The 227,076-nt window shown below is 62.0% G+C and carries 220 protein-coding genes, 4 tRNA genes and 1 riboswitch (2 of these 225 running past the window's edge); of the genes, 153 read left to right on the top strand and 71 right to left on the bottom strand.

What is annotated here, in order from left to right; genetic code table 11:
* The 16 genes from AB4Z53_RS03335 to AB4Z53_RS03260 all read left to right on the top strand — a co-directional run.
* On the top strand, positions 1-418 hold the 3' portion of the coding sequence (locus tag AB4Z53_RS03335) for an HNH endonuclease signature motif containing protein (protein ID WP_441594674.1). 152 nt of this gene lie to the left of the window's left edge; the window shows 418 of its 570 coding nt (coding positions 153-570); the start codon falls outside the window, past its left edge; its stop codon occupies positions 416-418.
* Positions 418-2,475 (top strand): portal protein, encoded by a 2,058-nt coding sequence (locus AB4Z53_RS03330; RefSeq protein WP_441594672.1) that lies wholly within the window; start codon positions 418-420, stop codon positions 2,473-2,475. The genes AB4Z53_RS03335 and AB4Z53_RS03330 overlap by 1 nt, the downstream gene beginning before the upstream one ends.
* Positions 2,472-2,714 (top strand): hypothetical protein, encoded by a 243-nt coding sequence (locus tag AB4Z53_RS03325; protein ID WP_441594670.1) that lies wholly within the window; start codon positions 2,472-2,474, stop codon positions 2,712-2,714. Before AB4Z53_RS03330 ends, AB4Z53_RS03325 begins: the two co-directional genes overlap by 4 nt.
* Before the next feature lie 32 nt (positions 2,715-2,746).
* The gene (locus tag AB4Z53_RS03320) at positions 2,747-3,724 is read left to right on the top strand and encodes a hypothetical protein (RefSeq protein ID WP_441594668.1); all 978 of its coding nucleotides are present in this window, start codon (positions 2,747-2,749) and stop codon (positions 3,722-3,724) included.
* Positions 3,725-3,748: 24 nt separating this feature from the next.
* The gene (locus tag AB4Z53_RS03315; protein ID WP_441594666.1) at positions 3,749-4,741 is read left to right on the top strand and encodes a DUF5309 domain-containing protein; all 993 of its coding nucleotides are present in this window, start codon (positions 3,749-3,751) and stop codon (positions 4,739-4,741) included.
* A 74-nt stretch (positions 4,742-4,815) separates the two neighbouring features.
* Positions 4,816-5,007 carry a hypothetical protein gene (locus AB4Z53_RS03310; protein WP_441594664.1) on the top strand — a complete coding sequence of 64 codons (192 nt, stop codon included), beginning with the start codon at positions 4,816-4,818 and terminating at the stop codon, positions 5,005-5,007.
* Positions 5,008-5,011: 4 nt separating this feature from the next.
* Positions 5,012-5,332, top strand: coding sequence for a hypothetical protein (locus AB4Z53_RS03305; protein WP_441594662.1), 321 nt, complete (start codon positions 5,012-5,014; stop codon positions 5,330-5,332).
* Positions 5,329-5,502 carry a hypothetical protein gene (locus AB4Z53_RS03300; RefSeq protein ID WP_441594660.1) on the top strand — a complete coding sequence of 58 codons (174 nt, stop codon included), beginning with the start codon at positions 5,329-5,331 and terminating at the stop codon, positions 5,500-5,502. The genes AB4Z53_RS03305 and AB4Z53_RS03300 overlap by 4 nt, the downstream gene beginning before the upstream one ends.
* Entirely contained in the window at positions 5,499-6,101 is a 603-nt protein-coding gene (locus AB4Z53_RS03295; protein WP_441594658.1) for a phage adaptor protein, read from the top strand. The genes AB4Z53_RS03300 and AB4Z53_RS03295 overlap by 4 nt, the downstream gene beginning before the upstream one ends.
* Positions 6,098-6,700, top strand: coding sequence for a phage adaptor protein (locus AB4Z53_RS03290; protein WP_441594656.1), 603 nt, complete (start codon positions 6,098-6,100; stop codon positions 6,698-6,700). Before AB4Z53_RS03295 ends, AB4Z53_RS03290 begins: the two co-directional genes overlap by 4 nt.
* A 2-nt stretch (positions 6,701-6,702) precedes the next feature.
* Entirely contained in the window at positions 6,703-8,313 is a 1,611-nt protein-coding gene (locus tag AB4Z53_RS03285) for a hypothetical protein (RefSeq protein ID WP_441594654.1), read from the top strand.
* Complete coding sequence (locus AB4Z53_RS03280; protein ID WP_441594652.1) at positions 8,310-8,756, top strand: N-acetyltransferase; 447 nt, start codon at positions 8,310-8,312, stop codon at positions 8,754-8,756. The genes AB4Z53_RS03285 and AB4Z53_RS03280 overlap by 4 nt, the downstream gene beginning before the upstream one ends.
* 5 nt (positions 8,757-8,761) lie before the next feature.
* Positions 8,762-10,273, top strand: a complete 1,512-nt coding sequence (locus AB4Z53_RS03275; RefSeq protein ID WP_441594650.1) for a tail fiber domain-containing protein — start codon at positions 8,762-8,764, stop codon at positions 10,271-10,273.
* Entirely contained in the window at positions 10,270-10,542 is a 273-nt protein-coding gene (locus AB4Z53_RS03270) for a hypothetical protein (RefSeq protein WP_441594648.1), read from the top strand. Before AB4Z53_RS03275 ends, AB4Z53_RS03270 begins: the two co-directional genes overlap by 4 nt.
* Entirely contained in the window at positions 10,542-13,091 is a 2,550-nt protein-coding gene (locus AB4Z53_RS03265) for a hypothetical protein (protein WP_441594646.1), read from the top strand. Before AB4Z53_RS03270 ends, AB4Z53_RS03265 begins: the two co-directional genes overlap by 1 nt.
* A gap of 3 nt (positions 13,092-13,094) precedes the next feature.
* Complete coding sequence (locus AB4Z53_RS03260; protein WP_441594644.1) at positions 13,095-15,122, top strand: hypothetical protein; 2,028 nt, start codon at positions 13,095-13,097, stop codon at positions 15,120-15,122.
* A gap of 204 nt (positions 15,123-15,326) precedes the next feature.
* On the opposite strand, the gene AB4Z53_RS03255 is transcribed toward AB4Z53_RS03260, so the two are convergent.
* Both AB4Z53_RS03255 and AB4Z53_RS03250 read right to left on the bottom strand, forming a co-directional pair.
* Entirely contained in the window at positions 15,327-15,467 is a 141-nt protein-coding gene (locus AB4Z53_RS03255; protein WP_441594643.1) for a hypothetical protein, read from the bottom strand.
* Positions 15,451-15,915 (bottom strand): hypothetical protein, encoded by a 465-nt coding sequence (locus AB4Z53_RS03250; RefSeq protein ID WP_441594641.1) that lies wholly within the window; start codon positions 15,913-15,915, stop codon positions 15,451-15,453. The genes AB4Z53_RS03255 and AB4Z53_RS03250 overlap by 17 nt, the downstream gene beginning before the upstream one ends.
* A gap of 128 nt (positions 15,916-16,043) precedes the next feature.
* Here AB4Z53_RS03250 and AB4Z53_RS03245 point away from each other — a divergent pair, with 128 nt between their 5' ends.
* Together AB4Z53_RS03245 and AB4Z53_RS03240 are read left to right on the top strand one after the other, a co-directional pair.
* On the top strand, positions 16,044-17,489 hold the full coding sequence (locus AB4Z53_RS03245) for a hypothetical protein (RefSeq protein ID WP_441594639.1): 1,446 nt from the start codon (positions 16,044-16,046) through the stop codon (positions 17,487-17,489).
* A 10-nt stretch (positions 17,490-17,499) separates the two neighbouring features.
* The gene (locus AB4Z53_RS03240; RefSeq protein ID WP_441594638.1) at positions 17,500-18,051 is read left to right on the top strand and encodes a hypothetical protein; all 552 of its coding nucleotides are present in this window, start codon (positions 17,500-17,502) and stop codon (positions 18,049-18,051) included.
* 198 nt (positions 18,052-18,249) lie between these two features.
* On the opposite strand, the gene AB4Z53_RS03235 is transcribed toward AB4Z53_RS03240, so the two are convergent.
* Positions 18,250-18,732, bottom strand: coding sequence for a hypothetical protein (locus tag AB4Z53_RS03235; protein WP_441594636.1), 483 nt, complete (start codon positions 18,730-18,732; stop codon positions 18,250-18,252).
* Positions 18,733-18,979: 247 nt separating this feature from the next.
* On the opposite strand from AB4Z53_RS03235, the gene AB4Z53_RS03230 reads away from it, so the two are divergent.
* The 7 genes from AB4Z53_RS03230 (at position 18,980) to AB4Z53_RS03200 (ending at position 22,521) form a co-directional block, all read left to right on the top strand.
* Positions 18,980-19,504 (top strand): peptidoglycan recognition protein family protein, encoded by a 525-nt coding sequence (locus AB4Z53_RS03230; protein ID WP_441594634.1) that lies wholly within the window; start codon positions 18,980-18,982, stop codon positions 19,502-19,504.
* Positions 19,505-19,535: 31 nt separating this feature from the next.
* Positions 19,536-19,835: a cell wall anchor protein gene (locus AB4Z53_RS03225; protein WP_441594632.1), complete on the top strand. Its 300-nt coding sequence runs from the start codon at positions 19,536-19,538 to the stop codon at positions 19,833-19,835.
* A gap of 12 nt (positions 19,836-19,847) precedes the next feature.
* Entirely contained in the window at positions 19,848-20,021 is a 174-nt protein-coding gene (locus AB4Z53_RS03220; RefSeq protein WP_441594630.1) for a hypothetical protein, read from the top strand.
* Positions 20,022-20,123: 102 nt separating this feature from the next.
* A complete protein-coding gene (locus AB4Z53_RS03215) occupies positions 20,124-20,495 on the top strand; it encodes a hypothetical protein (protein WP_441594628.1) in 372 nt (123 codons plus the stop codon).
* 584 nt (positions 20,496-21,079) lie between these two features.
* Positions 21,080-21,727 (top strand): hypothetical protein, encoded by a 648-nt coding sequence (locus tag AB4Z53_RS03210; RefSeq protein ID WP_441594626.1) that lies wholly within the window; start codon positions 21,080-21,082, stop codon positions 21,725-21,727.
* Positions 21,714-22,043 carry an STAS-like domain-containing protein gene (locus tag AB4Z53_RS03205; RefSeq protein WP_441594624.1) on the top strand — a complete coding sequence of 110 codons (330 nt, stop codon included), beginning with the start codon at positions 21,714-21,716 and terminating at the stop codon, positions 22,041-22,043. The genes AB4Z53_RS03210 and AB4Z53_RS03205 overlap by 14 nt, the downstream gene beginning before the upstream one ends.
* Position 22,044: 1 nt before the next feature.
* Positions 22,045-22,521: a hypothetical protein gene (locus AB4Z53_RS03200; RefSeq protein ID WP_441594623.1), complete on the top strand. Its 477-nt coding sequence runs from the start codon at positions 22,045-22,047 to the stop codon at positions 22,519-22,521.
* Positions 22,522-22,558: 37 nt separating this feature from the next.
* Here AB4Z53_RS03200 and AB4Z53_RS03195 read toward each other — a convergent pair whose 3' ends face one another.
* The 4 genes from AB4Z53_RS03195 to AB4Z53_RS03180 form a co-directional block, all read right to left on the bottom strand.
* Positions 22,559-22,825 (bottom strand): hypothetical protein, encoded by a 267-nt coding sequence (locus AB4Z53_RS03195; protein WP_441594621.1) that lies wholly within the window; start codon positions 22,823-22,825, stop codon positions 22,559-22,561.
* A gap of 622 nt (positions 22,826-23,447) precedes the next feature.
* Positions 23,448-23,705: a hypothetical protein gene (locus AB4Z53_RS03190; protein WP_441594619.1), complete on the bottom strand. Its 258-nt coding sequence runs from the start codon at positions 23,703-23,705 to the stop codon at positions 23,448-23,450.
* Between the two features lie 780 nt (positions 23,706-24,485).
* Positions 24,486-24,827, bottom strand: coding sequence for a hypothetical protein (locus AB4Z53_RS03185; RefSeq protein ID WP_441594618.1), 342 nt, complete (start codon positions 24,825-24,827; stop codon positions 24,486-24,488).
* Positions 24,828-25,216: 389 nt separating this feature from the next.
* Positions 25,217-25,657, bottom strand: a complete 441-nt coding sequence (locus AB4Z53_RS03180) for a hypothetical protein (RefSeq protein WP_441594616.1) — start codon at positions 25,655-25,657, stop codon at positions 25,217-25,219.
* Between the two features lie 169 nt (positions 25,658-25,826).
* Between AB4Z53_RS03180 and ligD the strand changes: the two genes are divergently transcribed.
* On the top strand, positions 25,827-26,801 hold the full coding sequence (gene ligD, locus AB4Z53_RS03175; RefSeq protein ID WP_441594614.1) for a non-homologous end-joining DNA ligase: 975 nt from the start codon (positions 25,827-25,829) through the stop codon (positions 26,799-26,801).
* Positions 26,802-27,237: 436 nt separating this feature from the next.
* On the top strand, positions 27,238-27,582 hold the full coding sequence (locus AB4Z53_RS03170) for a hypothetical protein (RefSeq protein WP_441594612.1): 345 nt from the start codon (positions 27,238-27,240) through the stop codon (positions 27,580-27,582).
* A gap of 10 nt (positions 27,583-27,592) precedes the next feature.
* Here the strand turns inward: AB4Z53_RS03170 and AB4Z53_RS03165 are convergent, their stop codons facing one another.
* The 3 genes from AB4Z53_RS03165 to AB4Z53_RS03155 all read right to left on the bottom strand — a co-directional run bounded on the left by AB4Z53_RS03165 (position 27,593) and on the right by AB4Z53_RS03155 (position 28,710).
* Positions 27,593-27,901, bottom strand: coding sequence for a hypothetical protein (locus AB4Z53_RS03165; RefSeq protein ID WP_441594610.1), 309 nt, complete (start codon positions 27,899-27,901; stop codon positions 27,593-27,595).
* Positions 27,898-28,116 carry a hypothetical protein gene (locus AB4Z53_RS03160; protein ID WP_441594609.1) on the bottom strand — a complete coding sequence of 73 codons (219 nt, stop codon included), beginning with the start codon at positions 28,114-28,116 and terminating at the stop codon, positions 27,898-27,900. The genes AB4Z53_RS03165 and AB4Z53_RS03160 overlap by 4 nt, the downstream gene beginning before the upstream one ends.
* A 321-nt stretch (positions 28,117-28,437) precedes the next feature.
* The gene (locus AB4Z53_RS03155; RefSeq protein ID WP_441595221.1) at positions 28,438-28,710 is read right to left on the bottom strand and encodes a helix-turn-helix domain-containing protein; all 273 of its coding nucleotides are present in this window, start codon (positions 28,708-28,710) and stop codon (positions 28,438-28,440) included.
* Positions 28,711-28,798: 88 nt separating this feature from the next.
* Between AB4Z53_RS03155 and AB4Z53_RS03150 the strand changes: the two genes are divergently transcribed.
* Entirely contained in the window at positions 28,799-29,245 is a 447-nt protein-coding gene (locus tag AB4Z53_RS03150) for a hypothetical protein (protein WP_441594607.1), read from the top strand.
* Complete coding sequence (locus AB4Z53_RS03145; protein ID WP_441594605.1) at positions 29,242-29,877, top strand: hypothetical protein; 636 nt, start codon at positions 29,242-29,244, stop codon at positions 29,875-29,877. The genes AB4Z53_RS03150 and AB4Z53_RS03145 overlap by 4 nt, the downstream gene beginning before the upstream one ends.
* Positions 29,878-30,019: 142 nt before the next feature.
* Here the strand turns inward: AB4Z53_RS03145 and AB4Z53_RS03140 are convergent.
* A tRNA-Thr gene (locus AB4Z53_RS03140) sits at positions 30,020-30,095 on the bottom strand.
* A gap of 76 nt (positions 30,096-30,171) precedes the next feature.
* Positions 30,172-31,182 (bottom strand): NAD(P)H-dependent flavin oxidoreductase, encoded by a 1,011-nt coding sequence (locus tag AB4Z53_RS03135; RefSeq protein ID WP_113536542.1) that lies wholly within the window; start codon positions 31,180-31,182, stop codon positions 30,172-30,174.
* Positions 31,183-31,518: 336 nt separating this feature from the next.
* Here AB4Z53_RS03135 and AB4Z53_RS03130 point away from each other — a divergent pair, with 336 nt between their 5' ends.
* Positions 31,519-32,730 (top strand): biotin transporter BioY, encoded by a 1,212-nt coding sequence (locus AB4Z53_RS03130; RefSeq protein WP_441594603.1) that lies wholly within the window; start codon positions 31,519-31,521, stop codon positions 32,728-32,730.
* 105 nt (positions 32,731-32,835) lie between these two features.
* Here the strand turns inward: AB4Z53_RS03130 and ppk2 are convergent, their stop codons facing one another.
* Positions 32,836-33,732 carry a polyphosphate kinase 2 gene (gene ppk2, locus AB4Z53_RS03125; RefSeq protein WP_113536764.1) on the bottom strand — a complete coding sequence of 299 codons (897 nt, stop codon included), beginning with the start codon at positions 33,730-33,732 and terminating at the stop codon, positions 32,836-32,838.
* Positions 33,733-33,964: 232 nt separating this feature from the next.
* Here ppk2 and phoR point away from each other — a divergent pair, with 232 nt between their 5' ends.
* The 7 genes from phoR to phoB all read left to right on the top strand — a co-directional run bounded on the left by phoR (position 33,965) and on the right by phoB (position 41,887).
* Entirely contained in the window at positions 33,965-35,233 is a 1,269-nt protein-coding gene (phoR, locus tag AB4Z53_RS03120; protein ID WP_441594601.1) for a phosphate regulon sensor histidine kinase PhoR, read from the top strand.
* Between the two features lie 195 nt (positions 35,234-35,428).
* Positions 35,429-36,463: a substrate-binding domain-containing protein gene (locus AB4Z53_RS03115; RefSeq protein ID WP_441594599.1), complete on the top strand. Its 1,035-nt coding sequence runs from the start codon at positions 35,429-35,431 to the stop codon at positions 36,461-36,463.
* 93 nt (positions 36,464-36,556) lie between these two features.
* Complete coding sequence (pstC, locus tag AB4Z53_RS03110) at positions 36,557-38,041, top strand: phosphate ABC transporter permease subunit PstC (protein ID WP_113536539.1); 1,485 nt, start codon at positions 36,557-36,559, stop codon at positions 38,039-38,041.
* A complete protein-coding gene (pstA, locus tag AB4Z53_RS03105) occupies positions 38,038-39,360 on the top strand; it encodes a phosphate ABC transporter permease PstA (RefSeq protein WP_113536538.1) in 1,323 nt (440 codons plus the stop codon). The genes pstC and pstA overlap by 4 nt, the downstream gene beginning before the upstream one ends.
* Before the next feature lie 13 nt (positions 39,361-39,373).
* On the top strand, positions 39,374-40,189 hold the full coding sequence (gene pstB / locus AB4Z53_RS03100; protein WP_113536537.1) for a phosphate ABC transporter ATP-binding protein PstB: 816 nt from the start codon (positions 39,374-39,376) through the stop codon (positions 40,187-40,189).
* A gap of 50 nt (positions 40,190-40,239) precedes the next feature.
* The gene (gene phoU, locus AB4Z53_RS03095; RefSeq protein ID WP_441595220.1) at positions 40,240-40,953 is read left to right on the top strand and encodes a phosphate signaling complex protein PhoU; all 714 of its coding nucleotides are present in this window, start codon (positions 40,240-40,242) and stop codon (positions 40,951-40,953) included.
* A 250-nt stretch (positions 40,954-41,203) separates the two neighbouring features.
* Positions 41,204-41,887: a phosphate regulon transcriptional regulator PhoB gene (phoB, locus tag AB4Z53_RS03090; RefSeq protein WP_057248102.1), complete on the top strand. Its 684-nt coding sequence runs from the start codon at positions 41,204-41,206 to the stop codon at positions 41,885-41,887.
* Between the two features lie 69 nt (positions 41,888-41,956).
* Here phoB and AB4Z53_RS03085 read toward each other — a convergent pair whose 3' ends face one another.
* On the bottom strand, positions 41,957-42,478 hold the full coding sequence (locus tag AB4Z53_RS03085; protein ID WP_113536536.1) for a GcrA family cell cycle regulator: 522 nt from the start codon (positions 42,476-42,478) through the stop codon (positions 41,957-41,959).
* A 420-nt stretch (positions 42,479-42,898) separates the two neighbouring features.
* Between AB4Z53_RS03085 and AB4Z53_RS03080 the strand changes: the two genes are divergently transcribed.
* The 3 genes from AB4Z53_RS03080 to AB4Z53_RS03070 all read left to right on the top strand — a co-directional run bounded on the left by AB4Z53_RS03080 (position 42,899) and on the right by AB4Z53_RS03070 (position 46,400).
* Positions 42,899-44,098, top strand: a complete 1,200-nt coding sequence (locus tag AB4Z53_RS03080; protein WP_441594596.1) for an aspartate aminotransferase family protein — start codon at positions 42,899-42,901, stop codon at positions 44,096-44,098.
* A 104-nt stretch (positions 44,099-44,202) separates the two neighbouring features.
* Entirely contained in the window at positions 44,203-45,120 is a 918-nt protein-coding gene (argF, locus tag AB4Z53_RS03075; RefSeq protein WP_113536534.1) for an ornithine carbamoyltransferase, read from the top strand.
* 290 nt (positions 45,121-45,410) lie between these two features.
* Entirely contained in the window at positions 45,411-46,400 is a 990-nt protein-coding gene (locus tag AB4Z53_RS03070) for an Hsp33 family molecular chaperone (protein WP_113536533.1), read from the top strand.
* 84 nt (positions 46,401-46,484) lie between these two features.
* On the opposite strand, the gene apaG is transcribed toward AB4Z53_RS03070, so the two are convergent.
* Together apaG and AB4Z53_RS03060 are read right to left on the bottom strand one after the other, a co-directional pair.
* Entirely contained in the window at positions 46,485-46,877 is a 393-nt protein-coding gene (gene apaG / locus AB4Z53_RS03065; protein WP_057248107.1) for a Co2+/Mg2+ efflux protein ApaG, read from the bottom strand.
* Between the two features lie 239 nt (positions 46,878-47,116).
* Positions 47,117-48,301, bottom strand: a complete 1,185-nt coding sequence (locus AB4Z53_RS03060) for an O-succinylhomoserine sulfhydrylase (RefSeq protein WP_441594593.1) — start codon at positions 48,299-48,301, stop codon at positions 47,117-47,119.
* 46 nt (positions 48,302-48,347) lie between these two features.
* Positions 48,348-48,426, bottom strand: a riboswitch (SAM riboswitch).
* Positions 48,427-48,500: 74 nt separating this feature from the next.
* Here AB4Z53_RS03060 and AB4Z53_RS03055 point away from each other — a divergent pair.
* The 3 genes from AB4Z53_RS03055 (at position 48,501) to AB4Z53_RS03045 (ending at position 50,730) form a co-directional block, all read left to right on the top strand.
* Positions 48,501-49,598 carry a 2'-deoxycytidine 5'-triphosphate deaminase gene (locus AB4Z53_RS03055; protein WP_291149093.1) on the top strand — a complete coding sequence of 366 codons (1,098 nt, stop codon included), beginning with the start codon at positions 48,501-48,503 and terminating at the stop codon, positions 49,596-49,598.
* An 82-nt stretch (positions 49,599-49,680) separates the two neighbouring features.
* Positions 49,681-49,755: transfer RNA gene (locus tag AB4Z53_RS03050), tRNA-Gly, on the top strand.
* A 141-nt stretch (positions 49,756-49,896) separates the two neighbouring features.
* Positions 49,897-50,730: a transporter substrate-binding domain-containing protein gene (locus AB4Z53_RS03045; protein WP_113536530.1), complete on the top strand. Its 834-nt coding sequence runs from the start codon at positions 49,897-49,899 to the stop codon at positions 50,728-50,730.
* A gap of 36 nt (positions 50,731-50,766) precedes the next feature.
* On the opposite strand, the gene AB4Z53_RS03040 is transcribed toward AB4Z53_RS03045, so the two are convergent.
* From AB4Z53_RS03040 to AB4Z53_RS03030, 3 genes are all read right to left on the bottom strand, one after another.
* Positions 50,767-51,177, bottom strand: a complete 411-nt coding sequence (locus AB4Z53_RS03040; protein WP_113536762.1) for a tellurite resistance TerB family protein — start codon at positions 51,175-51,177, stop codon at positions 50,767-50,769.
* A gap of 149 nt (positions 51,178-51,326) precedes the next feature.
* The gene (locus tag AB4Z53_RS03035) at positions 51,327-52,181 is read right to left on the bottom strand and encodes a thermonuclease family protein (RefSeq protein WP_441594591.1); all 855 of its coding nucleotides are present in this window, start codon (positions 52,179-52,181) and stop codon (positions 51,327-51,329) included.
* A 13-nt stretch (positions 52,182-52,194) separates the two neighbouring features.
* On the bottom strand, positions 52,195-52,845 hold the full coding sequence (locus AB4Z53_RS03030) for a S24 family peptidase (RefSeq protein WP_113536528.1): 651 nt from the start codon (positions 52,843-52,845) through the stop codon (positions 52,195-52,197).
* 195 nt (positions 52,846-53,040) lie between these two features.
* On the opposite strand from AB4Z53_RS03030, the gene AB4Z53_RS03025 reads away from it, so the two are divergent.
* A complete protein-coding gene (locus AB4Z53_RS03025) occupies positions 53,041-54,117 on the top strand; it encodes a calcium:proton antiporter (protein ID WP_162768690.1) in 1,077 nt (358 codons plus the stop codon).
* Positions 54,118-54,142: 25 nt separating this feature from the next.
* On the opposite strand, the gene AB4Z53_RS03020 is transcribed toward AB4Z53_RS03025, so the two are convergent.
* Complete coding sequence (locus tag AB4Z53_RS03020; protein ID WP_291149102.1) at positions 54,143-54,652, bottom strand: winged helix-turn-helix transcriptional regulator; 510 nt, start codon at positions 54,650-54,652, stop codon at positions 54,143-54,145.
* A gap of 135 nt (positions 54,653-54,787) precedes the next feature.
* Here AB4Z53_RS03020 and AB4Z53_RS03015 point away from each other — a divergent pair, with 135 nt between their 5' ends.
* Entirely contained in the window at positions 54,788-55,255 is a 468-nt protein-coding gene (locus tag AB4Z53_RS03015) for an SRPBCC family protein (protein ID WP_291149105.1), read from the top strand.
* Positions 55,256-55,319: 64 nt separating this feature from the next.
* On the opposite strand, the gene AB4Z53_RS03010 is transcribed toward AB4Z53_RS03015, so the two are convergent.
* Entirely contained in the window at positions 55,320-55,901 is a 582-nt protein-coding gene (locus AB4Z53_RS03010; RefSeq protein ID WP_113536524.1) for a threonine transporter RhtB, read from the bottom strand.
* A 220-nt stretch (positions 55,902-56,121) separates the two neighbouring features.
* Between AB4Z53_RS03010 and AB4Z53_RS03005 the strand changes: the two genes are divergently transcribed.
* Complete coding sequence (locus tag AB4Z53_RS03005) at positions 56,122-57,006, top strand: DMT family transporter (RefSeq protein ID WP_441594588.1); 885 nt, start codon at positions 56,122-56,124, stop codon at positions 57,004-57,006.
* A 27-nt stretch (positions 57,007-57,033) separates the two neighbouring features.
* Here the strand turns inward: AB4Z53_RS03005 and AB4Z53_RS03000 are convergent, their stop codons facing one another.
* Positions 57,034-57,867 (bottom strand): methyltransferase domain-containing protein, encoded by an 834-nt coding sequence (locus AB4Z53_RS03000; RefSeq protein ID WP_113536523.1) that lies wholly within the window; start codon positions 57,865-57,867, stop codon positions 57,034-57,036.
* Positions 57,868-58,016: 149 nt separating this feature from the next.
* Positions 58,017-58,649, bottom strand: a complete 633-nt coding sequence (locus AB4Z53_RS02995) for a TetR/AcrR family transcriptional regulator (protein WP_441594586.1) — start codon at positions 58,647-58,649, stop codon at positions 58,017-58,019.
* 100 nt (positions 58,650-58,749) lie between these two features.
* Between AB4Z53_RS02995 and AB4Z53_RS02990 the strand changes: the two genes are divergently transcribed.
* Complete coding sequence (locus AB4Z53_RS02990) at positions 58,750-59,448, top strand: DAPG hydrolase family protein (protein WP_441594584.1); 699 nt, start codon at positions 58,750-58,752, stop codon at positions 59,446-59,448.
* 74 nt (positions 59,449-59,522) lie between these two features.
* Here AB4Z53_RS02990 and AB4Z53_RS02985 read toward each other — a convergent pair whose 3' ends face one another.
* From AB4Z53_RS02985 to AB4Z53_RS02970, 4 genes are all read right to left on the bottom strand, one after another.
* A complete protein-coding gene (locus tag AB4Z53_RS02985; protein WP_441594583.1) occupies positions 59,523-61,739 on the bottom strand; it encodes an FAD-dependent oxidoreductase in 2,217 nt (738 codons plus the stop codon).
* An 11-nt stretch (positions 61,740-61,750) separates the two neighbouring features.
* Entirely contained in the window at positions 61,751-62,164 is a 414-nt protein-coding gene (locus AB4Z53_RS02980; RefSeq protein ID WP_441594581.1) for a YbaY family lipoprotein, read from the bottom strand.
* A 2-nt stretch (positions 62,165-62,166) separates the two neighbouring features.
* Positions 62,167-63,375, bottom strand: a complete 1,209-nt coding sequence (locus AB4Z53_RS02975; protein ID WP_441594579.1) for an acetyl-CoA C-acetyltransferase — start codon at positions 63,373-63,375, stop codon at positions 62,167-62,169.
* Positions 63,376-63,447: 72 nt separating this feature from the next.
* Complete coding sequence (locus tag AB4Z53_RS02970; RefSeq protein WP_441594577.1) at positions 63,448-65,244, bottom strand: acyl-CoA dehydrogenase C-terminal domain-containing protein; 1,797 nt, start codon at positions 65,242-65,244, stop codon at positions 63,448-63,450.
* Positions 65,245-65,780: 536 nt separating this feature from the next.
* On the opposite strand from AB4Z53_RS02970, the gene AB4Z53_RS02965 reads away from it, so the two are divergent.
* The 4 genes from AB4Z53_RS02965 (at position 65,781) to AB4Z53_RS02950 (ending at position 72,128) form a co-directional block, all read left to right on the top strand.
* The gene (locus tag AB4Z53_RS02965) at positions 65,781-69,614 is read left to right on the top strand and encodes a peptidoglycan-binding protein (RefSeq protein ID WP_291149127.1); all 3,834 of its coding nucleotides are present in this window, start codon (positions 65,781-65,783) and stop codon (positions 69,612-69,614) included.
* Positions 69,615-69,953: 339 nt separating this feature from the next.
* On the top strand, positions 69,954-70,880 hold the full coding sequence (locus AB4Z53_RS02960; protein ID WP_113536515.1) for a sulfite exporter TauE/SafE family protein: 927 nt from the start codon (positions 69,954-69,956) through the stop codon (positions 70,878-70,880).
* Positions 70,880-71,680 (top strand): TIGR02186 family protein, encoded by an 801-nt coding sequence (locus AB4Z53_RS02955; RefSeq protein WP_113536514.1) that lies wholly within the window; start codon positions 70,880-70,882, stop codon positions 71,678-71,680. The genes AB4Z53_RS02960 and AB4Z53_RS02955 overlap by 1 nt, the downstream gene beginning before the upstream one ends.
* A gap of 211 nt (positions 71,681-71,891) precedes the next feature.
* Positions 71,892-72,128 (top strand): Lrp/AsnC ligand binding domain-containing protein, encoded by a 237-nt coding sequence (locus AB4Z53_RS02950; RefSeq protein WP_034797129.1) that lies wholly within the window; start codon positions 71,892-71,894, stop codon positions 72,126-72,128.
* A gap of 51 nt (positions 72,129-72,179) precedes the next feature.
* Here AB4Z53_RS02950 and pdeM read toward each other — a convergent pair whose 3' ends face one another.
* Positions 72,180-72,905, bottom strand: a complete 726-nt coding sequence (gene pdeM, locus AB4Z53_RS02945; protein WP_162768682.1) for a ligase-associated DNA damage response endonuclease PdeM — start codon at positions 72,903-72,905, stop codon at positions 72,180-72,182.
* A gap of 117 nt (positions 72,906-73,022) precedes the next feature.
* Positions 73,023-75,569, bottom strand: coding sequence for a ligase-associated DNA damage response DEXH box helicase (locus tag AB4Z53_RS02940; RefSeq protein ID WP_441594574.1), 2,547 nt, complete (start codon positions 75,567-75,569; stop codon positions 73,023-73,025).
* Between the two features lie 110 nt (positions 75,570-75,679).
* Between AB4Z53_RS02940 and AB4Z53_RS02935 the strand changes: the two genes are divergently transcribed.
* A complete protein-coding gene (locus tag AB4Z53_RS02935; RefSeq protein ID WP_441594572.1) occupies positions 75,680-76,183 on the top strand; it encodes an Rrf2 family transcriptional regulator in 504 nt (167 codons plus the stop codon).
* A gap of 45 nt (positions 76,184-76,228) precedes the next feature.
* Positions 76,229-76,693: a carboxymuconolactone decarboxylase family protein gene (locus tag AB4Z53_RS02930; protein WP_113536510.1), complete on the top strand. Its 465-nt coding sequence runs from the start codon at positions 76,229-76,231 to the stop codon at positions 76,691-76,693.
* Between the two features lie 80 nt (positions 76,694-76,773).
* Here AB4Z53_RS02930 and AB4Z53_RS02925 read toward each other — a convergent pair whose 3' ends face one another.
* Positions 76,774-77,409 carry a YitT family protein gene (locus AB4Z53_RS02925; RefSeq protein WP_034797123.1) on the bottom strand — a complete coding sequence of 212 codons (636 nt, stop codon included), beginning with the start codon at positions 77,407-77,409 and terminating at the stop codon, positions 76,774-76,776.
* Positions 77,410-77,515: 106 nt separating this feature from the next.
* Positions 77,516-78,454, bottom strand: a complete 939-nt coding sequence (locus AB4Z53_RS02920; protein WP_441594570.1) for a methyltransferase — start codon at positions 78,452-78,454, stop codon at positions 77,516-77,518.
* A 162-nt stretch (positions 78,455-78,616) separates the two neighbouring features.
* Here AB4Z53_RS02920 and AB4Z53_RS02915 point away from each other — a divergent pair, with 162 nt between their 5' ends.
* From AB4Z53_RS02915 to AB4Z53_RS02905, 3 genes are all read left to right on the top strand, one after another.
* Positions 78,617-78,883: a DUF6460 domain-containing protein gene (locus tag AB4Z53_RS02915; RefSeq protein ID WP_113536508.1), complete on the top strand. Its 267-nt coding sequence runs from the start codon at positions 78,617-78,619 to the stop codon at positions 78,881-78,883.
* A gap of 2 nt (positions 78,884-78,885) precedes the next feature.
* Positions 78,886-79,389: a CAP domain-containing protein gene (locus tag AB4Z53_RS02910; RefSeq protein WP_113536760.1), complete on the top strand. Its 504-nt coding sequence runs from the start codon at positions 78,886-78,888 to the stop codon at positions 79,387-79,389.
* A 320-nt stretch (positions 79,390-79,709) separates the two neighbouring features.
* The gene (locus AB4Z53_RS02905; RefSeq protein WP_441594567.1) at positions 79,710-81,065 is read left to right on the top strand and encodes an MATE family efflux transporter; all 1,356 of its coding nucleotides are present in this window, start codon (positions 79,710-79,712) and stop codon (positions 81,063-81,065) included.
* On the opposite strand, the gene AB4Z53_RS02900 is transcribed toward AB4Z53_RS02905, so the two are convergent.
* Complete coding sequence (locus tag AB4Z53_RS02900) at positions 81,041-82,126, bottom strand: quinone-dependent dihydroorotate dehydrogenase (protein ID WP_441594565.1); 1,086 nt, start codon at positions 82,124-82,126, stop codon at positions 81,041-81,043. The genes AB4Z53_RS02905 and AB4Z53_RS02900 overlap by 25 nt on opposite strands.
* Entirely contained in the window at positions 82,123-82,470 is a 348-nt protein-coding gene (locus AB4Z53_RS02895; RefSeq protein WP_113536505.1) for a DUF952 domain-containing protein, read from the bottom strand. The genes AB4Z53_RS02900 and AB4Z53_RS02895 overlap by 4 nt, the downstream gene beginning before the upstream one ends.
* A 169-nt stretch (positions 82,471-82,639) precedes the next feature.
* Between AB4Z53_RS02895 and AB4Z53_RS02890 the strand changes: the two genes are divergently transcribed.
* A complete protein-coding gene (locus tag AB4Z53_RS02890) occupies positions 82,640-83,059 on the top strand; it encodes a hypothetical protein (protein WP_113536504.1) in 420 nt (139 codons plus the stop codon).
* An 81-nt stretch (positions 83,060-83,140) separates the two neighbouring features.
* The gene (locus AB4Z53_RS02885; RefSeq protein ID WP_113536503.1) at positions 83,141-83,791 is read left to right on the top strand and encodes a response regulator transcription factor; all 651 of its coding nucleotides are present in this window, start codon (positions 83,141-83,143) and stop codon (positions 83,789-83,791) included.
* Positions 83,792-83,850: 59 nt separating this feature from the next.
* On the opposite strand, the gene AB4Z53_RS02880 is transcribed toward AB4Z53_RS02885, so the two are convergent.
* Positions 83,851-87,354 (bottom strand): PAS domain-containing hybrid sensor histidine kinase/response regulator, encoded by a 3,504-nt coding sequence (locus AB4Z53_RS02880; protein WP_441594562.1) that lies wholly within the window; start codon positions 87,352-87,354, stop codon positions 83,851-83,853.
* A 261-nt stretch (positions 87,355-87,615) separates the two neighbouring features.
* Between AB4Z53_RS02880 and mscL the strand changes: the two genes are divergently transcribed.
* Positions 87,616-88,044: a large conductance mechanosensitive channel protein MscL gene (mscL, locus tag AB4Z53_RS02875; protein ID WP_113536501.1), complete on the top strand. Its 429-nt coding sequence runs from the start codon at positions 87,616-87,618 to the stop codon at positions 88,042-88,044.
* Between the two features lie 209 nt (positions 88,045-88,253).
* A complete protein-coding gene (locus AB4Z53_RS02870) occupies positions 88,254-89,420 on the top strand; it encodes a pyridoxal phosphate-dependent aminotransferase (protein ID WP_441594560.1) in 1,167 nt (388 codons plus the stop codon).
* 27 nt (positions 89,421-89,447) lie between these two features.
* On the opposite strand, the gene AB4Z53_RS02865 is transcribed toward AB4Z53_RS02870, so the two are convergent.
* The 8 genes from AB4Z53_RS02865 to AB4Z53_RS02830 all read right to left on the bottom strand — a co-directional run bounded on the left by AB4Z53_RS02865 (position 89,448) and on the right by AB4Z53_RS02830 (position 97,361).
* Complete coding sequence (locus AB4Z53_RS02865) at positions 89,448-89,756, bottom strand: chorismate mutase family protein (RefSeq protein WP_113536499.1); 309 nt, start codon at positions 89,754-89,756, stop codon at positions 89,448-89,450.
* A 500-nt stretch (positions 89,757-90,256) separates the two neighbouring features.
* Positions 90,257-91,261, bottom strand: coding sequence for a cytochrome d ubiquinol oxidase subunit II (cydB, locus tag AB4Z53_RS02860; RefSeq protein WP_441594558.1), 1,005 nt, complete (start codon positions 91,259-91,261; stop codon positions 90,257-90,259).
* A complete protein-coding gene (locus AB4Z53_RS02855; RefSeq protein WP_441594556.1) occupies positions 91,251-92,678 on the bottom strand; it encodes a cytochrome ubiquinol oxidase subunit I in 1,428 nt (475 codons plus the stop codon). The genes cydB and AB4Z53_RS02855 overlap by 11 nt, the downstream gene beginning before the upstream one ends.
* A 274-nt stretch (positions 92,679-92,952) precedes the next feature.
* Positions 92,953-94,122, bottom strand: a complete 1,170-nt coding sequence (locus tag AB4Z53_RS02850) for a M20 aminoacylase family protein (RefSeq protein ID WP_441594554.1) — start codon at positions 94,120-94,122, stop codon at positions 92,953-92,955.
* A 1-nt stretch (position 94,123) separates the two neighbouring features.
* Positions 94,124-94,948: an ABC transporter permease gene (locus AB4Z53_RS02845; protein ID WP_291149173.1), complete on the bottom strand. Its 825-nt coding sequence runs from the start codon at positions 94,946-94,948 to the stop codon at positions 94,124-94,126.
* A complete protein-coding gene (locus AB4Z53_RS02840; RefSeq protein WP_113536494.1) occupies positions 94,945-95,670 on the bottom strand; it encodes an ABC transporter permease in 726 nt (241 codons plus the stop codon). Before AB4Z53_RS02840 ends, AB4Z53_RS02845 begins: the two co-directional genes overlap by 4 nt.
* Before the next feature lie 98 nt (positions 95,671-95,768).
* The gene (locus tag AB4Z53_RS02835; protein ID WP_113536493.1) at positions 95,769-96,551 is read right to left on the bottom strand and encodes a transporter substrate-binding domain-containing protein; all 783 of its coding nucleotides are present in this window, start codon (positions 96,549-96,551) and stop codon (positions 95,769-95,771) included.
* Positions 96,552-96,587: 36 nt separating this feature from the next.
* The gene (locus tag AB4Z53_RS02830) at positions 96,588-97,361 is read right to left on the bottom strand and encodes an ABC transporter ATP-binding protein (protein WP_441594551.1); all 774 of its coding nucleotides are present in this window, start codon (positions 97,359-97,361) and stop codon (positions 96,588-96,590) included.
* A 274-nt stretch (positions 97,362-97,635) separates the two neighbouring features.
* Here AB4Z53_RS02830 and AB4Z53_RS02825 point away from each other — a divergent pair, with 274 nt between their 5' ends.
* The 8 genes from AB4Z53_RS02825 (at position 97,636) to AB4Z53_RS02790 (ending at position 106,932) form a co-directional block, all read left to right on the top strand.
* The gene (locus AB4Z53_RS02825) at positions 97,636-98,259 is read left to right on the top strand and encodes a TetR/AcrR family transcriptional regulator (RefSeq protein WP_441594549.1); all 624 of its coding nucleotides are present in this window, start codon (positions 97,636-97,638) and stop codon (positions 98,257-98,259) included.
* 17 nt (positions 98,260-98,276) lie between these two features.
* The gene (locus AB4Z53_RS02820) at positions 98,277-99,467 is read left to right on the top strand and encodes a pyridoxal phosphate-dependent aminotransferase (RefSeq protein ID WP_441594547.1); all 1,191 of its coding nucleotides are present in this window, start codon (positions 98,277-98,279) and stop codon (positions 99,465-99,467) included.
* Complete coding sequence (locus AB4Z53_RS02815) at positions 99,464-101,071, top strand: 5-guanidino-2-oxopentanoate decarboxylase (RefSeq protein WP_441594545.1); 1,608 nt, start codon at positions 99,464-99,466, stop codon at positions 101,069-101,071. Before AB4Z53_RS02820 ends, AB4Z53_RS02815 begins: the two co-directional genes overlap by 4 nt.
* Positions 101,072-101,299: 228 nt before the next feature.
* On the top strand, positions 101,300-101,707 hold the full coding sequence (locus AB4Z53_RS02810; RefSeq protein ID WP_291149190.1) for a hypothetical protein: 408 nt from the start codon (positions 101,300-101,302) through the stop codon (positions 101,705-101,707).
* 112 nt (positions 101,708-101,819) lie between these two features.
* A complete protein-coding gene (secD, locus tag AB4Z53_RS02805; protein ID WP_441594542.1) occupies positions 101,820-104,354 on the top strand; it encodes a protein translocase subunit SecD in 2,535 nt (844 codons plus the stop codon).
* A gap of 541 nt (positions 104,355-104,895) precedes the next feature.
* Entirely contained in the window at positions 104,896-105,108 is a 213-nt protein-coding gene (locus AB4Z53_RS02800; protein ID WP_113536487.1) for a hypothetical protein, read from the top strand.
* Between the two features lie 212 nt (positions 105,109-105,320).
* A complete protein-coding gene (locus tag AB4Z53_RS02795) occupies positions 105,321-105,776 on the top strand; it encodes an RrF2 family transcriptional regulator (RefSeq protein ID WP_113536486.1) in 456 nt (151 codons plus the stop codon).
* 145 nt (positions 105,777-105,921) lie between these two features.
* On the top strand, positions 105,922-106,932 hold the full coding sequence (locus tag AB4Z53_RS02790) for a KpsF/GutQ family sugar-phosphate isomerase (protein ID WP_113536485.1): 1,011 nt from the start codon (positions 105,922-105,924) through the stop codon (positions 106,930-106,932).
* Between the two features lie 45 nt (positions 106,933-106,977).
* Here AB4Z53_RS02790 and AB4Z53_RS02785 read toward each other — a convergent pair whose 3' ends face one another.
* Complete coding sequence (locus AB4Z53_RS02785; RefSeq protein WP_113536484.1) at positions 106,978-107,502, bottom strand: Lrp/AsnC family transcriptional regulator; 525 nt, start codon at positions 107,500-107,502, stop codon at positions 106,978-106,980.
* A 48-nt stretch (positions 107,503-107,550) separates the two neighbouring features.
* On the opposite strand from AB4Z53_RS02785, the gene AB4Z53_RS02780 reads away from it, so the two are divergent.
* On the top strand, positions 107,551-108,723 hold the full coding sequence (locus AB4Z53_RS02780) for an MFS transporter (protein ID WP_291149205.1): 1,173 nt from the start codon (positions 107,551-107,553) through the stop codon (positions 108,721-108,723).
* Between the two features lie 31 nt (positions 108,724-108,754).
* Here the strand turns inward: AB4Z53_RS02780 and AB4Z53_RS02775 are convergent, their stop codons facing one another.
* The 5 genes from AB4Z53_RS02775 to AB4Z53_RS02755 all read right to left on the bottom strand — a co-directional run bounded on the left by AB4Z53_RS02775 (position 108,755) and on the right by AB4Z53_RS02755 (position 121,638).
* Positions 108,755-110,065 (bottom strand): capsular polysaccharide export protein, LipB/KpsS family, encoded by a 1,311-nt coding sequence (locus AB4Z53_RS02775; RefSeq protein WP_113536759.1) that lies wholly within the window; start codon positions 110,063-110,065, stop codon positions 108,755-108,757.
* Between the two features lie 28 nt (positions 110,066-110,093).
* Positions 110,094-111,686, bottom strand: a complete 1,593-nt coding sequence (locus AB4Z53_RS02770) for an LTA synthase family protein (RefSeq protein ID WP_113536482.1) — start codon at positions 111,684-111,686, stop codon at positions 110,094-110,096.
* 97 nt (positions 111,687-111,783) lie between these two features.
* Positions 111,784-112,623: an SDR family oxidoreductase gene (locus AB4Z53_RS02765; RefSeq protein ID WP_291149212.1), complete on the bottom strand. Its 840-nt coding sequence runs from the start codon at positions 112,621-112,623 to the stop codon at positions 111,784-111,786.
* Between the two features lie 97 nt (positions 112,624-112,720).
* Entirely contained in the window at positions 112,721-114,136 is a 1,416-nt protein-coding gene (locus AB4Z53_RS02760; protein WP_441594538.1) for an aminotransferase class I/II-fold pyridoxal phosphate-dependent enzyme, read from the bottom strand.
* The gene (locus tag AB4Z53_RS02755) at positions 114,133-121,638 is read right to left on the bottom strand and encodes a type I polyketide synthase (protein WP_441594536.1); all 7,506 of its coding nucleotides are present in this window, start codon (positions 121,636-121,638) and stop codon (positions 114,133-114,135) included. Before AB4Z53_RS02755 ends, AB4Z53_RS02760 begins: the two co-directional genes overlap by 4 nt.
* A 408-nt stretch (positions 121,639-122,046) precedes the next feature.
* On the opposite strand from AB4Z53_RS02755, the gene AB4Z53_RS02750 reads away from it, so the two are divergent.
* The 3 genes from AB4Z53_RS02750 to pncB all read left to right on the top strand — a co-directional run bounded on the left by AB4Z53_RS02750 (position 122,047) and on the right by pncB (position 125,348).
* Positions 122,047-123,228, top strand: a complete 1,182-nt coding sequence (locus tag AB4Z53_RS02750) for a polysaccharide biosynthesis/export family protein (RefSeq protein WP_113536478.1) — start codon at positions 122,047-122,049, stop codon at positions 123,226-123,228.
* Positions 123,229-123,404: 176 nt separating this feature from the next.
* Positions 123,405-124,004 (top strand): bifunctional nicotinamidase/pyrazinamidase, encoded by a 600-nt coding sequence (gene pncA / locus AB4Z53_RS02745; protein ID WP_441594534.1) that lies wholly within the window; start codon positions 123,405-123,407, stop codon positions 124,002-124,004.
* A gap of 39 nt (positions 124,005-124,043) precedes the next feature.
* Complete coding sequence (gene pncB, locus AB4Z53_RS02740) at positions 124,044-125,348, top strand: nicotinate phosphoribosyltransferase (RefSeq protein WP_113536476.1); 1,305 nt, start codon at positions 124,044-124,046, stop codon at positions 125,346-125,348.
* 339 nt (positions 125,349-125,687) lie between these two features.
* Here the strand turns inward: pncB and AB4Z53_RS02735 are convergent, their stop codons facing one another.
* Both AB4Z53_RS02735 and AB4Z53_RS02730 read right to left on the bottom strand, forming a co-directional pair.
* Complete coding sequence (locus tag AB4Z53_RS02735) at positions 125,688-126,401, bottom strand: DNA helicase (RefSeq protein ID WP_441594532.1); 714 nt, start codon at positions 126,399-126,401, stop codon at positions 125,688-125,690.
* Between the two features lie 322 nt (positions 126,402-126,723).
* Positions 126,724-126,798: transfer RNA gene (locus AB4Z53_RS02730), tRNA-Thr, on the bottom strand.
* A gap of 157 nt (positions 126,799-126,955) precedes the next feature.
* On the opposite strand from AB4Z53_RS02730, the gene AB4Z53_RS02725 reads away from it, so the two are divergent.
* The 12 genes from AB4Z53_RS02725 (at position 126,956) to AB4Z53_RS02670 (ending at position 136,142) form a co-directional block, all read left to right on the top strand.
* Positions 126,956-127,201, top strand: coding sequence for a hypothetical protein (locus AB4Z53_RS02725; protein WP_441594530.1), 246 nt, complete (start codon positions 126,956-126,958; stop codon positions 127,199-127,201).
* Positions 127,202-127,457: 256 nt separating this feature from the next.
* Positions 127,458-128,750: a UDP-N-acetylglucosamine 1-carboxyvinyltransferase gene (gene murA, locus AB4Z53_RS02720; protein WP_113536472.1), complete on the top strand. Its 1,293-nt coding sequence runs from the start codon at positions 127,458-127,460 to the stop codon at positions 128,748-128,750.
* A 105-nt stretch (positions 128,751-128,855) separates the two neighbouring features.
* On the top strand, positions 128,856-129,296 hold the full coding sequence (locus tag AB4Z53_RS02715) for a DUF2948 family protein (RefSeq protein ID WP_291152943.1): 441 nt from the start codon (positions 128,856-128,858) through the stop codon (positions 129,294-129,296).
* 42 nt (positions 129,297-129,338) lie between these two features.
* Complete coding sequence (hisD, locus tag AB4Z53_RS02710; RefSeq protein WP_441594527.1) at positions 129,339-130,643, top strand: histidinol dehydrogenase; 1,305 nt, start codon at positions 129,339-129,341, stop codon at positions 130,641-130,643.
* Entirely contained in the window at positions 130,640-131,116 is a 477-nt protein-coding gene (locus AB4Z53_RS02705) for a UPF0262 family protein (RefSeq protein ID WP_113536470.1), read from the top strand. The genes hisD and AB4Z53_RS02705 overlap by 4 nt, the downstream gene beginning before the upstream one ends.
* A 14-nt stretch (positions 131,117-131,130) precedes the next feature.
* Positions 131,131-131,598: an arsenate-mycothiol transferase ArsC gene (locus AB4Z53_RS02700; protein WP_113536469.1), complete on the top strand. Its 468-nt coding sequence runs from the start codon at positions 131,131-131,133 to the stop codon at positions 131,596-131,598.
* 272 nt (positions 131,599-131,870) lie between these two features.
* Positions 131,871-132,089 carry a translation initiation factor IF-1 gene (gene infA, locus AB4Z53_RS02695; RefSeq protein ID WP_004435948.1) on the top strand — a complete coding sequence of 73 codons (219 nt, stop codon included), beginning with the start codon at positions 131,871-131,873 and terminating at the stop codon, positions 132,087-132,089.
* 149 nt (positions 132,090-132,238) lie between these two features.
* Positions 132,239-132,859, top strand: a complete 621-nt coding sequence (locus tag AB4Z53_RS02690; protein ID WP_113536468.1) for a Maf-like protein — start codon at positions 132,239-132,241, stop codon at positions 132,857-132,859.
* Positions 132,860-132,864: 5 nt separating this feature from the next.
* Positions 132,865-133,077, top strand: coding sequence for a DNA gyrase inhibitor YacG (gene yacG / locus AB4Z53_RS02685; RefSeq protein ID WP_113536467.1), 213 nt, complete (start codon positions 132,865-132,867; stop codon positions 133,075-133,077).
* Positions 133,078-133,395: 318 nt separating this feature from the next.
* Positions 133,396-133,471: transfer RNA gene (locus tag AB4Z53_RS02680), tRNA-Phe, on the top strand.
* 370 nt (positions 133,472-133,841) lie between these two features.
* A complete protein-coding gene (locus AB4Z53_RS02675) occupies positions 133,842-135,608 on the top strand; it encodes a flagellin N-terminal helical domain-containing protein (protein WP_441594524.1) in 1,767 nt (588 codons plus the stop codon).
* 312 nt (positions 135,609-135,920) lie between these two features.
* Positions 135,921-136,142, top strand: a complete 222-nt coding sequence (locus AB4Z53_RS02670; RefSeq protein ID WP_113536465.1) for a hypothetical protein — start codon at positions 135,921-135,923, stop codon at positions 136,140-136,142.
* Positions 136,143-136,252: 110 nt separating this feature from the next.
* On the opposite strand, the gene AB4Z53_RS02665 is transcribed toward AB4Z53_RS02670, so the two are convergent.
* The 7 genes from AB4Z53_RS02665 to AB4Z53_RS02635 form a co-directional block, all read right to left on the bottom strand.
* Positions 136,253-137,500 (bottom strand): glycosyltransferase family 2 protein, encoded by a 1,248-nt coding sequence (locus AB4Z53_RS02665; protein WP_441594522.1) that lies wholly within the window; start codon positions 137,498-137,500, stop codon positions 136,253-136,255.
* Positions 137,501-137,997: 497 nt separating this feature from the next.
* Positions 137,998-138,384 (bottom strand): DUF930 domain-containing protein, encoded by a 387-nt coding sequence (locus tag AB4Z53_RS02660; protein ID WP_223726395.1) that lies wholly within the window; start codon positions 138,382-138,384, stop codon positions 137,998-138,000.
* 120 nt (positions 138,385-138,504) lie between these two features.
* Positions 138,505-138,966: a YbaK/EbsC family protein gene (locus AB4Z53_RS02655; RefSeq protein WP_113536462.1), complete on the bottom strand. Its 462-nt coding sequence runs from the start codon at positions 138,964-138,966 to the stop codon at positions 138,505-138,507.
* Between the two features lie 88 nt (positions 138,967-139,054).
* Entirely contained in the window at positions 139,055-139,243 is a 189-nt protein-coding gene (locus AB4Z53_RS02650) for a hypothetical protein (RefSeq protein WP_291152923.1), read from the bottom strand.
* Positions 139,244-139,388: 145 nt separating this feature from the next.
* Positions 139,389-139,643 carry a GlsB/YeaQ/YmgE family stress response membrane protein gene (locus tag AB4Z53_RS02645; RefSeq protein WP_034796969.1) on the bottom strand — a complete coding sequence of 85 codons (255 nt, stop codon included), beginning with the start codon at positions 139,641-139,643 and terminating at the stop codon, positions 139,389-139,391.
* A 156-nt stretch (positions 139,644-139,799) separates the two neighbouring features.
* A complete protein-coding gene (gene rhaI, locus AB4Z53_RS02640; protein ID WP_441594519.1) occupies positions 139,800-141,095 on the bottom strand; it encodes an L-rhamnose catabolism isomerase in 1,296 nt (431 codons plus the stop codon).
* A 14-nt stretch (positions 141,096-141,109) separates the two neighbouring features.
* Positions 141,110-143,209, bottom strand: a complete 2,100-nt coding sequence (locus tag AB4Z53_RS02635; RefSeq protein ID WP_441594517.1) for a bifunctional rhamnulose-1-phosphate aldolase/short-chain dehydrogenase — start codon at positions 143,207-143,209, stop codon at positions 141,110-141,112.
* A gap of 202 nt (positions 143,210-143,411) precedes the next feature.
* On the opposite strand from AB4Z53_RS02635, the gene AB4Z53_RS02630 reads away from it, so the two are divergent.
* The 20 genes from AB4Z53_RS02630 to visR all read left to right on the top strand — a co-directional run bounded on the left by AB4Z53_RS02630 (position 143,412) and on the right by visR (position 164,339).
* Positions 143,412-144,224: a DeoR/GlpR family DNA-binding transcription regulator gene (locus AB4Z53_RS02630; protein WP_113536458.1), complete on the top strand. Its 813-nt coding sequence runs from the start codon at positions 143,412-143,414 to the stop codon at positions 144,222-144,224.
* A gap of 115 nt (positions 144,225-144,339) precedes the next feature.
* Entirely contained in the window at positions 144,340-145,329 is a 990-nt protein-coding gene (rhaS, locus tag AB4Z53_RS02625; RefSeq protein ID WP_113536457.1) for a rhamnose ABC transporter substrate-binding protein, read from the top strand.
* A gap of 301 nt (positions 145,330-145,630) precedes the next feature.
* Positions 145,631-147,127 carry a sugar ABC transporter ATP-binding protein gene (locus AB4Z53_RS02620; protein WP_113536456.1) on the top strand — a complete coding sequence of 499 codons (1,497 nt, stop codon included), beginning with the start codon at positions 145,631-145,633 and terminating at the stop codon, positions 147,125-147,127.
* Positions 147,124-148,104, top strand: a complete 981-nt coding sequence (locus AB4Z53_RS02615; protein WP_223726400.1) for an ABC transporter permease — start codon at positions 147,124-147,126, stop codon at positions 148,102-148,104. The genes AB4Z53_RS02620 and AB4Z53_RS02615 overlap by 4 nt, the downstream gene beginning before the upstream one ends.
* The gene (locus AB4Z53_RS02610; protein ID WP_441594514.1) at positions 148,104-149,108 is read left to right on the top strand and encodes an ABC transporter permease; all 1,005 of its coding nucleotides are present in this window, start codon (positions 148,104-148,106) and stop codon (positions 149,106-149,108) included. The genes AB4Z53_RS02615 and AB4Z53_RS02610 overlap by 1 nt, the downstream gene beginning before the upstream one ends.
* A 7-nt stretch (positions 149,109-149,115) precedes the next feature.
* Positions 149,116-149,430, top strand: a complete 315-nt coding sequence (rhaM, locus tag AB4Z53_RS02605; protein ID WP_441594513.1) for an L-rhamnose mutarotase — start codon at positions 149,116-149,118, stop codon at positions 149,428-149,430.
* Between the two features lie 4 nt (positions 149,431-149,434).
* A complete protein-coding gene (locus AB4Z53_RS02600) occupies positions 149,435-150,823 on the top strand; it encodes an FGGY-family carbohydrate kinase (protein WP_113536452.1) in 1,389 nt (462 codons plus the stop codon).
* A gap of 690 nt (positions 150,824-151,513) precedes the next feature.
* On the top strand, positions 151,514-153,127 hold the full coding sequence (locus AB4Z53_RS02595; RefSeq protein ID WP_441594511.1) for a globin-coupled sensor protein: 1,614 nt from the start codon (positions 151,514-151,516) through the stop codon (positions 153,125-153,127).
* Between the two features lie 41 nt (positions 153,128-153,168).
* Positions 153,169-153,462 (top strand): STAS domain-containing protein, encoded by a 294-nt coding sequence (locus AB4Z53_RS02590; RefSeq protein WP_065372388.1) that lies wholly within the window; start codon positions 153,169-153,171, stop codon positions 153,460-153,462.
* Between the two features lie 3 nt (positions 153,463-153,465).
* Entirely contained in the window at positions 153,466-153,831 is a 366-nt protein-coding gene (locus AB4Z53_RS02585; protein WP_025425897.1) for a response regulator, read from the top strand.
* A gap of 19 nt (positions 153,832-153,850) precedes the next feature.
* Positions 153,851-156,145 carry a chemotaxis protein CheA gene (locus tag AB4Z53_RS02580; protein ID WP_441594508.1) on the top strand — a complete coding sequence of 765 codons (2,295 nt, stop codon included), beginning with the start codon at positions 153,851-153,853 and terminating at the stop codon, positions 156,143-156,145.
* Positions 156,146-156,150: 5 nt separating this feature from the next.
* Positions 156,151-156,618 (top strand): chemotaxis protein CheW, encoded by a 468-nt coding sequence (locus AB4Z53_RS02575; protein WP_113536449.1) that lies wholly within the window; start codon positions 156,151-156,153, stop codon positions 156,616-156,618.
* Entirely contained in the window at positions 156,615-157,523 is a 909-nt protein-coding gene (gene cheR / locus AB4Z53_RS02570; RefSeq protein ID WP_441594507.1) for a protein-glutamate O-methyltransferase CheR, read from the top strand. The genes AB4Z53_RS02575 and cheR overlap by 4 nt, the downstream gene beginning before the upstream one ends.
* Positions 157,520-158,581 (top strand): protein-glutamate methylesterase/protein-glutamine glutaminase, encoded by a 1,062-nt coding sequence (locus AB4Z53_RS02565; RefSeq protein WP_113536447.1) that lies wholly within the window; start codon positions 157,520-157,522, stop codon positions 158,579-158,581. Before cheR ends, AB4Z53_RS02565 begins: the two co-directional genes overlap by 4 nt.
* Positions 158,581-158,970, top strand: a complete 390-nt coding sequence (locus AB4Z53_RS02560) for a response regulator (RefSeq protein ID WP_034851752.1) — start codon at positions 158,581-158,583, stop codon at positions 158,968-158,970. The genes AB4Z53_RS02565 and AB4Z53_RS02560 overlap by 1 nt, the downstream gene beginning before the upstream one ends.
* Positions 158,967-159,521 (top strand): chemoreceptor glutamine deamidase CheD, encoded by a 555-nt coding sequence (gene cheD, locus AB4Z53_RS02555; RefSeq protein ID WP_113536446.1) that lies wholly within the window; start codon positions 158,967-158,969, stop codon positions 159,519-159,521. The genes AB4Z53_RS02560 and cheD overlap by 4 nt, the downstream gene beginning before the upstream one ends.
* A 73-nt stretch (positions 159,522-159,594) precedes the next feature.
* Positions 159,595-159,987, top strand: coding sequence for a chemotaxis protein CheT (gene cheT / locus AB4Z53_RS02550; protein ID WP_291152877.1), 393 nt, complete (start codon positions 159,595-159,597; stop codon positions 159,985-159,987).
* A gap of 359 nt (positions 159,988-160,346) precedes the next feature.
* Positions 160,347-162,017, top strand: a complete 1,671-nt coding sequence (fliF, locus tag AB4Z53_RS02545; RefSeq protein WP_113536444.1) for a flagellar basal-body MS-ring/collar protein FliF — start codon at positions 160,347-160,349, stop codon at positions 162,015-162,017.
* Positions 162,018-162,845: 828 nt separating this feature from the next.
* The gene (gene visN / locus AB4Z53_RS02540) at positions 162,846-163,586 is read left to right on the top strand and encodes a transcriptional regulator VisN (protein ID WP_291152873.1); all 741 of its coding nucleotides are present in this window, start codon (positions 162,846-162,848) and stop codon (positions 163,584-163,586) included.
* Between the two features lie 12 nt (positions 163,587-163,598).
* Positions 163,599-164,339 carry a transcriptional regulator VisR gene (gene visR, locus AB4Z53_RS02535; protein WP_441594503.1) on the top strand — a complete coding sequence of 247 codons (741 nt, stop codon included), beginning with the start codon at positions 163,599-163,601 and terminating at the stop codon, positions 164,337-164,339.
* Between the two features lie 80 nt (positions 164,340-164,419).
* Here the strand turns inward: visR and AB4Z53_RS02530 are convergent, their stop codons facing one another.
* The 6 genes from AB4Z53_RS02530 to motA all read right to left on the bottom strand — a co-directional run bounded on the left by AB4Z53_RS02530 (position 164,420) and on the right by motA (position 169,773).
* Complete coding sequence (locus tag AB4Z53_RS02530; protein WP_065372397.1) at positions 164,420-164,860, bottom strand: hypothetical protein; 441 nt, start codon at positions 164,858-164,860, stop codon at positions 164,420-164,422.
* A gap of 5 nt (positions 164,861-164,865) precedes the next feature.
* The gene (gene flhB, locus AB4Z53_RS02525) at positions 164,866-165,942 is read right to left on the bottom strand and encodes a flagellar biosynthesis protein FlhB (RefSeq protein ID WP_113536441.1); all 1,077 of its coding nucleotides are present in this window, start codon (positions 165,940-165,942) and stop codon (positions 164,866-164,868) included.
* A 273-nt stretch (positions 165,943-166,215) separates the two neighbouring features.
* Positions 166,216-167,247, bottom strand: a complete 1,032-nt coding sequence (gene fliG, locus AB4Z53_RS02520; protein ID WP_113536440.1) for a flagellar motor switch protein FliG — start codon at positions 167,245-167,247, stop codon at positions 166,216-166,218.
* Between the two features lie 29 nt (positions 167,248-167,276).
* Positions 167,277-167,921 (bottom strand): flagellar motor switch protein FliN, encoded by a 645-nt coding sequence (gene fliN, locus AB4Z53_RS02515; protein WP_291162659.1) that lies wholly within the window; start codon positions 167,919-167,921, stop codon positions 167,277-167,279.
* Between the two features lie 24 nt (positions 167,922-167,945).
* Positions 167,946-168,890 carry a FliM/FliN family flagellar motor switch protein gene (locus tag AB4Z53_RS02510; protein WP_113536438.1) on the bottom strand — a complete coding sequence of 315 codons (945 nt, stop codon included), beginning with the start codon at positions 168,888-168,890 and terminating at the stop codon, positions 167,946-167,948.
* Between the two features lie 4 nt (positions 168,891-168,894).
* Entirely contained in the window at positions 168,895-169,773 is an 879-nt protein-coding gene (gene motA, locus AB4Z53_RS02505) for a flagellar motor stator protein MotA (protein ID WP_113132131.1), read from the bottom strand.
* Positions 169,774-169,956: 183 nt separating this feature from the next.
* Between motA and AB4Z53_RS02500 the strand changes: the two genes are divergently transcribed.
* From AB4Z53_RS02500 to fliP, 14 genes are all read left to right on the top strand, one after another.
* Positions 169,957-170,736 (top strand): DUF1217 domain-containing protein, encoded by a 780-nt coding sequence (locus AB4Z53_RS02500; protein WP_113536757.1) that lies wholly within the window; start codon positions 169,957-169,959, stop codon positions 170,734-170,736.
* Positions 170,737-170,738: 2 nt separating this feature from the next.
* Positions 170,739-171,464: a flagellar basal-body rod protein FlgF gene (flgF, locus tag AB4Z53_RS02495; RefSeq protein WP_113536437.1), complete on the top strand. Its 726-nt coding sequence runs from the start codon at positions 170,739-170,741 to the stop codon at positions 171,462-171,464.
* Between the two features lie 18 nt (positions 171,465-171,482).
* Complete coding sequence (gene fliI, locus AB4Z53_RS02490; protein WP_291162648.1) at positions 171,483-172,874, top strand: flagellar protein export ATPase FliI; 1,392 nt, start codon at positions 171,483-171,485, stop codon at positions 172,872-172,874.
* Entirely contained in the window at positions 172,874-173,431 is a 558-nt protein-coding gene (locus AB4Z53_RS02485; protein WP_441594499.1) for a flagellar protein, read from the top strand. The genes fliI and AB4Z53_RS02485 overlap by 1 nt, the downstream gene beginning before the upstream one ends.
* A 175-nt stretch (positions 173,432-173,606) precedes the next feature.
* On the top strand, positions 173,607-173,987 hold the full coding sequence (flgB, locus tag AB4Z53_RS02480) for a flagellar basal body rod protein FlgB (protein WP_113536756.1): 381 nt from the start codon (positions 173,607-173,609) through the stop codon (positions 173,985-173,987).
* Positions 173,988-173,992: 5 nt separating this feature from the next.
* The gene (flgC, locus tag AB4Z53_RS02475) at positions 173,993-174,412 is read left to right on the top strand and encodes a flagellar basal body rod protein FlgC (protein ID WP_113536434.1); all 420 of its coding nucleotides are present in this window, start codon (positions 173,993-173,995) and stop codon (positions 174,410-174,412) included.
* Positions 174,412-174,753, top strand: coding sequence for a flagellar hook-basal body complex protein FliE (locus AB4Z53_RS02470; protein WP_065372406.1), 342 nt, complete (start codon positions 174,412-174,414; stop codon positions 174,751-174,753). The genes flgC and AB4Z53_RS02470 overlap by 1 nt, the downstream gene beginning before the upstream one ends.
* 11 nt (positions 174,754-174,764) lie before the next feature.
* On the top strand, positions 174,765-175,553 hold the full coding sequence (flgG, locus tag AB4Z53_RS02465; RefSeq protein WP_113536433.1) for a flagellar basal-body rod protein FlgG: 789 nt from the start codon (positions 174,765-174,767) through the stop codon (positions 175,551-175,553).
* A 17-nt stretch (positions 175,554-175,570) separates the two neighbouring features.
* A complete protein-coding gene (gene flgA / locus AB4Z53_RS02460) occupies positions 175,571-176,083 on the top strand; it encodes a flagellar basal body P-ring formation chaperone FlgA (RefSeq protein WP_113536432.1) in 513 nt (170 codons plus the stop codon).
* Entirely contained in the window at positions 176,080-177,195 is a 1,116-nt protein-coding gene (locus AB4Z53_RS02455; RefSeq protein WP_113536431.1) for a flagellar basal body P-ring protein FlgI, read from the top strand. The genes flgA and AB4Z53_RS02455 overlap by 4 nt, the downstream gene beginning before the upstream one ends.
* Positions 177,192-177,731: a MotE family protein gene (locus tag AB4Z53_RS02450; RefSeq protein ID WP_441594495.1), complete on the top strand. Its 540-nt coding sequence runs from the start codon at positions 177,192-177,194 to the stop codon at positions 177,729-177,731. Before AB4Z53_RS02455 ends, AB4Z53_RS02450 begins: the two co-directional genes overlap by 4 nt.
* On the top strand, positions 177,728-178,441 hold the full coding sequence (gene flgH / locus AB4Z53_RS02445; RefSeq protein WP_113536429.1) for a flagellar basal body L-ring protein FlgH: 714 nt from the start codon (positions 177,728-177,730) through the stop codon (positions 178,439-178,441). The genes AB4Z53_RS02450 and flgH overlap by 4 nt, the downstream gene beginning before the upstream one ends.
* Before the next feature lie 17 nt (positions 178,442-178,458).
* Positions 178,459-178,956, top strand: a complete 498-nt coding sequence (locus tag AB4Z53_RS02440) for a flagellar basal body-associated FliL family protein (RefSeq protein WP_113536428.1) — start codon at positions 178,459-178,461, stop codon at positions 178,954-178,956.
* An 8-nt stretch (positions 178,957-178,964) separates the two neighbouring features.
* Positions 178,965-179,702 carry a flagellar type III secretion system pore protein FliP gene (fliP, locus tag AB4Z53_RS02435; protein WP_441594492.1) on the top strand — a complete coding sequence of 246 codons (738 nt, stop codon included), beginning with the start codon at positions 178,965-178,967 and terminating at the stop codon, positions 179,700-179,702.
* Between the two features lie 99 nt (positions 179,703-179,801).
* On the opposite strand, the gene AB4Z53_RS02430 is transcribed toward fliP, so the two are convergent.
* Positions 179,802-181,745 (bottom strand): O-linked N-acetylglucosamine transferase, SPINDLY family protein, encoded by a 1,944-nt coding sequence (locus AB4Z53_RS02430; RefSeq protein WP_441594490.1) that lies wholly within the window; start codon positions 181,743-181,745, stop codon positions 179,802-179,804.
* 374 nt (positions 181,746-182,119) lie between these two features.
* Here AB4Z53_RS02430 and AB4Z53_RS02425 point away from each other — a divergent pair, with 374 nt between their 5' ends.
* From AB4Z53_RS02425 to AB4Z53_RS02315, 23 genes are all read left to right on the top strand, one after another.
* Complete coding sequence (locus tag AB4Z53_RS02425; protein ID WP_113536425.1) at positions 182,120-183,061, top strand: flagellin N-terminal helical domain-containing protein; 942 nt, start codon at positions 182,120-182,122, stop codon at positions 183,059-183,061.
* Between the two features lie 289 nt (positions 183,062-183,350).
* Positions 183,351-184,295, top strand: coding sequence for a flagellin N-terminal helical domain-containing protein (locus AB4Z53_RS02420; protein ID WP_113536424.1), 945 nt, complete (start codon positions 183,351-183,353; stop codon positions 184,293-184,295).
* Positions 184,296-184,567: 272 nt separating this feature from the next.
* A complete protein-coding gene (locus AB4Z53_RS02415; RefSeq protein WP_441594487.1) occupies positions 184,568-185,512 on the top strand; it encodes a flagellin N-terminal helical domain-containing protein in 945 nt (314 codons plus the stop codon).
* A gap of 362 nt (positions 185,513-185,874) precedes the next feature.
* On the top strand, positions 185,875-186,846 hold the full coding sequence (locus tag AB4Z53_RS02410; protein WP_441594485.1) for a flagellin N-terminal helical domain-containing protein: 972 nt from the start codon (positions 185,875-185,877) through the stop codon (positions 186,844-186,846).
* 445 nt (positions 186,847-187,291) lie between these two features.
* Positions 187,292-187,945, top strand: a complete 654-nt coding sequence (locus AB4Z53_RS02405; protein ID WP_113536421.1) for a hypothetical protein — start codon at positions 187,292-187,294, stop codon at positions 187,943-187,945.
* Entirely contained in the window at positions 187,942-189,177 is a 1,236-nt protein-coding gene (locus AB4Z53_RS02400) for a MotB family protein (RefSeq protein WP_223726421.1), read from the top strand. Before AB4Z53_RS02405 ends, AB4Z53_RS02400 begins: the two co-directional genes overlap by 4 nt.
* A 5-nt stretch (positions 189,178-189,182) precedes the next feature.
* Positions 189,183-190,484: a chemotaxis protein MotC gene (gene motC / locus AB4Z53_RS02395; protein WP_441594482.1), complete on the top strand. Its 1,302-nt coding sequence runs from the start codon at positions 189,183-189,185 to the stop codon at positions 190,482-190,484.
* Positions 190,481-191,920 carry a flagellar hook-length control protein FliK gene (gene fliK / locus AB4Z53_RS02390; protein WP_441594480.1) on the top strand — a complete coding sequence of 480 codons (1,440 nt, stop codon included), beginning with the start codon at positions 190,481-190,483 and terminating at the stop codon, positions 191,918-191,920. Before motC ends, fliK begins: the two co-directional genes overlap by 4 nt.
* Entirely contained in the window at positions 191,871-192,416 is a 546-nt protein-coding gene (locus tag AB4Z53_RS02385; protein ID WP_291154342.1) for a lytic transglycosylase domain-containing protein, read from the top strand. Before fliK ends, AB4Z53_RS02385 begins: the two co-directional genes overlap by 50 nt.
* Positions 192,417-192,686: 270 nt before the next feature.
* Positions 192,687-193,358, top strand: a complete 672-nt coding sequence (gene rem / locus AB4Z53_RS02380) for a transcriptional activator Rem (RefSeq protein WP_113536416.1) — start codon at positions 192,687-192,689, stop codon at positions 193,356-193,358.
* A 91-nt stretch (positions 193,359-193,449) separates the two neighbouring features.
* Positions 193,450-194,682 carry a flagellar hook protein FlgE gene (locus AB4Z53_RS02375; RefSeq protein WP_113536415.1) on the top strand — a complete coding sequence of 411 codons (1,233 nt, stop codon included), beginning with the start codon at positions 193,450-193,452 and terminating at the stop codon, positions 194,680-194,682.
* A 23-nt stretch (positions 194,683-194,705) separates the two neighbouring features.
* Positions 194,706-196,154: a flagellar hook-associated protein FlgK gene (flgK, locus tag AB4Z53_RS02370; protein ID WP_113536414.1), complete on the top strand. Its 1,449-nt coding sequence runs from the start codon at positions 194,706-194,708 to the stop codon at positions 196,152-196,154.
* Positions 196,155-196,156: 2 nt separating this feature from the next.
* Entirely contained in the window at positions 196,157-197,215 is a 1,059-nt protein-coding gene (locus AB4Z53_RS02365) for a flagellar hook-associated family protein (RefSeq protein ID WP_441594477.1), read from the top strand.
* 34 nt (positions 197,216-197,249) lie between these two features.
* Entirely contained in the window at positions 197,250-197,597 is a 348-nt protein-coding gene (flaF, locus tag AB4Z53_RS02360) for a flagellar biosynthesis regulator FlaF (RefSeq protein ID WP_034800744.1), read from the top strand.
* Positions 197,594-198,043 (top strand): flagellar biosynthesis repressor FlbT, encoded by a 450-nt coding sequence (gene flbT / locus AB4Z53_RS02355; protein WP_034800746.1) that lies wholly within the window; start codon positions 197,594-197,596, stop codon positions 198,041-198,043. The genes flaF and flbT overlap by 4 nt, the downstream gene beginning before the upstream one ends.
* Entirely contained in the window at positions 198,034-198,444 is a 411-nt protein-coding gene (gene flgD / locus AB4Z53_RS02350; protein WP_113536411.1) for a flagellar hook assembly protein FlgD, read from the top strand. The genes flbT and flgD overlap by 10 nt, the downstream gene beginning before the upstream one ends.
* Before the next feature lie 7 nt (positions 198,445-198,451).
* Positions 198,452-198,718 (top strand): flagellar biosynthesis protein FliQ, encoded by a 267-nt coding sequence (gene fliQ, locus AB4Z53_RS02345; protein ID WP_043624946.1) that lies wholly within the window; start codon positions 198,452-198,454, stop codon positions 198,716-198,718.
* A gap of 132 nt (positions 198,719-198,850) precedes the next feature.
* On the top strand, positions 198,851-200,938 hold the full coding sequence (flhA, locus tag AB4Z53_RS02340; protein WP_113536410.1) for a flagellar biosynthesis protein FlhA: 2,088 nt from the start codon (positions 198,851-198,853) through the stop codon (positions 200,936-200,938).
* Complete coding sequence (gene fliR, locus AB4Z53_RS02335; protein ID WP_113536409.1) at positions 200,935-201,687, top strand: flagellar biosynthetic protein FliR; 753 nt, start codon at positions 200,935-200,937, stop codon at positions 201,685-201,687. Before flhA ends, fliR begins: the two co-directional genes overlap by 4 nt.
* A 4-nt stretch (positions 201,688-201,691) precedes the next feature.
* On the top strand, positions 201,692-202,105 hold the full coding sequence (locus tag AB4Z53_RS02330; RefSeq protein WP_113536408.1) for a hypothetical protein: 414 nt from the start codon (positions 201,692-201,694) through the stop codon (positions 202,103-202,105).
* Between the two features lie 102 nt (positions 202,106-202,207).
* Positions 202,208-202,759: a rod-binding protein gene (locus AB4Z53_RS02325; RefSeq protein ID WP_441594474.1), complete on the top strand. Its 552-nt coding sequence runs from the start codon at positions 202,208-202,210 to the stop codon at positions 202,757-202,759.
* 127 nt (positions 202,760-202,886) lie between these two features.
* Positions 202,887-203,255, top strand: coding sequence for a hypothetical protein (locus AB4Z53_RS02320; protein ID WP_441594473.1), 369 nt, complete (start codon positions 202,887-202,889; stop codon positions 203,253-203,255).
* Positions 203,255-203,821: a hypothetical protein gene (locus tag AB4Z53_RS02315; protein WP_441594471.1), complete on the top strand. Its 567-nt coding sequence runs from the start codon at positions 203,255-203,257 to the stop codon at positions 203,819-203,821. Before AB4Z53_RS02320 ends, AB4Z53_RS02315 begins: the two co-directional genes overlap by 1 nt.
* Before the next feature lie 108 nt (positions 203,822-203,929).
* Here AB4Z53_RS02315 and AB4Z53_RS02310 read toward each other — a convergent pair whose 3' ends face one another.
* On the bottom strand, positions 203,930-204,919 hold the full coding sequence (locus AB4Z53_RS02310; RefSeq protein ID WP_441594469.1) for a glycosyltransferase family 2 protein: 990 nt from the start codon (positions 204,917-204,919) through the stop codon (positions 203,930-203,932).
* Between the two features lie 155 nt (positions 204,920-205,074).
* On the opposite strand from AB4Z53_RS02310, the gene AB4Z53_RS02305 reads away from it, so the two are divergent.
* From AB4Z53_RS02305 to AB4Z53_RS02295, 3 genes are read left to right on the top strand one after another with little or no spacing between them, the layout of a single operon-like run.
* Positions 205,075-206,313, top strand: coding sequence for a glycosyltransferase (locus AB4Z53_RS02305; protein ID WP_441594467.1), 1,239 nt, complete (start codon positions 205,075-205,077; stop codon positions 206,311-206,313).
* Positions 206,310-207,125 carry a WecB/TagA/CpsF family glycosyltransferase gene (locus AB4Z53_RS02300; protein WP_441594465.1) on the top strand — a complete coding sequence of 272 codons (816 nt, stop codon included), beginning with the start codon at positions 206,310-206,312 and terminating at the stop codon, positions 207,123-207,125. The genes AB4Z53_RS02305 and AB4Z53_RS02300 overlap by 4 nt, the downstream gene beginning before the upstream one ends.
* A gap of 11 nt (positions 207,126-207,136) precedes the next feature.
* Positions 207,137-208,015, top strand: a complete 879-nt coding sequence (locus tag AB4Z53_RS02295; protein ID WP_113536753.1) for a DUF6492 family protein — start codon at positions 207,137-207,139, stop codon at positions 208,013-208,015.
* 13 nt (positions 208,016-208,028) lie between these two features.
* On the opposite strand, the gene AB4Z53_RS02290 is transcribed toward AB4Z53_RS02295, so the two are convergent.
* Entirely contained in the window at positions 208,029-209,303 is a 1,275-nt protein-coding gene (locus AB4Z53_RS02290) for a lipopolysaccharide biosynthesis protein (RefSeq protein WP_441594463.1), read from the bottom strand.
* Positions 209,304-209,558: 255 nt separating this feature from the next.
* Between AB4Z53_RS02290 and AB4Z53_RS02285 the strand changes: the two genes are divergently transcribed.
* Positions 209,559-211,559: a GumC family protein gene (locus AB4Z53_RS02285; protein ID WP_441594461.1), complete on the top strand. Its 2,001-nt coding sequence runs from the start codon at positions 209,559-209,561 to the stop codon at positions 211,557-211,559.
* A 214-nt stretch (positions 211,560-211,773) separates the two neighbouring features.
* Positions 211,774-212,673, top strand: a complete 900-nt coding sequence (gene folD / locus AB4Z53_RS02280) for a bifunctional methylenetetrahydrofolate dehydrogenase/methenyltetrahydrofolate cyclohydrolase FolD (RefSeq protein ID WP_441594459.1) — start codon at positions 211,774-211,776, stop codon at positions 212,671-212,673.
* Between the two features lie 48 nt (positions 212,674-212,721).
* Here folD and AB4Z53_RS02275 read toward each other — a convergent pair whose 3' ends face one another.
* On the bottom strand, positions 212,722-213,753 hold the full coding sequence (locus tag AB4Z53_RS02275) for a substrate-binding domain-containing protein (protein ID WP_223726435.1): 1,032 nt from the start codon (positions 213,751-213,753) through the stop codon (positions 212,722-212,724).
* Between the two features lie 290 nt (positions 213,754-214,043).
* On the opposite strand from AB4Z53_RS02275, the gene AB4Z53_RS02270 reads away from it, so the two are divergent.
* The 7 genes from AB4Z53_RS02270 to AB4Z53_RS02240 all read left to right on the top strand — a co-directional run bounded on the left by AB4Z53_RS02270 (position 214,044) and on the right by AB4Z53_RS02240 (position 221,568).
* On the top strand, positions 214,044-215,402 hold the full coding sequence (locus AB4Z53_RS02270) for an ABC transporter substrate-binding protein (RefSeq protein WP_113536399.1): 1,359 nt from the start codon (positions 214,044-214,046) through the stop codon (positions 215,400-215,402).
* 188 nt (positions 215,403-215,590) lie between these two features.
* Complete coding sequence (locus AB4Z53_RS02265) at positions 215,591-216,604, top strand: carbohydrate ABC transporter permease (RefSeq protein WP_441594457.1); 1,014 nt, start codon at positions 215,591-215,593, stop codon at positions 216,602-216,604.
* 1 nt (position 216,605) lies between these two features.
* Positions 216,606-217,751 carry a carbohydrate ABC transporter permease gene (locus AB4Z53_RS02260; protein WP_113536398.1) on the top strand — a complete coding sequence of 382 codons (1,146 nt, stop codon included), beginning with the start codon at positions 216,606-216,608 and terminating at the stop codon, positions 217,749-217,751.
* Positions 217,752-217,779: 28 nt separating this feature from the next.
* The gene (bglA, locus tag AB4Z53_RS02255) at positions 217,780-219,432 is read left to right on the top strand and encodes a beta-galactosidase BglA (protein WP_441594455.1); all 1,653 of its coding nucleotides are present in this window, start codon (positions 217,780-217,782) and stop codon (positions 219,430-219,432) included.
* Positions 219,433-219,489: 57 nt separating this feature from the next.
* Positions 219,490-220,578 (top strand): ABC transporter ATP-binding protein, encoded by a 1,089-nt coding sequence (locus AB4Z53_RS02250; RefSeq protein ID WP_441594453.1) that lies wholly within the window; start codon positions 219,490-219,492, stop codon positions 220,576-220,578.
* Positions 220,579-220,713: 135 nt separating this feature from the next.
* Positions 220,714-221,124 carry a hypothetical protein gene (locus AB4Z53_RS02245; protein ID WP_113536395.1) on the top strand — a complete coding sequence of 137 codons (411 nt, stop codon included), beginning with the start codon at positions 220,714-220,716 and terminating at the stop codon, positions 221,122-221,124.
* A 78-nt stretch (positions 221,125-221,202) separates the two neighbouring features.
* Positions 221,203-221,568: a GFA family protein gene (locus AB4Z53_RS02240; RefSeq protein WP_441594450.1), complete on the top strand. Its 366-nt coding sequence runs from the start codon at positions 221,203-221,205 to the stop codon at positions 221,566-221,568.
* A 93-nt stretch (positions 221,569-221,661) separates the two neighbouring features.
* Here AB4Z53_RS02240 and edd read toward each other — a convergent pair whose 3' ends face one another.
* From edd to AB4Z53_RS02220, 4 genes are all read right to left on the bottom strand, one after another.
* On the bottom strand, positions 221,662-223,482 hold the full coding sequence (gene edd / locus AB4Z53_RS02235) for a phosphogluconate dehydratase (RefSeq protein ID WP_441594448.1): 1,821 nt from the start codon (positions 223,480-223,482) through the stop codon (positions 221,662-221,664).
* 195 nt (positions 223,483-223,677) lie between these two features.
* Positions 223,678-224,376, bottom strand: a complete 699-nt coding sequence (gene pgl, locus AB4Z53_RS02230; protein ID WP_441594446.1) for a 6-phosphogluconolactonase — start codon at positions 224,374-224,376, stop codon at positions 223,678-223,680.
* 8 nt (positions 224,377-224,384) lie between these two features.
* On the bottom strand, positions 224,385-225,860 hold the full coding sequence (gene zwf, locus AB4Z53_RS02225; RefSeq protein ID WP_113536391.1) for a glucose-6-phosphate dehydrogenase: 1,476 nt from the start codon (positions 225,858-225,860) through the stop codon (positions 224,385-224,387).
* Positions 225,861-226,069: 209 nt separating this feature from the next.
* Positions 226,070-227,076, bottom strand: partial view of an NAD(P)/FAD-dependent oxidoreductase gene (locus tag AB4Z53_RS02220; RefSeq protein WP_113536390.1) — the 3' portion only. 280 nt of this gene lie beyond the right edge of the window; only the last 1,007 of its 1,287 coding nucleotides appear in the window; its start codon lies beyond the right edge, outside the window; its stop codon occupies positions 226,070-226,072.

The following is a 227,076-nucleotide window of genomic DNA, read 5'->3' as shown; positions in this document are numbered from 1 at the left end:
GCCCGCCGGTCACCTTTCAGACACTGGATATCTCGTGGTCACGCTCGATGGCGATGTCTACAAGGCTCACCTGATCGCTTGGGTTCTGTACCACGGCTCTATGCCTGGTGGTGACGTCGACCACATCAGCGGTGAGCGGAGCGACAACCGCGCCGACAATATGCGTGCCGTGAACCGGTCTCAGAACATGAGGAACGCCGCCCGTCCGAAGCGCAATACCTCCGGGTTCGTTGGCGTCTCCTGGCATAAGCGCACGAAGAAGTGGAACGCGGCCATCAGAGACAGAAACGGGCGCCGTCGGTCACTTGGCTACTTCGATGACGTCAACGAAGCCGCAGCAGTCAGAAAGTCGGCTGAGGTCAGTTGTGGCTACCATCCGAACCATGGCCGTTGTCCTAACCATGGGATGTTCGCCTGATGCGTGCACTGACGGAAGAACAGATCACCTCCCAGGTGACGCAACTGGTCAAAGACTGCGAAGACTTTCGCGACCAGCTATCAGCGGACCGCGTTAAGGCGATGGAGTACTATGATGGCGTGATGACGGACGTTCCTGCCGATGCCAATCGGTCGAAAGTCGTTTCGCGCGACGTGCGGTCTGCCATCAAGAAGGTCCTGCCGTCGCTCATCCGGACCATCCTCGGCAATGACAAGGTCGTTGAGTACGAGCCCGTCAACCAGGGCGATGAGGCCGGTGCCGAGCAGGCGACCGACTACATCAACTACATCGTCTTTCCGGAGAGCAACGGCTATGACGCCGTGCAGGATGCCGCTCACGATGCGCTGAAGCTGCGCAACGGTGTCATCCGCTGGTGGTACGACAAGAAGCGTCAGGTGCAGGTGTCTAGCCATACGGGGCTCGATCAGGCAGCGCTGGTGCAACTCGTCGCCGATGATGACGTCGATGTTTTGGAGCAGGAGCAGTACGAGGAGCAGGTCGACACGCCGCAGGGCCCTGTTCCTGTCACGTTCTACAACGTCAAGATCCGAAAAACGTCCGTCTACGGCTGCACGAAGCTCGCCGCGGTGCCGCTCGAAGAATTCCTCATCCATCCCGACGCGATGTCGATTGAGGATAGCCTTTGCACTGGCATCAAGATGAAGATGCGTCGGTCCGACCTCGTCGCGATGGGATACGACCGTGCGGTGATCGACGAATTGCCGGCCTCAACCCGCGACAACGACAAAGACACCGAGGAATCGGCTCGGCGCCGCGACGTTGCCAACTCTGACGATCAGGCAGACAAGGCCGCCCAGGAGGTCGATTACTACGAGCTTTATGTTCGGATCGACGCCGACGACGACGGAATCGCCGAGTTGCGTCGCATGGTCTTTGCGGGCGGTACCGCTGAGAAAAACCTCCTCGAAAATGAGGAGTGGGATGAAACGCCGTTCGCTGATCTGATCACGGAACGCCGGCCGCATCAGCGAGAAGGCAACTCGGTCACCGACGACATGGCCGAAATCCAGCGCATCAAGACCGTGTTGCTCCGCCAGACGCTCGATAACCTGTACTGGCAGAACAACCTTCAGCCGATTGTGCAGGAAGGCACTATCGAGAACCCCGAGGCAGTGCTGAACCCGAAGTTCGGCCAGCCGATCCGCGTGAGCCAAGGGACCGCCGTGGGCGCTGCCGTCGGTTACAACACTGTTCCGATGGTCGCCGATAAATCCTTTGCGATGCTCGGCTATCTGGACGAGGAAGCCACCGATCGTACCGGCATTTCCGACGCATCAAGCGGCATGGCTCCAGATGCCCTGCAGAACATGACAGCGAAAGCCTCGTCGATGATCGAGGCCGCCGGCATCGGTCAGACCGAATTGATGGTCCGGACCTTCGCGCAGGGCCTGAAGCGCGTATTCCAAGGCCTTCTGAAGCTGACCATCAAGCACCAGGATCAGCCGCGCACGGTTCGCCTGCGCGGTAAGTGGGTGACGTTCGACCCGAGGCACTGGAATGCAGGCATGGATGCGACGGTCAACACCGGTCTCGGTGCCGGCACGCGGGAACGCGACATGGTGATGGTACAGATGGTCCAGCAGTTGCAGGAGAAGCTGCTCGCGTCGCTGGGGCCGGTCAACAACCCCTATGTGTCGCCCGACAACCTCTATAACTCGATCGCGAAGACGGTCGAGGCGGCCGGCCTGAAGTCTCCGGACCTGTATTTCACGAAGCCTGATCAGGACCAGATCGACAAGCGCCTCGAAGCCGAGGCGAACAAGCCCGATCCGGAGTTGCAGAAGGTGCAGATCCAGGCACAGGCTGACATGGAGAAGGCGAAGCTGGACGCTGAGACCGATCGCCAGAAGCTCGCCGCACAGACGCAAGTCGACATGGCGAAGATCCAGGCCGACAGCGAAATCAAGCGCTACCAGATCGACCAGGAAATCGAGCTGAAGCGCCAACAGGCGCTGGCACAGGCGTTTGTCGGTCAGCGCGTCCCGCAAGCCCAGATCGGAGGGCAACCAGGATGAAGCAGGAAGAGAAGCAAGCTGCAGCGCGCGACATGCTCGCCAATCCGCTTTTCCATCTCCTCTTGGGCGATCTGGAAACAGCCGCGATCAACGGGTGCATCAATGCCCCGGTTACCGACGACGAGACCCGCGCCGCCTTTGCGGCCGAAGCGCGGGCCATTCGAAATTTCCGTAGCAAGCTCAAGTTCCTCGCCGCCGAGGATCAAGCCAAGGCTGACGGGAAGGGCGCCCCGGCATAGGGCCCGGGCCAAACCTCAAAAGGCACAACATCATGAGCGAGAGCGTCAACCCGGCCGCGGCTGGGAACGAAACCGTGCATCCCTCGACTACACTCGACAACCCGGACAATCTGAACTTCTGGGAGCCAGGCTACGACGACGAGCCGGCCAACTCGGAACAAGGCGAGGAAGGGATCGAAGGCGAGACGGATGAGACCATCGAGGATGGTCAAGAGGCCGGCGAGACCGCAGACAATGCCGAAGGCGACGAGCCAGCCGATGCCGAGAATGGCGAGGCAGCCAACGAAGCCGACAGCCAGCTCGTCACTTTGAAGGGTGGCGAACAGGTGCCGTTGTCCGAGCTGAAACTCGGGTACATGCGGGAGCGCGACTACCGTTACAAAACTCAGGAGACCGCCAACAAAGGCCGCGCTCTTGAGAACATGACAACCCGCGTGACCAACACGGTCAAGGGTATCGCTTCCTACCTGGCCGAACGTTTGCCACCTGAGCCGCCGCGTCAGTTGGCGTACCAGAACCCCGCCGAGTACACGCGCCAGAGGGCCGCGTATGAGGACGGTTTGGCAAACATAGACCAGATCATTAACCTGGCGAACGACTCCACGGCAGTTGCCGGCGAGCTTCAATCGTCGGCGACCGAAGAGACTCTTCAAGCCGAGAGCGAAAAGCTGGCCCAGGTGTTCCCGCAGACGACGAAAGAGGACGGCCGAAAGGCTTTCTTCGATCATGCGTTTTCGGCGGCGCGCGAGCTTGGTTTCTCCGATCAGGAACTGAAGGGCGTCTCGGATCATCGGCTGTTCGGGCTGGCCTACTATGCCCGGATCGGGATGCAGGCAGAGCAGGCGAAGGGGAAGGCGTTGACGAAGGTCAACAACGCTCCCCCGGTAACACCGAAGGCACGACCGAGCGGTGCACCCGGCCAGCAGCAGGTTCGGAAGAACAAGGAAGCGATGCAGCGGTTGTCGAGATCCGGGTCGATCAAGGACGCAATGTCGATCGACTTCGAGTAACCCCTCAATCGAAGGAACACGACCATGGCCGCATTGGCTAACACCTTCATGTCGACTGCCGCAAAGGGCAATCGCGAGCAGCTTTCCGACGTGGTGTCGCGCATCACGCCGGAAGACACCCCGATCTATTCCATGATCGACCATCCGAGCGTCAAAGGCACGCACCACGAATGGGAAACCATCGCCCTTTCTCCTCCTGGCCCCAACGCCCAGACGGAAGGCGATGAATACACCTTCGGCGCGTCCACCCCGGCCGCTCGTGTCGGCAACTATACGCAGATCATGCGTAAGACCGGCATCATCTCGGGCTCTCAGGAAGAGGCCGACAACGCCGGTCAGGCGGAAAAGCGCAAGTATCAGAAGCTGATGCGTGGTGTCGAACTGCGCAAAGACGTCGAATACTCGCTCGTCTCCAACGTGGCTTCTGTGGGCGGTGCCGCCCGCGTCTCCGGTGGTCTGCCGTCCTGGCTGACGACCAACGTCTCCCGCGGTGCCACCGGCGCCAATGGCGGTTTCAGCACCGGTTCCGGTCTGACTGTTGCCGCGACCAACGGGACGCAGCGCGCGTTCACGAAGGCTCTGCTCGATGGCACGATGCAGGCGGCCTACAATGCCGGCGGCAACGTCCGGTACGGTGTCGTCTCGCCCTACGTCAAGAGCGTGTTCGTCACCTTCATGTCGGACACCAACGTCGCATCGTTCCGCTATGCGGCCGACGGCAAGAGCAAGAACACCATCGTCGCGACGGCGGACATCTACGAAGGCCCGTTCGGCAAGGTCTCGATCGTGCCGAACCGCGTGCAGGCGACGGATGCCGGCGTTGCGCGTAACGCCTTCCTGCTCGACCCGGACCACCTGGCATGGAACTGGTTCCGTTCCATCAAGGAAGACAAGGAAGTCGCGAAAACGGGTGACGCTGAGAAGTTCGTCCTGATCGGCGAGGGCTGCCTCAAGGTCACCAACGAGGCAGCTCACGGCGTCGTCGCGGACGTCTTCGGCCTCACCGCGTCGAGCTGATCAGCGCACCTACAGACGATCAAGAGAGGCGGCTTTCGGGCCGCCTTTTTCATTTTCACCAGGAGAAGACGACCATGGCCGACAACAAGCCGCAGGACAATCAGACCGACAAGCCGAAGGAAAACCTGATCGAAGTCGAGATCAAACGCGACTTCTGGGACGAAGAAGGCGAGCGCCACCGCGCCGGCACTATCATCAAGGTTCCGGTCGAAGTGGCCCTCGAAGGCATCGAGAGCGGCGCTCTGGCTCGCGTCAAGAAGGACTGAGCCAGTGGCGATCAAGGACGGTGATTTCGAGCTGGTCACATACGACCCGAAAACGGGCCGGTCTGTCTGGCGGATGTACGATGGCGCACGCTACGTCTACCGCACCGACTATCCGGTGACGAACCTCGTGAGCGAAAATGCCGCCGTCCGCAACAGTGCAGAGCGGGTCTGGCGAGGCGATTGGCATCGCGTTGCGTCGGTCCCGCTCAACATCTTTCACGAGCAGCTTACCCCCGCCATCCAGCAGAGCGACGACGGCTATATCTCGCGCTGGCTGAATGACGGCGACAATCGCGCATTCAGGACGAAGGACGGGCGGGTATGAGCGTCGAATACGACCGCATCAGATCCAAGGTGAAGGCCATCGAGGCGAGCCGGCCGAGCGCCGAGGAAAACCCCGAGGGCCACCGGGAAGCGAACGAGCAGATTTCTCGCCTCATTGACCGCTCCCGCATGTTTGCCGACGCCGAGCGCGCCCGGAAGGTTCCCCTATGAGCACCATTGCCGATTACGCCTCGCTGCTCGTTGATGCTGGCGAGTACAGCGGCCGAAACGATATCGCGCACCTGTTCCCGCGGTTCGTCGGTCTTGCCGAGTTGAAGCTTAGTCGCTTCCTTCGCGTCGCCGAGATGGAGGTCGTGGGTACCGTCACCGTCACGAACGGCGCCGGCACGCTGCCGACGGATTTCCTCGAAGCGCGCGAGGTCAAGAACGCCAACGGCCTACCTATCCGCGCTCTCTCCCTGCAGCAGCTCACTGAAAGCTATGCTGGCCGATCGGGAGTTCCGGCCGGGTATGCCGTCGTCGGCAGCACGATCAACGTCCGTCCCCTCGGCGACGGCAACTTGACGATCACCTATTACGGCAAGCTTCCGGGGCTCACCCGCGCGAACCCGTCGAACTGGCTGCTCCAAAAGGCGCCCGACGCCTACCTCTATGCCCTCGTCGAGGAAATCGCGATCTGGGAACGAGACGCGGATAAGGCAGGGGCAGCCCTGCAACTGAAGGCGCAAGCGCTCTCCGGTCTCAAGATTGGCGACGAGCGCTCTCGCTGGGGCAACGCCCAAGTCGTTGTAGGAGGCCCGACGCCATGACGCTGCTTTCGTCCATCAACGAGGTTTGCGACGTCGTTTCGCTCGATCGGTTTTCGAGTGTCTACGGCTCGAACGATTCGAACGCGCAGACGATGGTTGCGCTCGCCCAGGAGGCCGGTGACGAAATTGCCCGCCGCGGCGACTGGCAGCAGATGATGAAGCAGTTCGTCACCATCCTGTCGCCCAGCGCTCTGCCAGAAGACTACCAGCGCCTTTCACCTGGCGGCGCGGTCAGCGGCGCCGATGGCGAGTTCTTCCGGCCGATCACGAACGCCTCTCAATGGGCGGTGATCGTCGGCATACCGTCGGCGCAGCGCTATTTCTTCATCCGGAACAATCAAATCATGTTCTCGCCGGTCGCCGCCGGCCCCGGTTCGACGCTCGAATATCTGTCGCGCAACTGGGTGCTGCACGACCCGGAAGGCCCCGGCGACACACTCAGCGCAGACGACGACAAGACGCTCTTTGCCGAGCGGCTACTCGTGAAGGGCATCACCTGGCGCTGGAAGCGTCAGAAGGGCCTGCCATACGAGGATGATCTCGCCGAGTTCGAGGCTGACCTCCTGCAGGAAATCAACGCCGATCGAGGTGCTTCGTGAAGATGGCCGTCACCCCCGCCCGCATCGGGAAAACCAACCGAGGCAGCGTCAGCATCGGGAAGCAGCAGTCATCGCAACCGATCACCTTTCCGGCTCCGAAACTCGGACTGGTGACGACTGCCGACGTCGCGAACCAGGCGCCAGGTTCTGCTGTTGTCATGCGCAATTTCTTCCCGACGCTGAACGGCTGCAAAATTCGCGGCGGTTCCGTCAAACGCGGTCTCGCTGCCGGTGGCGGGGACGTCAAGAGCGCCTTCAAGTACAAGTATGGCGGCCTCGAAAAGCTGTTTGTTGCCACGGATACCGGCATCTTCGACATGACGTCGCCGGCCGCTCCACCGACCACCACCGCAGCCGTGGTCAGTGGGCTTTCTGGCGGGGACTGGTGCGCTTTCCAGCATACCAACGCAGGCGTGTCTAACCTGGTGTGCCTGAACGGCGCCAACCCGCGACAGCTCTACAATGGCAGCACCTGGACGACGTCGCCAGCAATCACCTTCCCGGATGCGACGACGATGTCGCAGCTCAATTACGGATGGCTCTTCAAGAATCGTCAGTTCTTCCTCAAGAACGCTACGCTCGACGCCTACTATCTGCCGGTGAACGCCTTCGGCGGCGCTGCTGTCGTGTTCCCGCTCGGCGGCGTCATGAAAAAGGGCGGCTCGCTGCTGATGGGCTTTTCGTGGTCGCTCGAAAGCGGCGACGGTCTGTCGGACATGTGCGCCTTCATCTCGACAGAGGGAGAGGTCGCGGTTTATGCCGGCGAAGATCCTGCCAGCGCGTCTACATTCGGCCTCAGAGGCGTTTACCAGATCGGCAAGCCGCTCGGAAAGAACGCGTGGATCCGCGCAGGCGGCGACGTCCTCGTTGCCACGACTGATGGCCTCACTCCCATTTCACAGGTATTCCAGCGCGATCGGCAGGCGCTGAGCCTCGTCTCGGTCTCGCGTCCGATTGAGGACGAGTGGAAGAAGGCTGCGAATGCTACGGGCGGCGGTTGGACGCTGACCCAGTGGCCGGAGCAAAACATCGTCTTCGTGACCTTCCCGGAAAACACCGTCGTCACCGACACCACCTTCGTTCTCAATGTCTTGACCGGCCGGTGGTCGACCATCAGCAACTGGAAAGCTCTCTGCTACGCGACGCTTCAGGGCGGGCTCTTCTTCGGCTCTCTCGACGGCTATCTGTGGCAAGGCGATATCGGCGGCACGGATGACGGACTGACCTTCAGCGCAACCTATCTTTCGCAGTTCTCGCCGGCTGGACAATTCGGGCAGCGCACGGCGGCTTCGCTTGCTCACATGTATTTCCGGGGCAAGTCTGAGCCGAAGGTGAGGCTATTTGCCCGCGCCGATATGGATCGGTCGACGCCATCATTTTCCGATGTCACGTCAGGCAATACCAATTCTTCGGAATGGGACGTCGGTCTCTGGGACGTGGCGGTCTGGGACGGTGTTTCCGAACTCATCCGGTACGATTTCCGTCAGAACGTCCGCGCAACCGGTGACATGCTCGCTGTTGGGTGCGTCATCACCTCGGGCGGAACGGTGAAACTAGACCTTGAGGTTGACCTTGCGACGCTGCAGGTGGCCGCGGGCGAGGCCAGCGCGTGATGTTGGTGTGGGGAGGAGAGAACGCTCCTGAGATCAACCGCGCCATCGCCTCGTTTGTGTCCGCCAACATTCCCGGATGCGAACGCGGCTGGGAGCATTTCACGACGCTGGGGCTCATCGAGGCCGATCGGCTGACAGCCGGCGTTGTCTTCCACAACTACGCCCCAGAGGCAGGCGTCATTGAGTTGTCGGCGGCCTCGATCAGCCGACGCTGGCTTACCCGCCCGATGCTCAAAGGCATGTTCGGCTATCCGTTCGGTCAGCTCGGCTGCCAGATGGTGGTTCTGCGCGTCTCCGAGCGCAACACGGTCATGGTCGAAATCGCCGAGCGCTTCGGCTTCACGCCCCACAGGATTCCCCGCCTTCGCGGGCGGGATGAAGCGGAAATCATCTTCACACTCACAGATAACGACTGGCGGGCTCATTCCGTCAATCAGAGGTAGGAACCATGGGTAAACCCAAAGCCCCGAAGCCGCCGGATCCCCGCGAAACGGCGTCGGCACAAACTGCGACCAACATCGGAACTGCAATTGCCAACGGCACCCTCGGCAACATCAACCAGGTGACCCCGGACGGCAGCTTGACCTATTCCCAGACTGGTTCAACCAAATGGGCGGACCCGCTCAACGGCAAGGTCTATGATTTGCCGAACTGGACGGCGACGCAGACACTTTCGCCGGCACAACAGGCGATCAAAGACCAGACGGATGCTGCGGAGAAGAACCTGGCGACGCTGGCCAACAACCAGTCGGCGCGGCTGAACGATCTTCTCGGGCGGCCGATCGACCTATCCGGCGCGCCGGCAGCCGGCGACCCGTCGAAAGTCGGTCTGCCGCAATATACCGGCTACGGTACTGGCCCAACCTTGCAGACGTCGCTACCGAACGCGGGCAACATACAGACCTCGATCGCGGACGCTGGCAAGATCCAGACTTCGCTGGGTGACAGTGGGCCGATCACCAAGTCGTATGACGCCGACATTGACACGACCCGCTATGAAAATGCGCTCATGGAGCGGATGAATCCGCAGCTGGCGCAGAGTCGTTCCGCCCTCGAAACGCAGTTGGCGAACCAGGGCCTTCAGCCCGGATCAGAGGCCTATAACCGTGCGATCGACGCAGCGACCCGTCAGGAGAACGACGCCCGTATCGGCGCCATTCTCAACGCCGGTCAGGAACAATCGCGGCTCGCTAGTCTCGCGCGCGACAAGGCTGGCTTCGAGAATTCGGCGCAGCAGCAGAATTTCAATCAGGCGCTGGCGGCTGCCGGCTTTGGCAACCAGGCGCAGGCGCAGCAGTTCGGGCAGAACGCCGCGCAGTTGGAGGCAAACAACGCCGGTCAGGCTCAGAACTTCCAGCAGGGCCTGGCGGCTGCCGGCTTCGGCAACGACGCCATGCAGCAGATGTTCCAGAATCAGAACACGACGACCGGGGCGAACAACGCGCTGGCGGATCAGCGATTCAACGCGGAGCAAGCAAAATTCACGGCTCAGAACAATGCCCGCTCGCAGTATCTCAACGAGCTTTACGCGCAGCGGAATCAGCCGATCAACGAGATTTCTAGCCTGCTTTCCGGCGCCCAGGTGAGCCAGCCGAATTTCGTGCCAACGCAGGGTGTGAGCATCCCGAACGTCGATTATGCCGGTCTGGTTCAGCAGGACTACGCCAACAAGGTCGGCGCCTACAACGCCAAGCAAGCGGGTATCGGCTCGATCCTCGGCGGCGTCGCGGGTCTTGCATCGCTGTCGGACGAGCGCGCGAAAAAAGACATCAAGCAAGTCGGCGGGCTCTATGAGTACCGCTACAAGGGCGAGGGCAAGAACGCTCCGAAGCGCATCGGCGTGATGGCGCAGGAGGTCGAGAAGGTCCGCCCAGACGTCGTCATCAAGGGTGACGATGGCCTTCGCCGGGTCGACTACGGCCTCCTGTTCTCTGCTGCTGGAAAGAGGAAGGTCGCATGAACAACCCGTTCTCCTTCTATGCGGGCATGAAAAAGCCGGACACCACCCAGAACCGGCAGCAACTCGCCGAGCAGCTGCAAGCCAAGATCATGGGACAGCCGATGCCCCAGAACACAGCTGAAGGCGTCGGCGCCTTGATGACCGGAATCGCGGCCGGTGCAGCCAAGCGGAACGCCGCGTTCCCTGTTGCCCCAGGCGGGGCAAAACCGTCGGCGCTGACCGGCCTCGCCAACTTCTTCACGATGGGCCGAAATGGAGGGCTCTATTGATGGCAGGATTTCTGTTCGGTGGTAACACCGGCGAGACCGCGCAGTCGCTCGCTCGCAAGCGCGAAATTCAGGACGCCCTGGCGCGTCAGATTATGGGCTCGCAGCCGAAGACGGCCGCCGAGGGCATCGGCGCGCTGTTGAGCGGCATCGGCGTGGGCATCAGCCGCTATCGCACTGACAAGGCGCAGAAAGCAGGCACTGACGCCGCCTCGACGCTCTACAACTCGATCCTCGGCACGCCCGCGCGATCGACGGCGAACGCACCCGGCGTCACACCCGGCGCTATCGGCGGCAACATGCCGAAGGTCGACAGCAAGGGGAACATGCCAGTTGCCACGGTCGGCAACGACGAGATCCGCAACGGTATCATCTCGTCGGCCAACGCGCTCGGCATCGACCCGGTCGACCTGGCGACGGTTATCTCCTACGAGACGGCCGGTACCTTCGACCCGACGAAGCGCGGCCCGACCACGCAATGGGGTCAGCATCAGGGCTTCCTTCAGTTCGGCGAGCCGCAGGCGAAAGAGCACGGCATCGACTGGAACAACCCGGTCGGCTCGCAACTCGGCGAGAATGGCGCCGTGGTCAGCTACCTGCGCAACGCTGGCGTGAAGCCGGGCATGGGCATGATGGATATCTATTCGGCCATCAACGCCGGCAGCGTCGGTCGCTATGGCGCTTCGGACGCCAACAACGGCGGGGCACCCGGTACCGTCGCCGATAAGGTCAACAACCAGATGGCCGGCCACCGCCAGAAGGCGCTTGCGCTGATCGGGCAGGGCGGCGCCACCGTTGGCGAGCCGATCGCCTACTATGACGACAAGGGCATGTCTGTCGAAAGCCGTCAGCCGGCATTCTCTCCGGACGCTCAGACGCGGCCGGCCGGAAATGCTCGATCGACGGTTGACGCCAATGCACCGCGGAACGCTGCCGAGGCGGTGACGGCGATGGCTGGTGGCAACATGCTCGCGACGAGCCCGTTCGTGTCACCCTTCGTCGATCCCCGCATGCAGTCGGCCGCAGCCGCCAACCAGGCTGGGGCGTCTCTCTCCGACGAGGTGGCAGCTTTCGAGCAAACGCCGGAGTATGCAGCTCGCTTCCCCGGACGCAACGTCAGCCCATCTTTCTCAGGGAAGGAAGCCGACGACATGACCGTTGCAGCGTTGCCGAGGCGCGTAAACGTGGGTGCGAACCCGGTGCCGCCGAACTCGCAGCCTCTCGCCAATACGCAGATCCCGGCACAGTTCGCGGCCTCACGGCAGCTTGCCAGTGCTGAAGGCGGCATCATGAACGCCCTCAACAGCGGCACGCCAGCAACGCCGCAGCAGATCGCGCAGGCACAGGCGGCTGGTCAGCAGCAACCGGCGCAGGTTGCGCAGTCGGCCGGCGGTGTCGATCCTCAGCTTTACGAGCTGCTGACGAACGACTTCGCTACCCCTGAGATGAAGGCTGTCGCCCGGATGATGCTTCAACAGCAGCTGGGTGAGCAGGAAGCAGCACGGGAAGAGGAGACGTGGCGCCGTCGGCAGGCGTACGAGCAGCAGGCGGCCCAGAATGACCCGCTCTACCGCATTAAGCTTCAGCAGGCCCAGAACGAGCTTGATGGTGGCAAGAAACAGCCGCTCATCAATGCCGGGGCCGGCAGCATCTATGATCCGAACACCAAGGAATGGATCACGCCGCCTGGTGCCTCAGGCGCTGGTGGCGAGTTCCGTTTCAGCGGAAATTCAGTCGAAGCCCAAGCCCTCAATGGTCTGATGGACAGCAAGCAGTTGACGCCCGAACAGGCGCAGCAACTCGGTGCCGGTAAGACGATCACCGGCCCGAATGGTGAACTCATCTTCCTGACGCCGCAGGGTGTCTTCGGGACTTCGCCGCAGGCAGGCGGTACCGTTCAGCCGATCACGCCGAACGGTGGTCAGCAAGCGCCCCAGGGAGGCAATCAAGCCACGCCCCAGGCGGTGCCGCAGGCAACCCCTGAAGCGGTGCCCCAGTCCGTTCCTCAGGCGCAGCCTGATCGTTCGCAGAATGATCCTTCCGCGTTGCCACCGGGGCAGTCGGTCCGCAACGGAAATATCCAGCTCACCGAGCCGAAGGTTCCGGAGGCCCAAAAGAACCGGGCTGCATCGGTTGATCAGGCTTACAAGGCGCTGAACTCCGAACTGGACCGTTACTCCGAGCTTGTCGAGAAAACGGGCATCGAGGCCATGCCGGGCAAGAGCAAGGATCAGCTCAACTCGGTCCGGCAGGGCGTGATACTCCAACTGAAAGAGCTGTTCAATCTCGGCGTTCTTAACGGCCCGGACCTCAGTCTGATGGAGCGCATGATCTATGACCCCGTCATCGACCCTTTCAAGGAAGGCGGGATCATGAACATGCCGGATCAGCTTTTCACGTCGATCGCTGGCAACCCCGGCGCTCGCGCGAAGAGTTCGGTCGACGAGCTGAAGCGCATGATCGGGAACATCCGGGATTCGGTCGCCGCCCCGAAGAAAAACGAGGGTGGGGAACAGAGCATCGACGACCTCGTCAAGAAATATGGGGGCTAAAACGTGGCCACACTCGAACAACTCGGTATCGCGCTGCGCAACGCCGACCAGGCCGGTGACGTTCAGGCAGCGACGCGCCTTGCTGCCGAAATCAAGCGGATGCAGGCAGCAGCACCCCCGACAGACGCCGCTGCAACGTCCGGGCGTCACCTGTCTTTTGAGGAGGGCGCTGCTCTCCTCGATCGGGAGGAGCGCGCGGCCGGTGGAAGTGGTGCCTTCGGTGCCGCGACGACGAGCTACATCAACGGCATGCCGATTGCAGGCCCGATGCTTCTCGGCGCCACACAGCGCGGCGCGGCGGCTCTCTCCTCGGCGATCAACGGCAAGAGCTACGACGAGAACCTGAAGGAAGCGCAGGCGCTCACCGAGGCTGCCCAGGAGGCGCACCCGAGGGTTTCGACCGCTGCCGGCGTGACTGGCGCCGTCGCCGGCACTCTGCCGATGGTAGCAGCCGCTCCGACGCTGTTCGGTGGTGGCAGTGCGGGGCTACTCACGCGTTCGGCTATGTCGTCACTCGGCGGGACGGTCGTTGGCGGGACAGACGCGGCCGTTCGCTCCGGCGGCGACCTCGAAGAAACCGGTTGGGGAGCGGCCACTGGTTTTGGCTTGGGTGCGATAGGGCCGACCGTCGGCAAGGTCGTTGGCGCTGGTGCGCGAAAGCTCATGGACCTCTATCGGACCACTCAGGCAGCACAGGCGGCCGGCACCAGGCTCGGTACGGTCAACCAGATCGCGAAGGCGATTGCCGGCGACGGGCTCGACGAGGCAGGTGTTCGCTTGCGGCTCGACCAGCTTGGACCGGAAGGCATGATCGCCGATCTGGGCCCGAATACGCAGGGCAAAGCAGCTGCACTGGCTGCGATGCCTGGCCGGGGGCAGGACGTCATGCGGTCGGCGCTCGAAGCTCGCCAGGCCGGCGCGAACGCACGCATCGCCGACGTTGTCGACGAGACCATGGGCCGCAATGTCATTCCGTCGTTCGTCGACGAGGGCATTCAGGCAAACCAGCGTGTTCTGGGGCCGGAATACCAGCGCGTTTTCCAGAACGTTCGCCCGCATGACTTCCTGCCGATCGCCGACGACCTCGACAGACAGATCCACACGCTACGCGGCGACGCGCAGCGCGCCTTGCGGCAGGTCCGGGGCATGCTCAACACCACTGGCACCGACCGGGTATCGAACGATCCGCGCGTAGCGTTCCAGACGCGCCAGGCAATCGACGGCATGCTCGGTACGGAAGCCGACACGAAGGTGATCGCGGCGCTGACCGAAGCTCGTCAAGTGATCGACGATTCCCTGACGCGCGCGGTGCCGCGGCTAAAGGAAGTCGACGCGGCCTATGCCGAGCTTGCCCGCCAACGAGAAGCGCTGACGCGCGGCCAATCGGTGCTTGATCATGGCAGGACCGCGCCCCGGCCGGCAGAGCTTGAGCGTGAAATCGCCGAGGGCGCCCTTCCTCAAGGTGAGCAGATCGGCCCATCGGCGGTGCCGTTCCGGCTGTCTCAAGGCGCCCGCGCCGAAGTCGACCGTATCCTCGGCAGCAACGCCAACGATATCGCCCGCCTCAACAAACTGGTGAAGTCCGAGGGCGACTGGAACCGCGCGCGCCTGGCGCAATTGTTCGGGCAGGAGAAGGCGGACCGGCTGTTCGGCGTGCTCGACAACGAACTGACCTTTGCCCGCACCCGCCAAGCGGTCACCAGCAATTCGGAGACGTCACGTCGTCTGCAGCACATCGCCGATCTCGGCGGAACGGGAGATCCGAACCTTGCCCGGAACGCCTATGCGGCGGGCGGTGCGGCTGGTGCCGTGCGCGCTGCCGGCATCCGTACCGCGGACAAGATTGCCAATGCGATCCTCGGCGGCCGGCGCGAGGCGGCGAACGCTTCGCTGGCAGAGGCGATGGTCAGTAATCGGGATGCACTGGTTGATGCCCTGGCTCAGGCGCAGCGTCGCGGACAGAACCCGAAGCTGATCGAGGACTTGACGAAATCAATCCTGCTTGGAAGCGGAACCTCTGGGGCGCGATGACGGGTCCACCCAGATGATGACCAGATATAGGGCCATCATGAAAAAGGCGCCGCAAAGGAACCCGATCGGGAAATCCGGACCGAACCAAGCTTTCAGCGAGAGGAAACTCTCGCGGAAGGCGAAGAGCACCAACGCGGTCACTGCGATGCAGGCTATCTGAACGATCCGGATCATGGCCTTAAAATACACGAGAACGGGGTTTGCTCAATCCTCGGATGGTAGGGGGATGTATCCACCACCAGTCAGCCAGTCGCGAAGGATGAGAACGATAGCCTCATCCCTCGTGATGCCGTGTTCCTTCGCCACGGCGGCAACCGCGGCTTCCAGATCAGGTGGAAGGGGCATTTTTCTTCTTCTTCGGTTTGGAGGCGGCTAGCACCTCGGCAGCGTCGAGCGCGCCGCCCGGGATGTTCGGAGCCTTGAACATCGCGACGATGATGGAGTTCTGGTACGTCGGAATGTTGATTGGGTGGCCGCCAGTGTAGGTGGTGTTGGCGTATGCGGTGTTGCCGTAGACGTTGACGGTCGTGTTTCCATACACCGGTGTGTTGCCGGCATAGATCGACCCGCTCTGAGAGCCCGCCTGCTGGATGATGTAGTGGGTGTAGCCCTTAGCAAGGGTCGATTCAGCAACCCGTTGCTGCATTTGCCCTCTGGCAATGGCGATCGGGATCAGTCCGCGCGCGTCGACGTCGATCTTATAGACGTTCTTGGAGAGCGCCATTTCATCCTGGCTGACACAGCCAGAAAAGCCCACGACGGCAGCGAGAACCGCAGCAAGTTTAAGTTTCATGATTTCCCCCAGCGATGACGGGGGAAATGAAGCAAATCGCCGAGAAGTTGTCGAGGCGAATCTAAAATACGAACCCGCAGAACTTGCAAGGCTCCCTCTTAGGGGGCCTTTTTCTATGGAGAATGCTCATGCCTAGAACAGGTGGCGTTTACAGTCCTCCCGCCGGCACCAAAGGCACGCCGAACACGACCATTCAGAGCGTACCTTACAACACGTTCATCGACGACCTCACGGCCGACGCCAACGCGGCTCGCCCGGTCACGGCTGGCGGTACCGGAGCGACATCGGCGAGCGGTGCGCGCACGGCGCTCGGTGTCGAGATCGGAACGAACGTGCAGGCCTATGACGCGGGCTTGCAGTCGATCGCCGGCCTGACGACGGTCGCGAACCAGATGCTCTACACGACGGGCACAGACCTTTACGCGACTACGGCGCTCACGCCGTTTGCGCGGACCATCCTCGATGATGCCGACGCAGCGACGATGAAGGCGACTCTGGGGCTTGCTGCCGTGGCCTCGTCAGGATCCGCGAGTGATCTCACGACCGGAACCATTGCCGACGCGCGCTTGCCCACGACCATGACCGGCAAGACCTTCTCCGGCGCGATTGCCGGCACCAGCCTGTCGATGTCGAGCGACATCCTCACGACTGGTTCGAACGTCATTATCAGGGGCAATAGCAATAGGCATCTCTGGTTCCAGACCGCTGCCGGGGTCAGTCGCGGGCTTGTCTATAACGAGGTCACCGACAACTCCATCCGGTTCAACCTCTACAACAGCTCCGGAGTCTTCGTCCGCAATCTGGCCTTCCGCGAGAGCGACGGCCTTCTGACGATCCAGGGTGGGGTCGATACCGGCACCGGCGCCATCAAGAGCGGCGACATCACCGCCAGCCGTGGCGACATCTCGGGCGTCCTCTTCCTGGGGAACCAGAGCGGTGGCGGTCGCTACCTCTACTACAACACCAGCGGTTTCTACGAGCTTCCCGGCGCCAACCTCAGGGTCGGATCCGCGACCATTCAGACCGACGGCAATATCGTCTTTTCCGGCGGGATGACCGGCCACGGCGTCGACCTTTACAACGCCTTGATCAACAAGGTCACCGTCAATACTGGTGATGCCGGCACGGCCCGCTACCTCAAGCAGAACGGCACCACTGGTGGCGTCAATATGGTCTTCAACTGGAACGGCCAGGGTGGTCAGCCGAACTGGCTTTGGGGCGGCAACGACGGGACCAATCACTACGTCTACAACCCGTCCAACTTCAACGTTAACTACGCCAACAGCGCCGGCAACGCCGACACGGTGGATGGCTACCACGAGTCGGCATTCCCGAAGATCTACACCGGCACCGGAGCCAGCGACACCAACCTGTCTGTCGGCAGCTATGTGCTTGCGTACCACAACGGCAGCCCGGCCAACAACACTTCCTATGCCGTCTACCTGATCGCAGCGGCCAACGGTTACACCCTCGGCGTGTCGGCTTCTACCCAGCTTTCTGGTACGTGGCGCTGCCGTGGCGCCCTTCAGTACTCGACAAACAACTACGTCTGCTTAATGCAGCGCGTCGGTTAAGGAGAGAAACATGCTTAGCCCAGCAGAAATGCTCACCCCGCCCGAGGTTGATCAGATCGAGTTTTCCGCCTCGATCGTGGTCACCGAGGTTCGCTCGATCCGCGAGACGGTCGACACCGCCACCACGGGCAGCCTGATATTTGATCTGACGGTGACAGTCAGAGGAGAGCCAGACTCCGACGACAAGCACCTCTACCGCCCGGATGATCCGTATGGCTTCAATCCGGCAATCAGGGGATGGCTCGTCGATAATCCGGATTTTCCGATCACCTCCTACGCACCGCCACCGGAGCCGAACGACGAGGAAAAGCGGGCGCAGATGCCACCGCTCACCGCTCGGCAATTTCGGCTGGGCCTTGTCGAGGCGGGTATCTCGCCGTCGACAGTCTCCGTGACCATCGCTGCAATGCTTGCCGGCGCCGATCGGGATAAGGCGCAGATCGAATGGGAATATGCGACCACCTTTAACCGAACGCACCCGCTGATCGCGACGGTTGGCGGCGCCCTCGGGCTCACTGAAGATCAAATCGACGTCATGTGGCTCGCTGCGGCAAATCTTTGACGCGGAAAGTCTTGAATTCAGGCGGTTCTCAGCCGTAGATGGCGCCGTCTGTGAATTCGAACGCTCAGACGGAAGGCTCCGGATTTTCCTCGTGGGTCTGGGGCCTTTTTCAATTTCAGATCGCCTTGCTCACGACCTGAGCCGCGACAGGCACCCGCAAGGCGGCCAGTGCGACGGCCGTTCCATATTGCGCGATCCTCAAACGTTAAACCAGGCGAAGAACGCGAGAAATATAAGTCCGGCACCAACGACTCGGAGCCAATGACTATGAATGATCTGGTTCAGTAGGCCAGGGGAACCAGGCTTACTGTTGACATAGTGAGTCGTGACCTCGTTACCGGCATAGGCAATGTCCACATCGTCCCAGCCGTAGCCGGCGGAGGTCATGGCTGTCCAGTTTTGTTGTCGCCTAAACGCCTCGATCTGCTCCAAGCTGCGTTCTTGCACAGCCTTGAGGGCTTCGTCCTTCACATTTGGCGTTTCGATGATCTTGACTGCCTTTAGATCCGTGGCGTTCAGGATTTTCTGTTGGGTAAGGATTTTTCCGCCAGTGCGATATGGCTTGATGAATTGCTTTTTGAGCTGTTTCTCACTCAGATCCCCGAAGAGAAACCTCGGCTCGTCACCACTCTGCGTGGTCCAACCGATGACGTGGAAGTATCGCTGCTCGATTTTCTTCATCGGTTGTCTCCGAGGGGGCGAAAGTCGAGATGAATCGCCGATTTAAGTAGGTTCTCAGAGTGCCTTGGTCACAGCCTGCGCGGTTAGTGCAGCCAACGGCGCCGCTAGTGCGACTGCAGTTCCAAATCGCGCAATCTTCATACGGCGCCTGCGCGCGCCACCCCAGTCATAACCCAGCATGCTCCTCCCGTCGGCATCATGCCACAACGCTGGATAGTGTCTAGTTTCTCTAACTATGAGGTAAATCATGACGTATCGCCTACCGCTGGAATGGCTCCAGCCGGTGAAGATGACGCGTATCGTGGCACATTGGAGTGCCGGCGCTTACAAGGCATCCGAACTGGACAAGGAGCACTATCACATCATCGTCGAGGGCTCGGGAACGGTGGTCCGTGGCGACCACACGATTTCCGACAACGTGAGCACAGCCGACGATGACTATGYGGCTCACACTCGCGGCTGCAACACCGGATCGATCGGCGTTTCGCTCGCGTGCATGGCTGGCGCGATCGAAAGCCCGTTCCATGCCGGCAAGTTCCCGATGACGGAAACCCAGTGGCATCGCGCCATGGATGTCATCGCGCACCTAGCCGAGTTCTATAAGATCCCGGTCACCCCCAAGACGATCCTTTCGCATGCCGAGGTCCAGACGAACCTGGGCATCAAGCAGGCCGGCAAGTGGGATTTCACCCGGCTCCCGTTCGCGCCGAACGTCATCGGCGCCAAAGCATGCGGCGACAAGATGCGCGCCGAAGTCAAAGCACGCCTCTAACCAAACCTCCCACCATCGAAGGAAATGAACAATGCGTTCGCTGATCATCGTATCGGCGGCGGCCTTTGTGCTGTCCGCTTGCACTACTATCCAGAACAGCCTGCCGCAGGTCTGCTCCGCAGCCGCCGCGGCGCATTCGGCGTTCGTGGTCGTTGCTGGCACCGGCGACATCAAGCCGAACCTCGTTGCCAAGGAAGCGGCAGCATGGGCGGCGGTTGAGGCTGTGTGCAAAGACCCCGGTAGCATCACCCCTGAAAACGCGCTGGTGAAGGCTGCCGAGGCCTATGCCGCGATCACCCGGGCGCTGCGCGAAGCCAAAGCAGCGAAATAGGGAGAAGCCCACATGCAGAGTATATCGAAAGCGGTTGGTGCCGGCGTTGGCGGCGCACTTGCTGGCAGTGCTGGCGTTCCCTTCATGCCGGAAGGCACGCCCTGGTACGGCTATCTTGCGCTCTATGCGCTCACGATCGGCCTGCCGGCCGTCCTGACCTATCTGGCACCAAAGAACCAGCAGTAAGCGTCCAAAGGCCGGCTCTCAACCTCGGGGGCCGGCTCTCATTTTCAGTACGAACGAATTGCAGGCAACGAGGGGCAAAGAGTGAGCAACGGGAACGATGAGATGGCCAGCGTTCGAGCACCAGTCTGGAAATGGGAATGGAACCTAAATACGGTCGTGATTCTGCTTGGGTTCGCTAGCGGCCTCGTTGCTTGGGGGGCCGTCTGGGAGCGGGTTAACGCCAATCAGCAGGTTCATGCCGAGAGCATCGACAAGCTTGAGAAGCGGGTAACGACACTCGAAACGACCGTGCGGCAGATCGACAACCATGAGCTTCGGCTTGTCGCCGTCGAGAAGCAGGCCGCCGAGGCCGCGACCTCGATGCGTGCCGTCGAAAGCACGCTCAACAATCTCAGTTCGGATATGCGGCTTGTCCGGGAGATCCTGCAGCGGCTGGAAGAGAATGGTCGCGGACCACGCATGCGGGCGCCATAGCCACCCCCATTTGGCGCCGGCCCAGCCTTGGTTCCCCCCCGCGAGACTTTCGTTGCGGAACGACAGAGCGAGTTGAGCGCGCCCGCGCGACCCTCAGGTTTAGAGACTCCACTGCCAGAAATTGCTATTGCATCCGATGCAATCAGTGGAGGGTGGTATTGAAAAAGGTCTCAATCGAAAGGCAAAGTTGCATCCGGGTAGCGCGGGTGCGCCGTTGGCGCATAGCCGTGGCTAGACGGGGAAGGCGACACATTTCTGCTGTTGAGATACGGGTGACCCCTCCTTCCATTCTCAGCTTTGCTCGGAACTTCGAACCTACAATCGGGTTTCTCAACCGCCTCCGGGATGAGACACTCTCAAACGGGAAGAGGAAGAATATTTATGTCGACCTAGTACCAGTTCGCGAGCTGTCGATACCTGTGGCGATTGTGTTGGCAGCAGAGTTTCACCGCTGGTCCCTAATACGGAAGACCCGCCTGAGACCGAGGAATTCAGGGGAGTGGTCTCCAGAAGTCAGGACGTTGCTTTCAGAACTAGGTGTTTTCGATCTGCTGGAGATCAAGTCAGTTCAAGGAGGTGGGGCGTTGACCGATCACCTGACTCTGACACCACTGGAGTCCGGGGAAAGCTTCGATGGAAAGAAGATCAACGAGTTGCAAACCCATTTTGCGGAAACACTCGCTGGTTTCACTACTCGACCCGAGCTTTTTGAGGGCTTAATGGAGGCCGCCGAAAATGCAATTTCACATGCATACCCTCCCGAGTATGCGCCTCCGCACCCCTACGCCGGCCACCGATGGTGGGGGGCAAGTTGTTTTGATTTGACAGAAAATCGCTTGCGCTTCTTTATTTTCGATCAGGGTGCCGGCATCCCTTTCACCCTTCCGAAAGGGCCATTGTGGGAACGTATGCTGGCAGCAGTGTCGAAACACAGCGGTGGGCTCATTTCGGATGACGCGCATATGTTGAAAGCGGCTTTCGAGGTTGGTAGGACGAGCACTGGGCTCAGTCATCGTGGGCTCGGCCTTAAGCGTATGGCCGACGTGGTCCGAAATGCCGGTTCCGGTTACCTCCGCATCATCAGCGGAAAAGCGGAAATCGTTCATCACGACGACGACCGAATTGTTACCAGGGGATTGCCTTCACATATTGGTGGTACACTTATTGAGTGGAACATGCCAAGCGATGTGTTCACTGAGAGTCTCGAGGACGACGACTATGCAGACAATTAGTATCGCGCGAGATTTTACACCGTTTCCAGGCGGGCGATATCGCCGCCACGGGAAGGGCAGTGGCGAGGCTTTCAGAGAAGACGTCCTTGTCCCCCTGTTGAAAGCTGGAACTGACACGACGATCGATCTGGACGGCGCGAGCGGCTATCCTCCATCTTTTCTTGAAGAAGCTTTCGGAGGCTTGGTCCGAGAAGGCTACGATGCCGCACAGCTTCGCCGGTTGTTTCATTTTTCGGCGGGCCCCGCTTATGAGACGTACGTCACCATGATTTGGAATTACGTCGATAAGGCGGCTCGTCAGAGTGTCGGACACTAGCTTGTTCTCATCCCTGGCGCAGACCCTTGTCGCCGCGGGCGTTGGAGCGTTTTTGGCGAATATCATCGCCGAACTGATCAAAGGGCAGGTTCGGAAGAGCCAATCACAAGAAGCAGCGCGTGACGAAGATTTGGGGAGCCTGGTCAAAATAGTGACTGAGCTACAGGATCTAGCGACCGAATACTGGTCGCAGAGCGGTGAGGAACTGGCAGGCAAAGAAGTGCTCGTTCGTGCACAAATTGTTGCCAGGCAGCAACATTTATTAGAGCTAATCTCCCACCTGTTCACTGGTCAGCCAAAACGCGAATGTGACGTTGAGGTAACTCGGTTGCTTGACGCGATTGGCGGCGATGATTTCGGGGTGCCGGACCGTGAGGCCCAGCCGGAGCGTCTCGCCGCAGTTTACCAGCGAAGCCTTAGCTTTACTCACTTAGCGAAAAGGACGCGACGCGGACTAAGGCGAAACCTCTTGGCATAGGATTACGCCTAGCCCATCGGCGAGACGTGCTAGGTCCTTAGTGCCGCGTGCTTTCGGACGCAAGCTCTATGTATCGGCCGATCGACCAGAGGTAATCCGTAATCTCCTGCCTGAGGGCGTCTTCGTCGCCGTACTTTTCACTGATGCGTGCAACCTCCTCAAGTGACGCGTTGCTTGGTTGCATGTCGCCGGCGACATAGGTGTACCGGCCTACGGCGCAGATGTCGCAACCGGCTGCGATCATCTCGTCGACGAAATCCTGGACTTCACTTGCCTTCATCAGGCGCTTCTTGCGTTGGGGCATTCTTTGTTCCTCCGTGGCGAGATCCCGGAGGTGTAAAGCACCGCGTCGAGGAGCCGCTACTGTAGGATTCACCAAGCTAGATTTCGGGGTAGGGCATGAAGAGAAATGACCCCGTCGTTTCCGACGGGGCCTCAGAGCGCGCGTGCTATACAACCGTGCTATCTAAGGGGCTGCATTCTTAAAACTGACGATGGAACCCCAGCCTTTGATCCGTCGGGTCATCGGCAATGCAACAACGGTCGCCGATGCGGAATGTTCCTGCGACAACGAACCTACGACCTTTGCGCGGCCATAGGGAACGGAAGTCCCATGACGGAACCTTTTCCGCCGCCCTACGTTTACAAATGCTCTCGATCCTCAACCCGGTCGATCGAGGCGCCTCTAGGCCCCGCTGCCATTAGTGTCCCCGCTAGGTGTGGGGCCTACCGAGGTCATTGATGCTCGCAATTCTCGGCAAAAAGCCGGGCTCTGGTTCGCCTCAGGTCCCGTTCAGCGGGGCCTTTTTTCCAAGCATGAGACTGCACAAAGAAATGGCCCCGAACGGCGAAACCGATGCGGAATGTTCCCGATGCGCTGTGCCAAAGCCGCCGCCGCTTCACAAGGACAGCCGGGGCTGTTGCCCCTAACGGGAACTACGATCATCCAGCCAGACTAGCAATTCCACGACCTCAGCCTGCAAGTCGAGACAGATCTGCTGATATTCGCTTATTAGATCCTCCCGTCGAGGGACCTCTTGCAGGAGGTTGTCGAGCTTCGTTGAAGCCAGTGCATAGGTCTCGAAGAGATCGAAGAGCCGCTGGTCTCGGGTTTCGCGGAGCTGCTGGCGATGTCGTGGCAGCGCCATGGCCAGGCGAGCCTTTCCCAAATGCATCAAGCCCATGCTGTTCCCTCAGTTGGGCACCACCGCCCGTGAGCTTTGCCGCACCTTGTGCTATTGCGAAGTAGCCACAGCAGGCTTCGGAAGAACGGTGGCGATCGAACCGCCACTGTTGCTCAAAGCGCCTCCGACCAGCAGGTAAGCGGTGATCACCACCATTGACAGGAGCACCATCCCGACCGGTAGACCTGTCGTAAATTTCCGCTCTGGCGCGCCATATGTGTGTCGTTCGTACATTCGCAAATCTTCAATCCTCCAATCGGGCAACGACGGCAGAGTTGGTCCCTGCGAACTGCAAGGGGCGCTCCGGCGCCGTTGCCCGCCCAAGGCAGTAAAGGGCTGTGCTGCTTGGGCTAAAAAGAAAGCTAACGCGACAATAGGTTTCGACAACCAACCTAAGACCTTTGCGCGGACTGAAGTCCGATGGCGGAACCTAGAGCGTGTCTAACCTTGGCTTTTTGGCACGCCGGTTTTCCGCAGGCCTGCCCGATCTCTGCCCTCTCGTGTCGCTGCAACTTGGGTGTCGACGGTTGAGGCGTGGCTTACTGCTGATGGAAGTCGGGCGGTACCGAACCACATAGCGCATTCGAGAAGGGAGGCTTCGTGAGTGTTCCCGAATCGGAATTCATCGGTGATGAAGCTTGCTAGTCGGTCGGCGTCCCTGCTGAGACGTGGAATGCGAGTTTTCGAACATGCCGCTTCGAAAACCTTCCGTATCAAAGCGACATCGCGGGGACCAAGATGTTGGACTGCCAACTTTGGCGGTGTGTGCACTGACACCTCCTATGAATGAAGTGGGGCGCGGGCCATGTCGGTCTTCGAGGATCGCTCAAAAGGTAGACGTGCGATTGCGCCACCTTCATTCTCCCATCGATTGATGGCTTCAGCTTTTGTCTGTGCCAGTGTGTGATTCAAAGCCGCCGATTTATAGTAGCCGATCATGTGTTTCAGAGCGCCGCTCTCCCGAGTGCCGCCTTGGTAGCAGCTGATAATGCGCCTTGCGATTGCCTCTGCGGCCTCACTATTCCGCGACAGGCCGAGCCCGCGCAGCACGTCCACGAAGATCTGTTCGATCTGATTGATTTCGTGAGGGAGAAGTACCTTTGAATTGGTCGTGGGAGACATCACGCGACCTCCTGTAACCTGGGGCGAAAGCGTAACGTCTTCCAGTCGTCGGGGCCCTAATAACTGCCCAGCGATGTTGAAGTATGCGCCGAACTGATGGCAACGCAATACCCGAAGAGTTCGCCGGGTGGACCCCAGAGCGCGCAGTGCTTGGGGCGGGTCGCGCCCTGGGGGCCTAGCGTCAACGGTGTGATGACGCTCAACCAGTAATGGCGGCTCACCTTCTATTTGACAATGCCCTAAATCAATCTTTCCGTGCAGGGAAAGAAATGGCCCCGATGAGGGCGGGGCCAAAAAGAGAGAGGTACTGTTCCAACGAGCCCTAGCTGGGGGAAGGGGACACTCGGGCTCGCGTCTGTAAAACCGGCGCACCCACGGAAAGTTCCCCGTCAGAACTCTTCGACGTCGATGCTCGGGAGCTTCCCAGGGATGTTGGCAGCCACGCTGACCAATGTAAGCGGAGTGGCGCTGTAGGTGGCGTAGGCCGTGACCGGGGAGAAATCTACTTCAAGCCCAGTCTTCGCGGCCGACTTCACCGCTGCATTAAACTCGCGCATCGCATCCACCAGCCTCTCCCTGGCCTGTCGCTGGTCTCGGGTGAGGGGGAACTCCAGAATATTGCTGTCCACGGGTTTCCTCTCCCACAAAATCGCCACTCCCCTTATCTTAGAAGAATGACAGAGCCATACCAGCCCCGCTACCAGTGGCACCGTACCGAACTGGACGCCAACGATCCGCCCACCGATTTCGATTGGCTCGGTTTCGACGACGTCGGCTACATAGGCCGGATCCGGAAAGAGATGAGCGGCGCGGCTGCTGGTCGGTGGCATTGGGCCGGGTCAGTCCCCCGGGCCTTCAAAGGCTTTCCACCGGGGCCGAACCAGGGCTATTGCGATACGGCGCGCGAGGCCACTGAGATGGTAGAGACATATTGGGATTGGTGCGTCGCGCGCATGAAGACCGATTGAGATGTTTCGCTATTTCGTGCGTTAATGCGGGATGGCTAAAACACTGAAAAAGAAACCGCCTTCCGCGCCGCCGGCCGATCCAATTCCGCGCCGGCTCGACCCCTGTGTTGCCACCCTCGTCGATAAGCCGCCGAAAGGTCCGGAATGGGCCTTCGAGGTGAAATGGGACGGTTACCGGCTCGCGGTCCATGTCGAACCAGACGAGGTGAGGGCGATCACCCGCGGCGGCTATGACTGGACCACGAAATTCGGCCCGATAGTGGCAGAGGCGCGCGAACTGGGCCACACCTCCATGATCCTCGACGGCGAGGCGGTTGTGCTCGACGACCACGGCCGATCCGATTTCGGGCTGCTGCAGCGCGCAGTCGGCAAGAAGCCGAGCTTACACGATGCCGGCGAAATCATCTTCTATGCCTTCGATCTTCTCTACCTGGACGGTCGCGACCTTCGCTCGTTGCCTCTGTCTGAGCGCCGGCAATTGCTCGAGCCGATCGTCGCCGGCAGGACAGGCGTGATACGCTTCTCCGAGGAAGTCCACGCCGACGGCGTCGAGTTCTTTCGCGCCGCGTGCGAGCTCGGCCTCGAAGGCATCATCGCGAAGCGGCGAGATAAGCCCTACCACTCAGGCCGCCGGCCGGAATGGCTCAAGATCAAATGCGCGCGCCGCGATACCTTTGTGATCGTCGGCTATGAGCCGTCGACCATGCCGCGTGCGATCGGCCGGCTGCTGCTGGCCGCGAGGAAGGGTGGCGGCCTCGTCTACGTCGGTGGGTGCGGTACCGGGTGGAACAACAAGGAATCGGTGCAACTTCGAGAACTGCTCGATGCGATCCCGGCGGATCGGCCTCCGGTGGCCCTGAAACGGAAGGGTGCAATCTTTTCCGAGCCGCTTCTCGTCGCCGAGGTCGAATACCGGGCATGGACGCAGGATGGCAAGCTGCGCCATCCGTCATTTAAGAGGGTCGGCCAGCGGGCCGAGGAGGGGGAAGTTTACCATCTCGATTAAGCGTCTGATCTTTGGTCGCCGCCCTCGGTGAGGTAGTTGCCCATGCCGACAAGTCGGGCAACAAATCTCCGACGGTGGGACCGCCACCGGCCGGCATCCCTTAGCCGATCGGGTGGCAGAACTCCTTCAAGCGCGCTTCGAGGTCCAACTCATCACGCGTGCCGGTCATGTACAGTTCCAGCGCATATCGGGCCAAGCACTCACCCTCCTCAGTCTCGCGGCTTATTGCCCGCGCATTCGCGACCTTCTCAAAGACCGTTGAGACGACCGTAAAGTCTTGAGGAAGAATGTATCCAGATTGCCGTGGAGAAAACATAGCGCAATCCCTCCCTTGGGGCGAAAGCGCATAGAATCTCCCAGCCGCCGGAGCCCTTCTTAAAGTCCAGCGATAGTCTCTTTATGCGCCGTTGTAGGCGCATTGGAAATTAACTTTGACATGTTGAGCGGAATTCTCGTTTTTCCGATTTTGGGTGTCAAAATTCCGGAAAATCGCGGCGAGCTACATCGAAGGGGGTCTGCAAGCGGCGCGACAATCCGTATCCGGTCGCCGGCCGGAGTGGGGAAAGGTGAAGTACGAATGGGCTACGAGGCCGTCATTGAGAGAGAGGAGGCGCTGTCTGCTTCTTGCTGCGAAAAAGGGGCGGTGGTCTATGTCCGCAGCGTCGGAACCGGCTTCAATGCGAAGGTGTCGCGCGAACTGCTCCAGGCGCATGCGGCATCCGTCGTTGAGGGCGTGCGGCCACTGAATGGGAAGACGAAGGTTTGTGGGGTAGGAACCTAATCTCTGAGCTTCAGTCGTCCAGGATAATTCGCAACGTCCGGATCATGTTTGCCGCGTCAAGGAGCGCCGCTCGGACGTCGTCGCCAGTCAGCCTTTCGATCCCCGCCGCGGTCGTTTGAAGATCGATCACTGGATCTGGTTCGGTCTTGCTCGCCGCCATTCCGACTTGCTGGCGCATCTCACGGATGGTCGCAACGGCCCGTTCAAGCAGCCGGCGTTTCTCGAACATGGTTAGGTGATCAACCTGGTTGGCAGCCCAAACGAGTTCGGAGACGAAGGCGGTGGTCAGTGACATCGTGCCGTCCTCGCCCATGATCATTCGGATATTCCCAGTCGGATGCCAAACCGCTTTTCCGGATCTCCGCTGGCCACAAGCAGTTGCCAACTCCGATCAAACGGATCGACGTCTTCCCAATTTCCTCCAAGCGCCGAGGCAAGCCTCGAAGCGGCGGGCGACAGCAGAAAAATCTCGCTCTGAAAATCGGGTGTGCTCCGGCAGAAGAGCGCCATATCCTCGGGTGCACCCAACGCCATGAACAACTCCTCAAACCGCTCTTGAACCTGTTCTTCGATGCCAGGGAAGGTCGTAGTCCGTTGCCTCCACGAGTTCATTTGCAAGTCTCCGACTGTTGGACGGAGATACCGCGACGTTATCGCGTCATCAGCAAGCGTCAACTATCAGATTCAGGGGTGGTCGCGCTTCGCAGGTGGCTCAAAACAAGCCGGCGCCTGTGGAACTTAGTCTTCCGGAAACGATACGTCTGCCCGCGGAGTAGACGTCACCAAGCGCCTGAAGCAAATGCCGCTCCATGGAGGAAGGCATGCAACATAACCAAAAATCGATTGCGAGCCCCATTAACCACCGGGACTTGATGAGTTGGTACCTAGCCGGACGCCAGGCCCGCCTGCCAGGGTCTCACCCTCGGCCTGGAAGATGACGCCGGCTGCCTCCAGCACTCGTCTGATAGCTTCTAAGTTGTTTTGCACCGGGGTTGACCGGCCAGCCTCGAAGTTACGCACCGTTGAGAGGCCGACTCTCGCTAATTTCGCAAGTTCCTCCTGAGAGAGATTCACCAGAGCCCTTGCTGCTCTGCACTGTGCTGGGATCACGTTCGCTCCTGTAACCATTTTCATCACGTATAACGGAAAACGTTTGACAATACCAGAAAACGAATTAAGTTAACCTTAACGAAAAACGTTACTAAGGAGAAGGCCTATGATGAGCAAAACCCAGTTGCCGGTCGCAGGAGAGCCCGCGGTACTAGCCAGCGTCGCTTCGTTGGCGCGGATACATCTCGAAGCGCTCAACCTGCGCACAGATTCAGCGCGGGATCCCATTCAAGATGCCATCGAGGCCTATCGCGATGGCCTGGCGGCTTACAACTCAGCCCCCGGTGAAGACGACGAGACGATAGACCGGACCTATGGTCCTCCCCTCGATGTTCTCACTGATTGGGAACAGCCGGCGCAGACGCGAGAAGGGGCCATGGCCGCGCTCCGCCTGGCCCTCGAAGAAGAGAGGCAGTTCAAGGGCCTTCCCCTGTCACTTTCGATGCTCAAGGCCGCGCTCGCCTATTTCGAGAGCGAAGGTGCCGCGGCCGCCGACAATGGAGAGCAAAAGAACGAGCCGCTGGCTGGTACTGCCGAAGGGAGGGATGCGTGATGGAGGAGAAATCTGTAGTAAGAGGCTGCATTGTTTCGGCGAAATCGTCGCCGGGCTTGCGCGAACTGTTCGAGCGTCACGAGGAGGCTTACCGGATTGACGATAGGGCCTGGAACGCGGTCGGCGACGCCGACGAATCCCCAATAATGCTGGCGCGCCCAGCGGCGCGGGTTGAGGTCGGCCGTTTAATCGTCGGTAGAGACAGTAATGGTGACAAGGTGACCGAGCCCATTTACGCAGGCTCTGAAGGAGAGATCCGCGAGTATTTTGAACGGCATATGACCCCTTTATTGTCGGGTTCGCCGAAATGGGCGAGCGCCGATGAGCGCATCCGGCATAGCTACCAGGTGAGATTGCAGGCTAAATTAGAAGAATTCCACAGCGTGATTGAGGAGCGTCAGGCTGCCGAGGCAGCTTGCGGCTATACAGATGCCTTGGATGCGGCCCGGGGGACCAGCCAAGCAGTGAGGCATATTGAAGAGGCCATACTGGGCTTTGTGCCTCAGACACTGAGCGATGCGGCCCATAAGGCTCGCTGGATCGTAAATGCCTACAACGGCGGGCGATCCTACTTGGGTGACGATGACAGGTCTCTGGAGCGGGCGCTGGACTCCATCGGCGCCGCCGCTTGATTCGCCTCTGCCGCTGATTCTCACGTTGAGCCCGCTGATCAAATCGAGCGGGCTTTTTCGTTTCTGTTACCCAGAGTGTTACCCCGACGCCGGGTTGCGTCGGAAAATCGGGTTGATCTGTCGGCTAAGTCTTTGAGAAGAATGGTGCCGCTTACGTGACTCGAACACGTGACCCCATCATTACGAATGATGTGCTCTACCGACTGAGCTAAAGCGGCCCGGAGGCAGTTCCGCGGACGTCAGCGGAACAAATGTGAGGCGCTGATAAACGCAAAGCGCCAAGATTTCAAGCCATCAGTTTCGAGAACTTGAAAATTCCTTGTTGGTTGCCGCGATGGGCATGGCGTTCAGGCCGAGGCGGGTGCGGGCCGCGTCGTATTCGCGCTCGAGCCGGTCGACCAGACGGGCGACGGAGGTCACTTCCTTGACTGCGCCGATGCCCTGGCCGCAGCCCCAGATATCCTTCCAGGCTTTGGCGCCTTCGGTTGCCGCGCCGAAGTCCATCTTTGACGGGTCGGCCTCGGGCAGATTGTCCGGATCCATGCCGGCCGCAGCGATCGAGGGCTTCAGGTAGTTGCCGTGAATGCCGGTGAAATAGTTGGAGTAGACGATGTCGCCGGCATTGCTGTCGACGATCATCTGCTTGTAGGCGTCACTGGCGCGCGCCTCCTCGGTCGCGATGAACGGCGAGCCGATATAGGCCATGTCGGCGCCCATAGCCTGGGCGGCCAAAATGGCGCCGCCGGTGGCGATCGCGCCGGAAAGCAGCAGCGGCCCGTCGAACCAGGAACGGATTTCCTGGATGAGGGCGAAGGGGGAGAGCGTGCCGGCATGGCCGCCGGCGCCGGCGGCAACCGCGATCAGGCCATCGGCGCCCTTGCGGATCGCCGAATTGGCGTGGCGGTTGTTGATGACGTCATGCAGCACGATACCGCCATAGGAATGGATCGCGGCATTGACCTCGGGCACGGCGCCGAGCGAGGAAATGACGACCGGGACCTTGTATTTGATGCAGAGCATCAGGTCCTGCTCGAGGCGCGCGTTCGACTTGTGCACGATCTGGTTCACGGCGAAGGGTGCTGCGCGCCGGCCCGGGTTCCGGGCATCGTGATCGGCGAGCGTCTCGGTGATCTCGGCGAGCCATTCGTCGAGTTGCGATTGCGGGCGTGCGTTCAGCGCCGGAAAGGCCCCGATCACGCCGGCCTTGCATTGGGCGATCGTCAATTGCGGATTGGAGATGATGAACAAAGGCGCGCCGACGACTGGCAGTCTCGTCGTTCCGGAAAGAATTGGCGGAAGCGGCATCGTTTTCTCCATCCCTCGTGGCGCATCAAATTTTGACGTTTGCGTAAACGTCAAAATAGATAGCAGCAAGTTCATTGCTTGCAAAGAGGTGGTTTTCGCGCCGGCGACGCGGGCTTATCCTGCACGATGCCCGCGAAGTTGTCGCGTTTTCCCCGGGCTTGGCCGGTCGACTGGACCGCCGGACTTGCAGATTCCGAAAGCAGCAGTTACGCAATTGTTAACAAAACCAACGGCGTGCCTCCAGATTTAACCGTTAGGCCCCTGGAGACAGATCGAGGAAGTAGCGGCTAGAGCGCGCCGGCAGGCCCAAAGCCCTGCCTACACAGAGGACTTGATGTGAGCGGACTTGAGACTGCGATCAGAAATGCACTTGAGCGCTCCGACCGCGCCAGCGCGGAAACACGGGCGCGCATCTACCAGTCGGCCCGCCAGGCACTGGAAGCCGGGCTGCAGAAGCAGGGAATTGAGGACGTCAACGTCATCGCCCAGCAGCGCCACCGGCTGGAGGGGGTAATCCATGCCATCGAAACCGAGGAGCGAGCGGCCCTGAGGGCGCGACAGCCCGCGCCTCCCGTCACCCCTCCTGTCGCTAGTGTCGACGCCGCCGTCCGCGCTCGTGAACCGGAGCAGGGGCGTGTCGAGCCGCAATCTCAACCGCAGTCCAGGCCTCAGGTCCAACCGCAGTCGCCGGCGGCAGACCGCCGCGAGCCGGGTTTCGCCGCCGATGCGTCCCGTTCCGCAGGCAATGATGGCGGGCTCGGTGGCCTTCGCGCCGATCGTGACGGCCCGGTTGTCTCGACCCGTGCGGCCGCGGATACGGCGGCACGGGGCGCAGAGGCAGCTGCCGCCGCGCCCGAGGTTCGCGGGGATACGGATCGCAAGCGCCGCCGCAAGCGCAGCCGTTTCCTGTCTTTCACCATGGTCGTCGTCACCCTGGTCGCCGCGGCCGGTGCCGCTGCCTGGTGGGTGCAGACCAATGATCTCCTGAAATCCGCGGCCGAACGCGACACCAATGTCGCCAACCCGCCGGCATCGGTGGCTTCTGAAGATTTCGACGGTGCCGCCGGACTGCAAACGCTCGGCGCCCAGCAGGGCTTCACCGGTGACTGGGTGGAGGTTTTCGCGCCCGCAAACACGTCTGCCATCGCAGCCGGCGCGCGCGCCAAGGCTGAGCCGGTGGACGACGACGGTGGCAAGCGCATCCAGCTGACGTCTTCGGTCGCCGAAACGGAAGGCGACATCACCATCGAGATCCCGGCGACGGTCCTGGCGCAGCTTTCCGGAAAAACCTCGACCATGGCGCTGACGGTGCAGGCGCAGCCCGGCAAGACGACCGAGTTTGCTGTCGAGTGCAATTTCTCTTCGCTCGGCGAATGCGGCCGTCATCGCTTCACCGTCCACGACGAGCGGCTCGACATGCTGTTCAAGATCACCTTCGATCGCAGTCTCGCGCCGAACTCCGCCGGCCGGATCGTGATCAACAGCGATATCAGCGGCGAGGGCAAGAGCCTCAACCTCTACGCCATCCGCGTCCTTCCGGGCCAATAAGGCCCCGCTCGACCGCCTCGGCGTTCCTAAACATCCGAGCGCCAGCCGGGCGGCCATAGCGGCGGCTCGTCGGGGCCGTCGCTCTCCGCCGCTATCGCCTTGGCGTTATTTCAGGAAACCAGGGCCGGACCCGATGATCTTGTCGTCAATCTCACCGATCGCGCCCTTGTCCTTGCCGTCATAATCGAGCGTGGAGAGGATGTGGCGGATGAGATTGAGGCGCGCGCGCCGTTTGTCGTTGCCGCGCACGACGGTCCAGGGCGCATGGTCCGTGTGCGTTGCCTTCAGCATCTCGTCGCGCTTGGCCGTGTAGTCGTCCCATTTGTTGAGGGCGGCGATGTCCATCGGCGAGAGCTTCCAGATCTTCAGCGGATCGTGGCAGCGATCGTGGAAGCGCTTGAGCTGCATCTCTCGGCCGATATTGATCCAGAATTTGAAGAACTGAATGCCCTCGTGCACGATCATCTTCTCGAAGCGCGGCGCCTGCTTCAGGAACTGCTTGTGCTCCTCGGGCGTGCAGAAGCCCATGATTGGCTCGACGCCGGCGCGATTGTACCAGGAGCGGTCGTAAAGCACGAATTCCCCAGCCGTCGGCATGGTCGCGACATAACGCTGAAAATACCATTGCCCGCGCTCGGTCTCTGTCGGCTTCGTCAGTGCCACGATGCGCGCCCAGCGGGGGTTCAGGTTGCCCATGGTCGCTTGGATCGCACCGCCTTTGCCGGCTGCGTCGCGGCCCTCGAATAGCGCGATGATGCGTTTTCCGGTCTTCTGCTGCCAGAGCTGAACCTTGACGAGCTCGATTTGAAGCTTCTCCAGTGTCTCGAGATATTCGTCGTCGTCGAGCTTCTTCTTGTAGGGAAAGTCATCGGACGAAAACGCTTCGTCGTCGATCCACTTCGGCAACTCGGGATTGTCGATGTCGAAAATGCGGCTCTTGCCGCCGATGTGCAGTTCCACTGCGCGGCTTTCAGGCTTTTCCGTCCTCTCCGCTAACGCCATGTACTCGCCCTTTCGGCTTGGCGCACGGGCCCGAAAACCGGCTTCGATCATCGGCAGGATCATGCGCGTTTTCAAACTTCTGCAGGCCCAGGCAGCGTTGAAAAGACGCGGTGCTCAGGGCTCGATTTCCTTGGAGGAGGCCACAATTGCGTTGCGGATTCAAGCCGGTCGTGAAAATCATGTCATGAAGGATCGCTATTCCTCGATCATTTTGGTTCGGGAGGAAGACAAAGTGATTCACGAGGATGTCGAGGTGGACGGTTCGAAAGCGTTCTGGCGGGACCTGGTGCCGCGGCTGAAAGCAGAGCGCTGGCTTCTGGGCCTCACCGTGCTTTTGGCGATCCTGGCGACCTTTGCCGGTATCCACTTCCTCATCGTGCTTCCCTTCTGGATCGTTCTGGTCGCTGCGCTGCTCAACCGCAGCGCGCCGGCCTCCGTGATCTTGAGCCCGGCGAAGTCCGTGGCCGTCGACGGCCCGACCAGCGATCCGCTCATGCCGGCGCTGAATGCGCTCGATATGCCGGTGCTGGTGGTCGCCGCCGACGAGACGGTGGTTTTCCAGAACATCGCCGCGGAGAAGGCCTTCGGCACCATTCCGCCGAACACATACCTGGCCGCCCGGGTGCGCTCACCGGGTGTTCTCGACATGGTCCGCGAGACGATGGCGACCGGCAAGGCCAACCAGATCGAGCACACCGAGCGCCTGCCGTCCGATGCCGTCTACGTCGTGCGCGTCGCACCCGCCGAGATCGGCGGGGAGGGACGGACGCGCCGCATTTTCCTCATCACCTTTCGCGACATCTCGCAGGCGCGCCGCATCGACCGCATGCGTTCCGACTTCGTCGCCAATGCCAGCCACGAATTGCGCACGCCGCTGGCATCGCTGCGCGGCTTCATCGAGACCCTCCAGGGTCCCGCGCGCAACGACCTGAAGGCGCAGGAGAAATTCTTCGGCATCATGCACGAGCAGGCGACCCGCATGAGCCGCCTCGTCGATGACCTCCTGTCGCTCTCGCGGCTGGAATTGCGCTCGCACATCGCGCCTGAAGATCCGGTGGATCTCGCACCCTTGCTTGGCCATGTGCGCGACAGCCTTCTGCCGCTGGCGAAGGACCTCGACGTCACCGTATCGCTGGTGGTGCCAGACAAGCCCGTCATCGTGCAGGGCGATCGCGATGAGCTCACCGAGGTATTCGAGAACCTGATCGAGAACGCCTGCAAGTACGGCCAGGAGGGCAAGAAGGTCGACGTCATCTTGCGCGGCGGTGAAGAGGGTTCCCAGACCGAAGTGATCGTGAAGGACTACGGGCCGGGCATCCCGGCCGAGCACGTGCCGCGCATTACCGAGCGGTTTTATCGGGTCAACGTCGAGGCCAGCCGTTCGAAGAAGGGCACCGGATTGGGCCTTGCCATCGTCAAACACATCCTCACCCGGCACCGTGCCCGGCTGCTGATCCATTCAGAGATCGGCAAAGGTACGACCTTTACGGTCCGGTTCTGACATATTGGCGCGAGAAAAGCCGGGATCGTTCATTTTTCCTTGGTATTTTCAATGACATGAGCTGTCATAAATGTTTCGTCAAACTGACATAAAAGATGTGGCTATCGGCAGCTAACTAGGGGCAGCCGATAAGACGGCGAAGAGCGCTGCAACGCTTGGCGCACACCAACACAAGCCCATTCTGGGAGAACTTTTATGAAAGCTCTTAAATTCACTGTCGCGGCGCTGGTCGCGTCTGTCGCTTTTGCCGGCGCAGCCGCCGCTCGCGATCAGGTCCAGGTCGCTGGCTCCTCGACCGTTCTTCCCTACGCAAAGATCGTCGCCGAGACGTTCGGCGAGACCTTCCCCGACTTCAAGACCCCGGTCGTTGAATCTGGCGGTTCCTCTGCCGGCCTGAAGGAATTCTGCAAGGGCGTCGGCCCGGATACCATCGACATCGCCAACTCCTCGCGCAAGATCAAGGACAGCGAAGTCGAGGCCTGCAAGGCCGCTGGCGTCACCGAGATCCAGGAAGTCAAGATCGGCTATGACGGCATCGTCTTTGCGACCGACGCCGCCAATGCCGACCTCGCCCTGAAGCCTATCGATCTCTACAAGGCCCTGGCTTCCGAAGTCGTCGTCGACGGCAAGATCGTTGCCAACCCCTACAAGAAGTGGTCGGAAGTCAACTCCGCGCTTCCGGACGTAGAAATCGCGGCCTTCATTCCGGGCGAAAAGCACGGCACCCGCGAAGTCTTCGAAGAGAAGATCCTGGCTGCAGGCTGCAAGGAAGCTGGCGCCGTTGACGTCATCAAGGCTGCCGTTGCCGATGAAAAGCAGCAGCACAGCAAGTGCGTCGCAGTTCGCAAGGACGGTCTGGCTGTCGACATCGACGGCGACTACACCGAAACGCTCGCCCGTATCGCTGCCAACAAGAACGGCATCGGCGTCTTCGGCCTGTCCTTCTATGAAAACAACGCCGACAAGCTGAAGGTTGCAACCGTCAACGGCATCGTGCCGTCGACCGAAACGATCGCTTCCGGTGAATATCCGGTTTCCCGCCCGCTGTTCTTCTACGTCAAGAAGGCACATCTCGGCGTTATCCCGGGCCTCAAGGAATATGTTGAGTTCTTCATCAACGACCAGATGATCGGCCCGGACAGCCCGCTCGCCGAATACGGCCTGGTTGCTGCTCCGGACGCTGAGCGCGAAGAAATCCGCAAGGCTTTCGAAGCCGGCAACATGCTCTGATAATGACAAGCCCCGGCGCGGTTTTTCGCGCCGGGGCATGCCTCCATTCGATTTGCCGGCGGCCATGACGGGCGATGCCGGGGAGACGTGCCGATGAGTACTTCGCTCCTTCTTTTGTTAATTGTTGTTATTGGTTTCATTGCTTATTTTGCCGGTCGTGCGCGTTCGCTTGCGCTCTCCGGTGGCAAGCTCTCCAACCTTCATTCCTTGCCGGGCTATCACGGCAGCTACGTCGCCATCTGGGCGATGCTGCCGGCGGCGCTCGTCCTCGGCGCGTGGCTGATTGCTGCTCCCGTCTATATCGACGGAAGCACGCGGGCGGCCCTGCCGGATACCGTCCAGAGCCAGGGCGCAGCGGCCGTCCAGCTCGCGCTTGGTCAGGTCAAATCCGTCGCCGGCGGCTTGCTGCGCTTGAGCGGCGAGGAACTTGCGGCGCTCCACGGCGGTACCGCCAATCTTCGCTCGACGCTCGCATCCAAGGGTGTCGCCCTTGCCGGCGAAGGCGAGCCCTACATGGTCACCGTCGCCCAGCACTTCAATGCGCTGACCGCGGCCAACCGCTGGCTGATGACCGCGGTCGTTCTGTTGATCGCGATTGCCGGCGGCATCTATGCCATTCGCAACGTCGCTACCCGCTTCCGGGCGCGCAACCAGGTTGAGCGGGTCATTCTCGGCTCGCTGATCGTTGCCTCGTCCATTGCCATCCTGACGACGGTCGGTATCGTCGCGTCGATGCTGTCGGAAGCCGGCCGTTTCTTCACCATGGTCTCGCCGTTCGAGTTCTTCTTCGGCACGGTCTGGGATCCGCGCTTCGCTGCTGCCGGCAGTGGAGGGGCCTCCGGTCAGTTCGGCCTGATCCCGCTCCTCGCCGGTACGCTCTATATCGCCTTCGTCGCCATGCTCTTCGCGGTGCCGATCGGCCTTTTCGCAGCCATCTACATGGCGGAATATGCAAGCCCGCGCCTGCGCTCCACCGCAAAGCCGCTGCTCGAAGTGCTGGCCGGCATTCCGACCATCGTCTACGGTTTCTTCGCGCTGGTAACTGTGGGCCCGTTCCTGCGTGACATCTCGGCGCAGCTGAACGGTCTTGCCACCGGCAACTACCAGAACTTCATCCAGGCGCAGAGCGTTGTCACCGCCGGCATCGTCATGGGCATCATGCTGATCCCCTTCGTGTCGTCGCTCTCCGACGACATCATCACCCAGGTGCCGCGTGCACTGCGTGACGGCTCGCTCGGTCTCGGCGCCACCCGCTCGGAAACGGTCAAGAAGGTTATCCTTCCAGCAGCCCTCCCGGGCATCGTCGGCGCGCTGCTTCTGACCGCCTCGCGCGCCGTCGGCGAAACCATGATCGTGGTGCTGGCGGCCGGTGTGGCGGCCCGCATGCAGATCAATCCGTTTGAACCGATGACGACGGTGACCGTGAAGATCGTCAACCAGCTCACAGGCGACCTCGAGTTCACCTCGCCGCAGACGCTGGTGGCCTTCGCGCTGGGCATCACGCTCTTCGTCATCACGCTCGGCCTCAACATTTATGCGCTCTACATCGTGCGCAAATACCGGGAACAGTACGAATGACCGACATCGCTTCCCCGACCGTCCGGATCTCCGCCCGTCCCGCATCCGCCAAGCGCGATATCGGCATCAAGCGTCGCTATGCCGCCGAACGCCGGTTCCGTGCCTACGGCATCGCCGCAATCAGCACCGGCCTCTTTTTCCTGGCGCTGCTGCTGTGGACCGTCATTTCCAACGGCTACACCGCATTCCAGCAGACGACGATCACGCTGCCGATCGAGTTCACGGAAAAGGTCATCGACCCCAACGGCGAACGCACGACCGACAGCAAGGTTCTGATGACTGCCAACTATCCGCTGCTGGTGCGCGACGCGCTCGTCAAGCAGCTCGGCATCGACGCGACCAAGCGTCCGCTCGTCAAGCAGGCGACCGACATGGTCTCTGCGAGCTCCCGTACGCTGCTGCGCGATATGGTCGTGGCTGATCCATCCATCATCGGCAAGACCGTTCCGGTCACGCTCCTGGCTGAAGCCAATATCGACTCCGCCAACAAGGGTCAGATCGACCTCAAGGTCGACGAGAGCAAGCGCAAGGTCAAGGACCAGCAGGTCACCTGGATGAACGAGCTTGCAAGCGCCGGCATCCTGAAGAAGAGCTTCAACACCGGCATCTTCACCTTCGGTGCCTCCAGCCGTCCTGAAGCGGCAGGCGTCGGCGTTGCTGCCCTCGGCTCGTTCTACATGATGCTGATCGTGCTCGTGCTGTCGCTGCCGATCGGCGTCGCCGCCTCGATCTATCTCGAAGAGTTCGCGCCGAAGAACCGGCTTACCGACCTGATCGAGGTTAACATCAACAACCTCGCGGCAGTTCCGTCGATCGTCTACGGTCTGCTGGGCCTCGCCGTCTTCATCAACTTTGCCGGCATGCCGCGCTCGGCAGCTGTCGTCGGCGGTTTCGTGCTGACGCTGATGACCCTGCCGACGATCATCATCGCCACCCGCGCGGCCTTGAAGGCGGTTCCCCCGTCGATCCGCTCGGCGGCACTCGGCCTCGGTGCCTCGAAGATGCAGACCATCTTCCACCACGTGCTGCCGCTGGCAATGCCGGGCATTCTGACCGGCACCATCATCGGTCTCGCCCATGCGCTTGGCGAAACCGCGCCGCTGCTCCTGATCGGCATGGTCGCCTTCGTGGTCGATTTCCCCGGTTCGCCGATGGAACCGTCGACCGCGCTGCCGGTGCAGATCTACATGTGGGCCAACGAGGCGGAACGCGCCTTCGTCGAGCGCACCTCTGGCGCGATCATCATCCTTCTCATCTTCCTCGTCGTCATGAACCTTGGCGCCATTCTGTTGCGACGTCGCTTTGAGCGCCGTTGGTAGTGAGGTAATTACTATGAACATCATGTCAGAAGCAGCCGTCGAGAAGGCCTTGGATCAGAAAATGAACACTGTGCCCTACAAGATGATCGGCAAGGATGTGTCGGTCTATTACGGCGAGAAGCGCGCGCTTTTCGACGTCAACCTCAACATCCGGGAAAACACGGTGACGGCGCTGATCGGCCCGTCCGGTTGCGGCAAGTCGACCTTCCTGCGCACGCTGAACCGCATGAACGACACCATCGAGAACTGCCGCGTCACCGGCAGGATCACGCTCGATGAGGACGACATCTACGATCCGACCATCGACGTCGTTGAACTGCGCGCTCGCGTCGGCATGGTCTTCCAAAAGCCGAACCCGTTCCCGAAGTCGATCTACGACAACGTGGCCTACGGTCCGCGTATCCATGGACTTGCCCGCACCAAGGCGGATTTCGACGAGATCGTCGAGACTAGCCTGCAGAAGGCCGGTCTGTGGAACGAGGTCAAGGACCGCCTGCAGGAGCCCGGCACCGGGCTTTCCGGTGGTCAGCAGCAGCGCCTCTGCATCGCCCGTGCCGTCGCCGTCAGCCCCGAAGTCATCCTGATGGACGAGCCCTGCTCGGCGCTTGACCCGATCGCGACCGCCAAGGTCGAAGAACTCATTCACGAACTGCGCACGAACTTCACGATCGTCATCGTGACCCACTCGATGCAGCAGGCCGCCCGCGTTTCGCAGCGCACCGCCATGTTCCACCTCGGCAATCTCGTCGAGGAGAACGACACCGACAAGATGTTCACCAATCCGGATGACCAGCGCACCCAGGATTACATCATGGGCCGCTTCGGCTGAGGCCGCATAAGGCTGCAACAGTAACTGGAAAGCGCCTGTAAGGATCGACGATCATGTCCATGCATATCATGTCCGCCTATGACGAAGAACTGAAGTACCTGACGCGCCGCATCTCGGAGATGGGCGGTCTCGCAGAGCAGATGGTCGCCGAATCCGTTCGCGCCCTGGTCAATTCCGACCTGGCTCTCGCGCAGAAGGTGATCTCGGACGACACCGTCCTCGACGATGCCGAGCGCCAGATCGGCGAGAAGGCGATCGTCACGATCGCCAAGCGCCAGCCGGTCGCCGCCGACCTTCGCGAGATCATGGGGTCGATCCGCATCGCCTCCGATCTGGAGCGTGTCGGCGACCTCGGCAAGAACACCGCCAAGCGCGTGATCGCGGTTGCCGGTTCCGGCATCCCGCGCAAGCTCGCCCGCGGTCTCGAGCACCTCGCCGAGCTCGCGCTGGTGCAGCTCAAGGAAGTGCTCGACGTGTATGCCTCGCGCTCGCCGGAAAAGGCCAACAGCATCCGTGAGCGCGACGAGGAGATCGATGCGATCTACACCTCGCTGTTCCGCGAATTGCTGACCTACATGATGGAAGATCCGCGCAACATCACGCCCTGCACACATCTTCTGTTCTGCGCCAAGAACATCGAGCGTATCGGTGACCACGCGACCAACATCGCCGAGACGATCTACTACATGGCTACGGGTGCCCAGYCGGAAGGCGAGCGTCCGAAGGATGACAACACGTCGACGTTGGGCTCGGTCAACGACTAGGTTAGAGCGGGACGAGGGGAGTTACATATACTCTTCCCCATCCCTTCTAGCGCCGAACGCGCGTTCGCAATGCATGCCCCATGAATATCATCCGGTCGCGGCTTCGGTCGCGGCCCCGAATTCCTGTATCTGAAGCACGCGGCTTTCGCACCGCCTTTGAAAACGGCGGTTGTGCTCCAGATTTAGAGTGTCTGAGCGCCGGTCGGTCCACTGGACCCGCACGGCGCTCACGGTAAGGAGTGGTTACCTGATGTTGCCAAAAATCGCCGTGGTCGAGGACGAAGAGGCGCTGAGCGTCCTGCTGCGTTACAATCTGGAAGCGGAAGGCTTCGACGTCGATACGATCCTCAGGGGTGACGAGGCAGAGATCCGGCTTCAGGAACGTCTGCCCGATCTCCTCATCCTCGACTGGATGCTGCCTGGCGTCTCCGGCATCGAGCTGTGCCGTCGGCTGCGCCAACGCCCGGAAACGGAGCGACTGCCGATCATCATGCTGACGGCGCGCGGCGAAGAGAGCGAGCGCGTTCGTGGTCTAGCGACCGGGGCAGACGACTATGTGGTCAAGCCGTTCTCGACGCCGGAGCTGATGGCTCGCGTCAAGGCGATGCTGCGCCGGGCGAAGCCTGAAGTGCTCTCGACGTTGCTGCGCTGCGGCGATATCGAGCTCGACCGGGAAACCCATCGCGTTCATCGCCGTAGCCGCGAAGTTCGCCTGGGGCCGACGGAGTTCCGCCTGCTGGAGTTCCTGATGTCCTCTCCGGGCCGCGTCTTCTCGCGCTCGCAGCTCCTGGACGGCGTCTGGGGCCATGACATCTATGTCGATGAGCGTACCGTCGACGTCCATGTCGGCCGCCTGCGCAAGGCGTTGAACTTCTCGACCATGCCCGACGTCATTCGCACGGTCCGCGGCGCCGGATACTCGCTCGAAAGCTGAGAATGGCAAATTGAAGCCAATAAAAAAGGGGCCGATCGGCCCCTTTTCCTTTTGTTCCCGTGCGGCGCCTTAGCGCATCCGTCGACGCTCGGCCGAGGGCTGGTAAGCAAGCCGTGCATGGAAGCTGCAATAGGGCGAGGACTCCGGCGAGTCATTGCCGCAGAAGTGAAACTCTTCCTTCAGCGGGTCGCCGATCGGCCACTTGCAGGTGCGCTCGGTGAGCTGGGTCAGCTCGAGGCGGCGCGACATCGGCACGACCACGTCGGTGCTGATGCTGAAATCCTGCTCGGCCACGAGATCGACTTCGATCTCTTCCTTGAGAACCGTGGCGCCGGACGGACGGGCAACGGTGCGGGTCGCAACGCGCGCGGCGTAGTTCGGTGCGCGCGGGGCCGAGGTCGGCCGCTTCGGACGGGCCGCAGCGGTGGTGCTGCCGCCAGCCTTGGCGCGTCCCGGGAGGCTCAGGCGATGAACCTTGCCGATGACAGCGTTACGGCTGACACCGCCGAGCTGTGCCGCGATCTGGCTAGCGCTCAGGCCCTCGGACCAAAGCTTCTTCAGTTTCTCCACCCGCTCGTCAGTCCAGTTCATCTCTGCACTCTCCGTTCTCAGCGTTGGGGATGGCAGAATCCCTCACCGCACCCCGGCTGAACCCCGAGGTTGCAAACGCGATAACTCTTTTGGTGACTAGGTCCGCCGCATGCGTCTAGTAATTGAATGTTAACGTACTGACCGTCGGACTCCGTGGCAAGAGTCCGGGGAATCGAGCCGAATCGAATTCGTAGTTTTCCCCAACTTGCTCGATCAGCGTTGCATTTTTGCAAGCCCTTCCGACTGATTTTTTCGCCGCAGGGAAACGGGCCTTGTCATCGCGCTGCAAGGCTTGGTTTTGTTGACATTGCAGTGCGAAATGGGAATAGTGCCTGCGCCGCCGCAAGGCGGCATTTTTGATTTTTATCGGGTCGCACGAAGCCGCGGGATCGATGTCGACTGGAGTAAGGAGAGCCTCGCATGACTGCAACCACGCCGCTTTATGACACCTACATGCGCGCGCCGTTGCGTTTCGAGCGAGGAGAGGGCGTCTGGCTGATTGCCGAAGATGGCTCGCGCTACCTCGACTTCGCTGCCGGCGTTGCCGTGAACTCGCTTGGTCATGCGCATCCGCACCTCGTCGAGGCACTGAAGGCGCAGGCCGAGAAGGTCTGGCACCTTTCCAACCTGTACGAGGTTCCTGGCCAGGAAAGCCTTGGGCGTCGCCTGGCGGCCGTCACCTTTGCCGATCGGGTCTTCTTCACCAATTCCGGTGCGGAAGCGCTGGAATGCGCGATCAAGACGGCGCGGCGCTATCACTTCGCCAAGGGGCAGCCCGAGAAGTTTCACGTCATCACCTTCGAGGGTGCCTTCCACGGCCGCACGATCGCGACGATCGCCGCCGGCGGCCAACAGAAATACATCGAAGGTTTCGGGCCGAAGGCGCCGGGGTTCTACCAGGTTCCGTTTGGTGACATCGCAGCCGTCAAGAATGCGATCACCGAGGAGACCGCTGCGATCCTGATCGAACCGATCCAGGGCGAGGGCGGCATCCGTCCGGCGACCAAGGAGTTCATGCAGGAATTGCGCGCGCTCTGCGACGAGTTCGGCCTGCTCCTGATCCTTGACGAGGTTCAGACCGGCGTCGGCCGTACCGGCAAGCTGTTCGCCCATGAATGGTGGGGTATCCGCCCGGATATCATGGCCGTGGCCAAGGGCATCGGCGGCGGTTTCCCGCTCGGCGCTTGCCTTGCGACGGAAGAAGCGGCTGCCGGCATGGTGGCTGGCACGCATGGCTCCACCTATGGCGGCAACCCGTTGGCCATGGCCGTCGGCAACGCCGTGCTCGACGTCATCCTCGCGGACGGTTTCCTCGGCCATGTGCGGGATGTCGCGCTCGTGTTCCGCCAGGGCCTTGCCTCGCTGAAGGACCGCTTCCCGGATGTCATTGAGGACATCCGCGGCGATGGCCTGATGCTGGGCATCAAGGTGAAGGGTCCCTCGGCCGATCTCCTGAAGGAAATCCGCGCCGAGAAGCTCCTGGCCGTACCGGCCGGCGACAACGTATTGCGCCTGCTGCCGCCGCTGACGGTGACGGCGGAGGAAGCGCGCGAGGGTCTCGCACGCATCGAGCGCGCTGCCGAGGCAGTGCGCAAGGCCGGCGGCAACGCTGCCGCTTAACGGATAGGACCGACGCCGACACAGGGTGTTAGAATGATCTTCGTGCGTTCACGCGGAATGCGTGGCGCACCAGGGATCGATTTTTCAGACAGGAACCGAGTACGATGGCAGGCACCAGACATTTTCTCGATCTTTCGGCCATGACGGCCGCCGATCTCCGGACGATCATTGACGATGCCCGCGTCCGAAAGGCGGCGACCAAGGCAGGAACCGCCGAGAAGCCGCTCGCCGGCAAGATGCTGGCGATGATCTTCGAAAAGCCGTCGACCCGTACACGCGTCTCCTTTGACGTTGGCATGCGCCAGCTGGGCGGCGAGACCCTGTTTCTTTCGGGCACCGAAATGCAGCTCGGCCGCGCCGAGACGATCGGCGACACCGCCAAGGTCCTGTCGCGCTATGTCGACGCGATCATGATCCGCACCACCGACCATCGTCGTCTTCTGGAGCTGGCCGAGCATGCGACAGTGCCTGTTATCAACGGCCTGACCGACGATACGCATCCTTGCCAGATCATGGCCGATATCATGACCTTCGAAGAGCATCGCGGATCGGTGAAGGGCAAGACGATCGCCTGGACCGGTGACGGCAACAATGTGCTGCACTCGCTGATCGAAGGCTCCGCCCGTTTCGGCTATCGCATGAACATGGCTGTGCCGCTCGGTTCCGAGCCGCAGGACAAGATCCTGAACTGGGCTCGTAACAACGGCGGCGAGATCCTGCTGTGTCATGATGCCGAGCAGGCTGTCGCCAATGCCAACTGCGTCGTTACCGACACCTGGGTGTCGATGAACCAGGAACACCGCGCCCGCGGTCACAACGTCTTCCAGCCCTATCAGGTCAACGAGGAGCTGATGAAGCGTGCGGCCTCCGATGCGCTGTTCATGCACTGCCTTCCGGCGCACCGCGGCGAAGAGGTAACCGACGAGGTGATCGATGGCCCGCAGTCTGTGGTCTTCGATGAGGCGGAAAACCGTCTGCATGCGCAGAAGTCGATCATCGCCTGGTGCATGGGCCTCGTCTAAGCGGCTTGCAGGGATGAGCGCTGCGCGGCCGGCCGATGGGGCAGCGCTTTGCTAGGCGCGTGGGCGGCTATTGACATTGCGGCTGCTCGACACGATCTAGGCGGCAAGCGGGGCGCTCCTGGCAACAGTGAAGCGCTGACTGCCATGGGTGGTGTGCGGCGCAATGGCGAACGGCACATGCCCGGTGGACAATCCGTTCATCGCGGGATCAATTGAGACAGCGGGCACGTTGCGCCGAGGGATAGGAATGTCCCTGGCGCAACGCAGTTGGCTGATGCAAGGAGCAAGACATGACTGACATGACGCCAGGGCTTGGTGAGTTCGACTTCGCCGGTGACGATCACGTCGTGCCTTTCCAGGTGGAAGGCCTCGATGTGCGTGGCCGTGCCGTACAGCTCGGCCCGATGCTCGACGCTATTTTGGAGCGCCACAATTATCCGCTGCCGGTCGCGCGGCTTGTTGCCGAGACCGTCGTTCTCACGGTTCTGCTCGGCACGTCGCTGAAGTTTGAAGGCAAGCTGATCGTCCAGACAAAAGGCGACGGTCCAGTCGATCTGGTGGTTGCGGATTTCTCGACGCCCGACCGTGTGCGTGCCTATGCCCGCTATGATGCCGACGCGCTGGCCGTTGCCGAGAAGGATGGTCGCACCCGCTCGCATGAGCTGCTCGGAAAGGGCGTGCTCGCCTTTACCATAGACCAGGGCGCTCACACTCAGCGCTACCAGGGCATCGTCGCGCTGGACGGCGCCACGCTGGAAGAAATCGCCGGCGTTTATTTCCGCCAGTCGGAGCAGATTCCGACGAAGGTCCGGCTCGGTGTTGCTGAACTGCTCGACCGTGACGAAAACGGCAAGCCGCGCCACCGTTGGCGTGCCGGCGGCATGGTCGCCCAGTTCCTGCCGGAAGCGCCTGAGCGCATGCGCCAGCCCGACCTGTCCGGCGGCGACGGCGATGATGGCGAAAACGTCTTCGAGGATGACGATCTCTGGGCGGAAGCCAAGGTGATGGTCGAAACGATCGATGCCGACGAGCTGACGGACCCGATGGTCGGAACCGAACGGCTGCTCTACCGGCTGTTCCACGAACGCGGCGTTCGCGTCTATGAGCCGCAGGCGGTCTTTGACCGTTGCAGCTGCTCGCGCGAGAAGCTTCGTTCCGTGCTCGCCAATCTGGAAGCGGACGATCTCGAAAGCACCCTCGAGGATGGCGTTGTGAAGGTGACTTGCGAGTTCTGCTCCACCACCTACCGTTTCGAAGCAAGCGAAGTGCGTCCGCAGTAGCGGGCGCCTCCGGTCATTTGGCCGGGGTCGCTATTTGAAGGGCGCAATTCCGGACGGAAAAGCGCCTCCCACTTAATCCTGGAATTAGTTCAGGGTGCGCACGAGCCCGGGTGAATCGAGCGAGAAGGCGGGAATGGCCACGTTGAAGGTCTCTCCGCCTTCCGCTTCCATGCTGTAGTGGCCGAACATCACGCCCGACGGCGTATCCAGCGGGCAGCCCGACGAATATTCATAGGTGTCGCCGGGATTGAGCAGCGGCTGTTCGCCGATCACGCCGGGGCCGCTGACCTCGTCGACCTGCCCATTCTCATCGGTGATATGCCAGTAGCGGGTCATCAACCGGACGGCTGCGTCCGAATGGTTCGAGATGACGATGCGATAGCCCCAGACATAGCGGCCGTCATCGGGATCCGACTGCTCTTCGAGATAGTACGGCTCCACCGTAACTTCTATGTCGCGGGTCAAAGCGCGATACATGGGCAACACCTTGCTTCAGGTCTTTCAGGGTATTCTACAGCAAGATGGTTTCGTCAAGAATAACGGCAAGATTGTGCATACCCATTCCTGGGCAATGGCTTGCGAGAATCCCGATCGGCTGTTTGGGCCCTCTCGATCCCGCAGGTGACGCCACCTGGGATGGCAGCGCTGCAGCAGCATGAGCGCCGCGGGGGATCGACGGCCGCCGTCCTGTCGCGGCGGCCGTATCTTTCGTTGCCTCAGGCTTTGACAGCCTTGAGCGCGCGGGCGAAATCTTCCACCACGTCGTCGCTGTCCTCGATCCCTGCCGAGAAGCGCACGGTGCCGGCGGAAATGCCAAGCTCCTCGCGGGCCTCGTCGGTGAGGTTCTTGTGCGTGGTCGTTGCCGGATGGGTGATCAGGCTCTTGCTGTCTCCGAGGTTGTTGGAGATGCGGACGATTTCAAGCGCGTTCTGCAGCGCGAAGGCTGCATCCTTGCCGCCCTTCAGTTCGAAGGCGACGAGCGTCGAGCCGCCGGTCATCTGCTTGGCGATGATGTCGGCCTGCGGGTGATCCTTGCGGCCGGGATAGATGACCTTGGCCACCTGCGGCTGCTCGGCGAGGAAATCGGCGACGCGGCGGGCCGTTTCCGTCTGCTGCTTGACGCGCAGCGGCAGGGTTTCGATGCCCTTCAGCAGCGTCCAGGCGTTGAACGGCGACATGGCCGGCCCGGTGTGGCGGAAGTAGTCGTGCAGGTTCTCGTTGATCCAGTCCTTGTCGGACAGCACGACGCCGCCCAGGCACCGGCCCTGGCCGTCGATGTGCTTGGTCGCGGAATAGACGACGATATGGGCGCCGAGTTCCAGCGGCTTCTGGAACAGCGGCGTTGCAAAGACGTTGTCGACGACGACCTTGGCGCCGATCTGGTTGGCGAGCTTCGCGACGCCGGCGATGTCAATGACTTCGAGCGTCGGGTTCGTCGGGCTTTCTAGGAAGAAGACCTTGGTGTTCTTCTGGATCGCCTTTTCCCAGTTCTTGAGATCACGACCGTCGACCAGCGTGCATTCGATGCCGTATTTCGGTGCCAGCGTCTCGACCACCCAGCGGCAGGAACCGAAGAGGGCGCGGGCAGCGACGATGTGATCGCCGGCCCTCAGCTGGCAGAGGATGGCGGCGGTGACGGCGGCCATGCCCGATGCCGTGGCGCGCGCGTCTTCAGCGCCTTCCAGCATGCACATGCGCTTTTCGAACATGTCGTTGGTGGGGCTGCCGTAGCGGGCGTAGATAAAGCCTTCGGTCTCGCCCTTGAAACGGGCTTCCGCAGCTTCCGACGTCTCGTAGACAAAGCCCTGGGTGAGGAAGATTGCCTCGGACGTTTCGCCATGCTGGGAGCGGGTGGTTCCGCCGTGGACGAGTTGGGTTGCCGGGCGCCAGTTCTTGCTCATGGGACGATCACCTTCAAAAACAAAAAAACCGGCCGCGTAAACGGGCCGGTTTTGACACCCGGCCTTTTTAGCTACTTGTTTAACGTGGCTGCAAGCCGACCGGCCAAATCACCACGGGATAAAGCTTCAATACTGCTAGGGTGCGCTTGCGTCAATTCCCGGAGTTTGGTTTTGTCTCGCAACTGAAAAGAGGACTGCAATGGGCCGCGACACTGGGATTTTGGCCGACCGCGCGATTGCCGCGCTGTTCGAAACGGGGCGCCTGAAGAGCGAGAGGCCGTTGGACGCCGATCAGATCCAGCCGGCGAGCCTCGACCTGCGTCTTGGCGCCAAGGCCTTCCGCGTCCGCGCGAGCTTCATGCCAGGCCCGTCACACCTGGTCGCGGACAAGCTCGACCGCCTGAAGCTGCACGTGGTTGATCTCACCGATGGCGCAGTGCTGGAGACCGGTTGCGTCTACATCGTGCCGTTGATGGAAAGCCTGGCGCTGCCTTCGGACATGTCGGCTTCGGCCAATCCGAAGAGCTCGACCGGCCGTCTCGACATCTTCACCCGCGTCATCACCGATCGCGCCCAGGAATTCGACAAGATCCCAGCCGGCTACAGCGGCCCGCTCTATCTCGAAATCAGCCCGCGCACCTTCCCGATCGTCGTTCGCCGTGGCTCGCGCCTGTCTCAGATCCGCTTCCGCGTGGGCCAATCGCTGCTGTCGGAGCAAGCGCTGGTGGCGCTGCACGAGAGCGACGTTCTCGTGGCGAGTGAGCGCCCGAATGTCAGCGGTGGCGGCATTGCGCTGTCGATCGACCTCAAGGGCACTGGCCCGGACGGCCTGATCGGCTACCGCGGCAAGCACCATACCGCGGTCATCGACGTCGACAAGAAGGCGCAGCACGCGATCTTCGACTTCTGGGAGCCGCTCTATAGCCGTGGACGCGACGAACTGATCCTCGATCCGGACGAGTTCTACATCCTTGTCTCGCGCGAGGCAGTGCATGTCCCGCCGCTCTATGCCGCCGAGATGACGCCGTTCGATCCGTTGGTGGGTGAGTTCCGCGTGCACTATGCGGGCTTCTTCGATCCGGGCTTCGGCCATGCCTCGGCCGGCGGCACCGGCAGCCGCGCGGTGTTGGAGGTGCGCAGCCATGAGGTGCCGTTCATCCTCGAGCACGGGCAGATCGTCGGCCGCCTCGTCTATGAACACATGCTGGAACGGCCCGAGGGCCTCTATGGTCTCGGCGTCGGCTCCAACTACCAGGCGCAAGGCCTCAAGCTTTCGAAGCATTTCCGCGCCGAGTAGGAGATTTTGCGTGGGACCCTCGTGCGATACCGCGCAAGGGTCCTTGACAGATCGTCTCGGTTCGGGAAATTTCGCAGGCATCGCGGGTGTAGTTCAGTGGTAGAACGCCAGCTTCCCAAGCTTGATGTCGTCGGTTCGATCCCGATCACCCGCTCCAATTCTTCCTGAAGCCTCTCTTGCCGCGTTCGCGCGAGGCCTATGGCCAGTTGCCTTGCGGACGGTTACTTTACCGCTCGATGAATCATCCCGCGGTTCTAAGGGCCGCCCCTGCCACATGAGACATGCCGGCCCGCTGCCCATGAGATTTCTTTCCCTGTTCGCTCTCTGCGCGTCCTTGATCGCAACGCCGTTGGCGGCGCAGCCGAAGGATCTGCCGATCCTGTTCGATGCGCGCGAACGCATCGCCAAGCCCGATCTCACGGGTCTGGCGCGTCTGCGTTTCCTGACGACGGTGGACTTTCCACCGTTCAATTTCATCGACCAGTCCGGCAAGCTCTCCGGCTTTCACGTCGATCTGGTGCGCGAGATCTGCCGCGAGCTCGACATCGAAGCCAAATGCCAGATCCAGGCCGTGACCTATGCGGAACTCCTGCCGGCGCTGGAACAGGGGCAGGGCGAAGCGGTCGCCGCCGGCATCGCCGTCGGCCCTGAGTTGCGCCAGCGCTTCGGCTTCTCGCGCGCCTTCATGCGGCTGCCCGCCCGGTTCGCCATCAACGCCAAGGCAGCCGGTGCCGTGGCGGGTCCGAAGGATCTCAGGAAGAAAGCGGTCGGGGTCGTGGCGGGGACGACGCATGAGGCCATGTTCAAGGCGTTCTTCCCGAAGATCGAGGCCAAGGTTTTCCCGGATCGCGACGCCATGCTGACGGCGTTGCAGAAGGGTGAAGTGCCGGCGGTCTTTTCCGACGGATTGCAGCTTTCCTTCTGGGTCTCAGGCACGACCGCCGGCGGGTGCTGCTCGCTCGTCGATGGCGCCTATTTCTCGCAGCGCTTTCTCGGCGAAGGCCTGACGATCATGAACCGCAAATCCGAACCGGCCCTGACCCAGGCCATCGACCACGCTCTGCTGGCGCTGTCGCGCAGCGGTCGGCTCGAGGAAATCTACCTGCGCTATTTCCCGAACGGCATCTACTGAGGGCAATGCACCTGGGTTAGGCCAGGGTGGGATAGGCTATCGGCGGAAGCGGGCAAGCGCCCCGCGCTCGATAGCCGCGCAGGTGAGCTTGTCGAGACCCAGGCGATCGCGCAGCAACTGCAGCAGGCGGATCTCCTCGTTGCGGATACGTTGGTCCGCCGCGGCGATTTCGACCGCGAGCGCATAGGCCGTCTCGTGGTATTTTTCCGGAAGCGCCTCGCGCACGATTTCCAAGGCGATGTCCAGCCCTTCGGGAGCCGCGAGCTGGGCCGAGCATTCGTGGCCGATGAGCACGAGCTGGTCCTCATCGAACCCCTCGAAGACGGGCAGGAACTGCACCAGCCGGCCGATGCGGGCGAATTCGTCGTCGCTCATTTCGCGGTCGACTGCCGACATCATCACCATGACATAGACGAGGGCTTCGTGGTGACTGAGGCTTGGCAGCATGGGGCTTTCCGGCGGTAGCGCAATTCCGGGAACGGCTTGAAGCGGTTTCATCCGGAATTGCAGAGTTTCAAGGAGCTGGATCATCTCACTGTCTCAACGCTACAGGGAGAGGATCTGGACGGTTGAGAGCTGGGAGTTGCCGCGGCTGTTTACAAGTCCGGCTGCGGCTCGTCCATCCCGGTGCCGAGGGTCGGATCGTCAAAGGTCATCGGCGTGTGGCTGAGATCGCGCGGGTCCTCGCCGTAGAAGCCGAGCTTGGCCTGACGTGCGGCGTCGGCCCGTTTCTCGAGCGGCGAGCCGGGTACCGGCGTCGCCCAGCCATTGTCGACGAGCCAGGCTGCGAGGTCCTGTCCGCCGAGCGAGCAGGATGCGGTGGCCGAAGAACCGGCGCTCCCTTCCGGCATGTCGCAGCTGACCGCACGGGCGCGCAGGAAGTTCCGGAAGGCCGTCCGCGCGACGATGCCGCAGGGCCAGGTCTTGCCGCCGGTTTCGCAGGTCCTGTCCGCCTGCTCGGGCTCGATGCCGTCGATCTGCAGCGTCAGCTTGTCGAATTGGATCACGCCGGCGGCGGCAGCCACCGGGCGGTAGAGGATGGTCGGCCCGGCCGCCGACTTCGCCTGCTTGTCCTGTTCCGACAGCGGTGCGCGCGGCTCCATCCGTTCGAGCGGCGCGCTGGTCACCGTATCCGGCAAACCGAACTGTTGTGGCTCGATGGCGCGCGCGGCATTTTCCGTCGCGGGGTTTTGCGGTTGCTCGCCGGTCGTTGCCGCACCGGGCTCCGGGGTGCCGCCAGAGGATGTGCCGAGATCGAGCGGCACGTCTTCGCCCGTCTCGCCTTGATCCGGCGCCGTCTCGAATTCCGTCATGTCGGGCGTTTCGAGCACGAGGTCCGGCGTTGCCGCGCTCTCACGGTCGCGAATGGCGGCTGCTCCTGCATAGAGGATGCCGGTGAAAAGCGCGATCGCGGCGATGCCGCCGGCGAGAGTGTATAAATGCTGCCGCATCAGGAAGAACGTCCTATTGGCTGGCCCAGATGATCCGGGCGATCCATTCAATCTGGCTGATCTCGAAGCTCCGGTTCGGGTGCTCCGGGTTGAGAGAGAGGAGTTCGATCGTGCGCGGGGTCTGGCGTGTCAGGACCTTCGCCATGACCTCGCCTTCGCGCGTCTTGACGACGACGCGGTCGCCGCGCCGAACCTGCGCACCGGGGTCGACGATGAGCGTGTCACCGTCACGATAGAGCGGCAGCATGCTGTCGCCCTGGACCTCGAGCGCGTAGATGCCGGGCCGCCGTTCGACCGTCGTCGGAAAGTCGATGACGTCCCAGCCCTGGCCAGCCGGAAAGCCGCCGTCATCGAAGAAGCCGCCCGCCCCCGCCTGGGCGAAACCGATCAGCGGGATTGCCGCGCTTGCAGCCGCCGGGACGGGTTGAGCGCCATCCGGGCTCAACAGGCTGGTGAACTGATCCATGGTGGCGCCGGTCGCCTCCAGCACCTTGGCGATCGATTCCGTTGAAGGCCAGCGTTCCCGCCCGTCGGCGGAGTGGCGCTTGGATTTGTTGAAGGAGGTGGGGTCGAGCCCGGCGCGGCGGGCGAGACCAGAAGGCGAGAGCTGATTGCGCTCGGCCAATGCATCGATGGCGTGCCAGATCGTGCCGTGAGACAACATGCGAAAGGTCCGGGCCGAACAGGGCGGCCGCTTGCTGGGTTTGTTCAACGCAACACTACCGAAACGCGGGGGACCGGTAAAGAATCCGAAGGAAAATAGTCCTTTTCCCATCATTTGCATTGGGGAAGACGGGCCCTATAGTTCGCCTGACGGACAGAGCAGGCTTTCACCGGAGGGAACGTTTTGTTGGCGCGCATGACATCGGAGCGTCTGCTGTTCGTTGCCGTTGCTGCCGCGGTTGCCGGGATCGCGCTGGAGCATCAGCTTCTGGAGATGGGACGGCTCGCGACGCTCCTCGGTGCTGGCGGTCTGGTGGTCGCGATCGTGCTGGCGTCGCTGCGGGTGTCGCACCATGCCGAAGTGCTGGCATCCAAGGTCGGCGATCCCTACGGCACCATGATCCTGACGCTCTCGGCGGTACTGGTCGAGGTCGTCGTGCTGGCGATCATGATGACGAGCGAGACCTCGCCGACGCTCGTGCGCGACACGATCTATGCGGCCGTCATGCTCGACATTAACGGCATTCTGGGACTGGCTGCCCTGCTCGGTGGCCTGAAACACGGCGAGCAGCCCTATAACGACGATTCCGCCCGCACCTACAGTGTGATGATCCTGACGGCGATGGGGATTTCGATGATCGTGCCGGAATTCGTACCGGCGGCGAAATGGCATCTCTACTCGGTCTTCACCATCGGCGCGATGATCACGCTCTACGCCCTGTTCCTGCGCATGCAGGTGGGGGTGCACAGCTATTTCTTCAGCTACAGCTATCCGAAGGCGAAGGGCGAGGGGAGCGCGAGACAGGGCAGTTCGGACCAGCCGGTATTGCCGTCGATCGTGATCCTGATCCTCGGCATCGTGCTGATCGGTGTGCTGGCGGAAGTGATGTCGTCGCTGCTGACATCGGGCCTGAAGGGGAGCGGTGCTCCGCCGGCGGTCACGGCCGTCGTGGTTGCCGCGATTTCCGCCTCGCCGGAGATCATGACCGCCATGCGCGCAGCTCTCGCCAACCGCATGCAGGCCGTGGTCAATATCGCGCTCGGCGCCTCGCTTTCGACGGTCATCCTGACCGTGCCGGTGATGGAGGCGATCGCACTTTATACCGGCCAGCCTTTCGCAATGGCCATGTCGCCGGTGCAGACGGTGATGGTGACGATCACCTTGATCGTCGCGGCGATCAACCTCAACGACGGCCAGACCAATGCCATCGAAGGCATGACCCATTTCGTGTTGTTCGCCACCTTCGTCATGCTGTCGGTGATCGGGCTTTGAACGGGTGGCGAACGCTTGGCGTGTGTCAGGCCGTCGCCTTCTCTCCCGCCTTTCTTGCCACTACTTCTTCATAGGCAGCCTGTAGCGTGGCGCGCACCCGCGGCGGACCATCGAGCAGCGCGCCGAGATGATCGTGCCGCAGCTCGTCCATGAAGCGGTCCCAGAGCTCAGGCCCGCCTTGTTCCATCAGCTCGGCGCGGATGCTGAGCTCTTCGCTGACCGGCAGGTAGCGCCGTCCCCAGGCGCCGAGCTGAGCCATGATCGGCACCAGCGCGATCGTCATCTCCGTCAGGCTGTAGATCGCCTTCTGCTTGTGCGTGGGGTCGTCGGCCTTGGTCAGCATGCCCTGTTCGAGCAGCATCTTCAGCCGGTCGGCCAGGATGTTGGACGAGATGCCCTCCTGGGAGCGCAGCAATTCCCGGAAATGCCTTTTACCGCCGAAGATCATGTCGCGAATGATCAGCAGGCTCCATTTGTCGCCGAACACCTCGAGCGAAAGATTGATCGGGCAACCCGAGCGAATGTCGTCCTTCATTGGCACCTCTTCAAAACCGCTTGCATTATCGCATCAGTGAAGCTAACGTGCAACTGCTTTCAAAATTATAGCAGTTTTTAAAAGAAACCAGTTTTGCAATTGCCACCGGTTTTCCGGTCCAGAGGAGACAAGCACATGACTGACAGATCCGTGGAACATACGAGCTTCACCATCGAGCGCAGCTTCAAGGCGACGCCGGAACAGGTGTTCAGGGCCTTCTCCGAGCCGGCGGCGAAGGAGCGCTGGTTCGTCAATGTCGACGCCGGGGCTCAAATCACGCACGACTTCCGCGTCGGCGGTCGGGAAAGCGGGCGTTTCGTTCAGGACGAAGAGACGACCTATTACGACGACACCGTTTATCTCGATATCGTGGAAAACCGCCGGATCGTCTTTGCCTACACGATGGCGCAGAACGACAGGAGGATTTCCGCTTCCCTAGCCACGGTCGATATCCGGCCGGAGGGCAGCGGCACGTGCCTGGTTTTTACCGAACAGGTTGCGTTTCTCGATGGGCTGGACAAGCTCGAATACCGCCGCGATGGCTGGGAACAGTTGTTCGGGGCGCTGGCCAAGGAACTTGGCGAGGCGGCTGTCTCCGCCTGACGCGCGGCAGCCTCGCTCAAAAGGTCCGTGAATCCGCGCGGGACGGTGCCGATCTCCGGGGATTTCAATGCATGGCGGCGATGGCGCTGCCGGCAATTCCCATCGAAAACAGTGTGAGGCAGACGGCGGCAATCCGACGCGGCAGATGCGATGTCGACAGGCCTTTCGACATCTGCACCAGCATGGCGCCGGCGCCGATCCAGCTTGATCCGACGGCAACGACCAGCAGCGCAAACCCGGCGATCCAGGGCCAGACGGCCGCCAGTCCGGTCTGCGGCAGCAGCACCAGGGCGACGATCAGCGCTTTCGGGTTGAGCAGCGTCGTGACGAAGACTTGGGCGGCGGAGATGACAACGCCTTCGCTGCGCTCGGCATCGGTGGTCCAGAGCGCATAGGCGAGGTAAAGCACCCAGCAGGCCGCGATGAGCCTCAGCGCCAGGCCAAGCTGCGGATGGGCGGCGAGGAATGGCGCGAGCAGCGCAACCGCCGGAACGATGACGGCGAGATAGCCGCCGAGTTCGCCGGTGAGCAGGGGCAGGGAACGACGGAATCCGACAGAGGCGCCGGACAGCCAGAGCAGCGTGTTTGTTGGCCCCGGCGTTGCGAGCAGGATCAGGGCGGCAAGGGCGAAGGCGAGCGGCTGCATGTCGTTGAACCCGGGTTTCGTGGCCGTTATCGCTGCCTTCTAGCAGCGGCGCAAGCGCCCGTTCTTGATCTCCATCAAGCGGGCATCCGATCGTGCCGGAAGCGACCCGCAAGAAATCGCCACAGGCGCCCGCCGGAATGCCTCTTCCGCGTGTGTCGCGGCCGCGCTATCAGACGGGACGCTGCCGCTTCTCTTCCGCCGGCGCGATCGAGGCTTTCCCATGAACAAGACCGTCTTGTCAGGCATCGTCATGACGACGTTTTCCTATTTCCTGTTCTCGCTGCAGGATGCGTCGGTCAAATGGCTCGTCGTCGGCTATTCGGTCTGGCAGATTCTGTTTACCCGAAGCATCACCATCCTCGTGCTTTGCCTCGTCATCGGCCGTGGCAAGCTGGTGCGCAGCGCCGTCTCGTCCCCGGTGATCAAGCCGCTCTTCGTGCGCAACCTCCTGCTGCTCGCCGCCTGGCTTTCCTATTTCGACGCGGCGCGCGACCTCGGCCTCGCCGAGATGACGACGCTCTACTACGCCGCGCCGATCATCGTGACGCTGCTCGCGGTGCCGATCCTCAAGGAAGACGTGCCGCCGATCCGCTGGTTCGCCGTCTTCATCGGCTTCGTCGGCGTGCTGATTGCCTGCGATCCGCTCGGGACCGGCATGAAGCTGTCGATGCCGGTATTCCTGGCGCTCACCGCAGCCGTCTTCTGGGCGATCGGCACGGTGATGTTGCGCAAGACCGCGCTCCAGGAAACGACCCTGGTGCAGATGACGATCTCCAATGTCTTCTTCATCGCCATGACCGGCCTGGCGGTTGGCTTCTTCTGGACGCCTCCGGCGGTCTTCGATGTCGCCTTGATGGCCGGCACCGGCGTCATCGCGGGCATTGCCCAGTACGCTCTGTTCGAAGGCATGCGCCGCGCGCCGATCTCGGTGATTGCACCCTTCGAATATACTTCGCTCGTCTGGGCCTTCGGCCTCGGCTTCCTGATCTGGGGCGATGTCCCGGCCTCTAACGTCTTCGCCGGCGCCGGCCTGATCTTTGCGGCCGGCCTGCTGATCATCGTCGGCGAGCGCCTGGCGCACCGGCGCGCGAGTGCAGCCGCCTGAAGGCGGATAACGCGGCTGCGGAGCGCTTCAACCCGTGACAACGAACGTTTCGGGGACGCGGCCGGTCAGCCGGAAGAACAGATGTGAGGTGACGAGCACGTGCGGGTCGGCAAGGTGCCGGTCCAGCGCCTCCATGTCGGCGTCGAGTTCGGCCTGGCCGATGAAGCCTTCGCCGACGAGCCCGTCGCGAACGTTGTTGATGAAATCTTTGAGGATCGGGCGGCGGTCGTGACCGGGCGGATAGACATGCTCGACCGCATCGACTGAAATCGCCTCAATGCCGGCTTTCCGGAACAGCCGATGCACGCGTCGGCCGACATGCAGATCGATGCCCCTTGCTGCGGAATAGGCGACATAGGCGGCAAGCAGCCGGTCCCAGGCCGCAAGCGGCGGGTCGCAAACATGCCCCAGGAAATCGGCTTCGAAGCTGGCGATCCAGCCGCCCGGTTTTACCAGCGACACCATTTCGAGCACGATCAGCTCCGGCCGCGGCAGGTTGACAAGCACCAGCCGCATGTGGGCCCCGTCGAACGACCGGCGCGGCAGGCCGGTGGCATAGGCGTCACCCTCGCGCACCTCCACCTGGGGAAGCGCGTGGCTTTCGACGAAGCGGCGGGCAAGCGCGACGAAATACGGATCGCGTTCGATGCCGAGCACAGAGCCGGTCGGTCCGACGCGTTTGCCGAGGAGATGCAGCACGCCGCCGGGGCCGCAGCCGAGATCGATCACGCGCTCGCCCGCCCGGATGCCGACTTTTCCGAGCTGCTGGTCGGAGTCCGGGGCGAGATTTGCAATCTGCCGTTTCAGGCGTTCTTCCTCGGGCCCGGCGCGCCCAAGCAGATAGAGATCAGGCTCGCTCATGGCGTGTCCCCTCTGATCCCGCCAAGGATGCGCCCGCACCGGGAGGCCGTCAACCAGAAGGCGTCCCCTCTAGTATATGTCAGAGGTCGGTGTAGCGTCACTCGGTTGTCTCCGCGCGGATGCGGACGCCGCCTTCGCGTCGCCAGGCATCATAGGCACAGGAGGCCGATGGCTGCCCGGATGCGCGGCGCAAGATCCGTTTCGGGGAGGGGAGGCGTGAGCCCGATGGCGATCCGCCTCAACGGCTCTGCGATCACCATCGAGAGGATAAGGTCGCTCGCGGCCGCAGGATCATCGATCGTGACAAAGCCGCGCGCCTTGTGGCGGACGAGCCAGTCGGCAAGCAGTTCGCGCGAGCGCTCGATGCCGTTGCGGTCGTAGATCGGGAGGATTTGCTCCCGCGCCGGGATACCGCCGACGATCAACCGGAAAAGTCCGACTGCTTCGGCCGAAAGCACGCGTGCTGCGATCGTCGAGAGTATCGAGGCGAGGACGTCGCCGACATCCTCTCTGCTTGCCGCCTCGCTGGCGAAGGCCGGCAGGAAACTGTCCGTCCAATTGCGGACAATCAGTCCAAACAGCGCGTCCCGATCGCTGGCGAAACGGTACACCGTCTTTTTCGCCACGCCCGCTTCCTTGGCCACGGCTTCCATCGTCATCGCCGCATAGCCGCGCGACAGCATCAGTCGCGTAGCGGCATCAATGATGGCTCTCGCCTGCTCGGACTCCGGTCGCGCCGGTCGACCGCGCTGCTTCTGTGCCTCGGATACGGGGGGCGGCAAGGATACTCTTCCCTTTGACAAACTCCACTTCGAGGCATAAACGAGATTTAGGAAACGTTCAACGTTTCCTAAATCGTCAACCTTGGAAGAGGATAAAATAATGTTCGCCAGCACCGACCAGGCGCGCGCCGATATCCGATACATCAACGACTTGCTCGACCCGCGGCCGATGCGGACCGAGACCGGCATCGTCAGGCTCGACACGGGCGCGCTCGTGGTCGCCGTCAGAACAGAACTTCCCGGCTGCAAGGGGCGCATGCTCGATTGGTGGTTCAAGCATTTCGAGACGACCGAGCATCTCTCGTGGTGGCACCCGCTCGACCATGTGGCGCATAACGGCTGGGACGAGGGCCGGGTGAAGGGCGAGCGCTATATCGGCGCGACGATCCGTGCCGTCGAAAGCCTCGGCGACATTCCGCCGGTGCCGGCGGTCATCAGGTTTCATGACCCTGACGAAATTTTCGGTAAAGGCAACTTCGAGCGGGCTTTGCTGGCCGGCCACGCTACCGCCGCCATCTATGCCCGCATCGGCTTCGGCGAAGGTGCGCGTCTCGACGAGAACGGCGACCCTTGCGACGGCCAGATGGTGCACGTGGCGCGCGACACCAGCCAGGGCGCGGTGCTGCGCAGTCGCTTCATCCTGGGGCTGGATGCTGGGGCAGATCATGCGGTGCCCGACGCCGTGGGCCTCGGGCTGCTGCAGCATTGCTACACGGAATTCGGCTATCTTGCGAAGGTCCTGCCGTCGCTCTATTGGGGCGATCCGGCCAACCGGGAGGATGTACCCGCCTTGTGGTAGCGAACCATGGGCTGATGAGTGGCCAAACGAAAACAGGCCCGCAGGGGGCCTGTTTCCAATGCGTTGAGCGGGATTTAAGCGGCCTGCTTCTTCTCGCCATAGGGGTCGAAGCGGCCGTAGAAGGTCTCGCCGCGTTCGGCCATTTCCTTCAAGAGCGCCGTCGGCTTGAAGTGGTCGCCATAGTCCTTGGCGAGCTTCTCGCACATCTTGACGAAGGCCTTTACGCCCATGCCGTCGATGTAGGAGAGCGTGCCGCCGGTATAGGGTGCAAAGCCGAAGCCGAGGATCGAGCCGACGTCGGCTTCACGCGGATCGGTGACGATGCCTTCTTCCACGGTGCGTGCGGCCTCGAGCGCGATCGTCGCCAGCAAGCGCTGCTTCAGGACTTCGACGTCGATTTTGTCGGCATTCTTCTGCGGATAGAGCGTCTTCAACTCCGGCCACAGATACTTTTTGGCGGGCTTGGCCGGGTACTCGTAGAAGCCCTTGCCGTTCTTGCGGCCGCGACGGTCGAGATCGTCGACCATCTTGTTGATCAGCGCCAGGTGCTTGGGATCGACGGCCTTTTCGCCGAGGTCGGCGACGGTGGCCTTCAGGATCTTCTGGCTGAGGTCGATCGCCACTTCGTCGTTGAGCGACAGCGGGCCGACCGGCATGCCGGCCATCTTGGCGGCGTTTTCGATCATGGCCGGCGGCACGCCTTCGATCAGCATGTCATAGGCTTCGTGGATGTAGCGGAAGACGCAGCGGTTGACGTAGAAGCCGCGCGTGTCGTTGACGACGATCGGCGTCTTCTTGATCGCCGCAACATAATCGAGTGCCACGGCGAGCGCCCTGTCGCCGCTTTCCTTGCCGAGGATCACTTCCGTCAGCATCATCTTCTCGACCGGCGAGAAGAAGTGGACGCCGATGAACTGGGCCGGGCGCTTGGAGTTCTTGGCTAGACCGGTGATCGGCAGCGTCGAGGTGTTGGAGGCAAAGATCGCGTCCTCGCCAATCACCGCTTCCACCTTCTCGATCACGTCCTTCTTGACCTGGCGATCCTCGAATACTGCTTCGACGACGAGGCCGGCGGTCTTCAGATCGTTGTAGTCGGCCGAAGGCGTGATGCGGGCAAGCAGCGCTTCGCCCTCTTCCTTGGTCAGGCGACCCTTGCCGATCGAATCCTTGACCAGGCCTTCCGAGTGCGTCTTGCCCTTCGTCGCCGCTTCCATGTCGCGGTCGATCAGCGTGACCGGGATGCCGGCAGCCGCCGTCACATAGGCGATCGAGGCACCCATGAAGCCGGCACCGACGATGCCGACATGCTTGAACTCGGACTTCGGAACGCCGGCCGGGCGGCGGGCGCCCTTGCCGAGTTCCTGCATCGAGACGAACAGCGAGCGGATCATCGAGAAGGCTTCGGTCGTCTGAAGGATCTCGGTGAAGTAGCGCTGCTCGATCTTGAGCGCCGTATCGAACGGCACCTGCAGACCTTCATAGACGCATTTCAGGATGGCGATAGCGCCCGGATAGTTGCCGTAGGTCTCGCGGCGCAGGATGCCCGAAGCGGCCGGCCACAGCTGGGCAGACGCCGGCGTCCAGATGCCGCCGCCCGGAACCTTGTAGCCCTTTTCGTCCCAGGGCTGTACCGGCTTCAGGCCGTTCTTGATCATCGCCTTGGCAGCCTCGATCAGCTTGTCGGCATCGACGACCTCGTGCACGAGGCCCAGCGCCTTGGCGCGGGCTGCCGTCAGCGACGAGCCGGTCGTCATCATCTGCAGCGCGTCCTGCGCGTTGGTGAGGCGCGGCACACGCTGGGTGCCGCCGGCGCCCGGGAAGATGCCGACCTTGACTTCCGGCAGCGCGATCTTCACCGACTTCGAATTAGAGGCGACGCGGCCGTGGCAGGCGAGCGAAAGCTCGAAGGCACCGCCCATGCAGGTGCCGTTGATCGCCGAGACCCAGGGCTTGCCCGAGGTCTCGAGTTTGCGGAAGAGACCGGTCATGCGGCCGACCAGATCGAAGAGCTTCTGGGAGGCGTTATCCGGATCCTTCTTCTTTTCTTCCTGCTGGAAGGTGAACATCGACTTGATCATCGATAGGTCGGCGCCGCCGGAGAAGCTCGACTTGCCGGACGTGAAGACGACGCCCTTGATCACTGCATCGGCGGTGGTCGCATCGACGATGGCGTTGAGTTCTTCCATTACCTCCTGGGTGAAGACGTTCATCGACTTCTCAGGCATGTCCCAGGTGACGAGCGCGATGCCGTCGGCGTCGGTCTCGATCTTGAAATTGGTGTAATTCGTCATGGTTCTCCCCCTCAGTAGAGAATGGGTTCGATGTGCAGCGAGATATTCGATCCGCCGCTGTAACGTTGTTTGCTGGTGTTGGTGGCGATCAGCCGTCCGTCGCGCTCGACGCGGACGGTGAAGCCCGCATCGACGGCCTTGTCCAATTCGGGCTTGGGCACCTGCAGAACGAAGGGCACGCGCGTCGCCTTGCCATCGCTGACGACGGACGTTTCCGCAATCTGCTTGGCAGCGACATCCATCACGCCCTGCTCCTCGAGCCGGATCGTGACGGTGCCGGCCGGAACCGGGCCGCTGGCGACATTGGTGATCGCGCCGGTGAGCGTGAAGCTGTCGCCGCCTTCTTCCTCGTCCGAGACGCAGCCGGCGGCTGCAAGCAGCCCCAGGCCCGTCAGTCCGAGAAGGGTGCGGCGCGTCACGTCCATCGTCAGACCCTTTCGATAATCGTGGCCGTGCCCATGCCGGCGCCGATGCAGAGTGTCACGAGCGCGGTGTTGAGATCGCGGCGCTCCAGTTCGTCAAGCACCGTGCCGAGGATCATCGCGCCGGTCGCGCCGAGCGGATGGCCCATGGCGATCGCGCCGCCGTTGACGTTGATCTTGTCGTGCGGGATGTCAAAGGCCTGCATGTAGCGCAGCACGACGGCTGCAAACGCCTCGTTGAGCTCGAAGAGATCGATGTCCGACAGCTTCATGTCGGCGCGCTTCAGGAGCTTTTCGGTGACGTCGACCGGACCGGTCAGCATCAGCGCCGGATCGGAGCCGATATTGGCGAAGGCGCGGATGCGGGCGCGCGGCTTCAGGCCCATGCTCTCGCCGCCGGCCTTGGAGCCGAGCAGCACGGCAGCGGCGCCGTCGACGATGCCGGAGGAGTTGCCGGCGTGGTGCACGTAGTTGATCTTCTCGACTTCCGGATGGGCCTGGATGCCGACGGATTCGAAGCCGCCCATCTCGCCCGGCATCTGGAAGGACGGGTTGAGCGAGGCGAGCGCCTGCATGTCGGTGCCCGGGCGCATGTGCTCGTCACGGTCGAGGATCGTCAGGCCGTTCTGGTCCTTGACCGGAACGACGGACTTCTTGAAGTAGCCCTTCTCCCAGGAATGGGCCGCACGCTTCTGGCTCTCCACCGCATAGGCGTCGACGTCGTCGCGGCTGAAGCCGTATTTGGTGGCGATCAGATCGGCCGAAACACCCTGCGGCATGAAGAAGGCCGGCAGATTGACCGAGGGGTCCATGAACCAGGCACCGCCGGACATGCCGAGGCCGACGCGCGACATGCTCTCGACGCCGCCGGCAATGACGATGTCGTCGGCCCCTTGCGCGATCTTCGCCGCGCCGAAGTTGATGGCGTCGAGGCCGGAGGCGCAGAAGCGCGAAATCTGCATGCCGGGAGCGCGCGTCGAATAACCGGCTTCGAAGGCGGCAGCCTTCGGGATCACCGCGCCCGCATCCATAACCGGATCGACGCAGCCCATGATGATGTCGTCCACGGTCGAGGTGTCGAGGTCGTTGCGGTCACGCACCGCTTCCAGCATCTTGGCGGCGAGGCGCACGGACGGCACTTCGTGCAGCGATCCATCCTTCTTGCCACGGCCGCGCGGCGTGCGCACGTGGTCGTAAACGAAGACTTTCGTCATGTCTCATCTCCCTTTCGGCAACACCACGCGGTGCTGCCCGTCAAAACATTTTAGAGCGAACCCGCGACGCGATTAGAAAGCGGTCGCGTCGAGCGCCATCAGCGTGTCGGCGCCGGTTTCGATGCGGGCCTTGCGCAGCGCCGTTTCCGGCAGGATCCTTTCCATGAAGAAGGTCGCGGTGATCAGCTTGTTCTTCAGATAGTCTGCACGCGCCGTTTCGCCAGAGGCAAGCTTTTCCTCAGCGGTCTTGGCGATCTTCGCCCACATGTAGCCGAGGACTACGAGACCGAAGAGGTGCATGTAGTCGGTCGAGCCGGCACCCGCGTTGTCGGGCTTGGCCATGGCGTTCTGCATGAACCACATGGTGGAGGCCTGCAGGTCGTTGAGGCCCTTCTTCAGCGCCTTCGTATAGGCGGAGAGCTTCTCGTTGCTGCGGTTTTCCTCACAGAAATCGCCGATCTCCTTGAACAGGGCCATGACGGCGCGGCCGCCGTTGAGGCCGAGCTTGCGACCGACGAGGTCGAGCGCCTGGATGCCGTTGGCACCTTCGTAGATCATCGCGATACGGGCGTCGCGGACATACTGGCTCATGCCGTGTTCTTCGATATAGCCGTGGCCGCCAAACATCTGCTGCGCCATGACGGCATGGTCGAAGCCCTTGTCGGTCAAGACGCCCTTCAGGATCGGCGTCATCAGGCCGAGGATGTCGTCGGCCGTCTGGCGGTCGGCTTCGTTGTCGGAGCGGTGCGCGATGTCGGACTTCAGTGCCGTCCAGAGCGTAAAGGCACGGCCGGCTTCGTTGAAGGCCTTGATCGTCAACAGCGTGCGGCGGACGTCCGGATGCACGATGATCGGGTCGGCCTTCTTGTCCGGCGCCTTCGGGCCGGAGAGCGAGCGGCCCTGGATACGGTCGCGGGCATAATTGGCGGCGTTCTGGTAGGCGACTTCGGCAATCGACAGGCCCTGCAGGCCGACGCCGAGGCGGGCCTCGTTCATCATCACGAACATGGCGTTGAGGCCCTTGTTCTCCGTTCCGATGAGATAGCCCTCGGCCTCGTCATAGTTCATGACGCAGGTGGAGTTGCCGTGGATGCCCATCTTGTGTTCGATCGCACCGCAGGAAACGCCGTTGCGTTCGCCGGGTTCGCCGTCGGCATTGAGCTTGAACTTCGGCACGATGAACAGCGAGATGCCCTTCACGCCCTCGGGCGCGCCCTCGATGCGGGCGAGCACCAGATGGATGATGTTGTCGGACATGTCGTGTTCGCCGGCGGAGATGAAGATCTTCTGGCCTGAGATCTTGTAGGCGCCGTTGCCGGCGGGCACCGCCTTGGTGCGCAGCAGGCCGAGGTCGGTGCCGCAATGCGGCTCGGTGAGGTTCATCGTGCCGGTCCAGGTGCCGGCGACCATCTTCGGCAGGTAGGCCTGCTTCTGCTCGTCCGTGCCGTGAACGAGGATCGCGGCGATCGCGCCCTGGGTGAGGCCCGGATACATGGTCAGCGCCATGTTGGCGGACGACATATATTCGCCGACTGCGGTGTGCAGCGTATAGGGCAGGCCCTGGCCGCCGAATTCCTCGGGAACGGCGAGGCCGAGCCAGCCTCCTTCGCGGTAGAGATCGAAGGCTTCCTTGAACCCCTTCGGTACGCTGACCGAGGCGTCGTCGCGGCGCTTGCAGCCTTCCTGGTCACCGGAGAGATTGACCGGGAAAAGAACCTCCTCGGCGAGCTTGGCCGCTTCGCCGACGATCGCCTCGATCATGTCAGGCGTCGCATCGCCGAAACCTTGAAGATTGTTGTAGCGTTCGATGCCGAGCACGTCGTTCAGGATGAAGAGGGTGTCGTCGACTGGAGCCTTGTAGATGGGCATTCTTTCCTCGCCTTTGGTGCTTCGGGCTGTCGTGTCTCGTTGTCGACGCCCGGTTGCAGGATGCCGGATGCGCCGCCCTCCTCTAAGAGTGCCGTGCGTTCGGATGACCGCACAAGGGACGCCCTAGAACTATGATTCTAGAACATCTTTCCGCTTTCGGTGATTCTACGTGAAAGCGGGATGCTCTAGGGGGTCTCGCATCGTTGGCAGGATGCTACAAAGTTTTGACGTTTGCGTAAACGTCAAAAATTGCGGGTTGTGAATTTTCGTCGCTGATACCCGGGGAAGTGGAAAGGAACGCCGTAAACTCGGCGCTTGCGGCACGATCCTGCCAAATCGTTAAAAAACCATCCGCAGGTTAACCGCTTGTTTACCACGTTTCGTGAAAGGTGGGTGTTGAGATGGTCAAAACTGCAACCTGTCCTGGCGTCGCATCGTTGTAGTTTTGCCCGCGTCGGAAGCGCCACAGGGGTGAAGAAAGCTGTTTTCTTCCGTGACGACTTTCGAGATGGCCGACGACAGGGGCGAAGAACACCATGAATGGATCGCGATCAAATCCTCAGCGCGCAGGCAGCCAGTCCTATAGCGAGCGGCCGTCGCTCGACGCATTGAACCGCACCATCGAAGGTTTGGAGGCTCGTATCGAGGGCCTGATGAACGGCGCTGCCCGCGACGCGGCCCCAAGGCCGCCCGAGCGCGTTCCCGCCCGCGAACCGGCCAGAGAACCCATAGCGCCCCGTGACGCCGTCGCCGAGATCATGCAGCGTCAGCGCAGCCTCAGCGCTTCGCGCGAGCGTCCGCCGCTTCGCGATCGGCTGTCGCAGCGCGAGCCGGAACGCTACGCCCCGGAACGCATCGCTTCTGAGCGGCCGGTCTCTGCGCGCTTCGCAGAAGAGCCGCGCCCCCAGCCGCTCCATAGTCAGCCGCAGCGCCCGTCCTCAGCCGTCAACGATATCGCGGAAGCCCTCGTCGGTTTGCGCCAGGACCTGAAACGCGACATCACCGACGGGCTGACGCGCGAGATGAATTCGTTGCGCTCCGAAATTCGCGGCATCAAGGACCAGGCACAGGATCACAGCTTTGCCGAAGACGTGCGTGGCGACATGCAGCGCCTCGCCGACAGCATCCAGCAGCTTGGCCGCCAGGCGTCTCCCGCGCAGGCCGATGCGCTACGCGGAGACTTCGACGAACTGCGGGCGATGATCGACGGCCTGGCGCGTGAAGACAGCATGCGCCGCATGGAAAACCGCTGGAACGGCGTCGAGGATCGGCTGATCGCGTTTGATCAGAACCGTGACGACGAGCTGGTGGCACTTGCCTATCGGCTGGACGAGATCAAGTCGCAGATCGGCTCGCTGAACAACAGCTCCGCCGTCGACGTGCTGGAAGACAAGCTGATCGCTGTCGCGCAGGCGATCGAAATGCTCGGCCGGCAGATCCAGCCCGACGATCGTCGTCTCGTTTCGCAGTTTGCGGATATCGACAGCCGGCTCGACGAAATCAGCCGCGCCATCGCTGCCAACAGCCGCACGACGACCGCACTCGATGGCGGCTTCGTCAATCGCCTGGAAAATCGGCTCGGCGACCTTTCCCGTCAGATCGACAGCCTGTCGCGCCCGAACGATTCCGGGCTTGGCGCACGCCTGGAGGCTTTGACGAGCCGGGTCGAGGATCTCGCCGGCGAGAAGGCGGCCGCCCGTCTCGAGGAGCGGCTCGACCAGCTTTCGCTGCTGATGGAGCGCAGCAACAGGACCGCGCAGTCGGATCTCAACGACTACCTGTCGGACATTTCGCGCAAGATCGAGGCCCTGGACCAGGGCAGCGTCAACGATGCGCTGGCCGAGCGGCTCGACTATCTGGCGCGCCGGATCGACGAACTTGACGCGCATGGGGCTCAGCCCGCCTCCGACCCGCGTTTCGATCGGCTGGAAGATCGCCTTGTCGGCATCGCACAGCGTCTCGAAGAGACCCACGCCGCGCCGTTCGACGATCGTGCCGCCCTGCAGAACCTCGAAGCGCAGATCGCCAATCTGTCGACGCTGGTCAGCCAGCCGCGCGCGGATGTTGCCGCGAACGCCATGCCCGTCGATTTCGAGAACCGCATGAGCGCACTCGAGGACTACCTCTCGACCAGCGACGAATACATCGTCGAGGCCGCTCGCCAGGCGGCCGAAGCGGTGATGGAAGCCTATGCCAAGAATGGTTCTCCGCGCGGTTCCGGCGGAGATCTCGCCGCAATCTCGGCGCTTGCCGAGGACCTTCGCACGCTTGAGGACCTGAGCCGCTCCAGCGAGGAGCGGACCGCGCGCACGTTCGAGGCTTTGCACGAAACGCTGGTGCATATCGCCGACAAGCTGGAGCGCATCGAAAATCGCGAGCCGACGATGGCGGTGCGAGCCGAAGCGCCGGTAATGCGCGAACCGGCGATGATGCCGAGGGCCGCGCAACCGGAATTCAACGATCCATTCGGCGGCAACGACCTCGATGACCGCTACGAGGACCTGCAGCGCAACGTCCGCGCCCTGCAGGCTGAAGATCAGGTGGTGGTCGCGCAGGTCGCCGAGCCGACAACGGCTTTTGCCGACGAGCAAGAGGTCTCGACCGTTGAAGTCGAAGACGTGCGCGAACCGGCCGCTGCGGCCCGCACCGGCCTGCTTGCAGGTTTGACCCGGCGCTTCTCCGGCAAGCGGTCCGAGCCGGCGCCGGAACAGGCTCGGCAGATCGTCGAGCCGACCCCGTCGATCGATCCGTCCGAAATGCTTGCGCCCGAGGAAGCCAACCAGCTGCTGGAGCCGGGTTCCGGCGTACCCGACGTCAAGAAGATCCTGGAGCGCGTTCGCGCCGGCCAGATGAGCAAGGCGGGTGTGCAACCTGCCGACGGCGACAAGTCGGATTTCATCGCCGCCGCCCGCCGCGCCGCCCAGCTCGCCGTCGAAGAGGCCGACACCCTGAACAAGGCCGGTCAGGGCGGAAAGACCTCTGGCATCGGCGGCGCTTTTGCCCGTCACCGCCGGCCGATCCTGATGGCAGTCGGCGCGGTCCTGCTGGCGATCATGTCCTATCCGCTCGTCACCAACATGCTGAAGAAGCATGAGAGCGCACCGGTGGAGCCGGCCGCGATCATCGAGCATCAGGCGGTGCCGGAATCGCGCGAAAACAAGATCGTCGACGGCCTGTTGCCGCAGAGCGCGGCCGTGTCCCCGGCTGAAACGTCGCTTACGGCATCCGAGACCCCGGTCGCGGCACCTCTCGATTCCGCCGGAGCACCAGCGAAAATATCCGAAGCTTCGATCTCGGTCCCGGCGACGACCGTGCCCACGACCAGCATCGGGACGCCGGTCGAGGAAAAGGCACCGATGCTCGCGCCGGTGGCGGAGACGAAAGCTGCTTCGCCGGTTTCCGAGTTCCAGCCGACGCCGGCCGGCAATGCGCCTGCCAGCGGTGCTGCCCTTGTCAGTTCATCCGCCGAGAGCGCGGCGACACCGGCGCTGGCGCCGGTCGCCGCACCGGGCGACGTCGTCCTGCCTGAAGGTTTCGGTCCAGCCGCCCTGGTGACGGCCGCCAAGGGGGGCGATCCGCTTGCCTATTACGAGATCGGCGCTCGCTATACCGAGGGACGTGGGGTTTCGGAAAACATGGCGGAAGCTGCCAAGTGGTATCAGCGCGCGGCCGATGCCGGCGTCGTTCCGGCGCAGTACCGCCTTGCGAGCATGTACGAGAAGGGCACGGGCGTGACACGCGACGCCGCCAAGGCGAAAGCGCTCTATCTCGCTTCCGCCGGCCAGGGCAACGCCAGCGCCATGCACAATCTTGCTGTCATGCTGGCGAGTGGCCGCGACGGCGCCCCGGATTTTGCCGAGGCAACGAAGTGGTTTGCGAAGGCGGCCGAACTCGGCATTCGCGATAGCCAGTTCAACCTTGCCGTCCTCTATGCGCGTGGCAACGGCGTACCGCAGGATCTCACCGAATCCTACAAGTGGTTCTCGGCCGCCGCCCGCGAAGGTGATGTGGATGCCGCCGCCAAGCGCGACGAAGTTGCCAAGGCGATGAAGCCCGAGCAGCTCGAGAGCGCCAAGGCGAAGGCGGATGCCTGGAAAGCGCAGCCGGTCGACGCCAAGATGAACACGGTGGACGTTCCGGATGCCTGGGTCGGCCCGGCCAACAAGACCGCCAGCGTCGACATGACCAAGGCGGTCCGCAACATCCAGGCGATCCTGAACAACAACGGCTTTGACGCCGGCAAGCCGGATGGCCAGATGGGCAAGAAGACCGTGGCGGCCATCAAGGCCTTCCAGAAGTCGGTCGGCCAGGAGCCGACGGGCGAAATTACCGAGCAGCTGGTCAAGGAATTGCTGAAGCGCAATTCCTGACCTTTGGACTTGCGCCGTAATAAAGCCGCAGAGCCGGGCGACACGGGTTGCGGGTGGCGAAGCCGTCTGCCATGTGGCTGAAAAGGTTGAAATGTCAGGCCTGCTGCATAATTCCTTAATCGGAATCAGGCTAAGGAAGAATTGATGCAGCAATCAAGGTCCGACTGTGGCCTTGGCACGTCCTGGCGGAAGCGCAACGCTGCAGGAGTGCATGACGAAAGCCGCCTCGCCCTCGGGAGAGGTGCCGGCCTTTCGAATAATCCCTCATTCGTGGTGAATTGCTTGCCACACTAACCGGTTTGCCCGCATTGCGGGCCGTTGGCATATCGAGGACCCGGCGTGACGATCTATCTGCCCATCGCAGAGTTGTCGGTGAACATACTCATCATTCTCGGTATGGGCGCAGCCGTCGGCTTTCTGTCCGGCATGTTCGGCGTCGGCGGCGGCTTCCTGATCACACCGCTCCTGATCTTCTACAATATTCCGCCTGTCGTGGCGGTGGCGACCGGCGCCAACCAGGTGGTGGCCTCGTCGATCTCGGGCGCGATCACGCATTTCCGGCGCGGCACCATCGATATCAAGCTCGGCACGGTGCTTCTATGCGGGGGTCTTGCCGGCGCGACGGTCGGCGTCTGGCTATTCTCGCTGCTGCGCCGCCTCGGTCAGCTCGATCTGGTGATTTCGCTGCTCTATGTCGTGCTGCTCGGCACCGTCGGCGGCCTGATGCTTTGGGAAAGCATCACCGCCATGCGCAAGGCGGCCAAGAACCAGCAGACGACCTTGCGCCGTCCCGGACAGCACAACTGGGTGCATGGCCTGCCGCTGAAGATGCGCTTCAAGAAGTCGAAGATCTATCTGAGCGTCATTCCGGTGATCGCTCTCGGGTTCTGCATCGGTATCCTGACCTCGGTCATGGGTGTCGGCGGCGGCTTCATCATGGTGCCGGCGATGATCTATCTCCTGCGCATCCCGACGAACGTCGTCGTCGGTACGTCGCTGTTCCAGATCATATTCGTCTCGGCCTATACGGTCATCGTCCAGGCATCGACCAACTATACTGTCGACATCGTGCTCGCCTTCGTCCTGATGATCGCCGGCGTCATCGGTGCTCAGTATGGCGTGCGCGTCGGTCAGAAGCTGCGCGGCGAACAATTGCGCGCGCTGCTGGCGCTCCTCGTTCTCGCCGTCGGCATCCGTCTGGCGATCGAGCTCGTCATCCCGCCGAAGGACGTCTATTCGGTCGTATCCGCGGGGTTCGGTTTCTGATGATCCGTTTTGCCCGCACAGCACTCGCTCTTTTCGTCCTTGCCCTGGCTGCGCCGGCCGGTGCCGCCCTGCAGGAAGAAAACGCCGATCTCACAGAGAAGCTGGAGATCGGCATCTCCACCGACGAGATCGCCATTACCTCGGATTTTCGCGGCGCGGATCTGACGATCTTCGGCGCAGTGGACGGTTTTGATTCCGGGTTATTGGCCCAAGGCCGGTACAACATCATCGTGTCCCTCGAAGGCCCGAAAGACAACGCGACGGTGCGCAAGAAGGAGCGCGTCTTCGGCATCTGGGTGAACACCAGTTCCATGACCTTCGAGCTGGTGCCGGAATCCTATTCGCTGTCGAGCACGCGCGATATCGAAACGATCGCGCCGCCCGGCGAGATGGGCAATATGGGCATCGGTGTCGATCACATGCGGCTGGTGCCGCTCGGTTTCGTCGGCGACGGCAGCAATCTCGGCGAGTTCCGCGATGCTTTCCGTCGCATCCGCGAAACGAGCGGCGTCTACGAGCGCGATCCGGGTGGGGTGCAGTTCATCAGTGCGAGCCTGTTCAAGGCCTCGGTGCGCCTGCCGGCGAACGTACCGAACGGGGTCCACGTGGTGCGTGCCTATCTCTTCCGCGACGGCGTCTTCGTCGCCGCGAAGGCGCTGCCGCTGCGTGTCGTCAAAACGGGCCTGGAGCAGTTCATTACCCAGGCCGCGCATCAGCAGCCGCTTTTCTACGGCCTCGTCGCCGTCCTGCTCGCAGTCATCACCGGCTGGGGCGCCAGCGTGATCTTCCGCAAGGAATAGTTTGGGCAGAAGCTCGCCTTGCGTTTGCTTTTGCCCGGCACGCGTTTAAAGAAAGAGCAGCAGGATGCTTTAGGGGTAAAGTACCCGGCGTCCCGAACATGTTGATCTGAATGCGCCGCGCCAAAGGGCGTGGTGAGTTCGAGAAGGCGATGCTGCTTGCGCCAATCCCCCGGATGACGGCAAGCGACGCGACACAGACAGAGGAAGCTCGATGAAACCGATTTTTGTCCAGTTGCAGTGCGCTCCCGGCAAGACCTACGAGGTCGCCGACGAGATCTACCGCAAGGAGATCGTATCGGAAATGTACTCGACGAGCGGCGATTACGACCTGATCATCAAGGTCTACATCGAAGAAGGCCAGGACATCGGCAAGTTCATCAATGACAACATTGCCACGGTGCCGGGCATCTCGCGCTCGCTGACCACCCTGACGTTCAACGCGTTCTGATCACAGGCGGAGCCCCTGCACGGGAGAGCCGCGCCGGGTTCCCCGCTCTCGTCAGGCGATGAGATTGGCAAACCGGACCGAATAGATCCGGTCGCGCCCGAGCATGTGGGCGACCAGCTTGCTGCGGTCGAACAGCCCGGTCATCGCCCGATGCCTGAGGTCGAGCCCGCCGGTGGTCACACCAAAGGCCGGCATCAGCATGCGCGTGCCGTCCGTCGCAAAGCAGGCGCGGCGCACGGCCCTTTCTCGTCTCACCACCGTTGCTGCCGGATGCAGATGGCCGGCGATCTCGCCCACGACTTCGCCGCGCTTCGGCTCGTGCCGGAAAACGAGACCGGCATGGCTAAGCTCGTCCATCGAGGCGCCCGGCAGCCCAAAGGCGCCGTCCGGGTCGTGGTTGCCGTTGATCCAGACCCATTCCCGCCCGAGCGCCATCGCCGCGATCATGTGGCGGAACGTATCCGGCATCACCGCCGAGCCGACGCGATCGTGGAAGTTGTCGCCGAGGCTGATGACGAGTTTCGGATTGTGACGGGCGATCGCGGCTTCGAGCACGCGCAGCGTCGCCAGCGTATCATAGGGCGGCAGCAGCATGCCGCGCCGGGCAAAGGCAGAACCTTTTTCCAGATGCAGGTCGGAGACGACGAGCGTGCTTGTCTCCGGCAGATAGAGGCTGCCGAGCGGATCGCAGATCGCAACGACGCCGTTGATGATTGTCTGGGCGTGGAGGAGCGGGGCAGTCGTTTGTGCCGATAGTGCGTGGGCGAGGCGGTGCATGGTTATGGTCTCGCGCGCTGTGTACGGAGGGGGTTACCCGCCGGACGCGGTAGACCGTCCAGAGGGGGGTAACCCGCCCGACGCCACAGACTGCTCATTCTCAAAGCCATTTTCCTATCAATCCGCATCCAAACCGCCCATCGCTTCGTGGATCAGGTCGTCGGCGGCCTCCGAAAGCAGGAAGTCCTGCGCCTCGCCCTGGACCATCTCCTTGCCGATCTCCAGCATGACCGGCACGGCCAGCGGCGAGATGTGGTCGAGCCGTCGATGGGTGATGTGTCCCTTGATTCGCTTCAGCATATCCCCGAGGCGAGCGATGTCCAAAAGCCCTGTTGCCGCATCGTTGCGGGTCGCCTCGAGCAGCAGGTGGTCCGGCTCGTGCGCGTGCAATACGTCGTAAATGAGGTCCGCCGAGACCGTGACCTGGCGGCCGGTCTTTTCCTTGCCGGGGTGCCTCTGGTCGATCAGGCCGGCGATCACGGCGCAATTGCGGAAGGTGCGCTTCAGGAGGAAGGATTCGTTCAGCCAGGCCTCGAGATCATCGCCGAGCATATCCTCGTCGAAGAGGTCGGCGAGGGCGCCGCGACTGAGTTCGAAGGTGGCGCCGAGGTCGTCGAGGGCCCAGACCGCCAGGGAGTAATCCGTTGCGACAAAGCCGAGCGGCTTCAATCCGGCGCGGTCGAGCCGGCGGGTAAGCAGCATGCCGAGCGTCTGGTGCGCCAGCCGCCCCTCGAAGGCATAGGCGACCATGTAGTGGCGGCTGCCGCGCGGAAAGGTCTCAATCAGAAGTTCGTCCTCGCGCGGCAGCATCGAGACATCCTTCTGCAGCGACAGCCAGTCGCGCACCTGGTCCGGAAGCGCCGCGCGCCGCGCCGGATCGGCGAGCATCTTGCGCACCTGCGCGGCCAGATAGGTCGAGAGCGGGAACTTGCCGCCAGCATAGCTCGGCACCTTGGGATCAAAGGTGAAGGCCTGGCTGACAAGACATTCGTTCTCACGGATCCCTTCGAAGCGCAGCACCTTGCCGGAGAACATGAAGGTATCGCCTTGGGACAGCATTTCGAGGAAGTATTCCTCGACCTTGCCGAGCGGCATACCGCCGCGACCGAGCGCACCGCGCTGGTTGCGCTTGACCATGCGCACGTTCAGCATCGGCGACTCAACGATCGTGCCGACGTTCAGCCGGTATTGCTGCGCCACCAGCGGATTGGAGACACGATAGAGCCCGTCCTTGGTTTTGCGGATGCGGGCGTAGCGCTCATAGGTCTTCAGCGCATAGCCGCCGGTCGCCACGAAATCGACCACCCGCTCGAAGGTCTCCCAGGCAAGGGTCTTGTAGGGCGAGGCCGTGGCGATCTCGTCGTAAAGTGACAGCGGGTCGAAGGGTGCGGCGCAGGCCATGCCGAGCACGTGCTGGGCGAGCACGTCGAGCGCACCCTTGCCGACGGGCGGCGTATCCTGCGCACCGATATAGTTGGCGTCGAGCGCCGCCTGGCATTCCATCACCTCGAAGCGATTGGCCGGCACCAGGATCGCCTTCGAGGGTTCGTCCATGCGGTGGTTGGCACGGCCGATGCGCTGGGCAAGGCGGCTCGCCCCCTTCGGCGCGCCGACATGCACGACGAGATCGACATCGCCCCAGTCGATGCCGAGATCGAGCGTCGAAGTGGCGACCACGGCCCGCAGGCGGTTCTCCGCCATTGCCGCCTCGACCTTGCGGCGCTGGGCGACGTCGAGCGAGCCGTGGTGCAGCGCGATCGGCAGATTGTCGTCGTTGATCGTCCAGAGTTCCTGGAAGAGCAGTTCGGCCTGGCTACGGGTGTTGACGAAGAGCAGGGTGGTGCCGTGCTCCTTGATGGCGGCGTAGACATCGGCGATGGCGTAGCGCGCCGAGTGCCCGGCCCAAGGCACATGCTCTTCCGTCTTGAGGATGGAGATCTGCGGTTTGGCGCCGCCTTCGACGAGCACAAGCCCGGCGTGGTTGTTCGCGTCCGGTTCCTGTGGCGCCAGCCACCGCTGCAGGTCCATCGGATCCGAGACCGTCGCCGAAAGCCCGATCGTCTGCAGCCGCGGCGCCAGCCGGCGTAACCGCGCCAGGCCGAGCGAGAGGAGATGACCGCGCTTGGAGATGACGAGCGAGTGCAACTCGTCGAAGACGACGTAGCGCAGGTCTTTGAAGAAACGCGTGGCCTCGCCGTTGGCAAGCAGCAGCGCCAGCTGTTCAGGCGTTGTCAAGAGAATGTCGGGCGGATTGAGCTTCTGCCGTTGGCGCTTGGCGGTCGGCGTGTCGCCCGTTCGGTTTTCGACGCGCACCGGCAGGCCCATTTCGCCGACCGGCTTCATCAGATTGCGCTCGATGTCGACAGCGAGAGCTTTCAAAGGCGAAATGTAGAGCGTGTGGATGCCGACGAAGGCGGAGCCCGGCGGGATCTTGCCGCGTCGGGTGAGATCGACCAGCGATGGCAGAAAGCCGGCAAGCGTCTTGCCGGCGCCCGTCGGCGCGATCAGCAGCGTGCTTTCTCCCGCCTCGGCGCGTGCCAGCAGCTCGAGCTGGTGGGCACGCGGCCGCCAGCCTTTCTCGCCGAACCAGCGTAGAAAGGGTGCGGGCAAGGTCAGGGCATCGCCTTGCGGTTCCGGGGAATCGATCCTGTTCACGGAGAACAAAGGTAGATCAAATCTGCCAAAAGAGAAGCCTGTGAGGCGGGTGGCAGACGGTCCCGTTGACTCTTTTTGAGAATCATAGATAAAATATATCTACGATTATGGAGGTGCCAATGAAACTCGGTGATGGGGTCGAGCAAGCCATTCACAGTGTGACGATGCTGAGCTGTCTTCAGCCGGGCAGCACGCTGTCGGCTGCGGCCCTTGCCGAGTTCCATGGCGTCTCCACCAGCTATCTCTTGAAGCACCTGCAGGCGATGTCGGGGGCAGGGTTGTTGGAGGCGGTGCCGGGCCCGAAGGGCGGCTATCGCCTTGCCCGCAAGCCGGAGCAGATCAGCCTGCTCGACATCGTGCTTGCGGTCGAGGGCCCGGAGCCGGCGTTCCGCTGCAACGAGATCCGCCTGCGCGGTCCCAATCCCTACACTTGCAAGCCGACGGCGCCCTGCACCATCAATGCCGCGATGCTGAGGGCCGAGCAGGCCTATCGCGCCGAGCTCAGGCGCGTGACCATCGCCGGCATCATGCAAGAGCTCTACGCCAAGGACGACGGCAGCATTGCCGCAAGAACCAACGCGTTCCTTGAGATCAACGAACGCCGGTCAGCGGCCGGCGCTTGAGATCGCCGCGACCCCAGAAATCCCAGTCAACCCAAGGAGAAGTGCATGCAACCGCGTTTCAATTTCGTCGAAGCCGCCCCGGATGCGTACAAGGCCGTTGCCGCGCTGGACAAGTATGTCGTCAAGGACTCGGGCCTGGAGCCCCGTCTGATCCACCTGATCAAGCTTCGGGCCTCGCAGATCAACGGCTGCGCCTACTGCGTCGACATGCATGTGAAGGAAGCCCGCCATAGCGGTCTCAGCGAGCAGTGGATCCACCTGATCTGCACCTGGCGTGAATCGCCGATCTACGACGCGCGCGAACGCGCCGTGCTCGCCTGGACGGAATCGCTGACGAACATCGCCCAGACGCGTGCGCCGGACGAAGATTTCGAGCCGCTGAAGGAGCATTTCACCGAGGCCGAAATCACCAAGCTCACGATTGCGATCGGGGTCATCAACACCTGGAACCGGATCGCCGTCGGCTTCCGCTCCCAGCACCCGGTCGACGCGCCGTCAAAGGCTGCCTGAGTCACAGCTGTTCCGGGAAAAGCACGAAGCGCTCTCCCGGAATTGCCTCTTGCAACAGGCCTTCCAAGCGGGAAACCGATCTAGAGGGCGATGTACCGATCGGCGCGGTGGTTGATGGCCACGAACAGGTTGAGGACGACCGCGCCGAGCACCGACCAAGCGACGACTGTGGGTGAGGTCACGCCGAAGGCAAAGACGAGCACGACCATGTCGATCGCAAGCTGCACCAGACCGGCGCGAATGCCGAAACGCTCCTGCAGGTAGATGCCGAGAATACCGACGCCGCCGAGGCTGGCGCGGTGGCGATAGAGCGCCAGCAGGCCGTAGCCGAGCAGCAGGCCGCCGAGCAGGGCCGCCCAGGCCGGTTGGATCGTGCCGATCTGGAAGAGGCGCGACTGGATGTCTGTCAGGAACGAGGTCACGCCGATGGCGATGAAGGTCTTGACCGTGAAGGCCGGGCCCAGCCGCTTCAGCGACAGGTAGAAGAACGGCAGGTTGAGCAGGAAGAAGGCGAGGCCGAAATTGATTCCGAAGGCGTAGTGCAGCAGGAAGGCGACGCCCGCGGTGCTGCCGGTGAGCAGACCCGCGCTTGCGAGGAAATAGAGGCCGAGCGCGGCAATCAGGCTGCCGGTGAAGATGCCCTGCAGGTCCTCGACGGCCGAGTGCCGGGTCGGGCTGGTGTTCCAGAGACCGAAAACGCTGCTGATCTGAGCCATGGCGAAACCTCGATTGCGATGGCTTGAGCAATGCTGCAATGCACAACAACAATCAAGAAAAATATGTCAGTTATGCTGACCTATTTTTGCGACTCTGCCTTGCGTTTTATGCAGGCTTGCGCGCCAGGAACAGGATGCCGAAAACCGGTTGGCCGGCATCCATACGGATGACGGTGCGCTCGATGGCCTTGAACTCCAGACCATGCGTCGCGCAGAGCCCGCGGATATAGGTTTCGCTGTGGGCATAGCGCAGCGAGGGGCGTAGGAGGAAATCCACGCCATCGCCCGCATCCTCGACCGAGAAGGCGAAGTGGCCGCCTGCGACAAGCAGTCTGAGGGTAATGTCGAAGACACTGTCGAGATTGCCGAGATACATGAGAACGTCGGCGGCGCTGACGAGATCGGCCCGGGCGGGGGCGAAGTTGCCGAAGATGMCGGATGTTTCCGGCGAGAGCGAGAGGTCGGCGCGTGCCAGCCGATCGTAGGTGGATTTCGCCTCGGCCTTGGCGAGCATATTGATGGAGATGTCGAAACCTTCGAGAAACTGTGCCTGATCCCGGATGCGTTTGCCGAAGAGGCCGGTGCCGCAGCCGAGATCCGTCACATGCTCGAAGATGAGGCCTCCGGTATGGCTTTGGATCAGAGCCGCGAGCTTTTGCGGCACGGTATAGCCGAGCTTTTCCACCAGCGCCTTGTCGAAGCGGTCGGCATAGTCGTCAAAGAGGCGCTCGACATAGAGGCTCGGCGGCTGTTCGGGCATGGCCGCAGCGCCAAGCAGAGCCAGTTTCAGGCCGGCGCCGAAGATGTCCTGAGGGCTGAGCGCCAGCGTTTTCCGCAGCGCTTCGATCGCCGCCTCTTTCCGGCCCGATTTTTCCTCATAGTCCGCCAGCCGAAACCAGCCGGCTGCCCAGTTGGGTGCCTGTTCCAGCGCCTGTTCCATGAGTTCGGCCGCGCTTGAGTGCTCGCCGCCCTCGGCAAGCATTTTTGCGTAGTCGGCGCGGCGGTCGGCGATCAGGTCGCCGGAGGAGAGCTGGTTGAGCGTCATCAATGTGAGATGTTGGTTGCGATCAGCGCTTCTGACGCCGGATGCGGCAAAACACAAGCGGAATCTGGCCCAAACAGAGAGCTTGGGCGCCATGCAGGGGCTGGCCGACTTGCGACGCCGCCGATCGCGGCTTATGTGAAGACAAACAGGAGAAGTTCGAGGATGTCGGACGGAATGGACAGATTCTTGGGTGACTCGCCGCTGCGCGTGCTGGTCAAGCTCGTCGTGGTGTCGATCCTCGTCGGCTTCGTGATGAGGATGTTCGGTTGGTATCCGACCGATATCTACTTCGCTGTCCGCAACTTCCTGCTCGACCTCTGGTACACCGGCTTTGCCGCACTCGGCCGGGTAGGGGACTACCTGCTGCTCGGTGCCGTGATCGTCGTTCCGGCCTTCGTTATCCTTCGCGTGCTGAGCTATCGGCGCTGATGATGCAGGACCGGTTTCTTCTCATCGAACGCCGCGGCCTTCTGCGCGCCACCGCCATCCTATCGCTCGGCGCGCTTGCCGGCTGCACGACCTCCAAGGTGCTGACGCCTGAAAGCGGCACCGGCAGCGACCAGACTGCGGCGAGCCTCGGCTACGTCAACAAGCTGCGCAAGGGCAAGGGGCTGACAGAGCTCGTGGCCGACCGCGCGGCTTCGGCCGCTGCAATGAGCCAGGCGGCGCGCATGGCCAAGGTTGGTAAGATGCAGCATCTGATCGGCTGGAACGACAGTTTCTACGACCGGATGAAGGGCCAGGGCGTGACCCTGCCGGCCGCCGAAAACATTGCCATGGGCCAGGACGACGCAGAACGCGCCTACGACGCCTGGTTCAAGTCGCCCAAGCATCTCGAAAACATGCTCGGCAACTATCGCGGCCTCGGCGTTGCCGTCGCCCATAACGCCGCCTCCGGCAACCGACCTTTCTGGGCCATGGTGCTTTCGGGCTAAGCGCGCCTCATCCCCCTGCCGGGACCTTCTCCCCATAGGGATGGGGAGAAGGAGACTAGTGGCGCTCGCTCGGGCCGCCATTTCTGCGCTCGATGACACAACATCCCCATTGGCAGCCCGGAATTCGACGTTGCCGTCGCGCACGACCCCTCTCCCCCGCCTGCGGGGGCGAGGGCTAGTCCTCGGGTTAATCCCGAGGATAAGGGCCTTTGCTGACCCGGGTATGTATTCGCGGTCGGCAGCGGCAATTGCCACCTTGCATCCCCCCATGCTCATTCCCTAAAACGGTCAACTCTCACCTATCACGCCCGGACCGTTCGATGACCGCCTCTCCCGTCTCGCCGAGCGATCCTGCCGGCCCCTTTCACGTCACCCATCGGCTGATCCTGGCAATTGCGCTGCCGATGACGCTCGGCTTTCTGACGACGCCGCTGCTCGGGCTGGTCAATACGGCTGTCGTCGGACGCATGGGGCAGGCGACGCTGCTGGCAGGCCTTGCGATCGGCGCCATCCTGTTCGACCTGATCTTCACCACCTTCAATTTCCTGCGGGCAGCGACGACGGGGTTGGTTGCCCAGGCCTATGGCCGCGGTGACCGCCGTGAGCAGCAGGCGGTGTTCTGGCGATCGCTGATCATCGCGCTCATTTGCGGTGCGGTCAGCCTGCTCGTGTCACCGCTTCTGCTGTCCGGCGGCCTATGGCTGATGGGACCGGAGCCCGAGGTGGCGGCCGTCACCCGGACCTATTTTCTCTGTCGCATCATTTCCGCGCCTGCCGCTCTTGCCAACTACGCCATCCTCGGTTTCGTGCTTGGCCGCGGCGAAGGTACCATCGGTCTGGCGTTGCAGACACTGATCAACGGCATCAACATCGTGCTCTCGATCCTGGTCGGTCTCGTTCTCGGCTGGGGTGTGACGGGTGTCGCGCTCGCGACCGTCATCGGCGAGATTGTCGGTGCACTTGCCGGCTTTGCCATCGTTTATGGGCGCTTCGATCGCATGGACGCGCCGAGCTGGGCGCTGATCTGCGATCGCGAACGGCTGAAGCCGCTCTTCGGGCTCAACCGCGACATCATGATCCGCTCCTTCGTGCTGCTGGCCGCTTTCGCGCTGATGACGCGCATCGGCACGGCCTTCGGACCGGTGACGCTTGCGGCAAACGCGGTGCTGATGACGATCTTCCTGGTTGCCGGCTATTACCTCGACGGTCTCGCCAATGCTGCCGAACAACTGATCGGCCGCTCGATCGGTGCCCGCTACCGCCCGGCCTTCGATCGGGCGCTACGCCTCACGGGCGCCTGGTCGCTGGGGCTCGCTCTGGTCACCACGATCGCCCTTGTGCTCCTTGGCGACAGGCTCGTCAATCTGCTGACGACGGCGACCGATGTCCGCGCGGCCGCATACGAGTATCTGCCCTGGGCGGCGGTAACCGCGACCACGGGCGCGCTCGCCTTCCTGATGGACGGCGTCTTCATCGGCGCCACCTGGTCGCGCGAGATGCGCAACATGATGGTAGTGGCCTTTGTCGGCTACGCGGCGGCCCTGGCCGTGCTTGTACCCGTCTTCGGCAATCACGGGCTCTGGGCCGGCCTCAACCTTTTCCTGCTGATGCGCGGCGTCTTTCTGCTTTCGAGAATTCCCGCGAAAGCGCGTCAGACCTTCCGGGCGGCCCAATAGTCGATGCGGCTGTCGCGGATGTCGCGGATCGAGTTGAGCCGTTCACGGTCGCAGAGATCCGAAAGACCACGCACAATACGGCCGGGCAGCGCGGGCCCCTCATAGACCATGCAGGAATAGAGCTGGACCAGATCGGCGCCGGCGCGGATCTTCTCCGCTGCGGTCTCGGCCGAACCGACGCCGCCGACGCCGATGATCGGCAGGTTCGGTCCGACGCGCTTGCGCATGCGGGCAAGCACCGCCGTCGACTTCTCGAAGAGCGGCTTGCCGGAGAGGCCGCCGGCTTCCTTCGCCTGGGTCTGATCCTTCAGGCCCTCGCGCGAAAGCGTCGTGTTGGAGACGATCAGACCATCGAGATTGTGGGCGAGCACTTCGGCTGCGATGTCATCCATGCCCTCTTCCGTCAGATCGGGTGCGATCTTCAGGAATACCGGAACGTAGCGGCCGCTGCTGCGGGCTTCCTCGTCGCGAGCCGAGAGCACGGCCGATAGCAGGGYGGCGAGGCTCTCGCGCGCCTGCAGGTCGCGCAGGCCGGGCGTGTTGGGCGAAGAGACGTTGGCGGTGAAATAGCGGGCGACCGAGTAGAAGGCATGAATGCCGTTCACATAGTCGGCAATGCGGTCGGCACTGTCCTTGTTGGCGCCGATATTGACGCCGATCAGCGCATTGCGCGAGCAGGCCTTGAGCCGCGCCAGTGCCGCGCCATGGCCCTCATTGTTGAAGCCCAGCCGGTTGATGACGGCCTCGTCCTCGACCAGCCGGAAAATGCGCGGTTTGTCGTTGCCGGACTGCGGCTTCGGCGTGACCGTGCCGATCTCGGTGAACCCGAAACCGACCTTCAGCAGCGCTTCCGGCACCTCGGCATTTTTGTCGTAGCCTGCGGCCATGCCGATCGGGTTCGGAAACTCGATGCCCGCGACCGTCTGGGAAAGCCGCTTGTCGGCCTTGGCGGGACAGCTGGGCACGAGCCCGGTCTTCAGCGCCTTGATCGACAGGCCGTGTGCGGCCTCCGGATCGAACAGGAAGAGGCCACGACGGGCAAGATTGGTAAGCGGGTTCATGCGTCAAGTTCCGGGAAAGTATGCGAGCCATCGGCGCCAAGCGGCAGGGGTTTTTCCCAGACCACGGCGGAGAGGAAGAGGGGGGCGTAGAGATGCGGGAAGAGGGCACCACCGCGCGAGGGTTCGTAGACCAGTTCCTCGCCGAGCGCGTCGCCATCGACGGCGACCAGCAGCAGGTCTTCCTGTCCTTCGAAATAGCGCGCCGCCGTCTCGACGACCTGCTCGCCGGTCGAAAAATGGACGTAACCGTCGGCGAGATCGACGGGTGCACCGTCGAAGCGCCCGCTGCGCCTGGCTTCCTGCCACAGCGAGGCCGGAACGATCTTGTAGATGATGGAACCCATTGTGCCCGTCTGTCCCCGTAATCTTCTGTCGTGGCCTTGCCGCAAATATCGGCGATTGTCCATCGCAGAAGGACGCCGATTCGCGCATAATCGGTGGTGAAGATCGATTTCGCTCATCCCGTTCATGTGCCGGACGTCATCTGGCAAGGACCGCAACGGAGAGGACGTCATGAGAAAAGCAACTGTCGCACTTCTGATTGGTGCCGGCCTGGCATTCGCCGGCATCGCCTCGGCGCAGGATCCGGCGCCCGGCCGCTATAGCATGCAGAAATCCGAGACGGGCATCGCCCGGCTCGACACGCAAACCGGCGAAGTGTCACTCTGCCAGGAAAGGAACGGCGAACTCGTTTGCCGCATGGCAGCGGACGAACGCTCTGCGCTCGAGCTGGAGATCGACCTCTTGACCAAACGGGTGGAGACCTTGGAAAAGGCCGTCAAATCCGGTGATAGCGTCGCGAAACGGGACCTTCCGACCGACGAAGAGATTGACCGGACAATGGGCATCATGGAAAGAATGATGCGTAAGTTCATGGATATCGTGAAGGATCTCGAAGGCAGCGACCCCGCGACGGAGCCGCAGAAGACCTGAGACGCCGGATCGGCCATGCGGAATGCGGATCGGCGCGTGGAGGCGTGCAGGTCGCAGGCCGGGCTCTTGGGAGGGAGCGACATGACGCCGGACATGACCATCATCATCGCGGACGATCATCCGCTGTTTCGGGGCGCAATGCGCCAGGCCCTCAGCGGCATGGACGGCGCGCCTGCCATCGTCGAGGCGGGCGATTTTGCCGCCGCCCGCAAGGCCGCTGCCGATTATCCGGATGCCGATCTCCTGCTGCTGGACCTGACCATGCCCGGCGTCAGCGGCCTCTCCGGCCTGATTGCGCTTCGCGCCGAGTTTCCGAGCCTGCCGGTCATGGTGGTTTCCGCCCATGACGATCCGGCAACGATCCACCGCGCGCTCGACCTTGGCGCCTCCGGCTTCCTGTCGAAGTCGGCCGGTATCGAGGAAATCCGCGAGGGGATCGAGAAGGTGATGGCCGGCGAGGTCTTCGTGCCGGCGGGCTATGACCAAACGCAGGAATACGAACCGGAAGTCGCCGATCTGCTGCAGCGGCTGCAGACGCTGACGCCGCAGCAGTCGCGTGTTCTCAGCATGCTGGGTGAGGGCCTGCTCAACAAGCAGATCGCCTATGAGCTCGGCGTCTCCGAGGCAACCATCAAGGCGCATGTCTCGGCGATCCTGTTGAAGCTCAATGTCGACAGCCGCACCCAGGCGGTCATCCAGCTTTCCAAGATAGGCACCGTCGCCGCGGCCTGAGGCGGTTGACCCAGCGCTACAGCCATATTCTTCTATCGCCGGCGCACCGCCGACGCCGCTCACTCAGCAGCCGTTCGCGCCGCCGTCGAAAGTTGCGTCAGCCACGCCCGCATCGCTGCCGGTCGCACCGGCTTGTTCTGGATCGAGACGCCGTCGCGCTCGGCGGCGGCGCGTACTTCCGGAGTGCGATCCGCCGTCACCAGCAAGGCCGGGATCGCCTCACTCGCGGATAGCCGGATCCTCGCGATTGCCTCGATGCCCGTTCCATCGTCGAGGTGGTAGTCGGCGATAACAGCGTGCGGCTTTTCGGCCGGCTGTGCGGCCATCTCGGCGCAGGCGGCAACCGATTCAGCCGTGCTGACGACGCAGCCCCAGCCGGACAGCAGCACCTTCATGCCCTCGAGGATGCGCGGCTCATTGTCGATGCACAGCACACGCAAGCCGTTGAGCGCCTCGCTTGCCTTGCTGGGAACGACCGGGCGGACGGCGACCCGTTCGCCGGCGCTAATGTCCAGCGGCAATGTCACCTTGAAGCCGGTGCCCTTGCCCGGTGTCGATTGCAGGCTGACGGGATGGTTGAGCACACGCGAGATGCGATCGACGATCGAAAGGCCTAAGCCGAGGCCGGAAGCCGTGCGCGCACCCTCGTCGAGCCGGGCGAACTCCTTGAACACCGTCCGGAATTTTGAGGATGGAATACCGATGCCGGAATCGAGCACCTCGATCGTCGCCATCGCACCATGCCTGCGCACGCCGACCAGCACCTTGCCGGCGAGCGTATATTTGATCGCGTTGGAAACGAGGTTCTGGACCACGCGTCGAAGCAGGTTCGGATCGCTGCGCACAGTGAGCGAGGTCGGCATGACCACCAGTTCGAGATCCTTCGCGCGGGCGATCGGCGCGAAATCGGTCTCGATGCGGCGGAGCAGGTCGTTGAGCGGCACGGATTGCAGCCGCGGCTTCATAGCGCCGGTGTCGAGGCGTGAGATGTCGAGCACGGCGCCGAGAATGGCTTCGACCGATTCCAGCGAGGAATCGATGTTCTCGACCAGTGTGCTATCATCGGAATCGCCGAGCCGCTCGACCAGCGAGGAGGAGTAGAGCCGGGCGGCATTGAGCGGCTGCAGGATGTCGTGGCCGGCCGCTGCGAAGAACCGCGTCTTGCCGATATTGGCCTCTTCCGCGGCAGCCCGTGCTTCGGCGAGCTCCCGGTTCACGCGGGTCAACTCGCCAGTACGCTCCTCGACGCGCAGTTCCAAAGTCTCGTTCGCCTGTTTCAGCGCCATGTCGGCGGCAACGCGCTGGGTGATGTCGGTATAGGTGGTGACGATGCCCTTGTCGGGCATGGCGTTGGTACGCACTTCGATGATGCGCTCGCCATTGCTAAGTTCGAGCAGGAAGGGTTTGTCGAGTGTCAGGAAGTTGGCGATCAGCCCCTTTTCCTGATCCTTGCGGATATCGCCGCGCTTGGTGAGGATCGAGACGATATCGGCAAGCGGGAAGCCCACCTGGCCGGCGGCTTCAGGCAAGTCGAGAAGCTGGCGGAAGCGCCGGTTCCAGATGATCAGGTTGTTGGCATTGTCGAAGACGGCGATGCCCTGGTCCATCTGCGAGAGTGCCGTCTGCAGCATATCCTGATTGTACTGCAGCGCCTCGCTTGCCTGGTCGAGCAGCCAGGCCGTGTCCGATGACGTGTCGTCGCCGCGCTGCAGGACGAGCGAAAGCACGAGACGCGCCGAGGATGAGCCAATGGCGCTGCCGAGCAACTGCTCGGAAAAATGCACGACCGCCATGTCGGCCGGCGCGTTGTCGTCCAGCCAGCGGCCGGATTGGCGCTCATAGGTGTGGAACGAGCGCTGCATGCGCTCGGTGCCCATGTAGCGGCCGATCGTCGCCTTGAGATCGCGTACCGTGACCTTGGTCTTGCGACCGCGGAAGGTGCCCTCGGTGCGCGACCGTCGGGTGATGAAGATGCCGGCCTGGAAGCGCTCGATCGGCTTCGGCGTTCGCGTCAGTGACGCCAGCACATAGGCGCTACAGTTGACGAGCAGGCTCAGCGTCGTGGCATTGACCAGCGGGTCGGCGCCGGGACCCGAGAACAGGTCTGTAAATGGCAGTAGGAAGCTTAGGACCGTTGCCGCGACCTGAGAATTGTCCGGTCCGCCGAGGCTCGGCAGGAACAGGAGATAGGCCCAGACGAAGAAGCCCGAGACCATGCCGGTGATCGCGCCGCGCGCATTCGCCTGGCGCCAGACGAGGCCTCCGAGCATGGCCGGCGCCATCTGGGAGATGGCGACGAAAGACAGTAGCCCCAGCGATGCAAGCCCCGCGCTGATATCGGCGGAGCGGTAATAGCCGTAGCCGAGCAGCAGCACGACGAAGATCGCCGAGCGGCGGATGTTGAGAAGCGTCCCCGCTAGGTTTTCCTGCAGGCCCCCGCGCTGGCTGAGATTGCGGCGCAGGAACACCGGCATGACGATGTCGTTGGAAATCATGATCGACAGCGCCACCGACGCGACGATCACCATGGCCGTCGCTGCCGAGAAACCGCCAATGAAGGTAATCAGCGTCAGGAGCGGCAGGCCGTTGGCGAGCGGCAGGGTCAAGAGGTAAAGATCCGCGTCGCCCGAACCCGAGAAGGTGAGGATGCCGGCAATCGCGATCGGCAGGACGAAGAGATTGATGGCGACCAGATAAAGCGGGAAGAGAATGCCGGCGGTCCGAAGTTCTCCCTCGGTGCGGTTTTCGACGACGGTGACGTGAAATTGGCGCGGTAGCATGATCACCGCGAAGGCCGAGGTGACGATCAGCAGGATCCATCGCGCCGTCGGGGTCTCGTAGGACAGCGCCGATTGTACCGCCGGGCTTTCGGTGGCCAGTGACCAGAGATGCGCCGGGCCGTTGAAAATGACGAAGACGATGTAGAAGCCGGCAGTGACGAGTGCCACGAGCTTGACCAGTGACTCCATTGCGATCGCCAGGATCAGCCCGTCCTGGTGCTCCGTCGCGTCGGTGTGGCGCGTGCCGAAAACGATGGCGAAGCAGGCGAGAAACAAGGTCACGAGCAGCGGCAGGTCGATGAAGCTCTGCCCGGCGCCGATGCCGTAGTCGCTGGTGTTGATCATCGCCGCGACAGAACTCGAAATCGCCTTGAGTTGCAGCGCGATATAGGGGATGGCGCCGACCAGCGAGATCAGCGCGACGATTGCTGCCACGGCCGGGTTCTTGCCGTAGCGCGCGGCGATGAAGTCGGCGACGGAGGTCAGTTTCTCTGTCTTGGCGAGGCGGATGATCTTGCGGATCAGCGGCATACCCAGCGTGAACATCAGGATCGGCCCGATATAGATACCGGTGAATTCGAGCCCGCGCTCGGCCGCAAGCCCGATGCCGCCGAAATAGGTCCAGGACGTGCAATAGATCGCAAGGCTGAGGGCATAGACGAGCGGTCTGCCTTTCAGCGCAGCGCTTTTCCTCCTGGCCCGCCGGTCGCCATAGCTCGCGACTGCAAACAGCAGCAGCAGATAGGCGAAGGCCGAGGCAAAGATGACCGAACCCGAAAGCATGCCTCACTCCTCCGACGCGAAGCATAGGACAAGTCCGTCAGGTTGAGAATTGCCCCGCGCATGAGTCTTAAGTCCAAGGCGCTGCAAGAGAAAATGCGCTTTCGGACGCGGAGGGGTTTCGTTCCCTCTTTTCGCAGGCGCGATTTGACCAAAGGCAAAGAAAGGTTTTCTCGCTGCCCGCTTTGGTTTAGTTTCCGTAAACGGTTGCAGCGCGGGACAGCGCCGGCGGTCGTTTTCAACGGGGATAAAACGGAGAGACGTATGCTGAATGAGTTCAAGGAGTTTATTGCCCGCGGGAACGTGATGGATCTCGCGGTCGGTGTCATCATCGGCGCTGCCTTCAACAAGATCGTGACGTCGGTCGTCGAAGACCTCGTGATGCCGATTGTTGGTGCGCTCACTGGCGGCGGTTTCGATTTCTCCAACTACTTCGTCCCGCTCTCCGCCAATGTGACCGCGACGTCTCTCGCCGCCGCTCGCGCGCAGGGCGCCGTTTTTGCCTACGGCAACTTCATCACCGTGCTCATCAACTTCCTGATCCTCGCCTGGATCATTTTCCTGATGATCAAGGCTGTGAACCGCATGCGCGCGTCGATGGAGAAGAAGAAGGACGAGGCGCCGGCCGCTCCGCCGCCGGAAGACATCCTGCTGCTCTCCGAAATCCGCGATCTGCTGAAGCAGCGCGCCTAACTCTTTCTTCGAGGCCCCGGCTCGCCGGGGCCTCAAAACATCACAGAAATCGATAAACCGGTCAGATAAAGTCGCGTGATCGCTCAGACGAAAGCGGCTAGAAGCGACGGGCAACCTGGGGCAGGCCATCTCCGCTCCAGTCCATTGGTATCTTTCACGATAATCTTGGGCGATCCGGCCTGGGACCGTCGTGCCTCCGGAGCCCGCCGATGACCATTCTGAGCAGCATCAGTCCCCGTGCACTTGCGGCGCCCGAAAGCGGCATCGTCGAAGTGGTGAACTATGCCCGCGGGCGCGATGGGCTGATTCCGCTCTGGGTCGGCGAAGGCGACCTGCCGACGCCCGCTTTCATCAGCGATGCGGCGCGCGAGGCGCTCACGGCCGGCGAGACTTTCTATACCTGGCAGCGCGGCATCCCGCCGCTGCGCGAAGCGCTTTCTCGCTACTATCAGCGGCGCTTCCAGAAATCCCTTTCGCCCGAGCATTTCTATGTCGTCGGCTCCGGCATGCAGGCGATCAAGCTCTCGATCGAGGCGATCGCTTCGCCGGGAGACGAGATGGTGCTGTTGACGCCGGCCTGGCCGAACTTTGCCGCTGCCGCCGATCTCTCCGGCGTCCGTCCGGTTTCCGTCGAACTGCGCTTCGAACACGGCAAATGGCAGCTCGATCTCGATCGACTGGCAGCGGCGGTCGGTCCGAAGACCAGGGCGCTGTTCATCAACACGCCGTCGAACCCGACCGGGTGGACCGCGACGCGGGAGGAGCTGGCGGCGATCCTGGCGCTGGCGCGCAAGCATGGTCTCTGGATCATCGCCGACGAGATCTATGCGCTCTACTCCTATATCGGCGCCCGCGCGCCGTCCTTCCTCGACGTCATGGAGGAAGGCGACCGGATCCTCTTCGTCAATTCCTTCTCGAAGAACTGGTCGATGACCGGCTGGCGTGTCGGCTGGATCGTCGCTCCTCCGGAGATGGGGCAGGTGCTGGAAAACCTGGTGCAATATTCGACGTCGGGTGTTGCCCAGTTCATGCAGCGCGGCGCCGTCGTTGCGCTCGACGAGGGCGATGCCTTCCTGGACGCGAATGTCGCCAAGGCGACGAAAAACCGTGACGTCTTCTGCGACGCGCTGATTGCCACCAACCGGGTGGAAACGCTGAAGCCCGACGGCGCGCTCTATGCGTTCCTGAAGATCGATGGTGTTACGGATTCGCGTGCGGCGGCGATCGATATCGTCGACAAGACTGGTGTCGGCCTGGCACCGGGCACCGCCTTCGGCAACGGCGGTTCGCTGTTCATGCGCGCCTGCTTCCTGCGCGATCCGGCCCACGTGAAGGAAGCGGCGGACCGCCTGCAGCGCTATATTCTTGGCGGCTGATGCCGGGACGCATGACCGAGGAGGCGACTATTCGTCGCCGGTCTCGCCCAGAACTTTCTGCTCATGGGCAATCGCATGGCCAATCAGCCGCGCCCAGATATCCTCGTAGAAATCGGGGTCGAGATTGAAGTTCGCGGCGTTCTTGCGGGCGTTCTCGCGCACTTCCATGACCCGCGCCGGGATATCCGCCTTCAGCTTCAGCGGTGCCTTGATCTCGGCTGCCCGGTCGATATAGCCCCAGCGTTCGGCAAACAGCGTCATCAGTGCCTCATCGAGCCGGTCGATTTCGGCACGCACATCGGCCATGGTTTCGCATTGCGCGGGGGTCTTCTGCATCTGTCTCGTCCGATTGCCTGGGGCCTGGCCGTTTCGGCCGCGCGCAGATCCAGGGCGTTCGAGCGTCCCTCGGCTCTCAGCAAGCGGGGCGCCCTTGCGGCGCACTGCTAACAAACGGCGAGCTTTCTGAGAAGGGGCAACAGGGTCGCACTTTGCGGCATCACCACTCCGAAAGGAGGGCGGAAAGATGCGCAGGCGACTGAGCGCGGGTGGTCACCTCAGCAGGCGATCGCTTTGCAGGGGAGGAGGGTGCGGTCCTGTCTCCGTCTGCGGCGATCGCCTGCTGACGTGTTGAGAGAAGTTAGCCGGCCAAGCTTGAGCGAGGCTTTTTAGAGCGGAAAAAACTCCGCGGGCTTGCGCTTCCCGCGCGGAATTTATGTGAATCGGTCATGTTCCGATCATCAGCTTGATCGCAAGGCCGACGAGGGTGACGGTCGCTACCCCCGCACACCAGAGGCCGACGAACCAGAGGAGCTTGCGGCCGGTACCCGTCTCGCTGGTCAATGGTAGCCCTCCTCGGGATCGACTTTGCCGCGGAACACCCAATAGGCATAGGCGGTGTAGGCAAGGATGATCGGCACCAGAACCAGCGCGCCGGCGAGCAGGAAGGACAGGCTTTCCTCCGGTGCTGCCGCATCCCAGATCGTCAGAGATGGCGGCACCATATAGGGATAGAAGCTGATGCCGATGCCGGCATAGCCAAGCACGAAGAGGCCGAGGGCCGCGATGAAGGGCCGGCTGTCGTGCCGGTTGCGGATACCCGTGATCAGCGCATAGAGGCAGCCGAGAACGAGGGCCGGCACGATGACGCTGAAGATCGCTGTCGGAAAGCCGAACCACCGATCCAGATATTGCGGCTCCAGGAACGGGGTCCAGAGACTGACGATGCCCATGGCAGCGATGGTGCCGAAGGAGCACCTGAGCGCAAGGCCGCGCGCCTGGTCCGCAAGGTTGCCGTGGGTCTTCATGACCAGCCAGGTGGCGCCGAGCAGCGCATAGCCGACGACGACGGCAATACCGGTCATGATCGAGAACGGCGTCAGCCAGTCCCACCAGCCGCCGACATAGGCACGATTCTCAACCGGAATGCCCTGGACCAGCGCCCCGAGCGTGATCCCTTGCGCAAACGCGGCGAGCGTCGAGCCGCCGGAGAAGGCCCAGTTCCAGAGATACTCGGCCCGGCGCGTGCGCCAGCGGTATTCGAAGGCGACGCCGCGGAAGATCAGGCCGATGACCATGGCGATGATGGGGGCGTACAGTGCTGGCAGGATCGTCGCGTAAGCCAGCGGGAACACGGCCATCAGGCCACCGCCGCCGAGCACCAGCCAGGTCTCGTTGCCGTCCCAGACCGGGGCGACGGAATTCATCATCACGTCTCGGTCGTGCTTCTCAGGGAAGAATGGAAAGAGGATGCCGACGCCGAGGTCGAAGCCATCGAGAATGACATAGGCGAGCACCGCAAAGGCGATGATACCCGCCCAGATGAGCGGCAGATCAAAGTCCATGGTGACCTCCCTGGGTGTTGGCGTGCGTGCTGTGAATGGCAGGGCCGGGCATGATGCCGGAGCTGCGCAATGGTCCTTCGTCGAGATCCGGCAGGGTGTCCTTCGGCAGGCGTGCCATGAGCCGGAGGATGTAGAAAGTGCCGGCGCCGAAGACGAAGAAATAGACGATGATGAAGGCGATCAGCGAGGCGGCGACGGCCGGTGCTGCGATTGGCGCCACTGAATTCGCCGTCAGCAGGTGCCCGTACACCGTGTAGGGCTGGCGCCCGACCTCGGTGGTGACCCAGCCGGCGAGCACGGCGACGAAACCGGCGGGCCCCATGGCGATGGCGGCGCGGTGCAACCAGACATTGCTGTCGAGCGTGCCGCGGTAGCGACACCAGAGCGACCAGAGGCCGATGCCGAGCATGGCGAAGCCGAGGCCGACCATCACCCGGAACGACCAGAAGACGACGCCGACGGGAGGATGTAGCTCTTCCGGGATCGTGTCGAGACCGGCGAGCGGGGCGTTGAGATCATGCTTCAGGATGAGGCTGGAGAGCTTCGGCACTTCGATCGCATAGTCGATGCGCTTTTCCGGCGAGTTCGGGATGCCGAAAAAGATGAGTGGCGCGCCGTCCGGATGGCTCTGGTAATGGCCTTCCATCGCCATCACCTTGGCCGGCTGGTGTTCCAGCGTGTTGAGGCCGTGCATGTCGCCGGCAAAGATCTGGATCGGCGCGACGATCGCCGCCATCCACATGGCCATAGAGAACATCTTGCGCGCGCGCCGCGGCGCCGTCTTGCGGATGAGGTGCCAGGCGCCGCAGGCACCGACGACGAATGCGGTCGTCAAATACGCGGCAAGCACCATGTGCACGAGGCGGTAGGGGAAGGACGGGTTGAAGACGATCTTCCACCAGTCGACGGGAACGAACTGGCCCGCTTCGTTCATGGCAAAGCCAGCCGGCGTCTGCATCCAGGAATTGGCCGAAAGGATCCAGGTGGCGGAAATCAGTGTGCCGACGGCGACCATGAGCGTCGCGAAGAAATGCAGCTTCGGCCCGACACGATTGAGCCCGAAAAGCATGACGCCGAGGAAGCCGGCTTCGAGGAAGAAGGCCGTCAATACCTCATATCCCATCAGCGGCCCGATGATTGGCCCGGCTTTGTCGGAAAAGACGCTCCAGTTGGTCCCGAACTGATAGGACATGACGATGCCGGAGACGACGCCCATGCCGAAGGCGACGGCGAAGATCGTCTTCCAGAAGTGGAAGAGCTCAAGATAGACCGCATCCTTCTTCAGGAGCCACAACCCCTCCAGCACCGCAAGGTAGCTCGCAAGACCGATGGAAAAGGCGGGGAAGATGATGTGGAAGGAGACGGTGAAGGCGAACTGGAAGCGAGCGAGCAGGGTCGCATCGAAACTTTCAAACACGGGCGCAATCCTTTCAGACATACGGACGCGCGGCGTCGTTGACGCGGGCCGTATCGCTCTGGCTGCTGCATCTTGTTGTCCGTGACCGATCGTCGATCAGGGAACCTCTTTGGGCGTTTGCCAGGACAGACTTCAGTGTTTGTGCCGGCGTCTCAGCATGCGCTTGAATCTGCGCCAAATTTGCCAAACGTCAATGACAGCGCGTCCGCCACGTTGTCACACTGCGGCAATGTTGCGCTGCGGCATATTGGCGGAACGGTAGGGCGAGCGCGCCTCAGCGGCGCGCGAGATAGGCTTCCGCGAGATCGGTCCAGAAGGCGGCGCCGATCGGCAACAGGTCGTCGTTGAAGTTGTAGCCGGGATGGTGCAGCGGCTTGTCGTCGTCGCTGACCTTCGAGCCCAGGAAGAAGTAACTCCCCGGCCTCTCCTGCAGCATATAGGCGAAATCCTCGCTGCCCATGAACGGACGGGCAAGATCGACCACCTTGTCGGCTCCGGCAAAGCGTACTGCGAGGTCGCGAACGAGATCCGTCTCGGCCTTGTGGTTGATCGTCGCGTCGTAGCTGCGCTGGTAGTCGACCGTTGCGCGCATGCCGAAACTCGTGGCCTGCGCTTCGGCGATCATGCGGATGCGGCGTTCGAGTTCGTCGCGCACGGCGGGGTCGAAGGAGCGGATGCCGACGACGATCTCGGCGCGCTCGGGAATGATGTTGCTGGCTGAGCCCGCATGGAAGGCGCCGACGGTGACGACGGAGGGATCCATGGGGTGAATGTTGCGCGAAACGATTGACTGCAGCGCCATGATGATCGAGGCGCCGCAGACGATCGGGTCAGCCGTTTCTTGCGGCTCGGCGCCGTGTCCGCCACGGCCGTGCACGGTGATGCGCGCCTCATCGACGGCGGCCATGATCGGCCCTTCGCGAAGTGCGAACTGGCCAAAGGGCAGGCCCGGTTCGTTGTGAAGCGCGAAGACGGCGTCGCAGGGGAATTTTTGAAACAGGCCCTCGTCCATCATGATCTTGGCGCCGCCGAAATTCTCCTCGGCCGGCTGGAAGATCAGGTGGATCGTGCCATCGAAATTGCGTCGTTCGGCGAGCGCGCGGGCCGCACCCAGCAGCATCGTCGTGTGGCCATCATGACCGCAGGCATGCATCAGCCCTGCGGTCTTGCTGGCATAGTCGAGCCCGGTTTCCTCCAGGATCGGCAGCGCATCGATATCGGCGCGGATACCGATCGAGCGCGTGGAAGTACCGTTTCGGAGCGTGCCGACGACGCCGGTTTGCGCGAGGCCTGTCGTTACTTCGTAGCCGAGGCTTTCGAGATGTTTGGCGATGAAGGCAGAGGTGCGCTTCTCCTCCAGCCCGAGTTCCGGATGGGCATGCAGATCGCGGCGGATCGCAACGAGTTCGGGCATGGCGTTGGTGATGGAGGAGGAGAGCTTCATGTCAGGCACCGCGGGTTGGGATGCGATTTTCGAACTTGCGGAAGGCCACCACCAGAATGCCGGTGAGGCACATATAGATGAGCGCCAGCAAAAGCAGCGGCTCGTAGGTAAGGAACGTTTCCTGCCGCACCTTGGAGATCACCGCATAGACGTCGACGACGGTCACGGTGGCAACAAGCGGCGTCGATTTCAGCTGCAGCACCGTTTCGCCGTTGAGCGTCGGCAGCGCGCGGTGGATGGCGCGCGGCAGCCAGATGCGGCGGAACATCGTCCAGCGGCCCATGCCATAGGCCTTGGCTGCTTCCAGCTCTCCATGCGGAACCCCGGCAAAGGCACCGCGCATGACCTCGCCCTCATAGGCGGCGAACGAGATGGTCAGCGCCGCCATGCCATAGGGCCAGGCCTCGCGCAGATAGGGCCAGAGGAAGGACTGTCGGATGGCCGGAAACTGCGGGAACAGCGAGCCGAGCCCGTAGTAGAGCAGCCAGAGCTGCAAGAGCAGCGGCGTGCCGCGAATGACGGTGCAGAAGACCTTGGCAGGGAGCTTCAGGAACCAGGGGCCGGTCACCTGCACCAGGCCGATCGGCACCGCGAAAAGGAAGCCGAGGATCGATGTGCTGAACAGCATCAGGAGACTGACGAGAATGCCCCAACCAAGGCGCGGCAGGTAGCGCGGCAGCCAATCCCAGCGCATGAAGACGGCGATCGAGACGACGAAGGCTGCGAAGACCAGCATCATCACGATGCGATGGGGCTGGAAGAAGCTCTTGGCCGTCGGCAGGTCCTCGGGCGTGAAGGCAACGGCGTGTGTGGTTTCGTCGGTCATCGCTGCACCGCCAACCCTCGTCGGGCATGGCGTTCGAGCATGCCGATGAAGATATTGGAGACGAGCGTCAGCATCAGATAGAGCGCGCCGGCGGCCAGGAAGAACAGGAGATAGGCCTTGGTCGTTCCGGCCGCCTGGCGCGTGACCAGCGTCAGCTCGCTGAAGCCGACGACGGCGAGCAGCGCCGTATCCTTGGTCGCGATCAGCCAGAGATTGGAAAGGCCGGGAATGGCATAGGGCAGCATCGCCGGCAGCGTGATGCGCCTCAAGACCTTGGTCGGCGACATCCCGTAGGCACGCGCGGCCTCGATTTGCCCGGCAGGAACCGCCTTGATCGCGCCGCGCAACACCTCGGTCGAATAGGCTCCCTGGACGACGCCGATGACGAAGATGCCGGCCATCAGGCCGCTGATGTCGACCGGGCCGATCGAAAAGAGCGCAAGCACCTGGTTGAGAAGATCGGTGCCGGCGTAATAGAGCAGCAGGATCAGCACCAGTTCCGGCACCGCGCGTACGACCGTGGTGTAACATTCGAGCAGGTCGCGCAGCACCGGGCCGCCATAGAGCTTGCCGAAGGCGCCGCCGACACCGAGGGCGAGCCCCAGCGTGAAACCGCCGACGGCGATCTGAATGGAATTGAAGAAGCCTTGCAGCAACACGCCGCCCCAGCCGGGCGCCGTAAGCGAAAGCAGGCCCCAATTGATGAGGGAATCCGCAGCCATACGTCGAGCTCCGATGGCGCCGGCCGGCGGTCGCTACAGCGTTGCGTGTCCTTCAGACATGCGATGCTGCAACGGGTCGAACGCCGGCCGATCGCGCCTTACTTGCCGTAGATGTCGAAGTCGAAGTACTTCTTCGAGAACGTGTCGTAGGTGCCGTTGTCACGGATCGCCTTGATGGCGGCGTTGACCTTGTCCTTGAGTTCGGTTTCGCCCTTGCGCAGGCCGACGCCGACACCCGGGCCGATCACGGCGACGTCTTCGGCGACATCACCCTTGTAATCGCAGCATTCCTTGCCCTGGTCGGTCGCGAGGAAGGTCTTGAGCGCGATCGCGTCCGCCTGAACCGCATCGAGGCGACCGGCGGCGAGGTCGTTGTTGGCCTCGTCCTGCGTCTGGTATTCCTTGACCTCGACGCCTGCCGACGCGAAGTGCTTGGCGGCATAGGCCTGATGGACCGTCGAGACCTGGACGCCCAGCGTCTTGCCGTTCAAGCCTTCCGGCGTCGGCTTGATGTCGACGCCCTTGGTGCCGATGATGCCGGTCGGAGTATTGTAGTACTTGTCCGAGAAATCGATCGTCTTCAGCCGCTCGTCGGTGATCGACATCGAGCTGATGATCATGTCGATCTTCTTCGAGGTCAGCGCCGGGATGATGCCGTCCCAGGCGACAGGCGTCAGCACGCATTCGAGTTTCGCCTCGGCGCACATCGCGTTCATGAACTCGACTTCCCAGCCTTCCCACTTGCCGCTGGCATCGGGTGCCGTGAACGGCGGATAGGGTTCGGCGGCAACGCCGACCTTAAGCGCTTCCGCCGAGGCGGCCACGCCGCCGCTGACGGCGATTGCCGCCGCAACGGCCAGGACTTTCAATGCCTTCTTCATGCTGTTCCCCTTTTTGGTTGTTTAGCATTCAGGAATTCAGTGAATGGAACTGATGAACTTCTTGAGCCTTTCCGATCTCGGTGCGCCGAAAATGGCCTCTGGCGGGCCCTGTTCCTCGATCACGCCGTTGTGGAGAAAGACGATGTGGTTGGCGACGTCGCGCGCGAATTTCATCTCGTGCGTCACCAGGATCATCGTCCGCTTCTCGCGCGCGAGGTCTCCAATGACCGAGAGTACTTCGCCGACAAGCTCGGGATCGAGTGCCGATGTCGGCTCGTCGAAGAGCATGACGAGAGGCTGGATCGCAAGCGCCCGGGCGATCGCCGCGCGCTGCTGCTGGCCACCGGAAAGAAAGGCCGGGTAGGCGTCTCTCTTCTCGTAAAGGCCGACACGCCGGAGCAGGGTTTCGGCGGTTGCAACCGCTTCCGCCCTTGGCTTGCCGAGCACGTGGATCGGCGCCTCGATGACGTTTTCCAGGATGGTCATATGCTGCCAGAGGTTGAAGCTCTGGAAGACCATGCCGAGCTGGCTGCGGATGCGCTGGACCTGTTTGCGGTCCTCCGGCACCAGGCCGCCGCTGCCGTCGGATTTCATCTTGATCTTTTCGCCGTGCACGCTGACGCTGCCGGCCGACGGAAGTTCCAGGAGGTTGATGCAGCGCAGAAAGGTCGATTTGCCGGAGCCGCTGCCGCCGATGATGGCGATCACGTCGCCCTGCTTCGCCGTCAGCGAAACCCCCTTCAGCACTTCCAATGGCCCGAAACGCTTGTGCAGGTCAGTGACCGCGATTGCCTGGGCCGTATCCGTCATCGGCACGCCACTCCGGCGGCTCTCAGAGCATTTGCTGTTGGCATGAGAACAGTTCCCCTGTCGTTTTCCGCGCGGCATCTTCGGCCTGTCACGGGTCTTTGTTGGCCGGCATCGTGGCACTTGTGTCGCTATTGTTCAAGCGTATAATAACAGCCATCGTCGATTTTTTGACGCCCGCCCTGAGTCTCGATTTCCCGAAGGAGCCGCCCATGCCCCCGTCCCGGCCGATGCCATTGCCGACCGCGCCAGGGCACGTTTTCAAGCGGACCGCGGCATGAACAGGCGCAGTTTTCACCGTGCCCCGGAAGGCGAGCGCCGCCAGGAACTGATCGAGGCGACGCTCGACTGCATCTCCGAATTCGGGCTCAAGGGCGCGACGGTAAGGCAGATCGCGATTCGCGCCGGCGTGACCGCGGGGCTGGTGCGCCACTATTTCGAATCGAAGGACCAGATGGTCGCCGAGGCCTATCGCGCCGTGATCGCATCCTTGACCGACAAGGCGAGCAAGGTGGAGGGCGATCCGGAAACGCGGCTTCGAGATTTCATCGCCATCAACCTCACCGAGCCGGTGGCCGACAGCCGCAGCATCTCGCTCTGGGCGGCGTTCATCAGCCAGGTGCGGGTCGATCCGGTACTCGCCGAGATCCATCGCGAAGGCTATCTCGCCTTCCGCAATACGCTGCAGGAACTGCTTGCCGACTTTCTTGCCGCCAAGGGGAAACCGGCGGATCCGGAAACCTGCCGGGCCTTCGCCATCGCCATCAACGGGCTGGTCGACGGCCTCTGGATCGAGGGATGCCTGGCCGGCGATCTCTTTCGCGAGGGCGAACTGGTCGCCATCGCCATGTCCTCGGCCGAAGCGCTGCTCGGCACGTCGATCGGAACTGCAAAACAATGAAAACGGGAGAAAGCACCATGCGCTACGCGTCGATCACCGAACGTCTTGCCGATCTTGGTTCGGGAAAGTGGTCGCTGCATATTCGTGCCCGCCAGCTGAAGGCGAGCGGCGCCGACATCATCGAGTTGACGATCGGCGAGCCGGATCTCCCTCCGGATCGCGCGCTTCTTGATGAATGCCAGCGGGCGATGAATGCGGGGCGCTATCGCTATTCCAATGGTCGCGGCGAACCCGCGGTCGTGGCGGCGCTCGCGCAGAAATACAGCCGACGTCGTGCCGACGTTACCGCGGCGAACGTCCTGTGCTTCCCCGGCACCCAGACGGCCCTCTTTGCCGTGATGCTGGGCCTGGTGGAAGCCGGCGATGCGGTGCTCGTCGGCGACCCGCTCTATGCGACCTATGAAGGTGTGATCCGCTCTACCGGTGCCCATCCGGTGCTGGTGCCGCTGAAGCCGGAATCCGGCTTCCACATGCAGGCCGAAGATCTCGAAAAGGCGATCACGCCGGAGAGCCGGGTGCTGCTGCTCAATACGCCGCACAATCCGACCGGTGCCGTGCTGACGGCCGCTGAGATTGCCGCGATCGGCGAAGTTGCCCGCCGCCACGATCTCTGGATCGTCTGTGACGAGGTCTATGAGGAGCTGGTCTTCGACGCGGTGTTTGCCTCGCCCTTCGACAATCCCGATCTTGCCGAGCGCACCATCGTCGTCTCGTCCATCTCGAAGTCTCACGCGGCGCCGGGATTCCGCAGCGGCTGGGCGGTCGGCCCGGGCGAGTTTGTCGACCGGCTGCTGCCGGTCTCGGAGACGATGCTCTTCGGCACCCAGCCCTTCATCGCCGACATGACGGCTTACGCCCTGACGCATGACATCGATACCGCGCGCCGGATGCGCGAAGCGTACAAATCCCGCGCCGCGCAGATCGTCTCCGGCCTCGCGGCAGCACCCGGCATCGACGTCTTTGCGCCGGAAGCCGGCATGTTCATTTTGATCGACGTTTCCGGAACCGGCCTCGATGGTGATGCGTTTGCCTGGGCGCTGCTCGAAGAAGAGGGGGTCGCCGTCATGCCCGGATCATCGTTTGGCGATCAGGCACAGAATTATCTGCGCGTCAGCCTGACCGTGCCCGATGGCGCCATCGACGAGGCCTGCCGGCGCATCGCCGCGCTCGCCGAACGGTCCAGCCTGCGTAAGGAGCGCCGCGCATGACTATGGAAAAGACGGTTGGAGAAGTCCTCGTCGATCTGCTCGAGGCCAATGGCGTCGAGGTCGTTTTCGGCATTCCCGGCGTGCACACGGTCGAACTCTATCGCGGACTGGCGGCATCGAAAATTCGCCATGTGACCCCGCGCCATGAACAGGGCGCGGGCTTCATGGCCGATGGCTATGCCCGCGTCAGCGGAAAGCCGGGCGTCGCGCTCGTCATCACCGGACCGGGACTGACGAACACGATAACGGCAATGGCGCAGGCCCGGCAGGATTCGATCCCAATGCTGGTGATCTCCGGCGTCAATCGCCGCGATTCGCTCGGTCATGGTCGCGGGTTGCTGCACGAGCTTCCCGACCAGCACGGCATGATGAAGACGCTGGCGCTCTATTCGCACACCCTGCTCAATCCGGATGACCTGCCGTTCGTCGTCGACCGGGCGTTCTCGGTGCTCGTTTCCGGCAGACCGGGACCGGTGCATATCGAAATCCCGACTGACGTCATGGCGGCGAAGATCGCGCCGCAGGCAGCACGGCCCGCGACCGCCACACGCCCGCGCTCCGACAGTGAGACGCTGCAGCGCGCTGCCATCCTCTGCGCCGACGCCTCGCGACCGGTGATCATCTGCGGCGGCGGCGCCTTGACGGCGGAGGCCGAGGTGAAGGAGCTCGCCGAGAAGATCGGCGCCCCCGTCGTCACGACCGTCAATGCCCGCGGCATGCTCGCCGGCAATCCCTTGCGTGTTCCGGCAAGCCCCAGCCTGAAGGCGGTACGGTCACTCCTGAAGGAGGCCGACCTCGTCCTGGCGCTCGGCACCGAGATGGGCCAGACGGACTACGACATGTATGCCGATGGCGGCTTCCCGGCCTTGCGCAACCTCATCCGCACCGACATCGACGCCGCCCAGCTTGCGCGCGGACCGCATGCGGCGCTCTCCATTCTTTCCGGCGCCAAGGCGGCAACCGCAGGCATCCTCGCCTTCCTGCCCGGCCACACCGCGAAGGACGGCGTGGGGCGTGCCGAAACCGCGAGACGGGCAGCGCAGAAGGAACTGACGCCGAAGATGCGGGCCGAGATCGCCATCATCGACACGCTCTACAGGACGTTGCCGGATTGCACCGTTGTCGGTGACTCGACCCAGGCCGTCTATGCCGGCAACCTCTATTGCGATGCGCCGCGCCAGCGCAGCTGGTTCAATTCCGCGACCGGCTACGGCTCGCTCGGTTACGCCCCGCCGGCGGCGGTGGGCGCTGCGGTCGCCGATCCGTCGCGGCCAGTGGTTTGCCTCGTCGGCGATGGCGGCTTCCAGTTCTCGCTGGCCGAAATCGGATCCGCGGTTGATGCCGAAGCGAAGGTGATCTTCCTCGTCTGGAACAACGACGGCTACCAGGAAATCGAGTCCTACATGGTCGACGCCGGCGTCACCCCGGAAGGGGTCAAGCCTTCGGCGCCGGATTTCCTGCTGGCGGCCAAGGCCTACGGGGTGGAAGGCGAGCGGCTCACCTCGATTGCCGATCTGGCGCAGGCGCTGGCCGCAGCCGCAGGGCGCAAGGGGCCGTCGCTCATCGAGATCCACGAGAGGCGGACGGTGGGCCTTTCGGCCTGACGGCGCGGGAGTGGTGCAACGGGCCGGATTTGACTTTTCCGGCCCGCAATGGTGTTAAAGGCGCGCATGCTCGATTCCGGCCACGTTCTTGCGGTACGGTTGGGGTTCGGGCTGAATTTCGTGTCGCAGGCGCTGTTGCGCTTCGAATTGCTGCTTATGCTTTCCCTCGGATCGAATAGGATTCAAGGAAATATGCAGTAGGCGCCAAGGAAAGGGACTGCGTCCTCGATGGACCGCTTGGGTGGTGGCAGCAAGAACATGCAGGCCGGCCGGCTTCTAGCCGTGCTGTGGCTGTTCTGTGCCTCCTTCGCTATGCAGGTCATCTCGGTTGGGCAGAGCATCCCGTCTCGCTCGTCCTCTGGTGCCCAGGCCGGCAACGTCACCGATACCGGCTCGAGCGATCGCCCTGCAGCCCGACAGATGTCGCGGGCGACACCACTTTCCGATCTCCGATTTACGGCCGAACGCAAGGACGCCAAGTCCGCAGCAGACGACGGTTTGCCGGCTCTGCTGCCGGTACTGGCCGAGCTGGAATATCCCCAATCGTCGGACGGTCGGTTCCTGCGCCGTGTCGCAGAGCAGATCGGTGGGACTGCGAACCACGGTCCCCATATTCGCGCGCCCCCGCGCGCCTGATCCATCGAGCACATACTGGCTGGCTGGCGGATTCGACCGCAGCACTGCCTTTGATGAAACAAAGTCCTGACGGCGCGCCCTGTGCCCGTGCAGGCTCTTCTGGAACCACAACATGCGTACATCGAAATGGGCGATTCTCGTCTATGTCGTCGTGATCATCTTCGGATGTATCGCGGCGCTTCCCAACGTGCTGACACCAACGCAGCGTGAACAGTTCGGCCGCTGGCTGCCGGTCAAGCCGGTGACGCTCGGCCTCGATCTCAAGGGCGGTTCGCACCTCGTCCTCGAAGTTGACGCCGCCGGCCTGCGCAAGGCCCGCCTCGAAACCCTTCTCGACGATACGCGCAGAGCGCTTCGTGCCGAGCGCGTTCCGGCGTCGTCGGCCCGCATCGCCGGCGATACCGTGACGGTCAAGATCGAAGACGCGGCCGACCGCGACAAGGTCCTGCCGAAGCTTAAGGAACTGGCGGCTCCGGTTGGCACGCTCGGCTTCGGCGGCWCGGCTTCCGACATCGAGGTGACCGAGGACGGCGACACCATCACGGTCGCGATGACCGAAGCCGGCCTGAACGACCGAACGACCAAAGCAGTCGAGCAGAGCCTGGAAATCATCCGTCAGCGCGTCGACACGGTCGGCGTCGCCGAACCCTTGATCCAGCGCGTCGGTTCCAACCGCATTCTCGTCCAGCTCCCGGGTCTTGAAGACCCGACGGCGCTGCGCCAGCTTCTCGGCTCCACCGCGCAGATGAGCTTCCACATGGTCGACCAGACCGTGGATCCCAATCAGCCGGCGCCGCGTGGCGTCGACATCCTGCCGGGTGCACACGACACCAACAAATACGCCGTCGAAAGCCGCGTCGCCATCTCGGGCGAGCGCCTGGCAGATGCCAAGGCCGGTTTCGATCAGCGTAGCAACGAGCCGATCGTCTCCTTCAACTTCGACGCACTCGGTGCCCGTCAGTTTGCTGAAATCACCCAGGCCAATGTCGGCCGGCCCTTCGCGATCGTGCTTGATGGCAAGGTTCTGACCGCGCCGGTCATCCGCGAGCCGATCATCGGGGGCAGCGGCCAGATCAGCGGCAACTTCACCGCCCAGGAAGCGACCGTCCTTTCGGCGCTGCTGCGCTCCGGCGCCCTGCCGGCACCGCTGACCGTCATCGAAGAGCGCTCGGTCGGCCCGAACCTCGGCTCAGACTCGATCCGCATGGGCATCTACACCGGCCTTGCCGGCTTTGCCCTCGTCGTCACCCTCATGGTCGTGCTTTACGGCGCTTGGGGCATGATCGCCAACGTCGGTCTGGTCCTGCACACGATCCTGACGATCGCCGTCCTGGCGATGCTCGGCTCCACGCTGACCTTGCCCGGTATCGCCGGTATCATTCTCGGCATCGGCATGGCGGTGGACGCCAACATCCTGATCAACGCACGTATCCGCGAAGAGACGGAAGGCGGAGCGGGCGCGATGAAAGCGCTCGATATCGGCTTCAACAAAGCCTACGCGACCATCATCGATAGCAACGTGACGACGCTCTCGGGCACCATCCTGCTGTTCGCCTTCGGCTCCGGCCCGGTGAAGGGCTTCGCCATCACCATGATGCTCGGCATCATCATCTCGATGTTCACCTCGATCACCGTCGTGCGCCTGATGATGCGTGAGGTCGTCGTTCGCCGTAAGATGAAGAAGCTGGAAATCCCGTCGCTCTTCGGCCGGGTTCCGCGTCTGCCGACCTTCTCCTTCATGAAGGGTCGCTACATCGCCATCGGCATGTCGGCCTTCCTGTCGGTAAGCTCGGTGGTCCTGTTCTTCACGCCTGGCCTCAACTACGGCATCGACTTCGTCGGTGGTATTCAGGTGGAAACTACGTCGAAGAACACGCTCGACCTTCCGAACCTGCGCCACAATCTCGAGGCGCTCAACATCGGCGAAGTGGCACTGCAGGAGTTCGGCCAGGACAAATCGGTCCTGATCCGTGTCCAGCGTCAGCCGGGCGGCGAGCAGGAACAGACCACTGCATTGAACCGCATCAAGGACGCGGTGGTGCAGACGATCCCTGACGCGACCTTCGAGCGTACCGAGGTCGTCGGTCCCACCGTCAGCGCCGAGCTTGCCCGCTCGGGCTTCCTCGCGGTCGGCCTCGCCATGGTCGCGATCCTGCTCTACATCTGGTTCCGCTTCGAATGGCACTTCGCCGTCGGCGCGATCGCGGTTCTGCTGCTCGACATCACCAAGACGATCGGCTTCTTCGCGCTGACCGGTATCGACTTCAACCTGACGGCCATCGCGGCCCTGCTGACGATGATCGGTTACTCGGTCAACGACAAGGTCGTGGTCTATGACCGCATGCGCGAGAACCTGCGCAAGTACAAGTCGATGCCGTTCTCCGACCTGATCGACATGAGCATCAACCAGGTGATCGCGCGATGCATCTTCACCTCGATGGCGACGGCGCTGTCTCTGGTGCCGATGGCGATGTGGGGCGGTGACGCGGTCAAGAGCTTCGCCTGGCCGATGATCTTCGGCGTTATCGTCGCGACCACGTCGTCGATCTATATCGGCGGCCCGATCCTGCTGTTCCTGAACCGTTGGTGGAAGGATCGCGAAGCGTCTCGCTCGACCACGACCCAGGCGGGCACGCCGGCCGCGTGACTTGGGTCTCGGTTTGAGCGCGATGCATTGATCCCGCTCTCAGGATACAAAACGTGAAGGGGCGGCCCGACGGGCCGCCCCTTTTTTGTCTGAATGTGCTGTCTTTATCCCACTCGTGCCTTGCAGACTGATTCTTCGCTACCTAGATAGCAAGGGTCTCCGGTTTCGGGGTGGGAGAACGGATTTGCGTCCGCGTCTCCCTAAAATTTGAAGGGTGGGAATTATTTTTCGCGTCTTCATCTTTTTAATTGACGGAATTGGTAGATTATTCTAGTTTGCCAATACGTGACGCGGGGAGTCCGCCTCACGGTTGTTCATCAAACGCACCGGCATGCTGATGCCGGGCCAGCCAAAGGAGAGTGACATGTTCGGAAACGTCTCGACCGCCGCCTTCTTCGGCACGCGTCTCCTTTGTCGTGCAACAGAGAAAAAATGGCTCATTCGCAATCTCTGCCGAATGTGACCGTCGAACCCCTCGAACTTTATCTTTTGCCGAAATTGAAAGTCTCCGCGCCTCCGGCGTGGAAGGAGCGTTATTTGTATGAGCAAGCAAGTTATCGAATTTGGCGGCGAAGCCGTCGGCGTGGTCGTCCCGGATGAAGATCGGTTCAAGTTCCTGGCGGTGAAGTATCACGTCTGGGATCTGGACGCGAAGCGCTTCGGTTCGGCCGAGGAAGCCCGTGCCGCGATCCGCCAGTTGCTGGCCCATCAGGCCGTCTCGGCGAACCGGCGGGGCCACAGCGCAGCCGCTTGAAACGGGTGAGGGAAGCCATATTCGGCTTTCCTCCCGCATTCGCCAGATAGATCTGAAAATCGTCGTTGCTTCTGCTGCAAGCGTGGCCGCGACTTCGGCTAATTCCCCACTATAATTATATGTTGGCAGTACGTTTCTTGTGCTATGCCAAGATATATTTGCATTTGCGCGGATGATTCCCGTTTAGGGAGCCGCAGGGAAAGCGTGCCGGAATGCTGACGAAGAAGGGAAAATACGGACTGAAGGCTTTGGTCGATCTTGCACGGCTGGAGCCGGGGGAGACCGCCTTCATTACCGAGATCGCACAGCGCAACAATATCCCGAAGAAGTTCCTGGATACGATCCTGCTTGAATTGCGCAACGCCGGCATGCTGCGCTCCAAGAAGGGGCCGGGTGGCGGTTACTCGCTGTCGCGGCCGGCTGCCGAAATCCGCATCGGTCACGTGATCCGCACGCTGGATGGCCCGCTTGCACCGATCCGCTGTGCCAGCCGCACGGCCTATGAAGTCTGCGAAGACTGCAACGATCCCGAAACCTGTCAGGTGCGGGTATCGATGACCACGGTGCGTGACGCCGTTGCCGCGATCCTCGACTCGATGACCTTAGAGGAATTCGCGGCGGACAAGTCGATGCCGCTCGAGACACTGGAAGAAAAGCGGGCCGGCTGACGAAAACGCCGCCGATTGGGCCGGTTTTCCCCCAAAGTCTGCTTCCAAGGCTTGGTTTGCCAAGAAAAAGCGCTTATCTGCCGTCAATGGTCTGACGCGCAGCGTTGCAGCCTGCCGCTTAAGTCTTCGCAGAATTGGGGTCATCATGGGTTTGAGACAAGCATCGGCGCATGAGCGCACCGCGGTTGCGGCTTTGGAGTCGATCGGTCGGACGCTGACGACTGCAATGGTCGGCATCAAGGCGCTGGCAGATCACCTCGGCTCCGACGAGGCCTTTGCCCGCAACATTGTCGATGCCGTCGAATTGATCGGCGAAAGCCAGGGGCGTGTCGTCGTCTCCGGCGTCGGCAAGAGTGGCCACATCGGTCGCAAGATCGCCGCGACCCTGGCATCGACCGGCACCTCCGCCTATTTCGTGCACCCGACCGAAGCGAGCCATGGCGACCTTGGCATGGTCACTTCCCAGGATGTGCTGATCCTGCTCTCCTGGTCGGGAGAGACGGCCGAGCTGGCCAACATGCTCACCTACGCCAAGCGCTTCAATGTGCCGATCGTCTCGATCTGTGCCAACCGCGAGAGCGTGCTGGCGCGCAACTCCGAAGTGCCGATCGTATTGCCCAAGGTACAGGAAGCCTGCCCGCACGGGCTTGCGCCGACGACGTCCGCCATGCTGCAGCTCGCCGTCGGTGACGCGCTGGCGATCGCGCTTCTGGAACGCCGCGGATTTTCGGCCGAGGACTTCAAGACATTCCACCCGGGCGGCAAGCTCGGTGCGCAATTGCGGCTGGTCCGAGAACTGGCGCACGAGGGTGCCCAGATGCCGCTGCTGGAAACGGGCCGGCCGATGAGCGAAGCGCTTATCGAAATGTCGTCGAAGGGTTTCGGCGTCGTCGGCATCGTCGAGAACAGCGGCAAACTTGCAGGCGTGATCACCGATGGCGACCTGCGTCGCCATATGTCGGGCGATCTGCTCCTGCAGCCGGTTGAGGCGGTGATGTCGCGCAATCCGCGCGTTATCCGTGGCGACGTGCTCGCCAGCGGCGCCATGGAGTTCATGCAGCAGCACAAGGTGACGGTGCTGTTCGTCGTCGACGATGGCGGAGCGCCGGTCAGCATCCTGCACATTCACGACCTGCTGCGCGCCGGCGTCGTCTGAGGGGGCCTGGGGCAGTAGGTTTGGCCGGGCGCCCGACAAAACTGGCTAGCCTTTGACCACGGCGGGCCAAGCGCTCGTCTTGCCGGGCTGCACTGGCCGTTCCAGATAGGTGGAAAGCACCACATAGCTCCGCGTCGCCTTGACGCCCGGCGTATCGTAGAGACGCGCCAGCAGCCCCTCGAGCGCATGCGTGCTTTCGGTGCGCACCTTGAGAAGCATGCAGGTATCGCCGGCGACCGAGTGGATCTCCTCCACCTCCGGGCATTCCTCGATGGCAAGCAGGGCCTGTGTCTTGCCCCAGCCGGTCGTATCGACGTGGACGAAGGCGAGCAACGTCTTGCCGATCGCCTCCGGATCGATCAGCGCCGACACGCTTCGGATCGCTCCGGATCGCCTCAGCCGCTTCACACGTTCATGCGCCGCCGGCGGCGAGAGTCCGACCCGTTCGCCGAGTTCGGCATAGCTGGTGGTCGCGTCCTCCACCAGCACGCCTAATAATTTTCGGTCCATCGCATCAAGCTCGCGCTCTGGCACACGCTTCCGCCGAATGTCATCTGTATTTTGATCCATTCCGGAATCTCCTCTTGCTGCTGAATTTCATTCTGCAAACATGAGGTAATGACGAACATCAATCAATCAGTTTCCGATGGCTCAATCGCCAAGGCGCGTATCCCGCCCTTTGCCTACGTGCTCACCATCTGCATCGGCGTCATCGGCTCCAATTCGCTCGCGCTCGGACCGATTGCGCCGGAAGTGGCGCGAAGCCTTGCGGCCGACGTTCCTGCCGTAATGACGGCTTCCGCCGCCTTCGGTCTGGGCACGGCGGTCAGCGCCATCTTTCTTGGCCGCTTCATCGATCGTCATGGCCCGCGTCGCATGTTGGCCGCGGCTCTCCTGCTTCTGGCTGCAGGGTTGGGCGGCAGTGCGCTCGCGCCATCGCTTGCGGTCCTCGTCGCTGCCCAGCTCGTCGTCGGTCTTGCCGCCGGCATCGCGCTTCCCTCGATCTATACCCTGGCCTCGGTCATTGCGCCGGCCGGCCGGGAGAGCGAGACGATTGGCTTGGTGCTGACAGGCTGGACGCTCAGCATGGTGGCGGGCGTGCCGTTATCGGCCGCGATCGCTGACTTTGCGGGCTGGCGCGGGGTTTATGTCATCGTCACATCGGCAACGTTGATCGCCTGCGCTGCTGTCAAGTTCGCGCCGGTGCAGGAAACCGTCACCGGCAAGGCGACATCGCCGTTGGCGGCATTGAACGTTCCCGGAGTCGCGCCGCTTCTGATCGCCTGCGCTGCCTTCATGGCCGCATTCTATGGCGTTTACGCCTATATCGGCGAGCACTTGCATGTCGCACTCAGCCTGCCGGTCAGCGCCAATGGTCTCATCGCCGTTTCCTATGGGTTCGGTTTCGGGGCCGCCGCCTTTCTCGACCGCCTGATTGACCGTTTCGGCGCGAGCCGATTGTTACCATTGATCTTTCTGGTGGTTGGAGGTGTCTACGTGGCCATGGCGGTGGCAAGCGGCTCCTATACGGCCATGTTGGCCGTCGTCTTCCTCTGGGGGCTTGCGAACCATTTTGGGCTGAATGTGCTGATCATGCGCCTCACGGGCCTCGATCCCGGCAAGCGCGGCGCGGTCATGGGGCTGAACAGCGGCGTCACCTATCTCGCGCTCTTTGTCGGCACGATCGGGTTCGGCGCGGCCTATGCCCGGGTTGCCTTCTTCATGCTGCCTTTGGCAGCGGCAGGCCTGATGCTGCTGGCAGCGTTAGCCGTCGCGACGGCGCGGCGCTAGGCTGGCACAGCAGCCGCCACGTCAGCCTTCGTCACGCGGACGAGGCGACCCTTGACCGCTTTTCCGGCTTGCGGCGGGGCGGCGGGTCGATAAAGGCGCCGGGCTGGTTGAGGCTGTTCTCACTGAGGCGCTTGGCAATCGCCTCTGCACCCGCATCGCTTCCGGCGCGCGAATAAAGATTTCCACGCACCTGGATCGAGGCGGCGAGGAGGCGGAACATCGCATTCGCCAGGTCCGGTTCCGGTGCCTGCGGTGCGCGCCAGAAATTGTCGAGCGACTGCTGGTCGGTCAGTCCGGCGATATCGAACACGGCGGTGCCGAGCACCTTCACCGGTCGCCCCTGCTTCAAGGCATGCAGACCGGCCGTCGAATTGACGGTGACCATGCCTGCACTGGCCTCTCCGAGCGTATCGAGGTTGCCGCCATCGAGATAGAAGATGCGCCCGCCAAGGCCCAGCGCGGCTGCTCGTTCTTCGATGATCCTGCGCCAGGGGATCAGGTCGTTGTCGAGCGGGTGCACCTTGAAGACAAGGCGTGCGTCGGGCGCGGCAAAGGCGGCGAAGGAAGCCAACGCCTCGGCGATCGCGTCCTTCTGGCTGTGGAACGGTGAGTGCGCCCGGAGCTGGAAATCGGTTTCGAGCTGCAGCGGATAAACGAAATAGGGGGCGTCGTCCGAAAGCAGCTTGGCAACGGTCGTCTCGGCCTCGGCGTTGCGTCGCTTTTCGGTGAAGAGTCGGCGGATCCAGCCCGCATATTCGGCAAGCGGATGGAAGATCGCGTGGCGTCGATAATGCGGGAAGAGAAACCAGAGAAAGACGTTCGGCAGATTGTAGAGCAAGTCATAGCTCGCATCGGCGAGGAACGTCTGGCTGTAGTGCTTGCGCCAATCCGGCTCGGGCACGCCCGCTGCCGCTGCAAGTATCTGCACGGGATCAGCAGGAAAATGCGAATTCGAGGACATGCCATTGCGCTCTAGCGTCAGCCAGTCCGGTCGCAGATACCCCATCTCGACAATGGCGACGCTAACACCTGCGCGCCGCGCGACCTCGGTTGCTGCCTGGTGGTAGGCCCGCTCCTCACCGAGCATGAGCATGTCGGTGACGCCGTGCTCCGCGACGAAGGCCGTGAGATAGGCAGGCCAATCGGCTGCCGTGCCACGATAATTGTAGGCGCCCTTGCGGCCCCAGATGATCTGGTCGCCGACATTCAGGTTGATCCTCAGGCACGTGTGCCCGCGCGCTTCGAGCCGGTTGGCGATCTTGCGGAAGATCGACGAAGAGGGTCCCTGCAGGAACAGGAATACCCGTCGCTTTGGCCGATTGGCCGCTCCGGTCGATGTCATCGAAGCGTTTTCCATTCGTCCACCGCCGCTATCGCAGCGTATCCTTTCTCAGGTTGGCGTGGTTGAGCAGGTCTTCGACCAAATTCCAGGCCTCGACGTTGCTCGGTTCCACCGGCTTGTGGGAAGACGACTTTGCCTTGGCAAGCGGTACGATCAGGTAGTCGGTGCGCGGATCGGGGAAGGGATCGGCAAAGGATTTGAGCAGCGGCGCATGGTCGCCGTAGAACACGAGCCAGACCGGGCGGTCCAGTTTGTCCAGGCGCTCGCTGAGCGTGTTCAGGGCAGCGTCGGATTGTTCCAGAATGGCCAGATAGATATCGACGGGATTGGTGAGATCGTCGACGCGGCCCGGCTCCCATGGGCCGTGATTGGCCATGGACGCAACGAAGATGAAACCGCTTTCGTCCTCCGGCAGTTCTTCGCAGGCGTCGATCACCTTTGCTGCGAGTTTCTCGTCGGAGACGTAAGGCCCGTCTCTTTCGGGCCGATGGTCGAAGCCGTCGAGCATCGTCAGCTTGGAAAAGCCGAGCTGCGGCATCGCCTTGTGGCGGAGGAAGAAGGTGCGGTCATAGGGATGGATGAAATGCGTGTTCCAACCGGCACGCTTCATCTTCCCCGGCCAGACCACGTCGGCATAGTGCGAGGCCCTGAGATAGGGGTAGCTGGCATCGACATGGATGTCGTCAGGCACGAGACCGCTGATGACGGCGAACTCCGTGCGCAGCGTATAGCCGCCTTCAAAGACGCTACTGAGCCGGCCCCATTGCACCGCCTCGCGCCGCAGCCGGTCCAAGGTCGGCATGTTGAGCGTGCCGACGCCGAAGTGCCGCATGTCGATGAAGGATTCCGATTGCCAGACCACGATCAGCGGCGAGCCGTCGTCGCCGATCAGATCATGCACGGCCGCGCGGACGATCTCGGAGAGTTCGGCGACGATCTTTTCGCGCCGCACGCCAAGCCAGACGATGAAGCGGAAAACGACCGAGCCGAAGGTGCCGAAGCGCACCGTGTTCATCTTGACGTCGAGCACCTTCAGCAGTCTTTGCACCAGCGCCGCCGTCGGGCGGTTGACCGGGCCGTAGAACAACAGCAGCCATGGACCGTAGGCGATGCCGAGCATCATCAGGATCCAGAACAGTTTGCCACGATCGGGCAAGACCGCCGGCTCGAAATACATGTAGAGGCCGGAAACGCCGAAGACATAGAGAAAGGCGACGGTCCAGAAGACGACGTTCAGCGAACTCGCGTAGAAAATCGTCTTGTACTTGAAGACGTCCACGACGAGCGCGATGTCGGAGAAGATCAGCGGCTCGCGGATGAACTTGAACTTGGCGCGGGAAATGCCGGTGAAGATGATGAAGAAGCTCATCGTACCGGCTGCGGCATAGAGCGGCCGCCAGGAGCCGGCGAAGAAGCCGGCAAAGACCAGCGCGATGACCGGCAGGCGGGCAAGCGCGTCGATCACATCCTGCGTCCGCCCGAACGGCGACGGGTGGGCGCGCCGCTCGCGCTTCGGCAGTGCAAAGCGGTCGGTAAAGAAGATCACCGCACAGGACAGCACGTAACAGCAGAGCGTCAGTGTTCTTGGGTAGTCGTGCAGCTGAAAGGGAAGCAACGCCAAGCGGAAACCTTCATGTCTTCATGCCGGCCGAAGCCGCTTCATGCGGCACAGCGTCCGCCCGACACTTAGATCTTATCGCCTGGACGTACAAGCGCAGTCAGGTCTGGCGCTCAGACACTCCACTATTATGCGTCGCGGTGTTGCTGCCACGCGCGATCGCCCTGTCGAACCACCAGTTAAGCAACGGGCGGATGGCCGGCGCGAAGCGGCCGAGGAGAAAGAGCGTCGTACCGAAGTAGACTTCGAACCGTCCCCGGTCGATTCCCTTGGCAATTGTCTTCGCCACTGCGTTCGCCGGCCAGGGACGGACGGTGCCCATGATGATGGCGGCCTCCGGTGGGCGGCTGGCAAGCTCACGCTGAAACTGCGGCGTCTCCGTATCCGGAGGAAAACACACAGAAACACTGACGCCGTGGCTGCGGGCTTCCGAGCGCAGCGCCTGGGCGAAGCCGTGCAACGCGAACTTCGACGCGCAATAGGCAGAATAGCCGTAGATGCCGATGAGGCCGGCGCCGGACGAGATCATCATGATCCGACCGCGTCCGCGTCGCTTCATGCCGTCATAGACGGAGCGGACCGCATGCACGGTACCGGAGAAGTTGGTGTCCATCTGGCGGCGGAACGAAACGCTGTCGAGCTCCTCGAAACGGCCGGGCTCGACGATGCCTGCCGATGTCACGAGGATGTCGCAGGGTCCGAAGGCCTGTTCGCACCTTAGGACCGCCGCCTCGACGTCGTTTTCCGCAGCGACATCGGCAGCTTCGATCCTGATATTGCCGGCACTGCCGCCGCTGGACGTTGCCAGCTTCGCTTGTGCTTGTTCCAGAAGATCGCGGGAACGGGCGATCAGCGAGACACGCGCCCCGCGCGCCGCATAGATCGATGCGACCGAAAATCCGATACCGCTTGAGCCACCGGTGATGATCACATGCGTCATGCTGATGTTCCACCCTAGAGCAAATTCCGGGAAGGCGCCAAGCGGGCTTGCGTCCGGTTTTGCGCGAATGCAACGCGGCCGCACACGTGGATGGCTCTTAGCGCGCCGAGAGCGCCTTCATCATCTGATCGATGTCGATGCCGCCCAGTCCGAAGTTTCGTTCGGTGAGGTCTGTCAGCCGTTCCGCGGTCAAAGTCACCGTCCGGCGAATCTGTTCTTCCGTGTGGTCGCTGGTGATGAAGAAGCGCAGGCGCGCGAGCCCCTCGGGCACAGCCGGGTGGATGATTGGCAGCGCATTGACACCTTCGGCAAGCAGGTCATTCGAAAGCTGAACAGCGCGCAGGGAATCCCCAACCAGAACCGGGACAACGGAAAAGCCGCTGCTAAGGCCTGTGTCGAGGCCCGCTTCCTTGGCAAGCTTCAGGAACAGGGCACCGTTGCGGCGCAACGCTGCTGTCCGCGCCGGTTCGCGTTCCAGTACGTCGAGGCTCGCGGTTGCTGCGGCCGCCAGCACGGGCGCGAGGCCGACGCTGTAAACGAAGCCGCCTGCGGATGCCTTCAGCACCTCGACCAGCGCTTCGCTGCCGGCGATGTAGCCGCCGCAGCTCGACGTGGTTTTTGACAACGTGCCCATCCAGATGTCGATCTCGTGTGGATCGACGCCGAAATGTTCGGCAAGGCCGCGTCCGGTCTTGCCGAGAACGCCGAGCGAGTGTGCCTCGTCAACCATCAGCCAGAAGCCGTATTCGGCCCTAAGCTTCAAAAGCGCCGGCAGGTCGGCGACATCGCCGTCCATCGAGTAGATACCCTCGACGATCACCATGATGCGACGATAGTCGCCGGCAACCGTGCGCAGCACGTGTTCGAGGTCGGCGACGTCGTTATGCTTGAACAGCCGCCGGGTGGCGCCCGAAAGCTTGATGCCGGCCAGCGCGCTGTTGTGGATGAATTCGTCATGGACCACGAGGTCCTTCGGGCCCATCAAACAGCTGATGGCCGCGACATTGGTCAGATAGCCGCTGACGAAGCAGACGGCGGCATCCACGCCGTAGAAGCTCGCGATCTTCTCTTCGAGCGCTACATGCACCGGTCGTTCGCCGGCAACGAGGCGGCTTGCCGACGCGGAGATACCGAAGGTGCCGATCGTATCCCTGGCTTTCGCCAGCACTTCCGCGTGGCGGTTGAGGCCGAGATAGTCGTAGGACGCGAAGTTGATGAGCTTGCGGCCGTCGATGACGGTGGTCGCCCCGGCTGCGGTCTGGTGTGCGCGGTAGAACGGATTGGCGATGCCGAGCTGCTCGCTTGCGAACTTCTGAGTCATGACCTGCTTGTATTCGGGCAGATCTTCGAAACGGGCCTGCTGACGGCGTGCCGGCGGCGGCATCTCCCGCTCCGAGCGCGCCATGCGGTTGCGCTCGGAGGATTGATGCGTGTTTCTCATCCGGTCCAGCAGATTCTCCTTGAGGCTGCTGGTCATCTTGGATGCGCCGGGACCGTTTCCGTTCGTGCTCATTGGCTCTGTGCTTTTTCCTTCGCCGTTCCGACGTGCCGCTGTGCGAGTTCGCTGACGATCTTGTCGTCGGCGGGCTCGGCGTCGTCGCTCTGGTCGCGCTTGCTGACCTTGTCATAGAGCTTGCGGGCGACATCGCCAACCGTCGTGTTGTCCGCAACCCCGCTGAGCGGCATATCGAAGCCGGTGTTCTGCTGGAAGCTCATGCCGAGTTCGACCGCCATCAGGCTGTCGAGGCCGATTTCCTTCAGGACCTTGGCTCGCGTGACCGTATCCTTCGACACGCGCAGGATTGCGGCGATCTCGCCGGCCACGAGGTCGAAGAGAATGTCTTCGGCTTCCTGCGGCGACTTGCCCTCGATCATCGCGACGAGGTCCATCTGGGTGCCTTCGCCGCCGGCCGCGTGCTGATCGGCGCTGCGCAGGATCACTTCGAAGAGGGCGTTGCGGGCAACCGGCAGGTTGCGGGCGGCCGACCAGTCGATCTCCGAGATCATCACCGTGGCGGCATCGACGGTGCCAGGATCGAAGGCCAGGTGGCTCTCGACCATGTCGAGCGCCGTCTGTGCCTTCAGCGCCGTCTTGCCGATGCGCTTGGCGAGCAGATCGTTCACATCGGTGTTCTGAACCAGGTACCCCTTGTCTGCGATCGCGCCGAAACCGACGGCAAGACCGGCGAGGCCACGGGCGCGCCGGGCGCGGGCGAGACCTTCGAGGTAGCCGTTGGCAGCGACGTAGTTCGCCTGTCCGGGGTTGCCGACGAGTGTCGTCGCCGACGAGAACAGGATGAAGTTGTCGAGCTTGTCGCCGTTGGTCAGTTGATCGAGAACAGCCGCACCCTTGGCCTTGGTGTCGATGACCGGACGGTTGCGCTCGCGATTGAGATTGCTGATCAGCGCGTCGTCGAGCACCATCGCGGCATGGACGATCGAGCGGAGCGGTGCAATCGCGCGCAACTGTTTCAGAAGCCCCTCGGTTGCCACGGGATCGGTGACGTCGCAGGCGTGTACCGTCACGGAGACGCCGGCCTTCGTCCAGGCTTCGATCATTGCCGTCGTTTCGGCGTCCGCCTGGCCACGGCGCGAGCAGAGCGCGATCTTCGTGGCGCCCTTTTCGACGAGCCAGTTGGCCGCAGCCAGACCGAAACCGCCGATACCGCCGACGACGAGATGCATGCCGTTCGGATCGACCTTCATGCCGCCGTGCGGACGTTTGGCAACGCGATGCTTGCCGGCGACCGGAGGCAGCACGACGATCTTGCCGATGTGGCCCGCATTCTGCATCAGCCGGAAGGCGTTGCCGATCTCATCGAAGTCGAAGGCGCGATAGGGAAGCGGCGTGAGCTTGCCGTCTTCAAACAGCGCGCCGATCTCGGTGAAAATCCGCTTGGTGAGCTTCGGCTGATTGACCAGCAACTGGTCGGCATCGATGCCGAAGTAGCTGACATTGCGACGGAAGGGCCTAAGGCCGATCTTGCTGTCGGCATAGTAGTCGCGCTTGCCGAGTTCGAGGAAGCGCCCGAAGGGCTTCACCAGCGCCAGGCTCTGCTCCATGGCTTCGGCAAAGAGCGAGTTGAGGACGAGATCTACACCCTCTCCATCCGTCACGGCGCGGACGTCGTTGACGAAACCGAGCGAACGGGAATCGAAGACATGATCGGCGCCGAGCATCGAGAGGAAGCGACGCTTCTCGCGCGTGCCGGCCGTGGCGATAACCTTGGCGCCCTTGAGTTTCGCGACCTGCAGCGCGGCCAGGCCGACGCCACCGGCAGCACCGTGGATGAGGATCGTCTCGTCCGGCTGGATCCGGCCGAGTTCCACCATGGCGTAGTAGGCCGTGAGAAACGCGACAGGCACCGTTGCCGCGGCGACCGGGCTGACCGACTGCGGCAGCCGGGCGACGCCGGCGCGCGAGACGACGGCATGGGTCGAGAAGGCGGACGACGCGATCGCCATGACGGCATCGCCGACGGCGAGATCATCGACGCCTGCGCCGACGGCAACGACGTGGCCGGAAAGCTCCATGCCGATCGTTGCGCCCGCGAAACCGTCTTCGAGCGCCTCTTCGGGCAGCAGGCCCATCGCCCACATCACGTCGCGGAAGTTCAGGCCGGTGGCTGCGACCTCGACGACGACTTCACCCGGACCTGCCGAGGGAATGTCGCTCTCTTCCCAGACGATGCTGCCCACCTGTGAGCTGACGCGCTGGCGGATCGTTGCGGCCTTGAAGGTGTCGATTGCCGCATGCGCGTTGTCGACTGGGCCGGGTACGGCGCGGATTTCGGAAAGCGCCGCGTCTTTTCCTTCCAGCAGCCACTCGCGGTTGACGGTGACGCTGCCGAGCAGCGGACGTGCTGCCGCGATCTGTTCGATCGTGGTCGGCGAACCATCGATATCGAGCGAGTGCACATCGAGGAATTCGTATTCGTTTTGAAGCACGCGGGCGAAGGCCCAGAGACCGGCATTGACGCCGTCACTTGCAACCGTTTCACCGGTCGCCCGGCTCGCGATCGGGGCTCCGCCCGGCGCGACGAGCACGAGACGCGGGCGATTTTCGCCGGACGGCTCGGCTCCGCCGATGTGCTGTCGCAGAGCTTCGGCGAACGCACCGAGAGCAAGGATCTGCATCTGGAGCGAGGCGGAATCGTCTGCCCGGGATGTGGCGGCCGGCGACGCAAGGAAGATTGCCCGCAGCGGCTGGTCGCCAAAGGTTTCGAAGCCGCTGAGAAGCGCTGCCTTGTCGGCGACGATATCACCGCTCAGATTGACGGGAATAGCCGGCGCCGAAGGCTTGCTGTCCTTGCCGCCTGCGGTCTGCAGCAGCAGATACGGGCCGGCGGCCGGTGCTTCGGCGCTTACCGAAGCCGCGGCGGCGCCGCGCGCTTCGAGCAGGATGACATTGCCGCTGGCGCATTCACGGTCGGCGATATCGACGTCGCGCAGATCGAGATCTCCGAGACATTTCTGCCAATGCGGGGCGGCCGCAAGATTGCCGATCGGGAACTCCGCTGTCTGACTGCGGGCGAACCATCCTTCGGAAAGCCCGAGGGCGAAATCGTTGAACAGCGACGGCGCGCTGACGGCGGCAATCAAGCCGCCGGTGTCGCGCAGCGCCGAGCGAAGTGCGGTGCGAACCGCAACGTCGTCCTCGATCAGGCTGTAGAGTCCGTCGGATGCGCTGACCGCGAGATCGAAGGACGTAAGCGTTGCCAGTTCGCCCTTCTTGAGAATGCGCACGTGGGCATCGTTCTCGAAGGCGAGTTCCAGGCCACGCTGGGCGTTGTCACGTGCTTCGAAGACGGTCAGGCTTGCGCGGTGCTTTTCGGCAAGCGTTGCCAGGCGGCGGGTGAACGCGGCCGAAACGCTGCCGATTTCGACGATGCGCAGGCGCGCGCCAGGTGCCGCAGTCAGAGATTTTTCGAGCGCTTCGAGAACGAACGCCATCCGTTCTCGACTTGCCTCCGAGTGGACGGCCTGATGGTCGAGCGTGGCATCGCTGATGAACGTGGTCCCGAGGGATCCTTCGTCGCCGGCCTGGAGGGCATCAAGGCGCGCAAGGGCTTCCGCATAGGCATTGTTGATCAAGACGGCTTCGACGGCTCGGTCCGAGCGTTCACCGTAGAGTTCGCGCAGGATCTCCGCGACGCTCGGCAAGTTGAAGTCTTGGGTAACCTTCCAGACGCCGTCCTTGTGTTCGCAGAGACCGGCGTCTTCGAGCACGTAGAGACAACTCGTCAGGAAACACTGAAACGCAAAGTCGCCGGGCAGGCTGTTGCCGTGAAGGGTCGTTCGGCCCTTGGCGAGTTTGAGGGCAATCTCCTGACAGGCGCGATAGATGGCCGCGTTGAAGAGCAAGGTCGTGTTGTCGACGCCGGCTTCGCCGGCGTCAGGCATGGCGATCCTGATAGGCGTCGCTGCCTTGCCCTGCAGACCCGGCAGCACGGATTCCGATTGCACTGCCTCGTAGTGGAAGGACAGCGCATCAAGCGTCTTGTGCTTGCGCAGATAGGTACGGCGGAAGCGGCAATCCTCGAAGTGGGCGATCGGTGCGCCCGACTTGTCGAAGAAGTGGAACTTCGCCTTGATCGAGTTGGGGCTGACGCGCTCGATCTCGATCATTGCGCGCGCGATTGGCTGGCTGCCGTTGACGACCCGCACCGAACCGAAGCGGACGGGGATATACGGGGCACCGCTCTTGTCGCCGGTGAAGCGATCGAAGAGGGCGACGAGCCCGTGGAAGGTCGCGTCGACCGAAATCGGGTTCAGGGCATAGGTGACAAGCGGATGACCAGCCGCATCCGGCGTCTTCAATTCGACGTCGACCAGCCGATCGCCGTAGGCGACGGCCTTGGCCAGCAGCTGGAAGCGCGGGCCGTAGTCAAGACCGAACTGTTTTGCCGTCTCATAGGCACGCGCGGGTGCGACCGTTGCGGTCTTCGCCAAGCCGGCAAGCGACGGATAGGCGCGCTCCTCGGCCGGCAATGGCTTGCGGCAGCGGGCAACGGCATGCACGGCCCAATCGTCTTCCGACAACCGCTCGCGCGAACGGATTTCGATGTCGCCGGTCTCCGGCGAAAGCACCGTCGACAGCTCCATGATCTTCGTGTCGCTGAGTTCCAGCGGCCGGACGATTTCCAGATTGGTGATCTCGACCTCGTCGCTGCCATAGAACTGCTGTGCTGCAGCCACGGCGATTTCGATGAAGCCGCTGCCCGGCAGGATCGCCTTGCCGTCCACGACGTGCTCGGCAAGGTCGGGGAAGAGATGCGCATCGACATGGTTCTTCCAGCTGCCGCTGTTCGGGTCGCTGCGCCAGCCGGTCAAGCGGTAAGGCTTCTCGGTCCGGCCGAAGAGATCGGTCGCGTCGGTGGTCGCCGCAGGGCGCAGTTCGACGGGCTCGAACGGCAGGCTGGGCAACGCGATCGACGCGTTGCGCTTGCCGAAGACGCGGGTCGTGTCGACGACCGCGCCATGTGCGACGGCACGCGCCATCGCTGCCGAAATCGGATCCTGGCCGGTTTCGCCGACGTCCCGCAGCAGGGTCGGTACGACCATGCCCGGGGCCGCAGCCTGCTTGATCGTCTCCTTCACATAGGACGACAGGATCGGACGCGGCGAAATCTCGATGAACAGGCGGCAGCCCATCTCGATTGCAGCTTCGGCGGCCGCCTGGAAGCGGACCGGCTCGCGCACGTTCTTCCACCAGTAATCCGGATCGAGCTGCGTGCCCTCGAGCGCGGCACCCGTCACCGTCGACAGATAGACGAGTTCGGTGCGGCGCGGCGCGATATCCGGAATATCCGAGAGGAAGGCGTCCTTCGCCCGATCGATGATCGGATGGTGGAAGGGATAATTGATGTCGAGAATCTGGACCGGGATCTTCGCCTTGCGCGCGGCGTCGCGGAAGCTCGAGATCTGATCGGCCGGCCCGGAGATCGTCACGGAATTGTGGGCATTGATTGCGGCAACGCAGAGCTCGTCAAGGCCGCGTGCTTCGGCGAAGGCGCGAGCGGCCTCTTCCCCGAGCATCACGGCGGCCATCGTTCCGTGACCGGCAAGCAGATCCTGATGCAACGATCGCTTCGCCACGATCGAAACGGCGTCGACCAGCGACAGCGCGCCGGCGGCGTAGGCCGCAGCGATTTCACCGACAGAGTGGCCGAAGACAGCAACCGGCTTGACGCCCATGGCGACCAGCGAATCCGACAGTGCAGCCTGCACCGCAAAGAGAAGCGGCTGCGCGATCTTCGTATCGCCAAGCTTCTTGTCGAGGTCCGGATCGGTGAGAAGATCTGTCAATGCGATGTCGGAGTGAAACTTGAACAGCGCGCTGACCGACGTGAAACACTGACGGAAATGGAGGTTCTCGCGGAATGCCTCGACACCCATGCCGGCCCATTGCGAGCCATTGCCGGAGAAGACGAAGGCGACCTTGGCGTCACGGGCGACGGCTTCGCCGATCTCGCCGATGCCGGAGCCCGGCTTTTCCAGATGGCTGGCAATCGCGCGGACGATATCTTCCGGCTGGTCGCTGCGAGCGGCGAAACGATGGCGCATATGGGTGCGGTTCGCACCCGATGCGGCGATCATCGAACGCGCTTCACCCTTGGAAGCATGCGCGAATGCCGTCTTGTAGTCGTTGAGAAGCGTTTCCAGGCTCGACGCCGTGTGAGCACTCGCCAGGAAAACATGACCGGAAGACGACGGGTTCGACGCCTTTTCGTCGGCCGCGGGTTCCGGGTCGCTGATGACGACGTGCGCATTGGCGCCGCCGAAGCCGAACGAGTTGATGCCGGCGAGCCGGGTGCGCTTTCCGCGCAGAAGCTCGATCGGGTTCGCCGTGACACGCACGTTGAGACCGTCGAAGTCGATGTGCTCGTTTGGCGTGTCGAAGTGCAGCGAAGCTGGCAGGTAGTTGTTTTCGAGCGCCATCACGGCCTTCAGCATGCCGAAGAGGCCGGAGGCGGGTTCCGTATGACCGATGTTCGACTTGATCGAACCGATCGGCACCGGCGCCCGGCGTTTGGCGCCGATGACCGTCCCGATCGACCAGACTTCGGCCGGATCGCCGACCTTGGTGCCGGTTCCGTGGCCTTCGACAAAGGCCACCTGGTTGGCATCGATGCCGTTGCCTTCGTAGATCGCCCTCAAAAGATTGGCCTGCGCCTCGCGCGACGGCAGCGAGATGCCGTTGGTGCGGCCGGCCGAGTTCACGCCGGTCGCGACGATCCGCGCGTAGCTGCGATCCTTCTCCCGGCGCGCCCGATCCGAGCGGCGTAGAACGAAGACCACGCCACCTTCGGCGCGCACATAGCCGGCGCCGTCGTTGTCGTAGGCGCGGCACAGGCCTTCCGGCGACAGCATGCGCGCCTGGGCGAAACCGACGAAGGGCAGGGGGTGAGCAAGGATGTTGACGCCGCCGACGATCGCGGTGTCGATTTCGCCCGAGTTCAGTGCCCGCATCGCCTGGTCGAGCGCGACCAGCGAGGAGGAACAGGCCGTATCGACCGTCATGCTCGGGCCGCTGAGGCCGAAGATATGGGAGATACGGTTGGACACGATCGACAGCGTATTGCCGGTCATGAAGTAGGGACCGGCCGCTGCCGGGTCTTCCACCGTCAGGTTGGCATGGTCGAGGCTCGATGCGCCGATATAGACGCCGACATTCTCTCCCTGCAGCGATGTCGCCGAGATGTTGGCGTCTTCAAGCGCGCGCCAGGCAAGCTGGAGCAGCACGCGCTGCTGCGGATCCATGTACATGGCTTCGCGCTGCGACATGCCGAACACGGCAGGGTCGAAATCATAGAGTTGGTCGAGCACGCCGGCGGCAAAGGAATAGGTCTTGCCCTGCGTGCCCATGACGGGGTGCCAGAATCGCGCGACGTCCCAGCGATCCGACGGAATGCTGGTGACGGTGCACTTGCCTTGACGGAGAAGTTTGAACAACGCCGAAGGCGATTCTGCTCCAGGGGCGAGGCATGCACGCCCAATAATCTCAACAGCCATGTATGATCGAACGCTCTAAACTGCCGCTAAAGTTGCATCTGCGATTGCGCGTCGGAGGCCGAAATGCAATCGCCAATCGTCATGCTGCCGGGCTATCCCCAGCTATATTCGTTCCGCCTCATTAGTCAGCTTTTAACTTAAAGTCCCTAGCTTTCAACCCCAAACACTGAAGATATACACGCTGTCAACGCCAGTCCAAGGCGGATAAGGCGATAAACCACGCTCAAGGTAGAGAAGGTATGACCAGAAAGACGCGGGTCCAAATATTTTGCCCGTCTTGGTCTTCGGATGACTTGTTGTGGGACGGCGATTGTGCTTTTCAGGGACCGGCGAAATTCCCGGTCGGGAGATGATGCGGCGCGGAACTGTGAGTAAAATCATGGCCGTGTCGAATTTGGAGTGTCGTAGTTGAAACGAGTCAGTGCCCTTCTGCTTTGTACCGCCCTCGTGGGATGCCAGGCCGTTCCGGGCGAGGGGCCGCTGGCCGGAGCGATCGTCAAGGATGCCGGTCAGTCCGGCGCGGAGATCGGGCGCCAGAATGCGACCGTCTTCGATATCGTCGAAGTGGATGGCCGCACCGCGCGCCTCGTTTCCGATTATGTCTCCTCGACGCTCAACCGTCGTTTCGGCATTGGCGGCGGCGTCGGCCGAGTCGTCATCGGTGTCGGCGACGCATTGAAGGTGTCGATTTTCGAGGCCGGCAGCGATGGTCTGTTCTCGACGCAGGATTCCAAGCAGACAAGCATCGATCTCGTCGTCCAGCCGGATGGCAAGGCTGCGATCCCCTATGTCGGTCCGGTCAACTTTGCCGGCCTGACACTGGAACAGGCGCGTCAGGAAATCCTGGAAGCGCTGAAGCAGAAGGCGGTCGAGCCTGACGTCATCGTCACCAGCATGAGCACCGCCTCGCGCAACGTCACCGTTTCGGGTGCCGTCGGTAAGTCGTCGGTCGTGCCGCTCAGCCTCGTCGACGAAACGATCAACGAAGTGATCGCCAAGGCGGGTGGTCCCGTCGCCCAGCCCTACGAGACCTATGTCACGTTGGTGCGCGGCAAGAAGACCGGCACGGTTCTTCTCAAGTCGATCATCGAGAACCCGTCCGAGAACATCCACGTAAAGCCTGGAGACCAGATTTTCGTTGCACGCGATCCGCGTCGCTTCACGATCCTGGGCGCCGTCAAGGCCAACCAGCGCGTCGAATTTGGTGCCAACGACCTGAACCTGCTCGAGGCCATGGGTCTTGCCGGCGGTGGTGCGGACTATACGCTCGACATGAAGGGCTACTTCATCTTCCGTTACGAAGAGCCTGACGTGGTCATGAGCCTGCTCGGCCAGCAGCGCTTCAATGAAATGCTGCGCAAGGGCATGAAGACCGACAGCATGGGCCGCTACCCGATCGTCTATCGCTTCGACATGAGCAAGCCCGATAGCCTGATCGTCGGCCAGACCTTCCCGGTCAAGAACCGCGACGTCATTTATGCCTCGCGACATCCGTCCGTCGACTTCTCGAAGTTCCTCAACTTCATCGCCCAGCCGGTCGGCATCGCCAATTCCGGCTTCGCGATCGCCGACAACCTCAACGGCAACTGATCGCACCAGACCGCTTTTTTCGAGAGGCGTCGACCGCAAGGTCGGCGCCTTTTGTCTGTCTGGCCTTATCATTTTCAAAGCCTGCGGAAGCGGCTTGTCGTCGCTCAAATTCTGTGATTGATCTTGGACTTAAATCGATTTTGGTGATCGATGACGTTGGCAGGCAGGGATGAATTATGGCGGATAAGGCGTTGGTCGTCGTGGATGTGCAGAACGATTTCTGCCCGGGCGGGGCGCTTGCGGTCGCAGGCGGCGATGAGATCGTGCCGATGATCAATGGCATGATTGGCCGCTTCGAGCATGTGGTGCTGACGCAGGACTGGCATCCCGCTGGTCACTCGAGCTTTGCTTCAAGCCATCCTGGCAAGAGCCCCTTCGAAATGATCGCCATGCCCTATGGCGGCCAGACGCTCTGGCCGGACCATTGCGTCCAGGGAAGCGCCGGTGCCGATTTCCATCCGGCGCTTGAATGGACGCGGGCCGAACTCTTGATTCGCAAGGGCTCCCGGCCCGAGATCGACAGCTATTCCGCCTTCTTCGAAAACGACCGCCGGACACCCACGGGCCTCACCGGCTATCTCAGGGACCGCGGCATCAAGAAGGTGACGCTGTGTGGGTTGGCAACGGATTTCTGCGTGGCCTTTTCTGCGCTCGATGCCGTCGCACAGGGGTTCTCGACATCGGTCATCCTCGAAGCCTGTCGAGGCATCGACCTCAATGGTTCGCTTCAGGCTATGATTACCCGCATGCGTGATGCCGGTGTCGAGCTGAACTAGTTCGACTGCCCTCGCGCTGAGGAAGGAGAGATTTCACCGATGACGAAGACCGATATCGCCAGGCGCGTCTATAACCACGCCTGGAAGCTCGACCCGATCGTGCGAAGCCTGCTGGATACGGATTTCTACAAGCTCTTGATGCTGCAGATGATCTGGCAGCTTTACCCGGATGTCGACGCCACCTTCTCGCTGATCAACCGTACGAAGACGGTGCGGCTTGCGGACGAGATCGATGAACAGGAACTGCGCGAACAGCTCGATCATGCGCGCGAGCTGCGCTTCTCCAAGAAGGAGATGATCTGGCTCGCGGGTAACACGTTTTACGGGCGCAAGCAGATCTTCTCGCCGGAGTTCCTTGCCTGGCTCGCGAAATTCCGCCTGCCGGACTATGAGCTGAAACGCAGCGACGGCCAGTTCGAACTGACGTTCCGCGGCCGCTGGGCCGAAACCACCATGTGGGAAATCCCGGCGCTGGCGATCATCAACGAGCTGCGCTCGCGCTCGGCGATGAAGGGACTCGGTCCCTTTACCCTCGACGTGCTCTATGCCCGCGCCAAGGCCAAGATGTGGTCCAAGGTCGAGCGCCTGCGGCAATATCCGAACCTCAGGATCTCCGATTTCGGTACGCGGCGGCGGCACAGCTTCCTCTGGCAACGCTGGTGCGTCGAGGCGCTGAAGGAAGGGATCGGCAGTTCGTTCTCCGGGACCAGCAACGTGTTGCTCGCCATGGACAACGATCTGGAAGCGCTTGGTACCAACGCACACGAATTGCCGATGGTGGCTGCGGCCCTTGCCCGTAACGACAAGGAACTGGCCGCCGCCCCCTACAAGGTGTTGCAGGACTGGAACCAGCTCTATGGCGGCAATCTCTTGATCGTGCTGCCCGATGCCTTCGGCACAGCGGCGTTCCTGCGTGACGCGCCGAAATGGGTGGCGGATTGGACCGGCTTCCGGCCGGACAGTGCGCCGCCGATCGAGGGCGGTGAAAAGATCCTTGCCTGGTGGAAGAAGATGGGACGGGACCCCCGGGAAAAGCTGCTGATCTTCTCCGACGGTCTCGACGTCGACACGATCATCGAGACCTACCGGCATTTCGAGGGGCGCGTGCGCATGAGCTTCGGCTGGGGTACCAACCTCACCAACGACTTCGCCGACTGCGCCCCGACGGAAATCAGCGGCCTCAACCCGATCTCGATCGTCTGCAAGGTCAGCGAGGCCGACGGCCGCCCGGCGGTGAAGCTCTCCGACAATCCGCGTAAGGCAACCGGCGACCCCGCCGAGGTCGAGCGCTATCTCAAGTTCTTCGGCTCGGAAGACTTCGTCGAGCAGGCCGTCAAGGTCTGACGCCGAAGTAGCGCCACGAAGAGCGCGCTGCGGCTTCCGCCAGTTGAAAAAAAGAAACCGGCAAGCGCCGGTTTCAATAGGGGATCAAAGATGTTGCGACTGTCCATCATCGCAATGTCAAATCTGGCAGTGGAATCTTAAGGTTGCGTTAAGGCGACAACCTGCCGTTGCGTATCGCTTCTCTAAAACACGAACATGTAGAGAAGGATGATGACGATGAGCGGCACGCCCATGAGCCAGAGAATGATGCCTTTCATGTATAAGCCTCCGCGTTGCTGCCTTTGAAACTGTAACGCGGCGAAGGCGGATACGTTCCCGATCTTGGCTTGCTCCGGTGCGTCAGGCCACGGACTGCAATCGCGTCTCTCCGCGGTTCAGAAAGCACGTCTTGTCGAAAAGCCTGAGGTCGAGCGGACTCGGCAGCCGGATATCGTCGATATCGGGAAATGGTTTTGTACTGGCATCGTAGGAACGGTCGATCTGGGAAATGAAGACCATGATGATGCCGTGTTCCTGTGCAAACGCCCTCAAGCTCAGAACCTGCGTCCCCAGTTCCGGGTTTTCACGCCTCTGGTCGAGCAGTTGCAAATAATCCACGACTACCAACGAGCCGCGTGGCGCTGATGCCAGCTTCTTGATGATGTACTCGGCGTTGATTGCACCCGAGCAGTCGATCTCGAAGAGCTCGACAAACGACGCGTATTCGGCGCCGACTGTGGGAAAACGATCGATCACGTCCTTCGTCGTATATTCCAGCGTGAAGAAATACGCCCGCCGGCCGACCTTCATCGAACTCACGGCCAGCTCGAGGCTCTTCAGCGTCTTGCCCTGTCCGGGCCGTGCACCCAGGAGAAGAAGATCTCCTGGTCGCAGGCGCCCCAACACGGTGTCTTCGGGCTTGGCAGAGACATGCCTTGCGGCGAGAAGGCTCCAATTCGCATAGCCTTCGTGAGCGGCGATGCGATTGAGTGCCTCATGAAGCGGAATGTCTTCATTGCGGGAAAGCCGCTTCGCTTTGCGCTTCAGATGGTAGATCGGCGCAGACAGTTTCATCTGTAACCTCCTGATGCGAGCAGTCTTCGCAATCCCTCCTTATGCTCAAGGCTCGAACAGTTGGTTCGGTGATGAGAGTGCCCCGTATGAAATCTACTTTCCCGAGCGGAGGGGGGAGGCGTGGGCGCGCCCGAATCGGAGCATAGCGCAGTGGCTGGATGAGGTGAATTGCCTGGTGACGGCCGAAATGGGAGAGAAGTCCGACGGGTGGGATGGAGCGGACGAAGCGGCGCGCGGTCCGCATGAACCGGTCACAGGTGCCGCCGACGAGGCATCTCTACCAGAGTGACGGGAGTAAATTGTTGAATGCCCTGAGGGAAACTGGTGCTGCTAGAGAGATTTGAACTCTCGGCCTCTCCCTTACCAAGGGAGTGCTCTACCCCTGAGCTATAGCAGCATCTGGCGGCCGGTTCGTGTGTCAGCCGCATCAAGCGAGGGGGCTATTGCCATAGCTGGACGGGGAGTGCAAGCAGCATTTCGAAGTTTTTCGCGAAGACCTGTGAGAAAGTTTGCCGCCGCTTCCGAAGACCCTGGTTTTGCGCTAATGCAGAACCATGCAGATAAACGACAGTGACGGCAGAAAAAACGAGCCCGCGCCGGACGAGCAGCGGACCGAGGGCAGGGTGCGCCGGGAGAAGAAGAAGGATACGACCGAGTCGGACCTGAAAAAGGCGCGACTTGCCAGGAACTTGCGCGACAATCTCCAGCGCCGCAAGCAGCAGGCGCGGGCGCGTCGCTCCGGTGCAGCTGATGAAGTGAGCGGCCTTCCTGCCGCAAAAACGGACGAATCCCAAGATTAGTACGGGGCAGGGGCGGCGTTCGCCGACCCTTTCCCATGTGCGGGCGGCCCAGCCGTCTGGCGTCCAATTGCATAAATGCTCGCGGTCGGGGGCGATCGAGGGCAGCGACTTAATCGATATGGCGACCTCTGGCGTCTGAATGGACGCTTGGCGTTCAAGGTACTTCTAATTTCGCGGCGTCTCCACTAAAGAGGCGCCTTCAGACAAACATGGATTATTTTTTGGAAAGGCGGGCCAAGCCCGTTCGAGAGGCCTCATGGATCGCATCAGGATTGTAGGCGGCAACAAGCTTAACGGCGTCATTCCGATTTCCGGCGCCAAGAACGCGGCCCTGCCGCTGATGATCGCGTCGCTTCTGACCGACGATACGCTGACGCTCGAAAACGTGCCGCACCTCGCCGACGTCGAGCAGTTGATCCGTATCCTCGGCAACCACGGCGTCGACATCTCCGTCAATGGTCGCCGCGAGCGCCAGGGCGAGAGCTACGCCCGCACCATTCATTTCACCTGCCGCAACATCGTCGATACGACCGCCCCTTACGAGCTGGTCTCGAAGATGCGTGCCAGCTTCTGGGTGATCGGCCCGCTGCTGGCGCGTGAAGGCAAGGCACGGGTTTCGCTACCCGGCGGCTGCGCCATCGGCACACGTCCGGTGGATCTCTTCATCGAAGGCCTGCAGGCGCTCAGCGCCAATATCGAGATCGACGGCGGCTACGTCAACGCGACGGCGCCGGAAGGCGGCCTGATCGGCGCGCGCTACACGTTCCCGAAGGTCTCGGTCGGCGCCACCCACGTTCTGATGATGGCTGCGACCCTTGCCAACGGCACCACGGTGCTGGGCAACGCCGCCCGCGAGCCCGAGGTCGTCGATCTTGCCAACTGCCTCAATGCCATGGGCGCCAAGATCACCGGCCAGGGCACGCCGACGATCACGATTGAAGGCGTACGTTCGCTTTCCGGCGCGCGCCACCGCGTCCTGCCGGATCGGATCGAGACCGGCACCTATGCCATGGCCGTGGCCATGACCGGCGGCGACGTCATCCTCGAAGACACCAATATGGCGCTGCTCGACACGGCGCTCGAAGCGATCCGCCGCGCCGGTGCCGAGATTACCGAGACGAACAGCGGCATCCGCGTCGTGCGCAACGGCGCCGGCATCAAACCGGTCGATGTCGTCACCGATCCCTTCCCTGGCTTCCCGACCGATCTGCAGGCGCAGTTCATGGGTCTGATGACCATGGCGAAAGGCACCTCGCACATCACCGAGACGATCTTCGAAAACCGCTTCATGCATGTCCAGGAACTGGCCCGCCTCGGCGCCAAGATCTCGCTTTCCGGTCAGACGGCGAAGATCGAAGGCGTCAGCCGGCTGAAGGGCGCGCCCGTCATGGCGACCGACCTTCGTGCCTCCGTCTCGCTCGTCATCGCCGGTCTGGCTGCCGAGGGCGAAACCATGGTCTCGCGCGTCTATCACCTCGATCGCGGCTTCGAGCGGCTCGAAGAAAAGCTCACCCGCTGCGGTGCGCATGTCGAGCGCGTCAGCGACTGATTTGATCGGTTGCGCCTGATACCGTTGCGGTTTCAGGCGCAACATCCTATGTCCATTTCAATTGTGGCACGGAAGATGTGCGGCGAAATGAAAGGGATGGACGGCATGAACGGTCTGAAGCTGCTGGCGCTCGACGAGGAGGATCTCGCTGTCGTCTCCGCGCACGTCCAGGATGCCGTGTTCAAGGTGTCGGGCCTGGAATATGACGCTCGGCGCAAGCAGTTCTCGCTCATCGTCAATCGTTTCGTGTGGGAGACGGCCGACGGCAAGCGGCGCTCCTTCGAGCGTCGGCGCGCACTGTTGTTGTTCAAGCAGGTGAATGCCGTCCGCTCGGTCGGCTTTGACCGGCGCGATGCCGAGGCGGTTCTGGATCTGCTGACGCTGAAGTTCAGCCTGCGCGGCGAAGGGCCAGAAGGCACGCTCGAACTGGTTCTGGCCGGCGATGCATCGATCGCGCTTGACGTCGAATGCATCGAAACGCAGCTTGCGGATACCGGCGGGGCGTGGGAAACCGCTTTTAAGCCCAAGCATCCTGAAGGCGCTTGATCCACTCGACCCGAACGACACTGGCATACAAGGACGTCTCCTTTGGCAATCAGGCTCAATTTTCTCGACGGCGACTTCGAACAAAAGTTCGCGTCATTCCTGACGACCAAGCGTGAGGTGTCAGAGGACGTCAATGCGGTGGTCAAGACGATCATCGACGACGTACGCGTCCGCGGCAACGCGGCGCTCGCCGAATATTCCAAGCGTTTCGATGGCGTCGATTTCTCCGTGACGCCGTTGGCCGTGAGTGCCGCCGAAATCGATGCGGCGATCCAGGCGGTCGAGCCGGAGGTGCTGGGCGCCCTGAAGGTCGCCGCCACCCGTATCGAGGCGCATCACGCCCGCCAGCGGCCGAAGGACGATATCTACGAGGACGCCATGGGCGTCGGCCTCGGCTCGCGCTGGACGGCGGTGGATGCCGTCGGTCTCTACGTGCCGGGTGGTACGGCGAGCTATCCGAGCTCAGTGCTGATGAACGCGGTTCCGGCGAAAGTGGCCGGCGTTCCCCGTATCGTCATGGTGGTGCCGGCAACGGGCGGTGAAATCAACCCGGCGGTGCTCGCAGCAGCAAGGCTTGCCGGTGTCGAAGAAATCTACCGCATCGGCGGCGCGCAGGCCGTGGCCGCGCTTGCCTATGGCACCGAGACGATTGCGCCGGTCGCAAAGATCGTCGGTCCCGGCAATGCCTATGTCGCCGCAGCCAAGCGCCAGGTTTTCGGCACTGTCGGTATCGACATGATCGCCGGCCCGTCGGAAGTGCTGGTCATTGCAGACAGGCATAACGATCCGGATTGGATCGCCGCCGATCTGCTCGCCCAGGCCGAGCACGATGTCGGCGCCCAATCGATCCTGATCACCGACGATCCGGCCTTCGGCCAGGCGGTCGAGGAAGCGGTCGAGCGGCAACTGAAGACGCTGCCGCGCGCCGAAACTGCGGCGGCAAGCTGGCGCGATTTCGGCGCCGTCATTTTCGTTCCCGATCTCGAAAAGGCTGTGCCGCTTGCCAACCGTATTGCGGCGGAACATCTGGAGCTAGCGCTCGCCGATCCCGAACCGATGATCGCCAAGATCCGCAATGCTGGCGCGATCTTCGTCGGCCGCCACACGCCCGAGGTCATCGGCGACTATGTCGGCGGCTCCAATCACGTGTTGCCGACGGCGCGCTCGGCGCGCTTCTCCTCCGGTCTCGGCGTGCTCGACTACATGAAGCGCACGTCGATCCTTAGGCTCGATCCCGAGCAACTGCGGATCCTGGGGCCGGCGGCGATCGTGCTGGCAAAATCCGAAGGCCTTGAGGCCCATGCGCGCTCCGTCGCCATTCGTCTCAATTTCGAGGATGCTGGATGAAGGCGGACCGCAACCTGCGCCTCTGCGATGTCGTTCTGGACGAGACCATCGGCCGCTCGACGCCTGACGTGGAGCACGAGCGCGCGGTTGCGATCTTCGACCTGCTCGAAGAAAACCTGTTCGAGCCCGTCGGCCATCCCGGCGGTCCGTACAAGCTCAACCTCTCGCTCGTCGACGCGAAGCTGGTCTTTGCGATTTCGACCGAAAAAGGCGGCGACGTTGCCACCCATATCCTGTCGCTGACGCCGTTTCGACGGATCGTGAAGGATTACTTCATGATCTGCGAGAGCTATTACGAGGCGATCCGCTCGGCGACGCCAAGTCAGATCGAGGCGATCGACATGGGGCGTCGCGGCATCCACAACGAGGGCTCGCAGACCCTCCTGGATCGTCTGTCCGGCAAGATCCGGCTGGATTTCGATACGGCCCGTCGCCTGTTCACGCTCGTCTGCGTGCTCTATTGGCGCGGATGAGAGCGGGGACCGGCATGACGGGAACCGAGGTATCGCCACTCAAGACGCCCCGTTCGGTCCTATTCATGTGCGGCATGAATGCCATCCGCTCGCCGATGGCCGAAGCACTCGCCAAGGCAGCCCTGCCGGCCGGAACCTACGTCGCCTCCGCCGGTGTCCGGCACGGCGAACGCGATCCCTTCGTCGACGTGGTGATGGCCGAGGTGGGCTTGAGTCTCGGCCGGCATCAACCGCACACGCTGGACGAACTGGAGGACGATTACTTCGACCTCATCGTCACGTTGGCACCGGAGGCGCATCACAAGGCGCTGGAATTGACTCGCTCGATGGCCGTCGACGTGGTCTACTGGCCGACGCCGGACCCGACGGTGGCAGCCGGCACCCGCGAGCAGATCGTCGACGCGTACCGCGCAGTGCGGGATCACCTGTCGACGCTGATCAATCTTCGGTTGGTCGGCCCGCACAGACGAGAAAAAGCCTGAGAGCTTCACGGCAATCCGCGTGCGGTTTCCAGCGACAGTTCTTTTACATGTCTTCTTCAATCCTGACCGATTTAAAGCTAAAGACATGCCGCCGTTCAAAGTGCTATAGCGACCGCTGCGCCTCTGATAGGACGCGCGGCACTGTAGCCCGTCACAAAAGCGCAAAAGCCGGTCTTAGATGGTTCACAAATCCTCGTCGATTGTGTAGTTTCCGGCGAATTTTTCGGGATACCTGACGTATCCCTAAACAAAGATAGAAAGAACAGTCCTACATGGCGAAAGAAGAAGTCCTTGAATTTCCGGGCGTGGTCACCGAATTGCTTCCGAATGCGACCTTCCGCGTGAAGCTCGAAAACGAGCATGAGATCATCGCTCATACCGCGGGCCGCATGCGCAAGAACCGCATCCGCGTGCTTGCCGGCGACAAGGTTCTCGTTGAAATGACCCCGTACGACCTCACCAAGGGCCGTATCACCTATCGCTTCAAGTAAGCCGCTCCGGCTCTACGCAATTCCTGGAGCATTTCCGCTTATTCTTCGAATCGCGAAAACGCTCTAACCTTTGGTTGGATTGCAATTCCAGACGCAAAACCGCCTACCGCATTTTTGCTGGAATTGCTCTGGAGTGACGGCTCGTTCCGATGACAGTGGCCAAGAAACTGATACTGGCGTCCGGCTCGCCGCGTCGCGTCGAACTTCTGGCGCAGGCGGGCATAGAGCCCACGCGCCTGATGCCGATGGATCTCGACGAGACGCCGAAGCGTGCCGAACATCCGCGTTCGCTCGCAAGGCGGCTGTCGGCCGAGAAGGCGCGGGCAGCGCTTGCCGCGATCAAGGGCGAGCCCGGCTGGGACGGTAGCTACATCCTGGCGGCTGACACGGTGGTCTGTGTCGGACGACGTATTCTGCCGAAGCCGGAACTGGTCAGCGACGCATCCAGCGCGCTGCATCTTCTCTCCGGCCGCAGCCACCGCGTCTATACCGGCGTCTGCCTGATCACGCCGGACAAGACGCTCCGGCAGAAGGTCGTCGACACCAAGGTGCGCTTCAAGCGCCTTTCGGGCTTCGACATCGAAAGCTACCTCGCCTCGGGTCAATGGCGCGGCAAGGCTGGCGGCTACGGCATCCAGGGCATTGCCGGCAGCTTCGTGGTCAAACTCGTCGGCTCCTACAGCAATGTCGTCGGCCTGCCCCTCTACGAAACCGTCAGCCTGCTTGTCGGCGAAGGCTATGACGTGCACAATCGTTGGCTGGAAGGCTGAAGCCAGTGACCGACGAGACCCAAAAGAGCGGTTCGAACATCGCGCCCCTGCGGGCGCCTAGGCCCTGCCCGGAATGCGGACGGCCGTCGCATCGGGAGCATTATCCTTTCTGCTCCGACCGCTGCCGCAATGTCGACCTCAATCGCTGGCTCTCCGGCTCCTATGCCATTCCGGTCGCTGACGACGAAGCGAAAGCCGACGACGGAGACGACCGCTAGCGCGTTCCGACGTGGCCCTCCATGCATCCTCTAAGCTCTGAACAACGGCTGGACGATCCTGCGCGTCTGCAGGTGCGTGCAGCCGTCGTTTCGGCTTCTGAAGGCCGCTTCTCTCGCAACGAGTACCTGGGTGCGAGCACGATCCCTCTGAAACTCCTTGTCTTTTTGGTTTTTTCAACTGTCCACAGGATTTCGGTCAAAAAACTTTCATTTGGCGCTGGACACCGCCGAACAAGATGTTATAACCCCGCTCGCTTCCGGGGCACAAACAAGCGCCCCGAGGGTTCCGAAAGGAACCGCTGCCCGAAACGGCAGGATGCCCGGATAGCTCAGTTGGTAGAGCAGCGGATTGAAAATCCGCGTGTCGGTGGTTCAAATCCGCCTCCGGGCACCATTCGTCTCTCAGAATGCTTGGTCCCTAAGATAAATACACGGCGGCTACGGCATGTGCGTCGTGACGCAATCCCGTCTTTGACACTCCGTGCGATGTCCGTTGGCCTCACCCTCATGGAGCCTGATTGGCGCGGGGAGCCTTTGGCTCGGCGTAATCCCACCTGATTGGTCCCCGACAGATTGCAGCGAACTTTCAAGCACCCCGGGGGAGCCGGCAATCTCTGCCGATCCATGCCGGATCAACGGGCTATTTTAAGCTCACCGTGCGGCTATGCGGTTATCTTTAGAACTAATTAACCATCTCCTTGCTTGTATCGCCACAATCTCGCGTCGCCCATGATGGGCATTTTCAATTGTAAGATGTCTCTAATATGGTCAGCATTCACACGAACGCTGGGGCAATTTCTGCGCTCCAGGCTCTGCGAACAATCAATTCCGGCATGGCTTCGGCACAGGGCCAGGTAAGCTCCGGGTTGCGGATCCACACGGCGGCCGACAACGCAGCCTACTGGTCGATCTCGACGACCATGCGATCGGACAGCAGGGCGGTTTCTGCGGTCCAGGATGCGCTCGGACTTGGTGCGGCGAAGGTCGAGACAGCCTATGCCGGCATGGAGGCCGTCGTTGGCATCCTCAGCGAGTTCAAGTCCAAACTGGTGGCGGCGAAAGAGCCAGGCGTCGACAAGAGCAAGATCCAAAAGGAACTCGGGGAGCTGAAGCAGCAGGTCGCGAGCATTGTCGCGTCAACGAGTTTCAGCGGGCAGAACTGGCTGAAGACCGACGTCTCCGATATCTATGACAGCGATCTCAACCGAACGTCCGTCGTCTCCTCATTCTCACGCGATTCCAGGAATGGCGTGTCGCTCAACACCGCAGATTTTCATCTGAGAGAGTCCTCGCTGTTCAACAGCACGGGCGGCGGGATTCTTCAGGCGGACACGCGGGATCTGCGTACGATCGGCGGGATACGGTTCGTTACGGGTACCGATGTCGACGGCTATACGACCAACAGCCGCAACAATGCCAGAATCGGCGGCGCCGGCGAGTTTACTTTCAACTTCAGTGGCCCGATCACGTTTTCGGACCCGAGCCACAAGATCACCTTCGATGTCATTGTCGACAAGGACAGCAGCACGCAAGGTCTGCCGTTGCCGCACGATCCCGGCAAGCCCACGCTTGGGATCACGATCGATCGCTCGACCGTGGACACGGTTCTGGGCGCGGGTGCCAACGGCATCATCTCAAACTACACGCAGTATGCGGCCGTTCTCAGTCATGCCGTGACGAACGCGGGCGCGGGTGCGTTCGTGCGAACATACAACTACAACTATCCGCCCTATGCACCCATCATCGACAGGATCGGCTTCAGGACGCAGGAAAGTTCCGGGCTGGATGGATCCTATGTCGAAGTCGCCAATCTGACGGTCAACACCGCAACCGGGGGCGCCGGCGGACTGGCGCCGAACTCGGATTTCGGCGAGCGTGGATCGGAGATGACGCTGACCTTCGAACCTTTCGAGGTTTACAAGGATGTGGTCGTTTCCTTCAGTTTTGCGGTCAACGGCGAGCCGGCCAGCGCGCATTCCTTCGATCGCAACTACGTGAACAACCTGCTCGGCAAGGATACCGGCAAGATCGAAACCGCCGACGAGATGGTGACGCTCCTGCAGTCGCTCATCACGCGGCCTGGCACCATTATTCAGAATGATGGGGCAGGCGGGGTGTTGGTAAAGTCCGATCCTGCCGTCGATCGGAAGTCCGGCATTTCGACGCGCATCGAGTTCTCGGGCATCGGCGTCAACATCGAGCCGATCGCGCGACGCAATTTTATGGATATCGATATCGCCGCAAGCCCGCAGTCGATCGATTCCTACATTCAATATATCGAAGTCGTGTTGCAGAAGACGATCGACGGAGCTGCCGCATTGGGTTCGCTCCTGACGCGCATCGACATGCAGTCCAGCTTCGCTCAGTCGCTGATGGCCACCATCGAAAAGGGTGTTGGACGTTTGGTGGATGCCGATATGAACGAGACGTCGACGCGCCTGAAGGCACTGCAGATGCGGGAGCAGCTTGGCATCCAGGCTTTGCAGATCGCCAACTCCAACGCACAGAACATACTGCAACTCTTTCGCTGAATGATCTCACCACCGCGAAGCGATGGTTGTCGAAGCCGAACGCCGATTGTGGTTGAGGCAGGTCTCCAGCATCTGTTTTCGGGGGCGTCCTCCCGCTTCAAGTGACAAGACTTGGAGGGGGATGTTCCGGCATCGATCCTCCGTTCTATCGAAAGCGGGGATCGGCGGCTGTTACCTGCGTTACATGTCCGTCGCAGCTTCTGCCTATTCTGGCGCCCGGGAGGACCTGAGCGACGAACGTTTCGTCGCGTAATCGATGCCACGAAACCACAACAAAAACAGGGTCGTGGCAGGGTCAACCGAGGATTAGAAATGCGTAAATTTGCCAGGCTTTCTTTAGCAACTTTCGTCGCGGCCACGATCGCCGCGGGCGCAGCCGCTCCTGCCTTCGCAGGCGGCAGCTACTACAAGGGCGTGTCACCAACGCCGGTCAACGAAGGCCACCGGAGCGAGAAGTACAATCCGCCCGGAAAGACCGTAAACCGACCGCCGCCGAGAAACGGCTCCTACTACAAGGGCATCATGCGCAAGTAGGAAGGGCAGGTGTGAGGCCGAAAAAAAATGCCGTTGGCGCGCGGCCACGGCTTCACCTCTCAGACGGTGGCACCTGGAAAACAGGAAAGGGCGCGGTGGCGCCCTTTCGTTCAGATCAGAACATGGCTGAGAATATCGCCTTCGCTGACCACCATGTTCGGCGGATAGCCTTCGCGCAGATAATGCTTGCGGTCGCTATCGGAGGTGATGAACACGGCGGTGCGGGCCATCTCGTCCGCCGTCAATTGTGTCGTTGGCGGCACGACGGCGATTTCGGAGCGCAGTCCCAGCTCACGCAGCAGCGCCTCGATCGCGCCGTGGTCGTCCACGCCGTGAAGGACAAGCCGATCGACTTCTGCGATCGCGTTCGTGTGCCACGTGACGGTCTGGAGCGCGACCATGAGGGGCAGCGCCGCCCTTGTCTGCTGAACGTCGGGATGGTGCTCGAAGCCGCCCAGCATCAGCCGTGTATAGAGCTCATAGGCGCGAACATAGTCTTTCTTCAGCACCCACATGCGCAAGGCGACGCTCATGCGGACCATGGTGAAGTCCCTGATCTGCGCATCGAAATAGGCACGGCGATCGGCGGTCAGCTTCACAGCACCGCGTTTGGCGCCGCTATAGATGAAGTACTCGAGACCGCCGCGATACGTATCCCACCCGGTCAGCGTTTCGGCGTGGCCGGCCTGCGGCCGATCGCGGACGATCTTGGAGCGTATCACCTGGCGGTAGAAAGGCTTCTTCAGGAAGGTGACGGCACCGAGTTCGAGAAAATGTGCGAGATAGGAGAAGGCCCAATAGGCGAAGTGCCGAGGCGCCCAAGCGGAGCGCAGGGCCGAGGTCCGGTAGATGCCGATCTCGGGAAAGACATGTCGGTCAACGAGAAAGTCGAACACCGGCTCGAATTCCCTCTTCTTGAACTTCGTGTCCTTGTCGACCGAGAAGAACGGCGCGTTGTCACGGCCGTCGACCTCGTCATGGGTGTACCAGGGCGCAAAACAGGCGGTCACTTCCGGATTGAGGTCCAGATACCGGATTGCCTCGCGCAGGCCATCGTTGATGAGCACGTCGTCGTCGGCGAGGTAGAGCGTGTACTCGCCGACCGCGCGGCTGACGGCACTGATGACGTTGGGAATCGCGCCGAAATTCTCCGACTGACGGAAATAGCGGATCGGCAGCCCCTTGGCGACAAAACGATCGACGATCTCCCGGGTGCCGTCGGTCGAGGCGTTGTCGGAGATGATGATCTCGTACTTGAAGGAGAACTGGTAGAGTTCGACGAAGTAGCCGAGCGCCTTTTCGAGAAAGGGCGCGCGGTTATAGGTGGGAATGCAGATGCTCAGCTTGACCTGGCTCACTCGCCTCTCCTCAGTCATGTGCGACATCGAGCCCTCGGCCAAGCCGCCGGTCGCGTCTCCGTTGCTTGCACGCCGGCACGAGAACAGCGGTAGCTGGCGATGCAACGGCAGGGCAGGGACCAGGCGCCTCCGGGCGCAATGGGCAGCGCGTCGGGGGGCCATTCCTAGGGCTCCCTTATTCCGCTTCGATCTTGCCTGAGCCTTGTCTTGAATGGAGGCGGTTCAGGCGGCCGCGATTGCGGCCTTCGTTAGCGAATTGTTAACCATGCTGGCGCAATCTCGATGGTTGTAACAATAGCGCTCGAACCTGGAGCTTATCGAGCTTTCCGCCCAAAAAGCAGACGCATTCGTTCATTCCTAAGGGAGCAGAGACAAGGATGTACGATATGGCAGCTCACATGATGAAGATGCTGATGAGCATCATGGCTGCGTTGTCGCTCGGCTCGCTGCTGTTTCTGCTGGCTGTCCTCTAGCGGCGACTTCGGGCGACGCACCACTCAGGGATAGAGGTAGAATTCGTCCCAGCTCTCGTGCGGCACAAGCTCGCCGATCTTGTATTCGAAGGACAGGACATCCAGGTGCTCCGTATCGGTGCGGCACTTGAACTTCAGCTTGTACCATTCACCCTTGCTGCGGAACACAGCGCCCGGCGCCTTCATCTTGTCTTCCTTCACCACCGGTTCGGCGAAGGTGTAGGCGATTACCTTGTCCGGCTTGAAGGTCGACTTGTCGGCATTGATGCGCTCCATCGCCTCGGTGTCGCAGCGCTGTTCCAGGCGGGTCTGCGGGTCAAGCTTTTCGAACTGGCGTACCAGAGACTGATCCATCGCCAGCGCCGGGGAAAATGTGGCAGCGAAGATGAGCGGGTACGCGAGTAGCTTCATGCTTGACGGACTCCTGATCATGCAAAGAACCGGACCGGCAAATCACTACCGGTGCGCGTCTGCGGTTTCAGTTAAGCTTTGTGGCCATTCCAAGGCAGGCCGCGCTTGCGAAACGCCGAACTACGTTTCCGATACGTCGATCCACTCTGCCCCGGTCAGTTCGGCGATGCGGGCGGGGCTTATGTGCACGGCCGCATTGGTGGCGCCGGCGGCCGGCACGACGATGTCGTAGGCCTTCAGCGACAGGTCGCAGTAGATGCTGTGCGGCTTGGCAAGGCCGAAGGGGCAGACGCCGCCGACCGGGTGGCCGGTCTCGGCTTCGACTTCGTCGAAGCCGAGCATACGCGCCTTGGTGCCGAAGCGGGCCTTGTACTTCTTGTTGTCCAGGCGGGCGTCACCACGGGTGACGATCAGGATCACGTCGTCGCCGACGCGAAGCGCCAGCGTCTTGGCGATCTGGGCCGGCTCGACGCCATGGCCCTCGGCCGCAAGGGCAACGGTGGCGGTGCTTTGTTGTAGCTCGATGACGTCGATGTCGGGGGCATGCTCGGAAAAGAAGTGTTTGACGGAGGTCAGGCTCATGGCGAACAGTTCACGTTATTAAAAGGCAATGGCGGTCAGCCGCGGCGCGAAGAGCGCTATGATCTTGTGTGCCGGGCGCGCAAATCTCTCAGTCGTCGTTGGAGGCGTCAAGGTCTTCCGGGCGCAGACCTTCCTGCTGTGGTGGCAGGTAGCCGTGGCTGGTGAACCAGCTCTCGAGGATTGCGATGATCGCCTGGTCCCGCGTCTGCAGGCCCGGATGATCCGCGATGAAATGCTTGAGCGCCGTTTCGATCTTGTCGGTGTAAAGCGCGTTCATGCTCGCCTCCGTCTGGCAATGTAAGACTTTCCGGCCAATGACCTGGCCAGCAGATCAGATTGCTACAGCACCCTTCGCGCGTCCAGATGGAGCGACCCGGGGGGCTCCCAGGCGCAAAGGGTTGCTGCTGCCGGATAGTGTGGGATCAGGCCTGTTTGACGATGCGGATCAACACCAGCAGGATAACGGCGCCGATCGTTGCGTGTAGGATCGCCGAGAGGATGCCTGTCCCGAGGCTGATGCCGATCGCCGGGAACAGGAAGCCGGCGATGAAGGCGCCGATGATGCCGACAACCATGTTGCCGATCAGGCCGAAACCGCCGCCCTTGACGATGAGCCCGGCGAGCCAGCCCGCAACCGCGCCGACAATCAGGAAGACGAGAATGCTTTCAATGCCCATGAATGGTTCCCTTTCCAGTGGATCTGAAAAGGAAAGATAGATCAGGAATCGAAATCAGATAGGGGGCAATTTCATCGCGCAGCGATTTTTTGAGCAGTCGAGCGCGAGGTTGCTGCGCCGCGCCCAAGATGGGAGCACGGCGCTGCTAGATCACGGTCAGACGATACCGCCTCCGCCACCGGCAACGGCCGGGCGTTCCGCCGCGACTTTCGCGCGGTAACCGCTCTTGCGATAGGTCGCGACAGGCGCGACCGCCCCGCCGCTTTCAAGCCGCGCCATGGCAAGGATCGGCTCGACGTCGGTGCGGAAGGCCGTCTTCAGCGTCTCGCTCGCCATCAGAGCGTCATTGTCGTCCTGGCAGGTATCGAGCGCCTTGCGATCGACGATCAGCGCCTGGGCATAGGCCCGGCAGACCTCGGTCGCACTCGTCATCAGGCTTTCGATCGGGTCGGTGACATTGTGGCTCTGGTCGAGCATATGCGCCGGCTCAAAGCCCTTGGCCCCGCGCGTTTCCGCATCCACCAGCTCGTTGAACACGAGGAACAGGCGGTAAGGGTCGATTACGCCGGTGTCTAGATCGTCATCGCCGTACTTCGAATCGTTGAAGTGGAAGCCGCCGAGCTTGCCGAACTGGATGAGGCGGGCGACGATCATCTCGATATTGACGTTCGGCGCATGGTGGCCGAGGTCGACCAGGCAGAAGGCCTTGGGTCCGAGTTCCTGGGCGATCAGATAGTTGCTGCCCCAGTCCTGCACCACGGTCGAATAGAAGGCAGGCTCGAACATCTTGTGTTCGGTAAAGACCCGCCAATCCTCCGGCAGCGCCGAATAGACCGATTTCATCGCGTCGAGATAACGCTCGAAGGCGCGGGTGAAGTTGCTCTGGCCGGGGAAGTTGGAGCCGTCGCCGACCCAGACCGTCAGCGCCTTGGAGCCGAGTTGCCGCCCAATCTCGATGCATTCGAGATTGTGTTCCACCGCCTGGCGGCGCGTGGCGGCGTCGGCGTGCGACAGCGAGCCGAACTTGTAGGAGTGTTGCTGGCCGGGCGCGTCGGAGAAGGTGTTGGAGTTCATCGCGTCGAAGCCGAGACCGAGCGACGTGCCCTTCGCTCTCAGTTCGGAAATGTCATTCACCTTGTCCCAGGGGATGTGCAGCGAGACGGTCGGGGTCGCCCGGGTCAACTGCTGGATGACGGCGCAATCTTCGAGCTTGTCGAAAATGTTGCGTGGCTCGCCCTTGCCGGGGAAGCGGGCAAAGCGCGTACCGCCGGTGCCCACACCCCAGGAGGGGACGGCGACGCCATAGGCGGCGACCTTGCGCTTGATCGCGTCGATCGAGATACCACGGCGGTCGAGCCGCTCGCCGAGGCTTTCATAATCCCGGCGAAGTGCAGTGAGCCGGCTTTCGTTCTCGGCCTCGACCGTTGCCTGGCTGATCATGGTGGTCGTCATGAAACTCTCCTCGATCAGCGGGTGAAGGACTGGGCGTTGCCCGCGTCGACATTGATGATGTTGCCGGTCGATTTCGCCGACATGTCGGAGGAAAGGAAGTAGATCGCCTCGGCGATATCCTCGGGGAAGACGCTGAGCTTCAGCATCGAGCGCTCGCGATAATGCGCCTCCAGGTCGTCGACATCCATCTTGTAGGCGGCGGCACGCTGCTCCTTCCATTCGCCGGTCCAGATCTTCGAGCCGCGCAGAACCGCGTCCGGATTGACGACGTTGACGCGGATCTGTGCGGCAGCACCTTCCAGTGCCAGGCAGCGGGCGAGATGGATCTCGGCGGCCTTGGCGGTGCAATAGGCCGACGCGCCGGGGGAGGCGGCAAGGCCGTTCTTGGAAGCGACGAAAACGACGTTGCCGCCGGCCTTTTGCTGGCGGAAGATGCGGAAGGCCTCACGCGAGACAAGGAAATAGCCGGTCGTCAGAATGTCGATGTTTTTGGTCCAGAGCGCCAGCGTCGTGTCTTCGATCGCGGCAGACGAGGCGAGGCCGGCGTTGGAGACGAGAATGTCGAGACCGCCGAAGGCAAGCAGCGCGTCGGCGAAACCGCCTTCGACCGCCGCTTCGCTGGTGACGTTCATGCTGACAGAGCGGACGAAATCCTTGCCGTAGCGCGCGGAAAGCTCGCTCGCAGCGGCGCTCAGTGCGGTTTCGTCGATATCGGCGAGCACCACGCAGGCGCCTTCCTGCATCAGCCGGTTGGCCGTCGCCTTGCCGATGCCGCCGGCGCCGCCGGTGACGAGCGCGATACGGCCGGCCAGGCTCTTCGGTTTCGGCATGCGCTGGAGCTTCGCTTCCTCAAGCAGCCAGTATTCGATGTCGAAGGCTTCCTGTTCCGGCAGGCCGACATAGGTGGAGACCCCGGAGGCACCACGCATGACGTTGATGGCGTTGACATAGAATTCGCCAGAGATGCGGGCGGTCGCCTTGTCCTTGGCAAAGGTGATCATGCCGACGCCGGGCACTAGATAGACCACTGCATTCGGATCGCGCATGGCGGGACTGTCTTCGTGCTTGCAGCGCTCATAGTAGGCCGCATAGTCGGCGCGATAGGCGGCAATCGCCTCGGGCAGTGCTGTCAGCGTCTTGTCGACATCGGGACTGGCCGGGTCGAAATCGACCACCAGCGGGCAGATCTTGGTGCGCAGGAAATGGTCGGGGCAGCTGGTGCCGAGTGCTGCGAGCGGCTTCAGGTCACGGGCGGTGACAAAATCAAGCACGGCCTGGCTGTCGTCGAAATGACCGACCTTGCGCTCGTCTGCGCTGATCAGGCCGCGGATGACGGGCATCAGCTTGCGAGCGACGTCGGCACGCGCGGCAGCATCAAGCGTCGCAGTGACTGCCCCACCGAAGGCAGGCTTGGTGTTCTCAGCCTCGAACCAGGCGATCGCCTTGTTGATGATCTCGATCGTCGTCTCGTAGGCCTCTTTCGCCGTATCGCCCCAGGTGAAGAGGCCGTGGCTTTCGAGCACGACACCGCGCGCCCGGGGATTTTCCAGGCAGAATTTTTCAAGCCACAGGCCGAGCTCATAGCCCGGACGCTTCCACGGCAGCCAGCCGATGTCGTCGCCGAAGATCTTCGCTGTCAGTTCGCGACTGTTCTTTGACGCGGCAATCGCGATGATCGCATCGGGATGCATGTGGTCGACGTGCTTCTTCGGCACATAGGCATGCAAAGGCGTGTCGATGGATGCGGCGCGCGGATTGAGATTGAAGGTGCAATGCGGCAGGTAGCCGACCATCTCGTCTTCGAATGCGACTCCGCGGTAAATCGACTTCAGCGCGTTGAGCTTGTCCATATAGAGYGTGGCAAAGCCGTCGAGCTTGATCGTTCCGACATCACCGCCGGAGCCCTTGACCCAGAGAACCTCAACCGTGCCGCCACCGAGCGGATCCTTCTCCATCACCTTGGCCGAGGTATTGCCGCCGCCGTAGTTGGTGATGCGCTTGTCGGAGCCGAGCAGGTTCGAGCGATAGAGCAGGCGCCCGGATTCGCTCATGCCGGCAGCCTTTGCCTCGTCCCAAAGGTTTGCAAGTCGTGCGCCCTGCTGCTTGTCAAGCATCTCGAATTCCTCCCGGTCAGATGCCGCGCGGCTTGGCGACCGCGCAGAGATGTGGTTGGCATCAGATCACAGGACTTGAGTGTTAAAGTCAATCAAAAACGATCAAGTTCGCGCATATTGCGCTGCACAATGAAAAAATATGATTGATTGTGATTGACAATGGTCGATCGTGATGGAAGCATGAAAAGCATCGGAGGAGCGCATGCACGAGAAAGAAAGACACCGGATCATTCTGTCGGCGGTTCAGGAAAAACCCGTCGTCACCGTCCAGGAACTGGTCGATCTGACCGACAGTTCCGAGGCGACGATCCGGCGTGATATTGCAGCCCTCCACGTGCAGAAGAAGCTGCGCCGGGTGCGCGGCGGTGCGGAAGCGATCAACCCGCCGCAGTTCGTCGGGCTTGCCGGTCGGCCGTTCAAGGTCAACGAAGGTCTGCACGCCCGCGAAAAGCAGGCGATCGCCAAGGAGGCGGTGGCGCTTTGCGAAGATGGCGAGCCGATCATCATCAATGGCGGCACCACCACCTTTCAGATGGTGCATTTCCTCAGCAATCGCCGGATGCAGGTCTTCACCAACTCCTTCCCGATCGCCGAGCATCTGCTGAAGCATTCGAAGAATACGGTGATGCTGTCGGGCGGCACGATCTACCGCGAGCAGAACATCATCCTCAGCCCCTTCGACAATGACGTGACGCGCAATTTCTATGCGCGCCGCATGTTCATGGGGGCGCAAGGATTGGGACCGCTCGGCCTGATGGAGGCCGACCCGCTGCTGATCCAGGCGGAGCAAAAGCTGATCGACCAGGCGGACGAACTCGTCGTGCTGGTCGACTCATCGAAATTTCACAAGCGCTCCAGCCTGATCCTGTGCGGATTGAAGCGGATCGCCACGGTGATCACGGATTCGGGCATCGAGGACAGGCATGCCGCGATGCTCGAAAATGCCGGTGTGAGGCTGGTCGTTGCCAGCGGCAGAGCCGGCACGGATGCAGAGAACATGTCCTCGTCCGCCTGAGGCGGAGGAGGGAGGGGAAGGTGGCGGTCACGGCCGAAACGGCCGGGTCGTCGCCGAACGGAGGAATTCGCGCCGGATGCGATTTTCGCGCACCGGACAATGGGAGGAAATGAGCATGAAGATCCTGAAGTCACTGATGGTAACGGCCGCCGTATCGCTGGCGCTGATGGCCAATGCCGCGCATGCGGAAAACAAGAAGATCGCGCTCGTCGTCAAGGCGCTCGGCATCGGCTTCTTCGAAGCCGCCAACAAGGGCGCGCAGGAAGCCGCCAAGGAACTGGGCGACGTCGAGGTGATCTACACCGGCCCGACGACGACGACCGCCGAAGGCCAGATCGAGGTGATCAACTCGCTGATCGCGCAGAAGGTCGACGCGATCGCGGTCTCCGCCAACGATACCGACGCTCTCGTTCCGGCGCTGAAGAAGGCGATGGATCGCGGCATCAAGGTCATTTCCTGGGATTCCGGCGTCGCCAAGGACGGCCGCCTGATGCACCTGAACCCGTCGTCGAGCCCGCTGATCGGCAACATGATCATCAAGCTCGCCGCCGACAACCTTCCCGAAGGCGGCGACGTCGCCGTGCTTTCGGCAACGGCAACCTCGACCAACCAGAATGTCTGGATCGAGGAAATGAAAAAGGTGCAGGGCAACTACAAGGGCATCAATGTCGTCGCGACCGTTTACGGTGACGACCTTGCCGACAAGTCCTACCGCGAAACGCAGGGCCTCATTCAGTCCTATCCGAACCTGAAGGCGATCATTGCACCCACCTCGGTCGGCATCGTCGCAGCTGCCCAGGCCGTCACCGACGCCGGCAAGATCGGCCAGATCAACGTCACCGGTCTCGGCCTTCCCTCGGAAATGGCCGGCCACGTGAAGTCGGGCGCCTCCAAGTCCTTCGCGATCTGGAACCCGATCGACCTCGGCTACTCCGCAACGATGATCGCCTATGACCTGATCAACGGTGCCGAAGCCAAGCCCGGCGCAGAACTGAAGATGGGCCGCATGGGCGCCGTCAAGCTCGACGACAACAACGAAGGCGCGATGGCTGATCCGTTCGTCTACGACGCCAAGAACGTCGAGGAATTCGCCAAGATCTTCTGATCGGGTGAACCGCCTGGCCGATGTCGGCCTCATCCTTGCGGGGAGGCTGCCCTTCATCCGCCTGCCGGCACCTTCTCCCCGCTTACGGGGAGAAGGGACGAGCGGCAACGGTTTGCCTTCGTCCTGACGAGGGGAAGGAGCGCGGCATACTCGTTCCCTCTCCCCGTCCGCGGGGAGAGGGTTAGGGTAAGGGGCAACCTCGCGCAGCCCAATGCGGGCATACGAGTCCCGAACGACTTTGCGTCATCGAAACACTGAACTGGTGGACTGTCTCTTGCTGCAGGATACGCTCACATCGCGGATGAAGCCCGCCATTGCGCTCGAGGGGATCTCGAAGTCCTTCCCCGGCGTGAAGGCGCTCTCCGACGTCTCGCTGTCGCTCTATCCGGGATCTGTGACCGCGCTGATCGGCGAAAACGGCGCCGGAAAATCGACGCTGGTGAAGATCCTGACCGGCATCTACCAGCCGGACCATGGCACCATCTCCGTTGCCGATCGGGAGGTACACTTTCCGACAGCGCTCGCGGCGGCGCGTGCAGGCGTCACGGCGATCCACCAGGAAACCGTACTTTTCGACGAACTCTCGGTCGCCGAGAACATCTTCCTCGGCCATGCCCCGCGCAATCGTTTCGGGCTGATCGACTGGAAGAAGCTTAATGCCGATGCACGCGCCCTGCTCGCGCGCGCCGGTGCCGATTTTGATCCGACGATCCGACTGCGCGATCTCGGTATTGCCAAGAAGCATCTCGTCGCGATCGCCCGGGCGCTATCCGTTGATGCCCAGGTGGTCATCATGGACGAGCCGACGGCAGCGCTGTCGCACAAGGAAATCAATGAGCTCTATGCCCTCGTCGAGCGGCTGAAGGCCGACGGCAAGGCGATCCTCTTCATCAGCCACAAGTTCGATGAGATCTTCCGCATCGCCGATCGCTACACGGTCTTCCGCGATGGAGCCATGGTGGACGAGGGGCTGATTGCCGATGTCAGCCAGGACGAACTGGTGCGCCTCATGGTCGGTCGCGCCGTCGGATCGGTCTATCCGAAGAAGGACGTCGCGATCGGCGAACCGGTGTTGACCGTTTCCGGCTACCGCCACCCGACCGAATTCGAAGATATCAACTTCGAGCTTCGCCGCGGCGAGATTCTCGGCTTCTACGGCCTTGTCGGCGCCGGCCGATCGGAGTTCATGCAGTCGCTGATCGGCATCACCCGTCCATCGGCCGGTGCGGTCCGGCTCGATGGCGAGGTGCTGGTCATCCGCAGCCCCTCCGAGGCGATCCGGTCAGGTATCGTCTATGTGCCGGAAGAGCGCGGCCGGCAGGGCGCGATCATCGGCCTGCCGATCTTCCAGAACGTCACCTTGCCGTCGCTGTCGCGCACCTCGCGCTCGGGCTTCCTGAAACTTGCCAACGAGTTCGCGCTCGCCCGCGAATATACCTCGCGTCTCGATCTGCGCGCCGCCTCGCTCGATCAGGATGTCGGCACGCTCTCGGGCGGCAACCAGCAGAAGGTCGTCATCGCCAAGTGGCTGGCGACCCGGCCGAAGGTGATCATCCTCGACGAACCGACCAAGGGCATCGACATCGGCTCGAAGGCTGCAGTGCACGCCTTCATGAGCGAACTGGCGGCGCAAGGCCTCAGCGTCATCATGGTCTCCTCGGAAATCCCCGAGATCATGGGCATGTCCGACCGTGTCATCGTGATGCGAGAAGGACGGATCGCCGGTCGTTTCGAGCGCGCCGATCTGACGGCGGAAAAGCTGGTGCGTGCCGCCGCCGGCATCCAGGAGGCCGCGTGATGGCGAAGTTTCTTAGAAATCGCGAATTGCTGCTCGTCGGCGCGATCGCCGTGCTGCTCGCGCTGATCACCTGGCGCTTCCCGCCCTTTGTCGCACCGGCAAATCTGGCACGCGTCTATAACGACACCTCGATCCTGATCATTCTGGCCCTTGGCCAGATGGCGGTGATCCTGACGCGATGCATCGATCTCTCGATGGCCGCCAACCTGGCGCTCTCGGGCATGGTGGCGGCGATGCTGAACGCCGCCTTTCCGGGCCTTCCGATCCCGCTGGTCATCCTCGCCGCCATGGCGCTCGGCACGCTGCTCGGCATGATCAACGGCGCGCTCGTGTGGAAACTCGATATTCCGCCGATCGTCGTCACGCTCGGCACCCTGACCATCTATCGCGGTCTGATCTTCCTTTTGAGCGGCGGCAAGTGGATCAACGCGCACCAGATGAGTGATGCGTTCAAGGCGCTGCCGCGTGCCGAGCTCATCGGCTTTCCGGTTCTTTCCTGGCTCTCGCTTGTCATGATCGGACTTGTCTTCCTGCTGATGAGCCGGACGGCGCTCGGGCGCGCCTTCTACGCCGTAGGCGGCAATCCGCATGCGGCCGTCTATACCGGGATCGATGTCGGCCGCACCCGCTTCTCGGCCTATTGTCTTTCCGGTGCGCTCGCCGGGCTTTCCGGCTACCTCTGGGTATCGCGCTACGCGGTTGCCTATGTCGATATCGCAGCCGGCTTCGAACTTGACATCATCGCCGCCTGCGTCATCGGCGGCATCTCGATCGCCGGCGGCATCGGAACGGTGGCCGGCGCCGTGCTCGGTGCGCTGTTCCTCGGCGTGATCAAGAACGCGTTGCCGGTCATCAACATCTCGCCCTTCGCCCAGCTGGCGATTTCGGGCATGGTCATCATCATTGCTGTCGCCGTCAACGCCCGCGCCGAGCGGCGCAAGGGACGCGTCATTTTGAGAAAGGCGGAGGCTGTCTGATGGCCGAGACACACCTTACCCCCCGCAACATTCCCGACCGGTTGGAAGGTCGCGGCGCGCGCCTGTTGAAGAGCTGGGAAAGCCTGCTGTTCGTCGTTGCCTGCCTCATCTTTCTCGGCAACTCGCTGGCCTCGCCCTACTTCCTCGACCCGTGGAACCTTTCGGACGCGACCTTCAACTTCACCGAAAAGGCGATGATCGCCTTTGCCATGGCGCTGGTGATCATCTCCGGCGAGATCGATCTGTCGGTGGCGTCGATCATCGCGCTTGCCTCGACGGCGATGGGCTATGCCGTCCAGCTCGGTTTCGATACGCCGGCGCTGGTGGTGATCGGCCTCTCCGTCGGCCTCATTTGCGGCGCCATCAACGGCCTGCTGATCACCGGCCTCGGCCTGCCATCGATCGTGGTCACCATCGGCACCATGAGCCTGTTCCGCGGGCTCTCCTTCATCATCCTCGGCGACCAGGCCTTCACTGGTTATCCCGACAACTTCTCCTGGTTCGGTCAGGGCTATGTCTGGTGGGTCTTTTCTTTCGAGTTCACCCTCTTCGTCGCGCTTGCGGTGGTCTACGGCGTCGTGCTGCACAAGACCAATTTCGGCCGTTCGGTCTATGCCATCGGCAACAACCAGACGGCGGCACTCTTCTCCGGTATCCGCGTTGGGCGCATCAAGTTCATCCTGTTTCTCCTGACCGGGCTGATGGCCGGGCTCGCCTCGATCTGCCTGACCTCGCGCCTCGGCTCCACCCGCCCATCGATCGCGCTCGGCTGGGAACTCGAAGTGGTGACGATGGTCGTGCTCGGCGGCGTCAATATTCTCGGCGGCTCCGGAACCATCCCCGGCGTCGTGCTCGCGGCGCTGATCATGGGCATGGTGACCTTCGGCTTCGGTCTGCTCAATGTGCCCGGTATCGTCATGTCGATCTTTATCGGCCTGCTGCTGATCTCGGTGATCGCACTCCCCATCCTCTGGCGGCGTGCCCGCCGCCGTCTTGCGCATTGAGGCTCTGATGGAAAAATACGCATTCCGCATGCGGCTGAACCCGGGCATGGCCGCCGAATACAAGGCGCGGCACGACGCCATCTGGCCGGAGTTGGCGGCGCTTTTGAAGGGAGCCGGCGTCTCCGACTACTCCATCCATCTGGACGAGGAGACCAACCTGCTTTTCGGCGTGCTCTGGCGCACCGGCGATCACCGCATGGCCGACCTGCCGTCCCATCCGGTCATGCAGAAATGGTGGGCCTACATGGCCGACATCATGGAAACCAAAGCCGACAACGAGCCGGTGGCGGTGCCGCTGACGACTGTTTTCCATATGGACTGATAAGATGCGGGTTGTTGGCGTTATCGATATCGGCAAGACCAATGCCAAGGTCGCGGCCGTTGATCTCGACCGTTTCGAGGAGATCGCCGTGCGCAAGACGGCAAATGCTGTACGCGCCAGCGGTCCCTATCCGCATTTCGATGTCGAGCGCCTCTGGGCCTTCCTGCTCGAGAGCCTTGCGGCGCTCAATGCCGAACACGCCTTCGAGGCAATCTCGATCACCACCCATGGCGCGACCGCGGTCGTGCTCGATGCATCGGGCGACTTGGCGCTTCCGGTACTGGACTACGAATACGCTGGCCCCGACACCCTCGCCGCCGAATATGATGTGGCGCGGCCGCCGTTTTCGGAGACCGGCTCGGCACGCCTGCCGATGGGGCTCAATGTCGGCGCGCAGCTCTATTGGCAGCAAAAGACCTTCCCGGCTGAGTTTGCCAGGGTCGCCTCGATCCTCACTTATGCGCAATACTGGACCTACCGGCTGACCGGCGTGCTCTGCAACGAGCTCACGTCGCTCGGCTGTCACACCGATCTCTGGAATCCGATAGCTGGCACTTTCTCTTCTCTGGTGGAGCGTCAGGGCTGGCGGCCGCTTTTCGCGCCGGTGCTGAAGGCGAGTGATGTCGCTGGTGCTCTGCGAGCGGAACTCTGTGCTGCAACCGGGATTGCGGCCGGGACGCCCGTCTATTGCGGCATTCATGATTCCAACGCATCGCTGCTACCGCATCTACTGACGCGGGCCTCGCCTTTTTCGGTGGTTTCTACCGGCACCTGGGTCGTCATGCTGGCGGTCGGTGCGGAGCCGAAGGCGCTCGACGAACATCGCGACACGCTCATCAACGTCAATGCGCTCGGGGATCCCGTGCCCTCCGCCCGTTTCATGGGTGGCCGTGCCTTCCAGCTTCTCTTGGGGGAGCGGGCGGTTCCAGCGTCGTCGGATGTGGCGGAGGCGGTCGCGAAAGCCGGCCATATGCTACTGCCTTCCATTCCCGAGGGATCCGGTCCGTTTCCGGCGTCGAAGGCGGTCTGGACGGCCGACGATCAGACGCTCGCTCCCGCCGAGCGTTTCGCCGTCGTCTCGTTCCATCTGGCACTGATGACGGCCACCTGCCTCGATCTGATCGGAGCTCGCGGCGAGGTCGTTGTCGAGGGACCGTTTGCCGTCAACAAGGCCTATCTGCGCATGCTTGCTGCGGCCACAGGCCGGCCAGTCTTTGCCGATCCTCACAATGTTACGGGTACGAGTCTCGGCGCAGCCTGCCTCATAAAGGGATCGAGGGTCAGGACCGGGGTCGAGCCGGTTGCAAGTGAGATACCCGAGAGCTTTGTCAGCTACGCGAAGGCGTGGCGCAAGGCCGCTCTGCAGCATGCGGGCAAAGAAAAACAGCCGTAGAACTCCCGTCGACGGCCGCAAGATGCTCGGTTGTGTCAGTAAGAGACGGGCGTGGGCCCGATCAAAACACGGAACTGCGCTTTGCCGACCGGTTGTGTTCGATGTTGAGCACGATCGATACTGCCGTCATCGTCAGGATTGCTGTAAGTGCGGCGCCAATACCAAGAACAATCATTGTTCGTTTCCTGTAAGCGCATCGTCATGATGTCGCCTTGACCGGTGCGAAGGTTTCTTCGCGCATCGAGCGCCCACTTCACTTTCGCTTCGATACGCGAGCGCAAGTCAAGGTACAATTCTAAACTCTTGTGATTGAGAACCTGTTGAAATCCGGGGCCTTTATTACAGTTTTGTTGCGGTGCAAAAATCGCCTGCGAAAACACCCCGCGAATTTTAGTGATTCCGATTAGAGGCTAGGGACCGTTAACCTTCAGGCAAGGAATTAACCATAAACATGGTCCCACACGTCGGAATGGGATAATTCACAAGTCTCCTCAAGGCATGATGCCGCCCCGCCGTACCGGTTCCGGTCCGGTATCCATTCTTCACCGAATTAACTTGCGGGATGAACGATAGCAGACGCCAGCGGCGGGGGCTGATCTCATCGATGTGGCGTGCACGTCCGGTGGACCGTGGCTCCCTTTGAACCTCCCCAGGGCAAATTCGAATGCACGCACTACCCGGGGATCAGCGTTGAGGCAGGAAGCATCGTCAGAACAGGCAAGGAAGGGCCAGGCAGGCAGCCTGCTGGAGCGCTTGCGTTTTGCCGGGCTCGACGAGGAAAGCTGCAACCGCGTCCGCGACCACAGGCAGAAGCTTTCTCCCCGCATCGACCAGGCGCTTCGTGACCTTTTCCAGCGCCTCCAAACCTATCCTGATGCCTCCCGCCATTTCGACAGCGACCGCCAGATCGATCGCCTTCAGGATCTTCAATCCTCGCACTGGAACGTGCTGACCGACGCGCGCTTTGACGGGCTCTATGCCGAGCGCGTCAAGGTCCTCGCCGATACCGCAAGCCGCATGGGTCTCGATCCGCGCTGGCAGATGGCAAGCCATGCGGTCGTGCTCGAGCAACTCCTCGTAGGCCTCATCGAAGACGCCTGGCCACGATCCTTCCTGCCGATGGGCAAGACGCGACGCCGCGAACTCTGCGACCTCGTCGCCGCGCTCGTGCGCACAGTCTTCGTCGACACCGAAATCGGCGTTTCGCTGCGCTTCAACGCACTGCGTCAACAGCACCAGCGTCAACTGACCGAGCAGCGCAGTGCCGACGAGCAGGAAGTCAAGGCGCTCTTCGGCGACTTTGCCGAGAGCCTGAGCCACGGCGATCTCGGTGCTCGGCTGCCGGAAGCAACGGCGGAAGCCTATCAGCCGATCGTCGCCAGCCTGAATACGGCGCTGGAGCAAATCCAGCAGAGCCTGCAGGCATCTGATCAGCACAATCGGTCCGCAGAAGCCCTGGTCGATCGCATGCGCGCAAACGCGGCAACCTTCTCGGACAAGGCGACCGCCGAAGCCGATGCGCTGTCCGGCCAGCTTGCAGCGCTCGCCGACATGGCCGGTCGCATGACGAGCGGCTCCGGCCGCATCAGTGCGACGGAGACGAAGGCCAACGAAACCCGCATCGCGGTCGAGCGCAGCGGCGAAATCGCTGGTCAGGCGATCACGGCCATGGCCGACATCGAGGCATCCGCCGAAAAGATCGGTCAGATCATCGGCGTCATCGACGAGATCGCCTTCCAGACCAATCTCTTGGCGCTGAACGCCGGCATCGAAGCGGCCCGCGCCGGCGACAGCGGTCGCGGCTTTGCGGTCGTCGCCCAGGAAGTGCGCGCGCTCGCGCAGCGCTCCGGTGAGGCGGCACGCGAGATCAAGCAGCTCGTCACCGGCACCAAGGCGCAGGTCGAAACCGGCGTCGAGATTGTCGGCCGCACCCAGGACGCGATCAGCAACATTGTCGAGCAGGTCACGTCGATCAATTCGGCGGTGTCGGGCATTGCCCGCGAAGCTGAGCAGCAGGTGGGTGACCTCCGGGGCGTTGCCGCCGAGATCGGCACGATCTCGCAGGGCGTGCAGGCAAGCGCTGTCTTGGCGGGAGAAACCGCGCGTTCGTCGGACGATCTCCACACCGTCATCGTCGAGCTTGGCGAGACCATCCGTCGGTTCCGTCTTGAGCGGCGCCATCCCGTTTCGTCAGCCGTCGGTCGCGAACCGAGCCGGCCGACCCCGCGCGTGTTTGCCGAGGAGCCGACGGTCGCGCTGTTCGACGATGGGCCGCAGCGGCAGTTCGCCGGATGGCAGCGCTGAGTTCAAGGGCAGTACAGAGTTAGCAGTCGAGGAAGACAGGAATGGCCAGCAAGAAGACCGCTCAGAAGACGCTCAGCCTCGCTCCGGTGTTGGACCTGAACGAGGCGACGGCGTTGCATGAGAAGCTGCTCGCGCTCAAGGGCAGCGACATCGTGATCGACGCCTCGGCGGTCGAGCGGGTAGGGACGCTTTGTGTCCAGGTGCTGATGGCCGGCGCCAAGACCTGGGAAGAGGATCATTTGTCTTTCACCTTCAGCAAGGTGTCGGACGCTTTCGAGAAAACGACACAGCTCATCGGGGTCGAGATCGACCACCTGGTGGCAAAGGAGATTTGAGAAATGAAGAAGCGAGTTCTGACGGTCGACGACTCCCGCACGATCCGAAACATGCTGCTGGTCACGCTGAACAATGCCGGGTTCGAAACGATCCAGGCCGAAGACGGCGTCGAGGGTCTTGAGGTGCTGGAAGAAGCCAACCCCGATGTGATCGTCACCGACATCAACATGCCGCGTCTCGACGGCTTCGGTTTCATCGAAGGTGTGCGCAAGAACGACCGCTACCGCGCCATTCCGATCCTGGTTCTGACCACGGAAAGCGATGCGGAGAAGAAGAACCGTGCGCGTCAGGCGGGAGCAACGGGCTGGATCGTCAAGCCGTTCGACCCGACCAAACTCATCGATGCAATCGAGCGCGTAACGGCCTGAAGTCCGGGGATAGCCTCCAATGGATATGAACGAAATCAAAGAGATCTTCTTCCAGGAATGCGAGGAGCAACTCGCCGAACTGGAATCGGGTCTGCTGAAGCTCAATGACGGCGACCGCGATCCGGAAACGGTCAATGCGGTGTTCCGTGCGGTGCACTCGATCAAGGGTGGCGCCGGCGCTTTCGGGCTCGATGACCTCGTCTCCTTCGCGCATGTGTTCGAGACGACCCTTGATTGCGTTCGTTCCAACCGGCTCGATCCGGGACCGGAGGTTCTGAAGGTAATGCTGAAGTCGGCCGACGTGCTGGCCGACMTGACCAATGCCGCGCGCGATGGCGGCAGCGTCGACGAGGCGCGCAGCCGTCAGCTCATCAAGGAGCTCGAAGCTCTGGCAAACGGTGAAGTGCCGCAGGCGTCAGCTGCACCGGTTGAGCCCGTTGCCAAGCCGGTCGCCGCCGTGGCTCCGCCGCCGGTCAATGACGAAGGCTTCCAGCCGGTCGCCTTCTCCTTCGACGACTTCGAAGCGGACGAAGAGCCACCACTGATGGAAACGCCCACCTATGAGATCGTCTTCAAGCCGAAGTCCGATCTCTACGCCAAGGGCAATGAGGCAACGCTGCTTCTGCGCGACCTCTCCCGCCTCGGCGAGATGAGCATCCATTGCGACATGGGCGCACTGCCGACGCTCGATCGGCTGAGCCCGGAGAGCGCTTATTTCTTCTGGAAGATCTCGCTCAAGACCGACAAGGGCGAGGACGCCATCCGCTCCGTCTTCGAATTCGCCGAGTGGGATTGCGACCTTGAGATTTCTCTCGTCGAGGACGAGGCCGCGCAGTCGGGCGAAGAGCTGCCGATGCAGCCGGTGCCGTTCGATCTGTCGATCCTTGATGATGAACCGGCGGTTTCCGTCGGTGTCGTCGAGGAGGAGGAACAGCTCGCGGTCCAGCAGCAGGAAATCCGCAATGCTGCGGTTTCCGCCGCAGGCACCGCCAGCAACGTGCTGCAGATGGCCCAGTCCGCCGCGCGGGCGCCGGCCGAGAAGTCGACGCCAGCCGCCAGTGCCGCAGCGCAGAGCGCTGCTGCCCAGCAGGCTGCCGCATCGGCCGCCACACCGACGATCCGCGTCGATCTCGACCGTGTCGATCGTCTGATCAACCTCGTCGGCGAGCTCGTCATCAACCAGGCGATGCTCTCGCAGAGCGTCGTCGAAAACGACGCCAACGGCACGTCCTCGATCAACATGGGCCTCGAAGAGCTGCAGCAGCTCACCCGCGAGATCCAGGACTCAGTGATGGCGATCCGAGCCCAGCCGGTAAAGCCGGTGTTCCAGCGCATGTCGCGCATCGTTCGCGAAATCGCCGACATGACCGGCAAGTCGGTCCGCCTGATCACCGAAGGCGAGAACACCGAGGTCGACAAGACGGTCATCGACAAGCTGGCCGAGCCGTTGACCCACATGATCCGCAACGCGGTCGACCATGGCCTCGAAACGCCGGAGAAGCGCCTTGCTGCGGGCAAGAGCGCCGAAGGCACCGTGCGCCTGACGGCCAAGCATCGTTCCGGCCGCATCGTCATCGAGCTTGCCGACGACGGCGCCGGCATCAACCGCGAGAAGGTGCGCCAGAAGGCGATCGACAACGACCTGATCGCGGCCGACGCCAACCTTTCGGACGAAGAGATCGACAACCTGATCTTCCACGCCGGCTTCTCGACGGCGGACAAGATCTCCGACATATCCGGCCGTGGCGTCGGCATGGACGTGGTCAAGCGCTCGATCCAGGCGCTCGGCGGTCGCATCAACATCTCTTCGAAGCCGGGCCACGGTTCGGTCTTCACGATGAGCCTGCCGCTGACGCTCGCCGTGCTCGACGGCATGGTGGTCACTGTCGCCAACCAGACGCTCGTCGTACCGCTGACCGCGATCGTCGAGACCTTGCAGCCTGAGGCGTCGGCGATCCACTCCTTCGGCTCCAACCAGCGGCTGATCTCGATCCGCAACTCGTTCTGCCCGCTGGTCGACGTCGGTCGCATCCTCAACTTCCGCGCCATCCAGGCGAACCCGGTCGAGGGCGTCGCGCTGCTGGTGGAATCGGAAGGCGGCGGCCAGCGTGCCCTGATGGTCGATGCGATCCAGGGTCAGCGCCAGGTCGTGATCAAGAGCCTCGAGGCCAACTACACCCACGTGCCGGGCATCGCTGCCGCGACCATCCTCGGCGACGGCCGCGTGGCGCTCATCCTCGATGTCGATGCGATCGTCGCCGCCTCGCGCGGGCAATCGCTGAAGCCTGAAATGTCACTTGCTGCTGTCGGATAATGACAATGACCTATGCCGCAAAAAATCTGACGGACGGGCGGGAGCTGATCGCTTTCCGTGTCGGCGCTCAGGAATTCTGCGTGAACATCATGTCGGTGCGCGAGATTCGTGGCTGGACGCCCGCGACGCCGATGCCGCATGCGCCACCTTATGTCCTCGGCGTGATCAACCTGCGTGGTGCCGTGCTGCCGATCGTCGATCTTTCGGCTCGTCTCGGCATGACCCCGGCCGATCCGACCGTCCGTCACGTCATCATCGTCGCGCAGGTAAAGAGCCAGGTCGTCGGCCTTCTGGTGGACGCCGTCTCCGACATCCTGACGATCACCGACGACAAGATCCAGCCGACGCCGGATGTCGTGTCGTCGGAGTTCGAGAAGAGCTTCGCTCGCGGTGTGCTCGCGATCGAAGGTCGAATGATCTGCCTCATTGAGCTGGAAGCCATCTTCCCGCAGGAAGAAAGGGAAGCCGCATGAGGAACCAGGTAGCGTTCGAACAGAAGCTGTCGCCGGACGAGTGTCTGGCAAGCGGCGAGTATCCCTTGACCCGTCGCGATCTCACCGAGATCGCCGCCATGATCTATGCGGATGCCGGCATCTACCTCAACGAGAGCAAGGCATCGCTGGTCTATTCGCGGCTGTCGAAGCACATCCGCAATCTCGGGCTCAAGGGTTTCCGTGACTATTGCCAGTTGGTTGCGTCACCCGCCGGTGCCGCCGCGCGCCGCGACATGCTCTCGCACCTGACGACGAACTTCACGCGGTTCTTTCGCGAGAACCATCACTTCGAACACCTGAAGACCGAGGTGCTGCCGGAACTGATCGCCCGTGCCAAGGCAGGCGGTCGCGTGCGCATCTGGTCGGCGGCCTGCTCGGACGGGCAGGAGCCCTATTCGATCGCACTGACGGTTCTGTCGCTGCTGCCGAATGCGGCCGACTACGACTTCCGGATCCTTGCGACCGATATCGACCCGAAGATCCTGGCGCTCGCCCGCGCCGGGGCCTACGACGCTACGGCGCTTGAGACCGTCAATCCGGCCATGCGCAAGCAGTGGTTCTCCGAAGTCAATGCCGGTGGCCGCTTCAAGTGGCAGATCGACGATCGCGTCAAGCGGCTGATCACCTTCAACGAGCTGAACCTGATGGCGCAATGGCCGTTCAAGGGTCCGTTCGACGTGATCTTCTGCCGCAACGTCGTCATCTATTTCGACGAGCCGACGCAGATGAAGATCTGGTCGCGCTTCGCCGGCATGCTGAACACCGACGGTCACCTTTATATAGGCCATTCCGAGCGCGTGTCGGGTGACGCCAAGTCCCACTTCGACAACATCGGCATCACCACATACCGCCACACCGGCAAATTTCATGGAGGACGGGCATGACCGCTCCCGCTCGTGTTCTCGTCGTTGACGACTCCGCCACCATGCGTGGCCTGATCACCGCCGTCCTCAACGCCGATCCTGACGTGACCGTCGTCGGTCAGGCCGCCGATGCCATGGAAGCACGTCAGGCGATCAAGCAGCTCGACCCCGATGTCGTCACCCTCGACATCGAAATGCCGAACATGAACGGCCTCGAATTCCTCGACAAGATCATGCGGCTTCGGCCAATGCCGGTCATCATGGTTTCGACGCTGACCCACAAGGGGGCCGAAGCCACGATCGCCGCACTCGAGATCGGTGCCTTCGATTGCGTCGGCAAGCCGCATCCGGGCGATCCTCATCCCTTCGCCGGCCTCGTCGACAAGGTGAAGGCTGCCGCCCGCTCGCAGCGCAAATTCATCATCACCGGCAACAAGGTTGCCGCTGCTCCTGCTGCCGCCAATGCAAACACGGCTTCGGAATACCGGGCCGGCCGCAAGATCATTGCCATCGGCGCCTCGACCGGTGGCGTGGAAGCGCTGATCACGGTGCTGCAGAAATTCCCGGCCAATTGCCCACCGACCGTGATCACCCAGCACATGCCGCACACCTTCACCAGAAGCTTTGCCGAGCGGCTGAACCGCCTGTGCGCGCCGGCGGTGCAGGAGGCGACGGACGGCGCGCGGCTCGAAATCGGCAAGGTCTATCTGGCGCCCGGTGGCGAGCGCCATCTGCAGGTCGCCAATCCCACGGCACCCTGCTGCCGGCTGGTCGATCGTGATCCGGTCAACGGACATCGCCCGTCGGTGGATGTGTTGTTTGATTCCGTTGCTGAACTCGCCGGCCGCAACGCGATCGGCGTCATTCTGACCGGCATGGGGCGCGATGGCGCCTCCGGCCTCCTGAAAATGCGGCATGCCGGGGCAAAGACCTTCGGACAAAACGAAAAGACATGTGTCGTCTACGGCATGCCGAGAGTCGCCTATGAATTGGGCGCCGTTGAAACCCAGCTCCCCCTCGGATCCATCGGGGAGGAGGTCCTGAAAGCAGCGGCGCTCCGCAAGGAAGGAAGCGAATAATGTCCATCGCCGAAAAAATCAAAGTTCTGATCGTCGACGATCAGGTCACCAGCCGCCTGCTCCTGGGTGACGCCCTGCAGCAGCTCGGCTTCAAGCAGATCACAGCCGCCGGTGACGGGGAGCAGGGCATGAAGATCATGGCCCAGAACCCGCATCATCTGGTGATCTCTGACTTCAACATGCCGAAGATGGACGGCCTCGGCCTCTTGCAGGCGGTCCGCTCCAACCCGACGACCAAGAAGGCCGCCTTCATCATCCTTACGGCCCAGGGAGACCGTGCCCTGGTTCAGAAGGCTGCGGCCCTCGGTGCCAACAACGTGCTCGCCAAGCCCTTCACCATCGAAAAGATGAAGGCTGCAATCGAAGCCGTATTCGGGGCGCTTAAATGAACATGGAAGCCGCCGGCAAGCGCGTGCATGTCATCCAGGGCGAGTACAAGGTCTTCAACGATCCCAACATCGTGCTGTCGACCATTCTCGGCTCCTGCGTGGCTGCGTGCATGCGCGACCCCGTGGTCGGCGTCGGCGGCATGAATCACTTCCTGCTGCCCGGTTCCGCGACGTCGCCTGCTTCCGGCGGCGACGCGACCCGCTACGGGGTTCATCTGATGGAACTCCTGATCAACGGGCTGCTGAAGCAGGGGGCACGCCGAGATCGTCTCGAAGCCAAGATCTTTGGTGGGGCCAAGACGATCGCGCGCTTCTCCAATGTGGGCGAACAGAATGCCGCTTTCGCGCGGCAGTTTCTGCTCGATGAAGGCATCCGCATCGTTGGGGAGAGCACTGGCGGCGAGCACGGCCGCAAGCTCGAATACTGGCCGTCCAGCGGCCGGGCTCGGCAATATGCCCTGACCGGCGTCGAGACGCAGCGCACCGTGCAGATGGAGGAGCGCCCGATCATCGCGCCGAAGCCGGCCGAAAGCTCGATCGAATTCTTCTGATCCTGCGAGGCTGGCGCCTCGCAGGCCGCAATACGACCTTCTACCGAAGCCCCGAGCCACGTGAGACATACCAATGCAGACCGACTACCAGGGCCACATGCCGCACGTGGAAGAAGCACTGCCCGAAGTGCTGATGCGAATCGTCACCGAACTGCATGACGTCGCCTACCTGATCGAACGGATCGAACCGCAACTCCTGGGCGACGAGGGCGTTGATGCGCTCGACAATCCGGACAAGATGATGGTGCTGCAGGGGATCGACCTTGCCGTGCAGAAGACGCGCGGCCTCGCCGAGTTCATCGATACCATCACGTCGTCGATCCCCGACGACTGGCTGGTGGACGTGACCACCGCCGTCAGCCTCGTCAAGCTTGCCGATATGAAGAAGGCACTTGGCAACGGCATGTTGCGCCACGGCCACTCCCAGCCGCTGACCAAGGCAGCCGGCGATTTCGAGGCCTTCTAGGGCGCGCCTGAAGTCTGCGCGACGCGCGGCACTCGCAATAGGTTCGTAAAATCAGTTGCTTGCGGTGCGCGGGTCAGCGCGCCACGCATGCCGCGTGCCCCGGATATCCGTCTCTGCAGGCGCTTCTCAGTCGGTGGATAACCCCGCCGATATCGCCACGTGGTCTGCCGTCCGAGCCGATCAAGCCAATTTCGCGCAAGTTTCGTTTCCTACGGTCCCGACCGGGGCTGGTAGATTCGCGCGCATTGGAAGTCGATACGAAGCATGTCGATACCCAGCAAACCCGAATGTTGGAACTGCGCAGGGCGTTCGGCCGATGACCGGCTCGAAGACCTTGCGATACTGGGTGCGGAAACAGAATGAGTCTGTTGGATCAACTCTCGACGGTCACGAAGAACCTGAGCAATCTCGGGCAAGGCAAGCTGATCGCGCTCGCGGCAGCCGGCGTTGTCGCCGTCGGCCTGGTGCTCGGGGCAGGCATTTACGTCAACAGACCCTCGTTCGAGACGCTCTATGTCGGGCTCGAACGCAGCGATGTCACCCAGATCAGCATCGCGCTGGCTGAGGCCAATATCGACTTCAATGTCGGCTCCGATGGCGCAAGCCTTCAGGTCCCCGTCGGCATGACGAGCAAGGCCCGTCTGCTGCTTGCTGAGCGCGGCCTGCCGAGCAGCGCCAATGCCGGCTACGAACTCTTCGATAATGTCGGTTCGCTCGGCCTCACCTCCTTCATGCAGGAAGTGACGCGCGTCCGTGCGCTCGAAGGCGAAATCGGTCGCACCATCCAGCAGATCTCGGGCATCGCCGCCGCCCGTGTCCACATCGTGATGCCGGAGCGGGGCAGCTTCCGCAAGGCGGACCAGAATCCCACCGCTTCGGTCATGATTCGCGCCAGTGCCACCGTTGGCCGCAGCGCTGCCGCCTCGATCCGTCACCTCGTCGCCTCTTCCGTACCGGGGCTCGATGTCGATGACGTGACCGTGCTCGATTCGACCGGGCAGCTGCTCGCCTCTGGCGACGACCCGGCCAACAGCGCCCTCAACCAATCGCTCGGCGTCGTCCAGAACGTACAGTCCGAGCTTGAGAAGAAGATCGACAATGCGCTGGCGCCCTTCCTCGGAATGGACAATTTCCGCTCCAGCGTCACGGCGCGTCTGAACACCGACACGCAGCAGATCCAGGAAACGGTCTTCGATCCGGAATCGCGGGTCGAGCGCTCCACGCGCGTGACCAAGGAAGAACAGAAGTCCAGCCAGCAGCAGCCGGACAATGCCGCGACGGTACAGCAGAACATTCCTCAGGCCGCCCCGAAGGGCGGTGCCGGCCCGCAGTCGAGCGATCAGGCCGAAAAGAAGGAAGAGCAGACCAACTACGAGATCAACAGCAAGACGATCGCCACCGTCAAGAACAGCTACACGGTCGAGCGCCTCTCTGTTGCGGTCGTGGTCAACCGTGGCCGCCTGGCCGCTATGGTTGGCGAACCTGCCGACCAGGCGAAGATCGACGCCTATCTGGCCGACATGCAGAAGATCGTCGCATCCGCCGCCGGTCTCGATACCGCGCGCGGCGACGTCGTGACCCTGACCGCCATGGACTTCGTCGAAACGCAATTGCTCGACCAGGCTGTCGCTGGCCCCGGCGTCATGGAAACGCTGACCCGCAATCTCGGCGGCATCATCAATGCCCTCGCCTTCATCGTGGTTGCCGCCCTCGTTGTCTGGGGCATGCGACCGCTGGCTCGCCAGCTCGGCTTCGGCAGCAATGCCGGCCAACTGGAAGGCGAAGCAGCCGGTCTCGAACTGCCCGACTTCTCTCCGGCGACCGCCGGTGCCGGTGGGGCGCTTATGGACGGCTTTGGGTCGGACTTCGGCTTCGACAGCACCGACGACCTGCTCAACATGGGCGAGGATGGTGGCTTCAACCGCCGCGTCAAGGAAGGGCCGGAAAGGCGTCTGGCCCGGATGGTCGAGATCAGCGAGGAACGCGCGGCGAAGATCCTGCGCAAATGGGCCCTCGACAAGGCCGCCTGATGCCGCCGCAGCCAGTGCCGCACACAGCAGATCCCGCCCTCAAGGCGGGATTTGTGTTTTTAGCGCGGCTGCTTCGCGCGTCACGGTGGCGTTCATGTTCGGCGCAAATATTATGAGAGTCCCACCGCGTCCGTCGCCTTCGCTGCCAATTTGCTTCAAGTTTCGAAGCGAGGTCGTCGAGTCCCGTCGTATGCCGCAGATGGTAATATTTTAACGTTATCTTAATTTATAGATTCCGCGCGCGCGCATGGCGTGCATTGCGGATGGGCATCTACTATGCCGGAATTCGTCTATACATAGTCAAATGAAAATATAACTTTGAAATAGTCATTAGTTATTCTGAAGAAATCACAATTTATATATCGGTAAAATGAGAAGGAACTGAAAATCTCCTGGTGCATTTCAGCAACAGCTGGCAATTCAAAGTATAATTTCTTCAGGTTCTAATTTTCAAAGAGCGACAATAAACGCCCGTTTCATGGGCAAAATGCCGCCGATGGCGCTACCCCGGATCGCCAAGCTGGCACGGAAACGTCGATCGATCTGGGAGAAACATGTTTTCTGTCAATACGTTGCGCCTTCGTGTCGTCGACGGGCATCGCTGGGCCGAGCGTGCAAAGCGCGCTTGGGTCGAATCGACCCATGCACGGGATGTGAAGTAAATAGCCAGAACAGGGCGGTGGCATTTTTCTCGCGGCGATGTACATTTTTAACAGTTGATTCGCGTCCTGATCTGCGACTGGTGGTAATATTCGGCTTCGGCCGGCTGTTGGCGGCGACAGTGCAAGTGCAGTTCCGGGATGGGAATCCGGTACAGGGGCTGAACTCATGAACATTTCGCAAGCAGACATCGCTGTCTGGCCTTTGCCGACGGCGCCGACACGTGCACGCGGCGGCGGCTTCACGCGCGAGCAGCTTTTGCGAAGGCTCGGGGATATTGCCGGGCGGGGCGCTCTGGGCAGCGGCCTGGCGGCATTGACCGAATATGTCGGCGCGGGCCACTATCTCCTGGCGCGTTACGACCTGTCGCAGGACAACGGGCTCGATTTCGTGGTCTGTTCCGATTGGCCCTTCGATGTCGTTCGACGTCTCTCCGGCGTCGTCACGTCGCTGCACGCCAAGACGACCGAACTGGAGAAGTGCCTGGCGGTGTTGCAGCCCTGCTTCTACGCACTGCCGGATGATATCGATCTGCCGCGCGGCATGAGCCGCGAATATTGTGCGATCACCTTTAACGTCGGACGCCTGCGCTTCTCGTTGATGCTGCTCGTCCCCGAAGACGTGATCCTTTCGCAGGAGAGCCTGCGGGACGTCACGCTGCTTGCCGGTTATCTCGCAAGCTTCACCACCCGCGCAGAAGTCCGACATGACCGAGACTTCGAGCTGACGGAGCGCGAACTGGAATGCCTGTTCTGGATCGCCGAGGGCAAGACCAGCGAAGAGATCGCGGTGATCCTCGGAATCTCGCGCAACACCATCAACAACTACATCACCAGCGTCATGCGCAAGACTGCGACCAGGACGCGATCGGAAGCGATTGCTTACGCGGTGCGCAACAATCTTGTGTAAGGAACCGGCGCGATGACCCATTTTCTCGGTGGCGGGCGGATCGACGACGAACAAAAGCTTGCCAGACAGGGTAACCGCGCCGCGCGTGCCGCGACCTTGGTCACGCGTCTTCAAGCCATGCAGCGGCAGATCAATGCCAAGCACTTCGCCGTGCTGCGTCTCAACGGCAAGGGAACGGCGCGAAAGTTGACCTGTGTCCTCGACAACTGGGGCCTTTCGGCCGAAGCGAATGCGCATGATCTCGTCAGCACCTACGGCGAGGAGCTGATTGCCCACCTCGACCGATCCCTGCTGCCGGTGCTTTGGAACGGGGCAGGGGAGCACCAGGCGGCCGAGGTCTTCGACCTTGCGCCTTTTGCGCATCGGCTGAAGGCCCGAAAGCTATCCTTTTCCGGCATCGCCTTTCCCGTCAGGCTCGGCGCCCAGGGCAACGGCTACGTGATCTTTGCCGGCAATTATGTCGATGCCTCGACGGAACAGGTGGTGGACCTGCACGGCCGCAGCTGCATGATCATGACCGACCTTCTGGCCGCCGACGAAAAGCGCATGGCGCCGGCCGAAACGCTCAGCGACCGCGAGATCGCCTGCCTGCAGATGGCAGGCGACGGCCATATCAGCGAAGAGATTGCCGAGCGCATGGGCCTCTCCGTCCACACGGTCAACGCCTATCTGGGGGCGGCGACGACCAAGCTCGATTCGGTCAACCGCATCCAGGCGATCGCCAAGGCGATCCGCCTTGGTTACATCAGCTAGAACCTGGCAGGGCTGTCCGCTCCGCAAGGGTCTTGAGTACTGGCGCGTCGGAAAAATGCGGACGCGCTTAAGCGGCTCCCTCAGCTGGCGAGCGGCAATTCGTAGGACTTGATGAACTTGGCGTCCGCCAGGCTTCGTGCCAGGAAGGCGGTGTTTTCATCCGGGTCGGCCGACGGATTCTGGAAGCTGATATGGCTGATCTCGATGCCGGCCGTCTCGTTGCCGAGGGACAGGCGGACATAGATGGTGACGCCACGGGGCTTGAGCTCCAGGTCGAGGACGATTTCCGGCTCGCAATCCCAATCCAGATTGTAGTTGCCGCCGAGGCCGAAGTTGACCGTGCCTGGCAGAAAGTAGAGTTCTGCCGCCGACTCGACCAGATCAGCGAGGCTGGCATAGGACTCGAACCGCAAGAGTGCGATGAAATCAGCGGCGTCGATCAGACGCAGTTCGGTCGCCACGGGGCGAATTGCTTCAGCTACGATCTGTTCCCGCTTCTCGGAGAATTCGCACTTTTTCATCGGAGTTATGTCATCCGTTTTGGTTGCGATGCATGCACCCGGTGAATGAGTTCGGCAACAGCCTTGTAAAACACCGGTGGAATCACACTATCGACCGAGACTTGTGCAAACATGGAGCGCGCAAGCGGCGGGTCCTCGAACACCGGCACACCGTTTTTCTCTGCGATCTCACGGATTTTCAGGGCAACCAGATCCTGGCCCATCGCCACGACGATCGGCGCGTCGCTTTCCTCGCGCACATAGCGCAAGGCGACGGCGTAGTGGGTCGGGTTGGCGATCACCAGCGTGGCACGCGGAACGGACGAGATCATGCGCTTGCGTGCGCGATCACGCTGCATCGAGCGCAGGCGCGACTTGACGATCGGATCGCCTTGGGCCTGCTTCATTTCCTCCTTCACCTCCTGCTTGGTCATCATCAGTTCGGTGTACCAATGGTGCCGTGACCAGAAGAGGTCGGCGATCGCCAGCACTGCGGTCGCAAACAGGATGACGATCATGATCTCGTTGAGATCGCTCGCCATCGTCGAAAACATGGTGACCGGATCGGAGAACATCAGGTCGAGCGTCGCGAAGTAATCGTCCCACAGCACCAGGACGACGACGATGGAGACGATGATGATCTTGAACAGCGATTTGCCGAACTCGACCAGTCCCTGGACACCGAAGATGCGCTTGAAACCGCCCATCGGCGAAATACGGTTCAGTTTCGGCTGGATACGGTCCAGTACTGGGCGCGGCAGGTTCTGGAAGATCGAGGAGCCGACGCCGAAAAGGATGAGCAGCACGAAGGCCGGCACGAGCAGCGCGGTCGATTTCCACGCAAGATGGGTGATGAGCGCCACCACGTCCGTCGCGTTTTCCAGCCGCCACGCTTCGGGTTGCTCGAAGATGTCCTTCAAGGCCTCCGCCATGGTGCTGACGCCGTCGGCAAGGAAGAAGACGAAGAAGATGTAGATCGCGAGCGTTGAGGCGAACATTGTCGCCTCGCGGGAGAAGGGCACATTACCCTTCTCGGCGGCGTCGGAGATCTTCTTCTCGGACGGGGCCTCTGTTTTGCTGTCTTTATCCTGATCATCAGACATGAAGCAGGAAGGCTCCGGTTACATCCAGGCAGCGTTGATCGCGCTTTCTTCAGCGCCGCGGGTCTCTTCAGACGTGCAAACGTCGCTGCAAGACGTCGGGCCGCCGCATATTCCTCAAGATCGATGTCGATCCAGGGAAATGCAGTAGTGAACCGGGAAGGCAGGGCAGGCAAGCGCTGAGCCCCGGCATTCGCCAGGGCTCAACAGGAAATAAGGTGAGGAAGGTGCGCGCCGGCCGTCCGTGCGGCGGGCTGTCCGCAAGCGCGTGTCGGGTCAGGCCGCTTGCGCGTCCTTTTCCTTGAGTTCGAGTTGGCCGCTTGCGGCCAGTCGAATGGCTTCCTGGGTGATCGAACGCCGTGCGATCGCGATGTCGCGCGGGTTGATGCCGGCGTCGCCCATGGCGAGGTCGGATTCGATCATGCGGCGCTGACGGGCGCCGATCGAGGCGAGCACCGATTCGCGCAGTTCTCCCGTCGATCCGCGCAGCGCCATCGTGATGATGTCCGTCGACACGTCGTTGAAGAGTTGAACGCGGCTGCGTTGCGGCATGTAGAGCACGTCGTCGAAGAGGAAGATCTTCGGGCGCACCTTGTTGGCGGACGCGGTGCTGAGCGATTCGAGCGACGCGAGCAGGGTGTCCACTTGCGGCTTGTCGAGTTCGTTCATCACCTCGGCGATCTTGGCCGGGCCGGCGGAATTGCGTTCCGCTTCCATCTCGCCGATCATTTCCAGGACGCGTTTCTCGATGATCGCGGCCGCCTTGGAGTTGACGTCCTTCATGTTGACGGCACGCTTCAGGATGTCCGGCCGCTGCTCTTCGGAAAGTTGCAGCAGGACCTTGGCGCCAAAGCCCGAAGGCATCATCGACAGCACGTAGGCGATCGTCTGCGGGTGTTCCTTGGCAAGCTGCATCGATACGGCCACCGGATCGCATTCCTGCAGGCGGTCCCAGATGCTGGCTTCGTAGGATTGGAAGGTGGCGCGGCGGCCGAGCAGGCCGTCGACCTCGTCGGGGGTCAGGCCTTCTTCGAGGATGCTTTCGATCGCCTTGGCATTGTCCATCAGCCCAGCGCCCTCGGTGAAGAGGTCTTCGAACTCGTTGACGAGGGCTTCCAGCTCATGCGGCGGGATGGCGCGCAGCGATTGAGCCGCAGCGATGATCGACTGCAGCTCGCTCTGGGTGAAGAACTTCAAGAGCTTGCTTGCGACGCCCTTGCCCATGGCAAGCAGAACGGCCGCCGCCTTGTCCGTCTGGCTGAGCGGCCTTGATAGCGCCTGAGCCTCGAAACTTTCGAAATCCATCATGGATTTATCCTTCGCCCGATCATCGGGCTCTATGACTTCTTGCTGCCCTTGATCTCGATGAGTTTGACGCCGAACCGGGTGTCGTCGCCTTCGAGAACGGTAATTTCGCCGCGGCCGATCACCCGGCCGTTGACCATGATCTCGACCGGTTCGCCAATCCGGCGATCCAGTGCGATCGTCGCACCTTCACTCAGGTTCATCAGGCCGGAAACCTGCATGCGGCTGGTGCCGAGCACGATCTGGACATCGATCGGGATATCCATGATGAGGTCGAGATTGGCCGTCATGCCGCTTCCGGGCGGCGCGTCGATCACGGCATCAGCGCCGTCGAAGGACGTCGCGCCGAAATCCGTACCGCCGAAATCGCTCGAAGCGGAACCGCCGCCGAGATCGGCGCCGAAGTCGCTGCCGCCGAAATCGCCGCCGAATGCGTCGAGGCCGCCGGCCGGTGCGCCGAATTCGCTGCCGAACTCGGTTCCCGCGCCAATGGCTTCGCCGCCGAATTCCGAGCCAAAGGCTGCCGGCGCATCCGAATCCTGCTTGAGGACACCGCGCAGGTCATTGATCGCCTGGTCGAGTTCCATGTCTCCGACAGCGGCTTCTGCCTGTTCGTTGATGGGTGCTTTTTTGGGTGCCATGTGAGAACTATTCCAGTTGAAGCTTGCCTCAGGCATGCTGCGAGCGCGCGGCAGGCCGATTTAACTCATGATGTGGCGAAGGATGTCCTGCTCGGAGCCATGGGTATCCTTGACCCGAACCGTGTATTTCGATCCCGATCGCCCGAATTCGCAGACATAGAGATCGCGACCGTTGGCGTTGACGTCGACGCGAACGTCCTGGGCGTCATGGAAGGGAATGACGTCGCCTGCCTGCAGCCGGCTGATCGTTTCGAGCGTCAGGCTTTCGAGCCGGATGCGCGCCTCGATCGTGACGGCGGAACGGCGGACCTGTTCCTCGAGCTGCTCGGTCCATTCGGCCTTCGCCTTGCGCTGCTGGCCGCTGCCCTTCGGGAAGACGATCGTGGTCTTCAAGAGGACGCTCTGCGGGACGATGACGGAGAAGGTGGACAGGACAGGGCCGAAGCCGATCGTCATGTCGATGGCGCCCGCATGGATGTCCTCGATCATTGGATCGGCCTTGGGACGCGACACGCTGTTGAGCGGGCGTTCGACGATAGGTTCGAAACCGCCAGGCGCGTTGACGGCGGTGCGCAGCACGTCGGCGATCTTTTCGAAAAGCGGTACGGCGACGTCGATCTCGATCTGGGAAAGTGCGCGCGGCTGCGGCTCCTCGATGCCTTCAGGCTCGGCACCGAGCAACGCCTCGACGAGAGTGATGATGATCGGGCTGTCGCAGGCGACCTGGAAATCCGCGCACCAGTTGCGCAACGACACGTCGCTGATCACCACGCCGGTACCAAGGCCGGCGATCAGCTGCTGGCGGAGCCCCGTTCGGAAACCGGCATAGCCGATCGTGACGTCGAGGCCCGTCTCCGCCCGGCAGATGTCGGGCAGGAATTCGCCGAAGACCTGGCCGAGCTCAAGTGCCAGCCGGCCGATCACCTTGTCGTCGCCGAGCGCGCCGGTCATGCGCGCCAGGAGTTTCCGGTCGAATGCGTGAACGTTGGATGTTGCGGAATTCATGGGATCAAGCCGCCTTGCTTTCGCCGCCGCCGCCGGGGTTCATCATTTCCTGCTCGACCGCATCGATCGACGGACGCTCGTAGGCCGAGATGGTCTTGCGGCCGTATTCGAGCGCAACCTGCGGCACCGAACCGTTCATGTAGGCAAGCAGCGTCTGCTTGACGATGATGTAGAGGCGGTTCTGCTTCTCACGGACGGACTTGATGTTGGCGACCAGCGGCGCGACGATCGAATAGGACAGGAACACGCCAAGCAGCGTGCCGACGAGTGCGGCTGCGATCTTGGCGCCGAGAACTTCCGGCGCCTCGCTGATCGCGCCCATCGCCTTGATGACGCCGAGAACGGCCGCGACGATACCGATGGCTGGAAAGGCGTCGCCCATCGTGTTCAGCGCGTGATAGCACTTCATCTTGTCGTGGGTGATGGTCTGGATTTCTTCGTCCATCAGCGCTTCGATCTCGTGCGAACGGGCATTGCCGATGATGATCAGGCGCACGTAGTCGCAGATGAAGGCGGTCAGTTCCTTGTTCTTCAGAACCGTCGGCGCTGCCTGGAAGATCGAGGATTCTTCCGGGTTGTCGATGTGGCTTTCGATCTCGTTGCGCGACTTGGTGCGCAGGTCCCGCATCAGCGAATAGAGAACGCCGAGCGTGTCGAGATATTCGCGCTCCTTCGGCACCCGGTGGCGAAAGGCTTCACCCAGCGCCTTGCCGGTATCCTTCACCACCTTCATCGAGTTGGCCATGATAAAGCCGCCGATGCCGGCACCGCCGATGATCAGCAGTTCGAAGGGCTGGTTGAGGACCTCCATGTGGCCGCCCATGGCCAGATAGCCGCCGAGAATACAGCCGAACGTCACAAGAAGCCCGATGATGATGTTCATTTTCGATACCTGTCGCGATCTTATTTTCCACAAACGGGATACGGTTTCATGCTTGCGTGAGGCTGGCCGGTACGGGCGATGGGAGCATTCATCGGAACAGGTTCGCGCAAGGCTATCCGGTCAGGATTTGGCAAGGCAGGGCGCATGCTCTGTCTGTGTCATTCCGGCAGGGGCAAACCGATCGTGACCACGACCTATACGAGCTACAAGCTGATAACGGCCGACTTGAGCAAGTCGTTGGCCCGTGTTGCCGAGCAGCCGGATGTGGCCCGCGAGACGGAGTACTACCTGTCGAAAATCGGCGACGTCAAAACGATCGACGACTTCTTTGCCGATAGCAGGCTCTACAACTACGCCATGAAGGCTCACGGCCTCGAAGACATGGGCTATGCCAAGGCTTTCATGCGCAAGGTGCTGACCGAAGGCATCGACAAGGATGACGCCTTCGCCAACAAGCTGACCGACAACCGCTACAAGCAGCTCGTCGAATCGCTGAATTTCGCCGCTCACGGCGCGGCCGCCACATCCTTCGATCGCGCACAGAAGGGCGTCGCCGACAAATACGCCCGCCAGACGCTGGAGCAGAATGCCGGCGAAGAGAATGCCGGCGTGCGGCTTGCCCTCTATTTCTCGCGCATGGCGCCGACGATCAGCAGTGGTTATGAGATCATCGCCGACGAGGCGCTGGCCCAGGTGGTGCGCACGGCGCTGCAACTGCCTGACGAATTCGCCGCGACCGATGTCGATCGTCAGGCCGAGGCCTATGAAGAAGCGATCGATTTCAAGGACTTCCAGAGCCCGAGCAAACTGACCGAGTTTCTCGACCGATTCGCGGCGCTCTGGGAAACTAAAAATTCAACGGACGGTTATGATCCGCTCGCAGTCTTCGGTTCTTCGAGCGGCTACGGCATCTCTTCCGATCTTCTCCTGTCCATCAACAGCCTGAAACTCGGGGGACGCTGAACGTGCAGACCGGTCTTTACGTCGCGATTTCGTCGCAGATGGCGCTCGAAAAGCGCCTCAACACACTTGCCGACAACATCGCGAATGCCAACACCGTCGGTTTCCGTGGCACTGAAGTGAAGTTCAACCAGATGCTCGGCGATACGAAGCCGACAAAGGTTGCCTATGTCAGCAAGGGCGAGGAATTCCTGAACACCAACAACGGTTCGCTGACGCGCACCGGCGGGGCGCTCGACTTCGCCGTCAAGGGTGACGCCTGGTTTCAGATCGAGACGCCGGCTGGCCCGGCCCTGACGCGGGACGGTCGCTTCACCCTGACGGATGCCGGCGAACTCGTCACGATCCGCGGCTATCCGGTGCTCGATGCCGGCGGCGCGCCGATCCAGCTCAACGGCAATGGCGGTGAAATCACCGTCGGGGCCGATGGCGCGCTCCACCAGAACGGTGTCGCTGTCGCCTCGCTCGGCCTCTATCAGGCCGATTTCAGCAACGGCTTCGTGCGTCTCGACAACAGCGCCGTGCAGCCGGCGATGCAGCCGGAGGCAGTGGTCGACCGTTTCGACGTCGGCGTGATGCAGGGCTTCCTCGAGGAGTCGAACGTCAACGCCATCCAGGAAATGTCGCAGCTGATCATGGTCACGCGCGCCTTCGACAACATCACGTCCCTGTTGCGTGACAGCGAAGGATCGCTCGAGGAAGCGGTCAAGACGCTCGGCGGCAGTCGCTAATTTCTGACGGATACCGGCATGCAACGCGAAGGCCTGAAGACAAGCACGGGATCGACCTCTCTGGCAGCACTTGCCGGCCTCGTCGAGCGCTATGCAAAGCCCGAATTCTCGATCGCCCCCGGCGGTCACGTGCAGACGATTTCGCCCGGTCACTATACGGTGACCGGCCTGTCGCGGCATGTGCGGCTCGGAGATTTCGTCGCCCACAAGAGCGTCACCGGAACGCATCTCGGCGAGGTGGTGCGGGTTGAGCCGGAGCGGGTGGTCGTCTGCCCGATCGAACCGGGCGATCCGATCGGCATCCATGATACGGTCATCCGCAAGGGAGCCTTCCGCGTCGCGCCGACCGACCAATGGTGCGGCCGTGCCATCAATGCACTCGGCGAGCCGATCGATGGTCTCGGGCCGCTGCTGCAGGGCGACGTGCGCCGTTCGATCTCCAACACCGCACCGCCGTCGATGAGCCGCAAACGGGTCGAGAAGGGCTTTCTTACCGGCGTAAGGGCGATCGACATCTTTTCGCCTCTCTGCCTTGGCCAGCGCCTCGGCATTTTCGCCGGCTCCGGTGTCGGCAAGTCGACGCTTCTTTCGATGCTGGCGCGCGCAGACGCCTTCGACAAGGTGGTGATAGCGCTCGTCGGAGAGCGCGGCCGCGAAGTGCGCGAATTCATCGAGGATACGCTCGGCGACAATCTCGCGAAGTCCGTCGCCGTGGTGGCAACCAGCGACGAAAGCCCGATGCTGCGCAAGATGGCGCCGCTGACGGCCGTCACCATTGCCGAGCACTATCGTGACAATGGCGACAATGTGCTCTTGATCGTCGACAGCGTCACCCGCTTCGCTCACGCGATCCGCGAGGTCGCGACGGCTTCCGGCGAGCCACCGATCGCCCGCGGATACCCAGCCTCGGTCTTCACCGAGTTGCCCCGTCTGTTGGAGCGCGCCGGTCCCGGCACCGAAGGCTCGGGCACGATCACCGCGATCATCTCCATCCTCGTTGATGGCGACAACCACAACGATCCGGTCGCCGACTCGACCCGTGGCATTCTCGATGGCCACATCGTGCTCGAGCGCAGCCTTGCGGAAGAGGGGCGTTACCCGCCGATCAACCCGCTCGCATCGATTTCGCGTCTGGCGCGCAAGGCCTGGACGCCGGATCAGGAAAAGCTGGTGGCGCGCCTGAAGGCGCTGATCCACCGCTTCGAAGAAACCCGCGACCTTCGCCTCATCGGCGGTTACCGCCCCGGCGGCGATCCCGACCTCGATATGGCGATCAAGCAGGTGCCGGTCATCTATGACGTGCTGACACAGACCGCCGGCGAGCGCCCGGCGCAGGACGCATTTGCCGATCTCGCCAATGCCTTGAAGGCGGCGGCGATGGGCAATCAACCGGGCGCGAGAGCGAGGTGATGGCGGTGACCGATTACGAAGCGGACGAAATGGTTCATCAGCGCAAGCGCACCAGCCGCATGCCGATGACCGACAAGTTCCTGGCCGCGACCGGTGTCGCGCTGGCCGCCTTTGCGACGTTCTTTCCCTGGTATGCCTTCTTCCATCAGGACAAGTTCACCATGCCGCCGCTCTGGCAGGGGTCGACCCGCGATCTGCCGGAGCGTGCCGCCCGCAACGTCGTTTCGGTCTCGCCGCTGGCAATGCCCGACGGCGACGGCGAGACGCTTGCCGCGATCGACCAGTTGACGACGGCGACCGTGCCCGGCATCGGCGATGGCCCAGGCCCGGAAGGGACTGCCGCGGAAGAGGGACTTTTTCAGCCCTTCCCCGGCAAGTCGGGCTTCAAGCTGATGCATGTCGCTAACGGCCGGGCGCTGATCGAGGACGCGAGCGGCATGTATATCGTGCGCATCGGTTCCGTCCTGCCCGACAACACGCGTCTTGCCACGCTCGAGCAGCGCGATGGCCAGTGGGTGATGATCACGTCGTCCGGCGAAGTCTACCAGGCCAACTGAGCAAGCCTCACATCGTCTGAGCTGACGGCCGCGTATCTCTTGAGATGCGCGGCGCGCTGCTCTTTGCCCCGCCGGCCGGCAGCGGGACGCAAACGTTCCTGTCGCAGCTGCGTCCGACGAAAGTCCCACGCAAGATTACCGGCCTAGGTTCGCATCACCAAGCATGGAGCTTTTGATGCAACCGATTCAGCTTTTCGAACTCGCGTCCCGGCAGGCCCAGTGGCTGACCGTTCGCCAGAACGTGGTGGCCGGCAACATCGCCAATGCGAACACGCCGCACTACAAGGCGAAGGACGTCAAGCCGTTCGAAAGCGTGCTGCAGGACACCGGCATGCAGATGGCTGCGACGAACAAGGCGCACTTCACCGACGGCCTCCAAGCCTCGCAGGTCGCCGAAGTCGGCATGGTCGACGGGGTACAGATCCAGCAATCCGGCAACAGCGTCGCGATTGAGCAGGAAATGATGAAGACCGGCGAAATCAAGCGCGACTACGAGCTTAGCGCCGGGCTTGTGAAGGCGTTCCATCGCATGATGCTGATGACGGTACGGAAGTAAGAACCATGGATCCACTGACCTCAGCCCTCAAGGTATCGGCCTCGGGCCTCCAGGCGGAATCGACCCGCCTGCGTATCGTCTCGGAAAACATCGCCAACGCGCGCTCGACCGGCGACACGCCGGGCGCCGACCCCTACCGCCGCAAGACCGTCAGCTTCGCCGCCGAAGTCGACCGGGCAAGCGGCGCTTCGCTGGTCGAGATCGAACGGCAGGGCACGGACGATTCGGATTTCAACATCGAGTTTGATCCGGGCAATCCGGCCGCCGACGAAAAGGGCATGGTCAAGTTGCCGAACGTGAACATCCTGGTCGAGATGGCCGACATGCGCGAAGCCAACCGCGCCTACGAGGCCAACCTTCAGACCATCAAGCAGTCCCGCGATCTGATTTCCCAGACAATCGACCTGTTGAGAGCCTCGCAATAATGATCGATGCAGTCAAATCCCTCGGCGCGTTCTCGGTCACCAAAGAGACCGACGGCACCCGTTCCACATCTTCCTCCTCGTCGATCTTCGGCATGCCGGCCGCCACGCCGGGCGTGCCGCAGGGGCAGAGCTTCGCCTCGGTCCTCGGGGATATGGCGACCGATACCATCAACGCGATGAAAAAGGCCGAGGGCGCATCGCTCGACGGCATTCGCGGCCAGGCAAACACCCGTGAAGTTGTCGATGCTGTCATGAATGCAGAACAGTCGCTCCAGACAGCAATCGCCATCCGCGACAAGGTGGTTACCGCCTACCTCGAAATCGCGCGCATGCAGATCTGAAGGAACGAGACATGAAGGCCCTTTCCATTGCCGCAACCGGCATGAACGCCCAGCAGCTGAACCTCGAAGTGATCGCGAACAACATCGCGAACATCAACACGACCGGTTACAAGCGCGCGCGCGCCGAATTCTCCGATCTGCTTTATCAGACCGAGCGCGCCCAGGGCGTGCCGAACCGTTCGAACCAGGCAATCGTTCCGGAAGGCGCGATCATCGGTCTCGGCGTTCAGACGGCTGCCGTGCGTAACCTGCATATCCAGGGAAGCATGGTCAACACCGGCAACGACTATGACCTGGCCCTGATGGGCCGCGGCTGGTTCCAGGTCGAGACGCCGGACGGCGAGACGGTCTACACGCGTTCGGGCGCCTTCAACAAGAATGCGCAGGGCCAGCTCGTGACCATCGACGGTTACACGGTCGTCCCCGGCATCACGGTTCCGCAGGATGCGACGGAAATCGCCTTCACCAGCTCCGGTCAGGTGATGGTGCGCATCGGCAACGACCCCGCGATGCAGGAAATCGGTCAGCTGACGATCGCCAACTTCGTCAACGAAGCTGGTCTGGAGCCGCAGGGCGACAACCTCTTCAAGGAAACCCCGGCTTCCGGCGACGCCATCGTCGGTACGCCTGCGGACCCGGGCTTCGCCCAAATCAAGCAGAAGTACCTCGAGGCGTCCAACGTCGATCCGGTCAAGGAAATCACCGACCTGATCTCGGCGCAGCGCGCTTACGAGATGAATTCCAAGATCATTCAGGCGGCCGATGAAATGGCGGCCACGGTGAGCAAGAACCTCAGGTAACGAAAGAGGGGGCAAACATGATGTTTCGCCGATCCGCAAACATCAAGGTTTCGAAAGACGACCGCGCCTCCACGGCGCTTCGTCTGGCGGCTGGCGCTTTGCTTGCCGCCACTTTCCTGTTGCCATCGGCAACCCTCGCGGAGCGGCTGACGGCGGTGATCCCGACGCGGACGATCTATCCGGGCGAAACGGTCGACCGCAGCCGCGTCGAAGTCGTCGAGGTTACCAACCCCGATCTCGCGGATGGCTACATCAGGACCCTGAACGAAATCGATGGCAAGGTCACCAAGCGCACGCTCCTGCCGGGCCGGGTGATCCTCGCAAACGCGCTGCGCGAGCAGTACGCGGTCGAACGTGGCTCCACCGTGCGCCTCGTCTTTAGCAACGGCGGCCTGACCATCAGCGCTGCCGGATCACCGCTCCAGGATGCCGCCATCGGCGAACTGATCCGGGCGCGCAATATCGATACCGGCATCATCGTTTCCGGAACGGTGATGGCCGACGGCACTGTCCATGTGGTGGCGAAATGAAAATGCTTGCCTGCAAATGGTTCCTGACGCTGGCCGTCGCGTTCTCCGTGGCGCTGACGCCGGCTCTCGGTGCGTCCAGGATCAAGGATGTCGCCTCGCTCCAGGCTGGGCGCGACAACCAGTTGATCGGTTACGGTCTCGTGGTCGGCCTTCAGGGCACCGGCGACACCCTGCGTGCCTCGCCGTTCACCGACCAGTCGATCCGCGCAATGCTGCAGAATCTCGGCATCTCCACCCAGGGCGGGGATTCCCGCACGCGCAACGTTGCGGCGGTATTGGTGACGGCCACCCTGCCGCCCTTCGCGAGCCCCGGCAGCCGCGTCGACGTGACGGTCGGTTCGCTCGGCGACAGCACTTCGCTGCGCGGCGGCACGCTGGTGATGACCTCGCTGTCGGGCGCGGACGGACAGATCTATGCGGTCGCTCAAGGTTCCGTCGTTGTGACGGGTTTTGCCGCGCAGGGTGATGCGGCAACGCTCAACCAAGGGGTGACGACGGCCGGGCGGGTTCCCAACGGCGCGATCATCGAGCGCGAGTTGCCGTCCAAGTTCAAGGACGGCTTCAACCTCGTTCTGCAACTGCGCAACCCGGACTTCTCGACGGCAGTCGGCATGGCGGCGGCGATCAACAAGTATGCCGCCCAGCAATATGGCGGCCGCATTGCCGAGGCCCGTGACTCCCAGTCCGTGCTCGTCGAAAAGCCGAAGATGGCCGATCTCGCCCGGCTGATGGCCGATATCGAAAACATCGTGATCGAGACCGATGTCCCGGCCCGCGTCGTCATCAACGAACGCACCGGCACGATCGTGATCGGCCAGGATGTTCGCATCAACGAGGTGGCGGTGAGCTACGGCACCCTGACCGTCGAGGTTAGCGAGACGCCGACCGTGGTTCAGCCGCTGCCGTTCTCGCGCGGACGGACGGAGGTGGAGCCGAACACCACCATCAACGCGCAGTCCGATGGCGGCACGGTGGCGATCCTCAACGGGTCGAGCCTTCGCTCCCTCGTCGCCGGTCTCAACAACATCGGTGTCAAGCCAGACGGCATCATCGCCATCCTGCAAAGCATCAAAACGGCTGGGGCCCTACAGGCGGAGCTAGTGCTGCAATGACGGCAAACATCAACCCATCTCTCGGCAAGGTACGCAATCTGCTGTTTGTCGGCGCGGCCGCAGCTTCGATGCTGACGATGCCCGGCGCATTCGCCCAGGACGTCACCGCACCTCCGGCAGCCGACGCGACGCAGAACGAGATTCAGCAATTCTGCACCAACATCGCCGACGCGGCACGCGACCAGCGGTATGTTTTGCAGCGCAAGGACCTCGAGACCTTGCAGGCAAGCATCGACGAACGCATCGCGACGCTGGAGAAGCGCCGCGATGAGTACGAGGACTGGCTGAAACGCCGCAACGATTTCCTGAAACAGGCCGAACTCGGGCTCGTCGATATCTACAAGACGATGAAGCCGGATGCGGCCGCCGGCAAGCTCGAAATGGTCAATCCGGCAATCGCCGCGGCGATCGTCATGCAGCTGCCGCCGCGGCAGTCGTCGCTGATCCTCAGTGAAATGAGCGACGAGAAAGCGGCAGCTCTCACCAACATCATTTCGAGCGCCAGCGACCCGAACACCTCGAAGGAACCATCATGAAAATGCGTCTAACGGCCGTGCTGACGGCGGCGGGTCTGCTTGCCGGATGTCAGAACCAGGCGTTCAACGAGATTGGTCGGGCGCCTTCGATGAGCCCGATCGGCAGCGGCCTGCAGTATTCCCAGACGCCGCAGCTGGCGATGTATCCGAAGCAGCCGCGCCAGGTGGTGAACGGCTACTCGTTGTGGAACGACCAGCAGGCGGCTCTGTTCAAGGACGCGCGCGCAATCAATGTCGGCGACATCCTGACGGTCGATATCAAGATCAACGAAGGCGCCACCTTCGACAACAAGACCGATCGCAGTCGCAAGAACGCAAGCGGCTTCAACATCGGCGCCAACGGCAAATCGCAGTCGAGCGATTTCGACTGGTCGGGCGAGTTGAAGTACGGCTCGAACACCAAGACCGAAGGCGATGGCAAGACCGAGCGTTCGGAAAAGCTGCGGCTGCTCGTTGCGGCTGTCGTCACCGGGGTGCTCGAAAACGGCAACCTGCTGATCAGCGGTTCGCAGGAAGTGCGCGTCAATCACGAACTGCGCATTCTCAACGTCGCCGGCATCGTCCGGCCGCGGGACGTCGACGCCGACAACGTGATCTCCTACGACCGCATCGCCGAGGCGCGTATTTCCTATGGCGGCCGCGGTCGCCTGACCGAAGTGCAGCAGCCGCCCTACGGCCAGCAGATCATGGACCTGATTTCGCCGATCTGACGGCAGGGAATGGCAAGATGGAAGAACTCGATTCCGCCAATGCTTCGAAGTCGCCGTCGAAGATCATAACGATTGCGATCGTCGCGGTGCTGACGCTCGTCGCCGGCGGCGGCGGCTGGCTGGTCGGCGGCCTGCTCGCGCCGCCTCCGCCCAAGGAGCAGGTCGAGGCGACGAAGGAACCGGCTGCCAATGCCACCGGCGAAGAGGGCCTGCCGAAGGTTGCGACGGAAGCGAACGGCGTCGTCCAGCTGGAGCCGATCACCACCAACCTTGCCTATCCTTCGGAGAATTGGATACGGCTCGAGGTGGCGCTGCAGTTCGACGGCGCGCCCGATCCCAAATTGGCCGAGCAGATCCACCAGGATATCGCCGCCTATCTGAAGACGGTCTCGCTGCAGCAGATTCAGGGGCCGCGTGGCTTTCAATATCTCCGGGATGACATTCAAGAGCGGGTTGACCTGCGCTCCGATGGGCGCGTAACCAATGTGATGTTCAGAACCTTCGTCATCCAATGATTCGATAAATGGTCCGGCTTGTCGCCTTTATAGTTGCCATGATGGCGATGTCCGGTATCGCCGGCGCCCAGAGTTTTCCCTCTGATATCCTGAATACGCCTGTCGACGGGTCGGCCGCCTCGTGGATCATCCGCACCTTCGGCCTCTTGACCGTTTTGTCGGTGGCCCCGGGCATTCTGATCATGGTCACCAGCTTTCCGCGTTTCGTGATCGCCTTTGCGATCCTGCGCACCGGCATGGGGCTGGCGACTACCCCATCCAACATGATCATGGTTTCGCTGGCGCTGTTCATGACCTTCTATGTCATGGGCCCGACCTTCGATCGCGCATGGCGTGACGGCATCGACCCGCTGATGAAGAACCAGATTACCGAGGCTGAGGCGATCCCGAGGGTCACCGAGCCCTTCCGCGAATTCATGCTCGCCAACACCCGCGACAAGGATCTGCAGCTCTTCATCGATATCGCCAAGGAAAAGGGCCAGACGGTCGTCGTCGACGACAAGGTCGACCTCAGGGCGGTCGTGCCCGCCTTCATGATTTCGGAAATCCGTCGCGGCTTCGAAATCGGCTTCCTGATCATGTTGCCGTTCCTGGTGATCGACCTGATCGTCGCCACCATCACCATGGCCATGGGTATGATGATGCTGCCGCCGACGGCGATTTCGCTACCCTTCAAGATCCTGTTTTTCGTGCTGCTCGACGGCTGGAACCTGCTCGTCGGCAGTCTCGTTCGCTCCTTCAGCTAGATAGACGCCTGTCAGCGAACGGTTGACGCTTCGAACAGACACAAAAAAGGCAGCGCCTTGGCGCTGCCTTTCGTCGTTCAGGATCGAGTGTTCGCTCGCCTAGCGCTCGAACGAGCTGGTACGCGCCGGCAGGGCCGGGACGTCGATATGGTCGGGCGCCAGGCCTTTTCGTGCGCGGTCAGCCATCATTTCGTAGCCCTGTTCCAGGTGGCGGCAGAAGCGTTCGGCGTCGAACAGCGGCATGCGGAAACGGTTTTCCTCGAGAGTCTTGCGGTAGTCGGCAATCTTGTCGCGGTTGCTGTAGAGTGCGACTGCCTCGCGCACATAATCCTCCGGCCCTGCGGCAACGAGTTCCGGCACGCCGATGGCGTTGAGCAGGCTCTCGCTCACGCGCGAGGCGAAGTTGGTGCCCTTGAAGGTCAGGACCGGAAGGCCGGCCCAAAGCTGCTCCGACGTCGTCGTGTGGCCATTATAGGGATAGGTGTCGAGGCCGATGTCCGCCACCGGAATACGGCTGATATGGTCGTGATAGAGGACCTTGGGGCAGACGACGATGCGTTTGGTATCGATGCCGGCGCTCTTGAACTTTGCGATGATGTTCGCTCGTGAGTCCGGGCGGCCGCACATTAGCCACAGCACGCTGTCCGGAGTCTGCTGAAGAATCTCGATCCAGAGGTTGATCGTCTGCAGCGATATCTTGCGATTGGCGTTGAACGACGCGAAGACGAACGCATCCTCGGGAAGGCCGAGCTGGCGACGCGACAATGCCGTCGGCAGCGGGCGGCTGTAAGGGTCGTTCGGCTGATAGGTCTCCGGCAGGCGGCAATATTTTTCGTAGTAATGCTTTTCGCTTCCGTCGGGCAGCACGTGGGGATCGCCGATGATGTAGTCCAGATCGACGTTGACGGTAGTGCCTGGGAAGCCGAGCCAGCTGACCTGGATGGGGGCGGCCTTGTGGTTGAAGATCGTCGCCCGGCTTTCGAGCGTGTGCCCCTTCAGGTCGACGAGGATGTCGATGTTCTGGGCGCGGATGACTGCGGCCGCATGCTCATCGGAAAGCTCGCCGATCTGGATGATATTGCCCCATTTTTCGCGGGAGCCGTTATCCCTTGCGACATTGCTGGGTGAAGTATGGCAGAACAGCGTGACCTCGAAGCGTGTGCGGTCATGCGCCTCAAGCGCCGCTGCCATCAGCTTCATGGTCGCGTGATCGTGCCAGAAGTCGGAAGACACATAGCCGATACGTATGCGATCGCCCCATGCATGTGCCATGGTCCGGCGCAACTCGGTGTTTTCCGGCGGGAAGGGGCGATATTGCGAGCCGGCGATCCGGTTAAGCCTCTCATCTCCGCACCAGGTAACGTGGTAATATGGCGCTTCCGACGAGAGGGTGTCGTCCTGACCAAGCTTCAGGGCTCTCTCGATATCACGGTGGTGCTTCTCGACCTCCGGATAGTCGTTAGCTTCGCGGGCGTAGACGAGGTAGGCCGAGCGCAGCGTCGCATTCTTCGGGTAGGCCTTGAAGAGATTGGCGACGGCTTCGCGGTCCTGCACATCGCCAACATCCGCTGTCAGGAGTTTGAATGCGAGCGACTGGTGATAGCGATTGGCGCTGGTCGAAAGTGGCGCCTTGAACAGGCCGAGAATCTCTTTCTGGTCGCGCTTCAGGAAAATCGAAGCGATGATGAAGGCGATATCCGGATCCGTCTTGGCCTTTTCGAGAAGCGGCAGGCCGATCGCAAGCGCTTCGTCTTCGTGCCCGTTGGTGAAATAGAGTTTCATCGCCTCCGTCAGATAATCCTGCGACCGTGAGCCGCCGGCCTCGCCGGCGAGCTGGTAGGCGCGCGCCGCTTCGGGCTTGAACCCCAGTTTCAGCAGAACCTTGGCAAGCAGCACATAGGTCTTCGTATCCCGATTGACGTTCATCAGGATGTTGAGCTGGTCGAGCGCGTCCGTGTACTGGCCTTTCTGGTATTGCCGGGAAGCGGTCGAGAAGATGGCTTGGGCGTTCACTGATAGCTCCGTCGTATGGGCTGCCGGCATCGAGGGCTTGGCACCTTGATGTCGTAAAGCGGGTCCTGCAGCCATCGTAGGGGCGGGACCTTGCCTCAGGCATGACGCGGCCGGCCCGGATTGGCGTGCGGTTCCGTCTCGCAAAGGGCCATTTCAATTGTCCGCCCGGTAACCCCACGCGTTCACTTAAAGCCTTGTTAAGTATAAATTATCTCTCGCCGGTACCGTCTCGGCATTTAAGGAATTCGCAAGCATTGGGCTCGATATTCGGCCTCACATGACGGGTTTGGTTTCTTCCGAGAAAGTCGTTGGAACCGAGAGGCATGAAGCCGATCCGCCATCACCGGTAGTGTAAACAGTCCGGTATGTCCCCCAATCGTCTTAAGTAAAAAAGGGACACTCTAATGACGAGCATCATGACCAATTCCGCCGCTATGGGCGCTCTCGCTACCCTGCGTTCGATCAACTCGCAGATGGAAACCACCCAGGACCGCATCTCGTCGGGCCTGCGCGTTGGTTCCGCTTCTGACAACGCCGCTTACTGGTCGATCGCAACCACCATGCGTTCGGACAACAAGGCGCTCTCGACCGTTCAGGACGCCCTCGGCCTCGGCGCTGCCAAGACCGACGTTGCCTACACGGCCATGGAAAACTCCAAGGACGTCGTCGACGAGATCAAGAAGAAGCTCGTTGCCGCCAGCGAGCCGGGCGTTGACAAGAGCAAGATCCAGAAGGAAGTCAAGGAACTGCAGAACCAGCTGGTGAGCATTGCCAAGTCGGCTTCGTTCTCTGGCGAAAACTGGGTTTACAACGACAACAACAACGCGGCTGCCACCAAGTCGATCGTCGGCTCGTTCAACCGCGACAACCAGGGCAACGTCAGCCTGACGACGCTCCAGTTCGACACGAACAAGAGCTCGCTGATCCAGGTCGACAGCACCGGCACCAACGTCACCAACGGCACGGGCCTGCTCTCCAGCAACATGGAGTACAAGGATGCAACCGGCTCGACCGTGACCGCCGGCTACAGCGTCCTGAGCATGGACATCACCAACATGACGGCCGGCGCTCTGGCTGAAGCCATCTCGGGCGTTGACGCAACGCTGCTGCAGATGACCGACGCTGCATCCGACCTCGGCGCGCTCAACAGCCGCGTCGAACTGCAGAAGAACTTCGTTCAGGACCTCTCGGACTCGATCGAGAAGGGCATCGGCAAGCTCGTCGACGCCGACATGAACGAAGAGTCGACCCGCCTCAAGGCTCTGCAGACGCAGCAGCAGCTCGGCATCCAGGCGCTCTCGATCGCCAACTCGAACTCGCAGAACATCCTGTCGCTGTTCCGTTAATCGGTCGCCAGACGACGCGGGTCTCGGTCCGCGCCGGATAGCAGAAATCGAAACCGCGCTTCGCAAGAAGCGCGGTTTTTTGTTGGGTTTATCGAATGTCGAAGCGTTCCGAAAATAATCGCAGCGTCTTAGGTCGGTGTTAACCACGATGGTGTTTTCTGTGTCCATCGAAGGAGCGGGTTAACCAACAACATTAACCGGTTAACAGGCATGACGCTGACCGCTTCTTCCCGGTAGCTCCCGGAATGTCCCTTTTTTTCGAGTATTGCCAACAAGGGGCACACATCCAATGACCAGCATCATGACGAACACCGCTGCAATGGCGGCTCTCTCCACTCTGCGTTCGATCAATTCGGATATGGAAACCACCCAGGACCGCATCTCGTCGGGCCTGCGCGTCGGTTCCGCTGCCGACAACGCCGCCTACTGGTCGATCGCGACCACCATGCGTTCGGACAACAAGGCGCTCGGCACGGTTCAGGACGCTCTCGGCCTCGGCGCTGCCAAGACCGACGTTGCCTACACGGCCATGGAAAACTCCAAGGACGTCGTCGACGAGATCAAGAAGAAGCTCGTTGCCGCCAGCGAGCCGGGCGTTGACAAGAGCAAGATCCAGAAGGAAATCAAGGAGCTGCAGAACCAGCTCATCAGCATTTCCAAGTCGGCTTCGTTCTCCGGCGAAAACTGGGTCTACAACGACGCGAACAACACGGCTGCCACCAAGTCGATCGTCGGCTCGTTCAACCGCGACGCCCAGGGCAACGTCAGCCTGACGACGCTCCAGTTCGACACGAACAAGAGCTCGCTGATCCAGGTCGACAGCACCGGCACCAACGTCACCAACGGCACGGGCCTGCTCTCCAGCAACATGGAATACAAGCTGGCAACCAACGGTGCGACCGTCACGGCTGGCTACAGCGTGCTGTCGATGGACATCACCAACATGACGGTGGGCGCTCTGGCCGAAGCCATCTCGGGCGTTGACGCAACGCTGCTGCAGATGACCGATGCCGCCGCTGACCTCGGCGCGCTCAACAGCCGCGTCGAACTGCAGAAGAACTTCGTTCAGGACCTCTCGGACTCGATCGAGAAGGGCATCGGCAAGCTCGTCGACGCCGACATGAACGAGGAGTCGACCCGCCTGAAGGCTCTGCAGACGCAGCAGCAGCTCGGTATCCAGGCGCTGACGATCGCCAACTCGAACTCGCAGAACATCCTGTCGCTGTTCCGTTAATCGGTCGCCAGACGACACGGGTTCCGGCCCGCGTCCGACAGCAAAAAATCGAACCGCGCTTCGCAAGAGGCGCGGTTTTTTCTTGGCGGGCTTCAGTGGCAAATGTCGAAAATACTGCGGCGTTTTAGCCTTTGTTAACCACGATGGTGTTTTCTGTGGCCAACGAAGCGGCGGGTTAATCAACATTAACAGGCATGAGGCTGACCGCTGCTTCCCGGTAATCCCGGAATGTCCCTTTACATTCCAAATCAGCCACAAGGGGCAATCAGCCAATGACCAGCATCATGACGAACACCGCCGCAATGGGCGCGCTTCAGACCCTGCGTTCGATCAACTCGCAGATGGAAACCACCCAGGACCGCATCTCGTCGGGCCTGCGCGTTGGTACCGCTGCCGACAACGCCGCCTACTGGTCGATCGCAACCACCATGCGTTCGGACAACAAGGCGCTCTCGACCGTTGAAGACGCCCTCGGCCTCGGCGCTGCCAAGACCGACGTTGCCTACACGGCCATGGAAAACTCCAAGGACGTCGTCGACGAGATCAAGAAGAAGCTGGTTGCCGCCAGCGAGCCGGGCGTTGACAAGAGCAAGATCCAGAAGGAAATCAAGGAGCTGCAAAGCCAGCTCGTGAGCATCGCCAAGTCGGCTTCGTTCTCTGGCGAAAACTGGATCTACAACGACACCAACAACACGGCTGCCACCAAGTCGATCGTCGGTTCGTTCAACCGCGACGCCCAGGGCAACGTCAGCCTGACGACGCTCCAGTTCGACACGAACAAAAGCTCGCTGATCCAGGTTGACGCCACCGGCGCCAACGTCACCAACGGCACGGGCCTGCTCTCCAGCAACATGGAATACAAGCTGGCGACCAACGGTGCGACCGTCACGGCTGGCTATAGCGTCCTGACCATGGACATCACCAACATGACGATGGGCGCTCTGGCCGAAGCCATCTCGGGCGTTGACGCAACGCTGCTACAGATGACCGATGCCGCCGCCGATCTCGGCGCGCTCAACAGCCGCGTCGAACTGCAGCAGAACTTCGTTCGCGACCTCTCGGACTCGATCGAGAAGGGCGTTGGCCGTCTCGTCGACGCGGACATGAACGAAGAGTCGACCCGCCTCAAGGCTCTGCAGACGCAGCAGCAGCTCGGCATCCAGGCGCTGACGATCGCCAACACCAACTCGCAGAACATTCTGTCGCTGTTCCGCTAAGCGAACGACAGGGAAGGGCGGGCGACTATTCGCCCCACTTTTCGACACAACAGAAAGGCCGCACGCCCCTCGGGGTCGTGCGGCCTTCTTCTTTTTTTTCATGGTTCTCAGTTTTGGGGCGCGTCGGCAGCGTGTGCGACCCATCCTTAACCGTTTGTCCATATTCCCTTATTTTTGTTCACCTTCGTTACCAGCTCGCTAACGTCGTTAACCATTTGTTAACCATGCGATCGTTACACATTGGTTAAGAGCGAAGGGTCGCCCCCAGGGCAAAACAGGGGCGATTCGCATGATGCCAGTCCCATCGCTGCCGGTTCTGCACTCCGGAATGTCTTCAGAAATTCATTCGGGGCAGGTGACCAATGACCAGCATCATGACCAATACCGCCGCTATGGCGGCGCTTCAGACCTTGCGTTCCATCAACACCGACATGGCCGAAGTCCAGGACCGGATTTCCTCGGGTTACCGCGTCCAGACCGCGGCGGACAATGCCGCCTATTGGTCGATCGCGACCACCATGCGCTCCGACAACGCCGCACTGTCGACCGTCGAAGATGCGCTCGGCCTCGGCGCAGCCAAGATCGATACGGCCTATGCGGCGATGAATTCGTCGATCGACGTCGTCAGCGAGATCAAGCGCAAGCTGGTCGCAGCACGCGAGCCGGGTGTCGACAAGCTGAAGATCGACAAGGAAATCACTGAACTCAAGAACCAGCTCCTGGCGGCCGCCCAGTCGGCATCCTTCTCCAGCGAAAACTGGCTCTACAACGCGAACGCGGCCTCGGTCGGCACCAAGTCGATCGTTGCCTCGTTCAACCGCGACGCCAACGGCAACGTGTCGGTCACCACGCTCGACTTCGACACGGCGCAATCCATGCTGATCGACACGGCCAATGCAAGCCGTGGTCTGCTGACCCGGAGCTACGACGCCTCCCAGCTCACCTCGCCGGTCGGCACCTCGGCCAAGCTGTTCCATCTGATCGGCGCGCCGGTGACCACGCCGAACGCGACCTCATCGGAAATCAAGCTGACGGCAGCGACCACCGATGCCCAGATGGACGACATGATCCGCGTCGTCGACCATATCCTCGGTCAGCTGACGGATGCAGGCTCCACGCTCGGTGCTATTACCAAGCGCATCGACATGCAGGAAAGCTTCATCGCCAACCTCATGGATACGATCGACAAGGGCGTCGGTCGTCTGGTCGACGCCGACATGAACGAGGAATCGACACGGCTCAAGGCCCTGCAGACCCAGCAGCAGCTCGGCATCCAGGCGCTCTCGATTGCCAACACGAATTCCGAGAACATCCTACGCCTGTTCCAACAGTAAGGCGCAATGGCGCAGAGCGGCCGGCCACGGCCGCCTGATCCGCCAAACCCTTCCGCGCCCTAGAACGGGGGCGGCAAAAGTTGAGTTCTGCCACGTCGTCGGTCACGGCACCCGGTGGAAACGGTTGGACCGCGCTAATTGCCCTGGCGCGGTCCAACACATTCATTTTCGCACAAGTTTGACCGAATAGCCTTCTCTCGCAGTCCTGTCGGATGACTGCCGGCCAAAATGAATCTTGGCCGCCGCCTGCATCGGATCGCCCCGGGAACGAATGTCTCCGGATCTCGCCGATGTACGTCAAGAATGTTGGGTTCTCCGCATCCGCGGCCGGACCCGTGGGAGACATGTCAGCAGTGCCAGGAGCAATGGAAGTTCGCGCCAGAGGGTGCCGTCTCGCGATCAGCCGGGGCTTGCCGCATCGCTGCGCTGCCACGAGTGACCGGTCATGAGTGCGATGCTCTCCCGCTACCTCAAGGATTTCAGCGCGCCGAAAGTCGAGCTGTCGCTGATGCCTCAAAAGTATTTCCCTGACCTGGACAGCGACTATGCCGATGGCGACCGCCTCGGCGCGAGGCCAGCCATGCCGGAGATCGACATCGACACGGAGCGCCGAAGGGCCTTTGCAGAAGGCCGTGCCGAGGCGACGGCCGAACTCGTCTTCGAACATGAACGCCAGATCGCCGACCTGCAGGCAGCCCACGCGGCCGAGCTCGCGGCATTGACCCAGCGCCTTGAAGCGGAAACCGCCGCCCGCCTGGCCGAGCGTTTTGCCGACCTGGCCGACAGCCTGGTCACAGCACTTGGCGATCAGACCGCTCGCGTTCTTGCACCCGTCATGGAGGATGCCCTCCTGCAGCGCGCCGTCGCCGACATGGCGCAGATGATCAAGCAGGGCCTGGTGGCCGGCGAGGGTTGCACCCTTGTCGTCAAAGGCCCGACCCAACTCTTCGAGGCGCTGAAGCGCCAGCTCGGGGAGGACATGCCGTTGTTCCGCCACGTCGAAACCGACGACATCGATCTCGCTGTCGAAATGGACGGTACGATCCTGGTGACGCGCATGGCCGCCTGGGCCGATACTGTCCGGAAAGTTCTCGCATGAGCGACGAAAACCATCACAACGGCAAGCATGAGATCATCATCGTCAAGCGCCACAGTGGCGGCCATGATGGGCATCACGGCGGCTCGTGGAAGATCGCCTATGCCGACTTCATGACGGCAATGATGGCCTTCTTCCTCGTCATGTGGCTGATCAACGCGGCCAACGAGGAAACGAAGGCAGCGATCGCCTCCTATTTCAACCCGGTGCAGCTGACCGACCAGAAGCCTGCCGAGCGCGGCCTGAAGGATCCGGCGAAGGACGCACAGGGTGAGGAGACGCAGCAGCGTTCCAAGGTTGATGGCGAGCAGGACAAGTCCGGCGGATCGGCCAAGACCGGCGACCAGCTGACGGCGACCTCGGGCGAAGAGACCAAGTACTCCGACGCAGACTTCTTCGAAAACCCCTATTCGGTGCTCTCCGAAATCGCTCGCGAAGTCGGCCAGCAGGCCAACATCAGCGTCAAGGGTGAGGGCGGGGCGGCGCAATCCGGGCCGGCAACCGGCGCCGACGGAGGCGAAGCCTATCGCGATCCGTTCGACCCGGACTTCTGGACCAAGCAGGTCGAAGTGCAGGACGCGGGCAACACGACCAAGAGCGATGTGGCGCTCGCCGCTGCATCGGCGATGCAGGCAGGCGGCGCTCCCGCGGTCGAGAAGTCCGAGGATCAAAAGCAGGCGGAGCAGGCGAAGGCCGAGAACGGCACGGATAAGACGGCCGAGAGCGACGCCGGCGACAAGCCGAAGACCGAGACGGCTGAGGCGAACGCAGAAAAGCAGGCCGAAGAACTCCAGGCGGAGCTCAAGAAGCAGCTTGCCGGTGAAGCCGGCCAACTGGCGGAAGGTCTCGTCGTAACTCCGGCCGAGGGCGGCCTCATGGTGACGATCAGCGAGCGCACGGACGCGCAGATGTTCGGCATCGGCTCAGCCGTGCCGCAGAAAGAGCTGGTGCTGGCGATGGAAAAGATCGGCCATCTGCTCGCCGAACGCCCGGGTGCAGTCGCGATCCGCGGCCACACCGACGGTCGCCCGTTCAAGGACGGCACCTATGACAACTGGCGGCTCTCGGCCGCGCGCGCCCAGAGCGCCTATTACATGCTCGTTCGCGGCGGTCTGAAAGAAGACCGCGTCAGCCAGATCAGCGGCTTTGCCGATCGGCGGTTGCAGATCCCCGGTGATCCCTACGCTCCGGGCAACCGGCGAATCGAGATCCTGCTGCAATCGGCTCCGGGTTAAACACGATGCTGAGACGCCTGCGATCGATCCTGATGACCTGCTGTGTGCTGGCGACCCCGTTTGCAATCGGGAATGCCAGGGCAAACGATATCGAGGAACTCGCACCCTTCAAGATGATCCGGTCGCTGCAATATGTGCAGGACTCCGTCGTGCTCGGCGATCATTCGGCGATCGAGATGCAGCGTTTCATGCTGGGCGCGATCGACAAGCGGCTGCGCGCGGCGGATCCCTCGGTGTTCCGCGACCCGCGCAACGTCGATGCCGCGCTGGTCTATGCGATGAGCGGCGGTAATCCTGAGACGCTGAAATATCTTTCGGACCATGACGTCGCCGGCAACTTCGATTCCCGCGTCACCGATACGCTGCGGCAGTATCTGAACGGCAAGGGCGGCCTGATCGTCGAAAACCTGTCCAAGGCTGCGCCGGAATATCGAAGCGCCCGCATCGGTCCGTATCTCTATCTCATTCTCGGCAACGCGACTTCGCAGCAGGATCCTGTTGCGGCGATGAAGTACTACGACTGGGCGCGTTTGACGGCTCCCGGCACGATCATCGAAGAGGCGGCCCTGCGTCGCTCGGTGTTCCTGGCGGTGCAGGCCAATGCGCCGGACAAGGGCTTCCACTATGCGCTGACCTATGCGCGCCGCTATCTGACGTCGCCCTATGCCAGCCAGTTTGCCGACGTCTTTGTTGAGCTGGCCGTCGCGCATTTCGGCGGAGAAGCCCAAGGGCGGATTTCCGAGATCCTCGATTTCATGGACGCACCGCGCCAGCGCGAGGTCTACCTGCGTGTCGCGCGCCGCGCCGCAATTGCCGGCAAGCAGGCCCTGGCGAAGCTCGCCTCGGAACGGGCCGAAGCGCTCGGCGCTGACGGAGCGGCGCAACCGAAAGTGCTCGCCGGCTTCTATGCAGGTCTGGCGTCCGTTCCATCCAGCGATGTGTTCGCCGCCACGGCAAGCATAGCAGCGATACCGGATGCGGAGCTCTCGCCCCGCGACCGCGCTCTGCGTGATGCTGCCAGGGCCGTCGCCGATGCGGTTGTCAGGCCGCCGAGCGATGAAAGCCTCACGCAAGCGTTTGCGTCTAAACCCGATAGACCGGTTGCGCACGATGCCGCGGCCGAAGGAGAGGAAACCGGCAGCGGCATGAGCCCCTTCGGCAACGCTCAGACCCCTGTGGTTGCAGCGGCCGATGCGGCGGAAGCCACGGTGGGCGAGGCTGGCGATCCCGAACACGACGGGTTCGTGGCGAAGGGGAGGTCGAAGATCGAAGAGATCGACGCTCTCCTGAAGGGAGAAGGGAAATGAGGGCTCTTGATGATAGCCTGCGTGGCCTGCCCCCGGCCCCTGCCGGTAAGGGCAATGGGCGTGCCGGCGGCAAGGACCAAGCAGGTGACCTCCAGGGCGGTGCCTTCGAGGACGCCGTGGCGAATGCTGGCCGGCAGAAGGCGAATGATCAGGCGGGGACTGGCAAAGGCCTCGGTGATGCCGGTACCGGTGATGACGCGGAGTCTGGAGCCTTGATCGACAAGGACAACATTGCCAAGACCACGGGCAGGCACGGTGCAGCCGCGCGCAGCATTGCCATCAGCCGCGACGATCAGGCGCTTGGCGACCATGCGCTCCATGACCGCTTTCCAACCACTGAGCGGGATATCAGTGCGCGGCGCGCGGCGGGCAAGGCTGATCAAGCCAAGGCGAGCGCTGATCTGGCAGGCGCGGGCGTCGCGACCGTCCCGGACGAATTGGCAGAGCGTATCGCTGCACTTGCGGAGCGATTGGCAAAGGCGCAGGCAAACGGCGAGCCGACCGCCGATGCCTATGTCGCCAATGGTGAGGGCGGCGAACGCTCGTCGGCATCGAAGACGGATATGGATGACCTGTTGACGCTGCTCGGTGGCGGTCCGATCGGACAGGCGCTCGGCGACGCGACCAGGGCCGGCCGTCAGCCCGCGGCTGGCCAGGGCGAGGGTGCTGGCATGCATGTCGCTGGCACCGGTGAGCACGGCGCGAAGGCGGAAGCTGCGGCAGGCGAGGGTGATCCGGACCGGCTCTTCCGCTTCGCCCGGGCCGACGGCAAGGGACAGGCCGTGACCATGAGCCTCTCCAAGGATGGAGAGGCGGCGTTCGACGGCACCCGCTCACAGGCCGCCAAGGTCGAGAATGTCACGGTGCTCGAGGCTCGGCGCTATCTGGGCATCTCGATGAACCCGAACACGAGCGCGGTGGCCGATGCGATCGCCGGCGAGGTCAGCGCCAGCCCGTTGCAGCCGAGCGCGGCCCTCAGCCAACCCGGCGCCTGGACCCAGGCGGGCAAGACGCTGAACACGCTGAAGATCCAGCTCCATCCGATCGAACTCGGTCTCGTCACCGCCACGCTGAGGCTGAAGGACGACGAACTGCAGGTCGAACTGAAGGTGGAAACCGGCGAGGCGTTCCGGCAGTTGCGCGACGACCAGAGCGAAATGGTGAAGGCTCTGCGTGCCCAGGGCTTTGCAGTCGACCAGGTCAACATCGTCTTCAATTCGGGCGGCGACACGTCACAGAGTGGTGGCTCGCAGACCCAGGCTCAGGCCCAGGCCGGGCAGCAGGGACGCGAGCGCGCCGACGGAAATGGCCAGGGACGCCAGCAGCGACAGGAAGACGGCCAGGCTTCGATGGCGGAAAGGTGGGGTGGCAATGGCGGGACGGACGATGCGGCTGCCGGCACTGAGCGCTCTCGCACTGGTCACGTCTACATGTAGTGCCTTCGCCGGCGTCTGTGAACGCGAGATCATGAGCGCGGCGGCGAAATACAACATCCCTGCCGGGATACTCTATTCCGTCGGGCTGACCGAAACGGGCCGCAAGGGTTCTCTTCAGCCCTATGCGATGAACATCGAAGGCAAGGCCTATTTCGGCAGCAGCGAACAGGACGTTCTCACGCAGTTCGGCAACGCTCGTGCGCAGGGGGCCAAGCTCATTGATCTTGGCTGCATGCAGATCAACTATTACTTCCATGGCGAGCATTTCAGCTCGCCGCAGGAGATGCTTGACCCGCGCAAGAATGTCGAATATGCCGCGCGCTTCCTGGCCAATCTGCACGCCAAGCATGAAACTTGGACCATGGCCGTTGCCCGCTACCACGCGGGTCCGAACAACGACCCGGCACAGAAGAAATATGTCTGTCGGGTGATCGCGAATCTTGTCGCGACGGGCTACGGCAAGTGGACACCGAATGCCACGCAGTTCTGCCAGTGAACAACCAGTAAGTGTATTTTTGATGGCGATGCCGCATTGTGGCGACAATGCGCGGACAATGTGACGGCAAGCGGATTTGTCGTGGTCCGTTAACTTTTCCACATTATTTTAGTGCCGCCGTTAACGATGTGCCACTAGATATAGATCAAATCGGCGAAACATGGTTAATCAATTATTAATTCCACCCAGTAACTTCCTCTAGTTGTTCATGAATCCCTCGATTCGTACCTCTCGATCAGTGCGGTGCCATACTGATTCGGAGGCGGACGAATGATCGTAGTGGTTGATGAAAGAGAGCTCGTTAAGGACGGCTATACGTCGCTCTTCGGGCGTGAAGGAATTCCCTCGACGGGTTTCGACCCCAGGGAGTTCGGCGAGTGGGTAAATGCGGCGGCCGATTCGGATATCGATGCCGTCGAGGCTTTCCTGATCGGTCAGGGCGACGCCACTTTCACGCTGCCGCGCGCCATCCGCGATCGGTCCATGGCTCCGGTCATTGCCGTCAGCGACACCCCCTCTCTGGAAAACACGCTTGCGCTCTTTGATTGCGGTGTCGATGACGTCGTGCGCAAGCCGGTTCACCCGCGCGAAATTCTCGCCCGCGTCGCTGCGATCCGCCGGCGCCTGAAGGCAATCACCAACTTCACCGACATCGGACCGATCCGCGTTTTCGCAGATGGCCGTGATCCGGAGATCAATGGCGAAGTCTTCGCCTTGCCGCGCCGCGAACGGCGCATTCTGGAATATTTGGTCGCAAACCGCGGCCGCCGCGTATCCAAGTCGCAGATCTTCAACGCGATCTACGGGATCTTCGACGAGGACGTCGAAGAAAACGTCGTCGAGAGCCACATCAGCAAGCTGCGCAAGAAACTGCGCAAGAAGCTCGGCTTCGACCCGATCGATTCCAAGCGTTTCCTTGGCTACTGCATCGACTGGAATTGAGCGCCACGCAGATGAGCGGGCGCCGAACCAAGACAGGTTCACGCAAGGCCCGCTTCCTAGTGTCGCCGCAACAAGGAAATGAGGATCCGATATGAGTCTCTATGGCAGCATGAGAACGGGCGTCTCCGGTATGAACGCCCAGTCCAACCGTCTGGGCACCGTCGCTGAAAACATCGCGAATGCGAACACGACGGGTTACAAGCGTGCCTCCACCGAGTTCTCGTCGATGATCCTGCCTTCGGGCGGCGGCAACTACAATTCCGGCGGTGTCGAGACCCAGGTACGCTACAGCATCTCGCAGCAGGGTGGCACGAGCTATACGACCTCGGCCAGCGACCTTGCCATCAACGGCGGCGGCTTCTTCATCGTCCAGGGCAATGGCGGCCAGAATTTTCTGACGCGCGCCGGCTCCTTCGTCCCGGACAAGGACGGCAACCTCGTCAACACCGCCGGCTACAAGCTGATGGGCTACGAATACAAGGCCGGCGCCGACCCGACGGTCGTCGTCAACGGCTTCGACGGCCTGACGGAAGTCAAGCTCAAGGACGAGGGCCTTGTCGCCTCGGGTTCGACCAAGGGCGCGATGGAAGCGAACCTTCCGTCGGGTGCTGCGGTCGGCGACGAATCGAAAACGTCGCTCGTCGTCTATGACAGTCAGGGCAACACCCGCATCCTCGATTTCGTCTACGAGAAGACGGGCCCGAACGCCTGGTCTCTCGAAGTCCGYGACCGCGACACCTACGCCGCCGGTCCTCCGGCGACCGGTGTACTCGGCACGCAGACGATGACTTTCGATGCGGCCGGCAAGCGCATCGGCGCAACGCCAGCGACTTTGACGACATCGGCTATCACAGGTCTACCCGGCACGGGCGCCAACCTCGGTGCGCTGACGATTGACACGGCGAAGACGACCCAGCTCGGCGGCGATTTCACCAGCAGCGGCGGCGGCATCGACGGCAGCAAGCCGAGCAAGATGTCGGGCTTCGAGATCGACAAGGAAGGCATCGTCTACGTCAAGTACGGCGACGGCAACCTCATTCCGAAGTTCCGCATTGCACTGGCGACTGTCCAGAGCCCGGACAAGCTTCTGCCGGAGTCGGGCAACGTCTACTCGCAGGGTACGGATTCCGGCGTCATCGTCACCGGCTTCGCGGGCTCCGGCGCCTTCGGCAACATCCAGTCCAAGGCGCTTGAGAACTCCAACGTCGACATCGCCAACGAACTGACCTCGATGATCGAGGCACAGCGCAACTATACGGCAAACTCCAAGGTGTTCCAGACTGCCTCGGACCTGCTTGACGTCCTCGTCAACCTGAAACGGTAATTGAAAGAGATACGGTCCGCGTCATGTCGCTGTCCTCCGCAATATCCATCGCACAGCAGGCCTTCAGCAACACGGCGCAGCAGACCGCGACCGTGTCGAAGAACATCGCGAATGCGGGCAATGCGGATTATTCGCGTCGTCTCGCGCTCCTAGGCAGCACTCCGAACGGTGCGCAGGTCGTATCCATTTACCGGGCTCAAAACGAGGCGCTGCTCAAGCAGAGCATCGCCAGCATCGGCGAAGCATCGGGCCAGGCCCGGCTTCGCGACGGGCTGGAACTGCTGAAGTCGGCGCTCGGCGGCAACAATTATGAGACCGCGCCGTCGAAGCTGCTGTCCGATTTCCGCAACAGCCTGCAGACCCTGGCTGCAACGCCCGGGAACAAGACGATCGCCGCGACGGCGGTTTCCGATGCGCAGGATCTCGCAGACTCGCTGAACAAGACCTCCGCCACGGTGCAGGATCTGCGCAAGGATGCCGACAAGGAAATCGCAATCGAGGTCGACAAGCTGAACAGCCTGCTGGCCGACTTCGAAAAGGCCAACAACGCCGTCAAGTCGGCGACGGCCCAGGGCGGCGACGCCAGCGACGCGCTCGACCAGCGCGACAAGATCCTGAAGCAGGTTTCGGAGATCATCGGCATCTCCACCGTCACGCGCGGCAACAGCGATACGGTGATCTTCACCACCGACGGCACGGTGCTTTTCGAGAACATTCCGCGTCAGGTGACGTTTGCCCCGACGACGACGTTCGACGCGACCGTTACCGGCAACAAGATCTTCGTCGATGGCGTGCCGATCGCCGCCGGAACCGGTGCGGACACGACCGCCAAGGGCAAGCTCGCAAGCCTGGTGCAGCTGCGCGACGACATTGCGCCGAAGTTCCAGTCGCAGCTCGACGAGATCGCACGCGGCCTGGTCGAGCTCTTCAAGGAAGGCAACCCGCCGGCAATTCCCTATCAGCCCGGCCTGTTCACCTGGGGAAGCGCCGGTGTCCCGCCAACGGGTACGGTCGTGCCCGGCCTGGCGTCGAAGATTACCGTCAACGCCATGGCAAAGGCGAACCCGCTGCTGCTGCGTGACGGCGGTTTCAATGGCGTGGTCTCCAACCCGGGTGGCGCCGCAGATCCCAGCCCCGGCTATACCGCGCTGCTCGACGGCTTCATCAACAAGATGGGCGAGAACATGTCGTTCGACCCGTCGACGGGCCTCGACAGCAACAGCAGCTTGCTGAATTTCTCGACCGGTTCGGTCGGCTGGCTGGAACAGACGCGCAAGACGGCCTCGACCGCTGACGACAACAAGCAGGCAATGCTCGCCCGCACCCAGGAAGCGCTCAGCAAGCAGACGGGCGTCAGCATCGACGAGGAACTGTCGCTGCTGCTCGATCTCGAACAATCCTACAAAGCATCGGCCAAGCTGGTCAGTACCGTGGATGCCATGATGGCAGCCCTTATGGAAGCCGTGAGGTAATCATGAAGACGTCCTACGTTTCTAATCTGGCGATCCAGAGCGCAATGCGCCTGACGATCCAGCAGAACCAGTCCGAACTGCTGAAGCTGACCCAGGAGCAGACCACCGGCCGCCACTATGACGTCGGCCTGGCACTTGGTGCGACGGCGTCGCGTTCGCTCAACCTCCAGCGCGAGCTGGACCGGCTGAACTCGATGAAGAGCACGAACTCGGTCGTGACCCAGCGCCTCTCCGGTTCGCAGGGCGCGCTCGAGACCATGGCGAAGGCCGCGGAAAAGGTGCGCGACACGCTCGTCACCTACAAGGGCAACGATGCGGCCAGCCAGTTGAAGATCCAGAAGACCGAGATCATGGGCGCGCTGCAGACCTTCACGGCTGCCGCCAATACCTCCTTCAACGGCGAGTTCCTGTTTTCGGGCATCAACACCGATGCCAAGCCGGTTGCCGACTACGACACGACACCGCTGTCTGCTGCCAAGACTGCATTCGATAACGCCCTTTCGACCTTCATGGCCGCACAGGTTCCGCCGCTGACCGGCATGGACCAGTTCTCGGTCACGCAGATGCAGGACTTCATCAAGAACACGGTCGAACCGATGTTCACCGGGTCGGACTGGGATGCCAACTGGTCCGACGCGTCGAACCAGAACATGACGAGCCGGATCAGCGCCAGCGAAGTCATCGAAAGCTCGACCAACGCCAATACCAAGGGTTTCCGGATGTTCGCGATGGCAAGCGTGATTGCCGCTGAACTGATGGACAAGAACGTGACGCCCGAGGTGCGCTCGGCCATTGGCGTCGCCGCCCTCGACTACGTGGAACAGGGGATCGCCGGGCTCAACGCGGAGCGCAGCTCGCTCGGTATCTCCGAAGCGCGCGTCAAGAAGGCGAACACCTCCATCGATGCGCAGCTCAAGCTCGTCAACACGCATGTCGCCGACATCGAAGGCGTCGATCCCATCGAGACATCGACCCGGATCAACACGCTAAAGGTGCAATTGGAAACCTCCTATACACTAACGTCGCGACTACAGCAGATGAGCTTGCTCAATTTCCTCTAGTATGGGGAACCGGACAAACATGAAGGATGTCTGAATGTACCAGTTTTCCTATGCCGAGATCATGGAGGACGGCGTTGCCGACTCCAAAAATCGAGAACGGCAGGTACTCGATCGCTCGATCGCGCTCATGGAAGCAGCGAAACAGCAGAAAGGGTACTCGAGAGAGGCCATCGAGGCCATCTACTTCACCCGACGCCTGTGGATCCGTTTCATCGAGGATCTGCGTGCTCCGGAGAACCAGCTCAACGAAGAGCTGCGCGCCAATCTGATTTCGATCGCCATCTGGATACTCAATGAAACGGAGAAGATCCGCAAACGCGAATCCTCCAACTTCCAGGGCATAATTGACATTACCACCATCATCAGGGATGGACTGAAATGAAGAGCACACTGCGTATTTCGCTGAAGTCGGGCGAACGGATCTTTGTTAACGGCGCGGTGCTTCGCGTGGATCGCAAGGTTGCCGTCGAATTCCTGAACGACGTGACCTTCCTGCTCGAAAACCACGTGCTGCAGCCGGAAGACGCGACCACGCCGCTGAAGCAGCTCTACTTCATCGCGCAGATGATCCTCATCAATCCGGAAGGTGCGGAACAGTCGACCGCCATGTTCCGCAAGTCGATCGTCATGCTGCTGAACTGCTTCAAGAACGAAGAGATCCTTGCCGAACTGAAGCGCGTCGACGGTCTTGTGACCAACGGCCGCGCCTTCGAGGCGCTGAAAGCGATCCGCGGCCTGTACGCGATTGAAGACCGCATCCTCAACACACAGGAAATCACGCCGGCTACGGTCGAGCAGATTCGCAAGGAGATCGCACCGTGGCGGTAGGCGGCGTCAACAACAACAGCTACACCCCGATCGTTTCGGGTCAGGATTCGTCCAATGACGCCAGCAAGGCGTCGCTCAACTACGAAAGCTTCCTGAAGCTCCTGGTCGCCCAGATGAAGAATCAGGATCCGACGCAGCCAATGGACGCGACGCAGCAGATCGCCCAGCTTGCGACCTTTTCGCAGGTGGAACAGACGATCAAGACGAACAAGAACCTCGAAAGCCTTCTGCAGCGTACCTCGCTCAGCGAAGCGGACGCCGTCATCGGACGCACTGTCACCAGCGAAGACGGCAAGACCACTGGCGTGGTTAAGGAAGTGAAACTATACTCTGACGGAATCATTGCGGTGCTCGATAGTGGCAAGGAGCTCATTATCGGCCCGGGCGTCAAGGTGAAGTGACACAGTCATGAATGAGGCGGATGCCCTCGATATCGTACAGGCCGCGATCTGGACCGTGATCGTGGCCTCGGGCCCCGCCGTTCTCGCCGCCATGATTGTCGGCGTCGTCATCGCCTTCATTCAGGCGCTGACCCAGGTGCAGGAAATGACCCTCACCTTCGTCCCGAAGATCCTTGCGGTCATGATTACCGTTGCGGTGTCCGCGCCCTTCATCGGCGCCCAGATTTCCATCTTCACCGACATCATCTTCTCGCGCATCCAATCCGGCTTCTGATCCGCTCTCGCCGTTGGGGCACCCGGGCGATCGCTGTGAAACCCTCGCGCAAGCTTGGGCCGCTATCTCCGTTCCTATAGTGGGGCAGCGCGTGTGAATGCTGCCTTGTTCTCATGATGAGACGGAAGAGACATGGCACAACAAGCAGCGCTGATCATCCCGAAAGTCGCACCGAAGGGCCGGGACGTCGGCTTTGCGCTCGGGATCGTGGCGATCCTGTCGATCCTCTTCCTGCCCATTCCTCCGTTCCTGATCGATATGGGACTGGCGTTTTCCATCGCCTTTTCGGTGCTGATCCTGATGGTCTCCCTGTGGATCCAGCGTCCGCTGGAATTCTCCTCGTTTCCGACCATCCTGCTGATCTCGACCATGGTGCGCCTGGCGCTGAACATCGCCACCACCCGCGTCATCCTTTCGCATGGACATGAGGGTCACGGCGCTGCCGGCGGCGTCATCTCGGGCTTTGCCAGCCTCGTCATGTCCGGCGACTTCGTCATTGGTCTGATCGTCTTCCTGATTCTGATCACCGTGAACTTCATCGTCATCACCAAGGGTGCGACGCGTATCGCCGAAGTCGGCGCGCGCTTCACCCTCGACGCGATCCCCGGCAAGCAGATGTCGATCGACGCCGACCTTTCGGCCGGCCTGATCGACGAGAAGGAAGCGCAGCGCCGGCGTCGCGAGCTGGAGGAGGAAAGCTCCTTCTACGGCGCTATGGACGGTGCCTCGAAGTTTGTGCGCGGCGATGCGATCGCCGGCCTGATCATCACTGCCATCAACATCTTCGGCGGCATCATCATCGGTTATCTCCGCCACGGCATGCCGATCGGAGAAGCGGCCGACGTCTTCGTCAAGCTTTCGGTCGGTGACGGTCTCGTCTCGCAGATCCCGGCGCTGATCGTTTCGCTGGCCGCCGGCCTGCTTGTGTCGCGTGGCGGTACTTCGGGTTCGACCGACCAGGCCGTCGTCGGCCAGCTCGGCGGCTATCCGAAGGCGCTGATGGTCGCCTCGGCACTGATCATCCTTCTGTCGGTTGTACCCGGCCTGCCGTTCCTGCCTTTCGCCGTTCTCGGCGGCGGTATGGCATTCCTGAGCTGGCTCGTGCCGCGCCAGATCGAGGCCGCCAATGCTGCCCGCCGTGCCGAGGAAGCGGCCAAGGTCCAACAGACCAAGGAAGGCGAAGCGGACTCGGTCAAGTCGGTACTGAAGACCGCCGAAATCGAACTTCTTCTCGGCAAGCAGGTCTCGACTCGCCTGCTCGGCGCACACCAGGAACTGGCCTTCCGCGTCGGCAAGATGCGCCGCAAGTTCGCCGGCCAGTACGGCCTCGTCATTCCGGAAATCAAGGTGTCCGACGACATCAGCATTCCGGACAAGGCCTACCATATCCGCATCCACGGTACGACGATCGCCTCGAATACGGTGCGTGTCGGCGAAGTTCTCGTTGTCACCGGCGGCGGCCGCCGGCCGAGCGTGCCGGGAGACGAGATCCGCGAACCCGCCTTCGGCATGCCGGCGGTGTCGATCCTCGAAACCTTCACGGAAGATCTGAAGCGCGAAGGCTTCCACCCGATCGACAACGTCTCGGTGGTGCTGACGCACTTGAGCGAAGTCATCCGCAACAACCTGCCGCACCTGCTTTCCTACAAGGACGTGAAGGTGCTGATCGAACGGCTCGATCCGGAATACCGCAAGCTCGCAGACGAGATCTGCACCTCGCACATGTCCTATTCCGGCCTGCAGGCCGTGTTGAAGCTGCTGCTTGCCGAGCGCGTCTCGATCCGCAACCTGCACCTGATCCTCGAAGCGGTTGCCGAACTCGCCCCGCATGTGCGCAAGACTGAACAGATCGTCGAGCACGTGCGCGTGCGCATGTCGCAGCAGCTGTGCGGCGACCTTGCCGACAACGGCGTCCTGCGCGTTCTGCGGCTCGGCAACAAGTGGGATATGGTTTTCCACCAGGCGCTGAAGCGCGACGCCAAGGGCGAAGTCGTCGAGTTTGACATCGACCCACGCCATCTCGAAGAATTCAGCGAACAGGCGACGAAAGTTATCCGTGAACATCTCGATCGCGGCATGCCCTTCGTGCTGGTAAGTTCGCCCGAATCCCGCTCTTATGTTCGCATGATCATCGAGCGTCTCTTTGCCACTTTGCCCGTGCTCTCGCATGTCGAGCTTGCCAAGGGCCTCGAGATCAAGATCATCGGCTCTGTTTCATGATCACCGACCCGGAGGGTACGGTGCTGGCGCTGTTCGCGGCCTTTTGCCGGATCGGCGGCTGTATCATGATCATGCCGGGGTTTTCGACGGCGCGCATTCCCATGCAGGTCCGGCTGTTCATCGCGGTGGCGATATCCATGGCGATCCTGCCGGTGATGTGGACCGATATCTATCCGCAGGTGACCGGCAAGGGGCACACCTATATCTACCTGATCGCAGCCGAGACCCTGGTTGGCGTCGTCATGGGCCTTGTTGCCCGCTACTATGTTCTGGGCCTGCAATTCGCCGGCTCGGCGATCACGATGCTGATGGGCTTCAGCCCTCCGCCCTCGTCTGATGTGCTTGAAGACACGCCGGAAAACCAGCTGACGAGCCTGATCAGCTTTGCCGGGCTGATGGTGCTCTTCATGCTCGACTTCCATCATGTGATGTTCGAGGCGATCGTCCAGTCCTATCGCGCCATGCCGATCGGCACGGCCTTCGACCCCCAGGGCGTTCTGATTACGCTCACGGATTCGCTGACGCAGACCTTCATGATCATGCTGAGGCTCGCCAGCCCCTTCATCATCTATGGCCTGCTTTTCAACGTTGCGATCGGCATGGTGAACAAGCTCGCGCCGCAGATTCCGATCTACTTTATCTCGCAGCCCTATCTGATCATGGGCGGCATGTTCCTGCTTTATCTCGGGATCGCCGCAATGCTGCGCCTGTTCGGCGATGGTTTCGCGCCGGTCATGCAGGGAGGATAGCCGGATGAAGACGCGTTCGCAGAAGCTGAAGCGCCTGGTGGCCGTCCAGCGCCATCTCGAGCAGATGGCGGAGGCCGACTATGTCGAGATGGTGCGCCAGCGCGAGGTTCTGGCCGACACGATCGATGTCGTCGTCGATGCCATGGGCTCGGCCCATCCGATGCACCGCATGTTCTCCGGCCACTACTCCTCTCAGGTGGGGCGTTTGGTGCAGAAGGATCAGATGTTGCACGGCATCCAGCAGACGCACGAAGCGCGCATGCTGAGGGAACGGGCAAAGGCCGACCGGCTCGAGGAAAACATGAAGGAGGCCCGGCAGTCCGAGGACCGCGAAGAGGCCGACAACGCCATCTACGACCTGATCGATCAACATGTTACCGGGCAGGCGCCAGCTTCCCGTAAGGTTGACGGGCGATAGTACGTCATCCGGGGATGCTCCGACGATGGAGCGATGCCGGTCCGACTATTGCCTTTATGCACCGACCTTGGTCGCTGCAGGCTCGATTTGAGAGGATTCGTCATGGCCATCTCTCCGCCCAGCGATCTGGTGATGGATGTCGTGCGCGCCGCCGACCCGACCGAAGTGCAGGAAGCGCAGGCGCGGCTGAAGGCCAACCGTGCCGCCTTCCAGGCGACGAGCCTTGCGGAAAACGGCAACGGCTTCACCGCCGCCGTCAACATCCTCAATTCGTCCGAAGGGTCGACCGGGCTTGGCAATATCAACAACCGCGTCGAGCATAAGAAGATCCCTGAAACCTATCGCAAGTTCGAGGCCATGGTGCTGCAGAACTTCGTGAAGTCGATGTTGCCGACCGACAGCGAGAACGTGTTCGGCAAGGGCAACGCTGGCGATATCTGGAAGAGCATGATGGCCGAGCAGATCGGCGACGTGATTTCGAAGAGCGGCGGCATCGGCATTGCCGAACAGCTGGCGAGCGGCAGCGCGACCGATCGGGTCCAGGCTTCACTCGACGGCAACAGCCGGAACCTCGCCGCAAGCCTCGTGCAGGAATACGAGCGCAAGACGCTGACCGGCTTTACGACTGACGACGACAAGAACAAGCAAGTCTAGAGCGCGATGCGGAAAAGTGTAGGCGATCTTCCGCCCGCATCCCGCTCTAATTCATAGGAATCGATCGCGTTTGTGATCCTGGGTCGATCCGACCCAAAATCGCCGTGATCCAATTGGGAGTTGATTGATGGAAGCTGTGGCATCCAATGACGTCCGGATCCAGAACGTGCTCGGGCGACTGGAAATGATCCTCGACAACGAGAACAGCCGCATCGGTACCGACCCGGAATTCGATATCAAGACGTCGAACGCACACAAGAGCCGTTGCCTCTACGAACTGACGATGTTGCATCGCGACATGCAGCCGGGCGAGCCGTCGGCGACGTTCTCCTCGCACGCACGTCATCTGCGTGACAAGCTCGCGATCAACTCGCAGAAGGTGGAAGCCCATCTCGAAGCGGTACGCTCCGTCGTCGATCTCCTGAAGACGGCCGCACAGGATGCCGATGCTGACGGCATCTATTCCGAAGCGCAGTTCCGCTATAGCGATTTCTGATGCTGAAGCTCATTCTCACCGGGGTCTGGGTTTGCGCGGTTACGCTCGGATCCGTCTATTTCTCGATGCAAAGCGCTTCGGCGCCCGCCGTCCCGGACGGCGAGGCTGCCCGGCGCGCATCGGAGCAATATGTTCCCGGTGAGATGATCACCATTCCGGTGATCAACGAAGGCTCCGTTCAGGGCTATTTCCTCACGAAGCTCTCCTTCTCCGCGACCAAGGAGGGGATCAACAACCTTCGTGCGCCGCTCCGCCAGATGGTTACCGACGAGCTTTATGATCTGCTCGTCGGCTCCAGGTTCATCGATGTTGCCGATACCGGCACCTTCGATCTGCCAACCTTCAAGACCACGGTGAAGGATGGCCTGAACAAGAAGCTCGGCGGAGAGGTGATTACCGAGGTGCTCGTCGAGCAGCTGGAATACCTCACCAAGGATGACGTCAAGCGCGTCGCCAACAGCCAGAACGTGCCACGCCAGAAGCCGGTTCCGATCGTCGACAAGAACGGCAATGTCGCCAGCGACAAACTGCCGGAAGGCGCCGTCAAGGCAAGCAGCTCGCACTGACCGGATAAAGAAGCGAGCGCCTCTCCGCTCGCTTCCCGCATTCGATCATCTCAACTTGACGTCACGCAATTCTGGACGGAAACGCGCTTTTCGGAACGCCCGCCGCCGTCAGTTTTTCTCAGGCGTGCGGTACTGTTCGTTGACGAGGCCGAACTCAGCCATCAACCGGCCGATCGCCACGTAGAAGTGGTAAAGCCCGGCGCTTGCCAGCCCGCTCTTGCTCCACAGTTCGATGCCGCGCGGGATCGACGCACCGAGCAGCGCCAGCGATTTGCCGAAGGTCCTCATCCGCCCGCCGAAGCTCGGGTCGCGTCGATGCTCCAGCATCGTCGAGATTGCGCCGTTGCGCAGGCTCCGAGCCCGGATCCAGGATGCGCTGGTGCGGCGCGCCGGCACTGTCTCGGCGACCCAGGCATCCGCTGCCCAGGCAAAACAGAACCCCTGTTCCTTGCTGCGGCTGTAGAAATCCGCATCGCCGCCGCCGATGAAGTTGAATGCCGGGTCCAGGAACGGCTGCGGCATCGCGTCGAGCACCGATCGGCTAACGAGCACATTGCCGGAGGAATAAAGGATAGGCACGGGTCCCGTCGTGTCATAATGAGGCGTAAAGACCGGATGGCGTTTCCATTTCTGCCCGCCGTCGCCCTCGAAGACCGGGAGCTGCGGCCCGCCGACCATGTCGGCACCGGTCGTTTCCTGTACCGTGATGAGGCAATCGAGCCATTCGGGGGCTGCGACCTCGTCGTCGTCGATGATCGCGATTGCCTTGAGGTTTGGATAGGTTTCGAGCGCCATCGACCAGCCGGCATTGTAGGCATGGCAGTTGCCACGTTGATGCGCGACGATGACGATCGATTCCGATGGATGACCCAGGAAGAAGTCCTTGGCGGCCTGAGCGCCGGCCAGTCCCTCGTTGTCATTCTCCACGACAACCGTGGCGAATGAGATGTCAGGCCTTTGGGAAACAATGGTTTTCAGCGTCTTGACGACATGCTCCGGCCGACGGAACGTCGGCAGCACGACGACGAGGTCGATGTCGCCGGCATCTTCCAGTTCTGTCCGGAAGTAGACGGAAATATCCTGGCCGGTCGACGTCATGGCGAAACCTGTGCAAGCAAAATTGACGCGCAATACAACAAATCTTCCTAAACAGATGCTGAACCCGGACGGCAGATTTTGAAAGGGGGCTTTAAGTGCTCTTTCACCCCATGCTGTTAAAGAGGGGGCCAGCTCCATTCATGACGTGTGGCAAAATGCATCTTGTCCTGGTTTCCTCGCTCGTTCCCGTCGCCAATCCGGCGTCCGGCTTCGACATCGCCAACCGGGCCGTGCTCGACGGCTTGCGCGCACTCGGCCACCGGGTCAGCGTGATAGGTTTTCTCCAGCCCGGACGTACGCCGGCGCTCGATTGCGAGATGCATCTGCTCGGCGAGCTCGAGGTCACCAACGCGAAGGTCGGTACGCTCCAGAAGCTGCGCTGGCTCGGGACCGCTTTCCTCAACCGCACGTCGGTTTCATCCGGCAAGATGCTTACGGCAAGAGCGAACCGGATCCAGTCGATCCTCGACAGCCTTGCCCCGTTCGATGGGCTGGTGCTCAACTCGGTGCAATTGCCGGCCGCCTTCGCGCAGGTCTTCAGGCCCTATCCGTCGGTCTATGTTGCCCACAATGTCGAAGCAGATTCCGCCTTCGAGAGTGCAGAGCGGGCAAATGGCACCCTTGAGCGCTTCCTCTTCCGGCGTGAAGCGCAATATCTCGAATACTACGAACAGCACCTGGCGCAGAATGCGGTAGCCGTCTGGACCTTCGCCGAAGCGGATCGTTTCGGTTTCGGCCGCGCCGTCAGTGAGCGGGCCTTCGTGCTGCCGCTGGTCACGGGTTGGGACGCGCCGGTGGCCCCGACCGGCGACCATGACCAGGACCTCCGCCACGATCTCGGGCTGATCGGCACGTGGAGCTGGCGGCCGAACAGGCTGGGCCTCGACTGGTTCCTCACAGAGGTCGTTCCACATCTGCCGGAGGACATGACGATCGCGATCGCCGGTCAGATGGACGGGATGCCAACGGTCTCCCATCCCGGCGTCCGCTTCGTCGGGCGGGTACCGGACGCGCGCGCTTTCGTTGCGCAAAGTGCGATCATCCCGCTGATCAGCCGCGGCGGCACCGGCGTGCAGCTGAAGAGCCTCGAGACCTTTGAGCTCGGCATGCCCTGCGTGGCGACACAGGCGTCGTTGCGCGGCATCGAAGCCATTCCCGACAATTGCTCCGCTGCCGACGACCCCGCGGAAATTGCACGCCTTTTGGTCGAAAAGGTCGCAAAGGTGCGCGCCGGCGACCGTCAAAGGCTAGACGGCTCGGCCTTCCATCGCGCCCAGAAAGTGCGGCTGATGCGGGTGATGCGCAACGTGCTGGCGGGCTTTGCGCCGGCGAGCGTGGCAGAGGGGCCGTCACCGCCGCCGGATTTGACGATCCATGAAGGGGGACGGTCGTGAGCAAGGCCGTTGCCGCAAACAACGTCCCTCTGTCGCGACGTCTGATCCTCGGAATGCCCGTGGTCGATCTCGGCTGGGCAAAGGCTTTCGCCTTTGCTGCCGAGGCGCTTTCGCGGCCAGGCGGGCAAACGATCCTTGCCTTCCTCAATGCCAACAATGCCAACCTGATGATGCGCGACGGTGAATACCGTGCGGCGCTGGCGCGCCAGGTCGTCTTTCCGGATGGGCATGGCGTCGATATTGCCTCCTATCTTTTTTATGGGCGCATGTTTCCTGCCAATCTCAATGGCACGGACTTCGTGCCGGCACTGCTGACCTATGTTGAAAGGCCGCTGCGCATCGCGATGATCGGCGCGCGGCCCAAGGTACTCGCGCGTGCCGCCGAGAATTTTCGCGAGCATGCGCCGTGGCACGAGTTCCTGCCGGTTTCGGATGGTTTTTTCGACCGGGAACAATCCCGGGAGGTTCTCGCTGAAGTCCGCGCGTTGAAGGCCGATATCCTTTTGGTTGCCATGGGCAGTCCGGGCCAGGAGAAATGGGTCGATGCCCATGTCGGCCCCCAGGATGCTCGGCTCGTCATCACTGTCGGCGCACTCTTCGACTTCGTCGCCGAGGAGTTTCCGCGGGCGCCGAAGTTCCTGCGCCGGCTGCGGTTGGAGTGGTTCTTCCGCCTGGCGATGGAACCACGGCGCATGTGGCGCCGCTACGTGCTCGGAAACCCGCTTTTCCTGTGCCATGTGCTCTGGCACAAACTGTCGGGACGTTCGCGCGAGGCGATCGCCGACACCAGCCTTCGGACGGGAACATCGTGAACGGTCAGACGATGCGCACTGCAGTTGTCACGGCATCCTATGCCAACGATTTCGAACGCTGCCGGCTCATGTGCGAAAGCATGGACCGCAAGCTTCAGGGCGACTGGAAGCACTATCTGCTGGTCGCCGATTTCGACGTTGCGCTCTTCCGTCAGCTGGAGGGATCGCGGCGCGTGGTCGTCAGCGAGCGCGACCTTCTTCCCTGGTGGCTGCATCCGATTACGGATCCGCTGTCGGCCGGTCGCAGAAAGGTGTGGCTCAGCCCCTTCGGTCTGCCGCTCCGCGGCTGGCATGCACAGCAGCTTCGGCGCCTGGCGCTCGCGCGGCACATCGATGAGGCCGCAATGTTCGCGGTCGACTCCGATGTCGTCTTCCTGCGCGTCTTCGATCCTGCCAGTCTGTGGCAGGGAGAGCGGCTGACGCTCTACCGCAAGGACGGCGCGATCGACGCGCAGATGCGCTCCAACCACCTCGAATGGCTCGCCCATTCCGACCGGCTTCTCGGCATCGGCCCCTATCGCCTGCCGGCCAACGACTACATCAACACGCTGATCGCCTGGCGCACGGACAGCTGCCGGAAGCTGCTGGATCACATCGAAGCGCAGCACGGCCGGAATTGGGCGCGGGCAATCACACGCACGCGCGCCTTCTCCGAATGCACGATCTATGGCCGTTTCGTCGATGAGGTTCTCGGCGGGGAGGGGCATGTTCCTTCCGAGGCGGCGCTCTGCCACGTGCTCTGGTTCGAAGACAGTTACAGGCAGGATCTTTCCGGCCTCAGGGACTTCCTGAGGGATATGGAGCCCCATCAGATCGGCATCGGCGTGCAGTCCTTCGTCGGCCACGACCTCGACGACATCCGGCGGGCGATCGTCGAACTCGCCGCCTGAGGGCCGGCCATCGTCAGATGACGCGTTCGGCGGGCTTTCTCAGGGCCGTATAGGTCAGCACGAAAGACAGAGTGTAGAGCGCGAAGAAGATCGCGTTGAGCGAAGGTGCCCATGCGGCGACATCCGTCGTTGTGCGCAGCAACAGCACCAGCAGCCCCACCTTGAACACGCCGGCAATCAAAAGGTTGAGCATGCGCCGCACCGTCCGTCCCGTCGCATAGAGCAGCTCGGAGTGGTACTCGATCAGGTTGCGGAACGAGGGAACGAGAAGGATCATCGCGACGATCGGGGCGGCCGCCGAAACGTTGCGTCCAAGGCCGTTCGGGAAGATCCAGAGGTAGGCAGCCATCGCGGCGATGGCTGCGAACGAGGCTAGTGCGACCAGCAGCTCGATCGACAATCTGGTGCGCCAGCGCGCGATCGACCCGGGTGTGCGCATGATGCGCTGGACGAGCAGCGTGTTGAACGATCGCACCGGCAGCGCGGTCAGGTCCGCCAGCCGCATCAGGATGGCATAGAGGCCGGAGACCGCCGGGCCGCCGATGGCAAGCACCGCGATCTTGTCGAACTCCGACTGGATGTAGAACAGCACCTCGGCACCGGCGACGGATACGGAATCCGCCCAGCGCCGGTAGTAGAGCCGGGGCTGCCAGCGCAGGCGGACACGGGGGTAGAACCAGTAGAGCGCGACGATGAGGCCGAGTGCATTTGCAACCAGGTAGAAGTAGGACCAGGCCTCGAGCGTCTTTAAGGATAGAAGTGCAAAGAGCAGCGCCGCGCCGGTACGGATCGCTGTGCCGATGACCACGAGCAGCGCTCCGCGCCCGAAACGACCTAGGCCGTTGAGCACGATGACGGCGGTTTCCAATCCGCGCCAGCAGATGATTTCAGCCAGCATGAAGGCAGAAAATGCGCTCGCCGTCATGTCCCGGGAAAAGAGCACGATGAAGGTGACGGCGCAGATGACGGCGATCAACGGCAGCGACAGCACCGCGCCGACCAGAAAGCCGGCACTGTAAGTCCCGACCAGCAGGGGTTTCACAGTCGCGACCCGATAGAGCGGCGACATGAAGCCGAAGGCGAGCACACGCGAGATCATGATGCCGGCGGCCGATGCTGTGGCGAACAATCCGAAGTCGGCGATGGCAAGCGTGTTTGCGACGGCGATGAAATAGACGAGCGACAGCACGAGCCGCCCTGCCGAACCTCCGGTCATGGAGAGGTAGGCGTGGATCAGCGCCTGGTGGCGGAGATAAAGCGCTTTGACGCGATGAGGCACGGCCGGCATCCCGATAGGCGTTTTCCTTCGAGGCCGACGGAAGCGCTCTATCTCCTTGTTTTCACGCGGTTCCAAGCGCAGGGCATGCTACCCATTCCGCAGGAATTGCTCTTGCCTTACCTCATAGACGGGAAAGCTTAATAAGGCATGAGATCGGTGCGTTTGCATGCATGCGCGCACGGAAGTTAACTATTTGTTTTCCATGTTTCCTTAGGTTGGCTTCACTATTCGGAATTCGCCGTTTCGGCAGCCGCGGGATCAGTCATGTTCAACATCGACGACGAGAAACGCCCGGTTCCGCGTGCATCGTTGCTCGATTTCGTAGCCGAGGACACGCGCGGTTCCGCGCGCGCAAAAAAAACTCGCGCAGCCGGCGCTTCTGCGACCAATTCCTCTTTGCTCAATCGCCCGTCCGCGGCGGCAGGGTCGGCTGGCCGTACCGGCGCACGCGCCGCAGCGCAGCCGCAAATCGGCGGCCAAACGGCAAAGGAAACCAAGGGAACGACCAGGCCTCGTCGCACCCTGAGCGGCACGGGCGACAGGCTGATGCGCTGGTTGGCCGATGGCCAATCGGACGATGCCCAGGCAGCATCCACGTCGGCCGCCGGGAATTCGAGCGATCGTCCCCTCGTCGATATCAAGATCGTCCTGCGTTCGGTCTGGCAGCTCCGCAAGATCATCATCGCGACGACTGCGCTCGGCGCCGTGGGCGGCGTTCTCATCGCGCTTTCGACACCCAGCATCTACGTCGCCGAAAGCAAGCTCTATGTCGATCCGCGCGAGGTGCGGCTGACGGATTCCGATCTGTCGAAACAGTCGCTTGCGACCGAAGGCATTCTCGCGCTCGTCGACAGCCAGCTCGAAGTGCTGCGTTCGCGCACCGTGATGGAGAAGGTTGCGGCGGGTCTGGACCTCGAGAAGGATCCGGAATTTGCCGGCAGGGCTGGCGGCGACGCGTCCGCCCGCGTGCTGAAGAAGCTGAGCGAGGCCATCCAGGTCTGGCGCGACCCGAAGACCTTCATCGTCACGGTCGAAGCGCAGACGCGCGATCCGGAGAAATCGGCACTCATCACCAACCGGCTGGTCGAAACCTTCCTCGGAGAAGAAACCGCAGCACAATCCGGCTTCTTCCAGAAGACGACGGTAGCGCTTGACGCCCGCATCAAGGAATTGAAGGCCGAGCTCGACGCGGCCGAGAAGGCGGTCGAGGACTATAAGGCGAGTTACGACATCGTCGGCGCCGGCGGCGAGTTGATTGCCGACAAACAGCTTCTGAGTCTCAGCGACCAGGTGGCCGCCGTCCGCAACCGCATCGCCGAAGCAAAAGCGAAAGCGGAAGCCTCCGGCAAGGTGCAGTTGAACGACGTTTTGACCGGGGCCTATCCTGAGGAAATCAACTCGCTGGCGCTGTCCGAACTGCGCAAGCAATTTGCAGCGACCAAAGCGCAGCTGAGCGCGCTTGACGCGAGCCTCGGGCCACGCCATCCGCAGCGGATCGCAGCCCAGCAGGCGCTGGAGTCCTCGCGCTCCGAAATCGCCAATGAACTGCGCAGAATTGCCGCTGCGGCCGGCACCGAGCTTGATCGCGCCCAGCGCACCGAGCAGGACTTGCTGCAGCAGCTTGCGGTGCAAAAAGCGCGGCAGATCGATACCTCCGCCGAATTCGTCGAATTGCGTGAGCTGCAGCGGAAAGCCGCGGCAACGCGCGAAATATACGAATCCTTCCTAAAGCGCGCCGGCGAAACGCGCGAAGAGGAAAAGCTGACGGCCAAGAACATCCGGGTGATCTCCAAGGCCGAGCCAGCGCTGCAGGCAAAGGGGCCCTCCCGCAAGATCATCGTGATTGCCGCTACCATGGCCGGGTTCTTCGCCGGCTTCGGCCTCGGCGTCCTGCTCGGCGTCTACCGCAGCATGCGCGGGCTGTTTGCCGATCCTGGTGCGGGGCTGCAGCGCGATCAGGATCCGGAACCGCCGCAGCCCGAGGGTGACCCCAAACCCCCGCAGCGCAAACAGCCGCAGACCGATTCTGCTCCGGCCAAGGCCGACCTTCCGCCGCCGTTCAGCCCGGCGGCGCATCATGCTCAATCGCTGACGGCCGCTTACGCCGCCGCCCGCCGCGGCGAGTTGGCGGGTTCGTCGCTCCGGCACCCTCTGCCCCATGCGGAACCGGAAAACGATAGCGACATCGCCAAGGTGCAGGAAGATCTTCGGGCGCTGAGGTCCCGCGTCGAGCATTACTCGCGTCAGAAGCTGGCGCGCGGCTAGGCTATCGCCATCGCTCTCTCACGATTTTGAGTGAAGCCTTCTTCACCTCTCAGCTGTGAGAGGAAATCCTGCATAGCGCAGCGAAACTTCGTCAACCTTGTCGGCGCCTCTTGCATTTATGCGTTTGGAACAGCATAGGGCGCTTTGAGGCCATCGCCTTTTCCCGGGCGAACTAGAGTGTGCCGCGTGAACAGGAAGCCAGGAGGAACATGCCGTGACGACTGTGATTGATGGCAAAAAAGTCGCCGCTTCGGTGATCGATACTGTGAAGGCAGCGACCAAGGCACTCGAGACGGATGCCGGTGTCCGCGCGGGCCTCGCGGTGGTGATCGTCGGCGACGATCCGGCAAGCCACGCCTATGTTTCCTCCAAGAGCAAGATGGCCAAGGAGTGCGGGTTCCTGTCGATTCAGCACACGTTGCCGGAAGCAACCACACAGGAAGAGCTCGCCTCGCTGGTCGCAAAGCTCAATGCGGATCCCTCCATTCACGGCATTCTCGTACAGCTTCCGTTGCCGAAGCATCTGAATTCCGAGCCGATCATCCAGTCGATCCTGCCGGAAAAGGACGTCGATGGCCTGCACGTCGTCAATGCCGGCAAGCTGGCGACCGGTGATCTCGAAGGCGGTCTCGTCTCGTGCACGCCGGCCGGCGCTATGGTCTTCGTGCGCCAGACCCACGGCGAGGATCTGTCGGGACTGAACGCAGTCGTCATCGGCCGGTCGAACCTCTTCGGCAAACCGATGTCGGCTTTGCTGCTCGCTGCCAATGCGACGGTTACGACGGCGCATTCGCGCACCAGGGATCTGGCCGCCGTCTGCCGCAACGCCGATATTCTCGTGGCCGCCGTCGGCCGTCCGGAGATGGTGAAGGCCGATTGGGTGAAGCCCGGCGCGACGGTGATCGACGTCGGCATCAACCGCGTGCCGGCCCTGGAGAAGGGTGAGGGCAAGTCCAAGCTGGTTGGCGACGTCGCTTTCGCCGAGGCCGCCGATGTCGCAGGTGTCATCACCCCGGTCCCGGGTGGTGTTGGCCCGATGACGATCGCCATGCTGATGGCCAACACCGTGATTGCCGCTCATCGCAAGGCCGGCCGCAAGCCGCCCCACTTCTGATCCCGCTTGAGCGGGAATGAGGAGACGCGTCGCGATTGCGGCGCGTTTTCATTTTTGCGGGGCGGGTCCGGTCGACGCACGTACGATCAGTTCGGCGCGCCAGAGTTCCTGTTCCGGATAGTCGCCACGCTTCAGGATGCCGCCGATCAGTCGTGTGGCGATCCGGGCGCCGGCCGCCCGAAGCGATGAGCGCGTCGTCGTCAGCGGCACGCTGAAATTCTCGGGCTTCAGCATCGGCAGCACGTCGTCATGCGCGATGAGCGAGATATCCTCGCCGATCTTCAATCCTGCCTGATTGATCGCCCGGACCGCACCGAGCGCCAGCACCGTACTGGAGCAGAGCACTGCCGTCGGCGGCTGCGCATGCTGCAGGAAGCGCTGCATGCTGCGGTAGCCGTGCTCGTCCGTCATCAGTGAGTGCTGGACCAGGCCCTCGTCGGGCGTGAGGCCGTGTTCGGCGAGGGCCCGGAGCATTCCCTTTTGGCGGCGGATGGAAAAAGTCAGATATTCCGGTCCGTTGATCAGCGCGATCCGCTGATGCCCGAGCTGAATGAGGAGCCGTGCCGCATCATAGAACGCGGCGGTGTTGTCGATATCGAGGAAGGGATAGTCCCGACTTTCGCCGATGGAGCGCCCGTGCACGAGAAAGGGGATCGACAGCGATTTCAGCATGGCGATGCGCGGGTCATTGGCGCGCATGTAGGCAAGGAACAGGGCATCGACATTGCCGCTTGCCGCAAGCCGCCGGAACGTCACTTCCTCGTCCTCCGGCGCGCTCGGATTGAGCACGAAATGGAAGTCGTGCTTGACTGCTTCTTCTGCAAGGCCCGCCAGGAATTCGCCGAAATGCACGTCGGAATCGATGCCGGGCGCAATCGGCATCACCATGCCGATGGAGTAGGCCTTGCCGGTGGCCAGCCGCTGGGCGGCGCGGTTTGGCCTGTAGCCGGTATCGCGTACGGCCTGAAGCACGCGTTGGCGGGTCTCGGCATTCACTTCCGGATAGCCGTTCAGCGCCCGGCTGACCGTCGTCTGTGACAGGCCGAGTAGTTCCGCAAGTTGCTTGAGATTGACCGCCATGGTCAAGTTTCCTCCCAAAGCGCTTTGGGTGCCCGTTTGATTTTAGGTGTTTGTCCCAGCGCCTCGGGTTTGTGTAGCATCCGTTTTTCGAGCAACAAAGCGGAATTCAACCATTGCGCGGTGCAAAATGTTACCGCAGAGCACAAAACTGTCGCGGTTGGGACGGTGGCGGGAAAGCTCTTGACTCCTCGCGTGTCGCAATGGTTTGTTAGCGAACTCAAAGCGCTTTGAATTTTTGCGCGTTGTCGTCTGCCCGGCGGGATCCGGGTTCATCTTGGGAGGAGAAGGACGTGAAGAGATCATTGCTGTTGGGCGTGGCGGCGTTTGCCCTCATTGCAGGTGCTGCCGGCGCCGCGGACCTCAAGTTCAAGCCGGGTGAAGATAAGAAGTTCAACTGGGCAAGCTTCGAAGAATTCAAGAAGGGGCACGACCTCAAGGGCCAGACGCTGACCATCTTCGGTCCGTGGCGCGGCGAGGATGAGGCGCTGTTCAAGAGCGTCTACGCCTACTTCACTGAAGCGACGGGCGCCGAGATCAAGTACTCGTCTTCGGAAAACTACGAGCAGCAGATCGTCATCGACACCCAGGCCGGAAGCCCCTCCGAAATCTCGATCCTGCCGCAGCCGGGTCTGATCGCCGATCTCGCCTCCAAGGGTTACCTGACGCCGCTTGGCGACGAGACCCAGAAGTGGCTGCTCGACAACTACGCCGCCGGCCAGTCCTGGGTCGATCTGTCGACCTACAAGGACAAGGACGGCAAGGCCGCGCTCTTTGCCTTCCCCTACAAGATCGACGTGAAGTCGCTCGTCTGGTACGTGCCGGAAAACTTCGAGGACGCCGGCTACGAAGTGCCGAAGACCATGGAAGAGCTGAAGGCGCTGACCGAGAAGATCGCTGCCGACGGCGGCAAGCCCTGGTGCATCGGGCTCGGCTCTGGCGGTGCGACCGGCTGGCCGGCAACCGACTGGGTGGAAGACCTGATGCTGCGCACGCAGCCGGCTGACGTCTACGACAAGTGGGTCAAGAACGAGATCCCGTTCACCGATCCGGCCGTTGTCGGCGCGCTCGACGAGTTCGGCTGGTTCGCCAAGAACGACAAGTTCGTCGATGGCGGCGCTGCGGCCGTTGCCTCGACCGACTTCCGCGACAGCCCGAAGGGCCTCTTTGCCTCGCCGCCTAAGTGCTACCTGCACCACCAGGCATCCTTCATCCCGTCCTTCTTCCCGGAGGGCACGGTGATCGGCGAGGACGCGGACTTCTTCTACATGCCGCCTTACGAGAGCAAGAAGGAGCTCGGCAACCCGGTGCTCGGTGCCGGTACGCTGGCCATGATCACCAAGGATTCGCCGGCGGCGCGCGCCTTCATCGAATTCCTGAAGACGCCGATCGCGCATGAAGTCTGGATGGCGCAGACGAGCTTCCTGACACCCTACAAGAGCGTCAATGTCGACACCTACGGCAATCCGCCGCTGAAGAAGCAGGGCGAGATCCTCTTGAACGCCACCACCTTCCGCTTCGACGGTTCGGACCTGATGCCGGGCAAGATCGGCGCGGGTGCGTTCTGGACCGGCATGGTCGATTTCGTCGGCGGCAAGTCGTCGGCCGACGTTGCCGACGGCGTGCAGAAGGCCTGGGACGCCATCAAGTAACAGGAACGATGACGGGCGGCAGACATGCCGCCCGTTGCCGATACGGGCTCCATGCCAGAGCGGGGAGCGGAAAAGCGCATGCGGTTTTCTGTTCGCTTCCCGCTCTCCATGAGGCGGTGGGCCCCAAGGAGAACGGCGACAATCGCCAGCCCTGCACGCGACCGTGCACCGAGGGGGAGGGACATGTCATGTTGTTTCAGCTTGTGAAAGCTGCAGGGTTCATGTTGGGCGGGGTAATCGCCTGTGCCGCCTATTTCTGGGGAACCAGTTTCATTCTCGACTTGATCTTCCCGTCGAAAGGGAAGTCCGGCGCCGTCGCCGCAAGAAACCTGCGTATTACCAACGCTATCCGTCCGTGRTTGTTTCTGGGCCCGGCACTGCTGGCGCTGACGGTCTACCTCATCTATCCCGTCTTCATGTCGCTCTGGTACAGCGTCCATGATCGGGCGGGCCAGAACTTCGTCGGTGTCAGCAACTACACCTGGATGGTCAACGACGGCGAGTTTCGCCAGTCGATCTACAACAATTTTCTCTGGCTGCTGGTCGTCCCGGCGCTGGCCACCTTCTTCGGTCTGATCATTGCCGCACTCACCGATCGCATCTGGTGGGGCAACATCGCCAAGACGCTGATCTTTATGCCGATGGCGATCTCGTTCGTCGGCGCCGCGGTTATCTGGAAGTTCATCTACGATTTTCGACCCGAAGGAGCGGATCAGATCGGTCTGCTGAACGGGATCGTGGTTGCCTTCGGCGGTGATCCGCAGGCCTGGATCACGCTGCCTTTCTGGAACAATTTCTTCCTGATGGCGATCCTTGTCTGGATCCAGACGGGTTTCGCCATGGTCATTCTTTCTGCGGCGCTGCGGGGCATTCCCGAAGAAACGATCGAGGCGGCCGTCATTGACGGCGCCAATGGCTGGCAGATTTTCTTCAAGATCATGGTGCCGCAGATCTGGGGCACGATCGCCGTCGTCTGGACGACCATCACCATTCTTGTGCTGAAGGTCTTCGATATCGTTCTCGCCATGACCAACGGCCAATGGCAGAGCCAGGTGCTCGCCAACCTCATGTTCGACTGGATGTTCCGCGGGGGCGGAGACTTCGGTCGAGGGGCGGCGATCGCCGTCGTCATCATGATCCTCGTCATTCCGATCATGGTCTGGAACATCCGCAATGCGGCCAAGGAAATGAAGGGGCACTGAGATGAATCCAGCGACACGCTCCCCCCTCATGTGGGTTGTCCACCTCTCGGTCCTTTTGATCGTGGCGCTCTGGACCCTGCCGACCGCCGGCTTGTTGATCTCGTCACTGCGCGACAAGGACCAACTCGCCGTTTCCGGCTGGTGGACGGCGCTCTCGACATCGTCGCAGAACATCGTCGTCCGGGCGCCCGGTCCTGAGAGCCAGGTCGAGCGCGACGGCAAGTTCGTGATCGCCGGCAATCTGCTCGAAGGGGAGGCGGGGCAGATTTCCGCCTTCGGCTTCAACAGCCGTGAGCCGACGGCGTTCAAGGCCGGTGAAACCGCCGAACTCAACGACGGCGAAAAACTGACGGTTCAGGCGGACGGCAATTTCGAGATCGTCTCGGACAAGAAGATGGAAGGAAGCCGCGGCCAGCGCGTCTTCATCACGGCCTCGTCGCCGCCGCGCTTCACCTTCGACAACTATGCTGAGGTTCTGGGGGCCGAAAACATTGGCCGGTCCTTCATCAACTCGCTGACCGTCGCGGTGCCGGCGACGATCATTCCGATCATGATCGCCGCCTTCGCGGCCTATGCGCTTGCCTGGATGCCGTTCCCCGGTCGGGCAATCCTGATCGCCGTCGTCGTCGGCCTTCTGGTCGTGCCGCTGCAGATGTCGCTGATCCCGCTGCTGAAGCTCTATAACGGTGTCGGTACGATCTTGGGCGTGCCGCCCAAGACCTATGTCGGCATCTGGCTGGCGCATACCGGCTTCGGGCTGCCGCTGGCGATCTATCTCTTGCGCAACTACATGGCCGGCCTGCCGCGCGAAATCATGGAATCCGCCCGCGTCGATGGCGCCAGCGATTTCGATATCTTCGTCAAGATCATCCTGCCCTTGTCCTTCCCGGCGCTTGCCTCATTCGCAATTTTCCAGTTCCTTTGGACCTGGAACGACCTGCTTGTGGCGATCGTGTTCCTGGGGGCAGGGCCGGACGAATTGGTCCTGACGGGCCGGCTCGTCAACTTGCTCGGTTCACGCGGCGGCAATTGGGAAATCCTGACGGCCTCCGCCTTCATTACCATCATCGTTCCGCTGATCGTCTTCTTCAGCTTGCAACGCTATCTCGTGCGCGGCTTGCTGGCGGGTTCGGTCAAGGGCGGCTGACTATCAAGGACCACCAGAGAAAATGGGCATGACCGAAATGAGCAACTCCACCTTGCAACCGGACCGGGACTGGTGGCGCGGCGCGGTGATCTACCAGATCTATCCGCGCTCCTACCAGGACTCCAACGAAGACGGCATCGGCGACCTGAAGGGCATCGTTGCCCGGCTGCCGCACATCGCCGCCCTCGGTGCCGACGCAATCTGGATTTCGCCGTTCTTCACCTCGCCGATGAAGGACTTCGGTTACGACGTCTCCAACTACACCGATGTCGACCATATCTTCGGCAGCCTTGCGGATTTCGATGCCGTGATAGCTGAGGCGCACCGCCTCGGTATCCGGGTGATGATCGATCTGGTGTTATCGCATACCTCGGACCAGCATCCCTGGTTCGTCGAGAGCCGGTCGAGCCGGACGAACGCCAAGGCGGATTGGTACGTCTGGGCAGACTCCAAACCCGACGGCACGCCGCCCAACAACTGGCTGTCGATCTTCGGTGGCTCGGCCTGGGCGTGGGATCCGACCCGCCTGCAGTATTACCTGCACAACTTCCTGACCTCGCAGCCGGACCTCAATCTGCACAATCCGGAGGTTCAGGAAGCGCTTCTCGGCGTCGAACGCTTCTGGCTGGAGCGCGGTGTTGACGGCTTCCGCCTCGACACCATCAACTTCTATTTCCATGACAAGCAGCTGCGTGACAATCCGGCACTGGCGCCGGAGCGCCGCAACGCCCAGACCGCGCCTGCCGTGAACCCCTACAACTATCAGGAACATCTCTACGACAAGAATCAGCCGGAGAACCTGGCATTCCTGAAGCGCTTCCGCGCCGTTATGGACGAATTCCCCGCGATCGCCGCGGTCGGCGAGGTAGGCGACAGCCAGCGCGGCCTGGAGATCGCCGGCGAATACACCTCCGGCGGCGACAAGATGCAGATGTGCTACGCGTTCGAGTTCCTGGCGCCGGATCCGCTGACGCCGGCGACCGTTGCTGAGGTTCTCGGGAATTTCCAAAAGGCTGCGCCCGAAGGCTGGGCCTGCTGGGCCTTCTCCAACCACGACGTCGTGCGCCATGTCAGCCGCTGGAGTGAAGGTGTTGCCGATCGCGACGCGCATGCGAAGCTCCTCGCAAGCCTGTTGATGTCGCTACGCGGCTCGGTCTGTATCTATCAGGGCGAGGAGCTGGCGCTGACGGAGGCGGAACTTGCCTATGAGGATCTGAAGGATCCCTATGGGATCCAGTTCTGGCCCGACTTCAAGGGCCGCGACGGCTGCCGCACGCCGATGGTTTGGGATGGCGCGGCGGTCAATGGCGGCTTCGGCGCCGCCAAACCTTGGCTGCCGGTGCCGGCAGGGCATCTGCAGCGCGCCGTGTCGATCCAGCAGGGCGACGAGGCCTCGGTCCTCGAACACTATCGCCGCTTCCTGCATTTCCGGAAGGCGCATCCGGCGTTTGCCAAGGGCGAGATCGAGTTCGTAAGCACGGATGCTCCGGTTCTCGCCTTCGTGCGCAGCTACGGCAACGAGAAGATCTTCTGCCTCTTCAACATGAGCGGCGAGCCAGTGGCGGCCCTGTTGCCGAATGAACCGCTTGCCGCGCTGGAGGGGCATGGCTTCGTTGCCGAGGTCGGGGCTGGAACGGTCAAGCTTTCAGCCTGGGGCGCGTTTTTCGCGCGGCTGGTATGATTCTGATGAACAACATGAGAGCAAGGACAGACGGGAAGAATCGAAGGGGAGGGTGCAATGACAGGTCTGCTGCTTAAAGATATCCGCAAGTCCTACGGCGCGGTCGATGTCATTCATGGCATCAATCTCGACATCAAGCAGGGCGAGTTCATCGTCTTCGTCGGCCCGTCCGGCTGCGGAAAGTCGACGCTGCTGCGCATGATCGCGGGTCTCGAGGAGATCACCGGCGGCGACATGTTCATCGATGGCGAGCGCGTCAACACCGTGCCGCCGTCGAAGCGCGGCATTGCCATGGTGTTCCAGTCCTACGCGCTCTACCCGCACATGACGGTCTACGACAACATGGCCTTCGGCATGCGGATCGCCAAGGAGACGAAGGAGGAGATCGACCGTCGCGTGCGCAACGCCGCCGATATCCTGCAGCTCACCAAATATCTCGACCGGTTGCCCAAGGCTCTGTCCGGTGGCCAGCGCCAGCGCGTCGCCATCGGCCGCGCGATCTGCCGTGACCCCAAGGTCTTCCTGTTCGACGAGCCGTTGTCGAACCTCGATGCGGCCCTGCGTGTCGCCACCCGCATCGAGATCGCCAAGCTCAGCGAACAGATGGCGGGCACGACGATGATCTACGTCACCCACGACCAGGTGGAGGCGATGACGCTCGCCGACCGTATCGTGGTGCTGTCGCAGGGCCATATCGAGCAGGTAGGCCCGCCGCTCGAACTTTACGAACGCCCGGCCAATCTGTTCGTCGCGCGCTTCATCGGCTCGCCGGCGATGAACATCATTCCCTCGACGGTCACGGCGACCGGTGCGCAGACAACGGTGAAGCTGACTGGCGGCAAGAGCGTGACTCTCGATATCCCGACCGACGCATCACAGAACGGCAAGACGGCGAGCTTCGGCGTGCGACCCGAAGATCTGCAGGTGAGCACCGGCGACGATTTCCTGTTCGAAGGTACGGTCTCGATCGTCGAGGCGCTCGGCGAAGTGACGCTGCTCTACATCGAGGGTCTCGTCGACAAGGAGCCGATCATCGCCAAGATCCCCGGCATCCTGCCGGTTCACCGCGGCGACAAGGTGCGCTTCACCGCCGACAAGGCCAAGCTGCACCTCTTCGATGCCGAAGGCCGCAGCTATCGCACCTGAGTGACGACGTCGACCTCACGTTTTTCGACCCGCCCGTAAAATCGGGCGGGTTTTTTCAATGCAACCGGCCGATCAAACCCTCTGTTAAATCTCTGCCGCTAATCTGTCTCAAAAGGGGATAAGAAAGGCATATCGATGAGAGGCGCGGCGCCTGTGATGCACCAGCACTTCCTGAACAAGGAAGAGTCCTTCATGTACGATCGGGAAGCGAGCTTTCCGATGGAGGACACCCGGAACGAAGCGCGCATCGAATACACCGAAAAGGGCATGACGCAGCTGAGTTCTCGCCGCTGCGAAATCCTCAAGCTCTCCAAGAGCGGCGCAGTCCTCGGAATCCTGACCCAATACCAGCTGCCGCAGAATTTCTATCTGGATATCCCGAGCGCCCGCATCCAGATGGTTGGCTGCCTGCTGAAGCGGGTGCACGCCAACAATGTCGTCGAAGCCCGCTTTCTCCGTCTGCTGACCGACCGCGATCTCAATCGCATCTTCGTCTACAGCACCCACCCGAACCACCGGAACCGCACGCTCGACATCTACCGTTAACCAGTACGCTCAGGTCTTGACCGGCGTGCACGGTTCAATGGAAGGTTGTGGTTTCCGCAACGGATTCGGACCACACCCATGCAGCAACCCTATCGGCTTTCCTGCCATTGCGGTGATATCGCCATCGAAGTCGACGAGGAGCTGAGAGGCCTTGTCGACTGCAATTGCTCGATCTGCCGGCGCTCCGGTTTCCTGCGCTGGAAGGTGGATGCAGCCAAGGTGACGCTGCTGACCGAGAAGCGCCGCCTGTCGAGTTACATCTGGCGCGGGCTTAACGAGGGGCACCACTTTTGCCCGACCTGCTCGACGCCGATCATGCGCAGCGGCTATCCGGACAACAGGATTTCCATCAATGCACGCTGCATCGAGAACGCCGATGTCTTTGCGCTTGAGATTGAACGCTATGACGGCCGCAACGATATGTTTCCCGGCCCCCTGCCGTGAGCGTGTCGATGCCGCAGAGCAGCCGCCACCCGGAAGTGAACATTCGGCGACGAAAAGAGCGCCGTTCTCTCAGGAACCGGCGCTCTTGGCTTTTTAGTGGAAGAGGACGCTGGCGCCGTGATCGGCAGCGCCGGCAATCGCTCGGAACGGAGCGAAAAGCTCGCGCCCCATGCCGAACTCGTTGTCCGACAGATCCGCGTGCGCCGGCACGCGTGTCTTGAGCGCGATGTCTTCGACCAGGACTTCGATCGTTCCGGCTGTCGCGTCGATGCGGACGATGTCGCCTTCCTGGATGCGAGCGATCGGGCCGCCGTCCTTGGCTTCCGGCGTCACGTGGATCGCCGCAGGCACCTTGCCCGAGGCGCCCGACATGCGGCCGTCCGTCAGGATGGCGACGCGCTGACCGCGATCCTGGAGGATGCCGAGCACGGTCGTCAGCTTGTGCAACTCGGGCATGCCGTTCGCCTTCGGGCCCTGGAAGCGCACGACGGCGACGAAATCGCCTTCGAGCTTGCCGGCCTTGAACGCGGCATTGAGCTCGGYCTGATCGTGGAAGATCTTGGCCGGCGCCTCGATGACGTGACGGTCCGGCTTGACGGCGGAGATCTTGATGACCGCCTTGCCGAGATTACCGGTCAACATCTTCAGGCCACCGGTATGCTGGAACGGTTGGTCGATGGTCGCGAGCACCTTCGGATCGGCGCTTTCCTTCGGCGTCGGCACGCGTTCGACGTTACCATCGGCGCCGAGGCGAACGTCGATCTTGTAGGCGTCGAGCCCTTGGCCGACGACAGTGCGCACATCGTCGTGCAGCAGGCCGCCGCGAAGCAATTGGCTGATCAGGAAGCCCATGCCGCCGGCGGCGTGGAAGTGGTTCACATCGGCAAGCCCGTTCGGATAGACGCGCGCGAGCAGCGGCACGATATCGGAGAGCTCGGAAATATCCTGCCAGGTGAGAACGATGCCGGCAGCGCGCGCCATGGCGACGAGGTGCATGGTGTGATTGGTCGAGCCGCCTGTCGCATGCAGACCGACGACACCGTTGACGATCGAGCGCTCGTCGATCATTTCGCCTGCCGGCGTGAATTCGTTGCCCATGGCGGTGATCGCGAGCGCCCGCTTGGCGGCTTCCTTCGTGAGCGCGTCGCGCAGCGGCGTGCCCGGATTGACGAAGGAGGCACCGGGCATGTGGAAGCCCATGATCTCCATCAGCATCTGGTTGGAGTTGGCGGTGCCGTAGAAGGTGCAGGTGCCGGGGCCGTGGTAGGACTTGGACTCCGCCTCCAGGAGCTCGTCGCGGCCGACCTTGCCTTCGGCGAAGAGCTGGCGCACCCGCGCCTTCTCGTCGTTCGGTAGACCCGAGGTCATCGGGCCGGCGGGCACGAAGACGGCCGGCAGATGGCCGAAGGTCAGCGCCGCGATGACGAGGCCCGGCACGATCTTGTCGCAGACGCCGAGATAGACGGTGGAATCGAACATGTTGTGCGACAGGCCGACACCGGCGGCCATGGCGATCAGGTCGCGTGAAAAGAGCGAAAGCTCCATGCCGGGCTGGCCCTGCGTGACACCGTCGCACATGGCCGGCACGCCACCTGCAACCTGCGCAACGCCGCCTGCGGCGCGTGCCGCCTCGCGGATCAGCGCCGGATAGGTCTCGAACGGTTGATGGGCCGAAAGCATGTCATTGTAGGAGGTAATGATGCCAAGGTTGGGCACGCGGTCGCCCGCCAGCGCCACCTTCTCGGCGGGGGAACAGACGGCAAATCCGTGCGCGAGGTTGCCGCAACCGAGCACGCTGCGGTGCGGGCCGCTTGAAGCCGCGCGGCGGACGCGGTCGAGATAGGGTTCGCGGTGCGGTTTCGAGCGCTCGACGATACGTGCGGTGATCGCGGCAATGCGGGAATCGGCGGACATGACAAATCCTGTTCCGGAGTATCGAGACTCCTCATCTTCATCCAGTCATCGGTCCGGAACGCGGCGAGCTTGGGAGAGCGCGCGTCGCGTCCCGGCTGTTTTCGAAACACGTTTCCGATCCGGTGGCAGCGCGCCACCGGCTGATCGTGTCTCTAAAGGTCATGCGGGGCCGGTTCGACCCAGCATCGTCCCGATCTAGGGCGCCCAGTAAATCTGCACCGGTGATACGGCACGGCGCAGCATGGCGCGGATCGGCATATCCTTCTCGTCGCCGGCTTCTTTCGCCTTGGCGAGAACTGTCTTCTTGCCTTCGCCTTCGATGTGCAGCACCAGCAGGTGCGCATCCTGAAGGCTGGCAAAGGTGAAGGTCAGGCGGGGTTCGCCGGCCCCTTCCGCTTCCATGGTGATTACGCCGCGCGGCGTTGCCGGATCGATGGCGCGCGCGAGTTGTGATCCACCCGGGAAGAACGACGCGGTATGCCCGTCCGTTCCCATGCCGAGAATGGCGACATCGAACGGTGCGCCGATCTTGGCGGTTTCGCGGCTTGCTGCTTCTGCCGCAGCGTCAGCGGACGGAGCCGCATGATAGAGGGGTATGAACGTCGCTGCTGCGGCCTTGTCCTGGAGCAGGTTGGCGGCAACCAGGCCATGGTTCGAGCGGTCGCTTTCCGGCGGTACGAAACGTTCGTCGACGAGCGTCACGTTCACCTTGTCCCAGGCGATGTCCTTCTTGGAAAGCGCCTGGAAGAAGGCCTTGGGGGTGGAGCCGCCCGAGACGGCGATACTCGCGGAACCGCGCGTGGCGATGCCGGCGGTCAGCGCCTGGCTCACGGCATCGGCAAGGCCTTCCGCCAGTGCCGTACCATTCTCGAAGGTATGAAGCTTAGAGGTCATCGGCGCACCTATATCGCATCGTTCCAAGTGCGGCCGTCGCGCTCGATCAGCGCGATCGACTGGCTCGGGCCCCAGGTGCCGGCGGTGTAGCCCTGGACCTGCTGCCCGGTTTCCTCCCAGGCCTTCAGGATCGGATCGACCCACTTCCATGCCGCCTCGACTTCGTCACGGCGCACGAACAGCGTCTGGTTGTTGCGCACGACATCGAACAGCAGCCGCTCATAGGCGTCGGCATTGCGCACGGCAAAAGCCTCGGCAAAACTCATGTCGAGCGAGACGTTGCGCAAGCGCATGCCGCCCGGGCCAGGGTCCTTGATCATCAGCGACTGCTTGACGCCTTCGTTCGGCTGCAGCCGGATGACCAGCTGGTTGGCCGAAATGCGGCCGGCATTGTTGTCGAAGATCGAGTGCGGGATCTGCTTGAAGGTGATGACGATTTCCGACATGCGGCCGGCAAGGCGCTTGCCGGTGCGAATGTAGAAGGGCACGCCGGCCCAGCGCCAGTTGCTGACCTCAGCCTTGATCGCCACGAAAGTCTCGGTGTTCGAGACGCCGCCTTCGAGTTCTTCGAGGTAGCCCTTGACCGGACCGCCAGCCGAGGCGCCGGCCCGATATTGCCCGCGCACCGTCACCTGCTCGACATTCGACGAGGTGATCGGCTTCAGCGCGCGCAGAACCTTGAGCTTCTCGTCGCGAACCGCTTCGGCGTCCATGGACGTCGGCGCTTCCATGGCGACGAAGCAGACGAGCTGCAGGATGTGGTTCTGCACCATGTCGCGCAGCGCACCGGCCTTGTCATAGTAGCCGGCACGGTTTTCGAGGCCGACGGCTTCCGACACGGTGATCTGCACGTGGTCGATATGGGCGGAATTCCACAGCGGCTCGTAAAGCGCATTGGCGAAGCGCAGCGCCATCAGGTTCTGCACCGTCTCCTTGCCGAGATAGTGGTCGATGCGGAAGATCTGCTCTTCGCGGAAGACCTTGCCGATCGTGTCGTTGAGCTCGGTCGCCGAGGCGAGGTCGCGGCCGATCGGCTTTTCGACGACGATGCGGGTGTTCTTGGTGATCAGCTTGTGATCGCGGATGCGTTCGGAAATGTCGCCGAAGATTGCCGGGCCGACCGCGAGGTAGAAGGCGCGGATGCGCTCCTTGCCTTCTTCGAGGATCTTCTTCAGTGCGTCCCAGCCCTGATCCGACTTAGCGTCGACCGATACGTAGAACAGGCGTGCGGCGAACTTCGCGACTTCCTCTTCCTTGTATTCGTCTGCCTTCAGATGCTCCTTCAGTGCATCGACGGCAAACTTGCGATAGTCCTCATGGCTGAGTGCCGCGCGCGAGGCGCCGATGATGCGCGTCGGCTCGGTGATCTGGCCTTCCAACTGGCGGTGATAGAGCGCCGGCAACAGCTTGCGCTCCGCAAGATCGCCGGTGCCCCCGAACACCACATAGTCAAATGGTTCGACGGGGATGATCTGGCTGCTCATGGGATATCTCGATCTGTTCAGGTCAGGGGCACATATAATCTAATCGATTTAAAGGCGCTAGTGCGGGATGAGGAAAAGTGCGCGCGGTTTTCCGCCCGCATCCCGCACTATCTTCTAACTATCGATCACGTTTATGATTTTGGGTCGAGCCGACCCAAAACCATCGTGATCTAAAGTGCGGCGCAATAAAATGCAGCCGCAAGCGTTTTTCAGAACCTGTCGCGTAATGCGTACCAGCTAAGCGCGAAGAAGAGAAGGGCGGAGCGGAACCGCGTGCCGCCCGGGAAAGCCGGGATTTTCAGGGCTTTCAGCAGGTCGAGCTCGGTGTCCTTGCCGAGCGCCAGATCGGCATAGAGCTTGCCGCAATAGTTGGAGAGCATCACGCCGTGGCCGGAATAGCCGCCGATCGAGGTGACGCCGGGCATGACCTCGCGACAGAAGGGCGTGCGCGGCATGGTGATGCCGACGGAGCCGCCCCAGGCATGGGTGATTTCGATATTGGCAAGCTCCGGATAGATCTCGCTGATCTGCCGGCGGATGTGGCTCGAGATATCGAGCGGGTTGTCGGCGGTATAGGCCTCGCGTCCGCCGAAGAGCAGCCGCCCATCCCGTGATTTGCGGAAGTATCGTACGACGAAGCGCGAATCGTCGACCGATTCGCCGCCGGGTATGACGTTCGGATAGTCGCCAAGAGCTTTCGTTGCGCCGATGAAGGAGCGGATCGGCATGACGTGGCTGGCACTTACCGGCTCCAGATTGCCAATATAGGCGTTGCAGGCGACGAGCACCCGGTCGGCAATAATCGTGCCGCGATCGGTGGTGATCACGATTGCGCCGCTCTGGCGGTCAATCTTCAGGGCCTTCGTCTGCTCGAAAAGATTGGCGCCGGCGAGCGCCGCCTGTCTTGCAAGGCCCACCAAAAGTTTCATCGGGTGGATATGGCCGGTACCGGCATCGCGGATGCCGAAATGGTAGTGGCTGGACCCGAGTCGGCTCGCGGTTTCCTCGCGATCCATGAAGGAAAGATGCGGATAGCCGAAGCGTGCCGCCATTGCTTCCGCATGGTCGCGATAGTCTTTTTCGAGGCTTTTCTTGTGGCCGACCGAGAGTTGGCCCGGCACGAACTCGATGTCGATCTGGTGCGCGCTGGCGAAATCGAGCACGTAGCGCTTGGCATTCTCGGCCATGTCGAAAAGCGCCTGCGCCCGTTCGTGGC

It is taken from the genome of Ensifer sp. 2TAB8, assembly GCF_052115125.1.
GTDB lineage: Bacteria > Pseudomonadota > Alphaproteobacteria > Rhizobiales > Rhizobiaceae > Ensifer.
Note: the sequence above shows the minus strand (reverse complement) of the source record. Positions and strands in the feature narration are given on the sequence as shown.

Coding starts and splice junctions, on each gene's coding strand:
- AB4Z53_RS02800 (WP_113536487.1), top strand. CDS start 104,896: ATGAGCAAGCAAGTTATCGAATTTGGCGGCGAAGCCGTCGGCGTGGTC.
- AB4Z53_RS02885 (WP_113536503.1), top strand. CDS start 83,141: ATGACGCCGGACATGACCATCATCATCGCGGACGATCATCCGCTGTTT.
- rhaI (WP_441594519.1), bottom strand. CDS start 141,095: ATGACGACCACCATGATCAGCCAGGCAACGGTCGAGGCCGAGAACGAA.
- fliN (WP_291162659.1), bottom strand. CDS start 167,921: ATGCCTGAGGCAAGCTTCAACTGGAATAGTTCTCACATGGCACCCAAA.
- pstA (WP_113536538.1), top strand. CDS start 38,038: ATGACCGACATCGCTTCCCCGACCGTCCGGATCTCCGCCCGTCCCGCA.
- zwf (WP_113536391.1), bottom strand. CDS start 225,860: ATGAGCAGCCAGATCATCCCCGTCGAACCATTTGACTATGTGGTGTTC.
- flgG (WP_113536433.1), top strand. CDS start 174,765: ATGAAGGCCCTTTCCATTGCCGCAACCGGCATGAACGCCCAGCAGCTG.
- AB4Z53_RS03285 (WP_441594654.1), top strand. CDS start 6,703: ATGGCCGTCACCCCCGCCCGCATCGGGAAAACCAACCGAGGCAGCGTC.
- AB4Z53_RS03320 (WP_441594668.1), top strand. CDS start 2,747: ATGAGCGAGAGCGTCAACCCGGCCGCGGCTGGGAACGAAACCGTGCAT.
- AB4Z53_RS02620 (WP_113536456.1), top strand. CDS start 145,631: ATGAAGCCCGCCATTGCGCTCGAGGGGATCTCGAAGTCCTTCCCCGGC.
- AB4Z53_RS03020 (WP_291149102.1), bottom strand. CDS start 54,652: ATGAAGGACGACATTCGCTCGGGTTGCCCGATCAATCTTTCGCTCGAG.
- AB4Z53_RS03195 (WP_441594621.1), bottom strand. CDS start 22,825: ATGCCCCAACGCAAGAAGCGCCTGATGAAGGCAAGTGAAGTCCAGGAT.
- AB4Z53_RS02365 (WP_441594477.1), top strand. CDS start 196,157: ATGAAGACGTCCTACGTTTCTAATCTGGCGATCCAGAGCGCAATGCGC.
- AB4Z53_RS02430 (WP_441594490.1), bottom strand. CDS start 181,745: ATGCCGGCAGCCCATACGACGGAGCTATCAGTGAACGCCCAAGCCATC.
- AB4Z53_RS03135 (WP_113536542.1), bottom strand. CDS start 31,182: ATGCCGCTTCCGCCAATTCTTTCCGGAACGACGAGACTGCCAGTCGTC.
- AB4Z53_RS02650 (WP_291152923.1), bottom strand. CDS start 139,243: ATGAACGCGCTTTACACCGACAAGATCGAAACGGCGCTCAAGCATTTC.
- AB4Z53_RS02810 (WP_291149190.1), top strand. CDS start 101,300: ATGGACCGCTTGGGTGGTGGCAGCAAGAACATGCAGGCCGGCCGGCTT.
- AB4Z53_RS03000 (WP_113536523.1), bottom strand. CDS start 57,867: ATGAGCGAGCCTGATCTCTATCTGCTTGGGCGCGCCGGGCCCGAGGAA.
- AB4Z53_RS02410 (WP_441594485.1), top strand. CDS start 185,875: ATGACCAGCATCATGACCAATACCGCCGCTATGGCGGCGCTTCAGACC.
- AB4Z53_RS02775 (WP_113536759.1), bottom strand. CDS start 110,065: ATGACATCGACCGGAGCGGCCAATCGGCCAAAGCGACGGGTATTCCTG.
- AB4Z53_RS02700 (WP_113536469.1), top strand. CDS start 131,131: ATGACGGGAACCGAGGTATCGCCACTCAAGACGCCCCGTTCGGTCCTA.
- AB4Z53_RS02790 (WP_113536485.1), top strand. CDS start 105,922: ATGGGTTTGAGACAAGCATCGGCGCATGAGCGCACCGCGGTTGCGGCT.
- AB4Z53_RS02820 (WP_441594547.1), top strand. CDS start 98,277: ATGCGCTACGCGTCGATCACCGAACGTCTTGCCGATCTTGGTTCGGGA.
- AB4Z53_RS03190 (WP_441594619.1), bottom strand. CDS start 23,705: ATGGGCTTGATGCATTTGGGAAAGGCTCGCCTGGCCATGGCGCTGCCA.
- AB4Z53_RS02565 (WP_113536447.1), top strand. CDS start 157,520: ATGACCGCTCCCGCTCGTGTTCTCGTCGTTGACGACTCCGCCACCATG.
- AB4Z53_RS02400 (WP_223726421.1), top strand. CDS start 187,942: ATGAGCGACGAAAACCATCACAACGGCAAGCATGAGATCATCATCGTC.
- AB4Z53_RS02845 (WP_291149173.1), bottom strand. CDS start 94,948: ATGACCGACGAAACCACACACGCCGTTGCCTTCACGCCCGAGGACCTG.
- pncA (WP_441594534.1), top strand. CDS start 123,405: ATGGCGGATAAGGCGTTGGTCGTCGTGGATGTGCAGAACGATTTCTGC.
- AB4Z53_RS03315 (WP_441594666.1), top strand. CDS start 3,749: ATGGCCGCATTGGCTAACACCTTCATGTCGACTGCCGCAAAGGGCAAT.
- AB4Z53_RS03220 (WP_441594630.1), top strand. CDS start 19,848: ATGCAGAGTATATCGAAAGCGGTTGGTGCCGGCGTTGGCGGCGCACTT.
- AB4Z53_RS03180 (WP_441594616.1), bottom strand. CDS start 25,657: ATGCCACCGACCAGCAGCCGCGCCGCTCATCTCTTTCCGGATCCGGCC.
- AB4Z53_RS02600 (WP_113536452.1), top strand. CDS start 149,435: ATGCGGGTTGTTGGCGTTATCGATATCGGCAAGACCAATGCCAAGGTC.
- AB4Z53_RS02930 (WP_113536510.1), top strand. CDS start 76,229: ATGCAACCGCGTTTCAATTTCGTCGAAGCCGCCCCGGATGCGTACAAG.
- AB4Z53_RS03270 (WP_441594648.1), top strand. CDS start 10,270: ATGAACAACCCGTTCTCCTTCTATGCGGGCATGAAAAAGCCGGACACC.
- fliF (WP_113536444.1), top strand. CDS start 160,347: ATGAGTCTGTTGGATCAACTCTCGACGGTCACGAAGAACCTGAGCAAT.
- AB4Z53_RS03060 (WP_441594593.1), bottom strand. CDS start 48,301: ATGAGCAAGAACTGGCGCCCGGCAACCCAACTCGTCCACGGCGGAACC.
- AB4Z53_RS02835 (WP_113536493.1), bottom strand. CDS start 96,551: ATGAAGAAGGCATTGAAAGTCCTGGCCGTTGCGGCGGCAATCGCCGTC.
- AB4Z53_RS02455 (WP_113536431.1), top strand. CDS start 176,080: ATGAAAATGCTTGCCTGCAAATGGTTCCTGACGCTGGCCGTCGCGTTC.
- fliG (WP_113536440.1), bottom strand. CDS start 167,247: ATGATGGATTTCGAAAGTTTCGAGGCTCAGGCGCTATCAAGGCCGCTC.
- pstB (WP_113536537.1), top strand. CDS start 39,374: ATGAACATCATGTCAGAAGCAGCCGTCGAGAAGGCCTTGGATCAGAAA.
- AB4Z53_RS03300 (WP_441594660.1), top strand. CDS start 5,329: ATGAGCGTCGAATACGACCGCATCAGATCCAAGGTGAAGGCCATCGAG.
- AB4Z53_RS03250 (WP_441594641.1), bottom strand. CDS start 15,915: ATGAAACTTAAACTTGCTGCGGTTCTCGCTGCCGTCGTGGGCTTTTCT.
- apaG (WP_057248107.1), bottom strand. CDS start 46,877: ATGTATCGCGCTTTGACCCGCGACATAGAAGTTACGGTGGAGCCGTAC.
- AB4Z53_RS02385 (WP_291154342.1), top strand. CDS start 191,871: ATGCGGCTGCCGGCACTGAGCGCTCTCGCACTGGTCACGTCTACATGT.
- AB4Z53_RS03035 (WP_441594591.1), bottom strand. CDS start 52,181: ATGCGGCAGCATTTATACACTCTCGCCGGCGGCATCGCCGCGATCGCG.
- AB4Z53_RS02285 (WP_441594461.1), top strand. CDS start 209,559: ATGTTCAACATCGACGACGAGAAACGCCCGGTTCCGCGTGCATCGTTG.
- AB4Z53_RS02705 (WP_113536470.1), top strand. CDS start 130,640: ATGAAGGCGGACCGCAACCTGCGCCTCTGCGATGTCGTTCTGGACGAG.
- AB4Z53_RS03255 (WP_441594643.1), bottom strand. CDS start 15,467: ATGCCCCTTCCACCTGATCTGGAAGCCGCGGTTGCCGCCGTGGCGAAG.
- flaF (WP_034800744.1), top strand. CDS start 197,250: ATGTACCAGTTTTCCTATGCCGAGATCATGGAGGACGGCGTTGCCGAC.
- AB4Z53_RS03205 (WP_441594624.1), top strand. CDS start 21,714: ATGCAGACAATTAGTATCGCGCGAGATTTTACACCGTTTCCAGGCGGG.
- flgC (WP_113536434.1), top strand. CDS start 173,993: ATGGATCCACTGACCTCAGCCCTCAAGGTATCGGCCTCGGGCCTCCAG.
- AB4Z53_RS02755 (WP_441594536.1), bottom strand. CDS start 121,638: ATGGCTGTTGAGATTATTGGGCGTGCATGCCTCGCCCCTGGAGCAGAA.
- AB4Z53_RS02725 (WP_441594530.1), top strand. CDS start 126,956: ATGCAGATAAACGACAGTGACGGCAGAAAAAACGAGCCCGCGCCGGAC.
- AB4Z53_RS03170 (WP_441594612.1), top strand. CDS start 27,238: ATGTTGAGCGGAATTCTCGTTTTTCCGATTTTGGGTGTCAAAATTCCG.
- AB4Z53_RS02950 (WP_034797129.1), top strand. CDS start 71,892: ATGAAACCGATTTTTGTCCAGTTGCAGTGCGCTCCCGGCAAGACCTAC.
- AB4Z53_RS02850 (WP_441594554.1), bottom strand. CDS start 94,122: ATGAAGCTCTCCTCCTCCATCACCAACGCCATGCCCGAACTCGTTGCG.
- AB4Z53_RS03295 (WP_441594658.1), top strand. CDS start 5,499: ATGAGCACCATTGCCGATTACGCCTCGCTGCTCGTTGATGCTGGCGAG.
- AB4Z53_RS02840 (WP_113536494.1), bottom strand. CDS start 95,670: ATGGCTGCGGATTCCCTCATCAATTGGGGCCTGCTTTCGCTTACGGCG.
- AB4Z53_RS03160 (WP_441594609.1), bottom strand. CDS start 28,116: ATGGCGTTGGGTGCACCCGAGGATATGGCGCTCTTCTGCCGGAGCACA.
- AB4Z53_RS02715 (WP_291152943.1), top strand. CDS start 128,856: ATGAACGGTCTGAAGCTGCTGGCGCTCGACGAGGAGGATCTCGCTGTC.
- AB4Z53_RS02320 (WP_441594473.1), top strand. CDS start 202,887: ATGGAAGCTGTGGCATCCAATGACGTCCGGATCCAGAACGTGCTCGGG.
- AB4Z53_RS02780 (WP_291149205.1), top strand. CDS start 107,551: ATGACGAACATCAATCAATCAGTTTCCGATGGCTCAATCGCCAAGGCG.
- murA (WP_113536472.1), top strand. CDS start 127,458: ATGGATCGCATCAGGATTGTAGGCGGCAACAAGCTTAACGGCGTCATT.
- AB4Z53_RS02660 (WP_223726395.1), bottom strand. CDS start 138,384: ATGAAGCTACTCGCGTACCCGCTCATCTTCGCTGCCACATTTTCCCCG.
- argF (WP_113536534.1), top strand. CDS start 44,203: ATGGCAGGCACCAGACATTTTCTCGATCTTTCGGCCATGACGGCCGCC.
- AB4Z53_RS03225 (WP_441594632.1), top strand. CDS start 19,536: ATGCGTTCGCTGATCATCGTATCGGCGGCGGCCTTTGTGCTGTCCGCT.
- AB4Z53_RS02585 (WP_025425897.1), top strand. CDS start 153,466: ATGAAGAAGCGAGTTCTGACGGTCGACGACTCCCGCACGATCCGAAAC.
- AB4Z53_RS02985 (WP_441594583.1), bottom strand. CDS start 61,739: ATGACGAATTACACCAATTTCAAGATCGAGACCGACGCCGACGGCATC.
- AB4Z53_RS03080 (WP_441594596.1), top strand. CDS start 42,899: ATGACTGCAACCACGCCGCTTTATGACACCTACATGCGCGCGCCGTTG.
- rhaM (WP_441594513.1), top strand. CDS start 149,116: ATGGAAAAATACGCATTCCGCATGCGGCTGAACCCGGGCATGGCCGCC.
- AB4Z53_RS03235 (WP_441594636.1), bottom strand. CDS start 18,732: ATGAAGAAAATCGAGCAGCGATACTTCCACGTCATCGGTTGGACCACG.
- fliK (WP_441594480.1), top strand. CDS start 190,481: ATGAGGGCTCTTGATGATAGCCTGCGTGGCCTGCCCCCGGCCCCTGCC.
- AB4Z53_RS02965 (WP_291149127.1), top strand. CDS start 65,781: ATGAATGGATCGCGATCAAATCCTCAGCGCGCAGGCAGCCAGTCCTAT.
- fliI (WP_291162648.1), top strand. CDS start 171,483: ATGCAACGCGAAGGCCTGAAGACAAGCACGGGATCGACCTCTCTGGCA.
- fliR (WP_113536409.1), top strand. CDS start 200,935: ATGATCACCGACCCGGAGGGTACGGTGCTGGCGCTGTTCGCGGCCTTT.
- AB4Z53_RS03115 (WP_441594599.1), top strand. CDS start 35,429: ATGAAAGCTCTTAAATTCACTGTCGCGGCGCTGGTCGCGTCTGTCGCT.
- AB4Z53_RS02325 (WP_441594474.1), top strand. CDS start 202,208: ATGGCCATCTCTCCGCCCAGCGATCTGGTGATGGATGTCGTGCGCGCC.
- AB4Z53_RS02275 (WP_223726435.1), bottom strand. CDS start 213,753: ATGGCGGTCAATCTCAAGCAACTTGCGGAACTACTCGGCCTGTCACAG.
- AB4Z53_RS03040 (WP_113536762.1), bottom strand. CDS start 51,177: ATGCTGCCAAGCCTCAGTCACCACGAAGCCCTCGTCTATGTCATGGTG.
- pstC (WP_113536539.1), top strand. CDS start 36,557: ATGAGTACTTCGCTCCTTCTTTTGTTAATTGTTGTTATTGGTTTCATT.
- AB4Z53_RS02670 (WP_113536465.1), top strand. CDS start 135,921: ATGCGTAAATTTGCCAGGCTTTCTTTAGCAACTTTCGTCGCGGCCACG.
- fliQ (WP_043624946.1), top strand. CDS start 198,452: ATGAATGAGGCGGATGCCCTCGATATCGTACAGGCCGCGATCTGGACC.
- AB4Z53_RS03085 (WP_113536536.1), bottom strand. CDS start 42,478: ATGAACTGGACTGACGAGCGGGTGGAGAAACTGAAGAAGCTTTGGTCC.
- pncB (WP_113536476.1), top strand. CDS start 124,044: ATGACGAAGACCGATATCGCCAGGCGCGTCTATAACCACGCCTGGAAG.
- AB4Z53_RS02655 (WP_113536462.1), bottom strand. CDS start 138,966: ATGAGCCTGACCTCCGTCAAACACTTCTTTTCCGAGCATGCCCCCGAC.
- motC (WP_441594482.1), top strand. CDS start 189,183: ATGCTGAGACGCCTGCGATCGATCCTGATGACCTGCTGTGTGCTGGCG.
- AB4Z53_RS02925 (WP_034797123.1), bottom strand. CDS start 77,409: ATGGCTCAGATCAGCAGCGTTTTCGGTCTCTGGAACACCAGCCCGACC.
- AB4Z53_RS03165 (WP_441594610.1), bottom strand. CDS start 27,901: ATGATCATGGGCGAGGACGGCACGATGTCACTGACCACCGCCTTCGTC.
- AB4Z53_RS02825 (WP_441594549.1), top strand. CDS start 97,636: ATGAACAGGCGCAGTTTTCACCGTGCCCCGGAAGGCGAGCGCCGCCAG.
- AB4Z53_RS02915 (WP_113536508.1), top strand. CDS start 78,617: ATGTCGGACGGAATGGACAGATTCTTGGGTGACTCGCCGCTGCGCGTG.
- AB4Z53_RS02970 (WP_441594577.1), bottom strand. CDS start 65,244: ATGCCCATCTACAAGGCTCCAGTCGACGACACCCTCTTCATCCTGAAC.
- AB4Z53_RS02330 (WP_113536408.1), top strand. CDS start 201,692: ATGAAGACGCGTTCGCAGAAGCTGAAGCGCCTGGTGGCCGTCCAGCGC.
- flgA (WP_113536432.1), top strand. CDS start 175,571: ATGATGTTTCGCCGATCCGCAAACATCAAGGTTTCGAAAGACGACCGC.
- rem (WP_113536416.1), top strand. CDS start 192,687: ATGATCGTAGTGGTTGATGAAAGAGAGCTCGTTAAGGACGGCTATACG.
- AB4Z53_RS02865 (WP_113536499.1), bottom strand. CDS start 89,756: ATGCAGAAGACCCCCGCGCAATGCGAAACCATGGCCGATGTGCGTGCC.
- AB4Z53_RS02675 (WP_441594524.1), top strand. CDS start 133,842: ATGGTCAGCATTCACACGAACGCTGGGGCAATTTCTGCGCTCCAGGCT.
- AB4Z53_RS02240 (WP_441594450.1), top strand. CDS start 221,203: ATGCAGCAACCCTATCGGCTTTCCTGCCATTGCGGTGATATCGCCATC.
- AB4Z53_RS03275 (WP_441594650.1), top strand. CDS start 8,762: ATGGGTAAACCCAAAGCCCCGAAGCCGCCGGATCCCCGCGAAACGGCG.
- flhB (WP_113536441.1), bottom strand. CDS start 165,942: ATGTCTGATGATCAGGATAAAGACAGCAAAACAGAGGCCCCGTCCGAG.
- AB4Z53_RS02890 (WP_113536504.1), top strand. CDS start 82,640: ATGAGAAAAGCAACTGTCGCACTTCTGATTGGTGCCGGCCTGGCATTC.
- AB4Z53_RS02470 (WP_065372406.1), top strand. CDS start 174,412: ATGATCGATGCAGTCAAATCCCTCGGCGCGTTCTCGGTCACCAAAGAG.
- AB4Z53_RS02510 (WP_113536438.1), bottom strand. CDS start 168,890: ATGAATTCCGCAACATCCAACGTTCACGCATTCGACCGGAAACTCCTG.
- AB4Z53_RS02785 (WP_113536484.1), bottom strand. CDS start 107,502: ATGGATCAAAATACAGATGACATTCGGCGGAAGCGTGTGCCAGAGCGC.
- ligD (WP_441594614.1), top strand. CDS start 25,827: ATGGCTAAAACACTGAAAAAGAAACCGCCTTCCGCGCCGCCGGCCGAT.
- AB4Z53_RS02305 (WP_441594467.1), top strand. CDS start 205,075: ATGCATCTTGTCCTGGTTTCCTCGCTCGTTCCCGTCGCCAATCCGGCG.
- AB4Z53_RS02310 (WP_441594469.1), bottom strand. CDS start 204,919: ATGACGTCGACCGGCCAGGATATTTCCGTCTACTTCCGGACAGAACTG.
- AB4Z53_RS02735 (WP_441594532.1), bottom strand. CDS start 126,401: ATGAAACTGTCTGCGCCGATCTACCATCTGAAGCGCAAAGCGAAGCGG.
- AB4Z53_RS03245 (WP_441594639.1), top strand. CDS start 16,044: ATGCCTAGAACAGGTGGCGTTTACAGTCCTCCCGCCGGCACCAAAGGC.
- AB4Z53_RS02245 (WP_113536395.1), top strand. CDS start 220,714: ATGAGAGGCGCGGCGCCTGTGATGCACCAGCACTTCCTGAACAAGGAA.
- AB4Z53_RS02575 (WP_113536449.1), top strand. CDS start 156,151: ATGACCTATGCCGCAAAAAATCTGACGGACGGGCGGGAGCTGATCGCT.
- visN (WP_291152873.1), top strand. CDS start 162,846: ATGAACATTTCGCAAGCAGACATCGCTGTCTGGCCTTTGCCGACGGCG.
- AB4Z53_RS02955 (WP_113536514.1), top strand. CDS start 70,880: ATGATCCGTTTTGCCCGCACAGCACTCGCTCTTTTCGTCCTTGCCCTG.
- AB4Z53_RS02690 (WP_113536468.1), top strand. CDS start 132,239: ATGACAGTGGCCAAGAAACTGATACTGGCGTCCGGCTCGCCGCGTCGC.
- AB4Z53_RS02290 (WP_441594463.1), bottom strand. CDS start 209,303: ATGCCGGCCGTGCCTCATCGCGTCAAAGCGCTTTATCTCCGCCACCAG.
- flgH (WP_113536429.1), top strand. CDS start 177,728: ATGAAAATGCGTCTAACGGCCGTGCTGACGGCGGCGGGTCTGCTTGCC.
- AB4Z53_RS02895 (WP_113536505.1), bottom strand. CDS start 82,470: ATGGGTTCCATCATCTACAAGATCGTTCCGGCCTCGCTGTGGCAGGAA.
- AB4Z53_RS03330 (WP_441594672.1), top strand. CDS start 418: ATGCGTGCACTGACGGAAGAACAGATCACCTCCCAGGTGACGCAACTG.
- AB4Z53_RS03155 (WP_441595221.1), bottom strand. CDS start 28,710: ATGGTTACAGGAGCGAACGTGATCCCAGCACAGTGCAGAGCAGCAAGG.
- AB4Z53_RS03015 (WP_291149105.1), top strand. CDS start 54,788: ATGACTGACAGATCCGTGGAACATACGAGCTTCACCATCGAGCGCAGC.
- fliP (WP_441594492.1), top strand. CDS start 178,965: ATGGTCCGGCTTGTCGCCTTTATAGTTGCCATGATGGCGATGTCCGGT.
- cydB (WP_441594558.1), bottom strand. CDS start 91,261: ATGGACTTTGATCTGCCGCTCATCTGGGCGGGTATCATCGCCTTTGCG.
- AB4Z53_RS02935 (WP_441594572.1), top strand. CDS start 75,680: ATGAAACTCGGTGATGGGGTCGAGCAAGCCATTCACAGTGTGACGATG.
- AB4Z53_RS02795 (WP_113536486.1), top strand. CDS start 105,321: ATGCTGACGAAGAAGGGAAAATACGGACTGAAGGCTTTGGTCGATCTT.
- AB4Z53_RS03185 (WP_441594618.1), bottom strand. CDS start 24,827: ATGTCTCCCACGACCAATTCAAAGGTACTTCTCCCTCACGAAATCAAT.
- AB4Z53_RS03010 (WP_113536524.1), bottom strand. CDS start 55,901: ATGCAGCCGCTCGCCTTCGCCCTTGCCGCCCTGATCCTGCTCGCAACG.
- cheR (WP_441594507.1), top strand. CDS start 156,615: ATGAGGAACCAGGTAGCGTTCGAACAGAAGCTGTCGCCGGACGAGTGT.
- AB4Z53_RS02315 (WP_441594471.1), top strand. CDS start 203,255: ATGCTGAAGCTCATTCTCACCGGGGTCTGGGTTTGCGCGGTTACGCTC.
- AB4Z53_RS02760 (WP_441594538.1), bottom strand. CDS start 114,136: ATGAGCACGAACGGAAACGGTCCCGGCGCATCCAAGATGACCAGCAGC.
- motA (WP_113132131.1), bottom strand. CDS start 169,773: ATGAACATCATCATCGGGCTTCTTGTGACGTTCGGCTGTATTCTCGGC.
- infA (WP_004435948.1), top strand. CDS start 131,871: ATGGCGAAAGAAGAAGTCCTTGAATTTCCGGGCGTGGTCACCGAATTG.
- AB4Z53_RS03290 (WP_441594656.1), top strand. CDS start 6,098: ATGACGCTGCTTTCGTCCATCAACGAGGTTTGCGACGTCGTTTCGCTC.
- AB4Z53_RS03240 (WP_441594638.1), top strand. CDS start 17,500: ATGCTTAGCCCAGCAGAAATGCTCACCCCGCCCGAGGTTGATCAGATC.
- ppk2 (WP_113536764.1), bottom strand. CDS start 33,732: ATGGCGTTAGCGGAGAGGACGGAAAAGCCTGAAAGCCGCGCAGTGGAA.
- AB4Z53_RS02630 (WP_113536458.1), top strand. CDS start 143,412: ATGCACGAGAAAGAAAGACACCGGATCATTCTGTCGGCGGTTCAGGAA.
- AB4Z53_RS02815 (WP_441594545.1), top strand. CDS start 99,464: ATGACTATGGAAAAGACGGTTGGAGAAGTCCTCGTCGATCTGCTCGAG.
- AB4Z53_RS02645 (WP_034796969.1), bottom strand. CDS start 139,643: ATGGGCATTGAAAGCATTCTCGTCTTCCTGATTGTCGGCGCGGTTGCG.
- AB4Z53_RS03045 (WP_113536530.1), top strand. CDS start 49,897: ATGAGATTTCTTTCCCTGTTCGCTCTCTGCGCGTCCTTGATCGCAACG.
- AB4Z53_RS02295 (WP_113536753.1), top strand. CDS start 207,137: ATGCGCACTGCAGTTGTCACGGCATCCTATGCCAACGATTTCGAACGC.
- flbT (WP_034800746.1), top strand. CDS start 197,594: ATGAAGAGCACACTGCGTATTTCGCTGAAGTCGGGCGAACGGATCTTT.
- flhA (WP_113536410.1), top strand. CDS start 198,851: ATGGCACAACAAGCAGCGCTGATCATCCCGAAAGTCGCACCGAAGGGC.
- AB4Z53_RS02880 (WP_441594562.1), bottom strand. CDS start 87,354: ATGCTTTCGGGTTCGGTCATCTTTGCCTCGGCCTTCGCCTATCTGCTG.
- AB4Z53_RS02485 (WP_441594499.1), top strand. CDS start 172,874: ATGGCGGTGACCGATTACGAAGCGGACGAAATGGTTCATCAGCGCAAG.
- AB4Z53_RS03310 (WP_441594664.1), top strand. CDS start 4,816: ATGGCCGACAACAAGCCGCAGGACAATCAGACCGACAAGCCGAAGGAA.
- AB4Z53_RS02610 (WP_441594514.1), top strand. CDS start 148,104: ATGGCCGAGACACACCTTACCCCCCGCAACATTCCCGACCGGTTGGAA.
- AB4Z53_RS03030 (WP_113536528.1), bottom strand. CDS start 52,845: ATGTTGTCTCACGGCACGATCTGGCACGCCATCGATGCATTGGCCGAG.
- AB4Z53_RS02420 (WP_113536424.1), top strand. CDS start 183,351: ATGACCAGCATCATGACGAACACCGCTGCAATGGCGGCTCTCTCCACT.
- pgl (WP_441594446.1), bottom strand. CDS start 224,376: ATGACCTCTAAGCTTCATACCTTCGAGAATGGTACGGCACTGGCGGAA.
- AB4Z53_RS02260 (WP_113536398.1), top strand. CDS start 216,606: ATGAATCCAGCGACACGCTCCCCCCTCATGTGGGTTGTCCACCTCTCG.
- AB4Z53_RS02830 (WP_441594551.1), bottom strand. CDS start 97,361: ATGACGGATACGGCCCAGGCAATCGCGGTCACTGACCTGCACAAGCGT.
- AB4Z53_RS02870 (WP_441594560.1), top strand. CDS start 88,254: ATGACCATTCTGAGCAGCATCAGTCCCCGTGCACTTGCGGCGCCCGAA.
- pdeM (WP_162768682.1), bottom strand. CDS start 72,905: ATGCACCGCCTCGCCCACGCACTATCGGCACAAACGACTGCCCCGCTC.
- AB4Z53_RS02990 (WP_441594584.1), top strand. CDS start 58,750: ATGTTCGCCAGCACCGACCAGGCGCGCGCCGATATCCGATACATCAAC.
- AB4Z53_RS02910 (WP_113536760.1), top strand. CDS start 78,886: ATGCAGGACCGGTTTCTTCTCATCGAACGCCGCGGCCTTCTGCGCGCC.
- AB4Z53_RS02425 (WP_113536425.1), top strand. CDS start 182,120: ATGACGAGCATCATGACCAATTCCGCCGCTATGGGCGCTCTCGCTACC.
- AB4Z53_RS02450 (WP_441594495.1), top strand. CDS start 177,192: ATGACGGCAAACATCAACCCATCTCTCGGCAAGGTACGCAATCTGCTG.
- AB4Z53_RS02250 (WP_441594453.1), top strand. CDS start 219,490: ATGACAGGTCTGCTGCTTAAAGATATCCGCAAGTCCTACGGCGCGGTC.
- AB4Z53_RS03025 (WP_162768690.1), top strand. CDS start 53,041: ATGACATCGGAGCGTCTGCTGTTCGTTGCCGTTGCTGCCGCGGTTGCC.
- AB4Z53_RS02975 (WP_441594579.1), bottom strand. CDS start 63,375: ATGACGAAAGTCTTCGTTTACGACCACGTGCGCACGCCGCGCGGCCGT.
- AB4Z53_RS02905 (WP_441594567.1), top strand. CDS start 79,710: ATGACCGCCTCTCCCGTCTCGCCGAGCGATCCTGCCGGCCCCTTTCAC.
- flgB (WP_113536756.1), top strand. CDS start 173,607: ATGCAACCGATTCAGCTTTTCGAACTCGCGTCCCGGCAGGCCCAGTGG.
- AB4Z53_RS03055 (WP_291149093.1), top strand. CDS start 48,501: ATGGGCCGCGACACTGGGATTTTGGCCGACCGCGCGATTGCCGCGCTG.
- AB4Z53_RS03265 (WP_441594646.1), top strand. CDS start 10,542: ATGGCAGGATTTCTGTTCGGTGGTAACACCGGCGAGACCGCGCAGTCG.
- AB4Z53_RS03070 (WP_113536533.1), top strand. CDS start 45,411: ATGACTGACATGACGCCAGGGCTTGGTGAGTTCGACTTCGCCGGTGAC.
- flgK (WP_113536414.1), top strand. CDS start 194,706: ATGTCGCTGTCCTCCGCAATATCCATCGCACAGCAGGCCTTCAGCAAC.
- AB4Z53_RS02980 (WP_441594581.1), bottom strand. CDS start 62,164: ATGGACGTGACGCGCCGCACCCTTCTCGGACTGACGGGCCTGGGGCTG.
- visR (WP_441594503.1), top strand. CDS start 163,599: ATGACCCATTTTCTCGGTGGCGGGCGGATCGACGACGAACAAAAGCTT.
- bglA (WP_441594455.1), top strand. CDS start 217,780: ATGACCGAAATGAGCAACTCCACCTTGCAACCGGACCGGGACTGGTGG.
- AB4Z53_RS03150 (WP_441594607.1), top strand. CDS start 28,799: ATGATGAGCAAAACCCAGTTGCCGGTCGCAGGAGAGCCCGCGGTACTA.
- AB4Z53_RS02405 (WP_113536421.1), top strand. CDS start 187,292: ATGAGTGCGATGCTCTCCCGCTACCTCAAGGATTTCAGCGCGCCGAAA.
- rhaS (WP_113536457.1), top strand. CDS start 144,340: ATGAAGATCCTGAAGTCACTGATGGTAACGGCCGCCGTATCGCTGGCG.
- AB4Z53_RS03215 (WP_441594628.1), top strand. CDS start 20,124: ATGGCCAGCGTTCGAGCACCAGTCTGGAAATGGGAATGGAACCTAAAT.
- AB4Z53_RS02415 (WP_441594487.1), top strand. CDS start 184,568: ATGACCAGCATCATGACGAACACCGCCGCAATGGGCGCGCTTCAGACC.
- AB4Z53_RS02590 (WP_065372388.1), top strand. CDS start 153,169: ATGGCCAGCAAGAAGACCGCTCAGAAGACGCTCAGCCTCGCTCCGGTG.
- AB4Z53_RS02765 (WP_291149212.1), bottom strand. CDS start 112,623: ATGACGCATGTGATCATCACCGGTGGCTCAAGCGGTATCGGATTTTCG.
- AB4Z53_RS02530 (WP_065372397.1), bottom strand. CDS start 164,860: ATGAAAAAGTGCGAATTCTCCGAGAAGCGGGAACAGATCGTAGCTGAA.
- AB4Z53_RS02440 (WP_113536428.1), top strand. CDS start 178,459: ATGGAAGAACTCGATTCCGCCAATGCTTCGAAGTCGCCGTCGAAGATC.
- AB4Z53_RS03325 (WP_441594670.1), top strand. CDS start 2,472: ATGAAGCAGGAAGAGAAGCAAGCTGCAGCGCGCGACATGCTCGCCAAT.
- phoB (WP_057248102.1), top strand. CDS start 41,204: ATGTTGCCAAAAATCGCCGTGGTCGAGGACGAAGAGGCGCTGAGCGTC.
- AB4Z53_RS03005 (WP_441594588.1), top strand. CDS start 56,122: ATGAACAAGACCGTCTTGTCAGGCATCGTCATGACGACGTTTTCCTAT.
- cheD (WP_113536446.1), top strand. CDS start 158,967: ATGAACATGGAAGCCGCCGGCAAGCGCGTGCATGTCATCCAGGGCGAG.
- mscL (WP_113536501.1), top strand. CDS start 87,616: ATGCTGAATGAGTTCAAGGAGTTTATTGCCCGCGGGAACGTGATGGAT.
- cheT (WP_291152877.1), top strand. CDS start 159,595: ATGCAGACCGACTACCAGGGCCACATGCCGCACGTGGAAGAAGCACTG.
- AB4Z53_RS02560 (WP_034851752.1), top strand. CDS start 158,581: ATGTCCATCGCCGAAAAAATCAAAGTTCTGATCGTCGACGATCAGGTC.